The organism is Pseudooceanicola nitratireducens, assembly GCF_900109195.1.
Taxonomy (GTDB): domain Bacteria; phylum Pseudomonadota; class Alphaproteobacteria; order Rhodobacterales; family Rhodobacteraceae; genus Pseudooceanicola; species Pseudooceanicola nitratireducens.
On the sequence record NZ_FNZG01000001.1, the window covers coordinates 56,627 to 279,998 of the forward strand.

Genomic DNA, 223,372 nt, shown 5'->3' on the forward strand with positions numbered 1-223,372 from the left:
GGCCGGCACCCTGCGCAACGTGATCGCCGAGGTCACCAACACCTTTGGCGACCGGCATTCTTATCTTTGCGGCGACGGTCGGACCGAAATCACGGCCGAGACCGAATTGATGACCCGCAAGATCATGCATGTCTCGCCCTTTCAGCCGCAGACCGGGGGCTATCGCTTCCGGTTTGACCTGCGGCCCGACCGGATCGGCATCAAGATCGACTATGACCGCCAGGGCGGCGGCGTGATCGCGACGCTGGTCGGGGAACCCAGGCCGCTGACCAACGCAGGTCTGCTGCGCGCCTTCCTGCGGCGGCCCTTCGGGTCGCGGCGGGTGCTGGCGCTGATCCACTGGCAGGCGGCAAAACTGTGGTGGAAGGGCGCGCCCTATCGCAACCGTCCCGTGCCGCCGGATCGCGCGGTGACCCAGGGCGTGCGCCAGCAAAGCTAGGCCCCCCGGGGCAAAAGCCCGAAAAAACCGGTGCTACAGGGAACGTGCGGCGTATGGCCCGCGTTGATCCAGTATTACCGATTGAAGTCGATTTAAGCAGAGAGGAGCCGTCATGACCGAGTGGAGAGGCAAGACCTATTGGCTGATCGGGGCCAGCGACGGCCTGGGCGCGGCCCTGGCGCGCCGCATGTCCCAGGCCGGAGTCCGCCTGATCCTCTCGGCCCGCAGCAAGGACGCGCTGGAGGATCTGGCGCGCGCTTTGCCCGGCCCGGCGCGGGTCCTGCCGCTGGACGTCACCAAACCCGATGCCGTGCGTCGCGCCGCCAAGGACGCCGGAGAGATCGACGGCATGGTCTATCTGGCCGGGGCCTACTGGCCCTTCGGTGCCGATGACTGGAACGACGACCAGGCCCAGACCATGGCAGATGTGAACTTTGGCGGCGCGATGCGCCTTGTGGGGGCCGTCCTGCCCGTCTTCAAGGCACGCGGGCAGGGGCATATCGTGCTGACCGGATCGCTGACGGCCTATGGCGGGCTGCCCGGGGCCGCGCCCTATGTCGCCACCAAGGCCGGCATCATGGCGCTGGCGGAATCCCTGCGCTGCGACCTGCGGGGCAGCGACATCAAGGTCCAGCTTCTGAACCCCGGCTATATCCGCACCCGCCTGACCGAGAAGAATGATTTCGCGATGCCAGGCATCATGGAACCCGATGATGCCGCCGACATCTGTTTCGACCACATGGCGACATCGCGCTTTTCCCGCGCTTTCCCGACGTGGTTTTCGCTGGTCTTCCGGGGCGCGCGGCTGTTGCCGAACTGGGCCTATTTCCGGCTGTTCGGTTAGGCCATTTGCGCAGGATCAAGGCGCGGCGGACCGGGCGGGCGCATCCTTTCGGGGCATGACACCCATGCCGGAAAGGAAGAACAGCCATGCTGGAGATCACCACCCGCAAGGTCGCCCAGATCATCCTGATGGCGCGCGAATTGACCCGCGCCGAGGGCGAGCTGCGCGCCTTCATCGAAAACCTGAACGAGGACGAGGCGATCAGCCTGGTCGCCCTGATGTGGATCGGCCGCGGCACCTTTGGCGCGGATGAACTGGAAGAGGCCAAGACCACCGCCCGGGACGAGGCCGATCACCCGACCGCCGATTACCTGCTGGGCACGCCGCATCTGTCGGACCACCTGGAAAACGGGCTGGACGCCCTTGGCCTGTCCGCCGGTGAGGACGAAGACGACCTGATCCGCGGCGGCTAGGCGATCCGCTCAGCTCCAGCGGACGTCGCCCAGGAAGATATAGCCCGCGCCATAGATCGTCTTGATCAGGCGGGGGTTCTTGGGATCTTCGCGCAGCTTGGTCCGCAGCCGCGAGATCCGCACATCCATCGCCCGGTCGAAACTGTCGCCCGCCGCGCCGCCAAGCGCCTCTTGCATGACCGCCCGGGAAATCAGCCGCTTGGGGCGTTCCAGGAACAGGCGCAGCACCTCGCCCTCGGCATGGGAAAAGGGAACATCCGCACCCTCGGCGTCCTCAAGCACGAAGCGGTCGAAATGCGCGGTCCAGCCGGCGAACTGCGCCGTCTGGGTCGAGGCCGAGGATGGCCGGTCCCGCCGCAGCCGCGCCCGCACCCGCGCCACGACCTCGGCCGGGTCGAAGGGTTTGATGATGTAGTCATCCGCCCCCAGTTCCAGGCCCGTGACGCGGTCCTGCACCTGCGCCCGACCCGAGATGATGATGACCACCGCGCCCTTTTCCAGCGCCAGCCGGTGGATCAGCGTCAGACCGTCGCGGTCGGGCAGGGACAGGTCCAAAAGGCACAGATCCGGCGTGATCGACTGCATCGCCGCCTCGAATTCCGTGGCGCGGGAAAAGCCCATGGTGCGATAGCCCGCATCTTCCAGCGCCGAGGCCAGCATCGACCGGATCTCGGGTTCGTCGTCCAGGATCGTGACAAGGGGCGCGTCGCTCATTCCGGTAGGGCTCCGTGGGTCAGAAGATGGGACAGGGCTGTGGCATCGAAGGGTTTGCGCAGCACCGGCGTGCGCTGCGCCGCCGAAACATGCAGCGGATGGTCCGGCCTGAGCGAGGTCATCATGTAGCAGGGCGGTGCCTCGGGCGGCAAGCTGTCGAAGAAGTCGATGCCGGTCAGCGATCCTTCCAGCGTGATGTCCGACAGGATCAGGGTCAGGCCCGGCACCTGGGCGACCAGGCTGCGGGCTTCTTCGACGCTGGCGGCCTCGATCACCGAATAGCCTTCGGCGCGCAGCAGGGCGCGGACGTTCTGGCGCAGGTCGGGGCTGTCCTCGACCAGCAGGGCCAGGCCCGGTTCCGGCGCAGGCTGGGCGGCGCGCCAGGGCAGCATCAGGCTGACCTGACCGCCCCCCGACACCCCGTTGGCCACCTTCATGCGGCCGCCGACCGTCTGCGTCATGTCATAGACCGTCGACAGGCCTAGCCCGGTCCCCTCGTCCCCCTTGGTGGTAAAGAAGGGATCCAGCGCATGATCCAGCGCGGCGGGGGAAAAGCCCGGCCCGTCGTCTTCGACGGTCAGGTCCAGCCAGGTGTCCTTGACGTTGGTCGCGGTCAGCACGATGCGCCCGCGCCCGGCCACCGCGTCCTTGGCGTTCAGGATCAGGTTCAGCAGGCTGTCCTGCAGCATCGAGGCATCCAGCATCAGCCGCGCCCCGCCAGTGCGGTCGTCCAGCACCAGGGCCACGTCTTCGCCCAGGGTCGGCCCGGCCAGCACGGCCAGTTCCTGCAGGAAGGCCCCCAGATCTACCGGCGCGGGCGCAGGCCGGCGGTCGGCGGTCATCTTGGCCAGCCCGTTCAACAGATCGCCGCCCCGGTGTGCCGCCGACAATGTCGCGCGGATCAGCTGTTGCGCCTCTGGTCCCAGGTCCATCGCCGACAGCCGCGACTGCGCCCCCAGGATGATCGTCAGCAGGTTCGAGAAATCATGCGCCATGCCGCTGGTCACCTGCGCCGCCAGCTGCCGCCGCCGCGACTGCGACAGCGCCGCGCGGGTCTGGCTTTCCTCGGTCACGTCGGTGGACAGGATATAGGCCCCGCCGTCGGTATCGGGGGTCAGCGCGGTGCGGATCCGGCGCGATGATGCCTCGTCCGTGAATTCGAAGACCGAGGCGCGCCCGGCAAAGGCGCTGTCCACATAGGGTTTCACCGCCGCATAGGCCTGCGCCCCCAGCACGTCGGCCATATGCAGCCCAAGGATGTTCGATGGCCGCCCCGGCATCACCGACGACAGCCGCCGGTTCGAATAGGAATAGGTCCGGTCGACCGCGATATGGGCGATATGGGCCGGCATCATTTCCGTGGTCAGACGGATGCGCGCCTCCATCTGGGTCAGCTCGCGCCGGGCCTCTTCCAGGGCGGCGTTGGTGGCCTGCAGCTTGCGGTTGGCGGCGGCCAGGTCCTCGGCATGGTTCAGCACCTGTCCCGACAGCTCGGCCGAGCGGGCGCGCAGAAGCGTTTCCTGCCGCTTGATGTCGGTGATGTCGGTGTAGACCGTGACCCAGCCCCCCTGCGGCAGCGGTGCCCCCTCGACCGAGATGACGCGGCCATTGGCCCGGCGGCGTTCGAAGTAATGCGGCTGAAAGGTCTGGGCCTGGGCCACCCTTTCGCGCACCGCCGCGTCGATATCCGTCACCTCGCCGTATTCGCCGCTTTCCACCAGGAAGCGGATCGTGGTTTCGAACCGCGATCCGGCCAGGGTCAGCTCGCTCGGCAGGGAAAACATGTCCTTGAACTGGCGGTTGGACAGCACAAGACGTAGGTCTTCGTCATAGATCGACAGCGCTTGCTGGATCAGGTTCAGACCGGCCTGGGTCAGGCTGTTGCGCGTCTTGTAGTCCATCGGTCCCCCCGTTCTTCCCCGTGCTCTCCCCCTCCGCCGGTCCCTTAGGGGTAGCACCGCGATCCGGCCCGGAAAAGCCATCCCGACGGCTGTTACAATTCGTTAGAATTCGGAAATGTTGCGGCAAAATTTTAGGCATTAAACTGGATCAAGCCCCGGGTAACGGGGATTCGCCGGCAACGGCGATCCGGTGTGAGGAGACGCCGGAAAACAGGGGAGGAAGAAGAATGGCACCTGCGTCCGGTGACGCGGGCGGGCTGGTATCCGTACCGGCCCTGCTCGACCGTAATGCCAAGAAGTTCGGCACCAAGGCGGCCTATCGCGAAAAGGAATTCGGGATCTGGCAGACCTGGTCCTGGGGCGAAACCCGCGAAGAGATCCGCAATCTGGCCCTTGGCCTGCTGAACCTTGGGGTCAACAAGGGCGATTTCGTCGCGATCATCGGGTCGAACCGGCCGCATCTGTACTGGTCCATGGTGGCCGCGCAGACCATCGGCGCGATCCCCGTGCCGGTCTACCAGGACAGCGCCGCCGAAGAGATGGCCTATGTGCTGGACCATTGCGGCGCGCGCTTCATCATCGCGGAAGACCAGGAACAGGTCGACAAGGTGATCGAGGTTCAGGACCGCCTGACCCAGTTCGAGCACATGATCTACCTGGATCCGCGCGGCCTTCGGAAATACGACCACAGCCAGCTGCATGAATACAGCCACGTTCAGGAAACCGGCCATGGGCTGCGCGATGAACTGACCCCGGAGCTGGAGCGCCGCCAGGCCGCCATCGGCTATGACGACACCTGCGTGATGCTGTACACCAGCGGCACGACCGGCAAGCCCAAGGGCGTGGTCCTGTCCAACCGCAACATCATCGAAACCTCGATCGCCTCGTCCAAGTTCGACAGCCTTGGCGTGGGCGAAGAGGTTCTGGCCTATCTGCCGATGGCCTGGGTGGGCGATTTCATCTTCTCGATCGGGCAGGCCTACTGGGCCGGCTTCTGCGTCAACTGCCCCGAAAGCGAAGAGACCCTGATCACCGACCTGCGCGAGATCGGGCCGACCTATTATTTCGCCCCGCCGCGCGTGTTCGAAACCCAGCTGACCAACGTCATGATCCGCATGGAAGACGCGGGCAAGCTGAAGAAATGGCTGTTCGACCGCTACATGGCCCATGCCCGCAAGGTCGGCCCCGACCTTCTGGACGGCAAGCCGGTCAGCTTTGGCGACAAGCTGAAGTACAAGATGGGCGAGCTGTTCATCTACGGCCCGCTGAAGAACACCCTTGGCCTGTCGCGCGTGCGTGTCGGCTATACGGCAGGTGAGGCGATCGGGCCCGAGATCTTCAGCTTCTACCGTTCGCTCGGGATCAACCTGAAACAGCTTTATGGCCAGACCGAAGCGGGGGTGTTCATCACCCAGCAACCCGATGGTGAGGTCCGCGCCGACACCGTGGGCGTGCCGTCCCCGGGGGTCGAGGTGAAGATCGGCGAGACGGGCGAGGTGTTCTATCGCTCGCCCGGCGTCTTCGTCGAATACTACAAGAACCCCGAAAGCACGGCCTCGACCAAGGATGCCGAAGGCTGGGTGGCCACCGGCGACGCGGGTTTCTTTGAACCCGACACCGGCCACCTGCGGATCATCGACCGTGCCAAGGACGTCGGCAAGATGGCCGACGGCAGCATGTTCGCGCCCAAGTATGTCGAGAACAAGCTGAAGTTCTATCCCAACATCCTCGAGGCCGTGGTCTTCGGCAACGGCCGCGACCGCTGCACCGCCTTCATCAACATCGACCTTTCCGCTGTTGGCAACTGGGCCGAGCGGAACAACATCGCCTATTCCTCGTACCAGGAACTGGCGGGCCATCCGCAGGTGCTGGAGACGATCCAGAAGCACGTGGAAGAGGTCAACGCATCCGTGGCCGAGGACGAGATGCTCTCGGGGTGTCAGATCCACCGCTTCCTTGTGCTGCACAAGGAACTGGACGCCGACGACGGCGAAATGACCCGCACCCGCAAGGTCCGCCGCCGCATCATCGAAGAGAAATACGCCGATCTGATCAACGCGCTTTACGATGGGTCCGACACGGTCTCGACCAGGACCGAGGTGACCTACGAGGACGGGCGCAAGGGCTATATCTCGGCCACGCTGGATCTGCGCGACGCCAAGATCGTGCCGGTTCGGACCAAGCCGATCGCGGCGGAATAAGGGGGCAGGGACATGTTGGACCAGTCGGAAGGCTACATCACCGAAGACGGCCGCAAGATCGGCGGCGTGGTGATGGAAATGAAGAACATCACCCTGCGCTTCGGCGGCGTGGTGGCGATCAAGGACATCAGCTTTGACATCCGTCAGGGCGAGATCCGCGCCATCATCGGGCCGAACGGGGCGGGCAAGTCCTCGATGCTGAACGTCATCTCGGGCTTCTACGTGCCGCAGGAGGGCGAGGTTCTGTACCACGGCAAGAAGCGCCCGCAGATGCGCCCCTATGAGGTCGCGCGCCAGGGCATCGCCCGGACCTTCCAGAACATCGCGCTGTTCGAAGGCATGACGGTTCTGGACAACGTCATGACCGGCCGCCTGAACCACATGAAGACGGGCATGGCCGCCCAGGCGCTGTGGAAGGGCAAGGCCGAGCGCGAAGAGGTCGAGAACCGCGAAGTGGTCGAGAGGGTCATCGACTTTCTCGAAATCCAGAACATCCGCAAGACCCCGGTCGCGCGTCTGCCCTATGGCCTGAAGAAGCGGGTCGAACTGGCACGGGCGCTGGCGGCGGAACCGTCGCTTCTGCTGCTGGACGAACCCATGGCCGGCATGAACGTCGAGGAAAAAGAGGACATGTCCCGCTTTATCCTGGATGTGAACGACGAATTCGGCACCACCATCGCCCTGATCGAACACGACATGGGCGTGGTGATGGATCTGTCCGACCGGGTGGTCGTGATGGACTACGGCAAGAAGATCGGGGACGGCACACCGGACGAGGTGCGCAACAACCAGGACGTGATCGACGCCTACCTCGGTGTGGCCCACGACTAGGGCCCGGCGCATTTCGGGGGGCACGTCGGCAGGCGCTCGCCTGCGGCATCGCCCCTCCCGCCGTCCCGTGACGGCACCAAACAAAGGGCGCGACAGGCGTCGAGGGGCACCGGTGGAGGAGACCGGCACCCCGGGGATCAAAGGGAGGAGATAGAAGTGCCAGACCAGCTTCTATTCGGGATGGAAGTCTTTCTGAACGGCCTGATGGCCGGGGTGCTTTATGCCCTCGTCGCCCTGGGCTTCGTTCTGATCTACAAGGCCTCCGGCATCTTCAACTATGCCCAGGGCGTCATGGCGCTGTTTGCGGCGATGACCCTTGTGGGGATCATGGAGGGGCGGGTGCCCTTCTCGCATCTGATCAACGCGGTCTTCGGGTCGAACGTGCACCACTTTGGCTGGCACCTGCCCGCCGTGGTCGGCATCGTACTGACCGTGGGCGTCATGGTCCTGCTGGCCTGGCTGGTCAACGCGCTGATCATGAAGCACCTGGTCAACCAGGAGCCGATCATCCTGTTCATGGCGACCATCGGGCTGGCCTATTTCATGGAAGGCCTGGGCGACCTGATGTGGGGCGCGGACATCAAGAAACTGGACGTGGGCCTGCCGCAGGGCATCAACGGCACCATCGACCAGATCACCTTTGACGCCTTTGGCTATGGCTTCTTCATCGACAACCTCGACATCTGGGCCACGATCATTGCCATCGTTCTGGTCGCCTCTCTCATGGTGTTTTCGCAATACACCAAGCAGGGCCGCGCCCTGCGGGCCGTGGCCGATGACCACCAGGCGGCGCTGTCGGTCGGCATTTCGCTGAACTTCATCTGGGTGCTGGTCTGGTCGATCGCGGGCTTCGTCGCCCTGGTCGCGGGCATCATGTGGGGTGCCAAGTCGGGCGTGCAGTTCTCTCTGTCGCTGATCGCGCTGAAGGCGCTGCCGGTTCTTATGCTCGGCGGCTTCACCTCGATCCCCGGCGCGATCGTCGGCGGGCTGATCATCGGTGTGGGCGAGAAGATGTTCGAATTCGCCATCGGCCCGATGGTCGGCGGCGCGACCGAGAACTGGTTCGCCTATGTCCTCGCTCTTCTCTTCCTCGTCTTCCGGCCGCAGGGCCTGTTCGGCGAGAAGATCATCGAGAGGGTGTGACCATGTGGGGATTTCCCGACGCTCATGCCGCCGCTGCCGACTATCCGCTGGATCCGCGGTCGCGGGACGGGCTGATCGCCGCGCTGACCGCCGATGCACCGGCTGACCGTGCTGCGCCGTCCAAGGCCCCGGTGCACCGGTCGCATCACCAGGCACACCATGACGCCCTGGCCGAGGTGCGCGGATGAAGCAGCTGGCCACGCTCAACGTGATCGCCTGGTCGGTCTTCTGGGTCTTCGGCGCGCTTGCCGTGACCGAGGATCCGGGCAACGCGATGCGCATGTCGCTTTACGCGCTGACCGCCTTTGCCGGGCTTGCCCTTGGCATCCGGTCCTACCTGAAAATCTGCCGCTCCGGGGACAGCCGGGCCGGATCCATCACACTGACACCGAACGAGGTCTGACATGTTTTACCGCGAAGCAGGTGAGTTCAAGACATCCTACGTCGACGACAACCAGACCTTTCCGATCCGGTTCGACCGCTGGCGCTATTACGCCGTGCTGGCGGTGGCCTTCTTGGTCGTGCCGTTCTTCATCAACGACTACTGGGCCAATGCGGTTCTGCTGCCCTTCCTGATCTATTCGATCGCGGCCATCGGGCTGAACATCCTTGTGGGCTACTGCGGTCAGGTGTCCCTGGGCACCGGCGGTTTCATGGCCGTGGGGGCCTATGCCACCTACAAGCTGATGACCGCCTTCCCCGAGGTGAACCTGTTCTTCCACGTGCTTCTGGCGGGCGGGATCACCGCGATCGTCGGCGTGCTGTTCGGTCTGCCGTCGCTGCGGATCAAGGGGTTCTACCTGGCGGTGGCGACCCTGGCGGCGCAGTTCTTTCTGGTCTGGCTCTTCAACCGGGTGCCGTGGTTCTACAACTACTCGGCCTCGGGGCAGATCAACGCGCCCGAACGCACCCTGTTCGGACATGCGATTTCAGGTCCGGCGTCGGAGCCCTGGGCCGTGTACCTCTTCTGCCTGGTCTTCACCGTCGGCTCGGCGATCATCGCGCGCAACCTGACGCGCGGCACCCAGGGGCGGAAGTGGATGGCGATCCGCGACATGGACATCGCGGCTGAGATCATCGGCGTGAACCCCCTGACCTCGAAGCTGACCGCCTTTGCCGTGTCGTCCTTCTTCGTGGGCATCGCCGGGGCTCTGTTCTTCGCGGTCTACCTGGGCGCGGTCGAAGTGGGCGAGGTCTATGGCATCAACAAGTCGTTCCTGGTGCTTTTCATGATCATCATCGGCGGGCTGGGGTCGATCTTCGGCAGCTTTGCCGGCGCGGCCTTCCTGGTCCTGCTGCCGGTCTTCCTGAAGAACCTTCTGGTCGGCACCCTGGGCTGGCCCACGGACCTGGCGGCGCATCTGGAACTGATGATCGTCGGCCTGCTGATCATCGTCTTCCTGATCGCGGAACCGCATGGCATCGCCCAGCTGTGGCGCGTCACGAAAGAGAAACTACGGCTCTGGCCCTTCCCGCACTGACGCGGCGGGCCAGTCCCAAAACGACCGGGGGAGAGGAGCCCCCGGCGCACCCGAAACCATCGGAGATATCAAGGGAGGAACCTTACCGATGAAAACCAAGACCCTGATCACCGCAGCAGCTGCCGTGATGATGGCCGCAGCACCGGCGATGGCGGACCTGTTTGTCCCGTCGCTGACCTACCGCTCCGGTCCCTATGCGGCAAACGGCATCCCGACCGCGGATGGCTACAAGGACTACTTCACCCTCCTGAACGAACGCGATGGCGGCATCGGCGGCGTGAAGGTCGAATTCGAGGAATGCGAAACCGGCTACAACACCGAAAAGGGTGTGGAATGCTACGAGGCGCTGAAATCGAAGAGCCCGCTGGCGATCCATCCCTGGTCCACCGGCATCACCTATCAGCTGATCCCCAAGGCGACCGCCGACGGCATCCCCGTACATTCGGTCGGCTATGGCCGGACCTCGGCCAAGAACGGCGAAGTCTTCCGTTGGGTCTTTAACTACCCGGCGAACTACTGGGATGGCGCATCGGTCGCGATCAGCCACATCCTGGACCAGGAAGGCGGCGACCTGAGCGGCAAGAAGGTCGCGCTGGTCTACCACAACTCGGCCTTCGGCAAGGAACCGATCCGCACCCTGGAAGAGCTGGGCAAGATCCACGGCTATGAACTGAGCCTGCTGCCCGTCGACCACCCCGGTCAGGAGCAGAAGTCCCAGTGGCTGCAGATCCGCCGCGAGCGTCCCGACTATGTCATCATGTGGGGCTGGGGCGTGATGAACCAGGTCGCCATCCAGGAAGCCGTGAACATCCGCTTCCCGATGGACCATTTCATCGGCATCTGGTGGTCCGGGTCTGAAAACGACGTGAAGCCCGCCGGTGACGGGGCCAACGGCTACAAGGCGCTGACCTTCAACGGCCTGGAAAAGGACTATCCGATCTTCGACGACATCCAGAAACATGTCGTGGACAAGGGTCTGGCCGCAGGTGCGGGTGACCAGATCGGCACCGTGCTTTACATGCGGGGTCTCTATTCCGCGCTGATGACCGCCGAGGCGATCAAGAAGGCGCAGGAAATCCACGGAACCCCGGATGTGACCCCCGCCATGGTGCGTGACGGCTACGAGGCCCTGGACATCACCCAGGAAACCTATGCCGCGCTTGGCCTGCCGGGCTTTGGTCCCGACATCCAGGGGTCGTGCCAGAACCACGGTGGTCAGGGCCTGGGTGCCGTGTCCCAGTGGGATGCCGCCGCCGGTCAGTTCAAGCTGATCACCGACTACATCCAGTCCAACCAGGACGTGATTGCGCCGCTGATCGCCGCGGATTCCGAGGCCTTCGCCGCGGAAAACAACATCACGCCGAACTGCGACTGATCTGAACCCCTGATCTGAAATCCGCCCCGGCCGGGCCCAACCGGCCGGGGCACCCCAAACGCCCTTTTGCAAGAGGATCGCCCCAGATGCTGGATGCTGGACAAACCCAGGAAAAGCTCCTTGAGGTCAATAATATCGAGGTCATCTACAACCACGTGATCCTCGTGCTGAAAGGCGTGTCCCTTTCCGTTCCCAAGGGGGGCATCACGGCCCTTCTGGGCGGCAATGGCGCCGGCAAGACAACCACCCTGAAGGCGGTGTCGAACCTGCTGCATTCCGAACGCGGAGAGGTCACCAAGGGCACGATCACCTATCGCGGTGAACGCGTCGCCCATCTGGATCCCGCCGCCCTGGTCAAGAAGGGTGTCATCCAGGTGATGGAGGGCCGTCATTGCTTCGAACACCTCACGGTCGAGGAAAACCTGCTGACCGGGTCCTATACCCGCGGGGCGTCAAAGGCGGATATCGATGCCGACCTGGACATGGTCTACACCTATTTCCCGCGCCTCAAGGAACGGCGGAAATCCCAGGCCGGCTATACCTCGGGCGGGGAACAGCAGATGGTCGCCATCGGTCGCGCCATCATGTCCCGTCCCGAAACCGTGCTGCTGGACGAACCCTCGATGGGTCTGGCCCCGCAGCTGGTGGAACAGATCTTCGGCATCGTGAAGGACCTGAACGAAAAGGAAGGGCTGACCTTCCTGCTGGCCGAGCAGAACACCAACGTCGCCCTGCGCTTTGCCCATTACGGGTATATCCTGGAATCCGGGCGCATCGTGATGGATGGCCCCGCGGCGGAACTGCGCGAAAACCCCGACGTGAAGGAATTCTACCTGGGCATGTCGGATGAGGGGCGCAAATCCTTCCGCGATGTCCGGTCCTACCGTCGCCGCAAGCGCTGGCTGTCCTGAACGTCGGCCTGACAGCACCCACAGCTCAAGACCCCGCAACGACCCCAAAGAGGGCAGCAAAGAAGGGATCGCCTCTGATGACACATTTCGACACGCTGGAAACCCGCTCGGCGGATGAACGCGAACAGGCGCTGGCGGGCGATCTGTCGCGCCAGGTGGCCGCCGCCCAGGCCCTGCCGGGCTATGCCGGATCGCTGTCGGGGGTGGACGCCGGGGCGATCACATCCATCGCGGACCTGGCCCGGCTGCCGGTGCTGCGCAAATCCGACCTGGGCGCGGCGCAGAAGGCGCAGCCGCCCTTTGGCGGGCTGACCACGCTGCCCGTGGGCGGTTTTGCCCATGTCTTCCAGTCCCCCGGTCCGATCTATGAACCGGGCGGGGCCGGGCATGACTGGTGGCGCATGGGGCGCTTCCTGCATGCTGCGGGCATCGGCAAGGGCGACATCGTGCAGAACTGCTTTGGCTATCACCTGACGCCCGCCGGCATGATCTTTGAAAACGGCGCGCGGGCCGTGGGGGCTGCCGTACTGCCCGCCGGCACCGGCCAGACCGAACTTCAGGCCCAGGCGGCGCATGACATCGGCTGCACCGCCTATGCCGGCACGCCCGATTACCTCAAGGTGATCCTCGACAAGGCCGAGGAGATGGGCCTGCCGCTGAAGATCACCCGCGCGGTGGTCGGGGGCGGGGCGCTGTTCCCGTCGCTGCGCCAGGAATACGCCGACCGGGGCATTGCCTGCCTGCAAAGCTATGCCACCGCCGATCTGGGCAATATCGCCTATGAATCCCCCGCGATGGAGGGGATGATCGTCGACGAAGGCGTCATTGTCGAAATCGTCACCCCCGGCACCGGCGATCCCGTCGCCCCCGGCCAGGTGGGCGAGGTCGTGGTCACGACCCTGAACCCCGATTATCCGCTGATCCGCTTTGCCACTGGCGATCTGTCGGCCGTGCTGCCGGGCATCAGCCCCTGTGGCCGCACCAACATGCGGATCAAGGGCTGGATGGGCCGCGCCGACCAGACCACCAAGATCAAGGGCATGTTCGTGCGCCCCGAACAGGTGGCCCAGCTGGTCGCCAAGCATTCCGACATCCACCGCGCCCGCGTCCTGGCGCAGCGCGAAGGCGAACGCGACGTGATGGTCGTCCAGGTCGAGGCCGAGGGCGGCGATGGCACCGCCTATGAGACATCCGTGGCCGATCTTCTGAAACTAAAAGGCCGCGTCGAAGTTGTGCCTGTAGGATCGCTGCCGAACGACGGCAAGGTGATCGAGGATCAGCGGACCTACGACTGATCCCGCCTTTGTCCGGGTCTTCCGGGCAGGTCATGGACGGGTTTAAAGGAAAAGAATCTGCGCCCTTGCGGCGCAGACACTTGGAACCTGTGCCGCGATGGTGTGTTGTCCCTTGAAGACAAAAGGGACAGACCACGTATGAAATCCATGATTTTTGCCCTGCTGACCGCGCTCATCCTGCCCCTGCAGGCCATGGCGCAGGAGGCAGCGCAGGAACCCGCCCCGAATGAAACGGCTTCTGAACAGGCCGCCGATCAACCCGCTGACAAAAGCAGCCTCGACCTGTTGCTGGACGTGATCGAGGATGACAGCGCCCGCGCCAAGCTGATCGAACAGCTGCGCGACGCCGGGGCCGATGCCGCCGCCACCCCCGATCAGATCGTGGAAACGCTTTCCGACGGCACGCCGCCGCCGGAAAGCCTGTCCTTTGGGCGGCGCATCGCCATCATCACCCAGGACGCGGCCGAGGATCTTGCCGGAAGCGTCACCGCCGTCTGGACCCAGATGACCACCGCACCCGCCGTCTTCGACGGGCTGCGCGGCAATGAGCTGACCGTGTTGTGGGAGGCGTTTCAGGAGCTGATCTTCGTCATCGCCGCCACGATCGTCGTCTACCTGGTGCTGCGCCGCATCGGAAAGTCGATCTATGTGCGGATGGGGGCCTCGGCCCGCGACGGCGGCTTCGCCCGCACCGCGACGCTATACGTGGCCTCGGGCTTCATCGACGTGCTGAACGTGGTGATCGCCTGGGCTGCCGGCTATGCCATCGCCACGCTGGCGCTTGGTGAATTCGGCCAAATCGGCATCCGTCAGACGCTTTATCTGAACGCCTTCCTGCTGGTCGAAATGGCCAAGGTTGCAGTGCGGCTGGTGCTGTCGCCCTCGGCCACGCATCTGCGGCCCATCCCGATCGGCGACCGCGCTGCGCGCTACCTGTCGTCGCGCCTGAACCTGCTGATCTCGATCGGGGGCTATGGTCAGCTGCTGATCGTGCCGATCATCAATGCCAATGCCTCTTACGCGGCGGGCCGGGCGGTTTCGACGCTGATCGCCTTCCTGATCCTGGCCATTGCGGTGGTTCTGGTTGTGCGCAACCGCAAACCTGTGGCGGACTGGATGCTGGGCACCAATGACCCGCTTCCCGCCGGGGCCGAGCCGCCGGAACACGTGGCCCAGGCGCTGGCCGATCCCGACACCGCCGTCGCGGCCGAGGCCGTTACGCCCGAAGACACCGCTGCCGGCCTTCAGCCCGCGCTGGCCGCCGAACCGGCCCCGCGCCGTCGCACCGGCACGCTGCATTTCCTGGCCAGCCACTGGCACTGGCCCGCGCTGGCCTATCTGCTGGTGATGTTCCTGATCGTCCTGGTGCGTCCCGGCGATGCGGCCTTCCGGTCCTTCGTGGCCTCGGGGCAGGTTGCCGTGATCGGTCTGATCGGCCTGGCCATCTCCGGCGCGATCAGCCGGACCATGGCGCGCGGCGTGTCCCTTCCCGAAGGGATCAACGCCCGGATGCCTTTGCTGGAAACCCGGCTGAACCGCTTTGTGCCGCGGGTGTTGTTCGTGCTGCGCCTGGTGATCTTTGCCGCCGTCGTCGCGGTGGCGCTGAACGCCATCGACCTGATTGACCTGCGCGCCTGGATGACCAGCCAGTTCGGGGCCCAGCTGACCAGCGCCTTCTTCTCGGTCTTTGCCATCCTTGTGGTCGGCTTCCTGATCTGGCTTGGCCTGACGTCGTGGGTGGATTACCGGCTGAACCCGGAATACGGCAACGTGCCCACGGCGCGGGAACGCACCCTGCTGACCCTGCTGCGCAATGCCGCGACCATCGCCCTGGTGATCATTACCTCGATGTTCGCCCTATCCGAGATCGGCCTGGACATCGCGCCGCTTCTGGCCTCGGCCGGGGTGCTGGGTCTGGCCATCGGTTTCGGTGCCCAGAAGATGGTGCAGGACATCATCACCGGCATCTTCATCCAGTTCGAGAACGCGATGAACGTGGGCGACGTCGTCACCGTTGGCGGCACAACCGGCACGGTGGAACGCCTGACGATCCGTTCGGTGTCGCTGCGCGACGTGGCGGGGGCCTTTCACATCATCCCCTTCTCGTCGGTGGACATGGTCACAAACTACATGCGCGATTTCGGCTACTTCGTCTGTGACATGGGCGTGGCCTACCGCGAGAACGTCGAAGAGGTGAAGCAAGCCATGCTCGACGCCTTCGAGGAGCTGCGCGGCGATCCCGACCAGGCCGCCAAGATCATCGCCGATCTGGAATGGTTCGGTCTGCAATCCTTTGGCGACAGCGCCGTGGTCTGCCGGGCGCGCATCAAATGTGTGCCGGGGCAGCAATGGGGCGTTGGCCGGGCCTATAACGGGGTGCTCAAGCAGGTCTTCGACGACCGCAACATCGAAATCCCCTTCCCGCATCAGACCATCTTCCTGGGCGAATCCAAGGACGGCAAGACGCAGACCTTCAAGGTCTCGCCGGACAAGCTGGCCGCCGGGACTCAGGACTGAGGTCGGATTTTCGAAGAAAAGGGTGGGTCGCCGGTTATTCGCCGGCGATCCCCGATTGCGCCATGCACTGGCGTAGGACGGCCCGCGGGGCCTGGCCATCCTCGGCCGTCAGAACACAGTCAAAGGCCGTGTTCAGTGCGGCCTGATCGCAGTCCAGCCGCGCATAGGTCGCGCTAAGGGCGTCCAGCCGCGCAATGGCGGAATCCACCTGTGCCGTCTTCCCGTCACCCAGCCCCTGGATCATCTCAAGCCAGACGGATCCGGCCATCTGACCAACCAGGGAACAGCGTTCAGCCGTCTGGGCAATCGCCCCGCCAGAGGTCAGGGCGAGCGAGGCCAGGACGGCCGGAAACAGGATTTTCATACGATGGACTTCCTTCTAGCAATCACTGTGCCGCCAATCGCGGCCAGCAAAAGCCAGAGCGGCGCAGGCAACGGTACTGCGGGCGGCATCTGCTGGGCAAGCGAATTGCCCGTGCCCGCAGACGCGCCGGCGACAGTTGTGCCCGTGGTGCCGGTGGCAAAGGGATTGCCCGCCTGGCCGGCCCCGATGGCCCCCAGGTAGGATCCATTCGCCTGATCGAACAGATAGGCCGTCGGGTTCGGGGCCTCGCCCGCGCCGGCGGAATTGCCCAGCACGGCGACAACGCCATCGCCAAAGGCCACGTCCGACCCGAAGTCGATCACGCCGTCGGGGGCCGCAAAGCGTTGCAGCACGTCGCCGGTTTCGCTGTCGAACAGATAGGCCAGACCGCTGCCGGGGGTGGCGTCGGACGCGCCCACGGCCAGGGTCTTGCCGCGCAGCGCCACGGAATAGCCAAAGCCTGCAGCGCCCGCAGGGTCGGTGAACTTGCCAAGCGACGCGCCGGTGGTGCCGTCGAACAGATAGACCGCACCGGTGCCGCCCACGGCGACCAAATTGTCACCGACGGCCACAGCGCCGCCGATGCCGGCATCCGCCTCGGCCTCGGCCGAGCGCAGGCGCAGAAGGTTGGTCTGGGTCAGCGTGTCAAAAAGATAGACGCCGCCGTCCCCCGAGGTGAAGCCGTCGATCACGCCAAAAGGCCCGGCCTGCGCGGTGGTCACGCCATCCGGATCCTCTCCGCAGCGGGTCAAGGACAGGCGGCAGATCGCCTGATTGATCGGCGTGTCGAAGTTGAACCCGACGCCCGAGCCCTGACCCGCGATCCAGGCCAGCGCCGATGCAGGAAGCAGAGAGGCCGCGACCCGGCCCACACCTTCATTCGGGATCGTCAGGGCGTTTGCCCCCGAAACCAGAGACAATAGCGCGGCCGACGCGAGGATTGTTTTGAAATAACGCTTCATATCTATCACAGGCCCTGTTTTTGGCAGGGCATCGACACTATGTGGCCGCAATTCACCGGTCAATCCGCCAGCCCCGCGACAGAGCGTTTCCGTCACGGCAACGCTGTACACAGGTTGCAGGATCAGGGGCCTGCAAAGGCAGGGCAGGGATGTGGAGAAGACGGGAGGATCAGGCCAGGACCCGGACATGAAAAAAGCCGCCTCGAAGAGACGGCTTTTGTCGTGGTCTTGCCCGAAGTTCTTAGCCCTGGCGAGCTTTGAACTTGCGCTGCGTCTTGTTGATCACATAGACGCGGCCTTTGCGGCGCACGACGCGGCAATCGCGGTGGCGCTGCTTCAGCGAGCGGAGCGAGTTACGGACCTTCATGGCCATCTCCTTCTTCGCGGCGCGGCGAGCGCCTGATTCGCAATCTGACCCGGGGCCTTGCAGCCGGGGGCCGGTGAAAATGGTGGGCGGTACAAGGATCGAACTTGTGACCCCTTCGATGTCAACGAAGTGCTCTACCGCTGAGCTAACCGCCCATTTTCCCGATGCAGGTTGCGCCCCCTAATCAAAAGGGGCGCGGGGTGTCCCGCGCCGGTTCGCGTGTCTATAATCAGAGTCGCGGGAGGGATCAAGCCTTTTGGAGCCGAAAGTTTTCGGTCTAAATGGGGATATAGGGGATTGCCCATGACCAACGCCGCTTTCGACCTGTTTCTTCCCGAGATTCTGACCACTTCGGTGGTCTTTGCCTCGCCCCATTCGGGTCGGGATTACAGTGATTCTTTCCTGAACGAATCGATTCTGGACCGGCGGACGATCCGATCCTCGGAAGATGCCTTCGTCGGAGAGCTTTTTGCATCTGCCCCCGGCCACGGCGCGCCGCTGCTCGTCGCCCGGGCCCCGCGCGCCTATGTCGATCTGAACCGCAGCCCGGACGAGCTGGATCCGGCCGTGGTCGATGGCCTGTCGCGGGTCAGCCACAATCCCCGCGTCGCCTCGGGGCTGGGGGTGATTCCCCGCGTGGTGGCCAATGGGCGGGCGATCTATCGCGGCAAGCTGCCCCTGGCCGAGGCGCGGCAGCGGCTGGAGGACAGCTGGCATCCCTATCATGACTGCCTGGCCGAGCTTCTGGCCGGCGCGCGCCGCAGTTTTGGCGAAGCGATCCTGATCGATTGCCATTCCATGCCGCGCGAGGCCGTGACCTGCATTTCCCGCAGCGGTGCCCGCCGGCCCGACGTGGTGCTGGGCGATCGCTTCGGGGCCTCGGCCGGCGTGGCGGTGACCGACCGGATCGAGGAGATCCTGAAAGCGGCTGGCCTGACGGTGGCGCGCAACACGCCCTTCGCCGGGGCCTTCGTGACCCAGCACTACGGCCGCCCCCTGCGCGGCCAGCACGCGGTGCAGCTTGAGATCGACCGGTCGCTTTACATGGACGAGGCGCGGATCGAGCCGCGTTCGGATTTCGCCGAGTTCCAGGCGCTGATCGCGGGTGTCGCGGCAGAGCTGGCCGAGATAGGCCGTGCCGCCCGCCCCCTGGCCGCCGAATGATCCGCCGAATGATCCGCGACCAATCCGTGCGACTCTGATCCAATTGCGCGCCTGCGGCGCACGTGATTTTATTTGCCCTCCCTGCAGGGAGGGCGGGGCCTCCGGCGGGGATATTTTCGAAAACCAAAGAGCATGAAAAAGCCCCCCGGGGGGAACCCGGGAGGCTTTGGTATCGGCACCGGCCGTTCAGGAAACGCGCGAACAGGACGAACGGGCCGGTGCCCCCTGCCCGAGGGCGGGGATTCGGTCTGGGCGGGTTATTCGCCGCCGCCCAGCTGATGGACGTAGGTGGCCACGGCGCGGATCTGCGCTTCGGTCAGGCGGTCGCTCCAGCCCGGCATCTGGCCGTAGCGGGCGTTCCAGACCGTTTCGCGGATCGAGTCGAAGTCGCCGCCATAGAGCCAGATAGCATCGGCGAGGTTCGGTGCACCCTGGGCGCGGTCGCCGGTGCCGTCTTCGGCGTGGCAGGAGGCGCAATTGTCCGCGAAGACCGTTTCGCCATGAGCCACCAGCGAGGCGTCCATCGGATCGCCCGACAGTGACATCACGTAGTTGACCACCGCGTCGATATCGCCGTTTTCCAGCAGGTCATCGCGGCCGAAGGCGGGCATTTCCGACTGGCGGAGGTAATCGCCATCCGCATCGGCCTGCTGGCGGATGCCGACGGTGATCGTTTCGTGGATCGTCTCGATGTCGCCGCCCCAGAGCCAGTCGTCGTCCAGCAGGTTGGGATAGCCCTTGGCACCGGCGGCACCCGACCCGTGGCACTGGGCGCACCAGGTCTTGAACACGGCCGCACCGGCATTCAGCGCGTAGGAGTTCAGATCGGCATCAGCAGGGATCGCCGTCAGATCCGTCATCGCCAGCTTTTCGGTGATCGCGGCGTTCGACTGGTTGACCGCCTCGATCTCGGCCGCGACTTCGGCGCGGGTCGAATGGCCCAGGATCCCGGCGGTGGCCTGGTTCACCAGCGGCCAGGCGGGGTAGAGGATCGTGTAGATCACGCCCCAGACGATGCAGGCGTAGAAGGTCCACAGCCACCAGCGGGGCAGGGGGGTGTTGAGTTCCTCGATCCCGTCCCAGCTGTGGCCCGTCGTGCCATGTTTGTCTTTAAGATCGCTCATCTCAGGCCTCCTTTGCGACCTGGTCCGCTTGCGCGGGTTTCGTTTCGTTCCGGAACGGGATGTCTGCAGTGTCGGCGTAGGTCCGGCGGCTTCCCGGCCGGAAGACCCAGAGGATCACTCCGACGAAGAAGCTGAAGAGCGCCAGCAGCATCCAGCTGTCTGCGAATTCCCGAAGGATGGAATAGGTGTCCATGGTCGCCCCCTTACCGGCTTGCATCAGGCGTGAAGGTCGAGAAATCGACCAGCGTGCCCAGCATCTGGAGATAGGCGATCAGGGCGTCCATCTCGGACACGCCGGGGCGGCCGTCGAAGTTGCGCACCTGAACCTTGTCACCGTAGCGTTCGACCAGCCCGTCCCAGTCGCTGTCGGGATCGGCCTGGGCGGCGAAATCCGCCTGCGCCTCGGAGAGCATCTCGTCCGAGTAGGGGACGCCGACGAAGGCATGGGTGGACATGATGTCCTGGATGTATTCGCCGTCGATCAGCGTGTTTTCCAGGTAGCCGTATTTCGGCATCACCGATTCCGGCACCACCGACTGCGGGTCGCGCAGGTGGTCCACATGCCATTCATCCGAGTAGCGGCCGCCGACACGGGCGAGGTCAGGCCCCGTCCGTTTCGATCCCCACTGGAACGGGTGGTCGTACTTCGATTCCGCCGCCAGCGAGTAGTGGCCGTAACGCTCGACCTCGTCGCGCATCGGGCGGATCATCTGGGAGTGGCAGACATAGCAGCCCTCGCGGATGTAGATGTCGCGCCCGGTCAGCTCCAGCGGGGTGTAGGGGCGCATGCCCTCTACATCCTCGATGGTGTTTTCCAGGTAGAACAGCGGCGCGATCTCGACGATGCCACCCACGGTCACGACCGCGAAGGACAGGGCCAGCAGAAGCGTCGCGTTCTTTTCCAGAACCTTGTGTTTATCAAGAATTCCCATTGCTCTTGGTCCTTATTCCGCGGGCACGAGGCCGTTGTTGCTTTGCACCGCCGGCTGGCGTGTCACGGTGAGCCAGAGGTTGACGCACATGATCACGGCACCCGCCAGGAACAGCACGCCGCCCAGACCCCGCACGATGTACATCGGCAGTTTCGCGGCCACGGTGTCGGCGAAGGAGTTCACGAGGAAGCCGTTCGCATCCACTTCACGCCACATCAGGCCTTCCATGATGCCGGTCACCCACATGGACGCCGCGTAGAGAACGATCCCGATCGTGGCGAGCCAGAAGTGCCAAGAGACCATCGACAGGCTGTACAGCCGTTCGCGGTTCCACAGTTTCGGCACCAGGAAGTAGAGCGCGCCGAAGGTGATCATGCCGTTCCAGCCAAGCGCGCCGGAGTGCACGTGACCAATGGTCCAGTCGGTGTAATGCGACAGCGAGTTCACCGCCTTGATCGACATCATCGGGCCTTCGAAGGTCGACATGCCGTAGAAGCCGACAGCGATCACCATCATCCGGATCACCGGGTCGGTGCGCAGCTTGTCCCAGGCCCCGGACAGCGTCATCAGGCCGTTGATCATGCCGCCCCAGCTGGGCATCCACAGCACGACTGAGAACACCATGCCGAGCGTCGAGGCCCAGTCAGGCAGCGCGGTGTAATGCAGGTGGTGCGGACCGGCCCAGATATAAAGGAAGATCAGCGCCCAGAAGTGGATGATCGACAGCTTGTAGCTATAGACCGGGCGTTCGGCCTGTTTGGGGATGAAGTAGTACATCATGCCCAGGAAGCCCGCAGTCAGGAAGAAGCCCACGGCGTTGTGGCCGTACCACCACTGGGTCATGGCGTCCTGCACGCCGGACATCACCTGCACCGACTTGGACCCCCAGATCGACACCGGGATCGACAGGTTGTTGACCACATGCAGCATGGCGACGGTCACGATGAAGCTCAGGTAGAACCAGTTGGCCACATAGATGTGGCGTTCCTTGCGCATGATCACCGTGCCCAGGAAGACGGCCAGGTAGACCACCCAGACGATCGTCAGCCAGAGGTCGATGTACCATTCGGGTTCGGCGTATTCCTTGGACTGCGATCCGCCCAGAACATAGGACAGCGCCGCCATCACGATGAACAGCTGGTAGCCCCAGAAGACGAACCATGCGGCGTTGCCGCCCCACAGGCGCGTCGCGCTGGTGCGCTGAACCACGTAGAAGGACGTCGCCAGAAGCGCGTTGCCGCCAAAGGCGAAGATCACCGCGCTGGTGTGCAGCGGGCGCAGGCGGCCGAAGTTCAGGATGCCCTGAGACCATTCGAAGTTGAGAACCGGAAAGGCCAGCTGGAAGGCGATCACGATGCCGACCAGGAAGCCGACCACGCCCCAGAAGGCAGTGGCGATCACGCCATAGCGGACCACCCCGTCCATGTATTCGCCGGAAACATCCGGCTTGGTCGCTGAATCATCTGCATTCCGCAGCGTCCACAGAAACAAACCGCCCGCGGTCAGCATGACCACAAGCGCGTTCACCATATATGCCAGGTCGCGCGCATAATTGGCCGCAATCGCCCCGAAAAGGGTGATGAGGCCAAGCGCGACAAGCTTGATCGAATTCGTCATATCGCGTCCCTTCGTCTGTCCTTTGCAGGCACGAATCCCCTGCCTGTCGGATGAATCGACTGCAGGCTTTCTGCCGACAGGGGCGGGGCGCGGCTTTGATCTGCGTCAAGATTTCCGAAAACTCGAAGGAATGGGGGCGGGGCGTGTCGCGTCCGGGTTTCGCCGGTCGCGGCCAATTTGATGCGTATCAAGGCGGCGGGGCGCGGGCTCTGCTTGGATCGGGGCAGACAAGCCTGAATCCAAAGGAGGACATCATGGCGATCAAGACAATATCGACGATCCTGACGGACAAGGCGCTGGTCAAACCCGTCCTCGACGCCGCATCCACCCTGGCCCTGAACGTCGACGCGCATATCGACGCGCTATGCCTGGGCGTGGACCGGTCCCAGATGGGGTATTACTACGCCGGGGCCAATGCCGCGATCCTGCAAGAGGCGATTTCCCGCGCCGGAGCCGAGGCCGAGGAGATCGAGGAGGCCGCCAAGGCCGCCCTCGCCCTGACCGACACCCGTTGGGGCACCGACACCGGCGTGGCGCAGATGGCCGACCTGGGCCGCCACGTCGCCCAGCACGCGCGGTTCTCGGACCTGGTGGTTCTGCCGAAGCCCTACGGCAAGGACGCCGGGATCGAGCTTGAGCCCGTGGTCGAGGCCGCGATGTTCGAAGGCCGTGCCCCCTTGCTGATCGTGCCCCAGGCCGACCAGGTGGCGAAACTGCCGGAAACCGCGCTGCTGTGCTGGAACGAAAGCCCGGAATCCCTGGCGGCGATCAAGGCGTCGCTGCCGCTGCTGGCGCAGGTCGACCGGGTGCATATTGCCATCATCGACCCGCCGGTGCATGGGCCCAACCGGTCCGATCCGGGCGGAATGCTGGCGGCCTGGCTGGCGCGCCACGGGGTGAAGGCGGAAATTGACGTGCTGGCCAAGACCATGCCGCGTATCTCTGACATGATCCGCCGCCACGCCGAGGATACCAGCGCCGACCTGATCGTCATGGGCGGCTACGGCCATTCCCGCTTCCGCGAGGCGATCCTGGGCGGGGCCACCCGCAACATGCTGGAAGAGGCCGAGGTGCCGGTGCTTCTGGCGCACTGACCGGCACACCCCAGAAACCGGAAGGACCGGCGCAAACCCGCGCCGGTCCTTTCCATTCCGTAGGGCCTTGGCCTGGACCGATCAGTCCAGCATGCCGCCGTCGCTGTCGTCGCCAGCCTCTTCCAGCAGACGCTCCATATCCGGGATCGTCACGTGGCGCTTGCCTTCCAGCACGATCACCCCGTCCCGTTTCAGGGCCGAGATTTGGCGGCTGACCGTTTCCAGCGTCAGGCCCAGGTAATCCGCCATCGCCTCGCGCGTCAGGGGCAGATCGAAGACCAGCGGCCCGTTCTTGGCGTTCAGGTGAAGCGAGGCATCGCGCCGCGCGATGATCGCCAGAAGCGACGCGATCTTTTCCCGTGCGGTCTTACGCCCCAGCACCAGCATCCATTCCCGCGCAGCGTCCAATTCGTCCAGCGTCATCTGCAACAGGCGCTGCGCGATATGCGGCGTGGTCTCCATCATCTTCTCAAAGGGCTTCTTGCGGAAACAGCACATCACCAGATCGGTGGTGGCGACCACGTCATAGGCGGCCCCGCTGCGCCCCGGACGGCCGACGAAATCCGACGGCAGAAGCAGCCCGACCATCTGGGTGCGCCCGTCCTCCATCGTCTGGCTCAGCGTGGCGATGCCCGACACGACCGAGCCGACGAAATCCATCTTGTCGCCCGACCAGATGATGTGCTGGCCGGCCTCGAAGCTGCGGTAATACTTGATCTCTTCCAGCAGCTCCAATTCGTCCGCCTCACAGCGGGCACAGACCGCACGGTGCCGGATCGGGCAGCTTTCGCAATGGATGTGGTCGGTCTGAACGGGGTCGAGAAGCATGAACTTTTTACTTTTGATCTGGGTCAAAGATTTTGCCTGGACTTATATATTACAGCCAGAGGGATGAGGAGCAAAACCCAATTGGAGCGGCTGGGACTGTTTGACGCGAAAGTGCCGCGTTATACCAGTTATCCCACGGCCCCGCATTTTTCGGATGCCGTCGACGCCGCCCGGGTGACCCGGTGGATCGGGGCGATTCCCGAAGGCTCCCGCATCTCATTGTACGTGCATGTGCCCTTCTGCCGGCGGCTGTGCTGGTTCTGCGCCTGCCGCACGCAAGGCACCCAAAGCGATGCGCCGGTTGCGGCCTATCTGACTGTTCTGCAACAGGAATTGGCGCTTTTGGCGCGTCACCTGCCCAAGGGCGTGACCCTGTCGCGGCTGCATTGGGGCGGGGGGACGCCGACGCTTCTGTCGCCCGCGATGATCACCGATCTGGCCGGGGCCATCGCGGCCCTTGCCCCCTTTGCACCGGGCTATGAATTCTCGGTCGAGGTCGATCCCAACGAAATTGACACACCCCGTCTTGCAGCCCTGACGCTTGCGGGGATGAACCGCGCCTCGATCGGGGTTCAGGACTTCGATCCGCTGATCCAGACCTCGATCGGGCGCGAACAAAGCTTCGAGGTCACGCGCGACGTCACCATGGCCCTGCGCGAGGCCGGGGTGAACAGCCTGAACGCCGACATCCTGTTTGGCCTGCCGCATCAGACCGGCCCGCGCATCACCGATTCCGTGCAGAAACTGCTTTCTCTCGCACCCGACCGGGTCGCGCTTTATGGCTATGCCCATGTGCCCTGGATGGCGCGGCGGCAGTCGATGCTGCCCTCGGATGCGCTGCCGACCCCGCCCGAGCGTCTTGACCTGTTCGAGACCGCGCGCCAGCTGTTCGTCTGGGACGGCTATGACGAGATCGGCATCGACCATTTCGCGCTGCCATCCGACGGCCTGTCCATCGCGCAGCGCAACGGGGGGCTGCGCCGCAACTTCCAGGGCTATACCGACGACCCGGCCGAGGTGCTGATCGGCATCGGGGCCTCTTCGATTTCGCGCTTCCCGCAGGGCTATGCCCAGAACGCGGCCGGGACCTCGGCCCATATTGCGGCCATCCGCGACGGGCGGTTTTCGACCGCGCGGGGCCATGCCTTTGCCGGGGACGACCGCCTGCGCGCCCGGATCATCGAGGCGCTGATGTGCGATTTCAGCGTCTCGACCCCGGCACTAACCGAGGCCTTCGGCACCTCGCCGGCGACCTTGCGCGCGATGTTCGACGCGGTGAACGCCCGGTTCGAAAGCTGTCTTGAGGTCACCGATCGGGGCCTGACGATCCCGCCCGCGGCGCGGCCCCTGACCCGCATGGTGGCCCGTGCCTTCGACGCCTTCGACGATCAGAAAACCCGCCATTCAAGCGCCATCTGACCCCGCAAGCAAAAAGCCGGCCCCCTTCAGGACCGGCCTTTTTCGTTCTTGAACGCCATGCCCCTGACAGGCGCGCAATCCGCATCGCGCGCCCCGGGCATCACCCCCGATCAGGGCTTCAGCGCGACCAGACCTTTCAGGATATCAATGGCATAGGCCAGCTGGTAATCCTCGTCGCGCAGCTTGGCGGCTTCTTCGGCCTCGGCGCGCTCTTCCTCGATCTGGCGGATCTCATCCTCGCTCAGGCTGTCGTTGTTCAGCGCACCGCGCAGGTCCGCTTCAGACCGGTTGCGGCGTGCGGTGGTCTCTTCCTCTTCCTCCTCGCCGGGCAGGGCGCGGGGCGGCTGCTGGACGATGATGTCGGGCGAGACGCCAAGCGCCTGGATCGACCGGCCCGAGGGCGTGTAATAGCGCGCCGTGGTCAGACGCATCGCGCCGTCGCCACGCAGCGGCATGACCGTCTGGACCGAGCCTTTGCCGAAGGATTTCGTGCCCACGACGATGGCGCGGCGGTGATCCTGCAGTGCGCCTGCAACGATTTCCGACGCAGACGCCGAGCCGCCGTTGATCAGCACAACGATCGGCTTGCCTTCGATCAGGTCGCCGGGCGTCGCGTTGAACCGTTCCCCGTCCTCGGGGTTGCGGCCGCGGGTCGACACGATTTCGCCCTTCTCAAGGAAGGTATCGGCGACCTTGATCGCCTGGGTCAGCAGGCCGCCGGGGTTGTTGCGCAGGTCCAGCACGATGCCGTTGACCTCGTCCATGCCGCCGGCCGCTTCGATCTGGGCCTCAAGGCCTTCGACCAGGTTCGGGGTTGTCTGGTCGTTGAAGGTCGTCACCCGGGCAACGATGGCATGGCCTTCGGTGCGCACGCGGGCGGCGGTCAGCTTGATCGTGTCGCGGATGATCGAGACGTCGAAGGGCTCGGCCTCGCCTTCCCTGACCACGGTCACGACGATCTCAGACCCCACGGGGCCGCGCATCAGGTCGACCGCCTCGTCCAGGTTCAGGCCCAGAAGGCTTTCGCCGTCCACGTGGGTGATGAAATCTCCGGCCTCGATCCCGGCTTCGAAGGCGGGCGTGCCATCCATGGGCGAGACGACTTTGACAAAGCCCTCTTCCTGGGTGACCTCGATCCCGAGACCGCCGAATTCGCCCCGGGTCTGCACCCGCATCGCGGTGGCGTCATCGGGCGACAGGTAGGACGAATGCGGATCAAGAGAGGTGAGCATGCCGTCGATAGCCGCTTCGATCAGCTTGGATTCGTCCACTTCTTCCACGTATTGCGCGCGGATACGCTCGAAGATGTCGCCGAACAGGTCCAGCTGCTCGTAGACGTTGCTTGATCTTGCATTGTCCTGGGCCAGCAGCGGTGCCGCAACCTGTGTCGAACCCAGCAGGCCGGCGGTGATGCCGACCAGACCGGCGACGATATGTTTCTTCATGCTCTTATTCCTTCATCTCCCGGAACCACTCTGCGGGGTCCTGCGGGATATTGTCTTGTCGCACTTCCATATAGAGCGTTTCGCTCAATTCCGTATCGGCCCCGTTGCCATTGGTCTCGATCAGCATCGCCCCGAGGTCGGGGGTCGTCCCCCCCATCAACCCGATCGGCGCGCCGGCCGCAAGAATGTCACCCGAGGCACCATAGACCACGTCCAGCCCCGCGAATACGAACAATATGCCCGGTTCCGGTTCAAGGATCATCACATTTCCGAGGTCAAGCAAAGGCCCCCGGTAGCGGATTGTCGAGGCGACGGGCGATGTGACCAACGCCCGGGGGCGGGTCACCAGCACCACGCCGGGGCGGGTGATCCCGGCCGCATCCGCCTGGCCTGCGCGGCGCAGTACCCGGCCCTGGACCGGGCTGGGGATCTGCCCCTTGCGGTCGCGGACGCTTGGCAGATCCAGCGCGCGTTCGTTGCTGGCGATCTGCGTCAGCCCCGAGGCAAAGGCATCCAGCGTCTCGGTCGAGGCGATCAGAAGCGCGGTCTTGATGGGATCTTCGGTGAATTTGCGCGGCAGATCGCGGCGATCGGCCACGGCCTGGCTAAGATCGGTGCGGGCCTGCTGCACGCCGCGCAGCCCATCCGCCAGGATGGTCGCGGCGTTTTCCTGCAGCTGCCGCAGCACCCGGACCTCTTCCAGATCGGCGCGCAACCCGGCGGCCTGCTGGTCCAGCCCGCGCGAAACATCGGCGACGATCATCGCCGAACGTGCGGTGCCCACGGCCCCCGAAGGATGCAGGAAAACCGCCGGTGTGCCGGTGCCGCCCATCACCTGAAGCGTGCCCAGCAATTGGGCAATCTCGTCTTCGCGGGCATCAAGCCGGGCGCTCAGCTCGGCCTCTCGCGCGGCGACGCGGCGCAATCCGTCGCGCATCGCGGCCAGCCCGGCCTCGAAGGCGCGGGTGGTTTCGGTCAGCGCAGCGACGCGGTCGGGGGCTTCCTCGGCCTGGGCCAGCATGGTGACTGCGGCTTCGATATCCTGGGCGGCCTGGCGCGCGGCCTGCGCCGTGTCCAGCTGCCCGCCAGCCCCCTGCGCCAGGGCAAGGCCCGGCAGGCACAGCAGCGCGGCAAGCGCGGCAAGGCGGGCGGCACGGATCATGAAAGCAGGCTTTCCCCGGTCATTTCCTCGGGCTTCGGAAGGCCCATCAGCTCCAGCAGGGTCGGGGCCAGATCGGCCAGACGCCCCGCGCGCAGCTTGGCCCCCTCGGGCCCGCCGATCAAGGCCACGGGCACAAGGTTGGTGGTATGCGCAGTATGCGGCCCGCCGGTTTCGGGATCCACCATGACCTCGCAATTGCCGTGATCGGCGGTCAGGATCATCGCGCCGCCGGCCTTGTCCAGCGCCTCGACCACGCGGGCCAGGCCCCGGTCCACCGCCGCACAGGCGGCCATCGCAGCCTTCAGATCGCCGGTGTGACCCACCATGTCGGGATTGGCGTAATTGGTGACGATCAGGTCGTAGCCCTTTTCGATCGCGGCAACGAACTGGTCCGTGACCTCTTCGGACGACATCTCGGGTTGCAGGTCGTAGGTCGCGACCTTGGGCGAGAGCGGCATGAAGCGGTCTTCACCGTCCTTCTGGTTCTCGACCCCGCCGTCGAGGAAGAAGGTCACATGGGGGTATTTCTCGGTCTCGGCCAGGCGGAACTGGCTACGGCCCTGTTTCGCGACCCATTCGCCAAGCGTGTTGCGGATGTCCTGCTTGGGATAGCAGGTGGTCATGTAGGCGTTGTGGTCGGTGGAATAGTCGACCATGCCCAGAAGCGCGGCCCAATTCGGGCGGGCACCGGTGTCGAAGGCGTCGAACCCCGGCTCGCCTACGGCGCGCAGGATCTCGCGGGCGCGGTCGGCGCGGAAGTTCAGGCAGAAGAACCCGTCCCCGTCCTGCGCCCCGGCGTAGGAGCCGAGGACCGTGGGCGTGATGAATTCATCCGTCTCGCCGTTTTCATAGCCACGGGTGATGGCGGCATGGGCATTGGCGGATTTCTGACCGTCCCCGCGGACCATGGCGGAATAGGCCTCGGACACGCGGTCCCAACGGTTATCACGGTCCATGGCATAATACCGCCCCGAGAGCGTGGCGATCGAGGCCTCTTCGGGCAGCGCGTCTTCAAGGTCCGAGAGATAGCCATAGGCGGATTTCGGGGCCACGTCGCGCCCGTCGGTCACGGCATGGAAGGCGACCGGCACGCCCAGATCGGTCAGCGCATGGATCGCCGCCTTGATATGTTCGATATGGCCATGCACCCCGCCGTCCGAGACGAGACCCATCACATGCGCCGTGCCGCCGGTGGATTTCAGCGTTCGGGCAAATTCCAGAAGCGCGTCGTTCTTGGCAAAGGAGCCGTCTTCGATCGCCAGGTCGATCTGGCCCAGGTCCATCGCCACGACCCGGCCCGCGCCGATATTGGTGTGACCGACCTCGGAATTGCCCATCTGGCCGCGCGGCAGGCCCACGTCCGGCCCGTGCGTGATCAGCGTCGCATGGGGGCAGGTCGCCATGATGCGGTCATAGGTCGGGGTCTCGGCCAGGTGCGGGGCGTTGTCCTCGGTCCGGTCGGACAGACCCCAGCCGTCGAGAATGCACAGGACGACGGGTTTCGGATGGGACATGGGGCTGCTCCGGGCGTTTGTTCGGTGGTTGCGGGCTGTTTAGCGGCAAGCGGGTAGGGATTGAAGGTGGTATCCGGCCGCAATGGGCTGGTTTTCGGCGGGGCGTCCTGGGGAAGACCCTTTGGCTCTGCGCCTGCGGCGGGCGGGGGGAGGGGGCTGTCTGCCCCCTCTGCCGCCGCAAGCGGCGTCATTCACCCCCGAGGATATTTGTGAAAACCAAAGAGGCAGATCAGGTTCGATGGTAGGGGGAGCCGGCGAGGATCGTGGTGGCGCGGTAGATCTGTTCCGACAGCATCACCCGGACCAGCATATGCGGCCAGACCATTTTCCCGAAGGACAGGGACAGATCGGCGCGGGCGCGCAGGGCCGGGTCGATCCCGTCGGCCCCGCCGATGATGAAGGCGGTGTCGCGGATGCCGTCATCGCGCCAGCGGGCGAGCTGATCGGCAAAACCGGGAGAGGTCAGCAGCTTGCCCCGTTCGTCAAGGGCGACGATGCGGGCGTTCTCGGGCAGGGCGTTCGACAGCAGCGCGGCCTCGGCCGCCATGCCGCCGCCCTTCTTGTCCTCGACCTCTGTCACCGAGGCGGTGCCGAAGCCGAGGGCGCGTCCCGTACGCGTGGCGCGCATCAGGTAGTCGTTGATCAGATCGGCCTCGGGCCCCTTGCGCAGGCGCCCGACGGCGCAGATCGTCAGTTTCATGTGGTCCGTTCCGTGCCCTGCGGCGCAGGTTGCGCCCGATCAGGCCGGTTTGGCGTCGCCCTGGCCGGGCATCCACATCTTTTCCAGCTGATAGAAGTCGCGGACTTCGGGGCGGAAAACGTGAACAACCACGTCGCCGGTATCGATCAGGACCCAGTCACCGGTGTCCTTGCCTTCGACCTTTGCGGTGAACCCATAGGTCTGCTTGATCTTGTCGACCAGCTTTTCCGCCAGTGCCGCGACCTGGCGCGACGACCGGCCAGAGCAGATCACCATGAAGTCGCCCATGGACGACCGTCCGCGCAGATCGATCTGCACGATGTCTTCGGCCTTGTCGGATTCGAGGGAGGTCAGGATCAGGGAGAGTAGGGATTCGCTGATCGACGTGTCTTTCTGAGACGGGGTCCGTGCCGTCATTGGCGACCCTTTCGACGCGGTTTCAACCGCTGCAATGTCAAGTGACAGGACATTGTCCTCCTTGCTGCGCGCCGCCTGAGTCCCGGCGCTGGACATAGGCCAAATGTAACAGCCGCCAGATGTCATTTCAATAAAGCGGGGGAAGAAAGCCCCGGCGCGGGGCATTCATGCCGCAGGGCAGAATGCGGGCGGCGGGCGCGACGTTGGGGAAAGCCCTGGGAAAGTCTGGGGGCAAGGCTTTGGATAAGACGCGGCAAAGGCCCCCTAGTCGGGCCGTTTGGCGGGGTCGTTCAGCACCCGGACCTCGCGCTGCGGGAAGGGGATCGAGATGCCGTTCGCCTTGAAGGCATCCCAGAGCGCCAGGTAGACATTGCCCCGGATGTTGGTCAGCCCGCCAGTCGGATCGGTGATCCAGAAGCGCAGGATATAGTCCACGGAACTGTCGCCGAAGCCGACGATATGGCAGACCGGCGGCTTGTGCGTCAGCACCCGGTCGACGGTCTGGGCGGCCTCGATCGCGATGCGGCGGACATCGTGGGGGTCGTCTTCGTAGGCGGTGCCGAAATAGATGTCGAGCCGCACGAAATCGTCGGAATGGGACCAGTTGACCACCTGCGTGGTGATCAGGTCTTCGTTCGGGATCAGGTATTCCCGCCCGTCCCGCGTGGTGATCGAGACATAGCGCGCCCCAAGCGAATTGATCCAGCCGAAGGTTTCGCCCACGGAAATCACGTCGCCCGGCTTAACCGATTTGTCGAGAAGGATGATGATCCCCGACACCAGGTTCGACACCACCTTCTGCAGGCCGAAGCCCAGACCGACGCCGATGGCCCCCGACAGAACCGCAAGCCCGGTCAGATCGACGCCCACGGCCTTCAGCCCGATATAGACCGCCATGCCGTAGAGCAGCAGCTGCAGGAATTTGACCACCAGCACCTGCATTGAGGGGCTGATATCCTCGACCCGGCTGATATTGGCGGCAGACGCATGGCTGAGGAACCGCGCCACGGTGAACAGCGCCGTCAGGATGACCAGCGCCTGGATCACCATCCAAAGCGTCAGCCGGGTCGATCCGAAGCTGACCCCGATGCTTTCCAGCAGCCCCTGCGCGTCGCCGGTCAGGTTCAGGATGAACAGCGTCACCCAGATCCAGCCGCCCAGGCGCACCAGGCTGCGCAGGGCGTTGTTGGCGATCAGCCGGGTCAGCAGCGCGATCACCAGCCAGGCAAAGGCGAGGCTGCCGAGGATGGCCAGAAGATAGGACCGTGAGGGCCAGGTGACCTCGCGCATCACCCAGATCAGCGGCCAGATCAGCGCGACAAACAGGATCAGGCGCAGGCGGCGGTGGATCAGCAGGGCAAAGCGCAGCCGCCACTTGGGCCAGTCTTCCCGCGACCGCAGCCAGTTGTGATAGCGCGCGCCCACGGGGCGGGCCAGCAGCGTCGCCAGAAGCAGAAGTCCCGCCGCGATGGCCAGCTGATACAGGTTCCAAGGGCGCATCAGCCCGGTCACGAAGCCCTCGGCCTGGGTGATCAGGCTGGTCGCGATCTCTTGGGTCACTGTCACGGCGTCCTGCGTCGGGTCTGCCATATCCGCCTTTCCGTCGTGTCGGGCGGATCTGACGCCAATTGGCATCGACACCGCGCTTATATCCATTACAATGGGATTATGTCTTTATTGCCAGTCAATTTTCCATGTCGCTTCTTCGGGCCATTCCGGCCGGACAGGCGTGCCCCTTGTCGTCCTTCTATCGCGTTGGCCGGGCAGGGACGGCCTGCCACGCCATGGATCTAAGCTTCCCTAGCGCAGGCATCGCCCTGTTGCAGATCCGCAAGGCCCCGGATCGGGCCGCAGGTGAGGCCATGGTGACCCGGATCCGGGAGCGGGTGATCGCGGGCGAGGTGCGGGGGCTGGTGCTGGATCTGTCGGAACAGCTGTCCTCGGCCCTGACGGGGGCGCTGGCGCGCAATCTGCTGACGATGGTGGATGGTCGGCTGGCCCGCGATCTGGGGGCCGACCAGGTGCTGCCCTTGGTGATCGCCGCGCCGCCGGGCAGTTTCGGGCATGGCATCGGCCGGATGATCGTGGGTCATTCCTATGGGCTGACGCGCCTCAAGGTCTGCCAGTTCGACACGCTGCCGGATGCGATGGCTTGGCTGCGCGACCACGCGTCAGGGTGATGGCCCGTAGCGGATCGCTGGTCCGAACCACAAACCGGCAGGCCGCCGGATCACGGCCTCCTGCGCGGCGCGAACCCGCCCCTGCACAAGCAGAGCAAGCTTGATGAAACCCCTGGCAGGCGTTATCTGAGGCGCATGACTCAGTTTTTCGACATGGACGATCGCGCGCGCCTGCCCTGGCGGTTCTTCGGCGCGACCATGACTGTCCTGGCCCGCCTATAAGGCGGCCGGGTCTGCGCAGCCTGCTGTGCCCGCGCCATGGTCCCTGTCATTGCCCGATCACGACCAGGATCCGGGTCCGATGACACAGCCAGAGCCATAACAGTGACAGCCCCGGTCATTTCCTGCCGAGCCATCTTTCGCCCCGAGACGGGCGTGCTTTCTTAGCTACAAGGATTAACACCATGTCTGGCAAGACACTCTACGACAAGATCTGGGATGCCCATGTTGCAGACCAGTCCGACGACGGCACCTGCCTTCTGTATATCGACCGCCACCTGGTGCACGAAGTCACCAGCCCCCAGGCCTTCGAAGGCCTGCGCATGGCCGGCCGCAAGGTGCGCGCGCCGGAAAAGACCATCGCCGTACCCGATCACAACGTGCCCACCACCGGTGACCGCAACGCCAAGATCGAGAACGAGGAATCCCGCATCCAGGTTGAAGCGCTGGACAAGAACGCCAAGGATTTCGGCCTGAACTACTATCCGGTGAACGACATCCGTCAGGGCATCGTGCACATCGTCGGCCCGGAACAGGGCTGGACCCTGCCGGGCATGACCGTGGTCTGCGGCGACAGCCACACCGCGACCCACGGGGCCTTCGGCGCGCTGGCGCATGGCATCGGCACGTCCGAGGTCGAGCACGTGCTGGCCACCCAGACGCTGATCCAGAAGAAGTCCAAGAACATGAAGGTCGAGATCACCGGCAAGCTGCGCCCGGGTGTGACCGCCAAGGACATCACCCTGTCGGTCATCGGTGCCACCGGCACTGGCGGCGGCACCGGCTATGTCATCGAATATTGCGGCGAAGCGATCCGCGATCTGTCGATGGAAGGCCGCATGACCGTCTGCAACATGGCCATCGAAGGCGGCGCCCGCGCCGGCCTGATCGCGCCGGACCAAACCACCTTTGACTACGTCAAGGGCCGCCCCCATGCGCCGAAGGGCGCGCAGTGGGAAGCCGCGTTGGACTGGTGGAAGACGCTTTATTCCGATGACGATGCGCATTGGGACAAGGTCATCACCCTGAAGGGCGAAGAGATCGCGCCGGTCGTCACCTGGGGCACCTCTCCCGAGGACGTGCTGCCGATCGACGCCGTCGTGCCGACGCCGGAAAGCTTCAAGGGCGGCAAGATCGAAGCGGCCCGCCGGTCGATCGAATACATGGGCCTGACCCCCGGTCAGAAACTGTCGGACATCGAGATCGACACCGTCTTCATCGGGTCGTGCACCAATGGCCGGATCGAGGATCTGCGCGCCGCAGCCGAAGTGCTGAAGGGCAAGAAGATCAAGGACGGCATGCGCGCCATGGTCGTGCCCGGATCGGGCCTTGTGCGTGCACAGGCGGAAGAGGAAGGCCTGGCCGACATTTTCAAGGAGGCCGGTTTCGAATGGCGCCTTGCGGGCTGTTCCATGTGCTTGGCCATGAACCCCGACCAGCTGAGCGAGAACGAGCGCTGCGCCTCGACCTCGAACCGGAACTTCGAAGGCCGCCAGGGCTACAAGGGGCGCACGCACCTTGTGTCGCCCGCCATGGCGGCGGCAGCAGCCGTTACCGGCAAGCTGACCGACATTCGGACCATGATGTAAGGCACGGGCTTGTCGCCCCTCACGGGTGCGCCGCGCGGCGCAAGGTGAGGGCGACAACCGCCACCCAAAGGATAAAGCTATGGAAAAGTTCGAGAAATTCTCCGGCATCGCGGCCCCCATGCCGCTGGTGAACATCGACACCGACATGATCATCCCCAAGATCTTCCTGAAGACGATCAAGCGGTCCGGCCTGGGCGTGAACCTCTTTGACGAAATGCGCTATGAACGTGACGGCAGCGAAAAGCCCGACTTCGTGCTGAACAAGCCGGCCTATCGCGACGCCTCGATCCTGATCGCCGGCGACAACTTCGGCTGCGGATCCTCGCGCGAACACGCCCCCTGGGCGCTGGCGGATTTCGGCATCAAGGTCGTGGTCTCCACCTCTTTCGCCGACATCTTCTTCAACAACTGTTTCAAGAACGGCATGCTGCCGATCGTCCTGCCGCAAGATCAGGTGGACCTGCTGATGAAGGACGCCGAGAAGGGCGCGAATGCCCGTCAGGAAGTGGACCTGGAAGCCCAGACCATCACCACCTCGGACGGCACCGTGATCACCTTTGACGTCGACCCGTTCCGCAAGCATTGCCTGCTGGAAGGCCTGGACGACATCGGTCTGACGCTTGAGAAATCGGCCGCGATCGACACCTTCGAATCCCAGGCCGCGCAGTCCCGTCCCTGGGTCTGATCGGGCCTGTTCCCCCCTGTCTCCGGGCCTTAGGTCCGGGTCGCGCATCGGCAAGGTCCTGCCGGACGCGGGCTATGGGCGCTGAAAGGATGAACCACAAGTTCTAGTAAAAAGGGGCCTCGGGGCCCCTTTTTCGTGCCTAAATTGATGCAAGAACGCACCAGTTAGATCAAGGATTCGCCCCATTTCCCGGGTCTTATGATTTGGCGGCTTGAGCTATGGGCGAAAAGTCGGCACGATTGGGGCAACAATGAGGCACCGCAAATGCGGCATCAAGTTGGGACACAGGGGCGGCAACGTATCACCCCGGGCCAGTTTGAGGGGAAAGAGCAGTGATCGTCCGTTTGACAGGTGCGTTTCTACGCGCCCTTCTGATCGCATTGGCGATCGCCACACCAGCATTGCTGTTGCCGAACATCGGGGTGGACGCCGCCCAGGTGACCGTGCTCGTGGCTTTGGTCGCGGGGGCCTTCACCTTTGTCGAATACTATTCCCAGTACCCGTCGATCCTTGAATTCCGATTTGCCCCGCCGGTGAACCGCCTACGCTATTTCACCATGTTCTCCATGGTGTTGCTGCTGACGGTCTATTTCTCGGGGGCGGCTTTGGAAACGCCGATCGCCTCGCTTCTGATGAAACTGGCCGAGCTGATGGCCCGCGCCGTGGATTTCCCCTTCTCTCCGGTTCGGCTGGTGCTGCTGGCCTTGCCGCCCGAGACCACGGAACAAACCGTCGCCATGGTGCGCGCCGCTGCCGGCATCGCCTATGTGGTTGGTATCCTTGGCGTCATCGCCTTTGGTGTGCTGGTGCGCATCTATGGCTGGCCCGTTCGCTACGGCGCCTTCAACGTCTGGATCAACCTGCCGCTGTTCGACCCGACCGGCGGAGGAGACGTTCTGACCCGGCTGAAACGCGATGCGGTTCTTAACCTGGTCTTAGGGTTCCTTCTGCCATTCTTGCTCCCGGCATTTGTGAAACTGGCCGGGGCGCTGATCGATATCAACATCGGTGAGGCGCACACCCTGGTCTGGGTGATGACGATATGGGCCTTTGTACCGGCAAACCTGATGATCCGCGGCATCGCGCTCTATCGCGTCGCCGACATCATCGAGGAAAAGCGCCGCCGCACCTATGCAGAGGCGCGCAGCGACGACGGCATGCAGATCGCCTGATCGGGGCGCTTTGCCCGATCTTCTGTCTGATATTCTGTTTGTTGGCTGTCGGTCCGGTTCGGGCCGCCGATCCGTCCCCTGACACCCTGCGGCTGGCCTATTGGCAGAGCGAATTGATGGCCAAGGGCCCCGGCCTTCTGCTGCGCGACATCCGGCGCGGGACGGACCGGATCACAGGGGCCTTGGGGATCCTGTCGGATCTGAAGGCCGATGTTCTGGTGCTGGGCGGGTTCGATCATGATCTGAACGGCGTTTCCCTGTCTGCCTTCGCGGACGCGATCCGCGCGGCCGAGGGGCCCGATTATCGCCATCTTTTCAGCGCCCCGCCCAATTCCGGCGTCGACACCGGGCTGGATCTGGATGGCGATGGCCGGCTGCGCGGCGCGCGCGATGCGCAGGGCTTTGGGTACTTTGCCGGGCAGGGGGGCATGGCCGTCCTGTCGCGCTATCCCCTGACCCTGTCGGCGGATCATAGCGCGCTGCTTTGGCGGGACCTGCCGGACAGCCAGGTGATCGACCATCAGGGCCGCACCGGCGCGCAGGCCACGGGGGCCGGGGTGCAGCGCCTGTCCACCACCGTGCATTGGGAGTTGCAGGTCGACCCGCCCGGTCGTACGCCCCTGCGGTTGATGATCTTCCACGCCACCCCGCCGGTTTTCGACGGGCCCGAGGATCGCAATGGCCGGCGCAATGCGGATGAAATCCGGCTGTGGCTGCTGCGCCTGTCCGGCGGGCTTGGTCCCGCGCCGCCCGATCCGCTGGTGGTCGTCGGCACCGCCAATGCCGATCCTGAGGCCGGACAGGGCGACCGCCCCACCATCCGCGCGCTTCTGTCCCATCCGCTGCTGCACGATCCGCCTGCTCTGCGCGGCCTGCCAACGGCCGAATGGCCCGCCCCCGGGCCGGGCCGGATGCGGGTGGACTACATTCTGCCCTCGGCTGATCTGCCGGTCGCGGGCGGTGGTCGCGGGCCATTGCGCCCCGAGGTCAGCCGCCATTGGCCGATCTTCCTTGACCTTTCGCTGCCCGAACGCCCGCTCAGGCCGGGGCGGGGCGACCCCTGAGGGCCTCGGGCGCAAAAGGCTGCATTGCCCGGGCAAGGGCCTGATCCATCGGGGTCGGCACGAAGTCGGGACAAAGGCGGGCGAGCTTGCTACCATCAAGGTGATGCGGCAGGCCCCAGAGGTAGCGCATTTCGAACACGCCCTTAAGCATCGGCATGAAGGGCCGCGCCAGCTGCAGGGGAAGCCAGCTCATCCGGCGGGCCCGCACGGGCCGGTCCAGCACCTGCCCCATGGCGTCGGCCAAGGCGCGTCCGGTCAGGGTGTAGCCGGGGAAGGGCACATCCTCGAACCGGGCCAGCGTCGCGCGCCGCTCGGCCAGAAGCACTGCGGCACGGGCAAGATCGGGCAGAAAGGCCCAGGCATGGGGCGTGTCCAGGTCGCCGGGATAGCTCATCACCCCGCGATGCGCCTTCTTGGCGATGAACAGGTCGAACCAGTTCTGGCTGCGCTCGGTGTCCCAGAAGTCGCCGGCGCGCAGCACGATGGTCTGGACCTGCGCGTCGCGATAGCCCTGCTCGACCGCGATCCGCAACCGGCCAAGCGGGTTGGTCGCCAGATGCGGGGTCGTCTCGCTCCAGCCTCTCGGCGCATCGGGGCCAAAGTTATAGACGTTGCCCGGAATGATCACCGTGGCCCCGCTGGCCCTGGCGGCGCGGGCAACGCTTTGATGCGCGGGCAGCAACTCTTTCGCCCATAGGTTGTATCTGGGCGGGTTCCAGCCGTTGACGATCACATCCACGCCCTGAGCGGCCAGCATCAGGTCATCGCGCTTGCGGTCGAAGCGGCGGATCTGCCAGCCGCGGTCAGCAAAGGCCTGCGCGGCGTTGCGGCCGAACTTGCCGCTGGCACCCAGGATCAGGGCGGTTTTGCCGGGGGTCGTGTCGGGACGGTGCATCGGGATCTCCTGTGTCAAACTGCAACTCCTGTCCCGAAAATACGCCATGCCTGAGCGTGGCGAAATTGACCCAGGATGAAGGTATGATATTCACCAATGAATGGATGACCTGCTGAAATCCCTCGACTGGGCCCTGATCCAGTCCTTCCTGGCGGTGGCGGAAACCGGATCGCTGTCGGCAGCGGCGCGTCAGCTGGACTTGTCGCAGCCCACCCTGGGCCGGCAGGTGCGCAAGCTGGAACAGGCGCTGCAGCTGGATCTGTTCCACCGCCAGCCGCGCGGGCTGGAACTGACCGAGCAGGGCCAGCTGATCCTGCCCGCCGCCCGTCGCATGGCCGAGGCCCTGGGCGAAATCGCCATTTCCGCCGCCGGAGAGGACAGGGGACTGAGCGGCACCCTGCGGATCACGGCCTCTCGCCTGGTGGCGCATCACCACTTGCCGCCGATCCTGGCCAGCCTGCGCCGTGCCGCGCCCGAAATGGCGATCGAGGTTCTGCCCTCGGACACCGCCGAGAACCTGCTGTTCCGAGAGGCCGACATCGCCGTGCGCATGTATCGCAGTGAACAGCTGGACGTGGTGACCCGGCAGATCGGCTGGCTGCCGATCGGGGCCTTTGCGTCGCGCGAATACGTGGCCCGCCACGGGCTGCCCGACACGCCCGAGGCGCTGCTGACCCACGACATGATCGGCTTTGACCGGTCCGACCTGATCCTGCGGTCCTTCCGCGACATGGGGCTTCCGGTCACCCGCGATCATTTCGTGATCCGTTGCGACGATCAGGTGGCCTATTGGGAATTCGTCCGCGCCGGTTGCGGCATCGGCTTTGGTCAGCTGCCGGTGGCCGCGCGCGATCCCGAGATTGTCCCCGTCTTCCCGGGGCTGGACATCCCGCCGCTGCCCGTCTGGCTGGCCGCGCATGACACCATGCGCCGGACCCCTCGCGTCGCACTGGCCTGGGCGCATCTGGAACGCGAACTGGCCCCGATCCTGTCCCGCGCCTGACCGCGCCGCAAACCGGTCACGACACGGGCCGCAACCCGCAAGAAAAACCCGGCCATGCCCCCTGGCGAAGCCTGCAACAGCTGGCTTTCCTTGACCCTGCGGCCGCTGCGGTTTACGCCGTTTTTCGACATTTTCCGATGCCGCAGCGGCGGCCATATAAAAGGGACAGACCCATGACCAACCCCTCGCTTCTTATCCTTCCCGGTGACGGTATCGGCCCGGAGGTCATGGCAGAGGTTCGCAAAATCATCGACTGGTTCGGCGCCAAGCGCGGCATCACCTTCGACGTCAGCGAAGACCTGGTCGGCGGCTGCGCCTATGACAAACACGGTACGCCGCTGCACGACGACACGATGGCCAAGGCGCAAGAGGTCGACGCCGTCCTGCTGGGTGCCGTGGGTGGCCCGAAGTACGACGCGCTTGATTTCTCGATCAAGCCCGAGCGTGGCCTGCTGCGCCTGCGCAAGGAAATGGACCTGTATTCCAACCTGCGCCCGGCCCAGTGCTTTGACGCGCTTGCGGATTTCTCGTCGCTGAAAAAGGACGTGGTTGCCGGCCTCGACATCATGATCGTGCGCGAACTGACCTCGGGCGTCTATTTTGGCGAACCGCGCGGCATCTTCGAGGAAGGCAACGAACGCGTCGGCATCAACACGCAGCGCTATACCGAATCCGAAATCGACCGCGTTGCACGGTCGGCATTCGAACTGGCCATGAAGCGCGGCAAGAAGCTGTGTTCCATGGAAAAGGCCAACGTGATGGAATCCGGCATCCTGTGGCGCGAAGTCGTGACCGAGGTCGGCAAGGACTACCCCGAGGTTGAGCTGTCGCACATGTACGCCGACGCCGGCGCCATGCAGCTGACCCGCTGGCCCAAGCAGTTCGACGTCATCGTGACCGACAACCTCTTTGGTGACCTGCTGTCCGATCTGGCCGCGATGCTGACCGGCTCTCTCGGCATGCTGCCTTCGGCCTCGCTTGGTGCGCCGATGGACAACGGCCGTCCCAAGGCGCTGTACGAACCGGTGCACGGCTCGGCCCCGGATATCGCGGGTCAGGGCAAGGCCAACCCCTGTGCCTGCATCCTGTCCTTCGCCATGGCGCTGCGCTATTCCTTCGACATGGGCGACGAAGCCACCCGTCTGGAGCAGGCGGTCAACGCGGTCCTGGCCCAGGGCATCCGCACTGCCGACCTGCTGAACGAAGAGGGCATCACCCCCGCCACCACGGCGGAAATGGGCGACGCGGTTGTCGCGGCGCTGGACGCCTCTCTCTGACAGTGAAGGACACGGCCGGGGTTGCACCTTCCGGCCGTGTCCCTACCATGCCGGGGCAGAGGAGGATGGTTTTCGACGGAGTACGCCATGCGCGGACCGCTGCCCGGTATCCTTCTGGCCCTTCTGGCCTTTGCGCTGTTTTCGACCCATGACGTGATCGTCAAGCTGCTGGGTCGCAGCTATGCCCCCTTTCAGATCATCTTTTTCTCTGTGCTGTTTTCCTTTCCGATCAGCACCTTCGCCCTGATGCGCGACCGGACCGAGGCGAACCTGAAACCGGTCCACCCAAAGTGGGTCGTCGCCCGCACCCTGTCGGCTGTGACCTCCAGCATCTGCGCCTTCTATGCCTTTTCGGTGCTGCCGCTGGCGGATGCCTATGCGATCCTCTTTGCCTCGCCCCTGCTGATCACCCTGCTGGCGATCCCCGTTCTGGGCGAAAAGGTCCGCCTGCGCCGGGGGCTGGCCATCCTGGTCGGCCTGGCCGGGATCATCGTCGTGCTGCAACCCGGCCAGGCCGAGCTGACCCTGGGCCATCTTTCGGCGCTTGTCGCCGCCATCTGCGGGGCGTTTTCATCCGTCGTGGTGCGCCGGATCGGGGCGAAGGAACGGGCGCTGGTCCTGCTGCTGTATCCCCTGATGGCGAATTTCGTCTTCATGGGGGCGATACTGCCCTTCGTCTATCAGCCGATGCCGGTCGAGCATCTGGGCGGGGTCGCCCTGGTCGCCTTCCTGGCCTTCATGGGCATGACCTGCACCATCGCCGCCTATCGCCGGGCCGAGGCCGCGCTGATCGCGCCGATGCAATATTCCCAGATCCTCTGGGCGATCCTCTACGGCGCGCTGATCTTCAACGAGGTCCCGTCGCGCACGACGCTGATCGGGGCGGGAATCGTCATTGCCAGCGGTCTGTACATCGTCTTCCGCGAAAGCCGCGCAGGCGCATCCGACAACCGTCCGGTGCTGCGGTCGCGGTCCCGGGTGGCGACGCCCGGTGCCATGCGGATCGGTCCTCTGATGCGCCTGCGTCGCGGCGGCAGTTAGCGCTATCTTTTCTTTGTCCACGGGGCTTGTGCGGGGCAGGGTGCTTCTGCACAAAGGGGGCATTGTGAAAGGTCATTGCCATGCCTGCCGTCAGTCCCGGCCCTACCTCTGGCCCCGTTTCCGCCAACGTTCAGGGTATCCTGATCGCGCTGATCGGCTGCGCGCTGTATTCGGCGCATGATGCGATCATCAAGGCTTTGGGGTCGGGTCTGCCGGTGGTGCAAATCGCCTTCTTTGCCTATCTCCTCGGCCTGCCCTTCGTGGTGGCGCTGCTGATCGCGGACCGCACGCCCGGCACGTTGCGCCCGGTCAATCGTGGCTGGATGGCGCTGCGCGTTCTGGCGGTTCTGGTTGCAACCCTCGGGGCTTTCTATGCCTTTTCGACCCTCCCCCTGGCCGAGGTCTATACGATCCTTTTTGCCGCGCCCCTGATCATCACCGTCCTCGCGGTGCCCATCCTGGGAGAGGTCCTGCGCTGGCGGCGCGCCACGGCGGTGGTCGTCGGGTTGATCGGCGTGATCGTCGTGTTGCAGCCGGGCACCGCGAGCATTGGGCTGGGCCATATGGCTGCCCTGGCCTCGGCCATCGGCAATGCGCTGGTGCATCTGACGGCGCGCAAGATCGGCGGGCAGGAAAGACTGCCGCTGATGATCCTTTATCCCATGCTCGGCATTATCCTGGTGCTGGGTATTGCTTTGCCCGCCCCGGGAAATTTCGCGCCCTTGTCGGGCGGGGATTTCGCCGCGCTGGCCGTTTTGGCCCTGCTCAGCTTTCTCGCCATGCTTTGCCTGATCGAGGGCTTCAAGCGGGCCGAGGCCGCGCTGGTCGCCCCCATGCAATATTCCCAGCTGATCTGGGGCACGCTGTTTGGCGCGTTGTTCTTCGACGAATGGCCGCAGGGCCCGACGCTGATCGGGGCGATTCTGATCATCGGCTCGGGGCTTTACATCGTCTCGCGTGAGGCGCGGACGCGGCCCGACACCCCGGTTTCGGCCCCTCTGCCCGCACGTCGACCCTAAGCTTCGCGGTGCCTGTGTCGCGCCATCGCGATCATGGGCGTTTTTTCCGCCGCTTCCCGGCCGACTGCGGCGAAATCCCCCTTGCCAAGCCCCGGCAAAGGCGCTACCCCGCAGCCTCACGGTCGGAGTGTAGCTCAGCCTGGTAGAGCACTGTCTTCGGGAGGCAGGGGCCGGAGGTTCGAATCCTCTCACTCCGACCAATTGAACAAGGCACCTTCGGGTGCCTTTGTCATTTGGTGCCTTGGTCACCCGGATGCACGCGGGTCTTGGGGCAGGCGCAACCTACATGCCGCAATGGATCACACGATGAACTTTGCGCTGTCCTGGTTCGCCAGTTTGGCCATCAGGCGTCGAAGCTCGGCGACCTCTTCTTCGGAATAGACCGACAAAAGCTTCCGCTCGACTTCAAGCATGAGTGGTGCGAGGTCGTCGTAGACTGCCTTGCCCGCGCTCGACAGGCGCAGTAGCCGGCTGCGACCGTCGGCCTTGTTGGCTTTCGACAGGATCCACTTGCGTGCCTTCAGCGCGGTAATGGCCCGGCTGACCGACACCTTGTCCATGCTCGACTTGGTGACAATCTCGTTGGCCGTGAACTCTCCGTCCGGGCCGAGGATCACCATCGTCCGCCATTCGTAAGGCTTCAGCCCATAGCGGGTTTCATAGACACGTGTCACCGCCGAGCTGACCTGGCGATAGAAGATCCGTGTGTGGAACGGAAAGAAATCCTCAAGGACTAACAAAGACATAGCATGTCTCTCATGCGGGGGTTGCGGTGCCGGGTTGATGCGGCCGATTTGGGTGGTGCGACGCGCCCGAACCAAACCACAAGTTCACTCCTTGTGCCAGCGCATTTGGTTTCATATGAAATTACTGTTGACTTAGTTTCAAATGAAATCAAATGTAACGGGGCGTCCGCCAGATTCGGACGCTGCAAATGAAAGGGGAGGGACATGACACAACAAACCACGCAGAGGGCAGCGCTGACGCCCGCAGAGCAAGGCGGCATCTTTGCCGTGATCAACCGGCGTCTCGACAGCGTGGCGCAACCGTTCGACGGAGTTGCATGGCTGGCGCTTCGGGCGACGACGGGGCTTCTTCTGGTGCCGCATGGGGCGCAGAAACTTTTCGGGATCTTCGGGGGCGGCGGTATCTCGGGCACCGCGGGGTTCCTGGAATCGGTTGGTTATCCGGCCCCGACTTTGCTGGCGATCTTGATCGGCTGCGTCGAATTCTTCGGCGGTCTGATGCTGACTTTCGGGCTTCTGACGCGCTTCGTTGCGGTGGCCATCGCGGTCTTCATGGCCTTCGCGGTTCTGTTTCACCTGGGCAACGGCTTTTTCTGGACGGCGCGCGGCTATGAATACCCGCTCTTTTGGGCTGTCGCGGCGCTTTTCTTTGTCGTTCGGGGCGGCGGAGCCTTCTCGCTCGACCGCAAGCTCTCGGCCTGAGCAGGCCGTTTCCCAAGCATGATTTTCGACGCCGGCCTGGCCGGTTGTCGCCTGAAAGGACTTCTCATCATGACTACGCAGACCACCCGCAAGGGCACCGCACGCATTTCCCGTCTGGTGACCGCTTCGCTTCTGGCGCTAGGTGCCAACACACTGACCGCACAGGCCGAGGAATACGTCCTGTCGTCCTGGCTGCCGCCGGCGCATCCGCTGGTAACCGGCACCATCCAGCCCTGGGCCGATCAGGTTACGGAATTGACGGAAGGCCGCGTCACCGTGCGGATCCTTCCCCGGCCCCTTGGTCCTCCGCCGGCGCATTTCGACATGGCCGCCGACGGCATTGCCGACATCACCTACGGGCTGCACTCATTCACCACCGACGACCGGTTTCAGCGGTCGCGGATCGGCCAGTTCTCGTTCCTTGGCGATGATGCGGCAAAGACGTCGGTCGCCTACTGGGACGTCTATGGCGACAGGCTGGATGCCGCCGCCGAACACGCGGGCACACATCTTCTTGGGCTCTGGGTGCATGGCCCGGGAATGTTTCACAACAGCCTGCGCCAAATCGAAACACCCGAGGATTTTCAGGGGCTGAAAGTTCGGGTTCCCGGTGGCTATGTTGCCGAACTGGCGGAAGAACTGGGCGTGACCACGCAGTTCATGGGGCCCGGCGATGTCTATGAAAAGATGTCGACCGGCGTGATCGACGGGGTGACCTTTCCGGCCGAGGCGCTGAAGGCCTTCAACCTGTCGCAACACGTGAAATACGCCATGGAAGTGCCCGGTGGCCTTTATAACACAAGCTGGTTCATGGTGATGAACGAAGACCGGTGGAACGATCTGTCTGAAGAGGATCGCGCGGCCATCAGCTCTGTCTCGGGGGCCATGCTTGCGAAGGTGGCCGGTCAGGTCTGGAATACCGCCGACACCGCCGGTCTAGAAGACGCGACCGCCAAAGGCGTGACCTTCTACGCCGCCCCGGCCCCGGTGCTGAACCGGGTCCAAGAGATCGCCGCAGCCAAGGAAGCGGCCTGGGCCGAAGCGGTCGCTGCGCAGGGCTTCGACGGGGCCGCAGCCCTGGCCGCCCTGCGGGAGCAGGCGAAATGACATCCGTCAAGACATCCTCCGGGATCGAGCAGCATCGTCAGGCCCCACGGGCCTGGCGATACTTTGAGCGGGCGCTTGGCCTCGGCACTGCCGGGGTGCTCAGCGTGATGATGGCCTTGACCGGGGCCGATGTCATCGCTCGCTATGTTCTGAACGCTCCTATCAAGGGGGCCTTCGAACTGACCGAGATCCTGCTCGTCTGCCTGGTCTTCTTGGCCATGCCCCTGGCCATGCTGTCGCAGTCCCACGTCGAGGTCGAACTGTGGGAGCCCAAGTCGCGCCTGGGCAAGGCGCTGCGGATCCTTTTGGGGGGCGCGGCGGCCCTTTTGGTCTTCGGCGGGCTGGCCTGGCAGCTGATCGACCATGCCGCGCGCCTGGCGCGATACGGATCGGTGTCGAATTCGCTGGCGATCCCGCTGAACCTTGTCGCCTGGGTCGCTGCAATCGGCTGCGCCATAGGTGCGCTGGTCGCCCTGCGCCACATCCTCAAAAGCCTGAAAGACCTTTCATGATCGCTTCCCTCATCGCCTTTTTTGCGCTGTTTCTTCAGGTGTTCCTGCGGGTGCCGATCGCCTTTGCCATGATCATCACCGGAACAGCCGGCTTTGCCCTTCTGCGCAACTGGGACGCCAGCCTCCGTCTGACCGGCAACGCCGCTTTCGATACCGTCTTTTCCTTCACCCTGTCGGTCATTCCGCTGTTTATTCTGATGGGCAATCTGCTGACCCGGTCGGGCGTATCGGATGCGCTTTTCCTGACAGCGCATCGGTCTCTCTATCGGCTCAAGGGCGGGCTGGCCATGGCGACCATCGTGGCCTGTGGTGGCTTTTCGGCGGTCTGCGGATCGTCACTGGCCACTGCCGCGACCATGTCCAAAGTCGCCATGCCGTCGATGCGCAAGACGGGCTATGCCGACAGCCTGGCGACCGGAGCCATCGCGGCAGGCGGTACACTGGGCATTCTGATCCCGCCGTCGGTCATTCTGATCATCTACGGGCTCATCACCGAAGCAGACATTGGCAAACTGTTCCTGGCCGGGATCCTGCCCGGCCTCTTCGGGGTCGTGTGCTATATCGCTGCCGTTGCGGTGACTGTGCGCCTGAAACCCGGACTGGCCCCGGACGAAGCCGGTGTCGCCCCGATCACCCGCGCCGACATCACCGGGGTGATCGCGGTCGTCGGCCTTTTCGCCGTCATCATGATCGGCATCTACGGCGGGCTTTTCACCCCCTCAGAGGCGGCGGCCATCGGCGCGCTGGTCTCGCTTGTGATCGCCATTGTCCGGGGCAGCCTTGGCCTGCGCGACTATCTGGCGATCTGTTTCGATACTGCCCGCACCTCGGCGATGATCTTTGCGCTGATTATCGGGGCCGAGGTCTTTTCGAACTTCGTCTCCTATGCCGGACTGCCGGACGCGATCCTGGCCTGGGTCAGCGGGCTCGCGGTGGGCCCCTATGTGGTCATCCTTGCGCTGGTTCTGGTCTATATCGTCCTCGGAGCGGTGCTTGAAAGCCTGTCGATGATCCTGCTGACCGTGCCGATCTTCTATCCTTTGATCCTCTCTCTGGATTTCGGCACCGGCTGGTTGGCAGATGCGGACAACGTGACGATCTGGTTCGGCATCCTGGTGGTTGTCGTGACTGAAATCAGCCTGATTTCTCCTCCGATCGGTTTGAACGTCTTTGTCCTGCGCAGTGTGCTGCGGGACGTCCCGATCACCACGATGTTTCGCGGCATCCTGCCCTTCTGGGCGGCGGACATCGTGCGATTGGTCGCCATTATCTCGGTCCCCGCCATCGCGCTGGTCCTGATTTAGGGGTGGCATGAGACATTCACTCCCCTTCATCCGACCCGCAGGCGACAGGAGGATTCCGTGAAGCTGTACTCCTACTGGCGCTCGACCACGTCGTTCCGGGTCCGCGCTGTTCTCAACCTCAAGGGGCTGGATTTCGACTATGCTCCGGTGGACCTATTGGCAGGCGATCAGCGGTCGCGGACCTACGCGACGCTGAACCCGGGCAAGAGTGTTCCGACCCTTGTGCTGGACGACGGTACAGCGCTGACCCAGTCGCTGGCGATCATCGACTATCTTGATGCGGTTCATCCCGTGCCGCCCATGCTGCCAGCCGATCCGCTGGCACGCAGTCGGGTGCTCTCGGTTGCGCTGGCCGTCGCCACGGACATTCATCCGGTCAACAATTTGCGTGTGCTCGCGCGGCTGGGCAAGGCCTTCGTTGCGAATGACGCAGACCGGCGCAACTGGATGCACCACTGGATGGCGGAAGGCTTTGATCAACTCGTGGCGCTGCTGCCCGCCGGTGCGGGCTTTGCCTTCGGTGGAAAGACCCCGGACCTGGCCGATGTCTGCATCACCGCGCAGCTTTACAATGCCCGAAGGTGGGGCGTGCAGCTGGGCCGTTGGCCCCGCCTGGCCGAGATCGAGGCCGCATGCCTTGCGCTGCCCGCCATTGCCGCCGCCCACCCCGAACAGCAATGCGACGCAACGCGCGAGGCCTGTACTTGACGGGAAAGCCCTTTGAGCGCGGGCAGAAGCAGTTTCTTAAGGTTTCTGGGTTTATCTGCGCGGGTAGGGCAGACCCGGGGCGCGGATGAAGCGGATCAGATCGTTAAGCTTGTCGAAATCCATCCTGCTTGCGGTGGCGCTGCCGATCGTGCTGGCGCTGGCGCTTGGGGCGGCGATGATCCTGCGGTCCTGGGCCGGGATGCGCGATGCGGGGCTGATCCAGCACCAGATGAAGCTTGCCGTGGCCTTTGGCGGGCTGGTGCACGAACAACAGAAGGAACGCGGGGCGACCTCGATCTTCCTGAATTCCGGCGGTGCGGAATTTGGCGCGGAACTGGACGCGCAACGTCGCGCAACCGATGCCGCGGCCGACGCCCTGCGTCAGGTCGTGGCCCGGACTGCCGCGCGAACGCCCGCTGTGACCGCCGATGCCGTCGCGGGCATTCTTGCCGATATGGGGCGCATGGGTACGGTGCGCTCGGGCGTGGATGCACTGATCCTGCCGGTCGGCCAGGCGCTTGGTTATTACACTGGCTTGAACGGGCGCGCCATTGACCTGGTGGGCCAGATCGGCGCGATGACCCGCAACCCCGAGATCGGAACCGCCCTGACCGCTCTTTCGGCCTTCATGGTCGCGAAGGAACGCGCGGGCATCGAACGCGCCATCGGCTCTGGCATGTTCGCAGCTGGCGATTTCTCACCACCACGTCAGCTGCACCTGCAACGGCTGGTCGCCCAGCAGGATCTGGCCTTTGGCCTGTTCCGGCAACTTGCGGACAAGCCCGGTCTCGCCGCGCTGGATGCAATCGAAAGGAGTGAGGCCGCGCAAAAGCTTGCGCTGATGCGGGACCTCGCTTTCCAGGCCGAGGGCGGATCGGATCGCGGTGTGACGGCCGCCGACTACTTCGCCGCCGCTACCGGTCGGATCGGGCAAATGAAAGCCACCGAAGATGCCCTGGCCGCGGCGATCACCGCACAATCCGCCGCCCTGCGCGCGGCCAAGTCCCGCAATGTGCTGGGGCTGGCCATCCTGCTGGTGCTCGGCTCGGCCCTGGCCGGGGGGCTGTCGTTTGTTGCACACCTAACCGCCGTCGGATCTGTCCGCCGCGTTGTGACTGCCGCTGACGCCATGGCCGCAGGTGACCTGACCGCCCAGGTTCCGCCCGTCGACACGCCGGAAATCCGTCGCGTGGCTCAGGCGCTGACCGCTTTTCGCGACACGATTGTCGACGCCCGCACCCGGGCCGAGGCGGAAAGCGCCGCAACCCTTAAGGCGCAGCAACAGATCGCGCAGGAGCGCGAGGAAAACCATCGCCTCGAACAGGCCCGCGCAGCAGACCAGCAAGCCCGGGAAGAGGCGATCCGTACGGCAGAGACCCGCATCGCCAGCGAAATATCCCGCGTCGTGGACGCCTGCGCCGGCGGCGATTTCTCTCAACGGGTGACGCTGGATCAGGGCGATCTGGCCCAATCCGAAACCCTGGCCGGCATCTGCGACGGCATGAACCGGATCGGAGAGATCACGCGCGACGGCCTGGGGGCCGTGCGCACGGCCTTGCAGCACCTGGCCGACGGCAATCTGTCCTACCGTATGACGGGCAGCTATTCCGGCGTCTTCTCGGACATCGCCGAGCAGGTCAATTGCATGGCCGACAGCATGGGCCAGTCGATCGCCACGATCCTGACCTCGGCAGGCGAAATCGAAACCTCGGCAAGCGAACTGTCAGACGCCGCAGGGGATCTTGCCAAGCGGTCGGAAAGCAACGCCGCCTCTCTGGAAGAAAGCGCTGCGGCGCTGCACCAGATGTCTGTCGCCGTCACGCACTCGACCGAAGCCTCAGGCGGAGTGCGCAAACTGGTGCTGACCATTTCTGAACGGGCGAAGGCGGGTGATGCGGTGGTTCAGGAAACCGTCGATGCCATGCGCCGGATCGACGAATCCTCGGCCCGGATCGAAAACACCCTGAAAGTGATCGAAGACATCGCCCATCAGACCAACCTTCTTGCCCTGAACGCGGGGGTCGAGGCTGCGCGCGCTGGTGAGGCCGGGCGCGGTTTCGCCGTTGTCGCGACCGAGGTGCGGGGCCTGGCGCGCCGATCGGCCGAAGCGGCCGCCGAAATCTCGGAAATCGTGGGCACGGCGACTTCGAACGTCCGGATCGGCGTGGAAAAGGCGCAACGTTCGGGCGCCGCCCTGAAAGAGATCGTCTCCGGGATGGATGACGTGGTCACCCGCATCGAAGAGGTCACCACCGCCTCGTCCGAGACCGACGCCGGCATTCGTGAGGTCAGCCGCGCCACCGAAGAGCTTGAGAGCAACACACAGAAAAACGTCGCCATGTTCGAGGAAACAACGGCCGCGCTGCGGGTCCTGCGGAACGAACTTGGCAGCCTTGTCGCCGCCGGGTCGATCTTCCGCCTGGACGGTGTAGTCACGCGTCCCGACGCGCTTCCGGTTCGGAAGGCCGGATGAGGCCTCGCGCGCTTCACAGGTCTCTGGCAGTGCCTGCATCCACAGGGTTGCACGGCGATTTTCCACCTTGTCTGCTCGCGGGTGCCCCCCTAGCGTCGCCGGATGACAGATCACGACGTGCTCGACAGTGGATATTCATGGCGGCGGCTTGGCCTGTCGCTGGCTTTGTCGATTGTCGGCAACGTCGGCATGTGGGCCGTGATCCTGGTCCTGCCATCGATGCAGGCCGAATTCGGGCTGGACCGCGCAGACTCCACCATTCCCTACACGCTGACCATGGCGGGCTTTGCGATTGGCAACGGTTTGATCGGCCGGGCCGTGGACCGTTTCGGCATCACCCGCGCGCTGATCGGCGCGGCCATTCTGCAGGCCCTCGGGTTCCTTCTTTCGGCCATGCTGCCGGGGTTCGCGACGGTGACCCTCTTGCACGTGCTCGTGGGCTTCGGCGCGGCGGCCTGCTTTGCGCCGCTGATCGCCGATGTCTCGCTTTGGTTCCTGAACAGGCGCGGGATCGCGGTCGGGCTGATCGCCTCGGGCAATTACCTGTCGGGCGCGCTTTGGCCGCTGCTTTTGGCGGGCACCATCTCCGACGGGGGGTGGCGCCCGGCCTATACGATCCTGGGGATTGCCATCCTGGCGGTCGTGATCCCCGGCGCGCTGTTCCTGCGCCGCCCGCTGCCGATCGAGGCGATTAGCCAATCCGACAGGATCTCATTTGCCCGGGCGCGCTCCTCTGGCTTTTCGCCCAACACGCTGACGCTCATGCTGGGACTGGCGGGGATCGCCTGCTGTGTGGCCATGTCGATGCCGCAGGTCCATATCGTCGCCTTCTGCGTCGACCTTGGATATGGACCGGCGGTCGGTGGTCAGATGCTGTCGCTGATGCTGCTTGGCGGAGTCGGGTCGCGCATCGTTTCGGGCCTTTTGGCCGACAAGATCGGCGGGGTGCGCACGCTGCTGATCGGATCGGTGCTGCAGGCACTGGCGCTGGTCGCCTATCTGCCGTCAAATGGGTTGATCTCGCTTTACGTGGTATCGACGATCTTCGGTCTCAGCCAGGGCGGCATCGTGCCCAGCTATGCGGTCATCGTGCGGGAATACCTGCCTGCCCGCCAGGCCGGATCGCGCGTCGGCCTGGTCATCATGACCACAATCATCGGCATGGCCCTGGGCGGGTGGATGTCGGGATGGATCTACGACATCTCGGGCAGCTATTTCCTGGCCTTCCTGAACGGCATCGCCTGGAACCTGCTGAACGTCGGCATCGTCCTGATGATCCTGTTGCGCACTGGCCGCGCGGCCCGCATGCCCGTGACGGTCTAGGCGTCAGACGTCAGCCCGACCCAGATGCTGTTCGCCCCGCGCCTTGGCCAGGGCGATCTGCTTTTGCCGTTCGCGAAACCGGTTCTTGTCGGCCTCTGACGTCTGACCAATGCACAGGTGGCAGGACACGCCTTCTTCATACTCCGGGCGGGCGCGATCCTCGGGCAGGATCGGACGGCGGCAGGCATGGCACAGTTTATGCGGCCCCTCGGCCAGCCCATGCCCGACGGACACGCGGCCGTCGAAGACAAAGCATTCGCCCTGCCAGGTGCTGTCTTCCTGCGGGACCTCTTCCAGGTACTTCAGGATGCCACCCTTCAGGTGATAGACATCCTCGACCCCCTGACCGATCAGGAAATTGGTGGATTTCTCGCATCGGATACCGCCGGTGCAGAACATTGCGATCCGCTTATTGTGAAAACGGTCCTTGTTCGCCTCCCACCAGGCCGGGAAGTCACGGAAGCTTTCGGTTTTGGGATCGACAGCCCCTTCGAAGGTGCCAATGGCGACCTCGTAATCGTTCCGCGTGTCGATCACCGCCACATCGGGCGATTGGATCAGGGCGTTCCAATCCGCCGGGTCAACGTAATGCCCGACCTGCGCGCGCGGGTCGACGTCCGGCTGCCCCATGGTCACAATCTCTTTCTTCAGACGCACCTTCAACCGACCGAAGGGCTGTTCATGCGCGCTGCTTTCCTTCCACTCCAGATCGGCACAGCCGGGCAGGGTGCGGATATGCGCCAGCACGGCGTCGATGCCAGCGCGGGATCCGGCGATCGTGCCATTGATCCCCTCACCGGCCAGCAGAAGGGAACCGGTCACGCCCTGGGACAGGCACAGGTCTTTCAGCGGACCCTGCAGGGACGCGGGATCCTGGAAACGGGTAAAGTGGTAAAGCGCAGCGATCGTGTACATGGGCTGCGATCTACGCCTGCCCCCGCGCCAAGGCAAGGGACAGGCCGTCGCGGCCTAGCCCTGGCGCTGGATCAGATCGGCCAGCTTGTCCAGGTGGCTGCGCAGGTAGTCGCGGGTCTCAGGGTCGCTTACCCGGCCATCGGCGACCTTTTCACCGATCCGCGTGATGGCGACCTCTCCCCCGGTGATGAAAACCGCGCCCGAGACGGACAACACCTGCCGCAGGTGGTAGTTCGACAGGATACCGCCCAGCTGGCCCGGCGATTGCGTGGCAATCAGCGTCGGCTTGCCCATCAGCGCCTTCTCGGGCTCTTTCGAGACCCAGTCGATCGCGTTCTTGATCACCGCCGGGAAGGACCGGTTGTATTCCGGGGATCCGACGATCAGCCCGTCGGCCGCGGCGATCTTCCGGCTTAGCGCGCGGACGTCGGCGGGGGCCTCGCCCTCGACGCGCAGGTCCTCGTCGTAGAAGGGCAGGTGGCCGATCTGGGCCATCTCGATCTGCATGCCCTCGGGCGCGATCTCGGGCAGGGTTTCCATCATCTGGCGGGTAAAGGCCGCTTTGCGCAGTGATCCGATCAGTCCGACAATCTTCATCTTGGCCCCGTTTGGTTCCGTGTTTTCAACTGGTTCACCCAGCACTTAGCGCCAAGTCCCGCCCCGTCCACAAAGCGTTGCGGCAATTGACCCGCGCCGCCATGCTGCTACCTTCGCCCCGACCCATTCCACCCGGAGGCCCCCATGACCCGCGCCCTCATCGTCATCGATGTCCAGAACGATTTCTGCCCCGGCGGCGCGCTTGCCGTGGCCGAGGGCGACCAGATCGTGCCCGATATCAACACCTTGATGACCGAATTCGACGCGGTGATCCTGACCCAGGACTGGCACCCGGCGGGCCATTCTTCCTTTGCCTCGTCCCACGCCGGGCGCAACCCGATGGAGCTGATCGAGATGCCCTACGGCCCCCAGGTGCTGTGGCCCGACCATTGCATCCAGGGCTCGACCGGGGCGCTGTTCCACCCGGATCTGACCACCGACCGCGCCGATCTGATCATTCGCAAGGGCTTCAACCCGGCGATCGACAGCTATTCCGCCTTCTTCGAAAACGACCACACGACGCCCACGGGGCTTGAGGGCTATCTGAAGACGCGCGGCATCCGGGATCTGACGCTTGTGGGCCTCGCCACCGATTTCTGCGTCAACTTCTCTGCCGTGGACGCGGCCAGGCTGGGCTTTGACGTGACTGTCCGCCAGGAACTGTGCCGTGGCATCGACCTGGACGGATCGCTTTTGGCCGCGATCACCGGCATGAAAGAGGCCGGCGTCACGATCGTCTGACCGCCAGTCCCGCGCGCCCGGCGGATGCGCGGCGCTGGACACCCCCTGACCCCGCTGCTTTAACCATCCCAAAGCAGGAGCCGCGCAATGACCGATCTCGCCACCCGAGTCTGGAACCACCGCTGGAAGATCGACCCGATCGTCCGGTCCCTGATCGATACCGATTTCTACAAGCTCTTGATGTGTCAGTCGGTTTTCCGCAACAAGCCGGACACCCAGGTGACCTTTTCGCTGATCAACCGGTCGAAACATGTCCCCCTGGCCAAGCTGATCGACGAGGGCGAGCTGCGCGAACAGCTGGATCATGTGCGGTCGCTGTCGCTGACCCGGGGGGAATCGACTTGGATGCGCGGCAACACCTTCTACGGCAAACGCCAGATGTTCCGCCCCGACTTTATGGAGTGGTTCGAGAACCTGCGCCTGCCCGCCTACCACCTGGAACGCGTCGGCGACCAATATGAACTGACGTTTGAGGGCAGCTGGCCCGAGGTCATGCTGTGGGAAATCCCCGCCCTCGCCATCCTTATGGAACTGCGCGGCCGCGCCATCCTGGACGAGATGGGCAAATTCGAACTTCAGGTGCTGTATGCCCGCGCGATGACCAAGATCTGGGAAAAGATCACCGCCCTGAAGGAAATCGACGGGTTGCGCATCGCCGATTTCGGCACCCGCCGCCGCCATTCGCATCTGTGGCAGGACTGGTGCGTGCAGGCGATGATCGAAGGGCTGGGCGACAAGTTCACCGGCACCTCGAATTGCCTGATCGCCAAGCGCCGCGATCTTGAGGCCGTGGGCACCAACGCGCATGAACTGCCCATGGTCTATTCCGCCCTGGCCGAGGGCGATGCGGCCCTGGCCCGCGCGCCCTATGACGTGCTGGCCGACTGGCACGAGGAGCATTCCGGCAACCTGCGCATCATCCTGCCCGACACCTATGGCACCGCCGGTTTCTTGGAGCGCGCCCCCGACTGGCTGGCCGGCTGGACCGGCATCCGCATCGATTCAGGCGATCCCGCGACGGGGGCGGAAACGGCGATCAATTGGTGGAAATCCCGCGGTGAAGACCCGCGCGAAAAGCTGGTGATCTTCTCGGACGGGCTGGACGTGGACAAGATCCGCGAGCTGCACAGCCAGTTCTCGGGGCGCGTGCGGGTATCCTTTGGCTGGGGGACCTTGCTGACGAACGACTTCCGCGGGCTGGTCGACGGCGACGCTTTGGCCCCGTTTTCTTTGGTCTGCAAGGCGGTTGCGGCGGATGGGCAGCCGACGGTGAAACTGTCGGACAACCCGGAGAAGGCCATGGGACCGGAGGGGGAGATTACCCGGTACAAGCGGGTGTTCGGGGTTGGAGAGCAGGACCGGCAAGCTGTCGTGGTGTGATAGCAGGGCAGAAATACGATAGGGCATTGTTGCCGGTTTCGCGTTTCTGTGTTCCGACCGTTGCTTTTGCTTGAATTCAATTCCTGATCGCGGTGTCTTGCCGGGAAAGATCAGGAGAATACTATTGAGCGTTTCAGGTTTCGCCCGCAAATCAATTGCGGCCCTATTTCTTGTTTCCCTTTCCGCGTGCGGTACGACCTATGTCATTCCCGAAACCGGCGACGGCGTGTCGCAACAGGCGGCGCAGATGTTTTCCGCGGCTCAGGCCGAGCCACCGAGAAAAGCTTCCTCTTTGACGACCGCCGAGGCCCGATTCCATCGCGTTGTCAGACGGGTGCAGCCGGTGGCCGAGGCCTTCTGCCGCAAGGAATTCGCGGAAGGTCGTGAGATTGATTGCAATGTCGCGCTGGAACTGGATCGAAAAAGGCAGGACCGCAACGCGTATTTCACCTATCGCCAGCCCGGAAACAAAAGCCCGGTTATTCGGTTTACGTTACCGCTTTTGCAGGATGTGCGTAGCGACGACGAGGTCGCCTTTGTTCTGGGCCATGAATATGGCCATTTGATTGGCCAGCATATACAGAAGCAACAACAGCAGGCCGTTGCCGGGGCTCTTATCCTCGGGGCGATCAGCGCCTATGCAAATGCATCGGCGGCGTCCTACGGCGGATATTACGATTCCAATGCAGTCAGCAGAAATGTCGAGCTTGGCGCGCAACTGGGCAATGCGGCGTTTTCCCAGACCTACGAGCTGGAAAGCGACATGCTGGGCACCCGGATCGCCCATGCGGCGGGCTATGATCCGGTCAAGGGGGCGCAGTTTTTTGCCCGCTCCGAGGATGTGAAGGGAGAAGGCGGCAAGCTGTCCTTCTGGGGGACGCATCCCGCGGACAGCAAGCGCGTGTCCGTCGTAATCGCCACCATGGACGAGATCAAAAGGAAGCAGGGGTTGGTCAAAAAGCAGAAGTGATCAAGGTTTGCGATCAGTGAATTTGGCGCGTGGGGGCTTGCCTCTCACCTCTCCCACCCTCTCCCTTCCTTCACCTCGCTCCGCGCCTTCTTCGCCTCAACCCGCTTGCGCTTCTGGTTCGCCGACACCTTCGTCGGAATGCGCCGCTTGGGCGCGACCAGGGCCTTGGCGATCAGCTCTGCCAGACGTTCCCGTGCGATTTCGCGGTTGCGGGCCTGGGACCGTTCGGAAGACACCTGCAACACCAGCGCGCCGTCCTTGGTCCAGCGCCGCCCCGCCAGGCGGCGCAGGCGGCGTTTGACGGGATCGGGCAGGGAGGGCGACCGCTCGGCCTCGAACCGCAGTTCCACGGCCGATGACACCTTGTTCACGTTCTGCCCGCCAGGCCCCGAGGAGCGCACGAATTGTTCCGTGATCTCCCAGTCTTCGATGGCGATGTCGTCGGTGATGCGCAGCATGTTGCCCCCTGAACAGAGCCATAAAATAAGACCAAGGCGGCAAAAAGCAAAAGAGCCATCCGATCGGTTCGGATGGCTCCCTCGAGTTTAGGAGGTGGGGCCGGTTAGGCTGCCACCAATCTGGTCAGTTGAACCCCAAGGGCTGCCTCAGGATTTTCCCTTCCAGACTGTTCCGACACCTCTCTCCGTAATCCCAATAGACACTAGAGCACCTCCTTTCATCTGTTTCCGATAATTTCAGGGTGCCACAGATTTCGTGTGTGTCAAAAGAAATCACGCAAGGTCTGGTGAAAGTTTTCTGACAATTGCACGGAAAGGCAGCAGGGCGATCAGCGCCAGCGACAGTTTCACCATCCAGTCGGCCACGGCCAGCGACACCCAGAGGGGCGCAACGGGGCCACTTCCCAGCAGCGGCAGCGCCTCTCCTGCCCAGGAGACATCGTTCGCGGGCTCAAGGAAAGTCAGGCTGCCGGCAAAGGCGATGGTGAAGAAGATCGCGGTGTCGACCGAGGATCCGACCAGGGTCGAGGCCAGCGGCGCGCGCCACCAGGATCCTTCGCGCAGGCGGTCAAAGATCGCCACGTCCAGAAGCTGGGCCGACAGGAAGGCCAGGCCCGACCCGATGGCGATCCGCCAGGTCACAAGCGGGCCGTATTCGCCCATGATCTGCGTGCCGATCAGCGAACAGATGACGCCGACGACGAAACCGATGAAGACAACGCGGCGCGCGGCAGCGACGCCGTAGACGCGGTTCATCACGTCGGTGACGAGGAAGGCGACGGGATAAGTGAAGGCACCCCAGGTCAGCCATTGTCCGAAAAGGAACTGCACCAGGATATTGGAGGCCACGACAACGGCGGCCATGGCGATTACGCCAGGAAGGATACGGGTCATGTTTTGGGTCCGTTTTTTAGACAAGGTCGCGGAGACTTGTGGCCCACCATGGGCCGGGGACGCCGCCTACATTGTTCCGGCGGACTTGGCAAGCACCAAGGACACCATACCGCCGTATAGCACGGCGGAGAAATTGTTGTCGGCCACCATGGTCGCATGGACCACGCCCTGCGGGTCGGTCCAGATCGCCAGCCCTTCGAGGTTGCCCAGGGACAGGCCGGATTGCCAGATGACCTCGGCCGGGAAGATGCCGTCGACCTCCGGGGCGGGTTGGCTCAGATCAAAGCGCCGGATGCGCGACCGGAAGCCAAGCGTCGCCACCTTGCGCTCCAGCAGGTAATACATGCCGTCGGGGCCGAAATCCGCGCCCACGGGCACGAAACCGTCGCTTGGGTGGATCTTGCCCAGCACGCTCCACCGGCCGCCCTCCAGCCGCATCAGGGGCACGTCGCCACCGTGGGCCGACTGTTCCTGAACGATGTACAGCCGGTCCTGGCCATCAACCGCCAGCGCCTCGATCCCGCCGTTCTCGGGCAGGTCCAGGCCGCGCATCAGCGCAGGATAGGGCAGGGCGATGCCCGGTTCGCGGTACTTGGCGACGCGGTGGACATGTTCAAATGACACGCTCAGCGCCCCGTCCGAGGATATCGCCAAGCCTTCGCTGTCATGTTCCTTGCCGCGCGCATCCAGGGCCCGCCCTCCGGGTCCGCCCAGGGGGATGCTGCGCGTGGCCTTGGCCCCGGTCAGCCCATTGGCATCGCGGGTAAAGCTGCCTTCGATCAGAAACCCTTCGTCGGACAGCGCCAGAAAACGCGCGCCATAGTCCAGCACGGCCAGACCCGACAGGCCGCCGATCCGCAGCCCGTTTTCCTCGATCTCGAACCGCCGTTCGGATCCGGTCAGCCCGGCGGCCCAGGCGGCCGAAAGCGCGATGGCGGCCGCGCCAAGGCTTAGCGTGATTGCAGAACGGAGACGCATTGTCCGGGCAGGTCCGCCATGGTCAGTTGCCGCTTGGGCTTGGGTTTCGGGGCATTCGGATCCCGCGGCTTGGGCGGCGGCGGGTTCAGGATGTCGCGTACCCATTTCTCGGCGTCGGCGCAACCGTCACCGGGCGGGGGTGCCGCCTGATCGACGCAGCCGCGCGCGCCCTTGGGGCAATTCAGCCGCACGTGGAAATGATAGTGGTGTCCGTACCAGGGGCGGATCTTGCGCAGCCAGGACCGGTCGCCCTTTTCGTCGTTGCACATCTGCACCTTGGCCCCGGGAAAGACAAAGATCCGCGCCACGCGGGGATCGCTGGCGGCGGCCTTCAGCACCTGGTGGTGCTGCGGGGTCCAGTCGGAATTCACGTAAGCCCCGCCCGCGCGCCGCATCGAGATCGAGGAGATCTGTTCACGCTCGGACGCGCTCAGGTTCAGGCGTTTCGGTGGCAGCATCCAGATGTCCGCATCCAGCCCGATCTGGTGCGAGGCATGGCCAGAGGTCATCGGCCCGCCGCGCGGCTGGGAAATATCACCGATATAAAGCCCCTCCCATCCCGGCAGGGCGGCGACCTTCTGGCTGAGGTCCTTGAGATAGGCGATGGTCTCCGGGTGGCCCCAGTTGCGGTTGCGCGACAGGCGCATCGCCTGCCAGGTCGGCCCGGTTTCAGCAAGCTGTTCGGACCCCGCGGCGCAGCCCTTGGCATAGCTGCCGAAGGCCGCCGGACCCTGGGCCGAGGCGAAGGACATCGACCCGAACAGCTGCCTTGCCTCCTTCCCGCGCATGGACGACGGGACTTCCTGCTGGGACGACACCTGGGGCTCATCGCTGCCGCAGGCAGCAAGAAGCGCGGTCAGTGCAAGGGCTGTGAGGGTGCGGACCATTCTCTGGGGTCTCCTTCTGCTTTGACCCATCGTAGCAAAACGAGGCCAGCAAGGAAGAGGAAGATCAGGGGAGAGACGCCAATCTGCTGGGATCCGCTGATTGCGGTCACGATGCCGATCAGGGTCGGGGCCAGGAAGGACGTGGCCTTGCCCGACAGCGCATAAAGCCCGAAGGCCTCGGTCATGCGGTTGGGGTTGGACTGGCGCACCATCATCGTGCGGCTGGCCGACTGGATCACGCCCCCCGCCGCGCCGATCAGTGCGCCGAAGATGAAGAAGGTCACATCCGGCAGCATCGATCCTTCCGCCACCGGGATCCCGTAGACGGATGTGCGCGACACCAGAACGATCGAAATCGCCACGAAGGTCAGGATCAGGATGCAGACCTTGATGACCGGCTTCGGCCCGAACTTTTCGTCCATGCGCCCGCCGATCATGGCAAAGATCGCCCCCGAGATGATGGCGACGATGCCGAAGACCCCGATGAAGACCACCGACCAGCCCAGCACGCCCGAGGCATAGATGCCGCCGAAGAAATACATGCCATTCAGGGCATCGCGGTAGAACATCGACGAGGCGAGGTAGGAAAACAGCGACGGCCGCGCCGGCAGGGATCGCACGGTCTGCCCCACGCCCTTCAGCGCCTGCATCACCGCGCCCTTCGGAGCCTGCGCTGGTTTCGGGTCGCGGATGTACAGGAAGAAGGGGATCATGAAGACCGCGTACCAGATCGCGGTCAGCGGCCCGACAAAGCGCGTGCCTTCACGCTGGCCTGCATCTAGGCCCAGGATCGGGTCCATGCCGATCAGGGTTTTTCCGGTTGTCGAATTCTCGGCAAAGAGGACCAGCATCAGCACCAGGGTCAGCAGCCCGCCCAGGTAGCCAAAGGCCCAGCCATTGCCCGAGATGCGCCCGATCTCTTCCTTGGTGCCGAGGTCGGGCAGCATGGAATCGGTGAAGATCGTCGCGAACTCCATCCCGATCATGCCGATGCCGAAAAAGACGATCATGGTGAACAGATCGAAACTGCCCGGGGCCGCGAACCACAGCATGGCCGAGCCCACGACATACATCGCCGAGAACAGCCAGATCCAGCGCAGCCGGTTCCCCGAGATGTCCGAGATCGCGCCCAGCACAGGCGCCGAGAGGGCGATCACCAGCCCGATCAGCCCGGTGGCAAAGCCCCAGTAGGCCTGGGCATCCGCGCTGTCGCCGATGCCTTCGGCGACGTAGAGTTCGCGGAAGTAGGGGGCGAAGATGAAGGTGATGATCAGCGTGTTGTAAGGCTGGCTGGCCCAATCGAAGAAAAACCAGCCCCAGATGCGTTTGCGCAGTGACATGTCCCGCCCCCTGTTTCCCGCGTTATGAGCCGGAAAGCGACGCAGGGGCAAGATATTCCTTGCCCCCTTGCAGGGCGCATGGGGGCAGGTGCGGGGGTGCGGGGCCGTTGGTCGGCCCCCCGGGGTCAGACCCGGGCCGGCGGCCAGGGCCGTGTGTCGTCGGCTGCGAAAAGCGCGGCGACCCAGTCCGGCAGCTCGGGCGAGGTATCGGTGACCCCCAGTTCCATCAGGATATCCGTCGTGGGCACCATCTTGCCCTGGCCGACCAGCGCGGTGCGGAAGATGCCGTGGTTGGCGCAGGTGCCGTCCGCCGTCCACATGGATTGCTCGATATAGACGAAACGCGCGTCCCAGCCCAGAAGCCGCGACTGCATCTCGATCCGCTGCAGGTTGGTCAGCCGCTTGCGATAGCGCACCACTGACCCGGCCACCGTCAGTCCCCACTTGCGCTTGCGCAGCACCCGGAACAGCCCGGACCGCATGGCAAAGGGGATGCGGCCCAGGTCGAAGATCGACAGGGTGCGACCGTTGTTCAGCTCGCTCATGAAATCAAGGTCCCAGGGCCAGATCCGGTGATGCGAGACATGGACATCCCGCAGCCCGAGTGGCGGGGCCTTGCGGAACTTCAGGACCTCTTTGGCGAGGCGGATGAAGGGGTACATGGGCTGCTCCTGCTGTGCGATATGCGCCTTTCGGGGGATCTGTGGTCCGGGCGAGGCCGCGTCAATCGGATCATAACGTCACTTCGCCATGATCGCGCCACTTGCCAGCCCGCCCGCGCGTCCCTAGGTAGGAACGGCCCAAAAAGGAGAGAATGATGCAGTCGCTTTTCCAGATCCTGATGCTGATCCTAGACATCGTCTGGTTCTTCGTGGTCGCCCATGTGATCATGAGCTGGCTGATTTCCTTCCAGGTGCTCAATGTCCGCCAGCAGCTGGTCGGCCAGATCTGGTATGGCCTGAACCGCATTCTCGAACCGCTTTACGGCCCCATCCGCCGCATCCTTCCGCCCATGTCCGGCCTGGACCTGGCCCCGCTGGTTGTGCTGGTCGGGATCTTCGCGCTGCGGATCATCCTGCAGAACAACGTCGCCTTCTTCTTGTAAGGCGCACGGGCGGCACCGCGGTGCCGGTGAGTATTTCTGGCAAGATGATGCCTGCGGGGCAATGCTGACCCCCAGGTTTGTTTCCACCACATGCGGTTGGCGGGTTGAATTTGCCCCCCATATTTTGGTTTACTGCGCTTTAACGACCCTATGGTCGACTTGAGCAGTTTTCCGGATCCAAGAGGGGCAGATGTCCGAACCCGCCACGCTGTTGCGCGCTGTCTTTGGCTTTGACGCATTCCGTCCGGGGCAGGAGGAGATCGTGCGCGCCGTGGCCACCGGTCAGGACGTGCTGGCCATCATGCCGACGGGCGGCGGGAAATCCCTGTGCTATCAACTGCCTGCCCTGATGCGCGACGGGGTGACGGTGGTGATTTCGCCGCTGATCGCCCTGATGCGCGACCAGGTCCGCGCGCTTCGGGCAGCGGGAGTCGAGGCGGGCGCGCTGAATTCCGGCAACACCGAGGAAGAGACCGAAGAGGTCTGGAACGCCATCGGCGCGGGGCGGCTGAAGCTTTTGTATCTTGCGCCGGAACGCCTGGCCTCGGTCGGGGCGCGCGACATGCTGCAACGGGTCGGCGTGTCGCTGATCGCCGTGGACGAGGCCCATTGCGTCAGCCAGTGGGGCCATGATTTCCGCCCGGATTACCTGCGGATCGGGGAACTGCGCGCGGCGCTGGACGTGCCGGTCGCGGCCTTTACCGCCACGGCGGATGCGGAAACCCGGGCCGAGATCGTCGAGCGTCTGTTCAGCACCCGCCCGCCGCAGCAGTTCCTGCGCGGCTTTGATCGGCCCAATATCCATCTGGCCTTTGCCGCCAAGGACAGTCCGCGCCGCCAGATCCTGGACTTTGCCGCCGCCCGAAAGGGCCAGTCGGGCATCGTCTATTGCGGCACCCGCGCCAAGACCGAGACCCTGTCGAAGGCCCTGCGCGAGGCCGGGCATCCCGCGATCTACTATCATGGCGGGATGGAGGCCGACGATCGCCGCCTGGCCGAACAGCGCTTCCAGCAAGAGGACGGGCTGATCGTCGTGGCCACCGTTGCCTTTGGCATGGGCGTCGACAAACCCGATATCCGTTGGGTCGCCCACGCCGATCTGCCCAAGTCGATCGAGGCCTACTACCAGGAAATCGGCCGCGCCGGCCGCGACGGAGCCCCGGCCGAGACGCTGACCTTGTTCGGCGCGGATGACATTCGCCTGCGCCGGTCGCAGATCGACGAAGGCCTGGCCCCGCCCGAACGCCGCATGGCCGACCATGGCCGGCTGAACGCGCTTCTGGGCCTGGCCGAGGCGTTGGACTGCCGCCGCGCCACCCTGTTGGAATACTTCGGGGAAGAGGCCCAGGGCTGCGGCAAATGCGACCTCTGCGATCGCCCCGCGGATGTCTTTGACGGGACCGAGGCGGTGCGCAAGGCGCTCTCGGCGATTCTGCGGACGAGCGAATGGTTCGGCTCGGGCCACCTGATCGACATCCTGATCGGCAATCCGACGGAAAAGGTCCGCGCCAAGGGGCACGAGGACCTGCCCACCTTCGGCGTCGGGCGCGATCTGAAGCGGGGCGAATGGCAGGCCGTCTTCCGCCAGATGATGGGCCACGACCTGATCCGCCCCAATCCCGACCGCCACGGCGCGCTGACCATGACCGACGCCGCCCTGCCGATCCTGCGCGGAGAGGACACGATCCGCCTGCGCCGCGACACCATCGCCGCCGCCAAGGCGCGCCGCCCCGCCGTCAAGACGCTGGTCAACGAAGAGGACGAACCGCTGCTCTCGGCGCTCAAGGCCAAGCGGCGCGAGCTGGCGGAACAGCAGGGCGTGCCGGCCTATATCATATTCAATGACCGCACCCTGATCGAAATGGCGGAACAGCGCCCCGAAAGCCTGGACGCCATGGCGAAGGTCTCGGGCGTGGGGACCAAGAAACTGGACACCTACGGCGCGACGTTCCTGTCGGTGATCACCGGCGCGGTTGAGGAAATGCACCCGACCCGCCTGAAGGCCGCGGCGCGCGGTGGCGGGGACCTCTATGACCGGCTGATGGCGCTGCAGCGTGACCTGCACCACGGGCCGGACGGCACCGAAAAGCCGCTGTCCTGCTCGGCCTCGGCCATTGCCAAGGTCGTGGCCGCGAAACCCGACACCTCGGCCGCGTTGGAACGTATCCTTGGCGATCGCCGGACGGAACGCTTCGGTGCCGCCTTTCTCGACGCCATTTCAGAAGCAAGCTAGGGCCCATTCATGCTGATCGTCATTTCTCCTGCCAAGCGGTTGGACTGGTCGCCCCAGTCCGCCACCATGACCCGCCCCGATTTCCTGGCCGAGGCCAACAGCCTGGCCCGCACCATGCGCAACCGCACCCTGACCGAGATCAAGGACCTGATGGACCTCTCGGACGACCTGGCCCGGCTGAACCGAGACCGCTACCGCGATTTCGAAGAGGACCCGGCCACGGATGTGCTGCGCCCCGCTGCTCTGGCCTTTGCCGGCGACACCTACACCGGGCTCGAGGCCGGCAGCCTGGAGCCCGAGGAAATGGACTGGGCGCAGGACCACCTGCGCATCCTGTCCGGCCTTTATGGCGTGCTGCGCCCGCTGGACGGGATCCAGCCCTACCGCCTGGAAATGGGCACGCGCCTGAACACCCGCCGCGGCAAGAACCTTTATGACTACTGGGGCGCTGATCCCGCCAAGGCCTTGAAGAAACAGGCAAAGGCCGCGGGCACTGACGTGCTGGTGAATTGTGCCAGCCAGGAATATTTCGGTGCCGTCGATCAGGGCAAGCTGGGCCTGCGGATCATCACGCCGACCTTCCTGGAAGAAAAGAACGGCAAACGCGCCATTGTCTCCTTCTTCGCCAAACAGGCGCGCGGGTCGATGGCCCGCTTCATCGTCACCCGCCGCATAACCGACCCCGAGGGCCTGAAGGATTTCGACCTCGGCGGCTATGCCTATGACGCCGAAACCTCGACCCCCGATCAGCCGGTCTTCGTCCGCGCCCCCGAGTAAACCACAAGGGCTAGACCAATCGGTCCAGCCCCTCTTTGGTTTTCCAAAAATATCCTCGGGGGTAGGCGCAAATGCCTTGGCATTTGCGGCGCAGGGGGCAGACGGCCCCCTGTTTCTGGCCCCTGTTCCGGCCCCTCACCGGCGCTGACGCTTGATCTTCTTCTTGATCTTGTCGCCCTTCTTCTTGGCATGGACCAGCTTGCGCTTCGGCCCCCCGCCAGACGGCCGTCCCCGCCCGCGCCGGAACCCGCCCGGCCCGTGGCTGACGGCCTCACCATCCAGCGAAATCAGCTCCAGCATCAGCCCGCCAGTCACCGGCGCGGCCTCGGAGAGCTTGACCGTAACGCGCTGACCCGGCTGGATGATCCGCCCGGTCTTGGATCCCATCAGGGTCGAGGCCTCGCGGTCGTGATGGAAGAATTCATCGCCAAGCGACCGGATCGGCACCAGCCCGTCGGCCCCGGTTTCGTCCAGCCGAACAAAGGCCCCGAAACGCGCAACGCCGGAAATCCGGCCCGAGAACTCGTGACCGACCCGTTCCGACAGATAGGCGGCCAGGTAGCGGTCGGTGGTGTCGCGCTCGGCGGTCATCGACCGCCGCTCGGTTTCCGAGATATGCGCGCCGACGCTGTCCAGTTCCGCGATCTGATCGCCGGTCAGCCCGTCCTCGCCCCAGTGATGCGCGGCCACCAGCGACCGGTGTACGATCAGGTCCGAATAGCGCCGGATGGGCGAGGTGAAATGCGCGTAATTCGCCAGCGCCAGGCCGAAATGGCCAAAGTTATGCGGCGCGTAATAGGCCTGGGTCATCGACCGCAGGGTCGACATGTTGATCAGTTCCGCATGATCCGTCCCGGCGGCGGAATTCAGCAGCGCGTTCAGATGCGCGGTCTTGATGACCTGCCCCTTGGCCAGATTGAACCCGGCCGCCTGGGCGGTGTCGCGCAGGCTTTCCAGTTTTTCGACCGGCGGCTCTTCGTGCACGCGGAACAGCAGGGGGGATTTCTTGGCGATCAGCGTCTCGGCGGCGGCAACATTGGCCAGCACCATGAATTCCTCGATCAGCTTGTGCGCGTCCAGCCGGTCGCGGAAGTTGACCGACAGCACCTCTCCCTCATCCGACAGGATGATGCGGCGTTCGGGCAGGTCCAGATCCAGCGGCTGGCGTTTCTCGCGTGCCTCTTTCAGCGCGGCATAGGCGGCGTAAAGCGGACGGACCACGTCCTCCATCAGGGGGCCGACCTTGTCATTCGGCGCGCCATCCATGCCCTGCTGCACCTCTTCATAGGACAGCGACGCGGCCGAGCGCATCAGCCCGCGGTGGAAGGTATGCCCCAGCTTGACGCCGTGGGGATCCAGCCGCATCCGAACCGCGATACAGGGGCGCGGCACGCCTTCGTGCAGCGAACACAGATCGCCCGATAGCCGGTCGGGCAGCATTGGCACGACGCGGTCGGGGAAATAGGTCGAATTGCCCCGCTTGCGGGCCTCGCGGTCCAGCGCGGTGCCGGGGCGCACGTAATGCGCCACATCCGCGATCGCGACCCAAAGCACATGGCCGCCGGGGTTCTTCGGATCGTCATCCGCATGGGCATAGCAGGCGTCGTCGTGGTCGCGCGCGTCGCTTGGGTCGATGGTGACGAAGGGCATGTCGCGCATGTCCTCGCGGCCCTTCAATCCGACGGGTTTGGCGCGGTCAGCCTCGTCCATGACGTCATCGGGGAAGGCATCGGGGATGCCGTGCTGGTGGATGGCGATCAAAGACACGGCCTTGGGCGCGGTCGGATCGCCCAGACGTTCGACGATACGCGCGCGGGGCAGGCCCATGCGCGACTTGGGGCCGGATTGCTCGGCCTCGACCAGCTCTCCGTCCTTGGCCCCGTGGGTCGCGCCAGCTGGCACCATCCATTCCAGGTCCGAGCCCTTGTCGATCGGCACCACCCGCCCGCCTTCGGACCCGGCGCGGAAGACGCCCAGGATGCGGCGCGGGTTGTGCCCGATGCGGCGGATCAGCCGGCCTTCGTAGTCCGGCCCCTGACCCAGCAGGGTCACGCGGGCCAGGATACGGTCCCCGGCGCCAAGCGCGGGGTCGGAATTGCGCAGCACAAGGTGCACCACCGGCTCATCACCCTCGCCCTGCCATTCCAGCGGCTTGGCGGTCAGATCGCCATTGGCGTCGGGCCCATTGACCAGCAGCACCGACACGGGCGGCAGCCGGTCGGGGTCGCGATAGGTCTTCTGGCGCTTCTCCAGATGCCCCTCGGCCTCGAGTTCGCGCAGGACGCGCTTCAGGTCGATCCGCGCAGCCCCCTTGATCCCGAAGGCCTTGGCGATGTCGCGCTTGGCCGTCAGGCCGGGGTTGTCGGCGATCCATTGCAGGATCTGATCTTTGGAGGGGATGTTGCTCATGATTTTGCCGTAGCACGACGGGGGCGGGACGTCACATCAAAAGCAAGCGCGCGTCAGGGCAGATCGGCGGCGGTATCCACGTCACGCAGGGTGTCGACCAGGGTTATGCGGTGATCGGGTAGGGTGGAGAGCGTGTCGGACAGCGCATGTTCCGTTGACCAGCGCACGCCCTGAAACTGCCCGGGAGGAGGCGGCCGCACCCCGCGCATCCCGATCAGCCAATAGCCGCCATCGGGGGCGGGGCCAAAGACGGCATCGCTGCCGCGCAGGGCCTTGAAGGCGCGGGCGATATGGGTGCGGGTGATGCCAGGGATGTCGGCGCCGATGATGCAGCATGGCACGGCCCATGAGGTCTGTTCCACCCGGCGGCTCCGCCGGGCCGCGCCCGACCCGCCCCCCCTCGGGCCGGGCGCAGCCCTATGAACATTGCTCGGGCGGTTCCGCAGCACCCGCCCCATCCGGTCGCCCAGATCCCCCGGCCCCTGCGCCACACGCGCCAGATCATGCGGAAAGACGGGCGAGGCGACGGCCCCGTCGGGCGCGACCGCCAGCACCAGATCCCATCTGGGATCCCGCAGCCGCCGCAAAAGATCGCGCAGCTGATGCCGCATCCACCAGGTCGCCGGGATCGCCCCGATATCCGTCGCCAGCCGCGTCTTGACCCGGCCGGGGCGCGGGTCCTTGACCATCACGACAAGCCGGGGCCGGGCGGGCATCAGGCGAAGTAGTCGCGCAGGATGCGGGAATAGATCGCCTTGAGCTGGTGGATTTGGGCAATCTCGACCCGCTCATCCACCTGATGCATCGTCTTGCCAACAAGGCCGAATTCCACCACCGGGCAGTGATCTTTGACAAACCGCGCATCCGAGGTCCCGCCCGAGGTCGACAGCTCGGGCGTCACGCCGGTCTCGTCCTTGACCGCGCGGGCGATCAGATCCGACAGCGCACCCGGAGGGGTCACGAAGCTTTCGCCCGAAACCTTGATCCGCGTGACGATCTTCACGCCAAAGTCTTCCGCGACCACCTCGGCCTCGGCGCGCAGCCAGTCCGACAGGCTGTCGCCGGAATGGGCGTCGGAAAACCGGATGTTGACCGCGCCCCGGCAAGCGGCGGGGATCACGTTGGTCGCCGGGTTGCCGGTGTCCATCGTCACGATCGCCAGGGTCGAGGCGTCGAAATGATCGGTGCCCTGGTCCAGCTCATGGCTGGCCAGCCGGTCCATCAGCCGCGCCAGCGCAGGTAGCGGGTTCCGGGCGCGGTGCGGATAGGCGGAATGGCCCTGCACGCCGGTGACCTCGAACCAGGCGGTCATGGACCCGCGCCGCCCGATCTTCATCATCTCGCCCATGACATTGGGGCTGGTCGGTTCGCCCACAAGGCAATCGGTCATCGCCTCGTTGTTGTCGCGCATCCAGTCCAGCAGGGCGGTGGTGCCATCGGTGGCGTCGCCCTCTTCATCGCCGGTGATTGCCAGGATCACCGCGCCGTCGGGCGGCGTGTCAGTGACAAAATCAATGGCCGCAGCGGCAAAGGCGGCAACGCCCGATTTCATGTCGGTCGCGCCCCGACCCCACAGCATCCCGTCCTTTTCGACCGCGCCAAAGGGCGGCACCGTCCAGGCGGCCTCGTCGCCGACGGGGACCACATCGGTGTGACCGTTGAACCCGAAAGACCGGTTGGCCCCGCGATTGCCCCATCTGGCAAAGAGGTTCGAGGTGCCGTTGCGATCGACCCGGGTGCAGGTGAACCCGGCCTTCGACAGCAGGTCCTCAAGCAGCACCAGCGCGCCGCCTTCCTCGGGCGTGACCGAGGGGCAGCGGATCAGATCGGCGGTCAGGGCAACGGGATCAACACTCATTTGGGGTCCTTTCGAATGGGGCTTCCGGGGCAGGGGGCGTTCCGGAAGGGGGGCGTCAGTGGCGCGTCTCGCCCTCGTCATAGAAGGGGGTCACCTGGGCCACGACCACGGCGTTGTCTTCCAGCGCCCGCGCCATCAGCCCGCGTTCCTCGTCCGAGATGTCGTGCCCCTCGGCCAGGCGTTCGTCCAGCGTGCCATAGCCCGAGACATCCAGCGGGGCCATTTCGGCCTGTTTCAGGATGGCGACGGTTTCGCGCACGGCCTCGGCCTCGTCCACGCCCGAGGCATAGCACATCAGCGCCGCCCCGGTGGACCCTTCGGGAAGCCCGTCGCCCGCGGCCCGGCCCACTTCGACCAGCAGCGTATAGACCTGCTGTTTGCGCGGCGTCTTCTTTTCCTTGGCCATGGGGTCGTCCTTGTCTGTGCTCCTGCGGGCCGCCGTGCGGGGCCCGGGTCTGGCCTGACGGGTGTCAGATTTGGCCGTCTTAGTAAAGAGACAGCGCTTGCCATTCACCGGGGCGGCGGGTCTGATGGCTGGTATGGTGAGTAAAGGAGAACGCGCGTGAAACGGATCAAGGACATGGTGGCCGAGGCCAACGAGAAGGTAAGCCACGCCCCGGCGGACGTCATGCAGGTGCTGCATGGCCAGGAAGGCGTGACCTTCGTCGATCTGCGCGACCCCCGAGAGCTGGAGCGCGAGGGCATGATCCCCGGGGCCTTCCACTGTCCGCGCGGCATGCTGGAATTCTGGATCGACCCCGAAAGCCCCTATGCCAAGCCGCAGTTCCAGCAGGATCACAAGTTCGTCTTCTACTGCGCCTCGGGCTGGCGGTCGGCCCTGTCGGCGCTTGCGGCGCAGGACATGGGGCTTGAGAACGTCACCCATATCTCGGACGGGTTCACCGGCTGGAAAAAGGCTGGCGCTCCGGTGGCCGAGAAGTCCGCGAAGCAGGGCTGAGGCTTGGCCGGTCACCCGCTGATCTGCGACGCGGGCACGGTGCTGTTTTCGCCCGGAATGCCCTGCACCGGCTTTGTCGTTCTAGAAGAAGGCACGATCCGGGTGACCATGACCGGCACCAACGGGCGCGAGGTCGTGCTGTACCGCGTGACGCCCGGCGACGTCTGCCTGCAGACCTTCGGCTGCCTGATGGACGGGCGCGACTATGCGGCCGAAGGCGTGGCCGAGACGGCGATCCGCGGCCATATCCTGCCGCCCGGCGATTTCCGCCGCCAGCTGGCCGAGGACGAAGGATTTCGCGACCGTCTGCTGGGCGCGGTGGCGCGGCGGTTCCACGATTTCGAACAGCTGGTCGAAGATGTCGCCCTGACCGGGTTCGACGCCCGGCTGTCGCGCGCCCTTTTGCGGCTGGGCCGCGATCACGACGACATCCAGGTGACCCACGAAGGCCTGGCGGCTGAAACCGCCTCGGGGCGGGCCTTCGTGTCGCGCCGCCTGGCCGAATTCCAGCGTCGCGGGCTGATCCGCATCGGGCGCGGCCATGTGACCCTGCTGGACCGCACCGCCCTGGGCCACCTGGCCGAGGATTGACCGCCCCGTCGCCCCTGCGTTTCGCGGAAATCCCGGCCCTTCGGTGACATAGTCACATCACCCGGCCCGCGCGGGGCGTAGACTAACCCCATTCACACGTGAAGGAGTCGTCACATGTCCCGCAACGAAGGAACCCTTGATCGCGCGCTGCGCGTCATCCTTGGCCTAGTGCTTCTGTCGCTGGTCTTCCTGGGCCCCCAGACCCCCTGGGGCTGGATCGGCCTGGTGCCGCTGGCCACCGGCCTGATCGGCTGGTGCCCGCTCTATACCCTGCTGGGGATCCGTACCTGTCCGATGCAGAAATGATCGCAATCAGTCGCGCGGGCCGGGGGCCTTGGGGGCCTGCCACCCGCGTAACACGCTAAGGATCCGCACGAAGGCCGCCAGCGCTGCCCCAAGGATCAGAACGGGCAAAGGATCCGCCCCGATCCGATCGCCCGCCACCACGATCACCGCGCCCAGAAGCGCGGCCAGCGCGTAGACCTCTTCGCGCAGCACTCGGGGTGTTTCGGCCACCAGCAGGTCGCGCACGGCCCCGCCGCCCACGGCCGTCAGCACGCCCAGCACCACGGCCGGAAGCGGATCCAGCCCGAAATCCAGCGCCTTGCGCGCGCCGCTGACCGCAAACAGGCCCAGCCCGATGGCGTCCAGAACCATGACGGGTTTCGACAGCTTCTCGATCAGCCTGTGGAAAAAGAAGACGCAAAGCGCGGCGGCAAAGGCGGCCAGCAGCGTGTGCGAGGTCCCAAGCGCGGCCACCGGCGTCGCGCCAAGCGCCATGTCGCGGATCATCCCGCCCGACAGCGCGGCCGCCACCGCCAGCACGGCAATCCCGAAGACATCCAGATCCCGCCGCACCGCCAGCATCGCCCCGGACAGACCAAAGACGAAGGTCCCCAGAAGGTCGAGCCAGTAAAGCGCCTGATCGGGTGTCATGGGACAGGTCTCGGGTCCGGCGGCGCAGAGGCCCGCCGGACCCAGGCGCGATCAGTCGCGCAGCAGGTCGTTGATGCCGGTCTTGGACCGGGTCTTTGCGTCCACGGTCTTCACGATCACGGCGCAATACAGGCTGACACCGTTCTTCGACGGCATGGAGCCGGAGACGACCACCGAGTAGGGCGGCACTTCGCCATAGAAGACCTCACCGGTTTCGCGGTTCACGATCTTGGTGGACTGGCCGATGTAGACACCCATCCCCAGGACCGACCCTTCGCGGACGATCACACCCTCGACCACCTCGGAGCGTGCGCCGATAAAGCAGTTGTCCTCGATGATGGTCGGGCCGGCCTGCATGGGTTCCAGCACGCCACCGATGCCGACGCCGCCGGACAGGTGCACGTCCTTGCCGATCTGGGCACAGGACCCGACGGTGGCCCAGGTGTCGACCATGGTGCCGCTGTCCACATAGGCCCCGAGGTTCACAAACGACGGCATCAGCACCACGCCGGGCGCGATATAGGCCGACTTGCGGACCACGGTGTTCGGCACGGCGCGGAACCCGGCGGCTTTGAACTCTTCGGCACCCCAGCCCTTGAACTTGCTGTCGACCTTGTCCCACCAGGTTCCGCCCTGCGGGCCACCGGTTTGGATTTCCATGTCCTTCAGGCGGAAGCCCAGCAGCACGGCCTTCTTGGCCCACTGGTTCACGTGCCAGTCGCCGCTTTCCTGTTTCTCGGCCACGCGCAGGCTGCCGCTGTCCAGCGCGGCCAGGGTGGTTTCGATGGCATCGCGGGTCTCGCCGGTGGTGGCGGGGCTGATGGTGTCGCGCGCCTCCCAGGCGGCTTCGATGGCGGTTTCCAGCTGGGCGTTGGACATGGGGCGGCTCCTGTCGGTTTGAACTCGCGGGCGGTTAGACACCAATCCGCGCGGGGGCGCAATCTCTGGCTGCCCGTGCGCGGCACTGACGGGCGGGGCGGGTCCCGGCGGGTCACGACTGGTCGCGCGGCGGGCCCCGCGCTAGGTTGAGGGCAAATCACTTAAGGACACTTCATGACCGAAGACCGCCACCGTTCCGCGCACCGCACGTTTCGCGACGCGCATACCGATATTCAGACCGCCGACGACGTGCCCGACACGCCCCAGACCCGCGCCCCGGCGTACCGCCTGGCCTTTGCCGATGACGAATTCCTCTGCCGGGACGAACTGCGCCCCGTCCGCCTGCAGCTGGAACTGCTGAAGCCGCAGATGGTCATGGACGAACGCGGCATCGAATCGACCGTCGTGCTGTTCGGCGGTGCCCGCATCCCCGAGCCCGCGAAAAAGGCCGATGCCAAGACCGAGACCCTGGCCGAGCTGTCGAAGTTCTACGATCAGGCCCGCCGTTTTGCCGCGATGATCACCGCCCGGTCGCTGGACAGCTATGGCCGCGAATGGGTCGTGGCCACCGGCGGCGGCCCCGGCGTGATGGAGGCCGGCAACCGCGGCGCCGATGACGCCGGCGGCCAGTCCATCGGGCTGAACATCGTGCTGCCGCATGAACAGGCCCCGAACGAATGGGTCACGCCGGACCTGTGCTTCAACTTCCACTACTTCGCGATCCGCAAGATGCATTTCCTGATGCGCGCCCGCGCGGTCTGCGTCTTCCCGGGCGGCTTCGGCACCCTGGACGAGATGTTCGAGGCCCTGACCCTGATCCAGACCGGCCGGATGGAGCGCGTGCCTTTCCTGCTGTTCGGCCGCGCCTTCTGGGAAAAGATCATCAACTGGGAGGCCCTGGCCGACGCCGGCACCATCGCGGCCGAGGATCTTTCGCTGTTCAAGTTCGTCGAAACGGCCGAAGAGGCGCTTGCCGCCATCGACAGCTGGCCCGCCGCGGGGACCAAGCGGGGGGACATTCCGGGGCGGTGAGGGGATATTGGCGGGGTGAGTTGGGTGTCTGAGAGGAGGTCAATCACTCCGCCGCGACCTGTGACGTAGTTTTGTTATTGGTCAGAAGGTCGCTACCGGCCCATTGCCGACATTCAAATACAGCCTGGATGCCGCATCGCAGCACCTTCAAGCGGACACTGATCCGAGCCGATACAATATCGGAAAATATAACGCGCTGGCCGGACCAACCCCGGAGACAGCGCGTCAGGTGTTTAGCGGAACCTGGCTGCGTTCTCCGCGGCCGCTGCATCCGTGTCGCCCTGACCGAAAGCAGACGGTCGCGGCTCTGGCAGTTGCAGGGCCTCCTGAACCCGCGGCATGGCGTCGATGCGGTCGAACCACGCTTGAAGGTTCAGCAATCCGTCGACGCTCACAGTCGCCCAGAAGTAGGTGCGCGCCCAAGGGTAAGTCGCGATATCCGCGATGGACATCGCATCACCTACCAGCCACTCGCGCCCTGCGAGCCGCGTATCCAGCACTTCCAGCAGGCGGCGGCTTTCGGTCACATAGCGGTTAATGGCGTAGGGCACCTCATCGCCATTCGGCTTGGCGATCCGCTGGAAGAACATCGCCTGGCCCATCATCGGGCCGATCCCGCCCATCTGGAACATCAGCCATTGCAGCGTCTCCGAGCGCTCCTTGGGGTCGTGGCTGAGGAACCGATCGTATTTCTCGGCGAGATACCACAGGATCGCGCCGCTCTCGAACACGGCGCAGTCATCAGCGCCGCGATCCACGATGGTCGGAATGCGGCCGTTTGGATTCAGGCGCAGGTAATCGGGCGCTTTCTGCTCCTTCTTCCCGAAGTCGATCGGCACCAGCTCGTAGTCAATCTGTGCCTCGTGCAGAAATATCAGGGGCTTCCAGCCGTTCATGGTGTTGGCGGTGTAGAGAACGATATCAGGCCGCGTCATTGCTGAGCTCCCCGAAGGTCATAGCGAGATGGGCGTCGAACCGGGCGAGGTCGGAGGCCACGTCGGGGTTCTTCATCACGTCGAAGGCCCCGAAGGTCGGCAGCGGCGTCATGCCGAAGAACCTGGCGTTCAGGTGGACCGGACGCAGGAGGTCATCCAGCGACATGCCCTCGAAGAACGGCTCTGCCGGGTCGTCGAAGGCTTCAGCCGGGGCGTTCAGCGTGGCCGAGATCATGTAACGCGTGCCTGCCAGCTTGCCGCCCATGCCGTAGTTGGCCTTCGGTGCGGCAGCGCTGCGACCGTCGCCGTTGCTGAGCTGTCCGCCCATCCCGACCGTGTAGACCTCATCCATGTATTTCTTGAACGACCACGGCACGCCCATCCAGTTTACCGGGAATTGCAGGAGGACCACGTCCGCCCAGAGGTGACTGTCCACCTCGGCCTGCACGTCGTATCCGGCCGCGACCGTGGTCAGGCGAACCTCGTGACCCTGCGCCTCAAATGTCGCCTTGGCGCGCTCCGCGAGCGTTCTGTTGAGTTTACCGGGGGCAAATTCGTAAGGCTGCGCGCCGTTCAGGATGTGGATCTTTCTCATATCGTCTCTTCCGTTGCTGTGCCCGCTTGACTTCGGCGGGGTCCGGGATGAGATGACCTTGGCAGGAAGCAAAAGCAACCAGTATACTTTTAGTAACCTAAACCTAAATGGATCAGCGGAGTGCAAAATGATGGATGCAAAGATCGAAATAGACGGTGCAGGTCGACGGAGCGCGGCCAATGCCTGCACCGAGCCCTGCGCCATCGAGCGCGGGATGCGGATCATCGGAGGGAAATGGACCGGCTCCATCCTCTGGCACGTCAAGGATGGGCCGGTGCGGTTCAACGACCTCGCCCGGATGATCGGCGGCGCATCGAAGAAAATGATCACGGAACGCTTACGGCAACTCGAAGACCAAGGGCTGGTCAGGCGTGAGGTATGTGAAACCGCCCCGATCACCGTGGTTTACGAAATCACTGATTTCGGGCGCACAGCCTTGGGTTTCCTGGATGAACTGCGCAAGTGGAGTGAGGGCCTGCCGAAGGCTTTGACTGCTGAAAAGAGATAGCCTGTCGAGAACGCGACCGGCCCTTTGCGGTCATTGGCCAGGATCACCATTACCGCAGCGCGGCTACCTAGTACCCGACGTTCATGACCCCGCGCAGCATATTCCAGGGCACGAAGGTCAGCAGTGCGGACCAAGCGGGCGTGCGCTGCAGTTGGACCAACATTGATGATTTATATACGCAAGTCTAAGCAATAGCCATGTATGCAAAAAACCTGTCCCTTCTTCTTCATCGTCAACTTTCTGAACCACGATCGTATGACGAGACACTAAAGCGATTTGAAAGCCTACGGGGGTATGGGCAACTTCCCCGTGGGAGAGAAAGGGCCGCGCAACGCCTTAGCAACAGTGAGATCGCACGGGCCGTTTTAGGCTTTGTGCCGACATTAAGCGGATGGGCTGGCCATGTGGCACTCATAATGGGCGATCTTCGGCCTGTCGGTGGCGTCGCGGCGTCGTTTAAGGGGGTGGCGTCTCTCGCTGAGGCGATGGCTGCTCTGCTAACCAAAGATGAAGACTGCAATGCCCTTGTGTCGCTTACGCTTTCTATAGCCCGAATTCCTGGAAACGATGAATATCAAGCAAAGCTGATTTTCGAGGAAGACGGCCAACGGAAGACAAACTCCTACGTTTCGGAATATGCTCTGACTCTGGCGGCGGCAGGAGCGGAAAAAGACTTCGACCATGACCGACCGTTATCGACCAACACCCGGCAACTAGTCCTAAACCGAGAGTTCTTCCGAGAGCTAAAGCGTGACATCGACCTTTCGCGCCATTGGAACCGGCCACTAGAAACGGATTGGCGAGAATATGAAACAGAAGATGAGCGTAACGCTTTCGACGAGCGCCTTGGTGCCCGCAGAGGATCAAGATTCTTGAGCCTTGGCGTAGATACCGCCGTCACTTGGCCAAAGGAACCGACGCGAGTCGAGTTCGGCGGTCATGATTTCGTGCTTTTCCCAAAAACCAAGGAACACTCGCATTCCATCAGCATTGATTTACACCATGAGCGTATCTCAGTCGAAGCCGCCGAGACTCTACTCAACCGCTTTTTGAGTCTTCTCGCTTGGTGTGATGATCAACACGCTATCCTGCGGGAAGGATGGACCGGCAATCCTGTACCCGTGCCCGTTCCAAGACGTGAAATCGCATCCTACGTTATGCCCGATTGGATGTTTTTTCGCTCGCTGCCAGAGGATAAGGAGCTATTGAACTGCCTTTCATACTACCGAGAAGGGTTGAATGCTGCCGAAGCAGAGATAGCGTCACAGGCAGTGTTGAGCTTCTTTAAGGTTTTTGAGATGTGGCGTGACGCTCGGAAGGCAAAAAGGTGGATCAAGCGCGTTTTCACGGATGCTTGCACCAATGTGCCCGAGCATGCCTTGGCTCAGTTTCATTCGGACAGGCAAGAGACTGAGATTGAAGATTATTGCTACAAGTGCCGTGTCGCAGCAGCGCATGCTTCAAAATCCTATAAATCAGACGCAGACATTTCGAGTGAAACGCGCAGGCTATCCGCTGCTGCCGATATTATGAGGGCGTTAGCGCGACACTACATACGAACGAAATTCGGTTTTTCAGATTCCTACATGAGCGATAAAATAAACCGATAGCAGGCACTGGGTCAGTGCGCAGCATCAGTCAAACTGGGCTTAGACCGGTCATGCGGCGGCGCTGCGACCCCATCACGAGGGCCGCGCCACCCTATCGACGCGATCGGCCCTTTGCGGTCGTTCTCGCCAGGCGCGGCGGATGACCGATGTCAGCCCCATACCCACTTTGGTATTTGCATCATCAATGTGCAAAGCAACTTTCCGGCAGCCCGATCGCAGAAATCCAGATCCGTTTCGCCATCATGGACAGCTTCTCGGCCCTTTGTTGGCCCAATATTTAAGCCGTCGCCTGAAGCTGGCAGGGATAGGGGCTCCTCATCCTTTCGGTGAAATAGCGCGACAAGTTCTCCTACTATGGGAACATTCCTTGAAAGTTTCAGAGGCAATCGCCAACACTGCTTGGATCAACTTGGAGTAGACAATGTCAGATTTCGAAGCATCCGTGCAGTACAACGATTTCAAAGGGTCCGTCGCGGCAGATAGGTCCGACACCGAAAGAATGTCTGATTACCTCGTTGCCCAGGGGCTTGCTACCGATGACGAGAGAGTTGTCGGGTATCGAATATCCTTCATGGGTAATCACGGAGATGAGTATGAACCGGGTGTGTTGGTCTACCTCCAAAAGGGCAGCTACGATGATCCAGACAAAGTTGTTCGGGCCATCGACATCCAGATGTCCGGTCCAAAATTCTTCTCTTTTTTCAAACGTTTCTCGCTTGTCTTGATGCAGGATGGGCTGGACCTTACCGGCGTCACGGTGGACGGCCCACACTACGAAGAATAAGATAAAGCGCGCCCGCCGCGAGGAGACTACGCGGCGGGCACTGCGGCGTGCTGTGTTAGCCAGGCGGCAGGAGCAGATGCCGAGCGGTGCGCTCTGGATGAGTGCAGCCCTGCATTTCCGGCCCGAAGCTTCTGTCTGCCGCCCCGCTGGTTGCTGCAATGCAGCTTCCTCAATCCAGCCGTTGGCGAAAGTCGCAGTTTAACGATAGGCTGATCGTCTTTCTGCTGGCGCCATTTGGCATGAGTTAATGCCTATGGTAGGTCTTTGACTTCACTTCGAAAGGGCTCTGGGATGTCGAAAAAGCTGATAGAAGAGATCAGTAGTGGTGAATACGGTAATCCACTAAAGCCATTCCATAGGGATGCCATGCTTGACTTAATTCTGGCATGGGGATCATTGGATGGAGCGCTAACTATGCTCGTGTCTGCGTTTACAGGCGAAGATCTACATGCAACTGCTAGCCGTTTAATGAAGGTGAAAGGTACAGCAAAAATATTGGAAATCGCCCGATTGCTTGAAGAGCATGACCGCGAATCTCAGATCGCAAAAAACTTTAGAAAATTGAAAAAACGCTACGAGAAACACTCAAGACCACGAAACCGCATCGCACACGGCCACTGTGCCGGTTACCTACTAGCCGATGAACAGTACTTGGTGTTCGCAGTCGCCGAGCCGGAAGGCGAGGACCAAATGGTTGCTGAGGCGATCCCCGTTGAGGAGATAATTGCCGCTAAAAGGTTTGGAGAAACACTCACCGCATTCGCCGCGCAAACCGCAGAAAGGCTCTGTGCTACTCGTGCGACATGAAGACTTGGGAGGGCCTTGCGTCTGTAAGATGGCAAAGCTGGTAAGAACGTAGATCAAAATCCACGCAGCAGAATCCCTGCAGGGGCCCTGCTTCCGGACCGATTTGCTCGGCCCACAACCGACATTTGCGACCAACTGGATAACGTCCGGTCCAAGCCTGCTGCTAACCTTTGCAAATTCAGAAACCGCATGCGTAGCGGATCCTCGAGTGTTAATTAGCTCTGAACCCATAAATCATCTACTTCGCAAAGATATATCCCTTCGCGCCGCGTAGTCTCTGATGAGACGTATCGTCTCCTCAGGCCTTGCAACTTTTTCCAATCTTGTCGCTTTCCTTGGATTCGAGCGAGGCGAGCTGTGTCTATATAAAGGGCAAGTTCTAGCCCTGCGCCTTTCTCGCCAATATGCGCAAACTTGCATTGGCCTCCTTTCGCGTCTGAGAGGCGATCTTCCATTTCCGAGAGGGAGTTCAGAGCTTGTGCGAGGGACGCTTCTGTCAAATCACGCACGACTTGGTGCAAGGTAAATAGGCTTTCAACAAAGCCCCTAGTGAACATCTTGAGGTCGATACCTTCAGCACTCAGTTCTTCAATCTCGTCTCTTGTCGCTCTTCTTATCTTTTCTGACGCAACTAAGGGTTGGGTGCGAATATGAGGACTGCATGTAAGTCTCCGTCGCCAAGGTTCCCCATCTTTCAGCCGGCCTGACGACGTTTCATTCTTGAAAGAAATCGGGAACCCCGCGATCGGAAGCTTGTCGTGTATCGAAAAATTTCTTAGAGCACACATCACCCTGTAAGATAGATCAGAGTCGAAGACTGCTTTTCTGCGCGGGTCGTATGCTTCCCAATCAAATCCCGGTATGCTCGCGCTCTTCGCAAGCCTCTCCATTCGTTCAGAATAAGCGCCAGCAGCGGTCAGAAGGGAAAGCAAGTTGAGATTGATTACCTCTCTCCAGTGATCAAAAAAATCATTGTGAGATGCGTAGTCGTCGTTCTCTAGGCTCCATTCAAGGCTGGCTGACATTAAGGTCTTTTCGAGATCTATGTATGAGCGGGCGATAAGGCTGAATGCCTCTTCAATGCTAAATGCCGCGGCTAGTACCTCGCGAGATTGTTTCGCCCTTTCATAATCATCTTTTGAAACGTCACAGCTGACACCACCAATAAAACCCTCAAAGACCTTGTATTCATTCGTCATCGGAATACCCATTATTTGTGCTCTAGTTCAATGCCCAGGCACGATAGCCTGTCTTCCTCGGCTTTGCAGTCATTGGTGCAGAGCGCAGCGAACGACCGCTAACCGCCCATCTAGGCACGAGCTGCCATGACAGAGTTACCGGTCGTCCCCCCGCGGCAAACCCTCACCAATACTGCACGACTGAAACTATTGCCCCCCCAAAAAGAAAATCGGCCCCAAAGGGCCGACCTTCCCATTCCCAACACTACAAATTCAAACCGACCCGATCGCCGTATCAAACGCGTCGATCATGATCTGCACCTCGGCCTCGGTGATGATCAGCGGAGGCGACATCATGATGTTGGGCGGTGCGGGGCGGACCATGGCACCAGCCTCGTAGACGCGTTTCTGGATCGTCTTGACCGTATCCGCGTCCAGGGGCGTCTTGGTGGCGCGGTCCGACACGAATTCAATCGCGGTCATCAGCCCATGGCCGCCGCGCACGTCGCCGATGATGTCGTACTTCTCCTTCAGGCCCATCAGCCCGTCGTACAGCTGCGTGCCGCGCGCGGCGGCGTTGGTCTTGGTGTCCAGGCGCAGGGTTTCCGACAGGCAGGCGGTGACCGCAGCCGCCCCGACCGGGTGCGCCGAATAGGTATAGCCGTGCCAGATCGCGGCATTGCCGCTCTGGTCCTGCTCGAACACCTCGGCTACCTCTTCCGACACCAGTGCCGCGCCGACCGGGAAATAGGCCGAGGTGATGCCCTTGGCCACCGACATCAGGTCGGGCTTCACGCCCCAGTGGCGCGATCCGCTCCAGTCTCCGGTGCGTCCGAAACCGCAGATCACCTCGTCCGCGATCATCAGGATGCCGTAGCGGGTGCAGATCTCGCGCATCAGTTTCATGAAGCTGGGATCGGGCACCAGCACGCCGCCGGCGCCCAGGATCGGCTCCATGATGAAGGCGGCGATGGTGTCGGGGCCCTGGAATTCGATCTCGTCCACCAGTTCGGCTGCGATCTTCTGCGCCAGCCTGGCCGGGTCGGCTTCGTCATAGGGGTTGCGATAGGGGTAGGGCGCGGTGATGTGGAAACAGCCCGGCAGAAGCGGTTCATACCCGATGCGGAAGCGGTTGTTGCCGTTCACGCTGGCCCCGCCGAAATGCGTGCCGTGATAGCCCTTTTTCAGCGACAGGAACTTGGTCCGCTGCGGCTGGCCCTTGATGCGGTGATAATTCCGCGTCAGCCGCAGGCAGGTGTCGACGGAATCCGACCCGCCCGAGGTGAAGAAGACCCGGCCGATGCCGTCTTCGGCAAAGAACTCCTGCACCGCGACCGAGGCTTCGATTGCCGCGGGGTTGGTCGATCCGGCGAAGGCCGAGTAATAGGGCAGCTGCGCCAGCTGGTCCGAGATCGCCTGTTTCACCACATCGTTCGAATAGCCCAGGTTGGCGCACCACAGCCCGCCCACGCCGTCGACCACCGAATGGCCGTCGATGTCGAAGATGCGCGATCCTTCGGCTTTCGTGATGATGGTCGGCGGGTTCGCCATGCTGTCGCCGGGGGCGCCCATGGGATGCCACAGGGCCTTTGCATTATGTTCCTTGAGGAAATTGTCGTCCTTCATGGATCACCTCCTTGTTGTGGCGGAAGGCTACGCCCTTCGCGCGAAGTGTCCAGTGGGCAAATGACCCAAGGAAGGTCTGCCGGTGCAGCGCCGTGTGTGCGGGGCTGTCCCCGCTGTCGATCCCCCGCCGATCCACTGTCGACCCCGGCACCGCAAACGAAAACACCCTGCCGGTTGGGGCAGGGCGTTCCGTGACTTGTGAAATCAGGCGGGGAAAGGGCGCGATCAGGCGTTCGGCAGGATCACGATCTCGACCCGGCGGTTCTGGGCGCGGCCCTCGGGGGTCAGGTTGGAGGCACGCGGCTGATCTTCGCCCCGGCCGAACGACTGGATCCGGCCCGAGGACACGCCGTTTTGCACCAGCACATTGGCGACCGAATTGGCACGGCGGGCCGAAAGCTGCTGGTTGTAACCCGCGTCACCGGTGTTGTCGGTATGGCCGATCACCTGGACGGTGGTGTTGGGGTATTCGTTCAGGCTGCGCGCCACGGTGGCCAGATCGCCGGTCAGGTCGGCGCGCAGGGTGGCGCTGTCGGTGGCGAACAGGATGTCCTGCGGCATGGTCACGATCAGGCGGTCGCCGGTGTTGACGATTTGGACGTTGTTGCCCAGCTGACCGCGCAGCGCGGCTTCCTGACGGTCAAGGTAGTCGCCATAGGCGGCCCCGGCCAGCGCACCGGCGGCGGCCCCGATGATGGCGCCCTTCTTGCTGTCCTTGGACAGCGCGGCCCCGGCGATCGCGCCGAAGGTCGCCCCGCCAAGCGCACCCGTGCGGGTGTTCTGGCGACCGTCGTTCTGGTTCATGTCCGTGCAGGCGGTGGTGACCAGAAGGGTCGCCGCGGACAGGGCAAGGACGGGACGGGTGAAAAAGTTGCGCTGTGCGGCGATGGTGCGGGTCATGGTGGCCTCTTGCAGGTCGGTCAATTCTTGCCGCAGGAATGACTATTCCCGCGTTACAGTCAAAACACTTTACCGCGCAAAAGGTTCCAAGCGCCTTTTCGCCGAAGCGTTTTAACCCCCGCTTAACCGCCTGAACCCCGGCCTGAACCCCGGCCTGATCGCCGGTCAGCCTGCCAGCGCGGTCCTGGCCGCGGGGTCCGCCTGCGCGCTTTCCCAGGCCAGCATGGCGCGTTTCACCGGCGTGCCCCAATGATAGCCGCCCAGGCCCCCGGTGGACCGCAGCACCCGGTGGCAGGGGATCAGCCAGCTGACCGGGTTGCGCCCCACGGCGGTGCCCACGGCGCGCACGGCGCGGGGCGATCCGATGCTGCGCGCGATCTCGCCATAGGTGGAGACCTGGCCCGTGGGGATCCGCAGCAGCGCCTCCCAGACCTTGATCTGGAAGGGTGCGCCGATCATCTGCACCCGCGTCTCTCCGGCTTGGCCAAAGGCGGCCTCGGCCCAGGGGCGCAGCAGCGCGGTGTCTTCGTGGAACTGCGCGCCGGGCCAGCGAGTGGTCAGATCGTGCCAGACCGCGTCGCGGCCCATCTCGGCGGTGAAGCCGATGCCGCTGATGCCGCGATCGGTGCCAAAGACCAGCGCCTCACCAAAGGGGGTGTCCAGCGTGGCATGGGCCATGCGCAGCCCTGCGCCGCCACTGGCGAAATCGCCGGGGCTCATCGCCTCCCATCTGATGAACAGATCGTGCAGCCGCCCGGTGCCCGACAGACCCGCGCCGGCGGCGGCATCCAGCGTGGTGAACTTCTCTCGCAGCAGGGCCTTGGCATGGCCAAGCGCCAGGTATTGCTGGAACCGCTTCGGGCTGACCCCGGCCCAGGCCGAAAAGAGACGCTGAAAATGCGCCGGGCTCATCCCCGTGGCGGCGGCCAGCGCCTCTAGCGATTGCGGTGCCTCGGACTGGTCGATCGCCTCGATCGCGCGGCGGATAACCTGATAGTGGTAGCCCTTATCTGGGTCCGTGTCTGGTTGGATGTTCGGCATGGCGGCGGTCCTTTCGGGATCCAATCTAAGCCGCCGCAGGGCAGGGCGCGACCCGGAACCTGCGGGTTCTTTGGGCCGGGCGGTCGACGGGCCCGTCGATGACGCACCGGCCGAAAGGCGTTCCGCGCTTGCCCCACCCTTGTTTCCAAGCAATAACCGCCCCCATGGCCAAGCAACTGCCCTATCAGACCCTGACCGAGATCTTCCAGCGGTTCGCCGCGGCCGAGCCCGAGCCGAAAGGCGAGCTGGATCACGTCAACGTCTATACCCTTGTCGTCGCCGTGGCGCTGTCGGCGCAGGCGACCGATGCGGGCGTGAACAAGGCCACGGCCAAGCTGTTCAAGATCGCCGACACGCCGCAGAAGATGCTCGACCTTGGCGAAGAAGGCCTGATCGAGCACATCAAGACCATCGGCCTGTTCCGGCAAAAGGCCAAGAACGTGATGAAAACCGCCCGTATCCTGGTCGAGGACTACGGAGGAGAGGTCCCATCCTCTCGCGCGGCCCTGCAATCCCTGCCGGGGGTGGGCCGCAAGACCGCGAACGTGGTGCTGAACATGTGGTGGGGCCATCCGGCACAGGCCGTCGACACCCATATCTTCCGCGTCGGCAACCGATCCGGCATCGCGCCGGGCAAGGACGTGGACGCGGTCGAACGCGCCATCGAAGACAATATCCCCGCCGAATATCAACGCCACGCGCATCACTGGCTGATCCTGCACGGACGCTATACCTGCGTGGCCCGGAAACCCAAATGCGCGGCCTGCCTGATCCGCGACCTCTGCGAATTCGAGGAGAAAACCCTGTGAAATATGACGTGATCGCCATCGGCAACGCCGTGATGGACGTGATTGCCCCGGTCGACGAATACTTCCTGTCGGAAATGGCGATCCAGAAGGGCATCATGCAGCTGGTCGAACTGGAACGGGCCGAGATGCTGTACCACGCCATGGGCGAACACCGGCAGATCCCCGGCGGGTCGGTCGCCAATACCATGGCCGGCTGCAGCAACCTTGGCCTGAAGACCGCCTTTATCGGCAAGGTCGCCGACGACGCCGTGGGCCGCGCCTATGTCGAAGGCACCGAGGCCGCCGGCACCCATTGCCCGAACGCGCCCGAGCGCGAGGCGCGGCTGCCCTCGTCCCGGTCGATGATCTTCGTGTCGCGCGATGGCGAACGGTCGATGAACACCTACCTTGGGATTTCGTCCGAAGTCGGCCCCAAGGACGTGCCCGAGGATGTCTGCAACGAGGCGCGGATCCTGTTCCTCGAAGGCTATCTCTACGACAAGGACAAGGGCAAGCAGGCGTTTGAAACCGCGGCCCGCCTGACCCGCAACGCCGGCGGCATGGCCGGGATCGCCCTGTCCGATCCCTTCTGCGTCGACCGTCACCGCGGCGATTTTCGTAAGCTGGTCAAGGAGCTCGACTACGTGATCGGCAACGAACACGAATGGAAATCGCTGTACCAGACCGATGACCTGTCGACCGCGCTGGAAAAGGCCGCCGGGGACAGCGGGCTGATCGTCTGCACCCGGTCCGGCCACGACGTGGCCATCGTGCGCGGCAACGATCACGCGCAGGTCCCGGTGAAAGAGGTCAAGCCCGTCGATGCCACCGGCGCGGGCGACCAGTTCGCCGCCGGTTTCCTGTATGGGCTGGCCACGGGCAAGGATCTTGCGACCTCGGGCCGGATGGGCTGTGTCGCCGCCGGAGAGGTGATTTCCCACTACGGTGCCCGTCCCGAGACCGACCTGAAAGAGCTTTTCCGCAAGGAAGGCCTGCTCTGACCCGAGGTGCCTCTTGCCTTTCTGCCTGTCCCGCGACCAGATGTGGGGCATGGATATGGATAAAGACATCGAGACCGGTTTGAACTTCGTCACGCCCGACGCGCCCGCCCCCGAGGCCTTCGACACCCCGAAAGAGGCCGTCGACCGGCTGAACGCGCTTTATGATCAGGCCACGGCCTTCCTGCAGGGCGAATTCATGGCCGCGATGCGCAAGGGCCAGCCTGCCACGCGCATCCGCGCCTTCTATCCCGAAGTGCGGATCACCACGACGACGTTTTCCAAGATCGACAGCCGCCTGTCCTTCGGCCATGTGCCCGCGCCCGGCACCTATGCCGCGACGATCACGCGCCCCGACCTGTTCCGCAACTACCTGGAACAGCAGATCGCCCTGCTGATCAAGAACCACAACGTGCCCGTGGTGGTCGGCCCGTCCTCGACCCCGATGCCGGTGCATTTCGCCGTCGCCCGCGACAGCGGGCTGACCGTACCGCAGGAAGGGGCCGCCAGCTTCCCGCTGCGCGATGTCTTCGACGTGCCGGACCTGGACACCACCAACGACGACATCGTCAACGGCACCTTTGTGCCCCAGGCGGGCGATCCGCTGCCGCTGGCCCCCTTTACCGCGCAGCGCGTGGATTATTCCCTGGCCCGTCTGGCGCATTACACCGCCACCGACCCCGATCATTTCCAGAACCACGTGCTGTTCACGAACTACCAGTTCTACGTCAGCGAATTCGAGGCCTTCGCCCGCCGGATGCTGGCCGACAAGTCCAGCGGCTACACGTCCTTCGTGTCGACCGGTAACGCCGAGATCACCGATCCCCTGGGGGAGCTTCCGGCCTCGCCCCGGATGCCGCAGATGCCGACCTATCACCTGAAACGGCCCAATTCCGCAGGGATCACCCTGGTCAACATCGGCGTGGGCCCGTCCAACGCGAAAACCGCGACGGACCACATCGCCGTGCTGCGCCCCCATGCCTGGCTGATGGTCGGCCACTGCGCGGGCCTGCGCAATTCCCAGTCGCTTGGCGATTTCGTCCTGGCCCATGCCTATCTGCGCGAAGACAAGGTGCTGGACGACGATCTGCCCGTCTGGGTGCCGATCCCGGCGCTGGCCGAAATCCAGATCGCCCTGGAAGAGGCGGTCGAGAAAGAGACCGAGCTTCAGGGCTATGACCTCAAGCGGATCATGCGGACGGGCACGGTTGCCACGCTAGACAACCGCAACTGGGAGCTGCGCGAGACATCCGGCCCGGTGCAGCGCCTGTCGCAGTCCCGCGCCGTGGCGCTGGACATGGAAAGCGCGACGATCGCCGCCAACGGCTTCCGCTTCCGCGTGCCCTATGGGACGCTACTGTGCGTGTCCGACAAGCCCCTGCATGGGGAATTGAAGCTTCCGGGCATGGCCAGCGACTTCTACAAGACCCAGGTTTCGCGCCATCTGATGATAGGGATTCGCGCCATGGAAACCCTTAGGGACATGCCGTTGGAGCGGATTCACAGCCGGAAACTGCGATCTTTCGACGAAACGGCCTTCCTTTAACGAAAAAAGTGCTGTTTTTAAGGGAAATCGGAGTGAATTGGCGTCACTATTTCTTGTGTCACAACACTACATCCGGTTAAATGCCTTGGACCAAGCCCAACCAATCGGGCAATAAGCAAGGAGACCAGAAATGGCAAAACCTCTGACAAAGACCCAACTGGTGGCGGCTCTGGCCGAGGAACTGGGTTCTGACAAGAAATCCGCAACCGCTGCTCTGGACGCGATTGCAAACATCATCACCAAGGAAGTCGCCGGCGGCGGTGCCGTTGCGATCCCCGGTGTTGGCAAATTCTACTGCCGTGAGCGCCCCGAGCGCATGGTGCGCAACCCCGCCACCAACGAGCAGATCAAGAAAGAAGCCGACAAAGTGGTCAAGGTGACCATCGCGAAGGCCCTGAAAGACAGCGTGAACAGCTGATCTTGCAGAGATCGGGGGCATTCAACACTTGTCCCCGGTAAGAGTTTTCGAAAGGGTCGCCTGAAAAGGCGGCCCTTTCCTTTTGGCATGCGGTCCACGCCGAAATCCAGGCCCGCCGCGGGCCGCAGAACGGGACGATATCAATGGATCTGCGCGCAATCGGATTGGGGCTGGCCTTTGCCTTCATGTGGTCCTCGGCCTTCACCTCGGCCCGGATCATCGTGGCGGATGCGCCGCCGCTGATGTCGCTGTCGCTGCGCTTCCTGATCTCGGGGCTTCTGGGCATCGCCATCGCCCGCGCCATGGGCCAGACCTGGCGTCTGACCCGGCCGCAGTGGAAATCGACCTTCATCTTCGGGATCTGCCAGAACGCGCTGTACCTTGGGTTGTTCTTCGTCGCCATGCAGCGGATCGAGGCCTCCTTGGCCGCGATCATCGCCGCCGCCATGCCGCTGTTTGTCGGGCTGGCGGGCCGGCTGTTCCTGGGCGACCGCCTGCGGCCCGTGGCGGTGCTGGGGCTGGTCCTGGGCATGGGGGGCGTGGCGCTGATCATGGGCAGCCGCCTGACCGGCGGCGCGGATCCCCTCGCCATCGGGCTGTGCATCATCGGCACGCTGGCGCTGACCGTGGCGACTCTGTCGGTGCGCGGGGCCAGCGCGGGCGGCAACGTGCTGATGATTGTCGGGCTTCAGATGCTGGTCGGGGCCGCCGCCCTGGCCGTTGTCGCCGCCTTTACCGAGGACTGGCAGGTCACCTGGTCCACGCCGCTGATCGTGGCCTTCTTCTACACCACCCTGGTGCCGGGCCTTGCCGCGACCTTCACCTGGTTCGTGCTTGTCAATCGCATCGGCGCGATCCGGGCGGCGACCTTCCATTTCCTCAACCCCTTCTTCGGGGTGTTGATCGCCGCCATCGTCCTGGGCGAGGCGGTCGGCCTGCTGGATATCTTCGGCGCGCTGATCATCGCGCTTGGCATCCTGGCGGTGCAATTGTCGAAACAGGCTCAGGCCCGGCCTGTCCCCGCCCATGCGGCCGAGCCGCCCGCCAAGACCGTCAGCTGAAACATTCCTGACGGCCGCGTCAGCGGGCGTCAGAGAATGTTATAAAATCCGCGGCGGATAACGCATTCGTCAGGTGACGCGGGGCAGGCGGCTGCGCCACCATGGGGTCATGGAACTTGTCTTCGGATACCTCGCGGGGCTGCTGACCCTGATCAACCCCTGCGTCCTGCCGGTGCTGCCGATCGTGCTGGGCTCGGCCCTGCAGGCCAGCCCGCGCGGGCCGCTGGCGCTGGCGGCGGGCATGTCGGTCAGCTTCGTCGTGCTGGGCGTGGCGGTGGCCGCCTTCGGCTATGCCCTGGGTCTTGATGCCGATACGATTGCGCAAGGCGGGGCGGTCCTGATGATCGGCTTTGGCCTGATCCTGCTGGTCCCGCGCTTTTCCATGGCCTTTTCGTCCGCCACCGCTGGCATGGCCGCCGGGGCCGATACCCGTATTTCCCGCATTCAAAGCACCGGGGCCCGGGGGCAGTTCCTGGGCGGCCTGCTGCTTGGCGCAGTCTGGAGCCCCTGCGTCGGCCCGACCCTGGGCGGGGCCATTTCGCTGGCCTCTCAGGGCGGGTCTCTGGTTTGGGCCTCCGCGATCATGATGGCCTTTGCCGCCGGGGTCGCCACGCTGATCATAGGGCTGGGATACGGCGCGCGCGCCCTGCTGACGCGACACCAGGCCACCATGCGCCGCATCGCCGAGGTCTCGCGCCCCGCGCTTGGCGTCATCTTCGTGGTGACTGGCCTGGCCATCCTGTTTCGCCTGCACCACCTGGCCGAGATCTGGGCGCTGAAGACCCTGCCGCCCTGGTTGCTTGACCTTTCGGTTTCCTTCTGACGTTCCACTGACCCGCCCTATCTTTCATCCATCCGCCAAGTTTCGCCCGACCGTCACCGCACCTATTTCCACCCCGAGGAGGACTTTACATGACACATCGCTTCCCGCCCCGCCGCGCCAACCCAACCCTTGGCCAGCCCGCCAGTAAGACCCAACCGCACCGGAACACCGTAATAGCGCAACCCTCGCCCGGGCTGACCCGCCGGGGCTTCGTGGCGCTCGGGGCCGCCGGTCTTCTGGTGCCTGCGCTGGCTTCTGGCGCAAAATCCGCGCCGCTGGATTACACGCCCGGGCTGGTCCAGGATCACCTTGCCGCCGGAGAAACCGTGTTCCTGGACTTCAAGGCCAGCTGGTGCACCACCTGCGCCGCGCAGGAACGTGTGCTAGACAAGCTGAAGGCCGAGAACCCGTCCTACGAACAGGTCATCACCTTCGTGAACGTCGACTGGGACACCTATGGCAAGGCCAAGTTCACCCAGGACCTGAAGATCCCGCGCCGCTCGACCCTTGTCGTGCTGAAGGGCGATGCCGAAATCGGTCGCCTGGTGGCCGAAACCCGCGAAGCCCAGATCAAGCAGCTGCTGGACGCCGCGCTGAACGCCGCCAGCGCCTGACTTCGGCCGCAGAAAGATCGACACCGTCCGACGCGCGCAGGCCAGTGCCCTGGCCGGCGCGTGCCGCGAAGCATCAGGGGCTGTCGTCGCGCGGGCCGTCCAGAACGGAAACCTCAACCTCGGGCGGCGGATCAAGGGGCGTGGCCTGGGGATCCTGCCATCGCCCGGGATCCTGCAGCATCGGCGCGGGCGGCAGATCCAGCGCGAACCAGCCCAGCAGCCAGGCCAAGGATCCGGCCAGAACGGCCACCGACAGCAGGCTCGCGCCCAGGGTTTCGTGATCCGCATCCTGTCGCATCTCATCCTCCTTGCCAGATACAGGGCGATCCTGCGGCAAGGGGGTGAAGATTTCGTCAACGTGGTCGGATCAAACGACCGTCCACCGGAAAATCCTAGACCAGCAGGACCAGCGCCAGGTTGATGGTCAGGAAGGACAGCCCCGTCGCCAGCATCAGCGCCAGCGAGGCCAGGCCTTCGTGCCCCACCTCCTGCGCGAAAAGCGTGAAGATCGCGAACATCGGCAGACAGCCGGTCAGCAGCACACCGATCCGCAGTTCCGGCCCAAGCGCGGGCCAGCCAAGCGCGGCAAACAGCGCGATGGCGCAGAAGATCATCAGCGGATGGATCAGCAGCTTGGTCCCCGCGATCAGGCTGGCCAGCCGCAGGTCACCGCGCAGGTTCAGCCCGACCAGGGACCCGCCGATCACGGTCAGCGCCAAAGGCGACGCCGCGGTGCCCAGGATGCCGGTGAACCTTTCGATCACCGAAGGCAGCTCGACCCCCGCAAGCACCGTCGCCATCCCAAGGATCAGCCCGATGATCAGCGGCCGGCGCAGCACCGACAGGATGATCTGCCCGGCCAGCTTCAGCGGCGGCAGCTTGGCCTCTCCGTCCTCGCGGGCGCTGCCCAGCAGGGTCAGCCCGATCGGGGTCAGCAGGAAATTCTCGATCAGCAGGTTCATCGCCAGCACCGGCGCGGCATGGTCGGGAATGACCATCAGGAAGATCGGATAACCCAGGAAGGCCGAATTCGGCGTGGCCGAGGCCAGGACGGCCAGCGCCCGCCGCTTCGGCCCCGCCTGCTGCATCCGGGCCAAGCCCCACATCAGGGCATGGGTGGCCAGTCCGGCGATCGCCAGGGTGCCCAGGTAGGATGCGTCGATCACCTCGGCAAAGTCGCGCCCGGCGACGGCATGGAACAACGCGCAGGGCAGGGCGATCATCATCGTGTAATCGCCAAGCGCGCGCATGGTGTCGCGGCTGAAGGGGCCATAGCGGACGGCAAGGAACCCGACGGCAATGATGGCAAAGATCGGAAGGGTGATCGAAAGGACCGAAAGCACCTTAGCCGATCTTTCCGCCGGCGTCCCCGATCTGGCCGCGATGCAGCAGCAGGTGATCCAGGATCACGCAGGCCATCATCGCCTCGCCCACGGGGACGGCGCGGATGCCGACACAGGGGTCATGGCGGCCCTTGGTGATGATCTCGGTCGCCTCGCCCGACTTGGTGATCGTCTGGCGCGGCTTCAGGATCGACGAGGTCGGTTTGACGGCGAACCGCACGACAACGTCCTGCCCGGTGGAGATCCCGCCCAGGATCCCGCCCGCATGGTTACTGGAATAGACCGGCTGGCCGTCATTCCCCATGAAGATCTCGTCGGCATTGGCCTCTCCGGTCAGTTCGGCCGCCGCCATGCCTTCGCCGATCTCGACACCCTTCACGGCGTTGATCGACATCATCGCCGCCGCCAGGTCGGTGTCCAGCTTGCCGTAGATCGGTGCCCCAAGGCCCGCCGGAACGCCCCGCGCCACGACCTCGACCACTGCGCCTACGGAATTGCCCGACTTGCGCAGGGCGTCCAGGTAATCGGCCCAGTCCCCGGCGGCCTGGGCGTCGGGCACCCAAAACGGGTTCTGCTCGATCTGGTCCCAGTCGAACCGGTCACGGTTCATCTTGTGCGGGCCCATCTGCACCATGTAGCCCTTGATCTCGATGCCCGGGGCCAGGTGATCCAGCGCGGCGCGCGCCAGCCCGCCTGCGGCCACCCTTGCCGCCGTTTCCCGGGCCGAAGATCGCCCGCCCCCGCGATAGTCGCGGATGCCGTATTTCTGCCAATAGGTGATGTCGGCATGGCCGGGGCGGAACTTCTCGGCGATCTCGGAATAATCCTTCGACCGCTGGTCCGTGTTGCGGATCATCAGCTGGACCGAGGTGCCGGTGGTCTTGCCCTCGAACACACCCGACAGGATCTCGACCTGGTCAGGCTCCTGCCGCTGCGTGGTATAGCGGTTCTGCCCGGGCTTCCGGCGATCCAGCCAATGCTGCAGCATCCCGGCATCCACCGCCACGCCCGGCGGCACGCCATCCACCGTCGCGCCAAGCGCGGGCCCGTGACTTTCGCCCCAGGTGGCGACGCGGAACAGGTGACCGAAGGAATTGAGAGACATGGCAGAAGCCCCTGAAAAGACGTTGCCACGGCCCTAACCCATAAGCCCCTCCGGTGCAATTCCGCCTTTTCGCCTGGCCCGCACCGGGTCCCGCGCCGCCCCCTCCGCCTCGCGCCCCCCGATCCCCATCATCTTGCCAGAAATACTCAACCACCCGGCCCGCCACCGCGTGCTCCGCTCTCTTGTCATCCCGGCGGTCAGCCACTAGTCTCCGCCGCACCTCGGGGTGCCCATTCGGGCTGAGATGCAATTCCGCGAACCCGTTGAACCTGAACCGGTTAACACCGGCGGAGGGAAGGCCAGGCCGCGTATCGCGACCCACTACTTTCTTTCGCCCGTTGCACTGAAGGAGGATGCCATGAAGCATCTGATCACCGCTGCGGGTCTTCTGCTGGCCACTGGGGCCATGGCAGAGGAAACCCCCGTCCTCACCATCTACACCTACGACAGCTTCGCCTCTGAATGGGGGCCGGGCCCGGCGCTGGAACAGGCGTTCGAGGCTGATTGCGCCTGCGATCTGCAATTCGTCACCGCCGGTGACGGCGCGGCGCTGCTGTCGCGCCTGCGGCTGGAAGGCGATGCCACCAAGGCCGACATCGTCCTCGGCCTGGACACCAACCTGACCGCCGCCGCCCGCGACACCGGGCTGTTCGCGCCGCATGGGGTCAGCGCTGACTATGCGCTGCCCGTGGCCTGGAACGATCCCGATTTCGTGCCCTTCGACTGGGGCTATTTCGCCTTCATCGGCAACCAGGGCGATCCCGCGCCCACGACCTTCCGCGATCTGGCCGACAGCGACCGCCGCATCCTGATCCAGGATCCGCGCTCCTCGACGCCCGGGCTGGGCCTGCTGCTCTGGGTGAAACAGGCCTACGGCGATGAGGCCCCCGCCATCTGGGAGGCCCTGTCGGACAATATCGTCACCGTGACCCCCGGCTGGTCCGAGGCCTACGGCATGTTCCTGGAAGGCGAAGGCGACCTGGTCCTGTCCTACACGACCTCGCCCGCCTACCACATCATCGCGGAAGAAGACGCCTCCAAGGTGGCTCTGCCCTTCGAGGAAGGCCACTACATGCAGATCGAGGTCGCGGGCCTCGTCGCGGGATCCGACAAGGCGGATCTGGCGAAATCCTTCCTGGCCTTCCTGGTCTCGGACGCGGCGCAATCGGTGATCCCGACGACCAACTGGATGTACCCGGCGGTTGAACCCTCGGCCGGCCTGCCCGAGGGCTTCGACATGCTGATCACGCCCGCGAAACCGCTGCTTATCGCGCCCGAGGACGTGCCCGCCACCCGTGACGCGGCGCTGGAAGAATGGCGCAACGCGCTGTCGCAATAAGCCCCGCATCGCCTGCGATGCTGCGTCTTGGCGGCGCGGCGGCCCTTCTGGTCGCCGCGCTGATCCTTGCCCCCCTGGCGGCCGTCCTGTGGCGGGCCGGCGGGGCCGGTTGGCCCGGTCCGGCGGACTGGGCCGCGCTGCGCTTCACCCTGTTGCAGGCCAGCCTGTCTGCGATCCTTTCGGCTGCTTTTGCGATCCCGGTCGCCCGTGCCCTGGCGCGGCGGCGGTTTGCGGGCCGTGCGGCGCTGATCACCCTGATGGGCGCGCCCTTCATCCTGCCGGTGATCGTGGCCATCGCCGGACTTCTGACGATCTTCGGTCGCAACGGGCTGGTGAACTCCGCCCTCGAGGCGCTAGGCCTGCCGCCGATCGACATCTTCGGTCTGCACGGCGTGCTTCTGGCCCATGTCTTCTTCAACCTGCCGCTGGCGGTACGCCTGCTGCTCGAGGGCTGGCGGGCGATTCCGGCGGAACACTTCCGCCTGGCCGCGCAGCTGGACCTGCCCCCCGCCACGATCTTCCGCACGCTGGAATGGCCGATGCTGCGCGCCCGGCTGCCCGGCATCTGCGCGGTGATCTTCGCCATCTGCCTCTCCAGCTTTGCCACCGTGCTGATCCTGGGCGGGGGGCCTGCCGCCACCAATGTCGAACTGGCGATCTACCAGGCCTTCACCTTTGATTTCGACCTGGGCCGCGCGGCGGTTCTGTCGGCGCTGCAACTGGTGATCGTCGCGGCGGCGGCGGTGCTGGCGCTGATCCTGGCGGGCAATGGCACGGCGGCACCGGGGCTGGACCGATTGGTCCAGCGATGGGACGGCGCGGGCGGGCTGCGCCTGTGGGACGCGGCCGTTCTGACCCTAGCCGCCGCATTCGTGGCCCTGCCGATCGCTTTGGTGCTGGGCCGGGGCGCGGCCTCGGTCCTTAGCCTGCCGGTGTCGATCTGGATGGCCGCCGGGGTGTCGCTGCTGGTCGCCCTGGCCTCGGCCGCAATCTCGGTCCTGCTGGCGCTGGCCCTTGCCCTGCCGCGCAGACGCCGGTTCGAGGCCGTGGGCCTGATGACACTCGCCGCCTCCCCCCTGGTGCTGGGCACGGGGCTGTTCCTGCTGATCCGGCCCTTCACCTTTCCCGGCAACCACGTGCTGGCCATCACCGCGCTGGTCAACGCGGCCATGGCGCTGCCCTTCGTGTTGCGCAGCCTCTCGCCCGAGATCCGCCAGATCGAGGCCACCTACGGCCGGCTGTCCGACAGCCTGGGCCTAGGCGGCTGGCACCGGTTCCGCTGGCTGCTGCTGCCGCGCCTGCGCCGTCCCCTCGGCTTTGCCACCGGGCTGGCGGCGGCCCTGTCCATGGGCGATCTGGGCGTGATCGCGCTGTTCCCCCCGCCCGAGGCCGCGACCCTGCCGCTTGAGATCTACCGCCTGCTCGGGGCCTACCGGACCGAGGCCGCGGCGGGTGCAAGCCTGATCCTCACCGCCCTCAGCTTCGGGCTGTTTCTTTTGTTCGACCGGATGGGACGCCATGCTGACACTTGACGGGCTGCGCCTGACCCAGGGCGGGTTTTCCCTGACCGCCGACTGGACTTTGCCAAAAGGCGCGCGGCTGGCGTTGATCGGGCCCTCGGGCGCGGGGAAATCCACGTTGCTTGCGGGGATCGCGGGGTTCCTCGCCCCCTTGCATGGGCGCGTCACCTGGGACGGCACCGACCTGACCGGTGTGCCCCCGGGCAAACGCCCCGTGGCGATGCTGTTCCAGGACGGCAACCTGCTGCCGCATCTGACGCTGGCGCAGAACGTCGGCCTTGGCCTGCGCCCCGATCTGCGGCTGACCTCTGACGACCGCGAAACGGTCTCATCGGCGCTGGCCCGCGTTGGACTGGCCGGGCTGGACGCCCGTCGCCCCGCCGCTCTGTCGGGCGGTCAGCAATCGCGCGCCGCGCTGGCCCGGGTGCTGGTGATGCGCCGGCCGATCCTGCTGCTGGACGAACCCTTTGCCGCGCTTGGTCCCGCCCTCAGGGCCGAGATGCTGGATTTGGTCAGCGCAGTATTGGGCGAGACCGGGGCGACGCTTCTGATGGTGACGCATGAGCCCGAGGATGCCGCCCGCATCACCGATCTGATCAGCGTGGTGGCGTCGGGCCGGGCCGAGCGACCCGTTCCGACGCAAGAGGCGCTGGACAACCCAGGCCCTGAATTGGGCGCCTATCTGGGGCGCTGAGGGGCCCCGCCAAAGGGCCCCCGCAGGGATCAGGCGCGACCGGTGAATTCCTTCACCATGCGGCGCGCGATGATCATCTGCTGGATCTGGCTGGTGCCTTCATAGATCCGCAGCAACCGGCTGTCGCGGAACAGACGCTCGATCGGGTATTCGGCCATATAGCCCGCCCCGCCGTGGATCTGCAGCGCCCGATCCGCCACCCGGAACGCCATTTCCGAGGCAAAGAGCTTGGACGAAGACGCCATCAGCACCGCCTGACCTTCGCGGTCATAGGCCTCGGCGGTGGCGCGGACCAGGTGGCGGGCGGCCAACAGCTCGGCCTGGCTTTCCGCCAGCATGCCCTGCACGAACTGGTGTTCGGCAATCGGCACGCCGAACTGCTTGCGGTCGATGGCATAGGCGGTGGCCACGTCCAGCATCCGCTGCGCCGTGCCCACGGCGATGGACGACACATGCACGCGCCCCCGGTCCAGCACCTTCATCGCGGTGCGGAAGCCCCGGTTCAGGTTCTGCGGCCCGCCGATGATCGCGCTTTCCGGCAGGCGCACGTCATCAAAGATCACGTCCGACGTCTTGGTGCCGCGCTGCCCCAGCTTGCGGTCGGGTTTCGCCACGGTGATGCCGGGCGTATCCGCAGGCAGCAGGAAGGCCGAGACACCATCGCCCCCCGGACGATCCGGGTCGGTCCGGGCAAAGACGGTGAAGACCCCGGCGCGCACCGCATTGGTGATGTACCGCTTGGTGCCGTTCAGAACGAAATCCGTGCCGTCGCGCCGCGCGGTGGTCTTCAGATGGGCCGCGTCCGATCCGATGTCCGGCTCGGTCAGGGCAAAGCTGGCGATCATGTCGCCGCTGGCCAGATCGGGCAGATACTGCGCCTTCTGCGCGTCGGTGCCATCCATGACGATGCCCTGCGACCCGATGCCCACATTGGTGCCGATCAGCGACCGGAAGGACACCGAGGCATAGCACAGCGCCTCGACCAGGCGGCTTTCCTGCAGCGTGGTCAGGCCCAGCCCGCCGTGCTCTTCCGGGATCGACAGGCCGAACAAGCCCATTTCGCGCATCTCCTGCACGATCTCTTCGGGGATCTCGTCTTCTTCCTCGACGCGGGTTTCGGCCGGGATCAGGCGTTCGCGGACAAAGCGCTCGACCGTGTCGAGAAGCTGGCGGAAGGTATCGTCGTCAACCATGGGGGTCCTTTCAGGCTGTTGCGGTCCGGCGCATGCGGTGCAGCGCGAAAAGCGCCAGGGCCACCGCCACGCCGATCAGATCGGTCACGGGTTCGGGGTAAAGGGACAGAAGCGCGGCCAGGATCACCACGACGCGTTCCGCCGCGTTGATCCGCCCCGAGAAATACAGCCACCCGGACAGGCCCGCTGACAGCAGAACCACCGAGAAGCCCGCGGTCGCCACCGCCTGCAGCACGTGCATCGGATCGCCCTGGCCGATCAGCGCAGGTTCCAGCACGAAGAAGACCGGCAGGATGAACAGGATCAGCCCAAGCCGCATGGCGGTGAAGCCGGTCTTCATCGCATCGGCCTTTCCGACCGAGGCGGCGGTGATCGCGGCCAGCGCGACGGGCGGGGTGATATAAGACAGCATGCCCCAGTAGAGGATGTACAGGTGGCTTGCCATCGGGTTCAGCCCGGCCTGAACCAGCGCCGGGGCCAGGATGATGGCCAGGAAGACATAGCAGGCCGAAACGGTCATCCCCATGCCCAGCACGAAGGATGTCATCGCACCGTACAGCAGCAGCAGGTAGACGTTGCCGTTTGCATATTGCACCAGCTCGCGGGCAAAGGCCGACCCGACCCCGGTGATCGACAGCGCGCCCACCACAAGCCCGACACCGGCCAGGATGCCGATCAGCTGGGCCAGGGCGACGCCGCTTTCCTCGATGATCTTGGTGACGGCCAGGACGCGCGGGCGGAAATAGGGGTCCAGCAGCGCGCCGACGATCATCACGCCGGTCGCGTACCAGGGCGCATAGCTTTCCAGACGCAGCACCAGCAGCACGTAGATCAGCACCGCCAGCGACAGCACGAAGATCCAGCTTTGCCGCAGCACCGACCGCCCCGAGGGGATGTCGGCCTCGTCCGCGCCCTGCAGGTCCTTGCTGGCCGCATAGCAATCGGCCTGCAGCAGAAGCGCCGCGTAGAACAAAAGAGAGGGGATGACGGCGGCGGCGATGACCTCTCCGTAGGGGACGGCCAGGAAGGTCGCCATCAGGAAGGCCGCGGCCCCCATGATCGGCGGCATCAGCGTCCCGCCCGTCGAGGCGCAGGCCTCGACCGCCGAGGAGTAATGCGGCGAGTAACCGGCCTTTTTCATCGAGGGGATCGTGAAGGTCCCGGTGGTGATGATGTTCGACACCACCGACCCCGACAGCGATCCGAACAGGGACGAGGCGACGATAGCCACCTTGGCGGGCCCGCCCCGTGTCCGGCCCAGCAGCTTCAGCGCCAGGGCCATGAAGAATTCGCCCCCGCCCAGCAGCGCAAGCACCACGCCGAAGATGATGTAGCCGATCAGCAGGTCGGCCACGACGCGGAAGGGGATGCCGATGATGGATTCCGTGCCAAGCGCATGGGCCGCCACCAGCCCCGACCAGCTGAACTGGTTCCCCCAGAGCACGCCGGGCATGGAATCCGCGATCATCGGGTAAAGCCCGAAGACCGCGCAGACCACCGCCAGCAACAGCCCGGCACAGCGGCGCACGCCCTCGATCGACAGGACGAACAGGATCGACGCCCCGACGGTCGGCCAGAAGGGGGCAGCAAAGGACCAGCCCGCCGTCATGATCCGCCGCGCCTGGAAGGCCAGGTAGGTACAGATCACCAGCGCCGCCACGGCCATCGCCCAGTCCATAAGCCACAGCCACATCGGCCGGTCGCGCCGGTCGGCCGGGAACCGCAGGAAAACCACGGCCAGAAAGACGCCCAGAAGCGCATAGTAGAAGGCCGAGGTGATCGGCCGCATCCCCGGCGCGATGATCGGCAGGGTCTGCACCATGGTCATGGCGATGCCGACCACCGACAGGGCGATCACGACGACGCGCGACAGGCGCATCATGGCGGTGTCGGCGGGGGCCGGTGCTTGTGGTGCGGTCTCGGGGATCTGCTCGGAAAGGCTCATGACGGGGTCATCCTATGGGCAGGGCCGGCCCGCCGTCTGGCAGGTCCATCGGGCGGGTCGGCGCAGGCTGCATCAGGACCGCCCCGCGCGGAACGCGGGACGGCCATGGATCAGGTCGGATCAGGCGGCGATCACAGGGCCGCCGTGGCCTTGGCGCGGGCCTCGTCCCAGGCGGCGGCAAACTCGGCCTCTCCCAACCCCTTGTTCGCGGCCAGGAAGTCGGGCCAGGCGGCGGTCAGGGCCTCGATCTCGGCGACTGAACGGTCGTTCCAGGCCTGCTGTTGGTCCGACCACTGGCCGATTTCCTGCAGGTAGCGGATCGCGCCTTCGTGCAGGGGGGCGTCCATCGGCGTGGTGCCGGACATCTTGATGCCCCATCTTTCCATGATCGGCGCGGCGTCCTTGTAGCCCGGATAGCTTTCGTCCAGCGCCTTGAGGAAACCGTAGGTCATGTCGGGATCCGCATCGTGCATCACCGTGACCATCGGGTATTTATAGGCCACCACGTCCACCGGATCCTTGCCGGTGACGCCGACGCCGATGGTTTCCCGGAACGGAGAGAAGATCGGTGCGATCTTGTTCATGTTGTCCCAGGCTTCGGCGTCGTTCGGATCGAAGGACAGCCAGCGGATGCCGCGCGGGCTTGCCTCCAACTCGGTCAGGGCAGACGACGTCAGGGCAGAGCCCGCCGCATCCGCCTGGCCCTGGGTCAGGGACCGCAGCGTGTCGCCGTAGGACGGGAATTCGATCACCTCGACGTCGTCGCGGGTCAGCCCCTTGGAGGCCAGCATCGTGTCGACCTTCACCGAGACCGAGGGGTTGGCCGCCGCATAGGCGAACCGCTTGCCGCGCAGGTCCTCGATTTTCTCGATACCGCTTTCCTGGGTGACCACGATGCCGAAGCTGGCGGGGCGGCCACAGATCGTGCGCAAGTTCTGCGGACCCCAGTCGGGCGTCGCGAAATCAAAGATGCCGCGGGTGGCAAAGAACAATTCATTGGCCAGCCAGGCGGTGCTGGCCTGGCCCATCTTCAGCGGGATGATCCGCCCCACGCCCGACCCCGAGGGCAGCAGCCGCACGCGGGTGCCATAGTTCTTGATCATCGCATCGGCGATCGCCGTCGCCTCGACATAGCCGGTGGATCCGACGTCGTAGGTGCTCCAGATCATGGTGTCGGGCAGGCCCGCGGGCTTGTCCTGCGCCCGCAGGACCGCGGGGGCCATGGGTGCGGCGGCCGCCGCCCCGAGAAGCGCCATGGTCTGGCGTCTGTTCAACTTGGTCATCTTTATTCTCCTCCCTGAGAACGGGCCAGTTGCCTGGCCGTGATGGCCGCCGTGGCGGGGTCCTCTTCCCCTAGCGGCCGATGAATCCTGGTGGACGCTTTTCAAGAAAGGCGCGCCGGGCCTCGTCGTGGTCTTCGGTCGCGAACAGCGCACCCTGCGCTTCGCGTTCGTCGGCAAGCACGGCCTCCAGGTCACCGTGATGCCGGGTGATGATGCGGCGCATGTGGCCGCCGGGAAGGGGGGCTGCGGGCACCAGGGTCCGTGCCTCTTGGGTGGCCGTGGCGATCAGGTCTTCGTCCGTCCCAGTTGCGGCCAGCACATCGGCCAGGCCCATGTCGACGGCGGCTTCTCCCCGAACCTCGGTGCCCTGTTGCAGGAACCGCAGCGCCCGCGCTGCGCCGATGCGCCGGGGCAGGGACCACATGGCCCCCATGTCCGGCACCAGGCCGACACGACCGAAGCTGGCGCAGAACCGCGCGCCGGGGGTGGCGACCACGCTGTCGCAGCACAGCGCCAGCGACATGCCGCCGCCATAGGCCACGCCATCGACGGCCGCGACGACCGGTTTCGGGCCAAGCGCGATCAGCCGCACAACGTCATGCACCACGTCCAGCCGGGTCAGCGCGATGTCGACCGGCTGGCCCATGCCCTTGATGTCGCCGCCGGCGCAAAAACAGCCGCCGGACCCGGCCAGCACGATGCTGCAGACGGCCGGATCCTCGTGCGCGGCGCGCAGGGCATCGCGCAGCTCGGCCCGCATCTCGTCGCTAAGCGCATTCCGGCGTTCGGGCTGCATCAGGCGAAGGATCCGGACCTCTCCGTCTTGGGTAAGGTTCAGGCAGTCGGTGGTCATCGGGTCAACGCTGCCCCGTGCGGCAGATGTGTTGATTCTGTGCGTCCGGGCGGGGTCCGCATGTGAAATTCCTTTCAATAGCAATGCGTTGCCTCTGACCTATGATTGGAATCGTTTCCAGAGGGGCTTGCGTCATGTCGGCCATTCTGTATAACGAATGGCATTCGGACAAGAGAAAAATCTAATGAAGACCTCGGACCCCCAGAAATTCGTCGGCGCCGTCGAGAACGCGGTGAAGATCCTGCGCCGCCTGGCCCAGGTGCCCGCGCCCGAGGGCGTGGCGATCGTGGCGCGGGAAACCGGGCTGAACGTCTCGACCACCTACAACATCTTAAAAACGCTCGCAAAAGAGGGGCTGGTCACCTTCGATGAACGGACCAAGGGCTATGCCATCGGCATGGGCGTGCTGGAGCTGGCCGCACCCATGCTGGGCCGCAACCCGGGCGATATGATTCGCCCGGTGATGGAGCGGATCTCGAGCGAGCATTCGGTTCTTGTCGCGCTTTGGACCATCACGCCGAACGGGCGGATCGTCCTGTCGGACCGGATCTCTCCGTCTGACGTGGTGCGCGCCGACATGCAGCCGGGATCGCGTCTTCCGGATCTTGTGGGGGCCGTCGGCCGCTGCGTTGCCGCCGCCCGCGACATGGACAAGGACAGCCTGCGCGACGCCTATGGCCGGCTGCGCTGGCAGCGCGCGCCCGGCTTCGACGCCTACTGGGACGAGGTGCAGCAGGCCAAGATCGACGGCTACGCCTTCGACTTCGGTCAGCTGTTCCGGGGCCTCAGCATCGCCGCCGTGGTGATCCGCGACATCGAGGGCACGCCCCGCCTGGGCCTTTCCACCATCAGCATATCCGACCAGATCGAAGAAGCCGCCCTGCGCGACGCCGCCATGGCCCTGCGGTCGGCAAAGACTTTCATCGAATTGAACGTATTCGGGCGGCGCGACAGCTAGCACCGCCAGGGGGGAGAACAGATGACACAGCACAGCGCGGCCTCGCTCGGGGCCTTTTTCGCGCCGCGCGCCATTGCGGTGATCGGGGCATCGGACAACCCGACGCGGATCGGCGGGCGTCCGGTGGATTTCTGCAAGGCCGCAGGGTTCGACGGGCCGATCTATCCGGTCAACCCGACCCGCGACACCGTGCAGGGCCTGAAGGCCTGGCCCGACATCGAGGCGATCGAGGGCGAGGTCGACCTGGCCGTCCTGGCCATTCCCGCCGCCCGCGCCGAAGAAACGCTGGAGGCCTGCGGGCGCAAGGGCGTGAAGGCCGCCGTCATCTTCTCGGCCGGGTTTTCCGAAGTGGGCGAAGAAGGGCGCGCCGCGCAGGACCGTCTGCTGGCCATCGCCGCGCGCTATGGCATGCGCATCCTGGGGCCCAATTGCCTGGGCTGCTATTCCTCGGCCTCCGGGGCCTGCGCGACCTTTACCACCGGGCTTGAAGGCGGGATGCCGCGCCGGGGCGGTATCGGGCTGATCACCCAGTCCGGGGCCTATGGCACCCATCTTCTGTCGATGGCCAAGGCGCGGCGCCTGGGCGTTGCGGGCTGGGTGTCCACCGGGAACGAGGCCGACATCTCGGTCGCGGAATGCCTGGAATATATGGTCGAACAGCCCGAGATCACGGCGATCGGCATGTACATGGAAGGCGTCAACGACGCCCCCCGCCTGATCCGCGCCCTGTCCCGCGCCCGCGATCTGCGCAAGCCAGTCACCATCATCAAGGTCGGTGCATCCGAGGTCGGCGCCGCCGCCGTGCAATCGCACACCGCGTCCCTTGCCGGGTCGGATGCCAGCTTTCAGGCGGTGATCGAGCAATACGGGGCCGTGCGCGCCATGACCACGGAAGAGATGTTCGACACGCTCTACGCCGCATCCGTCGCGCCGATGCCCAAGGGCAAGCGCCTGGGGATCCTGACCGTGTCGGGCGGGGCCGGGGTGCTGATGGCCGACGCGGCCGAGCTGCGCGGCATGCAGGTGCCGGCCATGCCCGAGGCGTCCGTCACTAAGTTGCTGGAACGCAATCCCTTTGCCTCTCCGCGCAACCCGGTCGACATCACCGCCCATGCGCTGAACGATTTCGACCTGATCCCGGAAAACCTGGCCGAAATGATGCGCACCGGCGGCTACGACGCCTACACCGGGTTCTTCACGTCCTGGACCAGTTCGCCGGTGATCGGGCCGAAACTGCGCGATGTGCTGTTGCAGACGCTCAAGGGGGCGGAGCTGCCCTTTGCGGTGATCGGCCTGTTCAATGACGAACAGGCGACCGCCTACGAGGATCAGGGCCTGCTGACCTTTGCCGACCCGTCGCGCGCGGTCACGGCCCTTGCCACCATGGCGCAGCTGGCCGAAGGGTTCGACCGTGGGGCCGAGGGCACGCCGCCGGTGATCGACGACACCGATCTGACGGGCACCCCCACGGATGAGGCCGGTGCCAAGACCCGCCTGGCCGAGGCCGGCATCCCCATCCTGCCCGAACGCGTTGTCGGCACCGCCGACGAAGCCGCCGCCGCCGCGCAAGAAATGGGCCTGCCGGTGGTTCTGAAGATCGTGTCGCCCGACATCGCTCACAAGACCGAGGTCGGCGGCGTCGCCCTGAACCTGGGCGATGCCAAGGCGGTGCGGGATGAAGCCCGGCGCATGCTGACCGATATCCCGACGCTGTGCCCGGGCGCGCGGATCATGGGAATCCTGGTGTCGCCCATGGCAGGGGCCGGGGTCGAACTGATCGTCGGCACGCAGCGTGACCCGGTCATGGGCCCCATGGTCATGGTCGGGCTGGGCGGTGTCCTGACCGAGGTGCTCGAGGACGTGGCGCTGGCCCATGCCCCCGTCAGCGAAGCCCAGGCGTTGCAGATGCTGGCGCGTTTGCGCGGGGCCAAGCTGCTGGACGGCTACCGCGGCGAACAGCCCGTTGATCGGGCGGCCATCGCGTCGGTGATCGCGCGGCTGTCGGTTCTGGCGGCGGCGAATGCCGACACCATCGACAGCATCGAAATCAACCCCCTGCTGGCGCGCCCCGAAGGCGCGGTCGCGCTGGACGCGCTGATCCTGCCGGTCGCGGCACAGGACGTCCCCCAGGACGGAAAGGACAAGACATGAGCGACCCGATCTGGACCTACGACCGTTTTGAGCCGGGCCAGTCCTTCGGAGAGGTGACGATCCCGCTGGACACCGAACGCACCGACGGCTGGGCCGCGATCTATGGCCCCCCGACCGGCCCCGATGCGCCTGACGGCATGATCGTCGCCGGCATGATGGAGGCCTATATCCGCGCCATCCAGCCCCGGCCAAAGGGCAATGTGCATGCCTCTCAGACACTGGCCTTCACCGGGGCCACCGTGCCGCTTGGCGCCAAGGTCACCTATCACGTCTCGGTCCGCGACAAGGCGCTGAAGAAGGGCCGCAACTGGGTGACCTTTTCCTTGCGCGCCGAAGCCGCCGGGCAAGAACTGATGACAGGCGAGATCCTGTCGATCTGGGCTGCCTGAGGAGCACCGCGATGACCTATCCCGACACGATCCCCGCCCTCACCATCCAGTCCACGCCCGAGGCCGCGCAGGCCTATGCCGCGCTGACCCAGGACTGGAACCCGATCCACCTGGATGCGGATTTCGCCGCCGACACGCCCTTTGGCCGACCGATCGCCCATGGCACCATGGCGCTGAACCTGCTGGTCGAGGCGATCGCCCGCGCCGGCCTGCGGATCGCCGATCTGGACATCCGCTTCAGCGCGCCGACCTACGTGGGCCAAAGCCTGACCGCCACGGCCCGCCACCAGGGTGCCGGCAGCTACGAGGTCACCGTGCTGGCCGAGGGCGAGACGCCGGTGCTGACGGGACGCGCCACCCTGAAGGCCCGCGGCTGATGGCCTATCTGCGCGCCGCCCATGCGACCGCCTTTGGACGCCACGAAGGCGCGGACCCGCTGTCGCTGATGGCCGATGCCGCCGACCGGGCGCTGGATCAGGCGGGGATGGAGAGGGGGCAGATCGACGGGCTGATCTGCGGCTATGCCACCACGCTGCCGCACCTGATGCTGGCGACGCTCTTTGCCGAAGGCTACGGCCTGTCGCCCACCTATGCCCATGGCATGCAGATGGGCGGCGCGACCGGGGCGGGCATGGTGCACCTGGCGCAGATCCTCGTGTCCTCGGGCACCTGCCGCAATGTGCTTGTGGTTGCCGGGGAAAACCGGCTGACCGGACAAAGCCGCGATACATCTGTGCAGACGCTGGCGCAGGTCGGCCATCCCCAGGCCGAGGTGCCCGCCGGGGCGACCGTGCCCGCCTATTACGCCCTGACCGCCGCGCGCTATCTGCACGATACCGGGGCAAGCCAGGCGGATCTGGCCGAACTGGCGGTGCTGATGCGCCGCCACGCCGCGACGACGCCGGGGGCCCATCTGACCGCGCCCCTGACGGTCGCCGATGTCACCGCCTCCCGCCCCATTGCCGATCCGCTGAAGCTGCTGGATTGCTGCCCGATCTCGGACGGCGGCGCGGCGGTCATCGTTTCGTCCACGCCCGGGGATGGCCCGGCGGTGAAGATCACCGGCGCAGCCCAAGCCCATACGCATCAGCACATCAGCGAAGCCCCCGACGACCTTGCCCTTGGCGCGCGCCAAAGCGCGGCCCGCGCGCTGGAGATGGCCGGGGTGGGGATCGGCGATATCGGCTATCTCGCCGTCTACGACAGTTTCACCGTGACCCTTGCCTTGCTGCTCGAGGCGCTTGGGATCAGCGCCCCGGGGCAGGCCGGACGCGATGCCGCCGCCGGGCGCTTTGACGCGGCGGGGGCGCTGCCACTGAACACCCATGGCGGGCTTCTGTCCTATGGCCATTGCGGCGTCGCCGGGGCCATGGCGCATCTGGCGGAATGCTTTGCCCAGATGACCGGCCAGGGCGGGGCGCGGCAGATCCCGACACGACCCGCACATGCCCTGATGCATGGCGACGGCGGTGTTCTGTCCTCGCATGTGTCGCTGGTGATGGAGGCCCTGGCATGAGCGCGATCCAGATCCAAAGCTGCCCGGCCTGCGACACCCACTGGTTTTTGCCGCGCGACCGCTGCCCCCGGTGCAGCGGGCCGGTCCAGACCCTTGAAAGCACCGGCCTGGGCCGGGTCTTTGCGGTCACCACCCAGCACCGGGCCCCCGCGCGCGACTTCCCCGTCGCGCCGCCCTGGCGGATCGGTCTGATCGACCTGGACGACGGGGTGCGCGTCATGGGCCACCTGGATGCGGAGGCCGTGATCGGCGCGCGCGTCCGGGGACAGATGCGCGATTTTGCGGGGGCCCTGGTCCCCGGCTTCGACACACTTGGAACATCGTAGAAAAGGACGGATGCCATGGACGGACTTCTGAAAGACAAGGTGATGCTGGTCACCGGCGCAGGCGGCGGCATCGGGCGGGACATCGCCCTTGCTGCGGCGCGGGCCGGGGCGGCGGTCGTGGTCAACGACCTCGGGGCCAGCCTCAAGGGGGACCGCGAAAACTCCGGGGCCGCCGACAAGGTCGTGGCCGAGATCGAGGCCGAAGGCGGCCGCGCCATCGCCAACGGGGGATCGGTCAGCGATCCCGACGCCGCGCGCCAGATGGTCAAGGACGCGGTCGAGGCCTTCGGGCGGCTGGACGCTGTGGTCAACAACGCCGGAATCCTGCGCGACGGCTTCTTCCACAAGATGACCTACGAGGATTTCGATGCCGTGGTGAAGGTGCACCTGTATGGCGCGTTCAACACGTCCCGCGCGGCGGCCGACCAGTTCCGTGAACAGAACGGCGGGGCGCTGATCCACATGACCTCGACCTCGGGTCTGATCGGCAACCTGGCGCAGGCGAATTACTCCGCCGCCAAGCTGGGCATCGCGGCGCTGTCGAAATCCATCGCCCTGGACCTGGCGCGCTGGAACGTGACCTCGAACTGCATCGCCCCCTTTGCCTGGAGCCGCATGACCTCGTCCATCAAGGTCGACAGCCCCGAGCAAGAGGCGCGGGTGAAGAAGCTTCAGGAAATGAAGCCCGCCAAGATCGCGCCGCTGGCCGTCTACCTGGCCTCGGACCGGGCGCGCGACGTGACCGGACAGGTCTTTGCCTCGCGCAACAACGAGCTGTTCGTGATGAGCCAGCCGCGCCCCGTCAAATCGGTCCACCGGGCCGAGGGCTGGACGCCCGAGACGGTGGCCGATCACGCCATGCCCGCCCTGCGCGCCGGGTTCATGCCGCTGGACGTGTCGGGCGACGTCTTCAGCTGGGACCCGATCTAAGGAGCCATCCATGCCCAAACGCAAGGACAAGCTGACCTCGAACATCGGGTGGAGCATCTCGGACCAGATCAATGTCCACGGGCTCGACCTGCCGTCCGAGATCCTGGGCCATGTCAACCTGGGCGACATGGCCTTCATGCAGGTGACCGGGCGGCGGCCCGATCCGGCGGAATCGGTGGTCTTCAACGCCATCGCCGTGACGCTGGTCGAACACGGGATCACGCCATCCGCCCTGGTGGCGCGCCTGACCTACATGGGCGCGCCGGAATCGCTTCAGGCCGCCGTGGCGGCGGGGCTGTGCGGGTTGGGCACGGTCTTTGTCGGCTCGATGGAGGGCGCGTCGCGCATGCTCTACGCCGCGCTGCCCCGGGACCAGGCGGGGCAGGGCGCTGACCTCGGGGCCATCGCGGATGACGTTGTGTCCGACCATGTCGCGGCGGGCCGGATCGTTCCGGGTCTGGGCCATCCGGTGCACAAACCGGTCGATCCCCGCACCCCGCGCCTGTTCCAGATCGCGGCCGAGAACGGCAAATCCGGCGACTACGTCCGCTTGATGCAGCTGATCCAGGAGAAGGCCGAGGCCCAGTCGGGCCGGCAACTGCCCATCAACGCGACCGGGGCCATCGGCGCGATCTGCTGCGAATTCGGTTTCCCGCAAGAGATCATTCGCGGCTTTGGCGTCATGGCGCGGGCGATCGGCCTGGTCGGTCACATCCTCGAGGAAACGCGCGACCCAATGGCCTACGAGATCTGGCAGCGCACCGAAGAAGAGATCCTGGCCTCCTCCGGCCCGGATCGCGGGTAATCCCGACTGGCCCGGGGGGCGGTTCTCTGAACCCACCCCGGGCCTTTTTTCCCGACAGTCCAAGTCAATCGCCGGGCGAGCCCGGGGCGACGCCCTGCGTCGGGCCGAGTGAGCATTTCGAACCATGGCCGCAAAAGCAAAAGCCCCGCCGGACTGGGCGGGGCTTTCGAATGTCTTGGTCCTGCTCTGAAGATCAGGCGATCTTCTTGCCCTTGTGCGGGGCCCACAGACGCTTGTTCGTCAGGTAAAGCAGCGCGCCCAGGATGACCAGGAAGACCACGCCGACAAAGCCCGCGTGCTTGCGCGCCATCATCTTCGGCTCGGCCGCCCACATCAGGAAGGCCGCGACGTCTTCTGCTTCGTGGTGCAGATCGTTGGCGTGACCGTCGGCGAATTCCACGTCCTCGCCCGCCAGGGGCGGGGCCATTGCGATCCAGCCGCCGGGGAAGGCGGTGTTCTCGTAATAGGTGGTGCCGGCTTCTTCCTTGGTCTCGCCGGTGTAGCCGGCCAGGATGCTGACGATGTACTCAGCGCCGCCCATGCCTTTGAACAGCTGGTTCAGACCCAGGCCATAGGGCCCGTGGAAGCCCGCGCGACCCTTCGCCATCAGCGACAGGTCGGGCGCGTTTTCCAGGTTGGACACCGGGAAGTGGTCGGCCGGTTTCGCCGGACGGAAATCGTCCAGCTCTGCGTCGAAGACCTCGAAGTTCTGGGCCGCATAGGCGCGGACCTGATCTTCGGGCAGATGCGGGCCACCTTCGTCGGCAAGCGTCCGGATCGGCACATAGCGCAGACCGTGACAGGCCGAGCAGACCTCGGTGTAGATTTGCAGGCCGCGCTGAAGCTGGTTCTGGTCAAAGGTGCCGAACGGCCCCTCGAACGAGAAATCCACGTCTTCGATGTGGCCTTCGCTACCTGCCGCCTGGGCGGCACCGGCCGAAAGGGCCAGTGCTGCAAGGGCAGAGATGGTGAACTTGCGGAACATGATCTCTGTCCTTTCCTTATTCGGCGGGGGTCTTGTTGCCGTAGTGCGCTTCGAAGTCTTCTTCGATGGACGCGGGCTGCGGCAGCGGTTTCTCGATCACGCCGAGGATCGGCAGGATCACCAGGAAGTAGGCGAACCAATAGGTCGAGCCGATCAGCGAGATGGTCGAATACGGCGGTTCAGCCGGCATCGCGCCACACCACATCAAGACCACGAAGTCGATCAGCAGCAGGTAGAACCACCACTTGAACATCGGGCGATAGCGACCGGACCGCACCGAGGAGGTGTCGAGCCAGGGCGTCAGCGCCATCACGGCGATGGCCGCGAACATGGCCAGCACGCCGAAGAACTTCGCGTCGACGATGCCGCCGGTGATCCAGCTTGCCGCCATCACGATCCAGACGTCGCCGGTGAAGGCACGCAGGATGGCGTAGAAGGGCAGGAAGTACCACTCGGGCACGATATGCGCCGGCGTCGAAAGCGGGTTCGCTTCCAGGTAGTTGTCGGGGTGGCCCAGGTAGTTGGGCATGAAACCGACGATGGCGAAGAAGATCACCAGCACGACGACCAGACCAACGAGATCCTTGATCACGAAGTAGGGCCAGAAGGGCAGGGTGTCTTTCTTGGCTTCTTCCTTGGACCCGCGACGGACCTCAACACCCGTGGGGTTGTTGTTGCCGGTCGAGTGGAAGGCCCAGATGTGCACGATCACCAGGCCCGCGATGACGAAGGGCAGCAGGTAGTGCAGCGAGAAGAAGCGGTTCAGCGTGGCGTTGTCCACGGCGGGTCCGCCCAGCAGCCAGGTCTGGATCGCTTCGCCCACGAAGGGGATCGCGCCGAACAGGCCGGTGATCACGGTCGCCCCCCAGAAGGACATCTGACCCCAGGGCAGAACATAGCCCATGAAGCCGGTCGCCATCATCAGCAGGTAGATGATCATGCCGATGATCCAGGTGATTTCGCGGGGTGCCTTGTAGGACCCGTAGAACAGACCGCGGAAGATGTGGATGTAGACCGCAAAGAAGAACAGCGATGCGCCGTTCATGTGCAGGTAGCGCAGGAAATGGCCGCCGTTCACGTCACGCATGATGTGTTCGACCGACGCGAAGGCCAGGTCCACATGCGGGGTGTAATGCATCACCAGGACGATGCCGGTGACGATTTGCAGCGCCAGGCAGAAGGCCAGGACGATGCCCCAGATCCACCACCAGTTCAGGTTCTTCGGGGTGGGAATCATCAGGGTGTCATAGAGAAGGCCGATGATCGGCAGGCGGGAATGGACCCACTTTTCGCCTTTGGTCTTCGGTTCGTAATGATCGTGGGGAATACCGGACATTGCTATCTCCCTCAGCCCAGAACGATCTCGGTGCCCTCAAAGCGGGCAACGGGGACGGGCAGGTTTTGCGGCGCGGGGCCTTTGCGGATACGACCGGCAGTGTCGTAGTGAGAACCGTGACAGGGGCAGAACCACCCGCCGAAGTCGCCGGCACCGTCGCCCAGGGGCACACAGCCCAGGTGCGTGCAGACGCCCATCATGACCAGCCACTCTTCGCTGCCTTCGTCATTGGCGAGGGCGCGGTTGGGGTCGGTCGCGGGGGAACCGGCGTCGATATTGGCGTTGCGCGCTTCCGGGTCGGGCAGGCTGGTGACGTCGACGGCATTGGCTTCGTCGATCTCTTCCTGCGTGCGGCGGCGGATAAACACCGGCTTGCCAAGGAACTTGACCGTCAGCTGCGTGCCGGGCTCGACGCCTGACACGTCGACGCGGATCGAGGCAAGCGCCTGAACATCGGCCGAGGGGTTCATCTGGTTCACGAGCGGCCAGACAGCCGCGCCCGTTGCGACGGCACCTGCACCTGCGGTGGCATAGTAGAGGAAGTCCCTCCTGGTGCCTTCGTGGTCTTCTGCGTGGGACACGAGGTTTGCTCCATCATTCGGCCTGTCGGCCCGGATACGAAAACTGGGGCCGGACCTTGCAGTCCTGCCTCTCCGAGCCGGTGTTTAACCGCCGATTTCCGTGCCGTCCAGCATACAATGGGCTGTCTCAAGGGGGGGCGCGCATCTGTCGCGCTTGAGAAGGCCCGCCCCAAGGTGTAGGCAGGTCCCCAGATAATGGCCGGAAGATCAGGCCTTAAGACATTGGCCGCAAGGATCGGACGGGATCATGCTGAAGACACGCCCCACACAATCGACACCTCAACCGACCAGGGCATCGGCCTCTCGCCGCTTGAACGGCCGCACGGGCCAGGGCCTTGCCGCCATCGCCGGTGCCGCAACCCTTGCCGCCGGCCTGACCCTGGCCGCCCCCGCCCGCGCGGAAATGGAGCTGAACTTCTACACCGGCTACCAGACCGCGCCGCACAGCCGCGTCACCGGCACGCGCGGCGCATCCTCGGGCAGCACCAGCTTTGACAGCCTGATCGGCTGGCAGGGCAAAAGCTTTTCCGCACCGCCCTACTACGGCCTGCGCGCCACCTGGTGGCGTCCGTCGAACGTGGGCTTCGGGCTGGAATTCTCGCACAACAAGGTCTACGCCCCCGCGGCCGAGATGCCGGCCGGCTTCTCCCGCCTGGAATTCACCGATGGTCTGAACATCATCACCGCCAATATCTCAAAGCGCTGGCCCGGTGCCTGGGGCGGGTCGATCACGCCCTATGTCAGCGGTGGCCTTGGGATCTCGATGCCGCATGTGGACGTGACCGAAGGCACCAACGTGACCTATGGCTACCAGGTGACCGGTGCCGCCGCGCGCGTGACCGCCGGGGCCAAGTACCAGCTGAACGACCGCTGGTCGATCTTTGGCGAATACCAGTTCACCTGGTCGCAGAACTCGGCCGACCTGGCCGGCGGCGGCAATCTGAACACCCGGATCTTCACCAACGCGCTGAACATCGGCGTCGGCTTCAGCTTCTGACGCAGGGGTCCGGATAGCCCGGATAACATCTTTATTTAAAATGCAAAAAGCGCCCGATCATTCGGGCGCTTTTTCGTTGTTCCAAAGGCTGTTCCAATGGCCGCGGCTCAAGCCGGGGGCTGGCTGCCCTGCATCGACGGACGTGCCGCGAATCCCTCGAACCACTTGGCCAGCTCTGGGGCCTCGGCGCGCCAGTTGCGGTCGTTGTGGCGGTAATCCACGTAGGCCAGCGCACAGCCGACCCCGATCTGTGCCGCATCCAGCGGGCCATTCAGATGCCCCATCCAGCGCTCTTCGATCGCCTTGATCGCGCCAAGCGCCTTGCCCCATTGCGCCTCGATCCAGCCGTCGAAAACCTTGTCCTCGGGGCGGACGCGGTGTTCGTAGACCATCAGCACGGCGGCCTCCATCAGCCCGTCTGCGGTGGCTTCCAGCGTCAGCACCTCCCAGATGCGGGCCTCCGGGTACAGGGACCCGCCCGCCACCGCGTCAAGATAACGGGTGATCACCCGGCTGTCATAGATCGCCGGGCCGTCGTCGCGCACCAGGCAGGGCAGCTTGCCCAGGGGGTTCGCCGCCTTCAGCGCGCCGTCGGTCGCCACCGGCGTGGTCGCGGTCGCGATGACCTCGATGCTCTCGGCGATCCCCAGCTCTTGCGCGGCGACCATGACCTTGCGCACGAACGGCGAAGACGGTGAATGGAATAGCTTCATCTTTCTCTCCCTGTTCCGGGCCTTGCTGTCCCAAAGACGGGCAATGGCCCTTTGCGCGCAGCCTATGCCGCGCCGCGCGCCCCTGTCCATCGCCCGCGGACGCCGCGCCCCGCCAACCCGGGCTTGCCCGCCCGCAATGGCACGGCACCTGCCTCAGATCGGCTTTGCCTGGCGCATCAGCTGCGCCAGCACCTCGACCTCGGATCCCAGTCCGGCCTGCGCCAGCCCCTCGGCTGCGGCCAGCCGCGCCGCCTCGGGCTTGTGCTGGGCCAGCTTCCAGGTGCCGTCCACGTCTTCGATATACAGGCGGAAGGGCAGGATGATCCGCATCAAGCGCGCCAGCGCCTCGGGATCGACCTTGTCGATCTTCCAGACCGGCTTTGGGGCCAGCCGTTCCTCGAAATGGTCCGACAGCCGCTCCAGCACCTCGCGCAGCGCCTCCGGGGGCAGCGGCTCCAGCCTCCCGGTCAGATGCACCGAGACATAGTTCCAGGTCGGCACCTGGTCCTCGATCCCGTACCAGTCGGGCGAGATGTACCCATGAGGCCCCTGCACGGCCAGGCGTGCGGGAATCGCTTCGCGTGCCGCCCGCGCCACCGGGTTCGACCGCATCAGATGAAGATCCACGTGGTCGCCCTCGATCACGAAAGGCACATGTGCCAGATGCGGCGCGCCCCCGGGATCAGACGCGGCCAGCACACCGAATCCCGTCTCGGCGGCAAAGCCCAGCCAGTCGTCGCGGCTGCCCACATGGTACATAGGATTGGGATGCATGGCGCGGCCCCCCTGATCATCTTGCCAGAAATACTCTCGCCGAAGGCATCGACGGTCCGGGCAAGACTAGCGCCGGGGCAGGGCGCTGTCGCGATCAGATGTCACGCAAACAATGACTTTCCGTCATGCGAGGATATCCGCGCCGTGATGATCTGCCCCTCGGGCATGTCCCGGTCGAACCGCACCTCGGCGAATTGCTCGGTCCGGCCCATGCGCGGGCCTTCCATCAGGATCACCTGGTCGCGTCCGACTTGGGCGTCCAGATGCGCCTGCACCCGCAGATCCCCCGCCGCCCGCAACCGGGCCGCGCGGTCCTTGATGGCCGGGCCGCGCACCTGCGGCATCTTGGCCGCCGGGGTGCCGGGGCGCGGCGAATAGGGGAAGACATGCAGCCAGGTCAGCTGACATTCCTCGACCAGCTTCAGAGAGTTCTCGAACATCTCTTCGGTCTCGGTCGGGAAACCGGCGATGATATCGGCCCCATAGGTCATGTCGGGGCGCAGCTTCAGCGCCTCTTCGCAGAAGCGGATGGCGTCATCGCGCAGGTGACGGCGCTTCATCCGCTTGAGAATCATGTCATCCCCCGCCTGCAGCGACAGGTGAAGATGCGGCATCAGGCGCGGCTCGGTTGCGATGGCCTCCATCAGCGCGGGATCGGCCTCGATCGAATCGATCGAGGAGATCCGCAACCGCGGCAAATCCGGCACCAGCTTCAGGATGCGCCGCACCAGGTCACCAAGCGGCGGCGTCCCTGGCAGGTCATCCCCCCAGGAGGTCAGATCAACCCCGGTCAGCACGACCTCGTTGAATCCGCGGTCAACCAGACGCTTGATCTGGTCCACCACGACCCCGGCGGGAACCGATCGCGAATTGCCCCGGCCATAGGGGATGATGCAGAAGGTACAGCGGTGGTCACAGCCGTTCTGCACCTGCACATAGGCCCGGTGCCGCCCGAAGCCGTCGATCAGGTGCCCCGCGGTCTCCGTCACCGACATGATGTCGTCGACGATCACGCGCTCGGTCTGGCCGATCAGGTCGGGGGCGAATCCCTTCCAGGTCTCGGCCTGCATCTTCTCGGAATTGCCGACCACGTGGTCGACCTCGGCCATGGCGGCAAAGGTTTCCGGTTCGGTCTGGGCGGCGCAGCCGGTCACGATGATCTTGGCGTTCGGATTGTCGCGCCGCATCCGGCGGATGTCCTGGCGCGCCTTGCGCACGGCCTCGGCCGTGACGGCGCAGGTGTTCACGACGATGGCGTCCTCGACCCCGGCGGCCTCGGCCAGTTCCTTCATCGCTTCCGTCTCATAGGCGTTGAGCCGGCAGCCGAAGGTTTCAAAGATCGGCGGCTTGGTCATTCCAGCCCACCCAGAAGCTTCGGCGACAGCACCGCCTCGAACACATGGGCCACGGGGCCTGTCATCCAGACGCCTTCGTCGGTCCAGTCCAGTTCAAGCCAGCCGCCGTCGACCTCCATACGGATGTGCCGGTCGGTCAGGCCGCGCTGCGCGCCCGCCACGGCGACGGCGCAAGCGCCCGAGCCGCAGGCCAGGGTGATTCCCGTGCCGCGTTCCCAGACCCGCATCCGGACCTCTCCGCGCGACCGCACCTGGACGAATTCCACGTTGGTCGCCTGCGGGAACAGGGGATCATGTTCGACCGCCGCGCCACGCGCCGCCACGTCGACCGCGGCGATGTCATCGACAAAGAAGACCGCATGGGGGTTGCCCATGCCCACGGCCACCGGGTCGCCCTCCAGCGGCAGATGCTGCTGATCGACCGCGTGCGACAGCGGGATCTGCGCCCAGTCCAGCACCGGCGCGCCAAGGTTCACCCAGACAGCCTGACCGCGCATCTCGGCCCGCAGCACGCCGCGGGCGGTGCGGATGGTCACCCGGTCGCGCCCGGTCTCGCCCATCCACAGCGCCGCGACACAGCGGGTGGCATTGCCACAAGCCCCGGCGCGGCTGCCGTCGGAATTCCAGAAGTCCAGCTCGATGTCCGTATCCACGCCGTCGCGGATCTCGGCCAGCTGGTCAAAGCCCACGCCGCGATGCCGGTCCCCCACGGCCTTCGCCAGGGCAGCCGTGCACACCGGGGCCATGCCCCGGCTGTCGAGGATGACGAAATCGTTGCCGGCCCCATGCATCTTGCGAAAGGGCAGACCGTCGGAAGGGATCGGGCGTGTCTGCATCCCCCGCATATAAGGCGCATCGCGCCTGTAGAAAAGGCCGCAGAAACCGCTGTGCCCCCAGGGTGTCACCCTGCGCTGACAGGGCCCGGGTCGGGGGTGAAAAGCCGACGTTGGGGAAGGGGTCAGGGAATTTGCAGATTTTTCGCAAAAAATCCGGGAAACCGGGTTGACCCCCCGCGAAGGCATATCTAATAGGGCGGCTCTAGAGTGGGCCGTTAGCTCAGTTGGTAGAGCAACTGACTTTTAATCAGTGGGTCGCAGGTTCGAATCCTGCACGGCTCACCACTGAACCTCCCTTAGTGGAAATTATTCAATGACCTCGCCGGTTTGGCGGGATGTCTGCGATATGCCTCTGCCCGCGAATTGGGCCCTTTCCCGACATCCGACCGATGCAAGCGCGGCTTTCCCGTGGCGCGGCACCTGTCCGGATGACAGCCCCGCGTCGCCGGGCTAGGCTGGATGCCGCACGACACCAAGGGGCCATCCGCCATGTTCGACCTAATCATCCGCAACGCCACCCTTCCCGACGGTCGCACCGGACAGGACATCGCCGTCCGCGAGGGCACCATCGCCGCGATCGAGCCGGGAATCACCGCCGACGCCGGCGAGGTGATCGATGCGGGCGGGCTTCTGGTCACGCCGCCCTTTGTCGATCCGCATTTCCACATGGACGCCACCCTGTCGCTTGGGCTGCCGCGGATGAACCGCTCGGGCACGCTTCTGGAAGGAATCGCACTGTGGGGAGAGCTGCGTCCGACCCTGACCAAGGAGGCGCTGATCGACCGGGCGCTGCGCTACTGCGATCTTGCGATCTCGAAGGGGTTGCTGGCGGTGCGCAGCCATGTCGATGTCTCGGATCCCCGCCTTGTCACCGCCGAGGCGCTGCTTGAGGTCCGCGATCTGGTCGCCCCCTATCTTCAGCTGCAGCTGGTCGCCTTCCCGCAGGACGGATACTACCGCGAGCCCGGCATCACCGAGGCGCTGACCCGCGCGCTCGACATGGGGGTCGAGGTCGTCGGCGGCATCCCGCATTTCGAACGCACGATGGAAGACGGGGCCCGCAGCGTCGAGGCGCTGTGCCGGATCGCCGCCGACCGGGGGCTGCGCGTCGACATGCATTGCGACGAAACCGACGATCCGCTGTCGCGCCACGTGGAAACGCTGGCCGCCCAGACCGTGCGCTTCGGCCTTCAGGGCCGGGTCGCCGGATCGCATCTGACCTCGATGCATTCGATGGACAATTACTATGTCTCGAAACTGCTGCCCCTGATGGCCGAGGCGCAGATGGCCGCGATTCCCAACCCGCTGATCAACATGATGTTGCAGGGTCGCCACGACACCTATCCCAAGCGGCGCGGCCTGACGCGCATTCCCCAGATGCTTGAAATGGGGATAAACGTCGGGCTGGGGCAGGACTGCGTGATGGACCCCTGGTATTCCATGGGCACCGGCGATCTGCTGGACGTGGCCCATATGGCTGTGCATGCGACCCAGATGGGGTCCATCGACGACAAGCGGGCGCTGTTCGACGCGGTCACGGTGAATTCGGCCCGCATCATGGGGCTTGAGGGTTATGGGCTGGAGCCGGGCTGCCACGCCGACATGGTGATCCTGCAGGCCACCGACCCGGGCGAGGCGATCCGCCTGCGCCCCAACCGGATCAAGGTGATCCGCCGTGGCAAGACCATCGCCGAAACCGCGCCCGAGGTCTCGACCCTGATGCTTGATGGGCGGCCCGGCCAGGTCGATCCGGCGGCTTATGCACCCAAAGCGGCCCAATAGCGCAGGCGGGAAGGGGGGCGTCGCGACGGCCCCGATCTGCCCCAAGGGAAGTTCAATTTGACCAACTGGTCAGAAAATGCCCAATATCGCGGCACTCGCTGCCTAACGATCGGGCAATCCTTCATGGCTGCGCTTGACAGACGGGCGGATGCGCCCGCCAAATCCGGGTAGCCATTCACTTGGACAACACGACCGCCCGGGCTGCTCCGGGCAAACAGGGACAAGGACCATTCCGATGACTTCGATCAAGATTAACCGTCGCCGCCTGCTGGGCACCGGGACCGCGCTTGGCGCAACCACGCTTTTCGCCCCGTCGCTGCTGCGCGCCGCGACCCCGCTGAAGGTTGCGGGCATCCATGCCTCTCCGGTTGAAAACACCTGGAACTCGGTCCTGCACGCCGCGATGCTGGCCGCGCACGAAGATGGCTCGATCGAATACACCTTCTCGGAAGGTGTGTCGGGCACCGATTACCCCCGCGTGATGCGCGAATACGCCGAGGCCGGCAATGCGCTGATCGTCGGCGAATCCTACGCGGTCGAGCGTGAGGCGCGCAGCGTCGCGGGCGATTATGCCGATACCGCCTTCCTCATGGGGTCGTCGGGCGAAGCGGCGGGCGACAACTTTGGCGTCTTCGGCACCTGGAACTGGGAAGCCGCCTACCTGTGCGGGATGCTGGCCGGTGCGATGACCGAAACCGGCACCGTCGGGTCCGTCGGCGCGATCCCGATCCCCGAGGTCAACATGCTGATCAACGGCTTTGCCGACGGCGTGAAGGCCACCAACCCCGATGCCAAGCACCTGGTCAGCTTCATCGGCACCTTCTTCGATCCGCCCAAGGCGCGCGAGGCCGGGCTGGCCCAGATCGACAGCGGCGCGGACATCCTGTTCGGCGAACGCATCGGCACGGCGGATGCCGCCAAGGAACGCGGGATCAAGGCCGTCGGGTCCATGATCGACTACACGCCGCGCTACCCCGAAACCGTCTTTGCCAACGCGCTGTGGTCCTTCCGGCCGCTGCTGGATGCTGCCGTGGCCGATGCCGCCGCGGGCACCCCGACCGGCAAGAACTACACCCCGCTCAGCCTGATGAAGGACGGCGGCAACGACATCTCTTACGTCGAAGGTGCGGCCCCGGCCGAAGCCGTCGCCAAGATGGAAGAAGTCCGCGCCGCGATCATGGCCGGCGAATTCGAGGTGCCGCGCAACTTCGACGAACCGAAGTAAGCCAAAGCGATTGACGACCTGCTCGGGCCGGGGCATTCCCGGCCCGAGCTGTTACGCCGCCCCGGTTGCGGGGCGTTGACGGGCGAAGACCTTGACCGAATTCACAAATATCGCCGACGCCACGGATCTGGCCGGGGCCATCGCAACGGGCCGGATCAGTGCGGATGCCGCGCTTGACGCCGCGCGCGGCCGGGCCGGGGCCATCGCGGACCTGGGTGCGGTCACCTGGATGGCCGACACCGTGCCTGCGGCCGAAGACGGGCCCTTTGCCGGGGTTCCGACCCTCGCCAAGGACTTGGGCGGCCCCTTTGCCGGCATACCGATGCGCGCCGGGTCGGCGGCGCTGGCCCGGATGAAGGGCCTGTCCGACAGCGATCTGGCCGCGCGCTTCCGCGCCGCCGGGTTCCGGGTCTTCGGCGCGACCACGGTGCCGGAATTCGGCCTGTCGCTGTCGTCCGAACCTGCCGTGGGCCCCGTCTGCCGCAACCCGCTGGATCCGTCGCGGATCGCGGGCGGGTCATCTGGCGGGGCGGCGGCTGCGGTGGCGGCGGGGATCGTGCCGCTGGCCCATGCCACCGATGCGGGCGGGTCAATCCGGGTGCCTGCAGCCTGTTGTGGACTGATCGGTCTAAAGCCCACGCGCGGGGCGGTGCCCGGCGGGCCGGGCTTTGGCAACCACCTGGGCGGCATCGCCACCGAATTCGCCATCACCCGCACGATCCGCGACGCCCGCGCGCTCTGGCCCTGTCTGACGGGGCAGGCACGGGGGCCCTTCCCGGACCCGGTGCAGCGCGCCGAACGGCCCGGGCTGAAGATCGGCCTGCTGACCGACGCGAAAGGCATCGACCCCGACAGGGCCGAGGCCGTGACCCGTGCAGCCGCCATGCTGGAAGAGGCAGGCCATCAGATCATCGAGATCCCCGCCCAGGCGCTGACCCAGATCCGCCGTGCCTCGGCCCGGGCGTTCGAACGTATCGTGTCGGTCAACTTGGCGGGGCTTGTGGCCACCGGGCTTGATCCGGACCAGACCGAACCTCTGACCCAGGCCTTTATCGAACGCGGGCTGACGATGTCCGCCGTCGACCTCTGGTCCGCGCTGGACCAATCGGTCCAGGCGGCGCACAAGCTGTGGCAGGTCTTCGACCGGATCGACGTGCTGCTGACCCCGATGCTGGCGACCGCGCCGCCCGCCCTGGGCAGCTTTCCCATGGACCACCGGGACTGCGCGACGCAGATTGAACGGATGGATGCCTTCGCCCCCTTTGCCGCGCTGGCCAATGTCACCGGCGCGCCGGCCCTGACCCTGCCCGTTGGTGCGGATGCCCAGGGCCTGCCGCTGCCAGTGCAGCTGATCGGCCCCATGGGCAGCGACCTGCAGCTGTTGGGCCTTGGCGCAACGATCGAGGCCGCCGGCCAGTGGCACCACCCCATAGCGATGTTCGGAGCCCCCTCATGACCCGCGTGCTTGACCTGTCCAACATCACCAAGCGGTTCGGCCATGTCACCGCCAACGAAGACGTGTCGCTGCACCTGGAAAAGGGCGAGATCGTCGCGCTTCTGGGGGAAAACGGCGCGGGCAAGACGACGCTGATGTCGATCCTTTTCGGCCACTACACGGCGGATGAGGGCGAGGTGCGGGTGAACGGCACGCCGCTGCCCCCCGGAAAGTCCCGCGCCGCCATCCGCGCCGGCGTCGGCATGGTGCATCAGCATTTCGCCCTGGCCCCCAACCTGACCGTGCTGGAAAACGTCATGACCGGCACCGAAAGCCTGTGGAGCCTGCGGTCCAACCGCAGCGCGGGTCGGGCCAAGCTGGTGGCGCTGTCGGAAAAATTCGGCCTGAAGGTTGACCCGGATGCCCGTGTCTCGGACCTGTCGGTCGGCGAATGTCAGCGGGTCGAGATCCTCAAGGCGCTGTACAACGACGCCCGCATCCTGATCCTGGACGAACCGACTGCCGTGCTGACTGCGCAAGAGGCCGAAAGCCTCTTTGCCACCCTGCGCCAGATGACCGCCGACGGGCTGTCCCTGATCTTCATCAGCCACAAACTGCACGAGGTCATGTCGGCCTCGGACCGTGTCGTGGTGCTGCGCCGGGGCAGTGTGGTCGCCGAACGCGCCACCGGCGAGACCAGCAAGGAAGAGCTGGCCGAGCTGATGGTGGGCCGCAAGGTCGAACGCCCGAAACGTCCGCCTGCCACGCCCGGGAAGGTGCTGCTGGAAGGCCTCGACCTGACGCTGTCCGGAAAGGGCGGGGCATCGCTGCATGGTGTCAGCTTCCGCCTGCGCGCGGGCGAGACGCTTGGCATCATCGGGGTTTCCGGCAACGGGCAAACGACGCTGGCGGGGCTGGTTTCCGGGCTCTATCCGCCCGATGCGGGCACCCTGCTGATCGACGGGCGCGCGGTGACGACCCATGACGTGCCCCATGCCATCGCCGCCGGCATCGGCCGCATCCCCGAGGACCGCAATGCCGAGGGCACGATCGGCGACATGACGACCTGGGAAAACACCGTGCTGGAACGCATCTGGTCGCCCGAATTCTCGTCGCGCGGGATGGTGCGCCGGGCCGCCGCCCGCGCGGCCACCGACCAGATCATCGACCGCTATGACGTGCGCGGAGCCAGCGCCGACGGCCGGATCCGGCTGCTATCGGGCGGGAACATGCAAAAGCTGATCCTGGGCCGCGTGTTGGAGGCCGGTCCCGACATTCTGGTCGCCGCGCAGCCGTCGCGCGGGCTGGACGAAGGGGCCATCGCCGGTGTGCACGAGCGCCTGCTTGAGGCGCGGGGACGCGGGGCCGGGGTGCTGCTGATCTCCGAGGACCTGGACGAGGTCATCGGCCTGTCGGATCGCATCCGCGCCATCGTCAACGGCCGCCTGTCGCCCGCCATCCCAGCCGACCGCGCCAATGCGCAGCTGCTGGGTCTGATGATGGCCGGTGACTGGAGCGCCGCCGCAGAAATCGAGGCCGAAACCCAAATGCCCGAACACAAGAAGGCGGAGACCGAAGATGCGCTTTGAACGCCGTGACCATCCCTCGCGCGTGTTGACGGTGCTGGCCCCCGTCGGGGCCATCGTCGCGGCGCTTCTGGTGTCGGGCCTGCTGATCGCGCTGGCCGGGGCCAATCCGATCCGTGCCTATGGGCTGATCCTCAAGGGGGCTTTTGGCTCTCGCCTCGGCCTGTCGGAAATGCTGACCCGCGCCACCCCGCTGATCCTGACCGGCCTCGCCGCCGCCGTCGCCTTCCGCGCAAGGCTGTGGAACATCGGCGGGGAAGGGCAATTCTACCTCGGCGCGCTTGGGGTCACCGCCTTTGGCATGATCCCCGCCGTGGCCGCGATGCCGGCGGGCGTGGTGATCCCGCTGTCGATGGCCGCAGGGGCCGTGGCGGGCATGATCCTGCTGCTGGTGCCGCTTGGCCTGCGCCTGAAGTTCGGCGTGGACGAGGTCGTGACCACGCTTTTGCTGAACTTCGTCGCCGTGCTTTTCGTGTCGCTGATGATCGACGGCGTTATGAAGGACCCGCTGGCCTTTGGCTGGCCGCAGTCGGTTCCGGTGCCCGACAGCGCCGTGCTGCCCAAGCTGATGGACCGCACCCGCCTGCATGTCGGCCTGCTGATCGCCGCCGCCATGGCCGTGGTGGTCTGGTGGTTGCAGTCGCGCACCGTCTTCGGCATCCGCGCCCGCGCCGCCGGTCTGAACCCCCGCGCCGCCGCCTTTGCCGGCGTGCCGCTTGGCACCACGCTGATCGCGGTCGCCTGTCTGTCCGGCGGGCTTGCGGGCCTGGCCGGCGCGATCGAGGTGATGGGCGTGAAGGGCTATGTCACCACGGACCTGTCGCCCAACTACGGCTATTCCGGGATCGTCATCGCCATGCTGGCCAATCTCAACCCGATCGGGGTGATCGGCGCGGCGCTGTTTTCCGCCATCATGTTCGTCGGGGCCGACAGCATGTCGCGCGCCCTGTCGATCCCGTCCTACATCGCCGACGTCACCGTGGCCCTGTCGCTGCTGACTATGCTGGTGGCCTTGTTCCTTGCCCAATACAGGATACGCCGATGAATATTCTTGCCGATATCCTGACCTCGGTCGGCATGTGGGAGGCCGTGCTGCGCATCGCCACCCCGCTGATCCTGGGCACCCTGGGCGTGTTGCTGTGCGAACGCGTCGGGGTTCTGAACCTCGGGATCGAGGGGATCATGACCTTCGGGGCCATGCTGGGTTGGCTTGCGGTCTACAATGGCGCGGACCTTTGGACCGGCATGATCGTCGCGGCCCTGGGCGGGGCGGCCTTCGGCCTGCTGCATGCGCTTCTGACCGTGCCCCTGGGGCTAAGCCAACATGTCACCGGCCTGGGCATCACGCTCTTTGCCTCCAGCTTTTCCTACTACGTGTTCCGCCTGGCCGTGCCGACGGCCTCGTCCCCGCCAACGATCGAGCCGTTCCGCCCGCTCGAGATCCCTGTGCTGTCCGACATCCCCTTCCTGGGGCCGGTGATCTTCAACCAGACCGCGCCGACCTACCTGGCGCTGGTACTGGTGGTGGCGATTGCCTGGGGGCTGAACCGCACGCCTCTGGGCCTGGCGATCCGCATGGCCGGGGAAAACCCTCATGCGGTGGACGCCCAGGGCATCGATCCGATCTGGCTGCGCATTGGCACGATCATGGCGGGATCGGCGCTGATGGGACTGGCGGGGGCCTTCCTGACGCTGGCGGCCTTCAATTCCTTTTTCCCGACCATGGTGCAGGGGCGGGGCTGGATCTGCGTCGCGCTGGTGGTCTTTGCCTCGTGGAAGCCCGCGCGCGCCTTGCTGGGCGCGCTGCTGTTCGCCTTCTTCGATGCCTTCCAGCTGCGGCTTCAGACGGTGGTCGAGGGCGTGCCCTATCAGCTGTTCCTGATGCTGCCCTATCTGCTGTCCATCGTGGCGCTGATCGTCATGGCGCGCCGGGCGCGGGTGCCGCAGGCGCTGATGCGGCCCTATCGCCGGGGCGAACGCTAGGGCGGCCAACCCCGCAAAATAATTGGCCCGTCCCCCACTCACTGAGGACGGGCCAGATCCGTCATGGAAATGAGTCGACCCGATCCTGGTAATCAGGCGGGTTCTGATGGTGTCGGTCGTGCCTTGGGACGGGCCCCGAGGGTGCCCGGCCGGAACATACCAAATTTACACCAAAGAAAGTCGGATGACCGACACCGCCAACGAACCTGACGTGAAAGCGCGCCAGTGTATATCCCCCTTGATAGGGGGGGCGCCCCGGTACCCCGATGCGCCGGATCAATCGGCCGGATCAGTCGGGCGGGGCGATCGGATCGCTGCCCGCGGCATTGAAGATCTGCGTCAGGCGAATGCGGTCGTTGATGCCCAGCTTGGCATAGACCGATTTCAGGTAATCCGAGACGGTGTGCTGCGAAATCGCGCATAGCCGGGCGCATTCCTTGCGGCTGAACCCCTGGGCCACCAGGTAGGCGATTTCGCGTTCCCTGGGCGTCAGCTGCGCGATCTCGTCATGCTCGGGCGCGATCATCGGGCGGGGGAATTCACCGCTGCCAAGGGCCAGCTGCTGCGTCAGCTCCTCGATCCGGCGGTGCGCCAGAAGACAATACAGGCGGAATTCCTCGCGCCGGGGGAGGATCCTTGCCTCGAAGGCCTCGCGGTCCATGGCGGTGCCCAGGTTGAACCCGCCGAAGCGGGCCGCGCCCTGCAGCCGCATGGGCAGGCCAAGCCCGGTCTTGAAACCGCTGTCGCGGGCGCGCTGGATGAAGGTCTTGGCCTCGTCGGGCAGATAATCGTGTTCCGGAAGATAGGCGACGCCGGTCTTGGTCACCGCGTAGCTGTTGCAGCAATGGTGCAGGAACGGATCGGCCTGGGGCGGGAACCCGGCATAGAGCGCGGGAATGTTCGTCAGCAGATGCGGGTGGCTGAAATCCGGGTCGACCGAGAGGTAGATGAAGAAATCGATCCCCTCGGGCGTCAACGCCCGTTTGACGGCCTGCCAGACCTCTTCGATCTCGGTCATCTGCTCGAAAGTGCCTGCCTGGTCGGCCAGCATCGCGGAACCTTTCACCCTGTATCCAAGCGGTAACGACCCGATCCGCGTGGGGCAAGGCCCACGGGCACGGCATGTGTACTGGTATACTGACGGGGTGCTTATCGATGCTGATCCGCGTCAGTTCAACCCCGGAATCACAGCACCCGGATCACATCTTTGCCGACCGATAGCATATAGCCCCGCCGCGCGATATTCCGGACCAGCAGTTCCGACACCAGTTGATTGCCCAGGGTGTCGCGCAGCCGCTTGATCCGGGTGGCCCCGGCGGCCTCGTCGCAATCCTCGACCTTCCGCCCCGAGATCATCGCCTCGATCTGCGCGCCGGACAGCATTTCGTCGTCCATGCGCGCCTCGGCCAGGATCGACAGGGTCTCCATCGCGGCATCGGTCAGCTTGAAACCGTGGTTGTTCAGGTAGACGGTCTTTTCCTCGCGCGAGATCAGAAGAGAGTTCACCTCGATCCCGGCGCGTTCGATTTCGGCCATGCGGCGGTTCAGCGTGACCAGGATCACCAGGAAGACCAGCGCGGCGATCAGCAGCGCGGTGGCAAAGACCAGCAGCACGAAGATCACGATGCGATAGCCCGCCAGGGTTTCCGCAAAGGCAGTGCCGGACTGGGCGAGGATTTCCAGCAGCTTCAGCTCGGCCTCTCCCGTCAGGGTGTCGTTTTCCACGAACAGACGTTCCACCCGGTCGTTGAAGACCCCGGCGTCGGGCAGGGTCAGGAACAGCACCACCCCGCCCAAAAGCAGCAGCGCGGCGATGGCCCCCAGGCCAAGCGCCACGACACGGGTGCCGACCCGGCGCGCATCGGCGGCAAAGGTCTGGTTCTCTCCGGGGTGGGTCATGCGCCTAGCCCTTGATCGACAGGATCTTGAGAAGGGTCCAGCCCTGCTGCGCCAGGGCGGCGCGCGCCTCGGCCTCGGCCTGGGCCGGCTCGCACGAGGCGACTTCGATGGTGCCGACGCTCAGCCGCAGGGGGTCGTCCTGCTTGGCCTTGTATTCCACCAGGCAGGCCGCCTGGGCGGCAAGGGGCGCGGCCATCAGGCCAAGCGCGGCGATCAGGATGTAGACTGTGTGTTTCATGGTCCCGACTGTGCCCAAGCGCCTGCCGTCATTCAATAACCAAGCGGGTCGGCGCGCGATGTTATCCGATAGCAGGGGGCCGTTATTGCCCGATTTCGACACTCGGGGCGAGGGTGGTCCTACCTCGCCGCGGGTCCATCGGGTCCGCATCCCCCGGGCCCTGCTGCCCCCAAGACATAGATATAGGAACCTCAACATGGCTGGTACATCCCTTCACCGTCTGCCCCGCAAGATCATGGCCACCGTCCTGGCCGCCGCGCTGGCGGTCACCTCGGTCAATGTCGGCACCGCCCAGGCGGGCGACCGCGACGCCGTGCGCATCATCGTCGGGGCCACCGCCCTGGCCATCATCGGCAGCGCCCTGGTCGCCGAACAGCGAAAGAAAGACGCCGTGAGCCAGAGCCGCCACCGCCCCTACGATCCGCCGCGCCACACCAACCAAGGCTACAACAACCGCGGTGAGCCGCGCTATTACACGCCCGGCCATGACAACCGGTACCAGAACCGCCACGACAAGCCGCGCGCGCGCCGCATCTCGATCCCGCGCAACTGCCTGATGAGCGTGCGCGGAAGCAACGGCTGGACCGAGGGCTACGCCGTCCGCTGCACCCAGAACCAGACCCGGGCCACGCTGCCTTCGGACTGTGTGCGCCGGAACTTTGCCCAGGGCCCGCGCCTGTTCTATGCGCCGGTCTGCCTGCGCCGGAACGGGTTCGACGCCTGATCCCTTTGGGTCCCCCTGGGGACCGCGATCTTTCCTTCCTGCCCGCCGGGCGGTACATCCGGGCCATGACTGGCCCGGATTTTTCCTTTGAACACGACCTGCTCACCCAGGGTTTCCCCCGCATCGCCGGCGTGGACGAGGTCGGGCGCGGCCCGCTGTGCGGCCCCGTGACCGCCGCCGCCGTGGTGCTGGACCCCGCCCGCATCCCCGCCGGGCTGAACGATTCAAAGAAGCTGACCGAGAAGAAGCGCCAGGCCTTGCTGGACGAACTGCGCGACTGTGCCGAAATCTCGGTCGCCCATGCCAGCCCGGCCGAGATCGACGAACACAACATCCTGCGCGCCTCTCATCTTGCGATGGAACGCGCGGTGGCCGGGTTGCGCCATCCGCCCGACCACTGCCTGATCGACGGCAACATGATCCCCCGCGGGCTGACGATCCCGGCCACCACCGTGGTCAAGGGGGACGCCCGCAGCGTGTCGATCGCCGCCGCCTCGATCGCGGCCAAGATCGCCCGTGACGCGATCATGAGGGATTTGGCGCAACACTTTCCCGGCTATGGATGGGAAACAAACCAGGGTTATCCATCAAAAAGCCACATTTCGGCGCTTCAAGCCCTTGGTGTGACCCCACACCATAGGAAGTCCTTCAAGCCGGTCTACAATATCTTGTGTAAACCCTGATTAGTAACCTCTTGAATCAAAAAAGAAATTGACCGCGATTCGGTTTCGAATCATCCTTTGTGCATCCAACGAGCCCATCAAAAACCGGGCCGGGCCAGAGGCGAAGACACATGAAACGAACCAATCCCGCGGCTTTTCTGCCGCTGAATACGATCCTTGCTGGTGACTGCATCGAGCAGATGAATGCCCTGCCTGAGGCATCCGTCGACCTCATCTTTGCGGATCCGCCCTACAACCTTCAGTTGAAGGGCCAGCTGCACCGCCCCGACAATTCCGAAGTGGACGCCGTCGACGATCATTGGGATCAGTTCGACAGCTTTGCCGCCTACGACAAGTTCACCCGCGAGTGGCTGGCCGCCGCCCGCCGCCTGCTGAAGCCGAACGGCGCGATCTGGGTGATCGGGTCGTACCACAACATCTTCCGCGTCGGCAGCGCGCTTCAGGATGCCGGTTACTGGATCCTGAACGACGTGGTCTGGCGCAAGTCGAACCCGATGCCGAACTTCCGCGGCAAGCGCTTTACCAATGCGCATGAGACGATGATCTGGGCCTCCAAGTCCGAAGGGGCCAAGTACACCTTCAACTACGAGGCGCTGAAATCGCTGAACGAAGGCGTGCAGATGCGGTCCGACTGGGTTCTGCCGATCTGCAACGGCGGCGAACGCCTGAAGGACGCCAACGGCGACAAGGCCCATCCGACGCAGAAGCCGCAGTCGCTGCTGCATCGCGTTCTGGTCGGGTCGACCAACCCCGGCGACGTGGTTCTGGACCCCTTCTTCGGCACCGGCACCACCGGCGCCGTCGCCAAGATGCTGGGCCGCGAATTCATCGGGATCGAACGCGAAGAGGCCTACCGCAAGGTCGCCGAGGCCCGCATCGCCAAGGTCCGCAAGTTCGACAAGGAGGCCCTGCAGGTCAGCGCCTCGAAACGCTCCGAACCCCGCGTGCCCTTCGGCCAGCTGGTCGAGCGCGGCATGCTGCGCCCCGGCGAGATGCTGGTGAACACCCGTGGCAAGGCCGCCCGCGTCCGCGCCGACGGCACCCTGGCCACCGACGGGTTCAACGGCTCGATCCACCAGGTCGGCGCGCATCTGGAAAACGCGCCCTCGTGCAACGGCTGGACCTATTGGCACTTCAAGAAGGACGGTCAGACCATCCCGATCGACCTGCTGCGCCAGCAGATCCGCGCCGAGATGAACTGAGCGCCGCGGCCTAGACCCACATACATCGCATAAAGTTTGCCGACCACGCCGACTGCCGTCAGGCGTGTTCCACCTGACGCCCCGGCCTTCGTGCCGGGGCTATTTTTGTCCGGCCACACCATCCTGTCGGTCCGAAAATTGATCCAAATAAAGAATCATGAGACCATCCCGATATTCTTTTGTGTTTGGGTGGTATCATGACAAGACTTTCAATCCTGCTGGCAACGGCCGCGACCTTGGGTTTCTCGGCTCCGCTGTCCGCGGCAACGACCTATCTTAACATCGACAACATCAGCGTGGCCGTCGGATCAGGGACGGGCACGGGCACTTTCAACAACACCTTCGACAACGGGCAGACGATCGACAAGGTGATCGACGCCCCCACGGCCACAGCCCAGGAATTCCACGACCAGACAACGCATATCTGGTTCACCGGCAGTGCGCCGAACCAGGGGCTTGAGCTGATTTTCACCTTCGGCGTGTCCTACGACATCACGACGCTGCATTTCTGGAACTACACTGGTGAGGGCTACGACGTCGACAACGTCGAATTCACCTTCTTCAACTCGCTCGGGGCCTCGATCGGGTCGACCTCGATCCAGCCGGCACTTGGATCTTCTGGCGGGATCACGGCACAGAATATTGCGCTGCAATCCCCGTTGAACACGCGCAGCGTGCGGGCCTATCTGACCGGGTCGAACGGGCAAATCGACTTCCAGAACATCGGTTTCACCGCCAATGTCTCGGACCCCACGCTTGATCCAGCGCCACAGGTTCCGCTGCCGGCGGGGGGGCTTCTTCTGCTGTCGGGCCTTTGGGCCGTGGCCTTGCGCCGCCGCCGCTAGGGCCCGCGCTACATCAAAAAACAAACGCCCGGTCCCAGGATCGGGCGTTTGTCGTTGCCGGCCTCAGCCCGAATGCGTGCCGCGCTTGTAGGGGGTCCAATCGGTGATTTCGGGGTAATGCGCGCGCCGCCAGGTGCGGACGCGGGGGTTCATCATCCGCCGCCAGACCGGGGGCACCATCGCCAGCGCCGTCATCAGCGGATAGCCATAGGGCAGCTGCGGGGCCTGATCCTCGGCATGGTGCTGCAGCAGGGGAAAGCGGCGGTCGGGCTTGTAGTGATGGTCTGAATGGCGCTGAAGGTTGATCAGGAACCAGTTCGACACCCGATGCGCCGCGTTCCAGGAGTGATGCGGTTTGACATGTTCGAACTTGCCGTTGCCCAGGTACTTCCGCGTCAGCCCATAGTGTTCGATGTAATTCGTCAGCTCGAGCATCCAGATCGCAAAGAAGGCCTGCGCCAGGAACAGCCCGATCCCGTACCACCCGCCGACGATCCCCGCCATGGCCAGCATCCCGGCCTGAAGCGCGGCATAGCGCCAGAAGGGGTTGCGCCGGTCCAAGGCCCCCGCGCCGCGCCGGGCCAGCAGCGCCACCTCGGCCCGCCAGGCGGATCCGGGGCATTGCACCAGAACCCGGGGGAAATAGCGCAAGAAGCTTTCGTTGTAGCGCGCGGTCACCGCATCCTTGGGCGTGCCCACATGGATGTGATGCACCAGAAGATGCTCGGACCGGAAATGCGAATACAGCACCATCGACAGCAGGATGTCGGCCAACCAGCGTTCGGTCCGGTTGCGCTGGTGCATCAGCTCGTGCGCATAGACGATGCCCGCCGCGCCGGTCATGATCCCGACCCCATAAAGAAGCACCACCAGCTCGGCCCAGCCCAGGTGACGCTGTGCGGCGACCGTGCCGATGATCCAGAACAGCAGCACGAATTGCACCGGCACCCAGACCGTCGTAATGGCGCGATACCAGAACAGGTCGGCCTCGGCCGTGGTGGGGTCGGCGTTGTCTTCGTTCAGCCCGGCGATCCGGTCGAGGACCGAGACCAGCACTAGCCCATAGGCTGGCAGCGCCAGCAGCCACAGCCCGCCCCAAAGCGTGCCCAGCACCGCCAGCGGCACGTTCACCAGCGTCATCCAGAAGGGCAGGGCGCTGCGCCAGTCCGTCAGGGGTCTTGGGGGTCGGGGCATCGGGGGGTCCGCTTTCCTGGGGTCTCGCGTCAACTGTCGAACGCCGTGCGCCCCAGGTCAAACGCCTTTCGCATCACCGTCGGCAGATCCGAGGGGCGGAAATCCTGCGCGGGAACCAGACGCAGGGCGCTGTCCCCGGGGATCTGTCCCGGGTCGATCACCGCCACCTGCACCGCCAGCCGCAGGTGGAAATGCGTGAAGGTGTGGCGCGCCTCGGCCCCGGTGTCGCGCCAGTTGGCGGGCAGGGGGGGCGCATGGTCCTGGGAGGCCTCGGCCCAAGCCGTGCCGGGCCAGCCCAGCATGCCGCCCAGCAATCCGCTGTCGGGGCGTTTTTCCAGCAGCCAGTCGCCTGAGGGCGTCCGGCCGACATAGGCGATGCCCTGGCGGATCGGCTTGGCCTTCTTGGGGGTCTTCTTCGGCAGCTCGGCCTGGGTGCCCCGGTCCCGCGCAACACAGGGATCGCGCCAGGGGCAGATCCCGCAGGCCGGAGAGCGCGGGGTGCAGATCGTCGCCCCCAGATCCATCACCGCCTGGGCGTAATCGCCGGGGCGATGCTGCGGGGTCAGTGCTTCGGCCCGGGCCTTCAGGGTCATCTTTGATCCAGGCAGGGGGTCGTGGATGTCATGCAGCCGCGCCATGACCCGTTCCACATTGCCATCCAGCACCACGGCGGGCCGGTCAAAGGCGATGGCTGAAATCGCGGCGGCCGTATAGGGGCCGATGCCGGGCAGGGCCAGCAGCCCCTCTTCGCTGTCGGGGAAGGTGCCGCCCAGGTCCCTGGCGACGGTGCGGGCGCATTTCAGCAGGTTGCGGGCGCGGGCGTAGTACCCGAGGCCGGCCCATTCGGCCATCACGCGGTCATCCTCGGCCTCGGCCAGGTCGGTGACACGGGGCCAGAGGGTGGTGAACCGTTCGAAATAGGTCTTAACGGCCGCGACAGTGGTCTGTTGCAACATCACCTCGGACAGCCAGATCCGGTAGGGATCGGGCGCGTGGTTGGACCCGGGGGGCACGCGCCAGGGCAGGTCGCGCGCATGGCGGTCGTACCAGGCCAGCAGGGTGCCCGCCAATTCGCCCGCCAGGGTATCGCGGGCGTCAGATGTTCCAAACTCGTCACGCATTGTTTATGTCCGGTGTCTCCGTGGCTCTGGTCCCTGCCGAATATCTCACTAGGATAGAGCCCAATCGCACGAGGCAAAAGATGAAGCGCCGCAATACCACCACCTATGGCTTCAAAAGCGCGTCAAAGCTGCTGGAGGACCGCATTCGCCAGGCCGGCGAAAGCCGGGGCTTCGCGGCGACGCGGCTGTTGACCCATTGGGATGAGATTGCGGGCGACCTGGCGCGGATGGCGCGGCCCGTTGATGTGAAATTCGGCCGCCAGGGGTTCGGCGCCACGCTGACCGTTCTGACCACCGGGCCGCTGGCCCCCATGGTCGAGATGCAGAAGGACGTGTTGCGCCAGAAGGTCAACGCCGTCTATGGCTACAATGCCATCAGCCGCGTGCGGGTGACCCAGACCGCGGCCACAGGTTTTGCCGAAGGACAGGTGTCCTTCGAGACGCGGGACGCGCCCCGGGCCGAACCGGCCCCCCCGCGCCCCGAGATCGTCGCCCAGGCCCGGGATGTGGCCCATGGGGTCGGCGATCAGGGATTGCGCAGTGCCCTTGAGGCCCTGGCGCAGAATGTTTTAAGCAAGCAGGACAAATAGGAAGGACCATTCATGGACCGCAGAGCTTTCATGGCAGGCGGCGCAGCCGTGGCCGTCGCCGCCCTGGGCGGCATCTGGTACAGCACCCGGCCGCAGACCACTGCCATTCCCGCCATGCCGACGGTGTCGTCGCAGGGCAGCGCGGACACCAGCGGCATCGTCGAGATGACCCTGGGGGCCGAGGATGCACCCGTCACGCTGACGGAATACGCATCCTTCACCTGCCCGCATTGTGCGAATTTCCACAAGGCGGTCTTCAAGGACCTCAAGCGGGATTACATCGACACCGGCAAGGTGAAATTCGTCTATCGCGACGTCTATTTCGATCAGTTCGGCCTTTGGGCGGCGCTGATCGCGCGCTGTGAACCGACCCGGTTCTTCGGCATTTCCGACATGCTTTACGCCCAGCAGAAGGATTGGATCGGCAATGGCGATCCGGCCGGCATCGCGGAACGTCTGCGCAAGATCGGTCTGGTGGCCGGGCTGGAAAGCGACGCGATGGAAGCCTGCCTGACCGATGAGGACCAGGCCCGCGCGCTGGTTGCCTGGTTCCAGGAAAACGCCCAGTCCGATGACGTGACCGGCACGCCCACGCTGCTGATCGACGGCGAGAAGCACCCGAACATGAACTACAATGATCTCAAGGCGCTTCTGGACGCCAAGCTGGAGGGCTGATGGCCACACCTTTGGAAGGCCTTCGGGTCGTTGAATTGGCCCGAATCCTGGCCGGCCCCTGGGCCGGTCAGACGCTTTCGGACCTGGGCGCAGACGTCATCAAGGTGGAAAGCCCCGAGGGCGACGATACCCGCAAATGGGGCCCGCCCTTCATCGACCGCGAAGACGATCGCAGCGCCGCCTATTACCATTCCTGCAATCGCGGCAAGACCAGCGTCACCTGCGATTTCCGCACCCCCGAGGGGCAGGAGATGGTGCGCGAGCTGGTCAAGGATGCGGACATCCTGATCGAGAACTTCAAGGTCGGCGGGCTAAAGAAATACGGCCTGGACTATGAGAGCCTGGCGCAGGTGAACCCGCGGCTGATCTATTGTTCGATCACCGGCTTCGGCCAGACCGGACCCTATGCGCATCGTGCGGGCTATGATTACATCATCCAGGGCATGTCCGGGCTGATGTCGCTGACCGGCGAACCGGATGGCCAGCCGCTGCGCGCAGGCGTGGCGATCACCGATCTGTTCACCGGCGTCTATTCCGCCACCGCGATCCTGGCGGCGCTGCACCAGCGCAGCGTGACGGGCCGTGGCCAGCAGATCGACATGGCGCTGCTGGATTCGGCGGTGGCGGTCACCGCGAACCAGGCGATGAATTACCTGGCCACCGGCACCCCGCCGGCGCGGACCGGGAACTATCACCCGAACCTGACGCCTTACCAGGTCTTCGAGGTCTCGGACGGGCATATCATCATCGCCACCGGCAATGATGCGCAATACCAGCGGCTGTGCGATGTGCTGGGCCTGCCCGGGATGAAGACGAACCCCGATTACATCGACAACCCGTCGCGCGTCGCCAACCGGCCCGAGATGATCCGCCGCCTGCAGGAGGCCTGCATGGGCTTTACCAAGGCTGATCTTCTGTCCGCCTGCGAGGGTCAGGGCATCCCGGCCGGGCCGATTAACACGATGGACGAGGTCTTTGACGATCCCCAGGTCGTGGCGCGCGGCATGCGGATCGACCCCGAAGGCGTGCCGGGCGTGCGCGGACCCTTCCGGTTTTCCGACGCCGAGCTGAAGCTGGAGCGTGCGTCCCCCAAGCTGGGATCCGGTGACAGCTGATCCAGTTGTGCGGCCCCCTAGGGGCCGCGCGACTTCTACTCATCCCCGCCCATGGGGGCGGGGCTTCGGGTTGCCGCTGGCGGGAGTATTTTCGGCAAGATGATCTGGGGGGCGGTGGCGCGGGCCCCGGGGTCAGTCACCCAGCTTGGCGTGGACTTCTTCAAGGTCGATGTCGCCGATCGGCAGCTTGTTCGCCGGGTTTTCGAAATCGTATTTGAAGAGCTCGAAGTCGCGTTTGTAGATCTCGTAGACTAGGTGCATCGAGAGGTCGTCGAAGTAATCCTCGACCGGGTGGGCGCGTTTGGGGCCGTGGCCTTCGCTTTCGTTGAAGCGCGGGATGGTCGAGAGGTCGACCGCATGCGGCGTGTCGATATGGTCGAGCACCTGCTGCATGCCCTCGTTGAATTTCTCGGTCCAGAAGATCTGATCGTAGCGGCCGCCGTTGACGATGAAGGTCGAAATATGGCCGGACATGGCGGACCAGTGGATGTCGGGCTCCATCGGGCGGCGCCAGCGGATGGTGTCGCGGGCAAACAGCAGGAAACGGCGGAAGGATTTGATCTGATCGAAGTCGTCCTTGCCGTCGTCGCCGCCGACCTCGATCCCGTATTTCTGCACCAGAAGCGGCACGAGGTTGCCACGGTAGCGGTTGCCGTTGCGCTGGATGCCGCAGATCTTGTCGAAGAAGGACGACAGGATCCGCGCATAGGGGTTGCGCACGCAGGTGAAGGCATAGCTTTTGTGGGCGTTCACATTGGCCTCGATCGGGGCCTGCGACCAGTCCTGTGCCCATTTGTGCAGCCCGCGGTCGGCGTCGTGGATGTCTCCGTCGTAGAAGGCCCCGTGGTCGGAGTAGTAGAGGATCTGGCCGATGGTCGAGCAGGCGCATTTCGGCACCACGCGATAGACCACGCTTTCGCTTTCGGTCATCCAGACCCCGGGATACCCCATGACGTTCTGCCCCCCGTGCGTGGGGCGCGTTTTGCCACCCCCGCTGTTGTTCGCCGTGATTGTCAGGCAAATAAGCAAAGATTCAACGGTTTATCAATCGCCCTAACCGTGTAGTAGTGGGGATAAAACCGGCCTAATACGGGTGATTGTTTCTGAAATGGCGACGATTGCGTATATCCTGCTGTGCCACAAGGATCCGCAGGCGATCATCGACCAGGCGCGCCGTCTGACGGCGGCCGGCGATTGCGTGTCGGTGCATTTCGACGCCAATGGCGGGGCCGAGGCCTATGGGCAGATCCGCGCGGCGCTGGATGCGGACCCCCGCGTGACCTTTGCCGCCAGGCGCCATCGCTGCGGCTGGGGGGAATGGTCGCTGGTCGCCGCCACGATCAGCGCGGCGCAGGCGGCGCTTGAAGCCTTTCCGAGGGCGACCCATTTCTACATGATGTCGGGCGATTGCATCCCCATCAAATCCGCCGAATACGCCCATGAGTTCCTGGACCGGAACGACCGGGACTTTATCGAGAGCTTTGATTTCTTTGACAGCGACTGGATCAAGACCGGCATCAAGGAAGAGCGGCTGATCTATCGTCATGTCCTAAACGAACGCAAGCACAAGCGTCTGTTCTATCTGAGCATCGAATGGCAGCGCCGCCTGGGGCTGAAGCGCCGCCTGCCCAAGGGGTTGCAGATCCAGATCGGCAGCCAGTGGTGGTGCCTGCGGCGTCAGACGCTGGAGGCGGTGATGGCCTTCATCGCCAAACGGCGCGACGTGGTGCGGTTCTTTGCCCGCAGCTGGATCCCGGACGAGACCTTCTTTCAGACCCTGGTGCGCCACTTGGTGCCCGGGGACGAGATCGAAAGCCGCACACTGACCTTCCTGATGTTCACCGACTACGGCATGCCGGTGACCTTCTACAACGACCACTACGACCTGCTGCTGGCGCAGGATTTCCTGTTCGCCCGCAAGGTCAGCCCCGAGGCGCAGGACCTGAAGGCGCGGCTGGGGGACCTTTATGCCGCCAAGGGCGAAAGCTTTGCCATCTCGAACGAGGGGCGGTCTTTGTATGCCTTCCTGGCCGGGCGGGGGCGCATCGGCCACCGCTTTGCCCCGCGCTTCTGGGAGAACGAGGCCAGCCTAGGACGGGACCGCGAATTGCTGATCGTCATCTGCAAGAAGTGGCACGTGGCCAAGCGGCTGACCCGGCGGATCGCCCGGCTGACCGACCTGCAGGTGGTCGACTACGTGTTCCATGAAGAGGGCGCGAAGCTGCCCGATCTGGGCGGGATCCAGTCGTCCCTGGCGAAACGCGCACGGCACCGGCGGTCGCTGATGCGGATGCTGTACGAATATTACGACACCTCGCGCATGGTGATCTGCCTGGATCCCGGCAGCCTGGACCTGGTGCAGGACTTCTGTTCCGACCGGGCGGTGACGACGCTGCTGGAGATCGACTGCGATTTTGACGATGCCTACCTGGCGGGGCATGCGCGGCGGACCGGCCTGGCCTCGGACCAGACGCCGCCGGATGCGCTGGCCCGGCTGCTGCCGACGATCCGCGACGCCCTGCAGATGGAGGCCGACCGCATCCGCGATGCGGGCTTTGCCAATTACCACCGGCTGCGGCAGTCGGCGACCACCGATCAGAACGCCCGCGCGCTGCTGCGCTTCCTTGCGGTTCCCGAAGATGTGGCGCAAAGCTTGGCGCAAACCGAAAAACTCTTTGATGACTGAGGTTCCCCATGGCCTACGCCTATGACGACCAGAACATTTTCGCCAAGATCCTGCGCGGCGAGATCCCCAACAAGACCGTGACCGAGACCGAGCATACGCTGGCCTTCGAAGACATCCGCCCCCAGGCCCCGGTGCATGTGCTGGTCATCCCCAAGGGGCCTTACGTGACCTATGACCATTTTGCCAGCGAAGCCTCGGACGCCGAGATCGTCGATTTCAACCGCGTTGTCGCCAGGATCTGCCAAGATCTGGGCGTGACGGCGGATGCGGGGCAGGGCTGCCGCTTTATCTCGAACGCGGGGGAACACGGCGTGCAAGAGGTGCCGCATTACCACCTGCATATCCTGGGTGGTCGTCGCATGGGGCGGATGGTTCAGCCCGCAGATTAAGGGCGGACCCTTAAGAAAACGCAAAAGCCGCCCGGTCAGGGGCGGCTTTGTTAATTCTAACGGCTGGTTACCCGAAGACCGCGCCCAGGCTTTCATCGACGGCATTCGAGATTTCGTCGATATGGTCGGGGGTGGCGATCAGCGCGGGGCTGAAGGTCAGCGTGTTGTTGTGCCCGGGGATCGACCGGTTGGTGACCCCGATGATCACCCCGCGCGCGGCGCATTCCGCAACGATCTGGGCGCATTTCTTTTCGTCTGCCGGGGCGCGGGTCTGGCGGTCGGCAACCAGCTCGATCCCGGCGAAAAGCCCCTTGCCGCGGACCTGGCCCACCACCTTGTGCTTCTCGGCCAGGGCTTCGAAATTCGCCATCAGGCGCGCGCCCATGGCTTGGGTGTTTTCCAGCAGGTTTTCGTCTTCGATGATGCGCATGTTCTCGATCGCGGCAGCGGGGCCGGCGGTGCAGCCCCCGAAGGTCGAGATGTCGCGGAAATAATCCAGCGGATCGTCCGGGTTGGCCTTGAACAGCTCGAACACCCTCTCGGAGGTCACGCAGCAGGCAATCGCCGCATATCCCGAGGCCACGCCCTTGGCCATCGTGACGAAATCGGGTTCGATCCCATAGTGCTGATAGCCGAACCATTCGCCGGTCCGGCCGACGCCGCAGACGACTTCGTCGATGTGCAGAAGCACGTCGTACTTGCGGCAGATTTCCTGCACGCGGGGCCAGTAGCCTTCGGGCGGGGTGATGACGCCGCCGCCTGCGGTGATCGGTTCAAGGCACAGCGCGCCGACGGTGTCGGGCCCTTCGGCCAGGATCACCTGTTCGATCTGATCCGCGGCCCATTCGCCGTAATTTTCAGCAGGCGCGCCCTGATCGGCGGCGCGATATTCCAGGCAATGCGGCACGCGGACGAAATCCGGCGCGAAGGGGCCGTATTGCGCGTTCCGCTGATCCTGCCCGCCGGCCGACAGCGTGCCGATGGTGGTGCCGTGATAGTCGCGGTCGCGATACAGGATCTTGGTCTTCTTCCCGCCATAGCGCTTGTGCGCGATCTGGCGCACCATCTTGAAGGCCTTCTCGTTCGCTTCCGAGCCCGAGTTGCAATAGTAGACGCGCGTCAGCCCCGGCATCTTCTCGATCAGCTTTTCGGCAAAGATCGCGCCGGGGATCGTGCCGGCGGCCCCGGCGAAATAGTTCAGCTTGATCAACTGGTCACGCACCGCATTGGCGATGCTTTCGCGGCCATAGCCGACGTTCACGGTCCAGACCCCGCCGGACACACCGTCCAGCAGTTTCACGCCGCGCTGGTCCCAGACATGGATGCCCTTGCCCTCGGTGATGATGCGCGGTTCGCCGGTCTCGAACGGTTTGTGCTGGATCAGGTGATGCCAGACATGGGCCTTGTCGGCCTCGACGATCTTGGAAATGTCGTTGTCGCGGAATCCGTCGTCCATTGGGGCCTCCTGTGGCGGGTTTGGCTTAGCCTAAGCGCGGAAAATCGGCTTTGGCAATCGGGCGTGACGCGATTTTGGACCAGATGGTCAGAATTCGCGGCCGACTTGGGCATTTGCAGGCCTTGCGGCCCGGCCAAGGGCGGCTAAGCTTTGGCCATGAACACCACCGACATCGCCTTTCTCACCCAGCTTTTCGAAACCGCCGTCGCCGCCGCCGATCCGGCCCGCGCGCTGCAGGGGCATCTGCCCGACAAACCGGCCGGGCGCACCATCGTGATCGGGGCCGGGAAAGGCGCGGCGCAGCTGGCGCAAGCCTTTGAAGAGGCGTGGGAAGATCCGGTCGAGGGCGTGGTTGTCACCCGCTATGGCTATGCGGCCCCCTGCCGGTATCTGAAGGTGCTCGAGGCATCGCACCCCGTGCCCGACGCCGCAGGCGAAGCCGCCACGCAAGAGGTGCTATCGCTGCTTGAAGGGCTCACGCCGGACGACCTGGTCGTGGCGCTGATCACCGGCGGCGGCTCGGCCCTGCTGGCCGCCCCGCCCAAGGGGCTGGAACTGGCGGACGAACAGGCGTTGAACCAGGCTTTGCTGGCCTCGGGGGCGCCGATCGGCGCGATGAACGCCATCCGCAAACAGCTGAGTCGCGTGAAAGGCGGGCGGCTGGCGCTGGCGGCGGCCCCTGCGCGGGTCGTGTCGCTGGTGGTCTCGGACGTGCCCGGCGATGACCCGGCCGAGGTCGCCTCGGGCCCCACGGTGCCGGGGCCTGCGAACCGCGCGACGGCCCTGGCCGCGATCCGCGCCTGGAACATCGACCTGCCACCCGCGGTGCGGCGGTTCCTGGAGACGGCCGAGGAAGACGCGCCGCCCCCCGACGATCCGGCCTTTGCCCGCAATTCCGTTCAGGTCATCGCCTCGGCCGCCCGATCGCTCGAAGCGGCGGCGGATCTGGCGGTGTCACAGGGCATCCCCGCGCATATCCTCTCTGACGCGATGGAGGGCGAGGCCCGCGACGTGGCCCGTGCCCATGCCGCCATCGCGCGCGAGGTTTCCCTGCGAAATCGGCCCTTTGCCCGGCCCTGTCTGCTGCTGTCCGGGGGGGAGACGACCGTCACCCTGCGCCACAAGGGGCGGGGCGGTCGTAATTCGGAATTCCTGCTGGCCTTCGCCTTGGCGATCGAGGGGCAGGACGGGATCTGCGCCATGGCCGCCGACACCGATGGCATTGATGGCAGCGAGGATAACGCCGGGGCCTTTGCCGATGGCACCACCTGCGCCGCCATGCGCGCCGCCGGGATCGACCCGGCCGAGGCGCTGGCCCGCAATGACGCCTACACCGCCTTCAAGGCCGCCGGTCTGCTGTTCACGCCCGGCCCCACGGGGACGAACGTGAACGATTTCAGGGCGATCCTGGTCCGTTAACGGCTCAGGCAGTCGTGCAGCGACTGGCCGATGTTGCGGACCAGCGCGGTGTAGAGATCCGGCCCGGGCGTCAGATCCGCGCCAAGCGGGTCCAGCACGCCGACCTGCAGGCCAAGGGTTTCAGCGGTGCGTTCCGCGACCTTGCCGTCAAACTGCGGTTCGATGAACAGGCAGCGCACGTCGCTGGCCTGTGCCGAGGCCTGAAGATCTGCCAGCCCCCGCGCGCCCGGAGGCGTTGCTTCGCTATCCGCAACGGATCCAGCCGAAGGCAGGTCAAACCGGTCCGAGAAATAGCCGAAGGCGTCGTGGTAGACGATGTAACCGCCTGTGATGTCTTGCAAAAGCGCCTCAAGTTCTTTTGTCGCTGCGGCGATACGCTTGGCCTCGGCCTTGGCGTTTGCCTGGTAGGTCGCGGCGTTTTCCGGATCGGCCGTGGCCAGCGCCTGGGCAATCGTCGCAAGCCAGTTTTGCGCATTGTCCGGGTTCAGCCAGACATGCGGGTCCAGCCCGTCGTGGTCGTGCCCGTCGCCCGCGAAGTGACCGTCCTGTGCGGCGGCTTTCTGCCCGCGACTGTCGTGCCCATGGTCGTCGTGATCATGTCCAGCGTGGCTGTCACGCGTCTCTTGATGGCCGTGGTCCCCCTTGTGCTCATGCCCGTGATCATCATGCGCGTCCGCCGTCTTGGCATGGCCCTCGCCGCCATCCGCGTGGTCGTGGCCGTCATGATCATGCTCATGAGCGTCGTGGTGCTCGTCCGAATGCCCGCCGTCCTCCGCTCCGGTCTCATGCCCTGCTTCATGGTCATGCCCATGGTGCCCGGCCTCACGCAGAACGGTGCCCTGCACGTCGATCAGCGACAAGGACGCCGCATCCGGAGCCAGCTTGGCGCTGGCATCGGCGATCCAGGGGGAAAGCTCCTCTCCGACCCAGACGACCAGATCCGCCGCCGACATGGCCGCAGCTTCGGACGGGCGCATCTGATGGCCATGGGCCGAGCCGCCGGGCGGCAGCAGCAGCGTTGGTGTCCCCACCCCCTGCATCACCGAAGCGACAAGAGAGTGGACGGGCGGAATGTCGGTGACCACCTGCGGAACCTCGGCCAGCACGGGCGAGGCAAGCAGGGGCAGGGCGAAGAAGGCAGAGCGCATGTTTGTCCGTTTCTGTTATAAAGTAACGTTGCGCCTCCTAAACGTTACATGATAACAATGCAAGATGAGCACCAAAGAAAACCTTTCTTTCCGGCAGGACGCCGCCAGCACGCCGCCCCGGGCCTTCCGGCCGCACGACCACGACAGCTGTGTCGCCGGGGCAATGCAGGCGGCCGAATCGCTGTGTGCGGAAAGCGGCGCGCGGCTGACCCCGGTCCGTCGTCGCGTGCTTGAAATCCTGCTCGAGGGCCATCGCCCCATGGGCGCATATGACGTGCTGGCCCGCCTGGATGCCGAGGGGCTGGGCTCCAAGCCGCCGGTCGCATATCGCGCGCTTGGCTTCCTGGTCGACAATGGTCTGGCGCACCGGATCGAACGCCTAAACGCCTTTATCGCCTGCCCGCGTCCGACCGATGACAACCATGCGCCCGCCTTCCTGATCTGCCGCGGCTGCGGCAGCGTGGCCGAGGTCAGCGCGACGCTTCCCGGAATCCCCAAAGGCTTCCGCGTCGAACGTACCACGGTCGAGGCCGAAGGTCTCTGCGCCGCCTGCACGGACAGCCCTGAATGACACGGCTGATCGAGGGCAGGGGCCTGGCCGCCGGGTTCGGCGGGACGGATGTGCTGTCGGGCGTCGATTTCCATATCGACGCCGGAGAGATCGTGACCATCGTCGGGCCGAACGGCTCTGGCAAGTCGACGCTGATGCGGCTTTTGGTCGGCGCGGTGCGTCCCCGCAGCGGCACGATCACACGGGCACCCGGGTTGCGCCTTGGCTATGTGCCGCAGAAACTTAGTATCGACCCGACCCTGCCGCTGACCGTCACCCGATTCCTCGACCTGCCGCGCCCGTCGCCCCGCGCCAAGAAGGCCGCGATGATGGAGCGGTGCGGCATCACCGATCTGACGCATCACCCGATGACCGGCCTGTCGGGTGGGCAGTACCAGCGCGTGCTTCTGGCCCGCGCGTTGCTGGTGCAGCCGCAGCTTCTGATGCTGGACGAGGCGACGCAAGGCATGGATCAACGCGGCTCTGCCGGGTTTTACGCCCTTATCGAGGAGCTCCGTCGCGATCTTGGTCTGGCCGTTCTGATGGTCAGCCACGAATTGCACGTGGTGATGAGCGCGAGCGACCGTGTCATCTGTCTGAACGGGCACGTCTGCTGTGAAGGCACGCCGGAAATCGTCCGCTCCGCCCCGGAGTATCGGGCGCTGTTCGGCACGGGCACCCAGGGCACGCTGGCGCTCTATCGTCACGAACATGACCATTCGCATGATCACGCGGGCGGCGACGGCCATGATCATGGGCACGACCATGCACACCATCATGGACAGGGGCACCACGCTCATGCCCATGCCCACGCCGATAAACATGCAGACCCTGCGGAGCCCGCCGAATGAGTGGATTGCTGTCCGAATTCATGATCCGCGCCGCCCTGGCCGGGGTGGGCGTGGCCCTGGCCGCCCCCTGGCTGGGCGTCTTTGTCGTCTGGCGGCGCATGGCCTATTTCGGCGACGCGGTCGGTCATGCGGCGGTGCTGGGCGTGGCGCTGTCGCTGATGATCCAGCTGCCCGTGACCCTTGGCGTGGCCGCGGTGGCGGTCACCGTCGCGTTGGTGATTGCCGCGCTGGAACACCCCCGCGTGGGCCTTGGGGCCGACGCCCTGCTGGGGGTCATGTCCCATGGCGCGCTGGCCTTCGGTCTGATCGCGGTCAGCTTCCTGCCCGGCGCGCGCCTCAACCTCGAGGCCTATCTTTTCGGTGACATCCTGGCCGTTGGCTGGGCGGACGTCGGCGTAATCTGGGCGGGCGCTGCGGTGATCGCGGCCGTGATCGGTTGGCGCTGGCGCGGGTTGTTGACCGCCACCGTGAACCCGGATCTGGCCTGGTCCGCAGGGCTGAACCCCGATCGTGACCGGCGGATCCTGACCCTGGCCCTGGCGCTTCTGGTGGCGCTGGCGATCAAGGTCGTGGGCGCATTGCTGATCACCGCGCTTTTGGTCATCCCGGCGGCGGCGGCGCGGCCGCTCTCCCGCTCGCCCGAGATGATGTTGGGCGTGGCCATGGGAATCGGTGTGCTGTCCGCGCTGGTCGGACTGGGGCTGTCCTATGCCGCGGATACGCCGGCGGGGCCGTCGGTCGTGGTCGTCTCGGTCGTTTGTTTCGTGCTGGGTCGGGCCATCGGATCCCTGCGAACCGGTTGATTTCACACCACTCCATCGCATCACATCCGTCTCCTCTCCTTCTCGAACCTCTCCCCCTCAGCTTAAACTTCAAAAAAGAACAAAACGTGAATATACTGGAGGCCGTCTCAAGCTGCCTCTGCCCATGTTCGTCGAGCTCTCTGCCACCTCGAATTTCACCTTTCTCACCGGGGCGTCCCACCCCGAGGAGTACATGACCCGTGCCGAGGAACTGGGTCTGGGCGCGGTGGCGATTGCCGATGAAAATTCCGTCGCGGGCATCGTGCGGGCGCATCAGAAGGCGCGCGATCTGGCCCGGGCGATTCGCGAACGGGCCGACTGGGATCGGACACACGGCCCCATGGGGCCGCTGAAGCCGGGCCATGTCGCGCCGCAGCCAAAAGCCCCGCGGCTGATCCCCGCAGCGCGGCTGGTGCTGTCAGAGGGACTTGAAATGACGGCGCTGCCCGAGACGCGGATCGGCTGGGCGCGGCTCTGTCGGCTGATTTCGCGCGGTCGGTTGCGCGCACCAAAGGGGCAGTGCCTGCTGACGATGGACGACCTTTTCGACAATGGGTTGGAGGCGCTGCGGCTGGTGCTGCACCCGCCACAGGCGCTGACGGATCCGGGCGGCGCGGGCGATTGGCTGCCACGGGCGCAGCGGCTGACGCGCCGCTTTGCCCCGAAGATGGTGCTGGCGCTGGCCCCCGCCTATGACGGCCAGGACGAGGCGCGGCTGACCACCCAGGCGCTGCTGGCGGAACGGCTGTCTCTGGCAACGGTGGTCAGCGCGCGGCCCGTGATGCACCACGGGCGGCGGCGCAAGCTGGCCGATGTGGTCACGGCGATCCGCACCGGCCGCCGCGTCGATGCCTTGGGCCGCGATGCGCTGGCCAACGGGGAACGCCGCCTGCGGTCCGAGTCTGACCTGCGGCGCATCCTCGGACCCCATGCCGATGCGCTGGACCGAACGGTCCAGCTTGCCCAGGGGCTGACGTTTTCCCTGGACGAGCTGCGCTATGAATACCCGTCCGAGATCTCGGCCGGCGAAACCCCCTCGGCGCGGCTTGCCCGGCTTGCACATGCCGGTCTCGCCTGGCGGTATCCCCATGGCGCACCCGACCGCGTGCGGCAGATGCTGGAGCACGAGCTGCGGCTGATCGCCAAGCTGAAGTATGAACCCTATTTCCTGACCGTGCATGATGTGGTCGCCTTTGCCCGGTCCCACAGCATCCTGTGTCAGGGACGCGGTTCGGCCGCCAATTCCGTGGTCTGCTATGCGCTTGGCGTCACTTCCGTCAGCCCCGAGGTCGGCACCATGGTCTTTGAACGGTTCGTCAGCGAGGCGCGGGACGAACCCCCTGATATCGATGTGGATTTCGAACACGAACGGCGCGAAGAGGTGATCCAGCACATCTATCAGCGCTACGGGCGTCACCGCGCCGGCCTTTGTGCCACCGTCATCCATTACCGTGGCAAACGCGCCATCCGCGAGGTCGGGCGCGCCATGGGCCTGACCGAGGATACGATCGGCGCGCTGTCGTCGCAGCTTTGGGGGTTCTTCGCGGCCGATGGTATGGCCGATCAGCGCATGCGCGAGATCGGGCTGGACCCGGGCGATCCGCGCCTGATGCAGACCATGGCGCTTGTTCACGAAATCGAAGGCTTTCCGCGCCATCTTTCCCAGCATGTCGGCGGCTTCATCATGACCGAGGGGCGGTTGGATGAACTCGTGCCGATCGAAAACGCAACGATGGAGGACCGGACTGTCATCTGCTGGGACAAGGATGACATCGACACGCTTGGCATTCTGAAGGTCGACGTTCTGGCGCTTGGCATGCTGACCTGTATCCGCAAGGCCTTTGACCTGCTGGTGCGGCATGAGAACACCGACCTGACCCTGGCCACGATCCCGCCCGAGGATCCGCGGGTCTACGACATGCTGTGCAAGGCCGACACGATCGGGGTCTTTCAGGTGGAATCCCGTGCGCAGATGAACTTTCTGCCCCGGATGCGGCCGCGCTGTTTCTACGATCTGGTGATCGAGGTGGCGATCATCCGCCCCGGTCCGATCCAGGGCGACATGGTGCATCCCTATATCCGCCGCCGCAACGGAGAGGAGAGCGTTGAATTCCCCTCGGACGAACTGGGGAAGGTGCTGGGCAAGACGCTTGGCGTGCCGCTGTTTCAGGAACAGGCGATGCAGATCGCCATCATCGGCGCGGGTTTCACCCCGGAAGAGGCCGACCGCCTGCGCCGATCGCTTGCCACCTTCAAGAAGCACGGCAATGTCAGTGAATTCCGCACCCGGTTCATGCGCGGCATGAAGCGCAACGGCTATGACGAAGACTTTGCCGACCGCTGTTTCAGCCAGATCGAGGGCTTTGGCTCTTACGGCTTTCCCGAAAGCCACGCCGCCAGTTTTGCCCTGCTGGTCTATGCCTCAAGCTGGATCAAGCGACACCATCCGGCGGTTTTCGCCTGCGCATTGCTGAACTCCCAACCCATGGGGTTCTATGCCCCGGCGCAGATCGTGCGCGATGCCCGCGAACATGGGGTCGAGGTGCGGCCCGTGGACATCAACGCCTCGCACTGGGACAATACGCTGGAACGTGACGGCCGGCACCTGGCGCTGCGGCTGGGCTTTCGTCAGGTCAAGGGCGTGGGAGAGGCTGAGGCAGAGTGGATCACCGCCGCGCGCGGCAACGGCTATCATTCGGTTTCGGACGTCTGGCGGCGGGCGGGCGTTGCCCCCGGGCTGGTCGAACGCCTGGCCGAGGCGGATGCCTTCGCGCCCCTTGGCCTGAACCGTCGCGCCGCCATATGGGAGGCCAAGGCCCTGCGCCCCGGTGCGCCGTTACCGCTGTTCGAAGGCGACATGGACGGCGAAGGCATTGTCGAGCCGGCGGCTTTGTTGCCGCAGATGACCCCGGGGGAGGCGGTGGTCGAGGATTTCGTCTCCATGCGTCTGTCGCTGCGGGCGCATCCGGTGGCCTTCCTGCGCGACCGCCTGACCCCGGGCCATGCGCGGTGGTCTAGGGACAAGTCGCTAGACGCAAACAAAAATTCGGGCGGGCGGGCCGAGGGTGCGACCCCGCCTGAGCGCGCGCCCTATCCCCGCAGCCGCGCCAGCAGCGCAACCGAAGGATAGCCATCAGGCGTCAGGCCGACCCGCTGCTGATAACGGCGGATGGCGTCGACCGTGTTCGGCCCGATCCGCCCGTCGACGCCCTGGGTTGAGAACCCGGCGCGGGTCAGAAGCACCTGCAATTCCTGACGTTCCGCCCGTTTCAGCCCGCGTTCCCCATCCGGCCAGGATCCGCGCAGCGGCCCTCCACCAGAGATCCGGTCACCTAGATGACCAACACCAAGCGCGTAGCTGTCCGAATTGTTGTAGCGCTTGATCACGTCAAAGTTCTTGAAAACCAGAAAGGCCGGTCCCCGCGCGCCCGAGGGCAGCAGCACCCGCGCAGCCCCATGGTCGCGCAGCGCCTGGCCATCCGCCGCGCGCAGGCCAAGCCGCGCCCAGTCCGACGGCATCTTCTTTGATCCACCCGCCAGGGCATAGTTGAAAGACGCGGGCAGCGTGACCTCGATCCCCCAGGGCTGCCCGACGACCCAGCCCATGCGGTTCAGGTAAGCAGCGGTCGAGGCCAGCGCATCCGTCGGATCCTCGCCCCAGATATCGCGGCGGCCATCGCCTTTGAAATCAACGGCATAAGATTCATACGAGGTGGGCATGAACTGCGTGTGCCCCATGGCCCCGGCCCAGCTTCCGTCCATCCGGTCGGGCGTCGTGTCGCCCTGCTGCAGGATGCCAAGCGTGGCGATCAGCTGTGCTTCGAAGAATGATCCGCGGCGGCCGTCATAGGCCAACGTGGCAAGCGCCGAGGGCACATGCGTCTTGCCGCGATACCCGCCGTAATTCGTCTCCATCCCCCAGATCGCCGCGACGATATGACGGTCGACACCATAGCGCCCTTCGATCGCGCGCAGCACCTGCCCGTACTGCCCGGCCTTTTCGCGCCCGGTGCTGACACGGGTGTCAGATACGGCGCTGGCCAGGTAATCGCCGGTGGACTTGGTGAATTCCGATTGCTTGCGATCCAGCTTGATCACCTCGGGGAGATAGCTGACCTGCGCGAAGGTGCGGTCAAAAGTGCTGCCCGAAATGCCCTTGGCCAGGGCGCGGTTGCGGAAGCCATTGATCCAGGTGCGGAAACCGGCGGGGTCGCTGGCCTCGACATAGGCGACGGTGCGGACGTTTTCCAACACCGGCCGCAGCTTGGGGCGCAGGGAGGCGGCGCTGCGCGCGGCGCGGACAGGCTGTGCCGTCGTCTCGGAACTCAGGGCTTTCAGGGCCATGGCGGCGATCACCTGGGCATCGGACCGCGCGGGGGAGACCAATGTGCCCGGCCGCAGCTGAGGCCGCAGGGACCGATCCCGAAGCTCGGCCGCCGTTGCGGGCACCGACAGAAGCACACCCAAAAGCATGCTCATCGCCAGACGCGCATAGCCAGCGCCGGCCGGTTTCACGGGCACATGTTTCATGGGGACTCCTCGCCTGTAAGTGTTATCCCGACTGCTTCTTATTGTTTCCAGACTAGCGCGATCGGGGCGATTTCGAAAGCATTGTCGCAAGCGCTCGCAAAGGCTTGCCGAAGGATGTGCCCTTGCCGCCACCTGGCCGCGCGCGCCCAAACCCGTCGCCATCTAGCCCGCCGCCGCTTCGGCCGGGGGGCCGTCACGGGCCTGCACCGTTCGGGCCGCACAGCCGCCACGCCCTGCCGGAGTATGGTCGGCAACCGCCGCCAGCACCGCTGCGCGGCGCATCGGCTTGGCTATGAACCCGTCCATGCCGTCGCGCCGCATGTCGGTTTCGCCGTCTTCGGTCACATGGGCAGTGACCGCGATGATCGGCGTCCGTGGCAGGCCCAGATCCTGTTCCTGCTGGCGGATCAGGCGGGTCGCTTCGGTGCCGTCCATGCCGGGCATGGAGATGTCCATGAAAACCAGATCCGGTTGCAATTGCTGCCATTTTTGCACCGCCTCGGCCCCGTCTTCGGCAAAATGCAGGGTGATCGGAGCCCCGCGCAGCATCTTGGATAGAACCAGCCGGTTGGTCGCGTTATCCTCGGCCGCAAGCACGACGGCAGGGGATTTCCCGTGCTCTTCGACAAGGGTCGGAGGTGGCGGAGTAACGGCGGGCGGCGCAAGATCGGCCAGCATCCGGAACAATTCATGTCGGGGCGTGGGGCGTTGAAGCACACCGGCCAGATGCCTGCGCGCCGGATCCGTCTCGGTCGAGGCGGTCGAGGAGGTGAGCATCAGGATCGGCACGTTCCGCCCGCCGCCCGCCTGCCCGCCGCCCGCCTGCCCGTCGCGGATCGCCTCGGCCAGCTCCATGCCGTCCATCGCGGGCATGTTGTGATCGGTGATGACCAGATCGATGCCGTCGTCCAGAAGGCGCAGGGCCTCGCCCCCCGAGGAGGCGACGACAGGGGTCGCGCCAAGCGCCTCGACCTGGCGGGCCAGGATGATGCGGTTGATCTCTAGGTCGTCGACGACCAGGACGCGCCGGAATTCCCGTTTCAGAACAGGGGCATCCTGCGGGACGGCGCCCGACACCGGAAGCGTCACCTTGAACCCGAAGGAAGACCCGACCCCGACCTCACTGTCGAGCCAGATTTCACCGCCCATCAGCCCGATCAGGCTTTGCGAAATGGCCAGCCCCAGCCCGGTGCCTTCGAACTTGCGGTTGCGGTCGTCGTCGATCTGACGGAATTCGCCAAAGATCAGGTCCTTCTTGTCGCTGGCGATGCCGATCCCGGTGTCTTCGACCGTGACGTGAACGCGATACTCCTCGCCCTCGGGAAGACCGACGCAACGCACCAGCACATGCCCTTCAAGCGTGAATTTCACCGCGTTTCCAATCAGGTTGGTCAGAACCTGCCGTAACCGCCCGGGATCGCCGACAAAGGTCGTCGGCATAAACAGATCGTAGTCGACCACCAGCTCAAGCCCCTTGTCGCGGGCGGCGGGCTGCAACAGCATCACGACCTCGTGGATGCAGCGTTCCAGATCGAAGGGCTCGGGGTGGAGCTGCAGTTTCTCGGCCTCGATCTTGGAATAGTCGAGCACGTCATTGATGATGACCAACAGCGCCTCGCCCGAGTTGCGGATGGTGTCGACGTAAAGCCTTTGTTCCTCGTTCAGGTCGGTGTCGCACAGCAGTTCCGTCATGCCGACGACACCGTTCATCGGCGTGCGGATCTCGTGGCTCATATTGGCGAGGAAGGCGCTTTTGGCGCGGTTCGCGGCCTCGGCCTTCTGGCGGGCGCGGCGCAGCACCCGTTCGTGGCGCACCGTGTCGGTGATGTTCAGCGCCAGGCAGACGATATCGCCGTCGCGCCCGCGCTGATCCACCAGCTTGATGAAGACGCCGTTCCACAGCCGCAGGGTGATCGGATCGGACCCCGCGCTTTCCCATCTGTCCATCATCTGCCGCCGCCAGATCGCCGGAGGCGTGTCGCCAATGTCGACGATCCCTTCTTCGGTCGCCAGTTGCAGCATCCGCACGTAAGAAACGCCCGGGGCGATTTCCTCAAGCCCGTCAAAGACATCCAGCCAGGCGTCATTGGCGGCGATCATCTCTCCGTCGGCGTTGAAAAAGGCGAAACCGTCGCGGATCGCGCGGATCGAATGCCACAGCCGGCGTTCGGCAATCTCGATCTTCTGGTTCGCCTCGGACAGGTCCAGGCGCACGCGCTGGTTTTCATCCCGGACATTGGCCACCTCGGCCCGGGTTTCCACGATTTCTTCGGACAGGGCGCGGGCATGGCGGCCAAGTTTGCGATTGGCCGCATGCAGTTCCGCCTGTTTCTGTTCCAGCAACCGTTCCGCCGCCAGGCGCGCGCGACGTTCCTCGGTCAGCTTGGTGGCGAGGCTCATCCACGCATCTCCCTTCGCCCATTCGGGCCGCTGTCGGGTCAAACATCGCCGATCAGGGTGAAGAAACCGTTTACGCCGCAAGGGCGTTGCTGCGCCTTTTCGCCGGCGAATCCTTGTATCCGGGAAACCGCCCGTGGCACCCTGCCTGAAAGAGTAAGGGAGCCCCCCATGTTTCGCCGTCACGCCGCACCGACCCTGTCCATTCTGGGTCTTGTCCTTGGTCTGTCCCTTGGGGTGACGGGCGCGCAGGCGCAGCAGGATCCGCTGCCCGAACGCCGCATGGTGGTGACGCTGGACCAGGACTTTGTCGGCACCGATCTAAGCCAGATGTTCGACACCACCTTCACCGCCTGTCGCGCCGCCTGTGAAAGCGACAGCGCCTGCCTTGGCTTCACCTTCAATGCCCGGTCGAATTCCTGTTTCCCCAAGTCCGCGATCACCGGCCAGACCCCCTATCAGGGGGCGCAATCGGCGCTTCTGATGCCCTTTCCTGACGCGCTGCGCAGTCAGGCTGCGCAAAGGGCACATGACATTGACTTCATTGAAGAAAACACGCTGAAGGATGCGCGGATCCTGGCGCGGGATCTGGGCTGGATCCACCCCTCGGGGCAATACCGGGCAGGCGATATGCTGACCGCCGCCCGCCAGCGCGAGGCGGACGGCAAGCTGCTGGAGGCGATGCGCTGGATGGGCGGCGCGGTCTCGGCCACGGATGCGGCGGATCAATGGGTGGATTACGCCCGGCTTCTGCTGGCCTCGGCCGAGGCGACGGATCGCAATGCCGCCCGCTACCGCGCCCGCGCGGTTTCGGCCGCGGTGAACGGATACCTGCGGGCCGACAACGCGCCGATCCGCGCCAATGCGCTGGATCAGCTGGCCCGCGCCTTGGAGGCCGTGAACCGGGGTCGCGACATGATCCCCGCGCTGCGCCTGGCCGACCAGCTGGCCCCGCGCGAAGACCGCGCCGCCGCGCTGGACCGGGCCGTCGGGCTGTATGGCTTCCGCATCCGCGATCACGAGGTCCTTTCCGATCTGGCCGACCCGCAGGTCTGCGCCGAGTTCACCGAACCGCTGGTCAAGGCCGGCGTCGACTATGGCGACTATGTCCAGCTGCCCGATCCCACACTCGCGGTCGAATCCGACGTCAATCGTCTGTGCGTCCGTGGGCTGACCCATGGCGGCCGCGCCACGCTGACCTTCCGCGAAGGCCTGCCCGCCGCCAGCGGAGAGCGCCTGATCAAGGACGTGCCCCTGCGCGTCTATGTCCGCGACCGCAGCCCGCAGGTGAATTTCGCCGGCCGCGCCTATGTGCTGCCCGCGGCGCAAGAGGCCGCGCTGCCGGTCGAGACGGTGAATGCCGATCTGCTGGACCTGACGCTTTATCGCGTGACCGACCGCAACCTGCTGCGCGCGGTGCAGGAACAATACTTTGGCCAGCGCCTGAACCGTTGGGAAATGGCCGATTTTACCGCCGAGATCGCGGAAGAGATCTGGCGCGGAGAGGCCGAGACCGCCATGACCCTGAACCGCACCATGACCACGCGCCTGCCCCTGGGCGAGGTTCTGGCCGGGCAGGAACCGGGGGCCTATGCGCTGGCGGCGAAACTGCCGGGCGAGGATCAGGAAGCGGCCTTTCAGTGGTTCATCCTGACCGATCTGGGGCTGACCACGATGCAGGGCAACGACGGTCTGCACGTGGTGCTGCGCGGGCTGGGGGATGCCCAGCCGAAACCGGGCGTGACGGTCGAACTGATCGGCCGCGCCAACCGGGTTCTGGGGCAGGGCATGACCGACGATCAGGGCTATGTCCGTTTTGATCCGGGCCTGACGCGGGGCACCGACGGGGCTGCGCCTGCCATGGTGACCGCGCGTCTGGGCGATGATCTGGCGTTTCTGTCGCTGACCGATCCGGCCTTTGACCTGTCGGACCGGGGCGTTGCGGGGCAGGAACCCGCGCCCCCCGTCGACGTCTTCCTGACCACCGACCGCGGGGCCTATCGCGCGGGTGAAGTCATCCATGTCACCGCCCTGGCGCGCGACGCCCGGACCCGCGCCATCCCCGGCCTGCCGATCACGGCGATCCTGACCCGGCCGGACGGAGTGGAATATGCCCGGCTGACCTCGTCCCGCGATCAGGCGGGCGGGCATGTCTTTGCCCTGCCCCTGGGGCAGACCGTGCCGCGCGGCACCTGGCGGGTGGACATCAAGGCCGACGTCAACGCCCCTGCGCTGGCCAGCGCCCGCGTGCTGGTCGAAGATTTCCTGCCTGAACGCATCGACGTGACGCTGGACCTGCCCGAAGGCCCGCTGCGCGCGCAGGCCCTGCCGGATCTTGCGCTTCAGGCCGATTACCTCTTTGGCGCGCCGGGCGCGGGCCTTGCGGTCGAGGGCACGCTGCGCCTGTCGCAGGCGCGCCAGCTGGACAGCCACCCCGGCTATCGCTTTGGCCTTTATGATGGCGAAGGCTTTGCCCGCACCACCCGGCTGGACGGCGTGACGGGCGACACCGGCGCGCTGGCGCTGCCCCTGACCCCCGACTTCCCCGAGGTGCCGACCGGCACCCCCTATCAACTGCGCGCGACCATCGGCGTCTCGGAAGGCTCGGGCCGTCCGGTGGAACGGCAGATCACCCGCCTTGTCGGCCCCGATGCGCCGGTGATCGGGATCAAGCCGCTGTTCACCGACAGCGTGGCCGAAGGCGCGACCGCCGCCTTTGACCTGATCGCGCTAAGCCCCGATCTGACCGTGCAGGACATGCCCGTCACCTGGCGCGTCAACCGGGTCACGACGCGCTATCAATGGTATCGCCAATACGGCAGCTGGAACTGGGAACCCTATACCACCCGCACCCCCGTGGCCGAAGGCACTGCCCGCCTGGGCGACACCCCGGTCGAGGTCTCGGTCCCGACCGACTGGGGCCGTTATGAGATCGTGGTCGAGGGCGGCGATGGCGCGGCCGGTTATGTGGCGTCCTCGGTCGACTTCACATCCGGCTGGTATGCGCCGGCCGATGCCTCCTCGACCCCCGATATGTTGGAGGTCTCGCTCGACAAGCCGGGCTATGCGCTGAACGACTGGGCGCAGCTGCGCCTTGTGCCGCGCCACGCCGGTACCGCCATCGTCACCGTCCTGTCCGACCGCCTGATCGAGATGAAGACCGTCGAGGTGGCCGAGGGCGAGAATATCGTCAACCTTAAGGTGACCGAGGACTGGGGCGCGGGGGCCTATGTCACCGCCTCGGTCATCCGGCCGATGAAGGCCGAGGCCGGGCAGATGCCGACCCGTGCGCTTGGGCTGGATTATGCCCCCGTTGATCCCGGTGCCAAGGCGCTGGAGGTCATGCTGGATCTGCCCGACCAGGCCAATCCGCGCGGGCCGGTCACGGCGCGCGTCAAGGTCGCGGGCCAGGGCAGAGGCCAGGCCTACGTCACCCTGGCCGCCGTCGATGTCGGTATCCTGAACCTGACCGGGTTCGACAGCCCCGACCCCAAGGCCCATTACTTTGGCCAGCGGCGGCTGGGCATGGATATCCGCGACCTTTACGGGCGTCTGATTGACAGCGGGCAGGGGGCCATGGGGCGCGTCCGGTCCGGCGGCGATGCGGGCGGATCCATCGGGTTGCAATCGCCCCCCCCGACCGAGGAGCTGGTGGCCTATTTCACCGGCCCCGTCGCCATCGGCCCCGATGGCACGGGTGAGGTCAGCTTTGACCTGCCCGAATTCAACGGCACCGTGCGCTTCATGGCCGTCGCCTGGACCGACCAGGCCGTGGGATCGGCCGAACGGGACGTGCTGGTGCGCGATCCCGTGGTGCTGACCGCGACCCTGCCGCGCTTCCTGCAACCGGGCGACACCACGACGCTGCTGTTGGAGCTGACCCATGCCTTCGGCCCTACGGGCGACACCGCCCTTTCCGTCAGCGCGAAGGGCGTCACGCTGCCCGATCCGGTGCCCGCGTCGGTCACCTTGGACGAGGGCGCGCGCCAGGTGCTGCGCATCCCCGTCACGGCGGACCTGCCCGGTGACCATGCGATTACCGTCACCCTGACCACGCCGGGCGGCCAGGCCTTGACCAAGACCCTGACCCTGCCGGTGCGCCGCAACGATCCCGAGGTCTCGGTCACGCAGCGGTTCAATCTTGCGGCGGGGGATACCTTTACGCTTGATGCCAATCTCTTTGCGGGCATGCGGCCGGGCAGCGGGCAGGCGATGGTTTCCGCCGGGCCGCTGGCACAATTCGACGCGCCGGCGCTTCTGGCGATGCTGGACCGCTATCCCTATGGCTGCACGGAACAGGTGACATCCACAGCGCTGCCGCTGCTTTACCTGTCCTCGGTGGCCGAGGCGATGGACCTGGCCGCCCCGGCGGAACTGGACCTGCGCATCGCCCAGTCCATCGACCGGGTGCTGACGCGTCAGGACAGCTCGGGCGCTTTCGGGCTGTGGCAGGCCGGGTCCGAGGAGCTTTGGCTGGATGCCTATGTCACCGACTTCCTGTCGCGTGCAAAGGCGCAGGGGCATGACGTGCCGGATCTGGCCTTTGGTCAGGCTTTGGACAACCTGCGCAACCGGGTGAACTATGCCCCCGATTTCGATGCGCAATCGAACACCGGGGGCGAGGCGCTGGCCTATGCGCTGATGGTCCTCGCGCGCGAGGGCAAGGCGAACATGGGCGACCTGCGCTATTACGCCGATGTGAAGGGCGATGCTTTCGGCACCCCCCTTGCCGCCGCGCAACTGGGCGCGGCGCTGGCCATGTACGGCGATCCGACCCGTGCCGATGCGATGTTTGCCATCGCTGCGCGTCAGCTGGATGCGCGCGCTGCGCAGGACGAGCCGCAGCGCTATCGCGACGATTTTGGCACCAACCTGCGGGACGCGGCCGCTGTGCTGACACTTGCGGTTGAATCCGGATCCCAGGCGGTCAATCGTGCCAGCCTGATCGCCAGTATCGCCGGCGCCGACTTCCCGCTGTCGACGCAGGAAAGCGCCTGGTCCCTGATGGCCGCCCGCGCCCTGATCGACACGCCCGCCACGGGTGGCACAGCCACCCCGGCGCTGTCGGTCAATGGCGCGCCCGTCACCGGCCCCTTCGTCCGCATGGTCGAGGCACAGGCGCTGACATCGCTGGCCATCCGCAACACCAGAGGGGCCGACACGACGCTGACCCTGACCACCCTTGGCGTGCCTGAAATCCCGGTGGCACAGGGCGGATACGGCTATGCGATCCAGCGCGACTATTACACCCTGGAGGGCACGCCCGCCGATCCCGCCCAGGTGCCGCAGGGCACGCGGCTGGTCACCGTGCTGACAGTGCAGCCGTTCGAGGACACCGGTGCCAGGCTGATGATCAGCGATCCGCTGCCGGCGGGGTTCGAGATCGACAACCCCAATCTTCTGCGCCAGGGCGACATCCGCGCGCTGGACTGGCTGAAGACGGTTGATGTGAGCCATAGCGAAGCCCGGTCCGACCGCTTCCTGACCGCGCTCGACTGGCGCTCGGATCAGGCGTTCCGGCTGGCCTATATCGTGCGCGCGATCTCTCCGGGCAGCTATCACCACCCGGCGGCCACGGTCGAAGACATGTACCGCCCGCGCTACCGCGCCCGCACCGCCGCCGGGCGTGTGACGGTCGTGGAATGACCCGCGCACCCGGTCTGCTTCTGGCGCTGGCGCTGACCCTCTGGGGCGGGGCGCTGGCGCGGGACGGGCTGGACCGCTGGATCGACGCGACGGTGATTCCGCCGCTTGGGGTCGAGACCGCGGCCGAGATCCGCGACCGAAACGGCACCCTGCTGCGCGCCTATACCGTGGGCGACGGGCTCTGGCGGCTGCGCGCGGGGCTGGATCAGATCGACCCTCTCTATCCCGCGCTGCTGATGGCCTATGAGGACCGGCGCTTTCTATCACACAACGGCGTCGATGCCCGCGCGCTGCTGCGCGCTGCGTGGTCGTCGCTTATGGCGGGGCGGGTGGTCTCGGGCGGGTCGACCCTGACCATGCAGCTGGCCCGCCTGCTGGAACACAGCGGCACCGGTGCCTGGGCCGGCAAGCTGCGTCAGATGCGGCTGGCGCTGGCGCTGGAACGACGGCTGAGCAAAGACCAGATCCTGACGCTTTACACCCAGTTGGTGCCCATGGGCGGCAATCTGGAAGGGGTGCGCGCGGCGTCTTTGTCCTACTTCGGGAAAGAGCCGCGCCGCCTGACCCCGGCCGAGGCCGCGCTGCTGGTCGCCCTGCCGCAATCGCCCGAGGCCCGCCGCCCCGATCGTCACCCCGGGGTGGCCCGCGCCGCCCGCGATCGGGTGCTGGACCGATCAGTCCAGTTCGGGGCGCTGCCCAAGGGTGACGCACTGGCCGCCCGCCGCGATCCCGCCCCCCGGCTGCGGCGTGATTTCCCTGCACTTGCCCCGCATCTGACCGACCGCGCCCATGCCACGCGCCCCGATGCGCCGGTGCAGCAGCTGACCTTGTCCGCATCGCTGCAACATCAGGTCGAGGCGCTGGCCCAGGCCGCCCTGCGCCACCGGTCAGATAGGCTCTCCATCGCGATCCTCGTCGCCGATCACCGCAGCGGAGAGATCCTGGCCTCGGTCGGATCAGAGGGGCTGACGACGCGGGGGCAGGGGCATGTGGATATGACGCGGGCCGTGCGCTCGCCCGGATCGACGCTGAAACCTCTGGTCTACGGGCTGGCCTTCGACCGCGGCCTGGCCCATCCGCTGACGATGATCGAGGACCGGCCGATGCGGTTCGACGGCTATGCACCGCAGAATTTCGACGGGAAGTTCCGGGGCGACGTCACCGTGGCCGAGGCGCTGCGCCTGTCGCTAAACCTGCCCGCCGTGCAGCTGACCCAGGCCATCGGCCCGCAGAACCTGATGGCCGCGCTGCGCCGCGCCGGGACCTTGCCAGAGCTGCCGGGGGGCCGGCCCGGTCTGGCGGTTTCCCTAGGCGGTGTCGGACTGCGCCTGACCGATCTGGTGCAGCTGTATGCCGGTCTGGCCAATGGCGGCATGGCGCAGCCCCTGCATTGGCAAGCCGCTGAAAACAAATCGCCTTCGGCCCGCATCCTGTCGCGGGCCTCGGCCTGGCAGGTGGCGCATATCCTGTCCGATCTTGCCCCGCCACCCGGGGCCCCGGCCAATCGGCTCGCCTATAAAACCGGGACAAGCTATGGCTACCGCGACGCCTGGGCCATCGGCTTTGACGGCGCGCATGTGATCGGCGTCTGGATGGGGCGCCCTGATGGCACCGCCGTGCCCGGGGCCTTTGGCGGAGACCTTGCCGCGCCGGTGCTGTTCGACGCCTTCACCCGGCTGAAACCTACGCTCGACCCGCTGCCGCCGCCCCCGCCCGAGACGCTGCTGACCAGCGCCGCCAACCTGCCTGCCCCCCTGCGCCGTTTTACCGGTGGCACGGCTCAGCAGGAGGCCGATCATCCCCGCCTGACCTTTCCGCCCGACGGGGCCGTCCTTGGGCAGACGCAAGCCCTGCCGGCCAAGGTGCGCGACGGGGTGCCGCCCTTCACCTGGCTGGTCGACGGGGCCCCGCGCGTCATCGCCACGCGCCGCCGCGAAACGCTGCTGGAGGGGCTGGGGCAGGGCTTTGCCGATGTGACGGTGATCGACGCCTCGGGGCGGTCGTCATCCTCCCGGATCCGGCTGGACTGATCGGTCTATTCACCCCAGGTTTTGCGCAGCACCCGCAGCCAGTTGCCATGGGTCAGCTTGGCCATCAGCGCGTCGCCGATGCCATGCGCCACCAGCGCTTCTCGCAGCATCGCGAGGCCGCTGACGTCCTTCATCCAATTGGGCAGCACCGCCCCGTCGAAATCCGAGCCAAAGCCCACGCCATCCTCGCCCAAAATGCCCATCAGGTGATCAAGGTGGCGCAGCAGATGGTCCACCGGACAGTCCGAGACGAATTTCCCATCCGGCCGCAGGAAACAGGTGCCGAAGTTCACGCCAACCATGCCGCCGGTTTCTGCGATCAGGTGCAATTCGGCGTCCGTCAGACAGCGGGCCGAGGGCGTCACCGCATGGGCATTCGAATGGGTCGCCACCAGCGGCGCGTCCGAAATCGCCGCCACATCGCGCAGCCCGGCCATGTTCAAATGGCTGAGGTCGATCATGATGCGCCGCGCGTTGCAGGCGCGCACCAGGTCCTTGCCGGCACCCGTCAGCCCCGGCCCGATATCGGAATCCGAGGGGAACCGGAACGGCACCCCATGTCCGAAGATCGTCGAGCGCGACCAGACCGGCCCGATGGATCGCAACCCGCGGGCGTAGAATTCGTCCAGCTCGGCCAGGTCCGGGCCGATGGCCTCGGCCCCCTCCATGTGCAGCACGGCGGCCATGCCGGGGCCTTGCAGAGCATCTGCGATCTGATCGGCGGTCGTGCAGGGCGTGATCACCCCCAGCAGGGCCAGGCGGTCGAAATGATCCATGCCGATCCGCACCTGATCCAGCGCCGTGGCATGGTCCAGTTCGGGGGGTAGGGGCAGGTCATAGCTCTCCCTCCGCATCGCGGCCATGTCCATTCCCGGGGCCCCGGGGGTCGGCACGAAAAGCGCAAAGAACCCGCCCCCCATACCGCCGGCGCGGGCGCGGGGCTGGTCGATCTGCCCCTTGCCGTGACCATCGCGTACCTCTTCCGCCGTGACCCGACCCAGGGTCATCTTCAGCAGCAGATCGTTATGGCCGTCGAAGAAAAGATGCATCATGCGCCCCGGATTTCCGACAGGGTCTTGGCAATCGTCAGCGCCTCGGGGTCGAGGAAGCAGTGCAGCAGCGCGGGCTTGCCGCTGGCGCGTGCCCGATCAAAGGCGGCGGCGAAATCGCGGCTGTCGCGAACCGTTTCCGAATGGCAGCCGAAACTGGTGGCCATGGCGGCGAAGTCGGGGTTCTTCAGCTCGGTCGCGGACACACGGCCGGGATAGTCGCGTTCCTGGTGCATGCGGATCGTGCCGAACATCGAATTGTCGATGATCAGCACAATCACCGGGATGTCGTATTGCGCGGCGGTCGCCAGTTCCTGCACCGTCATCATGATGTCGCCGTCGCCTGCAATGCAGACCACGTCACGCTCGGGCCGGTGACGTTTCGCCATCACGGCGGCGGGCAGGCCATAGCCCATGGAGCCGCTGGTCGGGGCCAGCTGCGATCCGTGATCGCGGAACCGGTAGTGGCGGTTGATCCAGGTGGCGAAATTGCCCGCGCCATTGGTGATCGCGGCATCGGGGCCAAGCGTGTCGCGCAGCCAGCACATCACATCGCCCATCTGGAAATCGCCGGGCAGAGGCAGGGGATCAGTGGACCAATCAAGATAGGCCTGCCGCAAGTCGCCGACCCAGTCGGACTGCAGGTTGCTGCCAGGCCAGTCCGCCACGGCCCGCGCGAAACCAGAGACCGAGCCGATCAACCCAATGCCCGGCTGATAGACGCGGCCGATCTCCTCGGGGTCGGGGTGCAGGTGCACAAGGCGGTCGTCGCCTTGGCCGATGTCGAACAGCGTATAGTTCTGCGACGGGCTTTCCGACATGCGCCCGCCCAGCATCAGCACCAGATCGGCGTCCTTCACGGCCTGTACCAGCCTGGGGTTCGCCCCGATGGACAGGTCGCCCACATAGTTCGGATGATCCGCCGGGAAGGACCCGCCGCGCCGGAACTGCACCGCAACCGGCAGACCGTGGCGTTCGGCAAAGGCGATCATCGTATCGCGCGTTTCACCACGCCAGTCGCCGCCGCCAAGGATCGCGATCGGTTTCTTCGCCTTGGCCAGGCGCGCGGCCAGGCTGTCCATCCCGGGGGCCGAGGGCGACATCTCGATCGGTTCGGCCTTGGGGGCGTCGGGCACATCGGCGGTTTCGACCAGCATGTCCTCGGGCAGTGCGATGACCACCGGGCCGGGGCGACCCTGTGTGGCGACGCGGAAGGCGCGGGCGATCAGTTCAGGAATGCGGGCGGGGTTGTCGATCTGGAAGGCCCATTTCGCCATGGTGCCGAAGACCTGACCGTAATCAAGCTCCTGAAAGGCCTCGCGATAGGTCATGTCGCGGCCGATCTGGCCGACGAACAGGATCATCGGCGTGCTGTCCTGCATCGCCACATGCACGCCTGCCGCCGCATTGGTCGCACCGGGGCCGCGGGTGACAAAGCAGATGCCGGGCCGGCCGGTCATCTTGCCATAGGTCTCGGCCATCATGGCGGCACCGCCCTCTTGCCGGCAGGTCAGAAGATCCACGCCGGACCCGATTAGCGCGTCCAGCACCGAGAGATAGCTTTCGCCAGGCACGCAGGTGGCCGTATCAACCCCCTGAATTTTCAGCTGATCCACGAGAATTTGCGCGCCGGTCCGTTGCATTCTGGCCTCCGATTTGACTTGCTGGCACCTTGGCCGCTTTGCCGCGGATTGACCAGTGGTTGCGTTTGATCAGGTGAAATGGGGCGGTCGAGGGGCGTTTTTGGTGCCGGCGCGGGTGTTTTGACTGGCCATCGCGCTCACTCAGCGAAGTGGCAGCGCAACCGTATATGGTGACCCCGACAGGATTCGAACCTGTAACCTGCCCCTTAGGAGGGGGCTGCTCTATCCAGTTGAGCCACGGGGCCACGCGGTCGTCATAGCGAAGCGGGCCAGGGCTGTCAGCCCATCAGACAGCTGATCGGAAAATTTTAACCACGATCGGAAATAATTCCGGTGTGAAGGCCGATGTTAACGGGTGGCGGTCATTCTGCTGGCCAATCCGCCCGGGATCTGCCGGGGGGCATGTCATGCGTCTGCGCCGCAGACCCAGCCAAAGGACCCGTCCATGTCGGCAGCCTCGACCCATTCCTCTGCTCCTCCGGCCCCGGCCGGTGCCCGGTTCAATCCCCTGGCCCTGATCGGTCAGATGCGCCTGGCCGCGAAACTGCCGCTGATCATCGTGCTGATGGGCGCGGCGGTGGCACTGGTGATCGGGGTGACCTCGTTCATCGATGCGCGCACCATTCTGATGTCTGAAATCGAACGGAAATTCGCGACCACGCTGAATGCGCGCCGCGATGCCCTGAAATCCCTGTTCGAAGAAACCGAAGCCGGGTTGCTGTCGCAATCCGCCAACCCGACGACCCTTGCGGCGATCAATTCGTTTTCACTGGCCTGGCGCACCATGGGGGACGGGCAGCAGGCGACGCTTCAGCGCGCCTTCGTCACCGAAAACCCCTATCCGGCGGGGCAGCGTCAGATGATGACGGCGGTTGGCAATGGCACCCAATACGACATGGTGCATTCAAAGTATCACCCCTATTTTCAGTCGGTCATGGAAAGCGAAGGCTATTACGATCTTCTGCTGATCGATCCCGCGGGCAACGTGCTGTATTCCACGGCGAAGGGGCAGGACTATGCCACCAATCTGCTGGAAGGGCAGTGGCGCAACACCCATTTGGCCGAGGCATTTCGCAGCGCGCTGACCCTGCCCGAGGGCAAGACATCCTTCATGGATGTGGCGGCCTATGCCGCGGCGGACGGGGCCCCGGCCAGTTTCGTCGGCACAGCCATCCGCGCCGGGGGAGAGGTGAAAGGCGTGCTGATCTACCAGATGCCGCTGTCCCGGCTGACCGCCATTTTGAACGAGGCCTCGGGCCTTGGTGCGACCGGCGAAACCTATGCGGTCGGGGCCGATATGATGGCGCGCTCGGCCTCTCGGTTCGAAGACGGGCGCAGCATGTTCGACAAGGTGAAGCGCACCCCTTACCTTGATGCCGCGCTGTCGGGTGAGGCGACCGAGGTGACGGAACAGCCGAACGCCCAGGGCGGAACCGACTATGTCATGGCCGTGCCAATGGAATTCCACGGCACCACCTGGGCCATTGCCGCGCGACAGCAGGGGGCCGAATTGATGCAACCGGTCGAGGATCTGCGCAATTCCCTTGCCGTTCAGGTCCTGGGGTTGCTGGGTGTTCTTGCCCTGCTTGGCTGGCTTGTCGGCCGAGCGATTTCCCGACCCTTCGCCGTTGTCGGCCAGCGTCTGAAAGACATGGCCGAAGGCGATCTGGCCTCGGACGTGCCGATGACCAACCGGCGCGAAGACGTGGGCGATCTGGCGCGCAACCTGGAAAACCTGCGCAGCAAGCTTGACCAGGCCGAGGTCGAACGCGCCCGCAGCGATCAATCCGCCCGCGAACAGCAGCAGGTCGTGGAACAGCTGACCCGCAATATCTCGGCCCTGGCCGAGGGTAACCTGACCGCCAGCATCGACGTGGCCTTCGCCCCGGAATACGAGGACCTGCGCGCCGCTTTCAATGCAGCCCTGGCGAAACTGAACGAAACCGTCACCGCGCTGCTGTCGGCGGGGCATGAAATCGACGCCAATGCGCGCGAGGTCGAGAATGCCTCGAACGACCTAAGCCAGAAGGCCATCGAACAGGCCGCGAGCCTGGAGGAAACCGCCGCTGCCATCACGCAGCTTTCGGCTTCGGTCAAATCCACGGCGGATTCCGCGTCCGATGCGGATAGCGTCATGGGCCGGGCCAAGGCCGATGCGGTGCAAAGCGGGTCGGTGGTGACCCAGGCCATGGGGGCGATGGACAAGATTTCGGGCTCGTCCCAGAAGATCACGCAGGTGACCTCGGTGATCGAGGATCTGGCGTTTCAGACCAACCTGCTGGCCCTGAACGCGGGGGTGGAAGCCGCCCGCGCCGGCGAAGCTGGTCGCGGCTTTGCCGTCGTCGCGTCCGAAGTACGGGCCCTGGCGCAGCGGTCTTCGGACGCGGCCAAGGAAATCAACGCGCTGATCCAGGAAAGCGCCGAAAATGTCGCTAGCGGGGTGGAGCTGGTGGAAAAAGCCGGATCCACTTTCGAAACCCTGATCGGCGATTTCGACAAGGTCTCGACCTCGGTCTCGGCCATCGCATCGGCGGCGCGGGAACAATCGGTTGGCTTGCAGGAAATCAACACGGCGGTCGATCAGCTTGACGGCGTGACGCAAAAGAACGCGGCTGTCGCGACCCAGGTTCACGGCACCGGCAAGACCATGGTGCGCGAGGCCGAAAAACTGATGCAGATCTCGGCCGCCTTCACCGTCGACAGCAGAAATTCCGGCAAACCCTTGGCCGTGGTCCCGGCATCCCGGCCCGCAGCTGTTGAACGAAAGGCTGTCGTGAACCATCCCATTGCCTCGGCCAGCGACGTGTCCGACGACGAATGGGCGGAATTCTGAATTAGGCCTGAAGGAAGACGGGGCAGAGCATGGGCGGGCATGACAGGCTTGCCGCTTGAACGGCCCAGAGGGGCGGGTTAGGGTTTGGGAACACTTTTCAGGATCCACACCCGTGACATCAAAAGACCACCGCCCGCTGACCCTTCGTGATGTTTCAGAGGCTTCGGGCGTGTCCGAGATGACAGTCAGCCGGGTCTTGCGGAACCGCGGCGACGTGTCGGATGCAACGCGGGAAAAGGTTCTGGCCGCTGCAAAACGTCTGGGCTACGTGCCGAACAAGATCGCCGGGGCGCTGGCCAGCCAGCGCGTAAACCTGGTCGCCGTGGTGATCCCGTCGCTGTCGAATATGGTCTTCCCCGAGGTTCTGACCGGCATCAGCCGTGTGCTCGAAGAAACCGACCTGCAACCCGTCGTGGGCGTCACCGATTATCTTCCCGAAAAGGAAGAAAAGGTCCTGTACGAGATGCTGTCCTGGCGTCCCTCGGGCGTGATCGTCGCGGGGTTGGAGCATTCGGATGCGGCCCGCGCGATGCTCTCTGCCGCAGGTGTTCCCGTGGTCGAGGTGATGGACACCGATGGCCAGGCTGTGGATGCCGCCGTGGGGATTTCGCATCGCCGCGCCGGGCGCGAAATGGCCAATGCAATCCTGGCCGCGGGCTATCGCCGGATCGGCTTCATGGGCACGAAACTGGGGCTCGACCACCGGGCCCGGAAACGCTTCGAAGGCTTCACCGAGGCGCTGGCCAAGGGCGGCGTCGAGATCGAGGATCAGGAATTCTACACCGACGGCTCTGCCCTGGCGAAGGGGCGGGAAATGACCGCGGCCATGATGAAGCGCTCGCCCGAGTTGGATTTTCTCTATTATTCCAACGATATGATCGGGGCGGGCGGCCTGCTATGGCTGCAGGAACAGGGCTTTGACGTGCCCAATCGCATCGGCCTGGCCGGGTTCAACGACGTCCAGCTGCTGCAGGGGCTTCCGACCAAGCTGGCCACGATGGACAGCTGCCGCCAGGAAATCGGTCGCCGCGCGGCCGAGATCATCCTGAACCGCCTGAATGGCGAAGCGGCCCCGGAAGGCAAGGTCGAGCTGACCCCCAAGATCAACCCCGGCGATACGCTGCGCGCGCGCTGATGGCGCGCGCGGTTCTGGACACAGCGACCGCACGTCGCCTTTTCCTGCACCGGCATCTTCTGGGCACGACCCCCAAGGGGGCGGGCAAGGGCGCGGATCTGTACCAACTGATCCATGATCTGGGCTTCGTTCAGGTCGACAGCGTCAGCACGGTCGAGCGGGCGCATCACATGATCCTTTTTGCCCGGCGTCCCGCCTATCGCCCGAAGAACCTGGATCCGCTGTTGGAACGGGACCGTTTGCTGTTCGAACATTGGACCCACGACGCGGCCGTGATCCCGGCCGAGTTTTATCGCTATTGGTCGCTGCCCTTCCGCCGGTCCCGCGACCGGCTGGCCGAAAAGTGGAAGACCTGGCAGGGCGGGGCCTATCGCGGTGAAATTCAAAGGGTTCTGGATCACGTCGCCGAACATGGGGCCTGCCGATCCGCGGACCTGATGGCCGAAAAACATCGCGGACAATCGGGCGGCTGGTGGAACTGGCACCCGTCCAAGGCCGCGCTGGAGTTCCTTTGGCGGACCGGAGAACTGGCGATTTCGAAGCGCCAGGGATTTCAGAAATTCTATGACCTGCCGACGGCCTGCTATCCGGAGGTCTGCAATCTGGCACCCCCGGAGGTCGAGGAAGCCGTCGACTGGTTCTGCCACGAGGCGCTGAAACGCCTTGGCTTTGCCACGTCAGGCGAAATCGCGGCCTTCTGGGATCATGTCTTTCCGGCCGAGGCGAAGGCCTGGGTCGACAGGGGGCTGAAGACCGGGCAGTTGCAGGAGATCGAGATCACCTGTGCCGATGGCAAGCGCCGCAAGAGCGTGTGTTTCCCCGATACGCTGGACGAGGCCAAGACGCTGGAGCCCGCGCCGAACCGCGTCCGGATCCTTAGCCCCTTTGACCCGGCCCTGCGCGACCGCAACCGGGCGCTGCGGCTGTTCGATTTCCACTATCGCATTGAAATCTTCGTCCCCGCGGCCAAGCGGCAATATGGCTATTACGTCTTCCCCATCCTCGAGGGCGAGGCGATGATCGGCCGGATCGACATGAAGGCAAACCGCAACGCCGGGGTGCTGGAGGTCACAAAGCTGTGGCTGGAGCCGGGCGTGCGGGCCTCGAAGGGGCGGCTGGCAAAGCTGGAGGCCGAGCTGAGCCGCATGGCGCGGTTCGCGGGCTGCGATCGGGTCGAGATCGCGCAGGACTGGGTGCAGGGCTAGGGCAGGGACCCGTTGCGTTAATACGTAGGGCGGAGCGAGGGGCCAGCCCCTCGTGCTCCCCGGGATATTTTCGGCAAGAGGATGAGGAAAAGGGCCCTCCGGCTGGGGAGGGCCCTTTCAGATCTTTCTGGCCTTTCTGGAGCGTCAGGCGCAGGCGGCAACGGCGCGGCCGGTCAGGACCTTGACCAGATTGGCGCGATAGGCGGCGGAGCCGTGCAGATCGGAGATCATGTCATCTGATGCAACCGTCAGGCCCGAAATCGCATTGGGCGAGAAATTGGCGGAAAGCGCCTCTTCCGCCTCGGTCCAGCGGAAGACACCGTCATTCGAGGCCCCGGTGACCGCGACGCGGACGCCGTCGGCATATTTGGCCACGAAGACGCCCGTCAGCGCAAAGCGGGACGCGGGCTGTTCGAACTTTTGATAGTTCGCCGCCTGCGGGATCGGGAATTTCACGCCGGTGATGATTTCGCCTTCGTCCAGGGCGGTGGTGAACATCCCCTGGAAGTAGTCGTCCGCCGCGATTTCACGCGCATTGGTCACTATGGTCGCGCCCGAGGCCAGAGCCGCCGACGGATAGCAGGCGGCCGGGTCGTTGTTGGCCAGCGACCCGCCGATGGTGCCGCGGTTGCGGACCGCCGGGTCCCCGATCTGACCGGCCAGGGCCGCCAGCGCCGGGTAGTCCCCGGCCTCGGCCGCCACGGTGGCATGTGGGGTGGCCCCGCCCACGCTGAGCACCCCGCCCGAGGACGACACACCGACCAGGTCGGCGATGCCCGTCAGGCTGACCAGCTTGGAGGGCTGGTTCAGGCGCTGCTTCATCGTGGGGATCAGGGTCTGCCCGCCCGACAGCGGCTGGGCGTCTTCGTCGCGCAGGGCCGCGACGGCCTCATCCACCGAGGAAGGTTTCACGAATTCAAAGTTGTACATCTCGGATACTCTCCCTCTGGATCAGGAATTCATCGCGGACCAGACCCGCGACGGCGACAGGGGCATGTCGATATGGTCTACAGCATGACCGTTCCGGTTCAGCGCGTCCAGCACTGCATTCACCAGCGCCGGAGGCGAGCCGATCGCCCCGGCCTCGCCACAGCCTTTCACGCCAAGCGGGTTGTGCGTGCAAGGGGTCTGGCAGGAATGGTCGACGGTGATCATCGGAATGTCCGAGGCCCGCGGCATGGCGTAATCCATGTAGGACGCCGAGAGCAGTTGACCGTCTTCGTCATAGGCGCAGTTTTCCAGCATCGCCTGGCCGATCCCCTGACCGACGCCACCATGCACCTGGCCTTCGACGATCATCGGGTTCACCACGTTGCCGAAGTCATCGGCGGCGGTGAAGTTCAGCACGTCGACCTTGCCGGTGCCCTCGTCGACCTCGACCTCGCAGATATAGGTGCCCGAGGGGTAGGTGAAGTTCGCCGGATCGTAGAAGGCGGTTTCCTCGAGCCCCGGTTCAATACTGTCGAGAGGGTAGTTGTGCGGCACATAGGCCGCCAGTGTCACATCGCCCCAGGCCACGGATTTGTCGGTGCCCGAGACCGAGAACTGGCCGTCCTTCAGCTCGATATCCGTTTCCGAGGCTTCAAGCAGATGCGCGGCGATCTTCTTGGCCTTGTTGATGATCTTCTCGGTCGCGCGGAACATGGCGGACCCGCCCACGGCCAGCGACCGGGACCCGTAGGTGCCCATGCCCATGGGCGTATTGGCCGTGTCGCCGTGCACGATTTCCACCTGGGAGGCGTCGATGCCGATCATGTCGGCGATCACCTGCGGGAAGGTGGTTTCATGGCCCTGGCCGTGGCTGTGCGATCCGGTCATGACCACGATGCCGCCGGTGGCGTTCACGCGGACGGTGGCGGATTCGTAAAGACCCGCACGGGCACCCAGCTGACCAACCAGGTTCGAGGGCGCGATGCCGCAGGCCTCGATATAGTTTGAAATCCCCAGGCCACGCAGCTTGCCCCGCGCCTTCGATTCAGCCGCGCGGGCATCGAACCCGGCGACATCGGCCAGTTCCAGCGCCTTGTCGAGCGTCGCGTGGTAGTTGCCGGTGTCGTATTCCACCGCCACGGGCGTGGCATAGGGGAACTGGTCGGGCTTGATGAAGTTCTGGCGGCGCAGCTCGGCCGGGTCGACGCCCAGCTCGCGTGCGCATTTGTCGACGCAGCGTTCCAGCTGATAGGTCGCCTCGGGGCGGCCGGCACCGCGATAGGCATCCACCGGAACCGTGTTGGTAAAGACCGCCTTCACGTTCACGTAGATCAGCGGCGTGCGGTAGTTGCCCGCCATCAGCGTGCCATGCAGCCAGGTCGGAACCGAGGGCGCGAAGGTCGAGAGGTACGCGCCCATGTTGGCGTAGGTTTCGGTGCGCAGTGCGGTAAAGTTGTTGTCCGCATCCAGCGCGATCTGGATCTTCGACACGTGGTCGCGGCCATGGGCGTCGGACATGAAGGCCTCGGACCGGGAAGAGGTCCACTTCACCGGACGCCGCAGCTGTTTCGCGGCGAAGGTGCAGAAGGCTTCTTCGGCATAGTGGAAGATCTTGGTGCCGAAACCGCCGCCGACGTCGGGGGCCACCACGCGCAGTTTATGCTCGGGGATGCCCAGCACGAAGGCACCCATCAGCAGGCGGATCACATGCGGGTTCTGCGAGGTGGTATAAAGGGTCGAGCTGTCATCATGCTGGGCGTAATCACCCACGGCCACGCGCGGCTCCATCGGGTTGGCGACAAGGCGGTTGTTCACCAGTTCCAGCGTAGTGACATGCGAGGCCTTCTCGAAGGCCTCGTCCACGGCGGCCTTGTTTTCCTCGACGAAACCCCAGTCGTAGCAGAGGTTCGAGGTCAGGTCGTCATGCACCTTGGTTGCACCGTCCTGCACCGCCTTCTTCATGTCGATGACCGCGGGAAGTTCGGTCAGGTCCAGCTCGATCGCCTCGGCGGCGTCACGGGCGTTTCCCAGCGTGTCGGCCACCACGGCGGCAACGATTTCGCCCACATGGCGGATCTTGCCTTCGGCGATGATCGGGTGCTTGGGCTCCTGCATGGGCTGTCCATGCTTGTCCGTCACCTGCCAGCCGCAGGGCAAACCGCCGACCGCCTCGAAATCCTTCGAGGTGAAGACATGCGCAACGCCCGGCATGCCTTCGGCGGCCGAGGTGTCGATGCTGTTGATCGTGGCATGGGCCACATCCGCGCGCAGGAAATGCACGTAAAGCTGGCCGTTGAGGTTGATGTCGTCCGTGTACCGGCCCTTGCCGGTCAGGAAACGTACGTCTTCGCGCCGCTTGGGGCTGGCACCAATTCCGTCTTTGGGCATGAGGATCTCCTCCCTCTGGATAAGGGTGTCACCGGATGACACCCCGGTCTCGTGACCCGGCGCGGGGATGCGCCGGCCAGTCTTGTCGTGTTGGTCGTGTCCCGGGGCGCTCTCCTCTGCGCCACGATAATTGGCCCGGGTTACTCGGCGGCGACCGCCGGAACCTCCTGGCCGCTGGCTGCCATGATCGCCTTGACGATGTTGTGGTAGCCCGTGCAGCGGCAGATGTTGCCTTCCAGGTGATGGCGGATCTCGGCCTCACTCGGCTTGGGGTTCTTTTCAAGCAGCGAGGCCGCGGCCATCACCATACCCGGCGTGCAGAAACCGCACTGAAGCCCGTGGTGATCCTGAAACGCCTGCTGGATGACACCAAGAGAGCCATCGGTGTTCGCCATGCCTTCGATGGTCGAAACATCGGCCCCGTCGGCTTCGGCGACGAACATGGTGCAGGATTTGACCTGCTTGCCGTTCACATGGACCGTGCAGGCCCCGCACTGGCTGGTGTCACAGCCGATGTGGGTGCCGGTCAGCCCCAGTTCCTCGCGCAGAAAGGTCGACAGAAGCGTGCGCCCCTCGGCCTCTCCGGACATGGTCTTGCCATTGACCGTAAGTGAAATCTTCATGTGTTCCTCCCGTTGCTTGCTATATTCGCTGGCGACATGATGACCCCGATCTTACGAGGTCAGGCGCTTGAACCAACCTTTTTTCGGCTGGTCTTCTGCGGCCTCTCCGCCGGCGGGCTCTTCTTGGGGGCCCTCCACGGCGGCTGCGAAATCTTCAAAGAATTGATCGGCCATCTTCTTGGCAAAGCCGTCGATGATGCGGCTGCCCAGCTGGGCCAGCTTGCCGCCGACCTTGGCTTCGACATCGTAATGCAGGCGGGTGCCGCCCTCGATTTCCTCAAGGCGGACATCTGCGCCGCCCTTGGCGAAACCGGCCGCGCCACCCTTGCCTTCGCCCGAGAGGGTGAGGCTTTCGGGCGCATTCATGTTCGACAGGGTCACCTGGCCCTTGAAGGTGGCCTTTACCGGGCCGACCTTTTGAACCACCGTGGCTTCGAACCCCTCTTCCGGGGTGCCGGTCAGCTCCTGGCAGCCGGGAACGCATTCCTTCAGGACCTCCGGCGACAGCAGGGCGGCGTATACCGTGTCGCGATCAGCCGAGATGTCGCGGGAATCAGTAAGTTGCATGAATGCTCTCCGTTTTCCGTCAGCGTAGCGTGACTCTGATGGGCTGCAATTGAAAACAGGCCTTTAGTCGTAGTCGAACCCGTACCCCCGGGGCTGCAGCTGGCGGGCTTGCCGCGATTGGCCCCGCGATCCCCTTGAGAAACAGGGGATTGGCGGGGTTTCGCCGGTGCAGCATGGCACAACGAACGCACGGGGACGGTTTGCGACGCTTGGGCGCATGAAACCGCCATTTCCTTCATTGCGTGTTCAGGGATTCGGGACTATAGCCGTCGGCGGGACACCCCTCCCCAACGAGGGGCGCTTGACTGGAAGGTTACCATCCATGGCGAACAACGCTCCGGCATCGCGGCCGGCTAATCCGCGATTCTCCTCTGGCCCCTGTGCCAAGATCCCCACATTCGAATTGTCCAAACTGTCCGACGCCGCGCTTGGCCGGTCGCACCGTGCCGCCATCGGCAAGGAAAAGCTGAAGGCCGCGATCGAAGAGACGCGCGACATCCTGGGCATCCCCGCCGACTACAAGATCGGCATCGTTCCCGCATCCGACACCGGTGCCGTGGAAATGGCCATGTGGTCCCTGCTGGGCGCCCGCAAGGCGACCATGGTCGCCTGGGAAAGCTTCGGCTCGGGCTGGGTTTCGGACGTCGTGAAACAGCTGAAGATCGACGCCGAGGTCCGCGAGGCCGGCTATGGCGAGATCGTCGATTTCACCACGGTGGACTTCAACACCGACGTCGTCTTCACCTGGAACGGCACCACCAGCGGCGTGCGCCTGCCCAATGGCGATGCGATCCCTGCCGACCGCGAAGGCCTGACCATCTGCGACGCGACCTCTGCCGCCTTTGCCCAGGACCTGCCCTGGGACAAGCTGGATGTCACCACCTTCTCCTGGCAGAAGGTGATGGGTGGCGAAGCGGCCCATGGCATGCTGATCCTGTCGCCCCGCGCGGTCGAGCGGCTGGAAACCTACACCCCTGCCTGGCCGATGCCGAAGATCTTCCGCATGACCAAGGGCGGCAAGCTGATCGATGGCATCTTCAAGGGTGAAACGATCAACACGCCCTCGATGCTGGCAGTCGAAGACTACCTGGTCGCGCTGGACTGGGCGCGTGAGGTCGGCGGCCTGAAGGGTCTGATGGCCCGCGCCGACGCCAACGCCAAGGTCATCTGGGACTTCTGCGAGCAGAAGGACTGGATCGCGAACCTGGCGGTGGATCCCGCGACGCGCTCCAACACCTCTGTCTGCCTGAAGTTCACCGACGACCGCATCCAGGACGGTGCAGCATTCGCCAAGGCCGTGGCCAAGCGCCTGGAAGCCGAAGGCGTGGCACTGGACATCGGGGCCTATCGTGACGCCCCCGCCGGTCTGCGGATCTGGTGCGGTGCCACGGTTCAGACCGCGGACGTCGAGGCGCTGATGCCTTGGCTGGAATATGCCTTCGAGGCCGAAATCGCCGCGCAGGGCTGACCCCTGCGCCCGGGCTGCTTGTCAGCCCTGACGGGTCTGCCTCGCAAGGCGAGGTCCGTCAGGGTCGATAACAGGGCAGATACCCGGCCCGCGATCCCAGAACATGACCGGAAGGCAGCACGCCTGCCTTCCCCCGCATCCCAATCATATGGCCCCCAAGGGGCCGCAACTTAAGGAGAGCCCGCATGGCCCCGAAAGTACTCGTATCCGACAAGCTGAGCGAAACCGCCGTCCAGATCTTCCGCGACCGCGGCATCGACGTCGACTTCATGCCCGACCTGGGCAAGGACAAGGACAAGCTGGCCGAGATCATCGGCAATTATGACGGCCTGGCCATCCGCTCGGCCACCAAGGTGACGCCGTCGCTGCTGGAAAAAGCCGACCGTCTGAAGGTTGTCGGCCGCGCCGGCATCGGCACCGACAACGTCGACAAGGACGCCGCCTCGAAAAAAGGCGTGATCGTCATGAACACGCCCTTCGGCAACATGATCACCACCGCCGAACATGCCATCGCGATGATGTTCGCCGTGGCCCGCCAGCTGCCCGAGGCCAGCGCCTCGACCCATGCCGGCAAATGGGAAAAGTCCAAGTTCATGGGCGTCGAGCTGACCGGCAAGACCCTGGGCGTCATCGGTGCCGGCAACATCGGCGGCATCGTCTGCGACCGTGCTCGTGGCCTGAAGATGAAGGTCATCGCCTATGATCCCTTCCTGTCCGAAGAAAAGGCCGAGAAGATGGGCGTCGAGAAGGTCGAGCTGGAAGAGCTTCTGCCCCGCGCCGACTTCATCACCCTGCACGTGCCGCTGACCGACCAGACCCGCAACATCCTGTCGCGCGAGAACCTGGAGAAGACCAAGAAGGGCGTGCGCGTCATCAACTGTGCCCGTGGCGGCCTGGTCGACGAAGAGGCCCTGGCCGATCTGCTGAAATCCGGCCATGTCGCCGGCGCAGGCTTTGACGTCTTCTCGGAAGAGCCGGCCAAGGAAAACCCGCTGTTCAACCTGCCCAACGTCGTCTGCACCCCGCACCTGGGCGCATCGACCACCGAAGCGCAGGAAAACGTCGCCCTCCAGGTGGCCGAGCAGATGTCGAACTACCTGATCGACGGTGCCGTTGAAAACGCGCTGAACATGCCCTCGATGACCGCCGAGGAAGCCAAGGTCATGGGCCCCTGGGTTGCGCTGTCCAGCCACCTGGGTGCCTTCATCGGCCAGATGACGGACGAACCGGTCAAGGCGATCAACATCCTCTATGACGGTGTCGTGGCCGAGATGAACCTGGCGGCGCTGAACTGTTCGGTGATCGCCGGGATCATGAAGAAGTCGAACCCCGACGTGAACCTGGTTTCGGCCCCGGTCGTGGCGAAGGAACGCGGCATCCAGATCTCGACCACCAACCAGGACAAGTCGGGTGCCTTCGAGGGCTACATCAAGGTCACCGTGGTCACCGAAAAGCGCGAGCGTTCGGTTGCGGGCACCGTCTTCAGCGACGGCAAGCCGCGCTTCATCCAGATCAAGGGCATCAACGTCGATGCCGAGGTCGGGCCGCACATGCTCTACACCACGAACGAGGACGTGCCGGGCATCATCGGCACCCTGGGCGGGATCCTGGGCCAGGCCGGCGCGAACATCGCGAACTTCACCCTGGGCCGTGCCTCGGCCGGAGGCGAAGCCATCGCGCTGCTTTACCTGGACGAAGCCCCGAATGACGCGGCCCTGAAGGCGCTGGCCGACACCGGCAAGTTCCGCCAGATCAAGCCGCTGGTCTTCGACGTCGTCTAAGAGGGTGGGTCAAGCGCCCGCCGCACCAGAATGACAAAGCCGCCCGGGACACCGGGCGGCTTTTCGCTTTGTCGGGATCAGGCCCGGGTCACCATCACGGCCCCCAGGACCCGGCCCTCGTCAGGCCTGCGCCGCGCGGCCCTTGGTCAGGATGACCACCACGAACAGAAGCATCGACAGGATGGTCAGGACCGATCCGATCTTGGCCAGCGTTTCGCCCGATTGGGTCAGCGCCATGACGATGCCGGGCACGATCAGCATCAGACCGGCGATCGCGACCCCGCCCTGGATCTTGGCCAGAAGGCTGTCGGCCGCAGCGGGCACAAGGTGATAGAAGACCGCAAAGATCGCCAGGCTGACCCAGCCCAGAAGGTTCAGGTGCGCATGCGCGGGCGACAGGCTGTGATCGCCCGTGGCCGACATCTGGATGCCCCAGGCCATGCCGATCAGGGCGGAAACGGCGGCCGCCACCATCAATAGAAGTGCAAGTCCCTTCATTCCTAATTCTCCTTCTTGTATAACTGGTTAAACGCCAAGGGGCGGTCCAGTGAACCGCATGTTGAACCGCGTCGCGGCCTCTTCGATGGTAGGCATATCTTCGGGGATCCGGCATTGTTTTACTGCCATCTCCGCAAAGAAGCCTTCGAACCCGCCCGGTGTCAGGATCACCAGGTGCCGACAGGGCTGATCCCCGATCACGCGGAAGGTGTGTTCCCTGCCGCGCGGGATGAACACGCTTTCCCCGGCGCTGCGGGTGAATTGTTCGCCTTCCAGCCAGAATTCGCAGGTGCCGGTCATCAGGACGAAAGTTTCGTCCTCGGCCTCGTGCACATGGCGCGGCGGGCCGGAGTTCACCGGCGACAGGCTGTCGACGATGCTCATCGCGCCACCGGTCGCCTCGGGCGACAGCAGGGTGTGGTATTTGACGCCGCCCCAGTCGATGGCGGCCGGATCGAGTTTATAGAGAGACATGCAAAATCCTCCTGCACCCGGGCAAAGCCCCGGTTGGCCTCCGCGCGGGGAGGCATTGAAAACAAGGTGTTAAGAACGTCTCTACAAATTGCACGTTTTGCGGTATGCGTTAAATCGATTGATCGTATCTGAAGAATTTGCCTGATGAATTTATCTGCCTTCGATCTGAACCTTCTGAAAGTCCTGGATGCGCTGCTGCGCGAAGGCTCGACCGTGCGGGCCGGCCAGCGGGCCGGGCTGTCGCAGCCCGCGGTCTCGGCGGCGCTGTCGCGCCTGCGCCATGCGCTGAACGATCCGCTGTTTGTCCGCGAAGGGCGGGGCCTTGTGCCGACGGACTTTGCCCGCACGCTTGAGGCCCCGCTGCGCGACGCGCTGGACCAGATCGAACAGATACTGGCGGGGCCGGGTGCCTTCGACCCGGCCGAGGCCGAGCTGAGCTTCAAGATCTCGGGTGCGGATTTCTTTTCGGAACTGCTGATGCCGCCGCTTGCCGCCCATCTGGCGCAGGTCGCCCCGCGCATTCAGGTGCACCTGGTCGATCTTTTGCACGACAGCTACATCGACACGATCGAATGCTATACCGTCGACATGGCCCTGATCCCCGGACAGCCGGGCATGGAATGGGTGGATCACCGCAGGATCTTCCGGTCGGCCTATACGGTGATCGCGCGCAAGGGCCATCCGGCGGTTGAGGCCGCGGGGATCGCGGATCGGGATCCCTTCCCGCTCGACCTGTATTGCGCGCTGTCGCATGTGCTGTTCTCGCCCGAGGGCAAGGTGACCGCAGGCGGGGACGTGGCGCTGGACCGTCTGGGGCGCAAGCGGCATGTCGCGATGACACTGCCGTTTTTCTCGGGCGTTTACCGGGCGGTGTCGGGCAGCGATCTGATCGCCCTTCTGCCGCATCAGCTTGCCCTGCATGTCGCGGATCGGGTCGGGCTGACCTGCCATGCCCCGCCGATGGAGGTGACCGAAGCCCAGCTGTACATGGTCTGGCACCGCCGCTCGACCAATGCGCCGGCGCATCGCTGGCTGCGCGAACAGATTGCCATGCTGATGGCCCCTCTGGACGAGGTTCCCGTGCCCTGACCGGGCCGTCCATACCCCAAAGGCCTGCGCGCACCCCCGAAACCCGCTGTTCCGCTGCGTTTCTCGCCTACCGGGCGGCAGGAAATGTTGCAACGCAGCATCCCACAGGGCATCAACGTGCCAACCGGCGGCAGTTCCGCCGCATGAAGGGAGAGGTTCATCATGGAAGATATCGTCATTCTCAGCGGCGCACGCACCGCCATCGGCACCTTCGGGGGCAGCCTGGCCGCCGTGCCGCCGACCCAGACCGGCGCCACCGTCGCCAAGGCCGCGCTGGAGCGTGCCGGGGTCGAGGGCGCGCAGATCGGCCATGTCGCCTATGGCCATGTGATCAACACCGAACCGCGCGACATGTACCTGTCCCGCGTTGCGGCCATGGATGCCGGCATCCCCGACACCACCCCCGCGATGAACGTGAACCGCCTGTGCGGTTCGGGCGCTCAGGCCATCGTCTCGGTCGTGCAATCGCTGATGCTGGGCGATGCGGATTTCGGTCTGGCCGGCGGGGCCGAGGCGATGTCGCGCTCGCCCTATATCATCCCCGACCAACGCTGGGGCGCGAAGATGGGCGATGTCCGCACGATGGACATGATGCTGGGCGCGCTGAACTGCCCCTTCGGCACCGGCCACATGGGTGTGACGGCGGAAAACGTCTCGGCCGAGCACGACGTTTCGCGCGAGGCGCAGGATGAATTTGCACTGGAAAGCCAGAAGCGCGCCGCCGCCGCCATCGAGGCCGGGTACTTCAAGGACCAGATCGTGCCCGTGATGGTCAAGGTCAAGCGCGACGAGGTCGCCTTTGACACCGACGAACACGTCAAGCCCAACACCACGCTGGAAGGTCTGGCCGGCCTGCGCCCCGCGTTCAAGAAGGACGGCTCGGTCACGGCGGGCAACGCCTCGGGCATCAACGACGGGGCTGCGGCTCTGGTCCTCGCACGCGCCTCGGCTGCGGAAAAGGCCGGGCTGAAGCCTCTGGCCCGCGTGCTGGGTTACGCCCACGCCGGTGTCCGCCCCGAGGTCATGGGCATCGGCCCGATCCCCGCGGTCGAGATGCTGATGAAGCGCACCGGGCTGAGCGTCTCGGATTTCGACGTGATCGAATCGAACGAAGCCTTCGCCGCCCAGGCCATCGCCGTGAACAACGGCCTCGGCCTGGATACCGCAGTGGTGAACCCGAACGGCGGTGCCATCGCCCTGGGCCACCCCGTCGGGGCCACCGGGGCCATCGTCACGGTGAAGGCGCTGTACGAGCTTGAACGGATCGGCGGCAAACGCGCCCTGATCACCATGTGCATCGGCGGCGGTCAGGGCATCGCCATCGCGATCGAACGCAGCTGATCCATCCGCGATCAGCGACTTGCAAGGGCGGCCCGCGCGGGTCGCCCTTTCTGCTTCAGGGGCTCGGTCAGCCGTGGCCGGGTCCGGGTTCATGCGGGCGGATGTATTGGCCCCTTTTTCCTGAACCCGCTGCGCGCAGGGCAGTCTCTGGCACCTCTGCCCGCAATCTGACCTGTCCAGGCCACCCCCGTCGACCCGATGGTCACAACACCTTGATCAAGCATCGAAACCACTAATCCGCCCTTGCACCCCGCACGTTCCCGGCAATCATCGCGCCAGCACATCCCGCCGGAGCCGCGCATGCCCGATCCCCTGAACACTTCCCTGAACACCCCCCTGTCAGCAGTCCAGATCGCAGCCCTTCTGGTGCTGGTCCTCTACCTCCTCGCCTTTTTCGGCGGCACCGCGCTGGCCGCCCGCGCTGCCGGGCGGCCGGTCTGGCTGTTCGGGCAGGCGCGGGGGCTGGACCGGCTGGCCGTCATGAGCTTCCGCGCCAGCTTTGCCCTTGGTCTTCTGGCTCCGCTGATCTGGGCGCTGGTCCCCGGTCTTGCCGGGCTGGATCCCCTCTGGTCGCCCGGTCTGTCCGGCCTGGCCCTTCCCGGGGTCATGCTCTCGGTGGCCGGGGCGATGCTGGGGTTCGCCGCGCAGATGGCCATGGGGGCCTCCTGGCGGGTCGGGGTCAGCGAAGGGGCCGTGGGCGCGCTGGTCTCGGGCGGGCTTTATACGATCTCGCGCAATCCCACCTTCGTCGGTCAGGGCGCGCTGCTGACTGGGGTGGCCTGCGCCGTGCCCTCGCTGCCCGGGATCCTTGCGGTGCTGCTGTTCTTCATCGCCGCCAGCGTGCAGATCCGGACCGAGGAAGCCTTTCTGGCCCGGACCCACGGGGCAGAGTTCGAGGCCTTCGCCCGCCGCACACCCCGCTGGCTTGGCTGGCCGCGCGGCTAGGGACACCGAAGCAAGACGCTGGCCTCACACAGATCCCAAGACTTGGGCCCCAAAACTCAGGCCCCAAAACCTCAGGCCCATGGCGCGGGGGCGCAAACATGCTATCACCGATCCAAACACCCCGGAGGCCCCAACGTTGACCCAGACGACCCCCAAGCCCATTGCCGTGCTGAACGGCCCCAACCTGAACCTGCTGGGCCAGCGCCAGCCCGAGATCTACGGGGCCGAGACCCTGGCCGATGTCGAAACGCTCTGCGCTGCTGCCGCCGCCGATGCGGGCCTGTCCACGACCTTCTTCCAGTCGAACCACGAAGGCGAGATCATCGAGGCGATCCACCGCGCCCGGACCGAGGCCTCGGCCGTGGTCATCAACCCCGCCGCCTATACCCATACCTCCGTGGCGATCCTGGATGCGCTCAATGCCTTCGACGGTCCGGTGATCGAGGTGCATATCTCCAACGTGCACAAGCGTGAAAGCTTCCGGCACCATTCCTATGTCTCGGCGCGCGCCGATGCGGTGATCGCCGGTTGTGGCACCCAGGGCTATGCCTTGGCCATCGCCCGCGTCGCCACGCTGCTGAAGGGATAAGCCATGGATCTGCCCAAGAACCGCTTCAAGGCCGCGCTGAAGGCCGGGCATCACCAGACCGGGTTCTGGAACACCATCGCCGGCCCCATCGTCCCCGAGGCGCTGGCCGCGCAGGGCTTTGACTGGATCGTCGTCGACACGGAACACACCACGACCGAAGCTTTCCAGGTTCATGCCTCGCTCCAGGCGATCGCCGCCTATCCTGATGTCTCGGCCGTGGTGCGGCCGGTGTCCAATGACCCGGCCTATATAAAGCGCTACCTGGATATGGGCGCGCAGACCCTGATGATCCCCTATGTGCAGACGGCGGATGAGGCCCGCGCCGCCGTCACCGCCATGCGCTATCCGCCGCACGGTATCCGCGGGATGGCCGGTGGCACCCGCGCCTCGCGCTACGGGCTGGTCAAGGATTACATGACCCGCGCCGAGGAAGAGCTCTGCCTGATCGTCCAGGTCGAAACCGCCAGCGCCCTGGAGCAGCTGGAAGAAATCGCCTTGGTCGAGGGTGTCGACGCGGTCTTCATCGGCCCCGCCGACCTTTCGGGCTCCATGGGACATCCCGGCAACCAGGCCCACGCGGACGTGGTCGCCGCGATCGAGGAGGCCTTTGCCTGCCTCAAGGCGATCAACGTCCCCTCGGGCATCCTGACCCTGAACGAGGATTTCGCCCGCCGCCTGATCTCTCTCGGGTCCGGGTTCACCGCGATCGGCACCGATATATCTTCGCTCATGCGGGACGTTTCGGCGCTGAAGGCGCGCATGGACTAGGCCCGCCCTGGCGGAGGGCGCTGGAGGGCGCTGCCCTCCAGACCTCCCGGGATATTTGTAAAAACCAAAGAGGGGCAGGGCGCGCTCTACCTCTTTGGTTTTCGGAAATATCCCGGGGGTGCGGGGGCTGGCCCCCGCTAACTGCTACGTGCGGGGGCTAGCCCCCGCTTCCTGCAGCGCGCGTGGTGCTACCTTCGCTTAACGGTCCGAGCAGTGCGCGCCGTGAGTTGATCCCCTGGGCCCAACGGCTGCCTGCCGGGCGGGCGACTTTGTCGGGCGGGGGCTGAATGGGAAGGAAAGGAGAGCGGCGCGCAGTAGCAGGGGGGGGGGCGCTAACCACGTTTGTGGATGATACGGCGGGCCGGACAGATTGGCGCTTGGAGTAAAGACCTTCGGTCCGCGGTGACCGCGAAGGGCGGAGGCCGGAAAGCAGCCGCCCGGCGTCTTACTCCACCGCGAAAAGAGAGACCGTGACGCCAAGCGGTTGGCGCGATCCGGTGCCGACAAAGACCGTCCGGTTGACCCATTCGTACCGCGCATCCCCGGTCTCTAGCCGCGCCTGCGTGCGCATGTAATATTGATCGGCCGGCACGGCCTCACCGGCCATCACGCGGGCCAGGACCTCGGCCGGGCCATGGCGATAGCCGTAGTTGATGATCTCGATCACAGCGCCGTCGTGGGTCTCCATCGCATAGCGGGTGTCCAGCTCGGCAACGCCGCTGTCCCAGATCGTCTGCCAGTCGGCCCCGAGGTTCAGAAGCCTGCCCGACAGGCGCGGGCCTTCGACCCGGCCGCCGATGATCGGAATGATTCTGCGGTGACCGGCGCGGCCCTGGCCCATTTCGCGGATCGGGTCCAGTTCGACATGAAGGTCGCAGACATGGGAAAGGCCGGGGGCAGGATGTGCGGGCTGGGTCATGCGGGACACTCCGGGGGCAGCACGGGGGACAGCAAGGGGGGCGGCAGGGTCAGGACGGCCAGATTATTCCGAGGGCGCGCAGAACTGCCGATACAGCAGGCCGATCACCTCGGACACCTGTTCGTTTGCAAGGCTGTAGTAAACCGCCTTGCCGTCGCGACGGGTCGAGACCAGGCCCTCTTCGCGCAGACGGGCCAGCATCTGGCTGACCGCGGCCTGGCGCATGCCCAGAAGCTCTTCAAGTTCGCCAACCGACCGCTCTCCTCCTCCGAGGTGGCACAGGATCATCAGCCGACCCTCATGGGCAAGCGTCTTGAGGAAACCCGCAGCCGCCTGGGCGTTGCGTTCCATCTCTTCCGGCGGGACCAGGGGTTTCAATTCGGCCAAGGGTGGGTTCCTGCGTTGCATCTGAACCGCCTTATCATGCGGGGGCGACTTTGTGTAGCGCAAGCGGGCAGGCGCAGGGGTATCCCCCGCCCCGCATGGGGGCAGGGGAGGACGCAAAGGTTACTTCAGCATGATCACGTTGCGGCGGGCGGCCCCGGATTTCGTATCCTCGATCGCCTCGTTGATCTGGTCCAGCGTCCATCGGCCCGAGATCAGCTCGTCCAGCTTCAGGCGGCCCTGTTTGTACATGTCGACGATCCAGGGGATATCGCGCTTGATCACCATGTCGCCCATCTTGGATCCGACGATCGCCTGGCCCTGGTTGGCCATCAGCAGCGGCGAATAGGCCGAGACCTTGTCGCCATGGGGCATGCCGACCATGACGACCTTGCCGCCCCAGCCAAGGTACTTCGGAGCCTGGTCATAGACCTTCGCGACGCCCACGGTGACCAGCACCGCATCGGCCCCGCGGCCCAGGATCTTCTTGACCTCGGCCCAGGGTTTGCCTTCGGCCAGGACCACGTCGGTTGCGCCGAATTCCTTTGCGACTTCAAGCTTCTCGGGCAGCATGTCGACGGCCACGATGCGCCGCGCCCCGGCGATCAGCGCGCCCTGGATGGCGTTGAGGCCGACGCCCCCCGCACCGATGACGACCACGTCCTGGCCGACCTCGATATCGGCGGCAAAGACCGCGGCCCCCACACCCGTGATCACCCCGCAAGAGATCAGCGAGGCCACGTCCTTGGGCATGTCCGAGGGGATCACGCAAAGCTGGCTTTGATCCACGACGACCTTCTCCGCGAAGGCACCCGAGGACATGGCCTGGTAGACCGGCGCACCGTCGGGCGTGGAAATCGGTGAATCCTCCATGTTGTCGACCGGGGTGCCGCAGATCGTCGGCTTGCCGGACTGGCAGGTGGTGCAATGGCCGCAGGCGTGGATCAGCGTGACGCAGACGCTGTCGCCCGGCTTCATGCCCTGCACACCCTCGCCCACGGCGGTGACGACGCCCGCCGCCTCGTGGCCGTAGACCGCCGGAAGAGCCCCGCCAAAGCCGCCCTGCCAGAAGGAAATATCGGAATGGCAGATCGCCACGGCGTCGATGTCGACCGCCACCTCGCCCATCTGCGGATCACGCAGCTGGATGTCTTCGATCTTCATCGGCGTGTTGTAGTCCCGGCAGACCGCCGCGCGCACCTTTTGCATGAGAACCTCCCCTTACCATGCCTGGCCCGCATCCACGGGCCTTATGTCCCGCCCAGCTTACGCAAGGGTGGGCCGGAATTCCACAATTCGGAACGATTTTCCGTAACGTCAGATTGCTGCACGCGGCCGGGTGCAGGGGATCAGAGCGCCTGCACCGCCGCCGCAAAGGCTCGCGCCTGGTCGGCCGCATCGCCCAGCTGGCCTTCGGGGCCGAAAACCGGGCTCAGGTCGATATCGGGAAAGGCGGCCTGCGCCGCGTCGCGCAGGTGACCGCCATCCGCGATGACCTCTTTGCACAGGCGTTTGACCTGGGCCTGGGCCTCGGGGCGGGGCAGGGTGGCGGTTAGGTGAAAGCTAAGCGCCTCGGCTTGCATAAGGCCTTGGGATTGATTGAAAACCTGGCCCATTGCCTCGGCCTGCGGGGCCAGGCCCGGGGTCAGGGCGCGGGCGGTTTCCACGCAGGTCGCGGCAGACAGGCACAGCTGCGGCAGGGTCATCCATTCGGTGAACCACGCCGCCCCGTCGCGTTGTTGCCGGGCCATTCCGGCCCCCTGCATCACCGCGTTCAGACCTACGGCATGGCGCGCGGCGGCGACCAGGACGGCGGGCTGCACCGGGTTCTGTTTCTGCGGCATGGTCGAGGATCCGCCAGCCTTGCCCAGACGGATTTCGCCCACGCCGGATTGCGCCATGATAGTCAGATCTTCGCCCATCTTGGCCAGCGCCACGGACACCCGGCTCAGCCAGTCGGTGATCCGCAGGACGGGGCCGCGATCGGCGTGCCAGCTGCGCCCCGGATCGCCCAGGCCCAGCCCCTTGGCCAGCGCCGCGCGCAGCGGTGCCGCCTGATCGCCCCAGACCGAACCCGTTCCGGCCGCGCCAGACAGCGACACCAGTAGGTTGGATTTCACGGATTGCAGGTCTTTCAGGCAATCCAGAAGCGGCTGCCCCCAGCCCGCGACAACCGATCCGAAGCTGACCGGCGTGGCGTATTGGCCATAGGTCCGGCCCGCCATGGGCAGATCGGCATGCTCCTTTGCCAGTTGGGCCAGCGCGGTCAGGGTGTCCTTCAACCCGGCCTCCATCAGGCCAAGCAGCTGGCGCAGGCGCAGCATCAGCGCGGTGTCCACGATGTCCTGAGAGGTCGCGCCCCAATGCACGTATTGCGCATGTTCCGGGGCCTGCATTTCGTCGCGGAAGGCGGCGACAAGGCCGGGGATCGGCACGCCGTTCACCGCCGCCTGCGCCCCCAAGCCCCCGGCATCCAAAACGATTTCCAGCGTGGCGCGGTGGATGGCGGCAGCGGACAGTTCGGGGATGATGCCCAGTTCGCCCTGGGCCTTGGCCAGCGCGCCTTCGACGATCAGCATGGCGCGGACCTCGGCGCTGTCGGTGAACAGCTTCGAGGCCTCGCCCGCGTCGAAAAGCTTGTGATAGATTGCGCTGTCGTGAACCGCTCCGGCCATTACGTCCCCATTTCGATCAGATGTTCGGCCAGGATCCCGGGCGTGGAGAGGAAGGGGGAATGCCCCGTCTCGATCCGCGCCACATCGGTCAGACCCTGTGCCATGCGTTCCTGGTCCTGCGCGGGGATCACCAGATCCTCTGTGCACAGAACATAGGATTTCAGAACTTTCGAGAAATTCTGTCCAAGCTGAATTTTGTCGCGATGCGGGCCGGAAGGTTCGAAGCAGACCTGCGGCAAAGCCCAGTCCATATCCGCCTGGCTGGCCCCGTTGTACAGTTTCGGCCCCGCCCCTTCGGTGTCGAAGCAATAGGACAGCCTATCCTCGGCCACCTTCAGCGGGATATCGGCGCGCGGGCCTTCCAGCGCCCCCATCAGCCCGCCCAGGCTGTCGCCATCCTGCGGCAGCAGGGCCGCCACATAGATCAGCCGCTCGACCCTGTCGGGCGCGGCCTCGGCTGCAGCGGAAATCGACAAGCCGCCAGCGGAATGGCCGACCAGAACGGCGCGCCCCTCATAGGCGTCCAGCACCGCGCGGGCCTGATCGGCAAGGGTCAGATCCGGCACGCCGCCGCCCCGGCCGGGCATGTCGATGGCCCGAACGGAATGCCCCCGCGCTTCCAGCGCGGGGACCACTTTCTGCCAGCACCAGGCCCCATGACAGGCCCCGTGAACCAGGATGAACTGCGTCATCAGATATCCAGAAAAACCGTTTCATTGTCGCCCTGCAGGACGATGTTGAAGGTATATTTACCCTCTGCGGTCTTCTTTGCAATCAGCGTCTGGACGCGGTTCTGCTGTTCGATCCGGTTCAGAAGGGGGTCGGTGCTATTGTCCTCGTCCTCGAAATAGATCCGTGTCTGCAGCCCGATGTTGATGCCACGCGCCACCACCCAGACCGAGATATGCGGGGCCTGCATCGCGCCGCTGCGCGCCTGGACGGCTCCGGGTTTGACGGTGCGCAAGGTGAATTTGCCCGTCTCGGAATCCGCCGCGAACCGGCAATAGCCCGAGACCTTGGGGTCCGCCCCCGCCTGGCCGGGGAACTTGCCCGCGGCGTCCGGCTGCCAGCTTTCCATCATCGCGTCGCGCAGGGCCCAGCCCGTGCCGTCGATGACTTCGCCGGTGATCTCGATCACCTCGCCCTGGGCCCCGTCGGCAATCGGGCTTTCCCCAATCTCAAGGTCATAGGCCCCGGCGTTGCCGGCATAGGTCGGCATGCAGCCGATGTGGACGTAAGGCCCGGCGGTTTGCGAGGGCGTTTCGATCAGCGTGTCGAGTTTCTGAACCATCTCACATCCCCTCAAGCTTGTTTTCGAACATGGTCTGGCGGCGTCCGCGCAGCACGATGTCGAACTTGTAGGCCAGGAAATCCATCGGACGCGCCTTGGCCATGTCCAGCGGGGCCACCAGCGTGTCCAGCTGGCCGCGATCCTTGATCGTCGCCGCGATCGGGCAGCGATAGATCAGCGGGTCGCCTTCGAAATACATCTGGGAAATCAGGCGCTGACCGAAGGCATGTCCGAAGATCGAGAAGTGGATATGCATCGGGCGCCAGTCGTTGCCCCGGTTCGGCCAGGGGTAGGCCCCCGGACGGATCGTCAGGAATTCGTAATACCCGTTCTCATCGGTGATGGTCCGGCCACAGCCCCCGAAGTTCGGGTCGAGCGGCGCGAAATAGGTGTCCTTCTTGTGGCGATAGCGGCCGCCGGCATTGGCCTGCCAGATCTCGACCAGCGTATGCGGCACGGGGCGGGCGTTTTCGTCCAGCACCCGGCCATGAACCAGGATGCGTTCGCCCACGGCGGGGGCCTTGCCGCGCGTCCAGTTCATGATCAGGTTGTTGTCCCATTCGCCCAGGATCTCGTGGCCGAAGGTGGGGCCGGTTTCCTCGGAGGGGCCGGATTCCAGCGACAGAAGCGACCAGCGCGGGCTGCGCGGCACGGACGTCTTGTAGTCGATGTCATAGGCGGGGGGATGCGCTGCGCGGTTGCGCGGGATCAGCGGCCCCCGATCTTGGATGCGATCAGACATTGTTGCCCTCCAATTCGGCATAGATCTGACGGGCGAGCTTGAAGGCGTGGTTCGCGCGTGGCACGCCCGCATAGATCGCCACGTGGTGAAGCACCTCGCGGATGTCCTCCTTGCTTGCGCCGGTGTTCACCGTCGCCCGCAGGTGCAGTTCGAATTCCTCGAAGTTCCCAAGCCCGGCCAGCAGAGCCAGGGTGATCATCGAGCGTTCCCGTTTTGGGATCGCGTCCGAGGCCCAGACCGTGCCCCAGGCGCTTTCGGTGATCAGGTCGACAAAGCCCTGGTCAAAGTCGGTGGCGTTGCCTTGCGATTTGTTCACATGGGCTTCGCCCAGGACGGCGCGGCGGGTGGCTTCCCCGGCGGGGCGGCGATCAGGCATGTCCTGTCTCCTTGATGAAAGTGGTCAGGATGCGGGCGTAGTCTTCGGGCTTCTCGACGCAGGGAAGATGGCCCGCACCGCGGATCAGTTCGAACTTGGACCCCGGCACCAGGCCGATGGTTTCGCGCACCAGGTCGGGCGGGGTCGATCCGTCCTCGGATCCGGCGATGCCCAGGACGGGCAGGCGCAGACCAGACGTTGGCGTATAGAAATCCGTCCCCGAGATCGCGGCGGAACAGCCGGCATAGCCATCGACCGCCTGGCGGATCAGCATGGTGCGCCAGGCGGCCAGTTCGGGCGTGTCGCGGAAGGCGCGGCCGAACCAGCGCTCCATCACGGCGTCGGCCAGGCTTTCGATCCCGTCGCGGTTCACAGCGTCGATCCGGTCCTGCCACATCGAGGCCACGCCGATCTTCGCCGCGGAATTGGAAATCACCAGCGCGCGGACCTGGTCCATGCGCTTCACCGCCAGCCCCTGGCCGATCATGCCGCCGATCGACAGGCCCACGAACAGCGCATCGCGCACCTCAAGGTGATCCAGAAGCTGTTCGGCATCGCGCACCAGCGTGCCCATGGAATAGGGCTGCGCCGTGGCCTGGGTCAGCCCGTGCCCGCGCTTGTCATAGCGGATGAACTTCAGCCCCTTGGGCAGCAGCGGCAGAACCGCGTCCCACAGCCGAAGGTCGGTGCCCAGGGAATTGGCAAAGACCACCGGCGCGCCATCCGGGTCGCCATCGACCCGGTAGTGCACGGACAGCCCGTCTAGATCAACAATACGCATCAGTATGGAAGTCCCACGTAATTCTCGGCCATGACCGTCTGCGCGGCGTCACTGTCCCGCAGGAACGCGATCTCGGCCTGTTGCATCTTCAGATCGAAGTCCGACTGGTCGGGGAAACGGTGCAGCAGGTTGGTCATCCACCAGCTGAAGCGTTCGGCCTTCCAGATCCGCTGCAAAGCCTTTTGGCTGTAGCCGTCGATCCCTTCGTCAGAGCCCTCCAGGTAATGCTCCTTGAGGGCATGATAGAGGTAATGGATGTCCGATGCAGCCGTGTTCAGCCCCTTGGCCCCGGTCGGCGGCACGATATGGGCGGCATCGCCGCACAGGAACAGCCGGCCCCATTGCATCGGCTCGGTCACGAAGGACCGCAGCGGCGCGATGCTTTTCTCGATGGTCGGGCCGGTGATCAGCTTGTCGGCGGCTTCCTCGGGGATGCGGCGCTTTAGCTCGTCCCAGAAGGCGGCGTCGGTCCAGTCGTCGACGTGATCGGTCAGCGGACACTGCACGTAGTACCGCGACAAGTTGGCGTTCCGCATCGAGCACAGGGCAAAGCCGCGCGGCGAATTGGCGTAGATCAGTTCGTCATCCACGGGGGGCGTTTCGGACAGGACGCCCAGCCAGCCAAAGGGATAGATCTTTTCGTACTCGCTGCGGACGCTATCCGGGATCGTCTTGCGCGACACGCCGTGGAACCCGTCACAGCCGGCGACGAAATCACAGTCGATGCGATGCTCGGTCCCGTCGACCATATAGGTCACATAGGGCGCATCCGTCTTGGCGTCATGGATCACCACGCCATCGGTGTTGAAGACGATCTTGCCGCCCGCCTTTTCCCGCGCCTCGTACAGATCGCGGGTCACCTCGGTCTGGCCATAGACCATGACGGGCGTGCCGGTGCGCTGCACAAAGTCGATGCGGAAGGTTTCATTGTTGGCCGCGATCAGCGTGCCGTCATGGACAAAGCCTTCGGCATCCATCCGCGCGCCAACCCCGGCTTCGCGCATCAGGTCCAGCATCCCCTGTTCCAGGATGCCGGCGCGGATCCGTGACAGGACGTAGTCCTTGGTTTTGCGTTCCAGCACGATCGACTCGATGCCGGATTTCAACAACAGCTGAGACAGCAGCAGACCCGAAGGCCCGCCGCCGACGATGACGACTTGTGTGCGCATTTCCATCTCCCTTTGGACAAGGGTGCCGTATTGTAGTTGTCTGTGTCAATTAAATTCGCACAGGCCAGAGTGGCGGGGCAGGGCGCAAAACATGCGCTCCGGATCATCCTTTTGTTTTTGCTTCCGAACCTCTTTGCATACGGTGTCGTATGTCGAACGCGAAAAACCCCCGGTCAGGCTGTCCCTGACCGAGGGTGCGCAGAATCACTGGTGTTTCGCCTCAGGTGTCCGAGGACCCGGCGTGACGGGTCAGCGCCTGATTGAACATCGCCGGATCGACGTTTCCGCCCGATACGGTGACGATCACCGCATCGCCCGCGATCTGATCGCGCCGCAGCAAGGCTGCCGCCAGAGCCACCGCCCCGCCGGGTTCAGCGACGATCTTCAGCCGCAGGAAAGCCTGGGCCACGGCATACAGCGCCTCGTCATCGGTGACGCTCAGCCCCGGACCGCAGAGGCGGCTGAGGATCGGATAGGTGATGTCGCCCGGCTGCGGCGTTAGGATCGCATCGCAGATCGACCCGTCCATCTGCGGGTTGCGCAGGATTTCCCCGGCGGCCAGCGACCGGCCGGTGTCGTCAAAGCCCTCGGGTTCCACGGGGCGGACCTTCAGGCCGGGGGCCTCGGCCTCAAGCGCCAGCGCCACGCCCGCGGTCAGCCCGCCGCCGCCGCAGCAGACCAGCACCTCGGCCTGGGTGACCCCGGCCTCTTGCGCCTGTTCGGCGATCTCAAGGCCGGTGGTGCCCTGACCCGCGATCACCAGCGGCTCGTCATAGGGTTTCACCAGGGTCAGCCCGCGTTCCTGCGCGATCCGGGCCCCGATTTCTTCGCGGCTTTCGCGGGCGCGGTCGTACAGCACCACCTCGGCCCCGAGCGCGGCGGTATTCGCCCGCTTCAGCGCCGGCGCGTCCGAGGGCATCAGGATCACGCAAGGCGCCCCATGTGCGGCCGAGGCCCAGGCCATCCCCTGCGCGTGGTTCCCCGAGGAATAGGCCATCACCCCGGCCTTGCGTTGATCCGGGTCCATCGCGGACAGGGCCGACCAGGCCCCGCGCGCCTTGAAACTGCCGGTCTGCTGCAGGCACTCGGGTTTTACCAGCACGCGCCGCCCGGCGATTTCGTCCAGAAACGGCGACGACAGCAGCGGGGTGTGGCGGATGTGGCCCCGGGCGCGATCTGCTGCGGCCCGGATCATGTCGATGTTCATGCAATCTGCTCCAACCAGAGGCGCAGGGCGTCCAGCGCCTGCGGTTCGTCAAGAAAGGGAATATGCCCGCGATCGGGCACGGTTGCGGTGATCAGGCCGGGGTGACGGCGGGCCATCTCTTGCAAGGTCGCTTCTGACAGAAGGTTCGAATTTGCCCCCCGGATCACCGCACAGGGCAGGTCGGCCAGAAGATCATAGACTGGCCAAAGATCCGGCGCGGGCTGGTCAAAGACCGCCGCCACCGCATCGCGCAGCTTCAGGTCATAATTCAGGCGCAGCCCCTCGGGCCCCTCGACCACGTTGTGCGACAGGAAACTGCGCCAGCGCGTCTTGTCGACGCCGGGAAAATCGGGATCCGCCAGCTTGTCCTGCGCCAGGGCCTCCAGCGATGCGGCCTGCGGCACGACGCCGAGATAGGTCATGATGTCGGCCAGCCCCGCAGGGTCCACCACCGGGCCGACATCGTTGAAGGCCACGCCCAGCAGACGGTCGCGCGCAATCGCCCCCAGGATCAGAGCGATCAGCCCCCCGCGCGAGGTGCCCAGCACAGCGGCCTTGTCTACGCCCAGATGATCCAGCAGCGCCACGGTATCCTTGGCCTCGACCGGCACGGCATAGGTCGCGGGATCGGCGTGCTCCGACAGGCCCCGCCCGCGATAATCCATGCGGATCAGCCGCACGCCATCCAGGTGCGGGGCGACATAGTCGAAGTCCCGCGCATTCCGCGTCAGACCGGACAGGCACAGCACCGGAACCCCGTCACCTGCGTCCTCGTAATACAGTCGCGTGCCGTCGGGGGCGTCGAAATGGGGCATCTGGGGGTCCTTTCGCGCAGGGGGCCGCGGGGCTTTGCTAAAGCGCCCGGATCAGGCCCCGACCGTATCACCGGGACGGGCAGGCGAAAGCCCTTTCGTATCCGCAAGTCGCGGCAGGGCGCCCGCCGGCCATGGCGATTGCCGAATGGCCGCCTTTGCCTGCATACTGACACGGCAAACCGGACCGGCATTCAGCGGGCACCCTTCAAGACGAAGGGGGCCACAAGGGGGGCGCATCATGGCAGAAACGCTTCGAGACTTCTGGGCGCGGATCAGGGACCGCACGGCGGCCCATGTGCAGAACGTGGATTGGCCCGACGTCGACGTGGCCAGCTATATCGCCGGGCTGCGCGCCGGTCAGACCCCCGCAAGGGCGCGCCCGCAGATCCGGTTCAGCCATGTGATCACGGCCCCGGTGATCTATTCGCTGATCATCCCCTTCGTGATCCTGGATCTCTTCGTCAGCCTGTATCAGGCGATCTGCTTTCGCGCCTATGGCATCCCCCGGGTCGCCCGGGGCGACTATATCGTGATGGACCGCCACCGGCTGGCGCATCTGAACCTGCCGCAGAAAATCAACTGCGCCTATTGCGCCTATGCCAACGGGCTGATCGCATATGTCGGGGAAATCGCCGCCCGGACCGAGGCCTACTGGTGCCCCGTCAAACACGCCGCCCGCATGGCCGGGGTGCATGATCACTACCAGTTCTTCATGGAATACGGCGACACCCGTGGTTTTGTCGAAAAGCGCGAGGCATCGCGCGATCGTCTGTCCGGGGCTGGGGGCAGTGCGGGGGCAGGGGGCAGATCGAAGGCCGACCCGCGACCCGCAAAAGGGTCAGCGGCGGCGCAGGCGGATGACGACGTCGACCTTGGCTAGCTCGGCCCCTTCGGGGATCTCGGGCAGGGCCACGATCTTCAGCTGATCTGCCGGGGCGTCGGTCAGATGGCCGTCGTCTTCCCAGTAGAAATGCGGGTGGTCGCCCATGTTGGTGTCGAAATAGCTTTTCGACCCGTCCACGGTGATTTCCTGCAGCAGCCCCACGTCGCAGAAGGCCTTGAGCGTGTTGTACACGGTCGCCAGCGAAACCGACTGCCCGGACTCCTGCGCGGCGGCAAAAAGGCTTTCGGCGGTGACGTGACGGTGCTGGCCATCGCCGACCAGAAGCTCGGCCAGCAGGGTCCGCTGACGCGTCGGTCGCAGGCCGCCCTGGGCCAGCCACTGGGTGACGTCTGTCGTTGCTGTGCTGCTCATCCGGCTAAGAACCATGTCCATTGGCTGTGTCGCCGGACAATATAAGCCGTTGCGGCAAGGGATTTCAATGCCGTTGCAAAAGTCGCCCTTGGCCGGTGCCTTTCGCGGTCCCCGACGGTACGCAGACGGCGCATGGCAGGGCCCCGCGCGGGCCCGCCCTTGCATGGCACGCTGGCAGGGTGCTAGAGGGGGCAGGATTTCTTAGGGGCAAGGGGGCAGTGATGGCCGAGTATCCGACAAGCTTTGACCGGGATGATCTGCTGAAATGTGCGCGGGGCGAATTGTTCGGTCCGGGCAATGCGCAGCTTCCCGAACCGCCGATGCTGATGATGGACCGGATCACCGACATCAGCGCCGATGGTGGCGAACACGGCAAGGGCCACGTGCTGGCCGAATTCGACATCAAACCCGACCTGTGGTTCTTTGACTGCCACTTCCCCGGCAACCCGATCATGCCCGGCTGCCTTGGCCTGGACGGTCTGTGGCAGCTGACCGGCTTCAACCTGGGCTGGCGCGGCTGGCAGGGGCGCGGCTATGCCCTGGGCGTGGGCGAGGTCAAGCTGACCGGCATGGTCCGTCCGGACCGCAAGATGCTGACCTATCGCATCAATTTCACCAAGGCGATCCAGACCCGCCGCCTGACCATGGGCGTCGCTGACGGCATCGTCGAGGCCGACGGCGAAGTGATCTACCAGGTCAAGGACATGAAGGTCGCGCTCAGCGAAAGCTGACTTCCTTCTTTTTCCGGACAGTGGAAGGCGCAGCAGATCCTGTTGCGCCTTTTTCCTGGGGCATGGGTGTTGCTCTGGCTCTCACTTTCCTTGGAGAAAAAACGGCCGTGCCAATCTTTTTGGCTTATCTCATTGTAAAGGTTCGTGTTTTGCTTTCTACGGTGTGCGATGCCTCTAATTGGCGTCACATATACACGAGGAGAGTAGAATTGAAATTTATCCACGTTCCAGCGGCTATTGCTTTGTTTGGACTTGTCGCCTGTGCCGAGACAGCGGTTCAGCCGATGTCGAAAGACACGTTCAAGATCGATACTCGGACTGACTCTGACTGCGGGGCTGTTGCTGCGCGCAATATCGCCTTCAAGGCTGCCGCAATCGAAGTCATTCGCAAGGGCGGCGACAAGTTCATCATCACCGGGGACAACACGGATAGTGATTTCTGGGGTGGAACCTACACGCAGGGCATGGTCGTGAAGATGATCCCCGACAAGTCGCCCGAGGCCCGAAATGCGCTTTCCGCACGTGAGACGCTTGGCAGCGATTGGCAGAACGTCGTTGCCAAGGGCGTTCCGCAGATGTGCGTCTGACGATCCTGCGGCCATTTGCATCTGGCCGTAGGGCAGGGGCAGGGGTAAGAGGCAGGCATGACCGATGCTCTTCCCCCCTGTCCCGACTGCGGATCCGCCTTCACCTATGAAATGGATGCACTTCTTGTCTGTCCCGAGTGTGGACATGAATGGTCTGCTACGGCGCAGGAAAGCGATGTGATCCGCGACGCCGTCGGCAATGTGCTGGCGGATGGCGACACGGTGACGGTGATCAAGGACCTGAAGCTGCGGGGCACCTCGCAGGTGGTGAAGGTCGGCACCAAGGTCACCAACATCCGGCTGGTCCCGGGGGATCACGACATCGACTGCAAGGTCCCCGGCCACGGCCAGATCGGGCTGAAGTCGCAGTTCGTGAAGAAGGTGACCAAGTAGGCGCGGATCAATCCGCCGTCCGGTCCTTCAGGGCATGGGAATAGAGGTCGTGCAGATCCTCTCCCTCGGGGGCGTTGAGGCGCGTCACCTCTCCGGTCGCGGCGCGGTAGTCCAGTTGCACCTCGCCCACGACCTCGCCGTCGCGATAAACTTCGCCCTCGTCCAGCAGGACAAGCAGGCCGAAGATGGCGCTTTGGATGGCGTCATCCATCAGGTGCAGGACATTGGCGCGATCCGCCTGCGGCAGGGCGGAAATCCAGGCGGCCAGGGCGCGCCGCTCCGCCGTTACCCCGCGACCGGGCGGATTTTCGTGGAACCTCAGCAGGCTTTCGGCCTTTGACGGGGGATGCACCCGGTCCGCGACAAGCTGGGCGAAATCTGATTTCTTCATGGTGGGGCGGCTGCCTGTGACCAAAGGACTGTTGCACCAGCTGTGCCCGGAAATCCCGCGCTGGCAAGCATCTTGGGCGGGGGTCGCCCGGGCATCGGCCAACACCCGCCCATAGGTCAAATCCGCGCCGTTAACCAACCGCGCCTTGCACGGGGGCGCGTCGATACTCTAGTAAGTCCCAAGTCAGAAAGGGAGGCCACATGCGCCGCGTCGTCGTCACAGGTTTGGGGATCGTCTCCTCGATCGGGAACAATGCAGAAGAGGTCACCGCCTCGCTCAAGGCCGGGAAGTCCGGGATCGTCGCCTCCCCGGAGATGGCCGAACACGGGTTCCGCAGCCAGATTGCCGGCACGCTCAAGATCGACGTGGCCGAGCATATCGACAAGCGCGCGCTGCGGTTCATGGGGGGCGGGGCCGCCTATGCCTATATCGCGATGACCCAGGCGATCGAGGATGCGGGCCTGTCGGAAGACGTGATTTCCAACCCGCGCACCGGCCTTGTCGCGGGCTCTGGCGGCCCGTCCACCAGCGCGATGTTCGCAGCGCATCAGACGGTTCTGAAGTCCGGCGCGACCAAGCGGATCGGGCCCTTTGCAGTGCCGAAATGCATGTCCTCGACCGTGTCCGCGAACCTTGCGACGGCCTTCAAGATCAAGGGCATCAACTATTCCATCACCTCGGCCTGCTCGACCTCGCTGCATTGCATCGGCAACGCGGCAGAGCAGATCATGCTGGGCAAGCAGGACGTGATGTTTGCCGGCGGCGGCGAGGAGCTGGACTGGACGCTGTCCTGCCTGTTCGACGCCATGGGCGCGATGTCGTCCAAGTACAACGACACCCCGGACAAGGCGTCCCGTGCCTTCGACGAAACCCGCGATGGTTTCGTGATCTCGGGCGGCGGCGGCATGGTCGTTCTGGAAGACTACGAACACGCCAAGGCGCGCGGGGCCAAGATCTATGCCGAAGTCACCGGCTATGCGGCGACCAGCGACGGCCACGACATGGTGGCCCCGTCCGGCGAGGGCGGCGAACGCGCCATGCGTCTGGCCGTGGCGACCCTGCCCGAAGGTCGCAAGGTCAGCTATATCAACGCGCATGGCACCTCGACCCCCGTGGGCGACGTGGGCGAAATCCAGGCCGTGCGCCGGGTCTTTGGCGAAGGCACCACCCCGCCCGTCAGCTCGACCAAGTCGATGACCGGCCATGCCCAGGGTGCGGCGGGCGCGCTTGAAGCGATCTTCTGCCTGCTGATGCTGAAGGACGACTTCATCACGCCCTCGATCAACGTCGAAACGCTGGATCCGGAACTGAAACCCGAAGAGATCGCGACCAAGCTGGTCGAGAACGCGGGCCTGGACACGGTGATGACGAATTCCTTCGGGTTCGGCGGCACCAACGGGTCCATGCTTCTGTCGCGCCTGCGCGACTGATCCCGCCAGTTGGAACAGTCCAAAGGGGGCAGGGCCGGGATCACCGGCTCTGCCCCTTTTCACGTCGTGGGGGCGATTGGGGCATTCTGCGGGGCCGGGCGCAGGTGTCGGGCAGCGTTGCCATCGCGCACGTCTGGCGCATTGGATGCCATGCGTCGGCTTGACGCGCGGGACTGAAACGGCGACATCAAAAGAAAGCCGGAAAGGGAAGCCATATGCAGTCTTTGCAGAACAAACGCGGTCTGATCATGGGGGTCGCCAACGACCGGTCGATCGCCTGGGGGATCGCCAAGGAAATGGCCGCAGCCGGGGCCGAGCTGGCCTTCAGCTACCAGGGCGAAGCCTTCGGGAAACGCGTCCTGCCGCTGGCGCAGAGCCTGGGCAGCGATTTCGTTGTCGACATGGATGTCACCGACGAGGAAAGCATGGACCGTGGCTTTGCCGAGCTGAGGGCGAAATGGCCCAAGATCGACTTTGTCGTGCATGCCATCGCCTTTTCCAACAAGGACGAACTGGGCGGGCGGTTCATCAACACCAGCCGCGAGAATTTCAAGAACTCGCTCGATATCTCGTGCTTCTCGCTGATCGACGTGGCGCGGCGCTCGGCCCCCCTGATGAAGGAGGGCGGCACGATCCTGACCCTGACCTACCAGGGTTCGACCCGGGTGACGCCCTATTACAACGTCATGGGCGTGGCCAAGGCGGCGCTGGAATCCGCCGTGCGCTACCTGGCGAATGACCTCGGTCCCGACGGGATCCGGGTGAACGCGATTTCGCCCGGCCCGATGAAGACCCTCGCGGGGGCGGCGATTTCCGGGGCCCGCAAGACCTTCCGCCAGACCGAGGCGAATTCGCCCCTGCGCGCGAATGCGACGCTGGAGGCCGTGGGCGGCACGGCGGTCTACCTGGCGTCCGACGCGGGGGCCTTTACCAGCGGTGAGATCATCCGCGTCGACGGCGGCTATCACGTGCTGGGCATGCCGCAGCCGGAGAACCTGTAAGGGGTTTGGCGCTGGCCTTGGAGCTGGCGTTTCGGGTGCTGGCTTCTGGAACACCGCCCTGTGGGACGGAGCGACCGTGAAGAAAATGCGCCGTCCCGTGGGGCGGAGCGACTGTGAAGAAAATGAGCGCCGCCCTTTGGGGCGGCGCATTTCTTTTGTCTCGTGCCCCGTCCAGCCAAGCTGGCCGGAGCCCTCGGGTTTGCCTCCGGCGGGGATATTTCGGGCAAGAGGATGGAAGGGGGCGCGCGTTTTTCGGAACAGGGGCGTGGGGGCGGGGGTTGGTCGGGCAAAGGAGAGTTCCGATGAGCCACAGACTGACCCTGAACCGGATCGAGCCGGTCACCCATGACACCCACCACCTTGTCTTTGACCGCCCCGAGGGGTTCGAGTTCACCCCCGGCCAGGCCGTAGACCTGGCGCTGGACCGCGAGGGCTGGCGTGAAGAGGCGCGGCCCTTCACCTTTGTTTCGCTGCCCGGGGAGGCGGGGCTGGAGTTTGTCATCAAGTCCTATCCCGAGCATGACGGCGTGACCGAGCAGATCGGCCGCATGACGCCCGGTGACGCGGTGCTGATCGACGAGCCCTGGGGCGCGATCCGCGATGAGGGTGCGGGCACCTTCATTGCCGGAGGGGCCGGTGTGACGCCCTTTGTTGCCGTGCTGCGCCAGCGGCTGCAGAAGGAGGGCGCGCTTGAGGGCTGTCGGTTGATCTTTTCCAATGCGACCGAGCAGGACATCATTCTGCGCGACACCTTCGAGGGAATGACCGGGCTGCAGACCGAGTTCATCGTCACCGATCAGCCGGACCCGGGCCCGGGCGTTATGGCCGGTCGTATCGATCGGGCTTTCCTGAAGGACCGCGTCGACCAGGAGGCGGGCAAGTTCTATGTCTGCGGGCCGGAGCCGATGATCGAGGATGTCACCGAGGCGCTGAAGGATCTGGGCGTCGAAGACGATCGGATCGTTGTCGAAGATCTTGACTGATCCCGGCTGATCGGGGCTCGCGGCAATCGTCAGGCCCCGGTCGGATCCCCGTTCAGAACCACTGCCCCGGCTCCATCAGCCCGAGGTCCATCAGCTGGCGCGAGCTCCAGTCGAAGGGGGCGGAATTGTGCCAGCGGAAGCTGGTGATGTCATGGGAGGAGCCGGGGTTGCGCCGAAGCGCCTTGGCCACGCGGAAGGAGCAGACCGCCGCCGTCAGGTTGTTGTGCCAGGGGCAGGCGTAGGTGTTGTATTCGGCCTGGGTGAAGGTGAAATCGCGCAGCAGCTCGACCCCCGGCTGGGCGCGGAACAGCGAAATCCGGTCGATGCGGCGACGGTCCAGGGGCACGTGTTCCTCGTATCGCCAGCGCAGCCCGCCGAAGAAATCCAGCTGCCGTTCGCGCGGGTGGTTGTGGTTTGCAGGGTCGGGCCGGGCAAGCGCGTAGTAGCCCGATTTGTCCAGCTGGCAGTCGTCGAGAGAGACCGCATTCGGGGCCTGCGACAGGTCCCCGGCGTAAAGGTCCACCACATAGGTCAGCATGGCGTCGCGCCGTTCCTCTGTGTGGAAGGCCAGCATTTCCCCGACCGAGCGTGTCTCGCAGAAGGGGAAGAACAGGTATTCGGCGTTGTAGCAGTAATAAAGCCAGGCCCCCGGCGCGATGCGGGCGGCGGCATTCACGGCATCGCGAAGCGTGGCCCCGGCGGCCATGTCGTAATCCACGCGGATCACCTGTTTCGCCAGCGTGCGGTCCAGCGCGAACGAGGGATGCGCAAACAGCACCACGCAGGCAAAGCCGGTCGCCAGGTGGTGGCGCAGGGTCGAGGCGATCTCGACCTCGTCCTCGGCGAAGATCATCGCCGAAGGGCCGGCCAGGAAGGCGGCGGGCCGGGCGGCCAGGAAAGCGTCGAGGCTGGTGTACTGCGTCATGGTCCGGGGGAGGGGTTGCGAGGATAGGGGGCAGAGTCACGCCTTTTGGCCCGCATTGCAAGAGCGGCCGGTTTCCGTTAGTCAGCGGGCTGATTTCTTCCAGCCCGAAGCCGCCGCGAGACACGCCATGACCCAGCCCAAGAAGCTATTCATCAAGACCTACGGCTGCCAAATGAACGTCTATGACAGCGAACGCATGGCCGAGGCCCTGGGCGGCAACGGATACGAAGAGGTCGGCAGCCCGGATGAGGCGGACATGATCCTGCTGAACACCTGCCACATCCGCGAAAAGGCCGCCGAGAAGATCTATTCCGAACTGGGCCGCTACAAGGAGTTGAAGACCGCCAAGCCCGACCTGAAGATCGGCGTCGCGGGCTGTGTCGCCCAGGCCGAGGGAGAGGAGATCATCCGCCGTCAGCCCCTGGTCGACCTTGTGGTCGGCCCGCAAAGCTATCACCGCCTGCCCGAGATGGAGGCGAAGGCCGGCAAGGAAAAGGTGATCGACACCGACTTCCCCGAGGAAGACAAGTTCGAGAAGCTTAGGGCCCGGCCCAAGGCGAAACGCGGCCCGACCGCCTTTCTGACCGTGCAGGAAGGCTGCGACAAGTTCTGCGCCTTCTGCGTGGTGCCCTATACCCGCGGGGCCGAGGTATCGCGCCCCGTTTCCCGCGTGCTGGCCGAGGCCCGCGATCTGGTCGAACGCGGGGTGCGCGAAATCACCCTGTTGGGCCAGAACGTCAACGCCTATCACGGTGAAGGCCCGGACGGGCGCGACTGGTCCCTGGCGCGGCTGATCTGGGAGCTGGCCGAGATCGACGGGCTGGAGCGCATCCGCTTTACCACCAGCCACCCCAATGACATGGACGATGACCTGATCGACGCCCATGGCCGCTGTTCCAAGCTGATGCCCTATCTGCATCTGCCGGTGCAGTCCGGGTCCGACCGGATCCTCAAGCGGATGAACCGCAGCCACGGGCGCGACAGCTATCTGCGCCTGATCGAGAGGATCCGCAATGCGCGCCCCGATATCCTGATCTCGGGCGATTTCATCGTCGGCTTCCCCGAAGAGACCGACGAGGATTTCCGCGACACGATGCGGCTGATCGAAGAGGTCCGCTATGGCCAGGCGTTTTCTTTCAAATATTCCACCCGCCCCGGCACCCCGGCAGCCGAGCGTGCACAGGTCGAGGCCGCGGTGGCCGACGCCCGCCTGCAAGAGCTTCAGGCCCTGATCACCCGCCAGCAGCGCGCGGTGCAGGATGCCATGGTCGGCCGCGAGGTCGGCGTGCTGATCGAACGCAAGGGCCGGCTGGAAGGCCAGATGGTCGGCAAGTCCGATCACCTGCACGCGGTGCATCTGACCGCCGATCTGACCCCCGGCGACCTGGTGCGGGTGAAGATCACCGAAAGCGGGCCGAATTCCCTGGGCGGCACCCTTGTTGGCGCAGCCGCTGGCGTAGCGGCCAGCACAGCGGCCAGTACATCGGTCAACACCGCCTGATTCCCGGCGCATGCCCCCCCCGGGCGGGGGGGGGGCTGCATGCCGCCCGGGCACGCCTGCCGGTGGTGGCGCAAATCCATACAGTGCCCCCAGAATTCGTGGTCATAGCGATCACGCATCCCATATTTTGCAGCCGCCCTGTCGGATTGAAGCTTCACAAAGGGCCGTGATCCGGTAAAGTGAGGGCAGATAACAACGCCTGGATCCGCACCTATTCCGGCCGGATCCAACGGGGGAAGCAGAGGACATTATCGTGGTGAATTTTGGCTTTGATGCCGCCGCACGGATGATCAAAGGGATGGCTGCCGCGGCCCTTTGCATCGCCACTGTCGCGGGCCCGGCCCTGGCGCAGGAGCCCTCTCCGGGGAAGAACCTCGGTTACAACGAAAAATACATCCCGACGATCTGGGTCGACCCGGACGGTTGTGAGCACTGGGTGATGGATGACGGCCTCGAAGGCTACATGTCCCCCCATGTCACCCGCCAGGGTATTCCGGTCTGCAATCGCGGCAACGTCTGCGGCGTGATGCAGTCGGATCAGTTCTTCGCCACCGACAAGTACTATATCAGCCCCGCGAACAAGCAGCGGCTTGCGCAGTTCTTCAAGGACTCGACCGCGACGTCCTTCATCATTGCCGGCCATACCGACAGCCGCGCCTCGGATGAATACAACATGCGGCTCAGCTACAACCGTGCCAATGCGGTGGCCCAGGTGGCCTCTTCGGTCGGGGCCCGCATCGCGGATGTCCGCGGCTATGGCGAACGGATGCCGGCGGCCACCAACAACACCCGCGCGGGCATGGCCAAGAACCGCCGCGTCGAAATCATCTGCATCCAGTAAGGGGGACGACATGAACCTGATGAAGATCGCCCTCGGGATCGGACTGGTCGCTTCGGTCGCGGCCTGTGGCCACCCCAGCCCGACGCCTGATTTCAAGGGTGTCGACCGGGGCTTCGGTCAGAAACATCTAAGCCAGCTGCAGGCCGGGATCTGGATCGATCCGAACGGCTGTGACCACTGGATCATCGACGACGGTGTCGAAGGATACCTGTCGCAACGCCTGGACCCCTATGGCAAGCCCGTCTGCTCGGGCACGGCCGAGCCGAACACGGCGACCGGGGGCTTCAAACGCGGCGGACATATCTTCGATCCGCGCACCGGAACACAGCCCCAGGGCTAAGATGGGCGCGCTGATCACATATCACGCAAAGAGATGCCGCAGGATCAAACCTGCGGCATTTTTTGTTTTCCCCGCGCCCGGCGCGACCTACACTTGAACAAAAGAACAGGAGCATTGATTGGCTGCCACAACGCTGCCCCCCCGCGACACCGCCGACACCTCTCTGGCCGAGGTCGCCGTCGAATTTCCTGAAAACTTCCTGCTGATCGAGCTTTGCGGTGAATTCGACCGCAACCTGGCCGACCTGGAACAGAAACTTTCGGTCCAGATCCTCAGGCGCGGCAATCACCTTGTGGCCATGGGCGAAAAGCCCGCCGCGGACGAGGCCGTGAAGGTCCTGCGCGCGCTCTATGCCCGGCTTGAGGCAGGCCGCCCCGTCGGCCCCGCAGACATCGACCGCGAATTGCGGATGCCTGGTGCCGCCGAACGCCCCGATCGGGCCAGCCGCGACGGCAGCCAGATGGAGATGTTCAAGGGCGGCCCGGTCGAGATCAAGACCCGCAAGAAGCTGGTCGAACCCCGGACCGAAGCGCAGAAGGCCTATGTCCGAAACCTCTTCCAGCACGAAATGGCCTTCGGCATCGGCCCCGCCGGCACCGGCAAGACCTACCTGGCCGTGGCCGTGGGCGTGTCGATGTTCATCGACGGTCTGGTCGACAAGATCATCCTGTCCCGTCCCGCCGTCGAGGCGGGCGAGAAGCTGGGCTATCTGCCCGGTGACATGAAGGACAAGGTCGACCCCTACATGCAGCCGTTGTACGACGCGCTGAACGATTTCCTGCCCGGCAAGCAGCTGGCCAAGATGCTGGAAGAAAAGGTGATCGAGATCGCGCCACTGGCCTTCATGCGCGGCCGCACGCTGTCGAATGCCTTTGTGGTGCTGGACGAGGCACAGAACGCCACCACCATGCAGATGAAGATGTTCCTGACCCGCCTGGGCGAGGGATCGCGCATGGTGATCACCGGCGACCGCAGCCAGATCGACCTGCCGCGCGGCATGCCCTCGGGGTTGCATGACGCCGAACGCCTGCTGGGCGGCATCGACAAGATCAGCTTCAACTACTTCACCGCAAAGGACGTGGTGCGCCACCCCCTGGTCGCCGCGATCATCGAAGCCTACGAGGCGGACGAGGCGAAGTAGGGTCTTCGGCACATCGGACAGCAAAAAGGGGCACCAAAAGGTGCCCCTTCCCACGTTCAATGGAGGTCCGTGTTACTTGCGGGCCTTGCGGCGCAGTGCGGCAAGCCCGCCAAAGCCTGCCAGCATCAGCGGAAGCGACGCGGGCAGCGGAACCGCCGGCGCAATTTCTTCCTGCAGACCGGCATAGCGCACGTTGGCTTGCGAATAGTTGTAGAAGCCGAAGCTGCCGTTGGCGAAGCTGCCGTTGATGTCGAGCTCTTTCTGGCCGTTGACGCTGACCTGCACGTTCGTGCCGGTGAAGATCAGTTCAAAGGTGTATTCGGTGTTGTCGAGCCAGCCGGTATTGCCGAAGGTGGTCGCCCGCTGCAGTTCGGTCACGTTGTTGGCGGGATCGTGGCACCACGCACCGGAGTTGTCGCCGAGCTGGCCAGAGACACGCGAAATCGAAAGTCCGGCCGATCCGGTGCAGCCGTGATATGTTTGGTTGCCCTGCTTCCAGTCGATCAGCAGATAATCAGCCGCCCCATTGGTCAGGTCGCCGTTGTTGTAGCCCAGGACAAACCCGATGAAATCGTCGTCGCTTGTCGTCTCGACCTTGATCGTGCCGCTTAGCGCCAAGCCTTGGCTGTTCTTCTGGTTGATGAAAACCGTCGGGTTGTTGTTCAGGGTCTGCTTGACGGAGTTATTGTCCCCGGCGAGGTTCCAGCTGCCATTTCCGTTCGCAGTCCAGGTGGACAGGTCGACCGGGGCAGCGGCGGCTGCGACGGGTAGGAGTGCTGCACAAACGGCAGCAATAAACGTGTTACGCATGGTCTTGCTCCAATAGAACATGTGGTCAAAATGCCGTGAGAGAATACAGAAGTTAACCGATTCTTGAAGCTGGCAATTCGTGCCACGATGGAAACGCAGCATTTCCGGGGCGCAATTGCGGTGAAATCGTGGCGATCGGAGCGGCCCGTTGCCTCGGCCCCGCGACAGGGCTATGTGCGGTGCCTGCGTTGTCAGTATCGTCTGATTATCCAGTGTCTGACCAGTCCGGGGCCCAAGCCAAGATGACCATCGACTGCCTGATCGAGGACCCCCGCTGGTCCGACCTTTCTGCCATCGCCGAACCTGCGGCGCAGGCGACCTTGCGCCATCTGGGGCTGGATCCCGAGGATTGGGAAATCTCGCTTCTGGGCTGCGACGATGCGCGGATCGCGGTGCTGAACGCGGATTTCCGCGACAAGCCCTCTCCGACCAACGTGTTGTCCTGGCCATCCGAGGAACGCGGGGCCGATCAGGCCGGGGCCCGTCCGGATCTGCCCGAACCGGACTTCGACCCCGAGCTGGGCGACATCGCCATCGCCTACGACACCTGCGCCCGCGAGGCCGAGGAACAGGGCAAGCCCATGCAGGACCACGTGACGCATCTGATCGTTCACGCGGTGTTGCATCTTTTGGGCTATGATCACGTGCGTGACGCCGACGCCACGCTGATGGAAGGTTTGGAAGTCGAAATACTTGGCAAAATGGGTCTGCCGGACCCATATAGGAACCAGTAGGGGCAGGACCCCGTTGGCCAGGTGATTCTCTCTGGCGCGAAATGGTAAGGATTGATGGGCGAACAAAGCGACGGGTCTTCTAACGCAGCGCATGGCGCGCTTCCGCAGACTCTGACGAATACCGACACGCAGGACAGCGAACCCCGACGCGGGTTCTGGTCCCGGTTGTTGGGCAAGGACACTCCGGCGCCGGTGGTGCATACCGCGCGGGTGGAAACCACGGACAATTCGTCACGTCCCACCCATGGGATGATCAACCTGCGCCGCATGCGGGTCGAAGACGTGGCCATCCCCAAGGCCGAAATCGTCGCCGTTCCGGCCAATGTCACCCGCGATCAGCTGGTCAAGACCTTCCGCGACACCGGCATGACCCGTCTGCCGGTCTTCCAGGACACGCTGGACACGCCCATTGGCCTGATCCACCTGAAGGACTTTGCCCTGCGCCACGGCTTCACCACGAAACCGGGCCGCTTCACCCTGAAATCGATGCTGCGTCCGCTTCTGTTCGTGCCGCCCTCGATGCCGATCGGCGTGCTGCTGCAAAAGATGCAGTCCGAACGCCGCCACATGGCGCTGGTGATCGACGAATACGGCGGTGTCGACGGGCTGGTCACGATCGAGGACCTGATCGAACAAGTCATTGGCCAGATCGAAGACGAACACGACGTCGAAGAGGACAAGCATTGGTCCAAGGAGGACGAGACCACCTATCTCGCCGTGGCCAAGGCCCCGCTGGACGAATTCGCCAAGGAAACCGGCATCGACCTGACCGAGGATGACAGCGTCGACGAAGAAGAGATCGACACGCTTGGCGGTCTGGTCTTCATGCTTTCGGGCCGTGTCCCCGCAAGGGGTGAGGTCGTGCCGCATCCCGCCGGCCATGAATTCGAGGTCGTCGATGCCGATCCCCGCCGGATCAAGCGTCTGCGCGTGCGCCTGCGCCCCGACGGGATCGACATGTCCGCGCCGCAGCCCGAGGATGGCGAAACGGTGGATCTTGCCGCGCAATGACCCGGGACGGGACGGCCGCGACCGGGCAGGCGTCGAAACCTGCCGTGCCGCGGGCCGTGGCGTCGCAGCCTTCGGCGCTGGCCCCTGTGACCGGGGCTTCTGACGGATCCGCGCCCTCTGGTGCGGATCTTGTCTATCCCCCCCGCTATCCCCGCCTGCTGACCGGGCTGTCGCCGCGCCGCCGGCTGGGGTTTGCCGCCATCGCCGGGGCGCTGGCCGGGCTGGGGCAGGCCCCCTTTGACCTCTGGCCGCTGACGATCCTGGCGCTGGCCTTTGTCCAGCTGATGGCCCTGCCCACGACCCGCGCGCGCCAGGCGGCGGTGGTGTGGTGGGCAGCTGGCAGCGGGTATTTCGCGCTCTCGCTCAGCTGGATTGTCGAGCCCTTCCTGGTCGACGTCGCCCGCCACGGCTGGATGGCCCCCTTTGCGCTGATCTTCATGGCGACTGGGCTGGCCCTGTTCTGGGGCGCGGCCGGCGGGCTGGCCCGGGCGCTGATCCGAAGCCAGGGCGCGGCTTTCGCCATGGCAACCGTGCTGGCCTTCCTCCTGATGGGCTGGCTGCGCGGGGTGATCTTCACCGGCTTTCCCTGGGCGCTGCCTGGCCATGTGCTGATCCCGACGCCCGCGCTGGCCTGGGCGCAATGGGGCGGGGCTATGGGGCTGGGCGCGCTGGTGCTGACCCTGGCCACGACCCTGCCGCTGACACGGCTGCGGCCCGCTCTGGGCCTGCCGCTCTGGGCGCTGGCGCTGGCGGCGATCATGGGCATCGGCCATCTGGCCACGCCTGCCCCCGGCGACATGGCGGGCCGTCCGGTGGTGCGCATCGTGCAGCCCAATGTGCCCCAGGACGAGAAATGGGATCCGCTGCTGGCGCGGGGCCATTTCGACCGCACGCTGGCCATGACCGAGGCCCCGGGCAGTCCCGACCTGGTGGTCTGGCCGGAAACCTCGGTGCCCGCCTGGCTGGACCAGGTGCCCGACCTGATGCCGGTACTCTCGGCCTCGGCGCGGGACGTGCCCATGGTCTTCGGCATCAACCGGGGCGACGACGATCTGCGGATCTACAATTCGCTGGTTCAGCTGTCGGCGGGCGGAGAGATCGCGCAGATCTATGACAAGCACCACCTGGTGCCCTTTGGCGAATACATTCCCCTGGGCGATCTGCTGGGCGGGCTGGGCCTGCGCGGGCTGGCGCAGCGGGATGGCAACGGGTTCTCCCCCGGTCCCGGCGCGCAGCTGATCAATGTGCCGGGCATCGGCCCGCTGCTGCCGCTGATCTGTTACGAAGGCGTCTTTGCCCGTGACATCCACGCCGCCCCGGCGCGGGCCGAGGCGCTGTTGCTGATCACCAATGACGCCTGGTTCGGCACCGTTTCGGGCCCGTATCAGCACCTGGCCCAGGCGCGCCTGCGGGCGGTGGAACAGGGGTTGCCGATGATCCGGGCGGCGAATACCGGCATTTCCGCCATGATCGATCCGGCCGGTCGGCTGATCGACCCGATGGCCCTGGGCACCGCGGGGATCCGCGACGTGCCGCTGCCGCCGGCGCGTCCCGCGCCTGTGTATGCGCGGATCGGGGATCTGCCCCTGGTCGGGCTGGTGATCGTTGCCCTGCTGACACTGGTTGCGGGGGCTCGTTCAAATGCGCGGCGTTTCCGCGTTGACGGCCCCTCTGGGCGGGGGTAGGCGAAGGAAACCGCTGCTCCAACGGCTTCCTGACGGAGTGGCTTGACCTGATCGGAGCACTTCTCATGACCCGCAAGAACTATATCTTCACCTCGGAATCCGTCTCCGAGGGGCACCCGGACAAGGTCTGTGACCGGATTTCCGACGCTGTCCTTGATGCCCTCTTGGCCGAGGAACCCCATGCGCGGGTCGCCTGCGAAACCTTCGCCACCACCAACCGCGTCGTGATCGGCGGCGAGGTCGGGCTGGCCGATCAGGCCAAGCTGTCCGACTACATGGGCCGGGTCGAGGATATCGCCCGCGCCTGCATCAAGGACATCGGCTACGAACAGGACAAGTTCCACCACGAAACCGTCGAGGTCACCAACCTTCTGCACGAGCAATCGGCCCATATCGCCCAGGGCGTGGACGCCGCCGTGGACAAGGAAGAAGGCGCCGGCGACCAGGGTATCATGTTCGGCTACGCCACGACCGAGACCGAAGACCTGATGCCCGCGCCGATCCAGTTCGCCCACAAGATCCTGCGCCGCCTGGCCGAGGTCCGCAAGGACGGGACCGAGCCGACGCTTGGCCCGGATGCGAAATCCCAGGTCTCTTTGCGTTATGAAAATGGTGTCCCGGTCGAGGTGACGCAGCTGGTGCTGTCCACCCAGCACACGGACGAAAACCAAAGCTCGGCCGACATCCGCGCCATTGTCGAACCCTATATCCGCCAGGTGATCCCCGGCGACTGGCTGACCGACAAGACCGAATGGTGGATCAACCCGACGGGCAAATTCGTCATCGGCGGCCCCGATGGCGACGCGGGCCTGACGGGGCGCAAGATCATCGTCGACACCTACGGCGGCGCGGCCCCGCATGGCGGCGGTGCGTTTTCGGGCAAGGATCCGACCAAGGTCGACCGCTCGGCCGCCTATGCCGCGCGCTATCTGGCGAAGAACGTCGTGGCCGCCGGCATGGCCGAGAAATGCACCATCCAGCTGTCCTATGCGATCGGCATCTCGCGCCCGCTGTCGATCTACGCCGACACCTATGGCACCGGCCAGGTCCACGAGGCCGAGATCGAGCGCGCCGTGGCTCAGGTCATGGACCTGACCCCGCGCGGCATCCGCGAACACCTGGAGCTGAACAAGCCCATCTACCAGCGCACCGCCGCCTACGGCCATTTCGGCCGCAAGCCCGAGGCGGACGGCGGGTTCAGTTGGGAAAAGACCGACCTGGTCGAAGCGCTGAAAAAGGCCGTCTGAGCAGGTTTTGGGGTACGCCACCTGATTGGCCCCCTGTTTGGAATGAGACGCAGCCTCCCGGTTTCCGGGGGGCTGTTTTGTTTGGTGCGGTCGGGTTTTGGCGCGGGGAGCGCGCAGAGGACGTGCGACTTAGAGGGGGCGGCGGGGCCCTGTCCCGTCACGCCAGAGGCGTGCCGACGTAGAGGAGGGCGGGGGGGGCGCTGGCCCGTCACGCCGGAGGCGTGCAGACGTAGAGGGAAGCGAGGGGGCGCTGCCCCCTCGCGCTCCCCCGGGATATTTCTGGCAAGAGGATGGGGGAGGGGGTGGTTTTGGGAAGTGGGAGGTATGGCGCGGTCAGCTGGGGTTGATCGTGGCGAAGGCGGCGGGGTAGCGGGCTTCGGCCTCGGCGTGGCGCTGGAAGGCGACGCGGGTGACCAGGATTTCGGGCGGGGGCGCGGGCTGGGTCAGCAGGGCCATGACTTCATCCGTGAACTCCTGCAGGGGCAGGGCGGCGGCGACGCGGGACTGGCCGGGGGTGAGCTCGGTCGCGACCAGGGGCGGGGCGATTTCATGCACGGCGACCGAGGTGTCGCGCAGCTGGTGGCGCAGGGACTGGCTGAGTGAATGGATGGCGGCCTTGGTGGCGGAATAGACCGGGTTCGCGGCCTTGGGCACGAAGGCCAGGCCCGAGGAGACGGTGATGATTGCGGCCCGGGGCCGGGCCCGCAGATGCGGCAGGAAGGCCGCCGCCAGGTGGATCGGCGCGGTCAGGTTGGTGGCGATCGTGCGATCCGCCACCTCGGTCACGACCGGATCGGCGGTGTAATCCTCGGCCTCCATGATGCCGGCGTTCAGGATCACCGTGTCGAGGTCCGGGTGATCGGCCAGCACCTGCGCCGGAAAGGCCGCAAGGGCGGCCGGGTCGGTCACGTCCAGCGGGTAGCCGACCAGCGCAGGGGTTTCGTTCAGGGTGCGGGCCAGGCTGTCGCGGTTGCGGCCGGTGATGATCACCCGGTTGCCATGGGACAGCAGGGCGCGGGCCAGCGCCTGGCCGATGCCGGAATTGCCGCCGGTGATCAGGATTGTGCGGTTGGTAAAGCTCATCTTCGGGTCCTTTCGGGGTCATCCGTGGGTCTGGCCCCTAGATGTCGCCCCTGCTACCCATGGGAAAGAAGGCACCAAAAAGATTTATACTTACCGAAAAGAGAGTATGGGACATGACGACCCCCGACTTGCGGCAGGAATTGCAGCAAATCCAGACCGATCCCCGGATCGACCGCTTGGTCGAGGAGCTGATCGGAAGGGTTGCCGACAAGTGGACCATGCTGCTGATCGAGATCTTGACCGAGAACGAATGCTGTCGCTTTGGGGAATTGTCGCGCGCCTGCACTGGCATCAGCCAGAAGATGCTGACCCAGACCCTGCGCGCGATGGAAAGGGACGGGTTGGTCACCCGCAAGGTCTATCCGGTGGTGCCGCCCAAGGTGGAATATCGGCTGACCGACCTGGGGCTGGGGCTGAGCAAGGCCTTCTGCGGTGTCTGGCTCTGGGCCGAGGCGCACCACGAGGAGATCGCGGCGGCGCGGGCGGCCTATGAGGCCCGGCAGGAGGGCTGAGCAACGAAAAAGGCCACCGGCGGGGTGCCGATGGCCTTTCGTCAGTTGACAGGCTGTGGTGGCGGGCGAAGTTTATTCCGCCGGAACCGCCGCCGGTTTCTTGCCGACCGACAGGGTGCCGGGGCCGAAGGCGACGACCATCAGCATGCCGCCGGCGATGGTCAGGTTCTTCATGAAGCCGATCATCTCGCCCTGGGCGGCCATGCCCTCCATGCCGAGCGAGGGCAGGAAGTGGAACAGGAACCCCGAAACGAACGAGAAGCCCGCCAGCAGGAAGGCGGCGATCTGGGCCTGCCAGCCGATCAGCAGGGCGATGCCGCCGACGACCTCGACCAGGATGACGATCGGCAGCAGCGCGCCGGGGACGCCCATCATCTCCATGTAGCCCTGCGTGCCGGCATAGCCGGTGATCTTCTGCAGGCCGGAGAGGATGAACATGAACGAAAGAAGCACGCGGCCAAGCGGTGCGGCATAGGCGGTAAGATTGGTCATTTCCGTTTTCCTTTTGATGCCCCGAACCTGTGGTCGGGGTGAAAGATGTGCCCGTTGCGGGCCCGATGCGATTTCTGCCCCCTAAGTGCCAGCAAAGCCGTTCGTGCGATATTCGAAGATTTTCGACATCTCATGTGCGCAGATGCGCAGAAGCCCCGACGCTTGATCCCGATCCCCACCAAGGCTAAGCACCGCGCATGAGCGACGATCATTCAGATACCCCGACCGGCAAGCCCAATGCCGAAGGCAAGCACCCGACCGGCGCGCCCTGGCGCAACTTCTACGGCCGGTTCAAGGGCAAGTCCCTGCGACCCTCGCAAGAGGTCTACCTGGACGAGGATCTGGCCGCCCTGTCGCCCGGTGCCGTGGGATGGGAAGAAAACCCCGACCGCGCGCCCCTGGATCTTCCCGGGCTGTTCGGCGATCGCGACGTCTGGCTGGAAATCGGCTTTGGCGGGGGCGAGCATCTGGTGCATCAGGCCAGCCGCAACCCGCAGGTCGGCATCATCGGGGCCGAGCCCTATATCAACGGTGTCGCCATGCTGCTGGGCAAGATCCGAGAGGCCGGCGTCGACAATCTGCGCGTCCATCCCGGCGATGCGCGGGATCTGTTCGACGTGCTGCCCGAAGCTTCGATTTCCCGCGCCTTCCTGCTGTATCCCGACCCCTGGCCGAAGAAACGCCACCACCGCCGCCGCTTTGTCACGCCCGACCACCTCGCGCCGCTGGCCAAGGTGCTGAAGCCTGGCGCGATCTTCCGGGTGGCGACGGATATCCCCGACTACGTGCGTCAGACGCTGGAACAAGTGCCGCGCCACGGGTTCGAATGGCTGGCGGAAAAGCCCGCCGACTGGCGCGAACCCTGGGATGACTGGATCTCGACCCGGTATGAACAGAAGGCGCTGCGCGAAGACCGCACGCCGCATTACTTGACCTTCCGCCGGTCCTGAGTTTCTGGCAGGCTGGGGGCAGGCTGACGAAAGCTGTGCCATGGCCGATCAGAAGACCACTCCGACCGATGTCGCCCCGCAGGACTTCCTGGCCGGGGTCGAACCGCCCCGCCGCCGCGCCCAGGGCGAGGTGCTGTTGCAACTGTTCGATCGCGTCACCGGATGGAAGGCCCGAATGTGGGGGCCGTCGATCATCGGTTACGGGCGCTATGACTACACCTATGCTTCGGGCCGCACGGGATCCTGGCTGGCGACCGGGTTCTCCCCCCGCAAGGCCGCGCTGTCGATCTATATCATGCCGGGCTATCAGGATTATTCTGAAATCCTGTCACGGCTCGGGCCGCATCGGCTGGGCAAGTCCTGTCTTTACATCACCCGGCTCGACGCCGTGGACATGACCGTGTTGGAGGAGCTGATCCGCACGGGGCTGAAGGATCTGACTGGGATCTGGCCGGTTCATCCGCAGTGACTGTTGCGCCTCTTGCAACGATAACGGGTCGTCGCGGCCATTGATGCCCATTGATCGGGGAATGCAGTTTCGCAACCCCAAGGCTGCATCGGCCGGATCCCCCTTTTTCCCGCGCGGGCACCTTCCGGAAAAATCCAGCACGGTCAGACTGATAGGTCGATCGGGAAAAGAGTTTCACCCATGGGGCGAAAATCATTGTTGCCGGATCACCCGTATATCAAAGACACATCCCCGCCACATCATTGAGGCACGGCAGCGATCGTATGTGACGAAAGGCTGCAACAGGCGGCAGCGATAGGGGCCGCAGGTAAACGGTATGATGGTAACAGGAGGCTCCGATGTTCGGCCTTAAACTTTCTTTTTCGAAATTTCTATTTGGCAAACCCCTGGTGGCGGATGCGGACAGTTCCGTCCTGCTGCGGGACGACGGCGTGGTCGAGGATCTTCTGACCTCGGGCCAGGTCCAGGATGGCGTGGTCACGCTGACCGATGACGACGGGCTGCTGGACGATCTTCTGGGCGATGGCGGCGCGGTGGATCAGATCCTGACCGGGGACGACGAAACCGACGGCACCGAAACCGACGGCGTTCTGGATGACCTGCTGGCCGAAGGCGGGCTGGTCGATGAGATCGCCGGGGACGGCGGCACGCTGGACGATCTGCTGACCGGCGACAACGATCCGGACGCGGATGAAAACCAGACCGACGGGTTGGTGGAAAACCTGCTGGGCGAAGACGGCACCGTCGATGAGCTTCTGGGTGATCACGATGGTCAGGGCAACGGCTGGGACGAAGACGGCGACAACGACGATCCGGACAGCCTGCTGCACCTGCACGTCGAGGCACTGGTCGACACCTGGGGCGACGCGGATGACGAAGACGATCACGCGGGCCTAACGGATGAGGACGGGCTGATCGACGACATCGCCGGCGACGGCGGCACGCTGGATTATCTTCTGACCGGAGACGACCAGGAAGACGACAGCGAAACCGACGGTCTGGTCGATGACCTGCTGGCCGAAGGCGGCATCGTCGACGAACTGGCGGGCGACGGTGGCACGTTGGATCACCTGCTGACCGGCGACAACGAAAGTGACGGCAGCCAGAACGAAGGCCTGATCGACAACCTGCTGGGCGAAGGCGGCACGGTCGATGAGATCCTGGGTGATGGCGGCACGGTGGATGACATCCTGACGGGCGACAACGACCCGGACGGAACGGACACAGAGGGTGCTATTGAGCATCTTCTGGGTGGCGGAGGAGTGGTCGACGAATTGTTCGGCAACAACGATGACGACGACATGGACGGAAGCGGCTGTGGCAACGATGGCCAAGACGACGGCTTGAACTGGCTGTTCTGATCCCCTTTCTTCGCACTGCAACGGTCCGCCCTCCCTGTCCCTTCTCGGCGGGCCGTTCGCTGTTTGACCCCGACTGCCCCCTGTCTGACCTCGGCTGATCGTTCTCTGGCCCGACGTCAGGCCCCGGACCCGCACAGGGCACAAGGCGATGCGCCCCGGGATCCCCCGCGCGCTCCTCCGCAAACCGCCAGGCGCATGGACATTTGCGCCGCGCTGTGACAAGTCCCGCCGGGTATTCAAGAGGCCCGCCATGACCGTCACCCGCTTTGCCCCTTCTCCGACCGGTTACATCCACGTCGGCAACCTGCGCACCGCGCTGTTCAACTTCCTGATCGCCCGAAAGCAGGGCGGCACCTTCATTCTGCGGATCGACGACACCGATCCGGAACGGTCCAAGCAGGAATACGTCGACGCCATCAAGGAAGACCTGGATTGGCTGGGCCTGCACTGGGACCGGGTCGAACGTCAGTCCGACCGCCTGGACCGCTATGCCGAGGCCGCCGACAAATACCGCGAGATGGGCCGCTTCTACGAGGCCTTCGAGACCCCGACCGAACTGGACCTCAAGCGCAAGAAGCAGCTGAACATGGGCAAGCCGCCGGTTTACGACCGCGCCGCGCTGAACCTGTCGGATGCGGAAAAGGACAAGCTGCGGGCCGAGCGGGGCCAGGGCGTCTGGCGCTTCAAGCTGGACCAGCAGCGCATCGAATGGACCGACGGCATCCTGGGCGATCTGTCGCTCGATGCGGCCTCGGTCTCGGACCCGGTGCTGATCCGTCAGGACGGGCAGGTGCTGTATACGCTGGCCTCGGTCGTGGATGACACCGACATGGGCGTGACCCATGTGGTGCGCGGCTCGGACCACGTGACCAACACCGCGACCCAGATCCAGATGATCGAGGCGCTTGGTGCCACCCCGCCGGCCTTTGCCCACCATTCGCTGCTGACCGGCCCCCAGGGCGAGGCGCTGTCGAAACGCCTGGGCACCCTGTCGATCCGCGACCTGCGCGCGCGGGGCATCGCGCCCATGGCGCTGCTGTCGCTGATGGCGCGTCTGGGGTCGTCTCAGCCGGTGGAACTGCGGTCCTCGATCGAGGAGCTGATCGAGGGCTTCGATCTGTCCACCTTCGGCTCGGCCCCGACCAAGTTCGACGAAAACGACCTGTTCCCGCTGACGGCCAACGTGCTGCAGGCGACCGATTACGACGCGGTCAAGGATCGCATCGCCGCCGCCGGCGTGCCCGCCGAAAAGAGCGCGGCCTTCTGGTCCGTGGTGCGCGACAACATCACCGTGCTGGACGACATCGACGCCTGGTGGGCGCTGATGCGCGACGGGGCCGACCCGCTGGTCGCGGACGAGGACGCGGATTTCATCCGTCAGGCCATGCCCCTGCTGCCCGAACAGATCGACGGCGAAACCTGGGGCAAATGGACCGCCGCCGTGAAAGAGGCCACCGGCCGCAAGGGCAAGGGCCTGTTCATGCCGCTGCGCAAGGCGGTCACCGGACAGGAACGCGGCCCCGACATGGGCGATCTGCTGCCGCTGTTGCAGGTCATCAAGGCGCGCGGCTACTGACGCGCGACCCCTGGCCAACAGGCACCCAAAACAAAAGGCAGGATCCCCCGGGACCCTGCCTTTTTTCTTACCCGACCCGGACGGCGCTTAGGCCCGGATGATCTCGACCCCAAGATCCTTCAGGTGGTGATCGACAAACCCGGTCTCGCGGGCGTCCAGCCGCTGTGCGCGCGGATACAGCGGCGCGGCGCGGTCGTTCAGGACGGGGCCGTCCCAGCCCACGGTCGTGTCGAAGAAGTGCCGCCCGCCCTCGTCTCCGAAGACCTGCAGATAGCCCTGCACCACCACGTCCAGGTAGGACAGAAGGATCGGCCTTTGCCCGTCCGCCGGACCGTGCTTGTCCTGCGGGATCGTGTAGACGGCGATGTCGCCCGCATCCGGCGCCCGATGCGTGATCCCCGCCATCACCGGCACCCGGTCATAGCCGGTTTCGCGTTCGTCCAGCGCCACCCAGTCGGCCCCCGGCACCGCGGCGATCAGCCCGTCGATCCAGACGCCCTCGCAGGGTTCCGCCGTCAGGAAGGCCATGTCGCGGATCGGCGTGTGCCGCCAGACCCGCCGCCAGCCGTCCAGCCGGGCGGGGTGGTGACGGTCGTAGATATGCGTCGCCGTGTTCACGAGGCTGCCGTAGCCGAAAAAGAAGGGGTCCAGTGCCGATGCCACCTGCGGGCTCCTATTTGATCCAAATCATATTCATGTTTCGCACCCCCATGTTACGCAAGGGCATCCAGGGTTAGGCGTGCGTCCCCGTGACCTGCGCCGCGGTTTCGGAAAAGGGTGTATCATGCGTTTGACGAAAAGATCCAACATCTCCATGCGGGTGCTGATGTATTGCGGCGTCAACGCAGGCAGGCTGGTGACGAAATCCGACATCGCCGAGGCTTGCAACACCTCGGAAAACCACCTGGCGCAGGTGATCAACCGTCTGGCGCAGCTGGGGTTTCTGTATACGCAGCGCGGTCGTAACGGCGGCATGCGCCTGTCCCGCCCGATGGAAAAGATCAGCGTCGGAGAGGTCTTTCGCGCGACCGAGGCCAGCGTGCCGATCACCGAATGTTTCGCCGATGGTGAAAACACCTGTCCCCTGGTCGAGGCCTGCCGCCTGAAGGATGTCATCGCCCGCGCGACCGAGGCTTTCTATGCCTCGATGGACGGGGTCTATCTGTCTGATCTGGTGTGTGAAAACGCCGGTCTGGATGCGATCCTGGCCTCTCCGATCTCATGCCCGCAGGGCATGGCGCACGCCTGATCCGCATCCCGAACGGCCCCGGGCGACCGCCCGCGGGGAACGGGCCGCCCGCAAATGCGGCACCTCGAAATGCCCAGCCGGTCCGGCGCGCCATAAGGCTTGCGCGGGTCGTGGACCCGCGCTAAAGCGTCGCTTACGGACAGGGAGAACTGGTTCAACCAGTGCCGAAGGAGCAACCGCCCCGGAATCTCTCAGGCCAATGGACCTGTTCGTGTGAACACTCTGGAGAGTGGCGCATCCGCGCCCGCCGAAGGGATAGCGATCTCAGGCACAAGGACAGAGGGGGCATCGACGCACGGGCCTTGCGCATCGTGCAACGCGATGCCCGGCGCTTTCCGGGATGGGAAAGGGCCGCAATGAGTGATCTGATCAGCCTGCCGCTGAATGACCTCCACGTTGAACTGGGGGCCAAGATGGTGCCCTTCGCCGGATATTCGATGCCGGTGCAATATGCCGCCGGGGTGATGAAGGAACATCTTCACACCCGCGCCGCCGCCGGGCTGTTCGACGTGTCGCACATGGGGCAGGTGCTGCTGAAGGGCGATCCCCGCGCCGTGGCGCTGGCCTTTGAAGCCCTGATGCCCGTCGACGTGCTGGGCCTGCCCGAAGGCCGCCAGCGCTATGGGCTGCTGACCAACGATCAGGGCGGCATCCGCGATGACCTGATGTTCGCCAACCGGGGCGATCACTTGTATGTCGTGGTCAATGCGGCCTGCAAGGCGGATGACATCGCCCATATGGGCGCCGGAATGCCGGGGGTCGAGGTGATCGAGGTCACCGACCGCGCGCTTCTGGCGCTGCAGGGGCCGGGGGCCGAAGCCGCGCTGGCCGCGTTGAACCCCGCCGTGACCGAGATGCGTTTCATGGATGTGCGCGATGTGGAGCTCTGCGGCGCGACCTGCTGGGTCTCGCGCTCGGGCTACACCGGCGAAGACGGGTTCGAGATTTCGGTGCCCGAAGAGGCGGCCGAGGATCTGGCCCGCGCCCTGCTGGCACAGGACGGCGTTCTTCCGATCGGTCTGGGCGCGCGCGACAGCCTGCGGCTGGAGGCGGGCCTGTGCCTCTATGGCCATGACATCGATATGGACACCAGCCCTGTCGAGGCCGCGCTGACCTGGGCGATCCAGAAGGTACGCCGCACCGGGGGCGACCGCGCCGGTGGTTTCCCGGGGGCCGACCGCATCCTGCGCGAACTGGCCGAGGGCCCGGCGCGCAAACGTGTGGGCCTGGCCCCGCAGGGCCGCGCCCCGATGCGCGAAGGCGTGGCGCTGTTCGCCGATGACGCCGCGGCCGATCAGATCGGCACCATCACCTCGGGCGCTTTTGGGCCGACGGTCCAGGCCCCGGTGTCCATGGGCTATGTCCCCATTGACATGGCCGCGCCCGGCACGATCATTTCCGCGGAACTTCGCGGCAAACGCGCGCCCGTGACGGTCGCCACACTGCCCTTCACCCCCGCGAACTTCAAACGATAACCCCAGGGAGTCCCAAGGATGAAATTCACCGAAGAACACGAATGGCTGCGGCCCGAAGGCGACGAGATCGTCGTGGGCATCACCGAACACGCGGCCGAGCAGCTGGGCGACATCGTCTTTGTCGAACTGCCCGAAGCCGGCACCGAGGTCAGCAAGGACGACGAATGCGTCGTGATCGAATCGGTCAAGGCCGCATCCGACATCCTGGCCCCGCTGGACGGCGAGATCACGGAAGTGAACGAAGCCCTGGTCAATGATCCCGGCAAGGTCGGCGAAGACCCCCTGGGCGACGGCTGGTTCTTCAAGATCAAGCCCGCCGATCCGTCCCAGATGGACGACTACATGACCGAGGCCGAGTATCAGGACATGATCTCCTGATCAGGGCCCTTGGCCCCCGCATCGTCGGGGGCCGTCCGACGCCTTTGCCCCCCGCATCGTCGGGGGGTGCCCCCGCCTTTCCCGCTGCCTCTAACCGACCGGATGCCATGACCTTTACCCCGACCGATTACGACGCCTACGACTTTGCCAACCGCCGCCACATCGGACCGTCCCCGGCCGAGATGAAGGACATGCTGGACGTGATCGGCGTCGGGTCCCTGGACGATCTGATCGACCGCACGGTGCCCAAGACGATCCGCCAGCAAAAGCCCCTGGATTTCGGCGCGCCGCTGTCGGAAAGCCAGCTTTTGGACCGGATGCGCGCGGTGGCGGGCAAGAACAAGGTTCTGACCTCGCTCATCGGGCAGGGCTATCACAACACGGTCACGCCCCCGGCGATCCAGCGCAACATCTTTGAAAATCCCGCCTGGTACACCGCCTATACGCCCTATCAGCCCGAGATTTCCCAAGGTCGGCTTGAGGCACTGTTGAACTACCAGACGATGATCTGCGACCTGACGGGCCTGGACATCGCCAATGCCTCGCTTCTGGATGAATCCACCGCCGCGGCCGAGGCGATGACCATGGCGCAGCGCTCGGCCAAGTCGAAATCCAACGTCTTCTTTGTCGATGAGGCCTGCCACCCGCAGAACATCGACGTCATCCGCACCCGCGCCGAACCCCTGGGCATCGAGATCCGCATCGGCCGCCCGTCTGACCTGAAGGCGGACGAGGTCTTTGGCGCGATCTTCCAGTACCCCGGCACCAACGGCCTGCTGCGCGACTTCACCCCGCAGATGGAGGCACTGCATGCCGCAAAGGCCATCGGCATCGTCATCGCCGACCCCATGGCACTGTGCCTGCTGAAGGAGCCGGGCCAGATGGGGGCCGACATTGCCGTCGGCTCGACGCAGCGCTTTGGCGTGCCGCTTGGCTATGGTGGCCCGCATGCCGCCTACATGGCCTGCCGCGACGCGCTGAAACGCGCCATGCCAGGCCGGATCGTCGGCGTGTCCATCGACGCGCGTGGCAACCGGGCCTACCGCCTGTCGCTACAGACCCGCGAACAGCACATCCGCCGGGAAAAGGCGACCTCGAACGTCTGTACGGCGCAGGCGCTGCTGGCTGTCATGGCCTCGATGTACGCGGTCTTCCACGGTCCGTCGGGGCTGAAGGCGATTGCCCAGGGCATCCACGCCCGCACCGTCAAGATGGCCGAAGGGCTGCGCAAGGCGGGCTTTGACGTCTTCCCCAAGAAGGTCTTCGATACGATCACGGTCGAGGTCGGCGCTTTCCAGGGTGCGATCCTGAAATCCGCCGTAGAAGAGGGGCTGAACCTGCGCAAGGTGGGCGACAACCGCATCGGCATCACCCTGGACGAGGTCACCACGGCCGAGACCATCGCCGCCGTCTGGCGCGCCTTCGGCATCACCACGCCCGTGCCCGAGGGCACCAGCTATGATCTGCCCGACGCGCTGGTGCGCGAAAGCGATTACCTGACGCACGAGATCTTCCACATGAACCGGGCCGAGACCGAGATGATGCGCTACATGCGCCGTCTGTCGGACCGCGACCTGGCGCTGGACCGGGCGATGATCCCGCTTGGCTCCTGCACCATGAAGCTGAACGCCGCGGTCGAGATGATGCCCGTCAGCTGGAAGGAGTTGAACGCCCTGCACCCCTTCGTGCCCGCCGACCAGGCCGAGGGCTATACGGAAATCCTGGGCGATCTGTCCGCCAAGCTGTGTGCGATCACCGGCTATGCGGGCTTCTCGATGCAGCCGAATTCCGGCGCGCAGGGCGAATACGCAGGGCTTCTGACCATCCGCAACTACCACATCGCCAATGGCGAAGGAGAGCGTGACGTCTGCCTGATCCCGATGTCGGCCCATGGCACCAACCCGGCCTCGGCCCAGATGGTCGGCTGGAAGGTGGTGCCGATCAAATCGGCCGCCAATGGCGATATCGACCTGCAGGATTTCGCCGCCAAGGCGCATGAACATTCCGCCCGTCTGGCGGCGGCGATGATCACCTATCCCTCGACCCATGGTGTGTTCGAGGAAACCGTGACCGAGGTCTGCAAGATCGTGCATGACCACGGCGGCCAGGTCTATATCGACGGGGCCAACATGAACGCCATGGTGGGCCTGTCGCGCCCTGGCGACCTGGGCGGCGACGTCAGCCACCTGAACCTGCACAAGACCTTCTGCATCCCGCATGGCGGCGGCGGCCCCGGCATGGGTCCGATCGGCGTTCAGGCGCATCTGATCCCGCATCTGCCCGGCCACGTCGAACAGGGCGGGGATCGGGCTGTGTCGGCCGCGCCCTATGGCTCGCCCTCGATCCTGCCGATTTCCTGGGCCTATTGCCTGATGATGGGCGGAGAGGGGCTGACCCAGGCGACCCGCGTGGCGATCCTGAACGCCAATTACATCGCGGCCCGCCTGAAGGACGCCTATCCAATCCTTTACAAGGGGCCCCTGGGCCATGTGGCGCATGAATGCATCCTGGACACCCGGCCCTTCGCCGATCACGGCGTCACGGTGGAAGATATCGCCAAGCGCCTGATGGACTGCGGTTTCCACGCGCCCACCATGTCCTGGCCGATTTCCGGCACGCTGATGGTGGAGCCGACGGAATCGGAGACCAAGGCCGAGCTGGACCGCTTCTGCGACGCCATGCTGGCGATCCGCGAAGAGATCGCGGATGTGGAAAGCGGCAAGCTGACCCGCGACGCCAGCCCCCTGGCCCATGCGCCCCACACGGTCGAGGACCTGGTCGGCGACTGGGGCCGCGCCTATTCCCGCGAACAGGGCTGTTTCCCGCCCGGCGCCTTCCGCGTCGACAAATACTGGCCCCCGGTCAACCGCGTCGACAACGTCTGGGGTGACCGCAACCTGACCTGCACCTGCCCGCCGATGAGCGATTATGCGGAGGCTGCGGAGTAATCGGGACTTGGGTGCCCCTGCCTGAGCGTTGCTTTGGGACGTAGAGGGAGGCAGGGGGCCTTCTGCCCCCTGCGCCACGACTGCCGAAGGCAGTCATGGCTACCCCCGAGGATATTTGAGAAAACCAAAGAGGGGCTGGGGTTTCCGGCCCCTTTTGTTTGGCCCCTCTTTTCGTTTTGACAGGGTCTAGTCGGCGGCGCGCAGCACGCGGGCGGGGCGTGCGGCGAGGGGGCGCCAGGCAAAGGCCAGCCCGGCGAGGAGGTTGGCCAGAAGGCCGCCCAGCACGATGGCGAAGGCATTGCCCCAGATGATGGAATAGTCTGTCTCCATCACGAAGGTGCAGACGGCCCAGCCCCCGGCGATGCCGGCGGTCAGGGCGACAGCGCCGGCACCTGCGCCCAGAAGCGCCGAGCGCAGCGCCAGGCTGTGCAGGATGCGCGCGCGGCTGGCGCCCATGGTCTTCAGGATCGCGGCCTCGTAAACCCGGTCGCGTTCGCCCGAAAGCGCCGCGCCGATCAGCACCAGGAAGCCCGTCAGCAAGGTCGCCGCCGCCCCCCAGGAGGTGGCCGAGGCGATGCCCGCCAGCAGCGTCGCCACCTGGTCGATGGCGTCGCGCACCCGGATCGCGGTGACGTTGGAATAGGCTTGGCCCACGTCGCGCAGGATGGCGGCCTCGGCCTGTTCTTCGGCATAGACGGTGGCGATGAAACTATGCGGCGCGCCCGACAGGGCCGAGGGGTTCATCGCGGTGATGAAGCCCATGCCGGCGGTGGAAAAATCGACCTCGCGGAAGGACGTGATCGTGCCGGTGATGTCGCGGCCGAGGATGTTGATCGTCATCTCATCGCCGATCCGCAGGCCCATTTCCAGCGCCTCTTCGGCAGCGAAGGAGATCTGCGGCGGGCCGTCGTAATCTTCGCCCCACCATGTGCCTTCGGTCACGGTGGTCGTCTCGGGCAGGGGGCCGGAATAGGTCACGCCGCGGTCACCGCGCAGAACCCAGTGATCGCCCGCGACCTCGCGCGCGGGGCGGTCGTTGATCCGCGTGATCACCCCGCGCAGCATCGGCGCGTGATCCACGCGGGACACGGCGGGGTCGGTCTCGACCCGGTCGAGGAAGCCGTCGATCTGGTCCTTCTGGATGTCGACGAAGAAATAGCTGGGCGCTCGGTCCGGCAGTTCGGCGGTGATCGCGCCGCGCAGGTTGCCGTCGATCTGGCCCACGGCGGCCAGCACCGCCAGCCCAAGCCCAAGCGACAGGACCACGGGCAGCGCCTCGCTTCGCGGACCGCCGATGGCCGCCAGCGCCCATCTGAGCGGCGCGCGCCCCCGCGCCAGGGGCTGCGCCCGGCGTGCCAGCGCCCGCAGCCCGGTGCCCGCCAAGGCCAGGAGGATCAGTGCGCCCAGGATCCCGCCCGAGGTCCAGAGCGTCAGTGCCCAGGTGTCCGAAAACACCGCCGCCAGGGCCACCAAAAGCACCAGAAGCGCCACGATCACCGCCAAGTAGGGCAGGCGCGGCAGCGCCCGGCCCGCCGACAGCGCATCGCGGAACAGCGTCGCGGCGCGGATGTCTTCGGTGCGTGCCAGCGGCCAGAGGGTGAAGATCAGCGCGGTCAGCAGGCCGTATAGCGCGGCCTCGGCCAGCGCCCCGGGGTAGAGGCCAAAGCGTGCCGGCACCGGCAGCTGATCGGCGATCACCGGGGCCAGCGCCAGCGGCACCAGCCCGCCCAGAAGAAGGCCAAGGGCGATGCCCGCCAGCGCCAGCGCGCCGATCTGCAGGAAATACGTCAGGAAAATCAGCCGCCGCGTCCCGCCCAGGGTGCGCAGGGTCGCAATGACCGATGTCTTGCGCGCCAGATAGGCCCGCACCGCCGCCGAGACACCAACCCCGCCCACGGCCAGACCCGAAAGCCCGACCAGCACCAGGAAGGCCCCCAGACGATCGACAAAACGCGCCACGCCCGGCGCGCCGTTGCGGGCATCGCGCCAGCGCAGGCCGCTGTCGGAAAACCGCTGTAACGCCTGGGCCTTGACGGTGTCCAGCACGGCACCTTCGGGCAGGATCAGGCGGTATTTGCTGTCGAAGAGGGTCCCGGGCTCTAGCAGGCCGGATCCGGACAGATCCGCGCGCCGCACGATCAGACGCGGCCCAAGGCCGAAGCCGCCGGTGGCGCTGTCGGGTTCACGCTCCAGCACGGCGGCGAGGATGAATTCCTTCGAGCCAAGGCGCAGCATGTCGCCGGGGGACAGCCCAAGCCGGTCGGTCAGCAGCCGTTCCGCCACCACGCAGGGCCGCGCCGGGTCGCAGTCAAAGGCCTGGTCCAGCGGCATGGCGGGGGACAATTCAACCTTGCCCACAAGGGGATAGGCATCGTCCACCGCCTTCACCTGGGTCAGGGCGCGGTCCACCGTGCCATCGGGCAGGGGCACCGTCGCCATCGACCGGAAGTCCGCGATTTCCGAGACCGAGGCGGCGTTCAGCTCCATCCAGCCGCGCTCTTCCTCGCTGGCGAACCGATAGGTGAAACTGACCTCGGCATCGCCGCCCAGAAGGGCTGCGCCCTCCTCGGACAGGCCGGTTTCGATGGCGGCGCGGATGGATCCGACGCCGGCGATGGCCGCAACCCCCAGGGCGAGACAGGCCAGAAGGATGCGAAAGCCCGACAGCCCGCCGCGCAATTCGCGGGCGGCAAAGCGGGCGGCCAGGCGCAGATCGCGCGCCAGGCTCATGCCGCGGCCTCGGCGCGGTCCAGCAGCCCGTCGCGAAGCCGGATCACCCGGTCACAGCGGTTGGCCAGCTCGGGCGCATGGGTCACCAGCACCAGCGTCGCGCCGTGGCGGTCGCGCAAGCCGAATAGAAGGTCCATGATCGCCTGGCCATTCGGCCCGTCCAGATTGCCCGTCGGTTCATCGGCCAGAAGGATGTCGGGCCGCGGGGCCGAGGCCCGGGCCAGCGCCACCCGCTGCTGTTCGCCGCCCGACATCTGCGCCGGGTAATGATCGGTGCGCGCGCCAAGGCCCACGGCCTCCAGCTCCGCCCGCGCGCGGTCGAAGGCATCGGAAACGCCCGCCAGTTCCAGCGGGGTTGCGACATTTTCCAGCGCGGTCATTGTGGGAATAAGGTGGAAGGATTGGAAGACCACCCCCATATGATCCCTGCGGAAGCGGGCCAGCGCGTCTTCGTCCATTGCGGTCAGATCCTGCCCCAGGGCACGGATCGTGCCGCCGGTGGCGCGTTCCAGCCCGCCCATGAGCATAAGGAGAGACGACTTGCCCGACCCCGAAGGCCCGATCAGCCCGAGTGTTTCGCCCCGGTTCACCGACAGCGTGATCCCGCGCAGGATGTCGACCGGCCCGGCATTGCCGTCCAGTGTCAGCCGCGTGTCGGTCAGAGAGAGGATCGGGTCGCTGGCTGGTGTCGTCATGAAAACTCTCTGTGGTCTGCGGCGTTCAGGCTCATATGGGCGTTTGATCCCGGGGGGCAAGGCGCAGGCGGGTATTAAGCGGCGCGAACCCGGGTTTGGGGGCGTTTCGGGCGGTCTGGCGGCGCTTTTCCTGGGCTTTGCCGCATCTTTCGGCAGTGCCGTCCAGGCCGAGGAGGTCCGGATCCTGGCCCTTGGCGACAGTCTGACCCAGGGCTACGGCCTGCCGGTCGAAGAAGGGTTCGTGCCGCAGCTTCAGGTCTGGCTGCAGGCG

At 65.1% G+C, this 223,372-nt stretch carries 213 protein-coding genes, 4 tRNA genes and 4 riboswitches (2 of these 221 cut by a window edge); of the genes, 124 read left to right on the top strand and 93 right to left on the bottom strand.

All coding sequences use genetic code 11. From position 1 onward, the window contains the following. From BMX99_RS00270 to BMX99_RS00280, 3 genes are all read left to right on the top strand, one after another. Positions 1 to 439 carry the 3' portion of a DUF1365 domain-containing protein gene (locus BMX99_RS00270; RefSeq protein ID WP_093445813.1) on the top strand. It extends 338 nt beyond the left edge of the window, so only the last 439 of its 777 coding nucleotides appear in the window; its start codon lies beyond the left edge, outside the window; the stop codon is at positions 437 to 439. A 112-nt stretch (positions 440 to 551) separates the two neighbouring features. Beyond that, positions 552 to 1,283, top strand: a complete 732-nt coding sequence (locus tag BMX99_RS00275) for an SDR family NAD(P)-dependent oxidoreductase (protein ID WP_093445814.1) — start codon at positions 552 to 554, stop codon at positions 1,281 to 1,283. An 86-nt stretch (positions 1,284 to 1,369) separates the two neighbouring features. Continuing rightward, positions 1,370 to 1,696 carry a DUF3775 domain-containing protein gene (locus BMX99_RS00280; protein ID WP_093445815.1) on the top strand — a complete coding sequence of 109 codons (327 nt, stop codon included), beginning with the start codon at positions 1,370 to 1,372 and terminating at the stop codon, positions 1,694 to 1,696. Between the two features lie 9 nt (positions 1,697 to 1,705). On the opposite strand, the gene BMX99_RS00285 is transcribed toward BMX99_RS00280, so the two are convergent. Together BMX99_RS00285 and BMX99_RS00290 are read right to left on the bottom strand one after the other, a co-directional pair. Further along, on the bottom strand, positions 1,706 to 2,410 hold the full coding sequence (locus BMX99_RS00285) for a response regulator transcription factor (protein WP_093445816.1): 705 nt from the start codon (positions 2,408 to 2,410) through the stop codon (positions 1,706 to 1,708). After that, positions 2,407 to 4,311: a PAS-domain containing protein gene (locus BMX99_RS00290; protein ID WP_093445817.1), complete on the bottom strand. Its 1,905-nt coding sequence runs from the start codon at positions 4,309 to 4,311 to the stop codon at positions 2,407 to 2,409. Before BMX99_RS00290 ends, BMX99_RS00285 begins: the two co-directional genes overlap by 4 nt. Positions 4,312 to 4,538: 227 nt before the next feature. Here BMX99_RS00290 and BMX99_RS00295 point away from each other — a divergent pair, with 227 nt between their 5' ends. The 10 genes from BMX99_RS00295 (at position 4,539) to BMX99_RS00340 (ending at position 16,065) form a co-directional block, all read left to right on the top strand. Then, the gene (locus BMX99_RS00295; RefSeq protein ID WP_093445818.1) at positions 4,539 to 6,512 is read left to right on the top strand and encodes an AMP-binding protein; all 1,974 of its coding nucleotides are present in this window, start codon (positions 4,539 to 4,541) and stop codon (positions 6,510 to 6,512) included. Between the two features lie 12 nt (positions 6,513 to 6,524). Continuing rightward, complete coding sequence (locus BMX99_RS00300; RefSeq protein ID WP_093445819.1) at positions 6,525 to 7,343, top strand: ABC transporter ATP-binding protein; 819 nt, start codon at positions 6,525 to 6,527, stop codon at positions 7,341 to 7,343. A gap of 156 nt (positions 7,344 to 7,499) precedes the next feature. Then, complete coding sequence (locus BMX99_RS00305) at positions 7,500 to 8,486, top strand: branched-chain amino acid ABC transporter permease (RefSeq protein ID WP_093445820.1); 987 nt, start codon at positions 7,500 to 7,502, stop codon at positions 8,484 to 8,486. A 2-nt stretch (positions 8,487 to 8,488) separates the two neighbouring features. After that, on the top strand, positions 8,489 to 8,674 hold the full coding sequence (locus BMX99_RS00310; RefSeq protein WP_093445821.1) for a hypothetical protein: 186 nt from the start codon (positions 8,489 to 8,491) through the stop codon (positions 8,672 to 8,674). Beyond that, a complete protein-coding gene (locus tag BMX99_RS00315) occupies positions 8,671 to 8,889 on the top strand; it encodes a hypothetical protein (protein ID WP_093445822.1) in 219 nt (72 codons plus the stop codon). The genes BMX99_RS00310 and BMX99_RS00315 overlap by 4 nt, the downstream gene beginning before the upstream one ends. Position 8,890: 1 nt before the next feature. Further along, entirely contained in the window at positions 8,891 to 9,967 is a 1,077-nt protein-coding gene (locus tag BMX99_RS00320) for a branched-chain amino acid ABC transporter permease (protein ID WP_093445823.1), read from the top strand. A gap of 88 nt (positions 9,968 to 10,055) precedes the next feature. After that, positions 10,056 to 11,342 carry an ABC transporter substrate-binding protein gene (locus BMX99_RS00325; protein WP_093445824.1) on the top strand — a complete coding sequence of 429 codons (1,287 nt, stop codon included), beginning with the start codon at positions 10,056 to 10,058 and terminating at the stop codon, positions 11,340 to 11,342. Between the two features lie 86 nt (positions 11,343 to 11,428). Beyond that, positions 11,429 to 12,253: an ABC transporter ATP-binding protein gene (locus BMX99_RS00330; RefSeq protein ID WP_093445825.1), complete on the top strand. Its 825-nt coding sequence runs from the start codon at positions 11,429 to 11,431 to the stop codon at positions 12,251 to 12,253. A gap of 77 nt (positions 12,254 to 12,330) precedes the next feature. Next, entirely contained in the window at positions 12,331 to 13,548 is a 1,218-nt protein-coding gene (locus BMX99_RS00335; protein ID WP_093445826.1) for a phenylacetate--CoA ligase family protein, read from the top strand. Between the two features lie 138 nt (positions 13,549 to 13,686). Then, complete coding sequence (locus BMX99_RS00340) at positions 13,687 to 16,065, top strand: mechanosensitive ion channel domain-containing protein (RefSeq protein ID WP_093445827.1); 2,379 nt, start codon at positions 13,687 to 13,689, stop codon at positions 16,063 to 16,065. Between the two features lie 34 nt (positions 16,066 to 16,099). On the opposite strand, the gene BMX99_RS00345 is transcribed toward BMX99_RS00340, so the two are convergent. From BMX99_RS00345 to BMX99_RS00360, 4 genes are all read right to left on the bottom strand, one after another. Further along, on the bottom strand, positions 16,100 to 16,429 hold the full coding sequence (locus BMX99_RS00345) for a hypothetical protein (RefSeq protein WP_093445828.1): 330 nt from the start codon (positions 16,427 to 16,429) through the stop codon (positions 16,100 to 16,102). Continuing rightward, the gene (locus tag BMX99_RS00350) at positions 16,426 to 17,391 is read right to left on the bottom strand and encodes a WD40 repeat domain-containing protein (protein ID WP_093445829.1); all 966 of its coding nucleotides are present in this window, start codon (positions 17,389 to 17,391) and stop codon (positions 16,426 to 16,428) included. The genes BMX99_RS00345 and BMX99_RS00350 overlap by 4 nt, the downstream gene beginning before the upstream one ends. Before the next feature lie 241 nt (positions 17,392 to 17,632). Continuing rightward, positions 17,633 to 17,758, bottom strand: a complete 126-nt coding sequence (gene ykgO, locus BMX99_RS00355; RefSeq protein ID WP_007255499.1) for a type B 50S ribosomal protein L36 — start codon at positions 17,756 to 17,758, stop codon at positions 17,633 to 17,635. A gap of 80 nt (positions 17,759 to 17,838) precedes the next feature. After that, a tRNA-Val gene (locus BMX99_RS00360) sits at positions 17,839 to 17,913 on the bottom strand. Positions 17,914 to 18,061: 148 nt separating this feature from the next. On the opposite strand from BMX99_RS00360, the gene BMX99_RS00365 reads away from it, so the two are divergent. Then, positions 18,062 to 18,922 (top strand): N-formylglutamate amidohydrolase, encoded by an 861-nt coding sequence (locus BMX99_RS00365; RefSeq protein ID WP_093445830.1) that lies wholly within the window; start codon positions 18,062 to 18,064, stop codon positions 18,920 to 18,922. A 257-nt stretch (positions 18,923 to 19,179) separates the two neighbouring features. Here BMX99_RS00365 and ccoP read toward each other — a convergent pair whose 3' ends face one another. Genes ccoP through ccoN form a run of 4 tightly spaced genes read right to left on the bottom strand, consistent with a single transcriptional unit; the run spans position 19,180 to position 22,595 of the window. Then, positions 19,180 to 20,046 (bottom strand): cytochrome-c oxidase, cbb3-type subunit III, encoded by an 867-nt coding sequence (gene ccoP / locus BMX99_RS00370; protein ID WP_093445831.1) that lies wholly within the window; start codon positions 20,044 to 20,046, stop codon positions 19,180 to 19,182. Position 20,047: 1 nt separating this feature from the next. Next, positions 20,048 to 20,239 (bottom strand): cbb3-type cytochrome c oxidase subunit 3, encoded by a 192-nt coding sequence (locus BMX99_RS00375; protein WP_093445832.1) that lies wholly within the window; start codon positions 20,237 to 20,239, stop codon positions 20,048 to 20,050. 10 nt (positions 20,240 to 20,249) lie between these two features. Beyond that, a complete protein-coding gene (ccoO, locus tag BMX99_RS00380) occupies positions 20,250 to 20,978 on the bottom strand; it encodes a cytochrome-c oxidase, cbb3-type subunit II (protein WP_093445833.1) in 729 nt (242 codons plus the stop codon). Between the two features lie 12 nt (positions 20,979 to 20,990). After that, positions 20,991 to 22,595: a cytochrome-c oxidase, cbb3-type subunit I gene (gene ccoN, locus BMX99_RS00385; protein WP_093445834.1), complete on the bottom strand. Its 1,605-nt coding sequence runs from the start codon at positions 22,593 to 22,595 to the stop codon at positions 20,991 to 20,993. Positions 22,596 to 22,849: 254 nt separating this feature from the next. On the opposite strand from ccoN, the gene BMX99_RS00390 reads away from it, so the two are divergent. Beyond that, positions 22,850 to 23,689 carry a universal stress protein gene (locus tag BMX99_RS00390; RefSeq protein ID WP_093448341.1) on the top strand — a complete coding sequence of 280 codons (840 nt, stop codon included), beginning with the start codon at positions 22,850 to 22,852 and terminating at the stop codon, positions 23,687 to 23,689. Between the two features lie 81 nt (positions 23,690 to 23,770). Here BMX99_RS00390 and fnrL read toward each other — a convergent pair whose 3' ends face one another. Then, positions 23,771 to 24,517 (bottom strand): transcriptional regulator FnrL, encoded by a 747-nt coding sequence (fnrL, locus tag BMX99_RS00395; RefSeq protein ID WP_093445835.1) that lies wholly within the window; start codon positions 24,515 to 24,517, stop codon positions 23,771 to 23,773. 63 nt (positions 24,518 to 24,580) lie between these two features. On the opposite strand from fnrL, the gene hemN reads away from it, so the two are divergent. Continuing rightward, complete coding sequence (hemN, locus tag BMX99_RS00400) at positions 24,581 to 25,936, top strand: oxygen-independent coproporphyrinogen III oxidase (RefSeq protein WP_093445836.1); 1,356 nt, start codon at positions 24,581 to 24,583, stop codon at positions 25,934 to 25,936. Between the two features lie 110 nt (positions 25,937 to 26,046). Here hemN and BMX99_RS00405 read toward each other — a convergent pair whose 3' ends face one another. From BMX99_RS00405 to BMX99_RS00430, 6 genes are all read right to left on the bottom strand, one after another. Then, entirely contained in the window at positions 26,047 to 27,381 is a 1,335-nt protein-coding gene (locus BMX99_RS00405; protein WP_093445837.1) for a S41 family peptidase, read from the bottom strand. Between the two features lie 4 nt (positions 27,382 to 27,385). Then, positions 27,386 to 28,543 carry a murein hydrolase activator EnvC family protein gene (locus BMX99_RS00410; protein ID WP_093445838.1) on the bottom strand — a complete coding sequence of 386 codons (1,158 nt, stop codon included), beginning with the start codon at positions 28,541 to 28,543 and terminating at the stop codon, positions 27,386 to 27,388. Further along, positions 28,540 to 30,057 carry a 2,3-bisphosphoglycerate-independent phosphoglycerate mutase gene (gene gpmI, locus BMX99_RS00415; RefSeq protein WP_093445839.1) on the bottom strand — a complete coding sequence of 506 codons (1,518 nt, stop codon included), beginning with the start codon at positions 30,055 to 30,057 and terminating at the stop codon, positions 28,540 to 28,542. The genes BMX99_RS00410 and gpmI overlap by 4 nt, the downstream gene beginning before the upstream one ends. Before the next feature lie 229 nt (positions 30,058 to 30,286). After that, on the bottom strand, positions 30,287 to 30,757 hold the full coding sequence (gene rlmH / locus BMX99_RS00420) for a 23S rRNA (pseudouridine(1915)-N(3))-methyltransferase RlmH (RefSeq protein WP_093445840.1): 471 nt from the start codon (positions 30,755 to 30,757) through the stop codon (positions 30,287 to 30,289). A gap of 39 nt (positions 30,758 to 30,796) precedes the next feature. Then, positions 30,797 to 31,270: a ribosome silencing factor gene (gene rsfS, locus BMX99_RS00425; protein WP_093445841.1), complete on the bottom strand. Its 474-nt coding sequence runs from the start codon at positions 31,268 to 31,270 to the stop codon at positions 30,797 to 30,799. 168 nt (positions 31,271 to 31,438) lie between these two features. Next, positions 31,439 to 32,764, bottom strand: coding sequence for a mechanosensitive ion channel family protein (locus tag BMX99_RS00430; RefSeq protein WP_093445842.1), 1,326 nt, complete (start codon positions 32,762 to 32,764; stop codon positions 31,439 to 31,441). A 104-nt stretch (positions 32,765 to 32,868) separates the two neighbouring features. Here BMX99_RS00430 and BMX99_RS00435 point away from each other — a divergent pair, with 104 nt between their 5' ends. From BMX99_RS00435 to BMX99_RS00460, 5 genes are all read left to right on the top strand, one after another. Continuing rightward, positions 32,869 to 33,354, top strand: coding sequence for a hypothetical protein (locus BMX99_RS00435; RefSeq protein WP_139199380.1), 486 nt, complete (start codon positions 32,869 to 32,871; stop codon positions 33,352 to 33,354). 404 nt (positions 33,355 to 33,758) lie between these two features. Next, positions 33,759 to 35,162, top strand: coding sequence for a 3-isopropylmalate dehydratase large subunit (leuC, locus tag BMX99_RS00445; RefSeq protein ID WP_093445845.1), 1,404 nt, complete (start codon positions 33,759 to 33,761; stop codon positions 35,160 to 35,162). 79 nt (positions 35,163 to 35,241) lie between these two features. Next, positions 35,242 to 35,847, top strand: a complete 606-nt coding sequence (gene leuD / locus BMX99_RS00450; protein WP_093445846.1) for a 3-isopropylmalate dehydratase small subunit — start codon at positions 35,242 to 35,244, stop codon at positions 35,845 to 35,847. Positions 35,848 to 36,179: 332 nt separating this feature from the next. After that, positions 36,180 to 37,019 (top strand): hypothetical protein, encoded by an 840-nt coding sequence (locus BMX99_RS00455; protein ID WP_093445847.1) that lies wholly within the window; start codon positions 36,180 to 36,182, stop codon positions 37,017 to 37,019. Positions 37,020 to 37,060: 41 nt separating this feature from the next. After that, the gene (locus tag BMX99_RS00460) at positions 37,061 to 38,083 is read left to right on the top strand and encodes an endonuclease/exonuclease/phosphatase family protein (protein WP_139199382.1); all 1,023 of its coding nucleotides are present in this window, start codon (positions 37,061 to 37,063) and stop codon (positions 38,081 to 38,083) included. On the opposite strand, the gene BMX99_RS00465 is transcribed toward BMX99_RS00460, so the two are convergent. After that, the gene (locus tag BMX99_RS00465; RefSeq protein WP_244525627.1) at positions 38,058 to 38,996 is read right to left on the bottom strand and encodes a Rossmann-fold NAD(P)-binding domain-containing protein; all 939 of its coding nucleotides are present in this window, start codon (positions 38,994 to 38,996) and stop codon (positions 38,058 to 38,060) included. The two genes, BMX99_RS00460 and BMX99_RS00465, sit on opposite strands and share 26 nt — an antisense overlap. 82 nt (positions 38,997 to 39,078) lie before the next feature. On the opposite strand from BMX99_RS00465, the gene BMX99_RS00470 reads away from it, so the two are divergent. The 5 genes from BMX99_RS00470 (at position 39,079) to BMX99_RS00490 (ending at position 43,518) form a co-directional block, all read left to right on the top strand. Then, positions 39,079 to 39,981: a LysR family transcriptional regulator gene (locus BMX99_RS00470; protein WP_093445850.1), complete on the top strand. Its 903-nt coding sequence runs from the start codon at positions 39,079 to 39,081 to the stop codon at positions 39,979 to 39,981. Positions 39,982 to 40,154: 173 nt separating this feature from the next. After that, positions 40,155 to 41,258, top strand: coding sequence for a 3-isopropylmalate dehydrogenase (leuB, locus tag BMX99_RS00475; protein ID WP_093445851.1), 1,104 nt, complete (start codon positions 40,155 to 40,157; stop codon positions 41,256 to 41,258). Between the two features lie 87 nt (positions 41,259 to 41,345). Continuing rightward, positions 41,346 to 42,299: a DMT family transporter gene (locus tag BMX99_RS00480; RefSeq protein ID WP_093445852.1), complete on the top strand. Its 954-nt coding sequence runs from the start codon at positions 41,346 to 41,348 to the stop codon at positions 42,297 to 42,299. An 80-nt stretch (positions 42,300 to 42,379) separates the two neighbouring features. Further along, complete coding sequence (locus BMX99_RS00485) at positions 42,380 to 43,318, top strand: DMT family transporter (protein ID WP_093445853.1); 939 nt, start codon at positions 42,380 to 42,382, stop codon at positions 43,316 to 43,318. Positions 43,319 to 43,441: 123 nt separating this feature from the next. Next, a tRNA-Pro gene (locus tag BMX99_RS00490) sits at positions 43,442 to 43,518 on the top strand. A gap of 99 nt (positions 43,519 to 43,617) precedes the next feature. Here the strand turns inward: BMX99_RS00490 and BMX99_RS00495 are convergent. Then, positions 43,618 to 44,064, bottom strand: coding sequence for a MarR family winged helix-turn-helix transcriptional regulator (locus BMX99_RS00495; RefSeq protein WP_093445854.1), 447 nt, complete (start codon positions 44,062 to 44,064; stop codon positions 43,618 to 43,620). Positions 44,065 to 44,268: 204 nt separating this feature from the next. On the opposite strand from BMX99_RS00495, the gene BMX99_RS00500 reads away from it, so the two are divergent. From BMX99_RS00500 to BMX99_RS00530, 7 genes are all read left to right on the top strand, one after another. Beyond that, positions 44,269 to 44,766, top strand: a complete 498-nt coding sequence (locus tag BMX99_RS00500; RefSeq protein WP_093445855.1) for a DoxX family protein — start codon at positions 44,269 to 44,271, stop codon at positions 44,764 to 44,766. Between the two features lie 69 nt (positions 44,767 to 44,835). Next, positions 44,836 to 45,873: a TRAP transporter substrate-binding protein gene (locus BMX99_RS00505; protein ID WP_093445856.1), complete on the top strand. Its 1,038-nt coding sequence runs from the start codon at positions 44,836 to 44,838 to the stop codon at positions 45,871 to 45,873. Next, positions 45,870 to 46,385 (top strand): TRAP transporter small permease, encoded by a 516-nt coding sequence (locus BMX99_RS00510; RefSeq protein ID WP_093445857.1) that lies wholly within the window; start codon positions 45,870 to 45,872, stop codon positions 46,383 to 46,385. Before BMX99_RS00505 ends, BMX99_RS00510 begins: the two co-directional genes overlap by 4 nt. Next, entirely contained in the window at positions 46,382 to 47,689 is a 1,308-nt protein-coding gene (locus BMX99_RS00515; protein ID WP_093445858.1) for a TRAP transporter large permease, read from the top strand. The genes BMX99_RS00510 and BMX99_RS00515 overlap by 4 nt, the downstream gene beginning before the upstream one ends. Before the next feature lie 57 nt (positions 47,690 to 47,746). Beyond that, a complete protein-coding gene (gene maiA / locus BMX99_RS00520; RefSeq protein ID WP_093445859.1) occupies positions 47,747 to 48,397 on the top strand; it encodes a maleylacetoacetate isomerase in 651 nt (216 codons plus the stop codon). 85 nt (positions 48,398 to 48,482) lie between these two features. After that, positions 48,483 to 50,870, top strand: a complete 2,388-nt coding sequence (locus tag BMX99_RS00525) for a methyl-accepting chemotaxis protein (RefSeq protein ID WP_093445860.1) — start codon at positions 48,483 to 48,485, stop codon at positions 50,868 to 50,870. A gap of 102 nt (positions 50,871 to 50,972) precedes the next feature. Further along, complete coding sequence (locus tag BMX99_RS00530) at positions 50,973 to 52,193, top strand: MFS transporter (protein WP_093445861.1); 1,221 nt, start codon at positions 50,973 to 50,975, stop codon at positions 52,191 to 52,193. A gap of 3 nt (positions 52,194 to 52,196) precedes the next feature. Here BMX99_RS00530 and trhO read toward each other — a convergent pair whose 3' ends face one another. Together trhO and BMX99_RS00540 are read right to left on the bottom strand one after the other, a co-directional pair. After that, positions 52,197 to 53,108: an oxygen-dependent tRNA uridine(34) hydroxylase TrhO gene (trhO, locus tag BMX99_RS00535; protein ID WP_093445862.1), complete on the bottom strand. Its 912-nt coding sequence runs from the start codon at positions 53,106 to 53,108 to the stop codon at positions 52,197 to 52,199. A gap of 54 nt (positions 53,109 to 53,162) precedes the next feature. After that, complete coding sequence (locus BMX99_RS00540) at positions 53,163 to 53,705, bottom strand: NADPH-dependent FMN reductase (protein WP_093445863.1); 543 nt, start codon at positions 53,703 to 53,705, stop codon at positions 53,163 to 53,165. 144 nt (positions 53,706 to 53,849) lie between these two features. On the opposite strand from BMX99_RS00540, the gene pncA reads away from it, so the two are divergent. From pncA to BMX99_RS00555, 3 genes are all read left to right on the top strand, one after another. Next, positions 53,850 to 54,446 (top strand): bifunctional nicotinamidase/pyrazinamidase, encoded by a 597-nt coding sequence (pncA, locus tag BMX99_RS00545; protein ID WP_093445864.1) that lies wholly within the window; start codon positions 53,850 to 53,852, stop codon positions 54,444 to 54,446. An 87-nt stretch (positions 54,447 to 54,533) separates the two neighbouring features. After that, positions 54,534 to 55,826 (top strand): nicotinate phosphoribosyltransferase, encoded by a 1,293-nt coding sequence (gene pncB / locus BMX99_RS00550; protein ID WP_093445865.1) that lies wholly within the window; start codon positions 54,534 to 54,536, stop codon positions 55,824 to 55,826. A gap of 124 nt (positions 55,827 to 55,950) precedes the next feature. Continuing rightward, positions 55,951 to 56,796, top strand: coding sequence for a M48 family metalloprotease (locus BMX99_RS00555; protein WP_244525626.1), 846 nt, complete (start codon positions 55,951 to 55,953; stop codon positions 56,794 to 56,796). A 44-nt stretch (positions 56,797 to 56,840) separates the two neighbouring features. Here BMX99_RS00555 and arfB read toward each other — a convergent pair whose 3' ends face one another. The 6 genes from arfB to BMX99_RS00585 form a co-directional block, all read right to left on the bottom strand. Continuing rightward, positions 56,841 to 57,254, bottom strand: coding sequence for an alternative ribosome rescue aminoacyl-tRNA hydrolase ArfB (gene arfB / locus BMX99_RS00560; RefSeq protein ID WP_093445866.1), 414 nt, complete (start codon positions 57,252 to 57,254; stop codon positions 56,841 to 56,843). A gap of 273 nt (positions 57,255 to 57,527) precedes the next feature. Then, entirely contained in the window at positions 57,528 to 58,148 is a 621-nt protein-coding gene (locus BMX99_RS00565; protein ID WP_093445867.1) for a queuosine precursor transporter, read from the bottom strand. 66 nt (positions 58,149 to 58,214) lie between these two features. Continuing rightward, complete coding sequence (locus tag BMX99_RS00570) at positions 58,215 to 59,126, bottom strand: esterase-like activity of phytase family protein (protein ID WP_093445868.1); 912 nt, start codon at positions 59,124 to 59,126, stop codon at positions 58,215 to 58,217. After that, positions 59,099 to 59,914: a penicillin-insensitive murein endopeptidase gene (gene mepA / locus BMX99_RS00575; protein ID WP_409371761.1), complete on the bottom strand. Its 816-nt coding sequence runs from the start codon at positions 59,912 to 59,914 to the stop codon at positions 59,099 to 59,101. Before mepA ends, BMX99_RS00570 begins: the two co-directional genes overlap by 28 nt. A gap of 68 nt (positions 59,915 to 59,982) precedes the next feature. Continuing rightward, complete coding sequence (locus tag BMX99_RS00580; RefSeq protein WP_093445870.1) at positions 59,983 to 61,353, bottom strand: MFS transporter; 1,371 nt, start codon at positions 61,351 to 61,353, stop codon at positions 59,983 to 59,985. 125 nt (positions 61,354 to 61,478) lie between these two features. Then, entirely contained in the window at positions 61,479 to 62,015 is a 537-nt protein-coding gene (locus BMX99_RS00585) for an acyl-CoA thioesterase (protein WP_093445871.1), read from the bottom strand. A 155-nt stretch (positions 62,016 to 62,170) separates the two neighbouring features. Here BMX99_RS00585 and BMX99_RS00590 point away from each other — a divergent pair, with 155 nt between their 5' ends. From BMX99_RS00590 to yaaA, 3 genes are all read left to right on the top strand, one after another. Further along, complete coding sequence (locus BMX99_RS00590) at positions 62,171 to 62,458, top strand: YggT family protein (protein WP_093445872.1); 288 nt, start codon at positions 62,171 to 62,173, stop codon at positions 62,456 to 62,458. Positions 62,459 to 62,648: 190 nt separating this feature from the next. After that, positions 62,649 to 64,691 (top strand): DNA helicase RecQ, encoded by a 2,043-nt coding sequence (gene recQ / locus BMX99_RS00595; RefSeq protein ID WP_093445873.1) that lies wholly within the window; start codon positions 62,649 to 62,651, stop codon positions 64,689 to 64,691. 9 nt (positions 64,692 to 64,700) lie between these two features. Continuing rightward, the gene (gene yaaA, locus BMX99_RS00600; RefSeq protein ID WP_093445874.1) at positions 64,701 to 65,468 is read left to right on the top strand and encodes a peroxide stress protein YaaA; all 768 of its coding nucleotides are present in this window, start codon (positions 64,701 to 64,703) and stop codon (positions 65,466 to 65,468) included. Between the two features lie 135 nt (positions 65,469 to 65,603). Here yaaA and rnr read toward each other — a convergent pair whose 3' ends face one another. Genes rnr through BMX99_RS00620 form a run of 4 tightly spaced genes read right to left on the bottom strand, consistent with a single transcriptional unit; the run spans position 65,604 to position 70,141 of the window. Then, on the bottom strand, positions 65,604 to 67,877 hold the full coding sequence (gene rnr / locus BMX99_RS00605; protein ID WP_093445875.1) for a ribonuclease R: 2,274 nt from the start codon (positions 67,875 to 67,877) through the stop codon (positions 65,604 to 65,606). Between the two features lie 53 nt (positions 67,878 to 67,930). Beyond that, positions 67,931 to 68,593 (bottom strand): TIGR04282 family arsenosugar biosynthesis glycosyltransferase, encoded by a 663-nt coding sequence (locus tag BMX99_RS00610; RefSeq protein WP_093445876.1) that lies wholly within the window; start codon positions 68,591 to 68,593, stop codon positions 67,931 to 67,933. Continuing rightward, positions 68,593 to 69,735 carry a succinyl-diaminopimelate desuccinylase gene (dapE, locus tag BMX99_RS00615; RefSeq protein WP_093445877.1) on the bottom strand — a complete coding sequence of 381 codons (1,143 nt, stop codon included), beginning with the start codon at positions 69,733 to 69,735 and terminating at the stop codon, positions 68,593 to 68,595. Before dapE ends, BMX99_RS00610 begins: the two co-directional genes overlap by 1 nt. Positions 69,736 to 69,790: 55 nt before the next feature. Further along, positions 69,791 to 70,141 carry a hypothetical protein gene (locus BMX99_RS00620; RefSeq protein ID WP_093445878.1) on the bottom strand — a complete coding sequence of 117 codons (351 nt, stop codon included), beginning with the start codon at positions 70,139 to 70,141 and terminating at the stop codon, positions 69,791 to 69,793. A 156-nt stretch (positions 70,142 to 70,297) separates the two neighbouring features. Here BMX99_RS00620 and BMX99_RS00625 point away from each other — a divergent pair, with 156 nt between their 5' ends. The 3 genes from BMX99_RS00625 to BMX99_RS00635 all read left to right on the top strand — a co-directional run bounded on the left by BMX99_RS00625 (position 70,298) and on the right by BMX99_RS00635 (position 71,590). Continuing rightward, a complete protein-coding gene (locus tag BMX99_RS00625; protein WP_244525625.1) occupies positions 70,298 to 70,693 on the top strand; it encodes a rhodanese-like domain-containing protein in 396 nt (131 codons plus the stop codon). 3 nt (positions 70,694 to 70,696) lie between these two features. Further along, positions 70,697 to 71,284 carry a Crp/Fnr family transcriptional regulator gene (locus tag BMX99_RS00630; protein WP_244525624.1) on the top strand — a complete coding sequence of 196 codons (588 nt, stop codon included), beginning with the start codon at positions 70,697 to 70,699 and terminating at the stop codon, positions 71,282 to 71,284. A 114-nt stretch (positions 71,285 to 71,398) separates the two neighbouring features. Continuing rightward, positions 71,399 to 71,590, top strand: a complete 192-nt coding sequence (locus BMX99_RS00635; RefSeq protein ID WP_093445879.1) for a YgaP family membrane protein — start codon at positions 71,399 to 71,401, stop codon at positions 71,588 to 71,590. A gap of 6 nt (positions 71,591 to 71,596) precedes the next feature. On the opposite strand, the gene BMX99_RS00640 is transcribed toward BMX99_RS00635, so the two are convergent. Then, a complete protein-coding gene (locus BMX99_RS00640) occupies positions 71,597 to 72,220 on the bottom strand; it encodes a trimeric intracellular cation channel family protein (protein ID WP_093445880.1) in 624 nt (207 codons plus the stop codon). Between the two features lie 51 nt (positions 72,221 to 72,271). Next, on the bottom strand, positions 72,272 to 73,099 hold the full coding sequence (gene dapD, locus BMX99_RS00645; RefSeq protein WP_093445881.1) for a 2,3,4,5-tetrahydropyridine-2,6-dicarboxylate N-succinyltransferase: 828 nt from the start codon (positions 73,097 to 73,099) through the stop codon (positions 72,272 to 72,274). Between the two features lie 174 nt (positions 73,100 to 73,273). Here dapD and BMX99_RS00650 point away from each other — a divergent pair, with 174 nt between their 5' ends. Further along, complete coding sequence (locus tag BMX99_RS00650; RefSeq protein ID WP_093445882.1) at positions 73,274 to 74,131, top strand: LOG family protein; 858 nt, start codon at positions 73,274 to 73,276, stop codon at positions 74,129 to 74,131. A 233-nt stretch (positions 74,132 to 74,364) separates the two neighbouring features. On the opposite strand, the gene BMX99_RS00655 is transcribed toward BMX99_RS00650, so the two are convergent. Both BMX99_RS00655 and BMX99_RS00660 read right to left on the bottom strand, forming a co-directional pair. Beyond that, a complete protein-coding gene (locus BMX99_RS00655) occupies positions 74,365 to 75,066 on the bottom strand; it encodes a glutathione S-transferase family protein (RefSeq protein ID WP_093445883.1) in 702 nt (233 codons plus the stop codon). After that, positions 75,053 to 75,661, bottom strand: coding sequence for an NAD(P)H-dependent oxidoreductase (locus BMX99_RS00660; protein WP_093445884.1), 609 nt, complete (start codon positions 75,659 to 75,661; stop codon positions 75,053 to 75,055). Before BMX99_RS00660 ends, BMX99_RS00655 begins: the two co-directional genes overlap by 14 nt. 127 nt (positions 75,662 to 75,788) lie before the next feature. Here BMX99_RS00660 and BMX99_RS00665 point away from each other — a divergent pair, with 127 nt between their 5' ends. From BMX99_RS00665 to BMX99_RS00680, 4 genes are all read left to right on the top strand, one after another. After that, the gene (locus BMX99_RS00665; protein WP_254771989.1) at positions 75,789 to 76,169 is read left to right on the top strand and encodes a winged helix-turn-helix transcriptional regulator; all 381 of its coding nucleotides are present in this window, start codon (positions 75,789 to 75,791) and stop codon (positions 76,167 to 76,169) included. A gap of 416 nt (positions 76,170 to 76,585) precedes the next feature. Then, positions 76,586 to 77,779, top strand: a complete 1,194-nt coding sequence (mauJ, locus tag BMX99_RS00670; protein WP_093445885.1) for a methylamine utilization protein MauJ — start codon at positions 76,586 to 76,588, stop codon at positions 77,777 to 77,779. A gap of 421 nt (positions 77,780 to 78,200) precedes the next feature. Next, positions 78,201 to 78,563: a hypothetical protein gene (locus BMX99_RS00675; protein WP_139199384.1), complete on the top strand. Its 363-nt coding sequence runs from the start codon at positions 78,201 to 78,203 to the stop codon at positions 78,561 to 78,563. A 291-nt stretch (positions 78,564 to 78,854) separates the two neighbouring features. Next, entirely contained in the window at positions 78,855 to 79,370 is a 516-nt protein-coding gene (locus BMX99_RS00680; protein WP_093445887.1) for a hypothetical protein, read from the top strand. Positions 79,371 to 79,585: 215 nt separating this feature from the next. Here BMX99_RS00680 and BMX99_RS19435 read toward each other — a convergent pair whose 3' ends face one another. The 4 genes from BMX99_RS19435 to BMX99_RS00695 all read right to left on the bottom strand — a co-directional run bounded on the left by BMX99_RS19435 (position 79,586) and on the right by BMX99_RS00695 (position 84,115). Continuing rightward, positions 79,586 to 80,581: a hypothetical protein gene (locus tag BMX99_RS19435; protein ID WP_139199386.1), complete on the bottom strand. Its 996-nt coding sequence runs from the start codon at positions 80,579 to 80,581 to the stop codon at positions 79,586 to 79,588. A gap of 240 nt (positions 80,582 to 80,821) precedes the next feature. Continuing rightward, positions 80,822 to 82,174, bottom strand: coding sequence for an aminotransferase class III-fold pyridoxal phosphate-dependent enzyme (locus tag BMX99_RS00685; RefSeq protein ID WP_093445888.1), 1,353 nt, complete (start codon positions 82,172 to 82,174; stop codon positions 80,822 to 80,824). A 225-nt stretch (positions 82,175 to 82,399) separates the two neighbouring features. After that, positions 82,400 to 83,074, bottom strand: coding sequence for an OmpA family protein (locus BMX99_RS00690; RefSeq protein ID WP_093448351.1), 675 nt, complete (start codon positions 83,072 to 83,074; stop codon positions 82,400 to 82,402). Between the two features lie 165 nt (positions 83,075 to 83,239). After that, positions 83,240 to 84,115, bottom strand: a complete 876-nt coding sequence (locus BMX99_RS00695) for a methylated-DNA--[protein]-cysteine S-methyltransferase (protein WP_093445889.1) — start codon at positions 84,113 to 84,115, stop codon at positions 83,240 to 83,242. Positions 84,116 to 84,279: 164 nt separating this feature from the next. On the opposite strand from BMX99_RS00695, the gene nth reads away from it, so the two are divergent. The 7 genes from nth to BMX99_RS00730 all read left to right on the top strand — a co-directional run bounded on the left by nth (position 84,280) and on the right by BMX99_RS00730 (position 90,363). Further along, a complete protein-coding gene (nth, locus tag BMX99_RS00700; protein ID WP_093445890.1) occupies positions 84,280 to 84,924 on the top strand; it encodes an endonuclease III in 645 nt (214 codons plus the stop codon). After that, positions 84,870 to 85,904: an adenosine kinase gene (locus tag BMX99_RS00705; protein WP_093445891.1), complete on the top strand. Its 1,035-nt coding sequence runs from the start codon at positions 84,870 to 84,872 to the stop codon at positions 85,902 to 85,904. The genes nth and BMX99_RS00705 overlap by 55 nt, the downstream gene beginning before the upstream one ends. Positions 85,905 to 85,953: 49 nt before the next feature. Next, a complete protein-coding gene (locus BMX99_RS00710) occupies positions 85,954 to 87,447 on the top strand; it encodes an AMP nucleosidase (RefSeq protein WP_244525623.1) in 1,494 nt (497 codons plus the stop codon). A gap of 130 nt (positions 87,448 to 87,577) precedes the next feature. Next, entirely contained in the window at positions 87,578 to 87,865 is a 288-nt protein-coding gene (locus BMX99_RS00715; protein WP_093445892.1) for an HU family DNA-binding protein, read from the top strand. Positions 87,866 to 88,008: 143 nt separating this feature from the next. Further along, the gene (locus tag BMX99_RS00720) at positions 88,009 to 88,926 is read left to right on the top strand and encodes a DMT family transporter (protein WP_093445893.1); all 918 of its coding nucleotides are present in this window, start codon (positions 88,009 to 88,011) and stop codon (positions 88,924 to 88,926) included. Positions 88,927 to 88,999: 73 nt separating this feature from the next. After that, positions 89,000 to 89,749 carry a cytochrome c biogenesis CcdA family protein gene (locus tag BMX99_RS00725; protein WP_322788126.1) on the top strand — a complete coding sequence of 250 codons (750 nt, stop codon included), beginning with the start codon at positions 89,000 to 89,002 and terminating at the stop codon, positions 89,747 to 89,749. An 89-nt stretch (positions 89,750 to 89,838) separates the two neighbouring features. Further along, on the top strand, positions 89,839 to 90,363 hold the full coding sequence (locus tag BMX99_RS00730) for a thioredoxin family protein (protein ID WP_322788127.1): 525 nt from the start codon (positions 89,839 to 89,841) through the stop codon (positions 90,361 to 90,363). A 73-nt stretch (positions 90,364 to 90,436) separates the two neighbouring features. Here the strand turns inward: BMX99_RS00730 and BMX99_RS00735 are convergent, their stop codons facing one another. From BMX99_RS00735 to aroC, 3 genes are all read right to left on the bottom strand, one after another. Then, positions 90,437 to 90,661: a hypothetical protein gene (locus BMX99_RS00735; protein WP_093445895.1), complete on the bottom strand. Its 225-nt coding sequence runs from the start codon at positions 90,659 to 90,661 to the stop codon at positions 90,437 to 90,439. A gap of 94 nt (positions 90,662 to 90,755) precedes the next feature. Then, positions 90,756 to 91,706, bottom strand: coding sequence for an AEC family transporter (locus tag BMX99_RS00740; RefSeq protein WP_170848809.1), 951 nt, complete (start codon positions 91,704 to 91,706; stop codon positions 90,756 to 90,758). 1 nt (position 91,707) lies between these two features. After that, the gene (aroC, locus tag BMX99_RS00745; RefSeq protein WP_093445897.1) at positions 91,708 to 92,811 is read right to left on the bottom strand and encodes a chorismate synthase; all 1,104 of its coding nucleotides are present in this window, start codon (positions 92,809 to 92,811) and stop codon (positions 91,708 to 91,710) included. Positions 92,812 to 93,023: 212 nt separating this feature from the next. Next, a riboswitch (TPP riboswitch) is annotated at positions 93,024 to 93,124 on the top strand. A gap of 45 nt (positions 93,125 to 93,169) precedes the next feature. Here aroC and thiB point away from each other — a divergent pair. The 3 genes from thiB to BMX99_RS00760 are packed head-to-tail and all read left to right on the top strand — an operon-like array spanning position 93,170 to position 96,364. Beyond that, positions 93,170 to 94,150 (top strand): thiamine ABC transporter substrate binding subunit, encoded by a 981-nt coding sequence (gene thiB, locus BMX99_RS00750; RefSeq protein WP_093445898.1) that lies wholly within the window; start codon positions 93,170 to 93,172, stop codon positions 94,148 to 94,150. Continuing rightward, positions 94,126 to 95,682 (top strand): ABC transporter permease family protein, encoded by a 1,557-nt coding sequence (locus tag BMX99_RS00755; RefSeq protein ID WP_170848808.1) that lies wholly within the window; start codon positions 94,126 to 94,128, stop codon positions 95,680 to 95,682. Before thiB ends, BMX99_RS00755 begins: the two co-directional genes overlap by 25 nt. Then, a complete protein-coding gene (locus BMX99_RS00760) occupies positions 95,669 to 96,364 on the top strand; it encodes a thiamine ABC transporter ATP-binding protein (protein WP_093445900.1) in 696 nt (231 codons plus the stop codon). The genes BMX99_RS00755 and BMX99_RS00760 overlap by 14 nt, the downstream gene beginning before the upstream one ends. Positions 96,365 to 96,393: 29 nt before the next feature. Here the strand turns inward: BMX99_RS00760 and BMX99_RS00765 are convergent, their stop codons facing one another. The 4 genes from BMX99_RS00765 to BMX99_RS00780 all read right to left on the bottom strand — a co-directional run bounded on the left by BMX99_RS00765 (position 96,394) and on the right by BMX99_RS00780 (position 101,638). Continuing rightward, positions 96,394 to 97,557 carry an acyl-CoA dehydrogenase family protein gene (locus BMX99_RS00765; RefSeq protein WP_093445901.1) on the bottom strand — a complete coding sequence of 388 codons (1,164 nt, stop codon included), beginning with the start codon at positions 97,555 to 97,557 and terminating at the stop codon, positions 96,394 to 96,396. Positions 97,558 to 97,567: 10 nt separating this feature from the next. Next, positions 97,568 to 99,502, bottom strand: coding sequence for a TRAP transporter permease (locus BMX99_RS00770; RefSeq protein ID WP_212632883.1), 1,935 nt, complete (start codon positions 99,500 to 99,502; stop codon positions 97,568 to 97,570). A 131-nt stretch (positions 99,503 to 99,633) separates the two neighbouring features. Further along, positions 99,634 to 100,785, bottom strand: a complete 1,152-nt coding sequence (locus BMX99_RS00775; RefSeq protein ID WP_093445903.1) for a TAXI family TRAP transporter solute-binding subunit — start codon at positions 100,783 to 100,785, stop codon at positions 99,634 to 99,636. Positions 100,786 to 100,855: 70 nt separating this feature from the next. Then, complete coding sequence (locus BMX99_RS00780) at positions 100,856 to 101,638, bottom strand: enoyl-CoA hydratase/isomerase family protein (RefSeq protein WP_093445906.1); 783 nt, start codon at positions 101,636 to 101,638, stop codon at positions 100,856 to 100,858. A 184-nt stretch (positions 101,639 to 101,822) separates the two neighbouring features. Between BMX99_RS00780 and BMX99_RS00785 the strand changes: the two genes are divergently transcribed. Genes BMX99_RS00785 through BMX99_RS00820 form a run of 8 tightly spaced genes read left to right on the top strand, consistent with a single transcriptional unit; the run spans position 101,823 to position 108,713 of the window. Then, a complete protein-coding gene (locus tag BMX99_RS00785; RefSeq protein ID WP_170848807.1) occupies positions 101,823 to 102,596 on the top strand; it encodes an IclR family transcriptional regulator in 774 nt (257 codons plus the stop codon). A 21-nt stretch (positions 102,597 to 102,617) separates the two neighbouring features. Continuing rightward, positions 102,618 to 104,747 (top strand): acetate--CoA ligase family protein, encoded by a 2,130-nt coding sequence (locus tag BMX99_RS00790; protein ID WP_093445912.1) that lies wholly within the window; start codon positions 102,618 to 102,620, stop codon positions 104,745 to 104,747. Then, complete coding sequence (locus BMX99_RS00795; protein ID WP_093445914.1) at positions 104,744 to 105,136, top strand: hypothetical protein; 393 nt, start codon at positions 104,744 to 104,746, stop codon at positions 105,134 to 105,136. The genes BMX99_RS00790 and BMX99_RS00795 overlap by 4 nt, the downstream gene beginning before the upstream one ends. A gap of 11 nt (positions 105,137 to 105,147) precedes the next feature. Next, positions 105,148 to 105,513 carry a MaoC family dehydratase gene (locus BMX99_RS00800; protein ID WP_093445916.1) on the top strand — a complete coding sequence of 122 codons (366 nt, stop codon included), beginning with the start codon at positions 105,148 to 105,150 and terminating at the stop codon, positions 105,511 to 105,513. Continuing rightward, positions 105,513 to 106,652, top strand: coding sequence for a thiolase family protein (locus BMX99_RS00805; protein ID WP_093445919.1), 1,140 nt, complete (start codon positions 105,513 to 105,515; stop codon positions 106,650 to 106,652). The genes BMX99_RS00800 and BMX99_RS00805 overlap by 1 nt, the downstream gene beginning before the upstream one ends. Continuing rightward, positions 106,649 to 106,978, top strand: a complete 330-nt coding sequence (locus BMX99_RS00810) for a Zn-ribbon domain-containing OB-fold protein (RefSeq protein WP_093445922.1) — start codon at positions 106,649 to 106,651, stop codon at positions 106,976 to 106,978. Before BMX99_RS00805 ends, BMX99_RS00810 begins: the two co-directional genes overlap by 4 nt. A gap of 15 nt (positions 106,979 to 106,993) precedes the next feature. Then, positions 106,994 to 107,908 carry an SDR family NAD(P)-dependent oxidoreductase gene (locus BMX99_RS00815; protein WP_093445925.1) on the top strand — a complete coding sequence of 305 codons (915 nt, stop codon included), beginning with the start codon at positions 106,994 to 106,996 and terminating at the stop codon, positions 107,906 to 107,908. A gap of 10 nt (positions 107,909 to 107,918) precedes the next feature. Beyond that, complete coding sequence (locus BMX99_RS00820; protein ID WP_093445927.1) at positions 107,919 to 108,713, top strand: citryl-CoA lyase; 795 nt, start codon at positions 107,919 to 107,921, stop codon at positions 108,711 to 108,713. A gap of 193 nt (positions 108,714 to 108,906) precedes the next feature. Here the strand turns inward: BMX99_RS00820 and BMX99_RS00825 are convergent, their stop codons facing one another. From BMX99_RS00825 to petA, 3 genes are read right to left on the bottom strand one after another with little or no spacing between them, the layout of a single operon-like run. Next, on the bottom strand, positions 108,907 to 109,698 hold the full coding sequence (locus BMX99_RS00825; RefSeq protein WP_093445930.1) for a cytochrome c1: 792 nt from the start codon (positions 109,696 to 109,698) through the stop codon (positions 108,907 to 108,909). Between the two features lie 16 nt (positions 109,699 to 109,714). Further along, a complete protein-coding gene (gene petB / locus BMX99_RS00830) occupies positions 109,715 to 111,034 on the bottom strand; it encodes a cytochrome b (RefSeq protein WP_093445932.1) in 1,320 nt (439 codons plus the stop codon). A gap of 11 nt (positions 111,035 to 111,045) precedes the next feature. Then, positions 111,046 to 111,615 (bottom strand): ubiquinol-cytochrome c reductase iron-sulfur subunit, encoded by a 570-nt coding sequence (gene petA, locus BMX99_RS00835; RefSeq protein ID WP_093445935.1) that lies wholly within the window; start codon positions 111,613 to 111,615, stop codon positions 111,046 to 111,048. A gap of 247 nt (positions 111,616 to 111,862) precedes the next feature. Here petA and BMX99_RS00840 point away from each other — a divergent pair, with 247 nt between their 5' ends. Then, on the top strand, positions 111,863 to 112,612 hold the full coding sequence (locus BMX99_RS00840; RefSeq protein ID WP_093445938.1) for an outer membrane protein: 750 nt from the start codon (positions 111,863 to 111,865) through the stop codon (positions 112,610 to 112,612). 107 nt (positions 112,613 to 112,719) lie between these two features. Here the strand turns inward: BMX99_RS00840 and BMX99_RS00845 are convergent, their stop codons facing one another. From BMX99_RS00845 to dapF, 4 genes are all read right to left on the bottom strand, one after another. Continuing rightward, positions 112,720 to 113,325: a glutathione S-transferase gene (locus BMX99_RS00845; RefSeq protein ID WP_093445941.1), complete on the bottom strand. Its 606-nt coding sequence runs from the start codon at positions 113,323 to 113,325 to the stop codon at positions 112,720 to 112,722. Between the two features lie 153 nt (positions 113,326 to 113,478). Next, a complete protein-coding gene (locus BMX99_RS00850; RefSeq protein WP_093445944.1) occupies positions 113,479 to 114,099 on the bottom strand; it encodes an FMN-binding negative transcriptional regulator in 621 nt (206 codons plus the stop codon). 101 nt (positions 114,100 to 114,200) lie between these two features. Beyond that, a complete protein-coding gene (mtaB, locus tag BMX99_RS00855; RefSeq protein WP_093445947.1) occupies positions 114,201 to 115,454 on the bottom strand; it encodes a tRNA (N(6)-L-threonylcarbamoyladenosine(37)-C(2))-methylthiotransferase MtaB in 1,254 nt (417 codons plus the stop codon). After that, positions 115,451 to 116,290 carry a diaminopimelate epimerase gene (dapF, locus tag BMX99_RS00860; protein ID WP_093448360.1) on the bottom strand — a complete coding sequence of 280 codons (840 nt, stop codon included), beginning with the start codon at positions 116,288 to 116,290 and terminating at the stop codon, positions 115,451 to 115,453. The genes mtaB and dapF overlap by 4 nt, the downstream gene beginning before the upstream one ends. 209 nt (positions 116,291 to 116,499) lie before the next feature. Between dapF and BMX99_RS00865 the strand changes: the two genes are divergently transcribed. From BMX99_RS00865 to BMX99_RS00895, 7 genes are all read left to right on the top strand, one after another. Continuing rightward, a tRNA-Lys gene (locus BMX99_RS00865) sits at positions 116,500 to 116,575 on the top strand. A 204-nt stretch (positions 116,576 to 116,779) separates the two neighbouring features. After that, positions 116,780 to 118,072 carry an amidohydrolase family protein gene (locus BMX99_RS00870; RefSeq protein WP_093445950.1) on the top strand — a complete coding sequence of 431 codons (1,293 nt, stop codon included), beginning with the start codon at positions 116,780 to 116,782 and terminating at the stop codon, positions 118,070 to 118,072. 235 nt (positions 118,073 to 118,307) lie between these two features. Continuing rightward, positions 118,308 to 119,297: a BMP family protein gene (locus tag BMX99_RS00875; protein ID WP_093445953.1), complete on the top strand. Its 990-nt coding sequence runs from the start codon at positions 118,308 to 118,310 to the stop codon at positions 119,295 to 119,297. Positions 119,298 to 119,388: 91 nt separating this feature from the next. Further along, a complete protein-coding gene (locus BMX99_RS00880) occupies positions 119,389 to 120,753 on the top strand; it encodes an amidase (RefSeq protein WP_212632882.1) in 1,365 nt (454 codons plus the stop codon). Further along, positions 120,750 to 122,321, top strand: a complete 1,572-nt coding sequence (locus BMX99_RS00885) for an ABC transporter ATP-binding protein (RefSeq protein WP_093445956.1) — start codon at positions 120,750 to 120,752, stop codon at positions 122,319 to 122,321. The genes BMX99_RS00880 and BMX99_RS00885 overlap by 4 nt, the downstream gene beginning before the upstream one ends. Further along, positions 122,311 to 123,363, top strand: coding sequence for an ABC transporter permease (locus BMX99_RS00890; protein WP_093445959.1), 1,053 nt, complete (start codon positions 122,311 to 122,313; stop codon positions 123,361 to 123,363). Before BMX99_RS00885 ends, BMX99_RS00890 begins: the two co-directional genes overlap by 11 nt. Then, on the top strand, positions 123,360 to 124,301 hold the full coding sequence (locus BMX99_RS00895; RefSeq protein WP_093445962.1) for an ABC transporter permease: 942 nt from the start codon (positions 123,360 to 123,362) through the stop codon (positions 124,299 to 124,301). The genes BMX99_RS00890 and BMX99_RS00895 overlap by 4 nt, the downstream gene beginning before the upstream one ends. A 289-nt stretch (positions 124,302 to 124,590) precedes the next feature. On the opposite strand, the gene BMX99_RS00900 is transcribed toward BMX99_RS00895, so the two are convergent. The 3 genes from BMX99_RS00900 to BMX99_RS00910 form a co-directional block, all read right to left on the bottom strand. After that, a complete protein-coding gene (locus BMX99_RS00900; RefSeq protein ID WP_093445965.1) occupies positions 124,591 to 125,352 on the bottom strand; it encodes a helix-turn-helix transcriptional regulator in 762 nt (253 codons plus the stop codon). Positions 125,353 to 125,486: 134 nt separating this feature from the next. Further along, complete coding sequence (locus tag BMX99_RS00905) at positions 125,487 to 126,200, bottom strand: winged helix-turn-helix domain-containing protein (RefSeq protein WP_093445967.1); 714 nt, start codon at positions 126,198 to 126,200, stop codon at positions 125,487 to 125,489. Positions 126,201 to 126,204: 4 nt separating this feature from the next. Further along, the gene (locus BMX99_RS00910) at positions 126,205 to 126,438 is read right to left on the bottom strand and encodes a hypothetical protein (protein WP_093445970.1); all 234 of its coding nucleotides are present in this window, start codon (positions 126,436 to 126,438) and stop codon (positions 126,205 to 126,207) included. Positions 126,439 to 126,634: 196 nt separating this feature from the next. Here BMX99_RS00910 and BMX99_RS00915 point away from each other — a divergent pair, with 196 nt between their 5' ends. From BMX99_RS00915 to BMX99_RS00930, 4 genes are all read left to right on the top strand, one after another. Then, positions 126,635 to 127,162 carry a hypothetical protein gene (locus BMX99_RS00915; RefSeq protein ID WP_139199390.1) on the top strand — a complete coding sequence of 176 codons (528 nt, stop codon included), beginning with the start codon at positions 126,635 to 126,637 and terminating at the stop codon, positions 127,160 to 127,162. Positions 127,163 to 127,227: 65 nt separating this feature from the next. Continuing rightward, positions 127,228 to 127,845, top strand: coding sequence for a ribonuclease HII (locus BMX99_RS00920; RefSeq protein WP_093448364.1), 618 nt, complete (start codon positions 127,228 to 127,230; stop codon positions 127,843 to 127,845). A 110-nt stretch (positions 127,846 to 127,955) separates the two neighbouring features. After that, a complete protein-coding gene (locus BMX99_RS00925) occupies positions 127,956 to 129,047 on the top strand; it encodes a site-specific DNA-methyltransferase (protein WP_093445976.1) in 1,092 nt (363 codons plus the stop codon). Positions 129,048 to 129,244: 197 nt separating this feature from the next. Further along, complete coding sequence (locus BMX99_RS00930; RefSeq protein WP_139199392.1) at positions 129,245 to 129,892, top strand: PEP-CTERM sorting domain-containing protein; 648 nt, start codon at positions 129,245 to 129,247, stop codon at positions 129,890 to 129,892. 63 nt (positions 129,893 to 129,955) lie between these two features. Here BMX99_RS00930 and BMX99_RS00935 read toward each other — a convergent pair whose 3' ends face one another. Further along, positions 129,956 to 131,086 carry an alkane 1-monooxygenase gene (locus tag BMX99_RS00935; protein ID WP_093445982.1) on the bottom strand — a complete coding sequence of 377 codons (1,131 nt, stop codon included), beginning with the start codon at positions 131,084 to 131,086 and terminating at the stop codon, positions 129,956 to 129,958. A gap of 29 nt (positions 131,087 to 131,115) precedes the next feature. Then, complete coding sequence (gene mutY, locus BMX99_RS00940) at positions 131,116 to 132,207, bottom strand: A/G-specific adenine glycosylase (RefSeq protein ID WP_093445984.1); 1,092 nt, start codon at positions 132,205 to 132,207, stop codon at positions 131,116 to 131,118. Between the two features lie 80 nt (positions 132,208 to 132,287). Between mutY and BMX99_RS00945 the strand changes: the two genes are divergently transcribed. Genes BMX99_RS00945 through BMX99_RS00955 form a run of 3 tightly spaced genes read left to right on the top strand, consistent with a single transcriptional unit; the run spans position 132,288 to position 134,587 of the window. Then, positions 132,288 to 132,797, top strand: a complete 510-nt coding sequence (locus BMX99_RS00945; RefSeq protein ID WP_093445987.1) for a DUF721 domain-containing protein — start codon at positions 132,288 to 132,290, stop codon at positions 132,795 to 132,797. Positions 132,798 to 132,809: 12 nt separating this feature from the next. After that, positions 132,810 to 133,472: a DsbA family protein gene (locus tag BMX99_RS00950; protein WP_093445990.1), complete on the top strand. Its 663-nt coding sequence runs from the start codon at positions 132,810 to 132,812 to the stop codon at positions 133,470 to 133,472. After that, positions 133,472 to 134,587 (top strand): CaiB/BaiF CoA transferase family protein, encoded by a 1,116-nt coding sequence (locus BMX99_RS00955; protein ID WP_093445992.1) that lies wholly within the window; start codon positions 133,472 to 133,474, stop codon positions 134,585 to 134,587. The genes BMX99_RS00950 and BMX99_RS00955 overlap by 1 nt, the downstream gene beginning before the upstream one ends. A gap of 132 nt (positions 134,588 to 134,719) precedes the next feature. On the opposite strand, the gene BMX99_RS00960 is transcribed toward BMX99_RS00955, so the two are convergent. Next, positions 134,720 to 135,538, bottom strand: a complete 819-nt coding sequence (locus BMX99_RS00960; protein WP_093445995.1) for a sulfotransferase family protein — start codon at positions 135,536 to 135,538, stop codon at positions 134,720 to 134,722. A gap of 157 nt (positions 135,539 to 135,695) precedes the next feature. On the opposite strand from BMX99_RS00960, the gene BMX99_RS00965 reads away from it, so the two are divergent. After that, positions 135,696 to 137,273, top strand: coding sequence for a DUF5928 domain-containing protein (locus BMX99_RS00965; RefSeq protein ID WP_093445998.1), 1,578 nt, complete (start codon positions 135,696 to 135,698; stop codon positions 137,271 to 137,273). An 8-nt stretch (positions 137,274 to 137,281) separates the two neighbouring features. Continuing rightward, entirely contained in the window at positions 137,282 to 137,662 is a 381-nt protein-coding gene (locus tag BMX99_RS00970; protein ID WP_093446001.1) for an HIT domain-containing protein, read from the top strand. A gap of 67 nt (positions 137,663 to 137,729) precedes the next feature. On the opposite strand, the gene BMX99_RS00975 is transcribed toward BMX99_RS00970, so the two are convergent. Next, positions 137,730 to 139,118 carry an aminotransferase family protein gene (locus BMX99_RS00975; RefSeq protein WP_093446003.1) on the bottom strand — a complete coding sequence of 463 codons (1,389 nt, stop codon included), beginning with the start codon at positions 139,116 to 139,118 and terminating at the stop codon, positions 137,730 to 137,732. A 156-nt stretch (positions 139,119 to 139,274) separates the two neighbouring features. On the opposite strand from BMX99_RS00975, the gene BMX99_RS00980 reads away from it, so the two are divergent. After that, positions 139,275 to 140,537 carry a glycerate kinase type-2 family protein gene (locus tag BMX99_RS00980; RefSeq protein WP_093446005.1) on the top strand — a complete coding sequence of 421 codons (1,263 nt, stop codon included), beginning with the start codon at positions 139,275 to 139,277 and terminating at the stop codon, positions 140,535 to 140,537. Here BMX99_RS00980 and BMX99_RS00985 read toward each other — a convergent pair. Continuing rightward, positions 140,534 to 141,685, bottom strand: coding sequence for a zinc ABC transporter substrate-binding protein (locus BMX99_RS00985; protein ID WP_093446008.1), 1,152 nt, complete (start codon positions 141,683 to 141,685; stop codon positions 140,534 to 140,536). The two genes, BMX99_RS00980 and BMX99_RS00985, sit on opposite strands and share 4 nt — an antisense overlap. A gap of 64 nt (positions 141,686 to 141,749) precedes the next feature. Between BMX99_RS00985 and BMX99_RS00990 the strand changes: the two genes are divergently transcribed. The 4 genes from BMX99_RS00990 (at position 141,750) to BMX99_RS01005 (ending at position 147,019) form a co-directional block, all read left to right on the top strand. After that, a complete protein-coding gene (locus BMX99_RS00990; protein ID WP_093446011.1) occupies positions 141,750 to 142,256 on the top strand; it encodes a Fur family transcriptional regulator in 507 nt (168 codons plus the stop codon). Continuing rightward, complete coding sequence (locus tag BMX99_RS00995) at positions 142,253 to 143,086, top strand: ATP-binding cassette domain-containing protein (protein ID WP_093446014.1); 834 nt, start codon at positions 142,253 to 142,255, stop codon at positions 143,084 to 143,086. Before BMX99_RS00990 ends, BMX99_RS00995 begins: the two co-directional genes overlap by 4 nt. Then, positions 143,083 to 143,889: a metal ABC transporter permease gene (locus BMX99_RS01000; protein WP_093446017.1), complete on the top strand. Its 807-nt coding sequence runs from the start codon at positions 143,083 to 143,085 to the stop codon at positions 143,887 to 143,889. Before BMX99_RS00995 ends, BMX99_RS01000 begins: the two co-directional genes overlap by 4 nt. A 124-nt stretch (positions 143,890 to 144,013) precedes the next feature. Next, a complete protein-coding gene (locus tag BMX99_RS01005; RefSeq protein ID WP_093446020.1) occupies positions 144,014 to 147,019 on the top strand; it encodes an error-prone DNA polymerase in 3,006 nt (1,001 codons plus the stop codon). Here BMX99_RS01005 and BMX99_RS01010 read toward each other — a convergent pair. Both BMX99_RS01010 and BMX99_RS01015 read right to left on the bottom strand, forming a co-directional pair. Continuing rightward, on the bottom strand, positions 146,980 to 148,419 hold the full coding sequence (locus BMX99_RS01010) for a lytic murein transglycosylase (protein WP_244525622.1): 1,440 nt from the start codon (positions 148,417 to 148,419) through the stop codon (positions 146,980 to 146,982). The two genes, BMX99_RS01005 and BMX99_RS01010, sit on opposite strands and share 40 nt — an antisense overlap. Before the next feature lie 162 nt (positions 148,420 to 148,581). Beyond that, positions 148,582 to 150,819, bottom strand: coding sequence for a response regulator (locus tag BMX99_RS01015; protein ID WP_093446023.1), 2,238 nt, complete (start codon positions 150,817 to 150,819; stop codon positions 148,582 to 148,584). A gap of 168 nt (positions 150,820 to 150,987) precedes the next feature. Between BMX99_RS01015 and BMX99_RS01020 the strand changes: the two genes are divergently transcribed. Then, entirely contained in the window at positions 150,988 to 156,462 is a 5,475-nt protein-coding gene (locus BMX99_RS01020; protein ID WP_093446026.1) for an alpha-2-macroglobulin family protein, read from the top strand. Beyond that, positions 156,459 to 158,492: a penicillin-binding protein 1C gene (gene pbpC / locus BMX99_RS01025; protein WP_093446029.1), complete on the top strand. Its 2,034-nt coding sequence runs from the start codon at positions 156,459 to 156,461 to the stop codon at positions 158,490 to 158,492. Before BMX99_RS01020 ends, pbpC begins: the two co-directional genes overlap by 4 nt. Positions 158,493 to 158,497: 5 nt before the next feature. On the opposite strand, the gene BMX99_RS01030 is transcribed toward pbpC, so the two are convergent. The 3 genes from BMX99_RS01030 to BMX99_RS01040 all read right to left on the bottom strand — a co-directional run bounded on the left by BMX99_RS01030 (position 158,498) and on the right by BMX99_RS01040 (position 161,429). Continuing rightward, positions 158,498 to 159,544 (bottom strand): dipeptidase, encoded by a 1,047-nt coding sequence (locus tag BMX99_RS01030; protein ID WP_322788128.1) that lies wholly within the window; start codon positions 159,542 to 159,544, stop codon positions 158,498 to 158,500. Beyond that, positions 159,541 to 161,184, bottom strand: coding sequence for a thiamine pyrophosphate-binding protein (locus BMX99_RS01035; protein ID WP_093446033.1), 1,644 nt, complete (start codon positions 161,182 to 161,184; stop codon positions 159,541 to 159,543). The genes BMX99_RS01030 and BMX99_RS01035 overlap by 4 nt, the downstream gene beginning before the upstream one ends. A gap of 168 nt (positions 161,185 to 161,352) precedes the next feature. Continuing rightward, positions 161,353 to 161,429: transfer RNA gene (locus BMX99_RS01040), tRNA-Arg, on the bottom strand. Positions 161,430 to 161,629: 200 nt separating this feature from the next. Here BMX99_RS01040 and BMX99_RS01045 point away from each other — a divergent pair. The 3 genes from BMX99_RS01045 to BMX99_RS01055 all read left to right on the top strand — a co-directional run bounded on the left by BMX99_RS01045 (position 161,630) and on the right by BMX99_RS01055 (position 166,357). After that, positions 161,630 to 164,017 carry a methyl-accepting chemotaxis protein gene (locus tag BMX99_RS01045; protein ID WP_093446036.1) on the top strand — a complete coding sequence of 796 codons (2,388 nt, stop codon included), beginning with the start codon at positions 161,630 to 161,632 and terminating at the stop codon, positions 164,015 to 164,017. A gap of 112 nt (positions 164,018 to 164,129) precedes the next feature. Continuing rightward, positions 164,130 to 165,152 carry a LacI family DNA-binding transcriptional regulator gene (locus BMX99_RS01050; protein WP_093446038.1) on the top strand — a complete coding sequence of 341 codons (1,023 nt, stop codon included), beginning with the start codon at positions 164,130 to 164,132 and terminating at the stop codon, positions 165,150 to 165,152. Beyond that, complete coding sequence (locus BMX99_RS01055) at positions 165,152 to 166,357, top strand: winged helix-turn-helix domain-containing protein (RefSeq protein ID WP_093446041.1); 1,206 nt, start codon at positions 165,152 to 165,154, stop codon at positions 166,355 to 166,357. The genes BMX99_RS01050 and BMX99_RS01055 overlap by 1 nt, the downstream gene beginning before the upstream one ends. A gap of 144 nt (positions 166,358 to 166,501) precedes the next feature. Here BMX99_RS01055 and BMX99_RS01060 read toward each other — a convergent pair whose 3' ends face one another. The 4 genes from BMX99_RS01060 to BMX99_RS01075 form a co-directional block, all read right to left on the bottom strand. After that, positions 166,502 to 167,287: an FAD binding domain-containing protein gene (locus BMX99_RS01060; RefSeq protein ID WP_093446043.1), complete on the bottom strand. Its 786-nt coding sequence runs from the start codon at positions 167,285 to 167,287 to the stop codon at positions 166,502 to 166,504. A gap of 21 nt (positions 167,288 to 167,308) precedes the next feature. Further along, positions 167,309 to 169,675 carry a xanthine dehydrogenase family protein molybdopterin-binding subunit gene (locus BMX99_RS01065; RefSeq protein ID WP_093446046.1) on the bottom strand — a complete coding sequence of 789 codons (2,367 nt, stop codon included), beginning with the start codon at positions 169,673 to 169,675 and terminating at the stop codon, positions 167,309 to 167,311. Positions 169,676 to 169,815: 140 nt separating this feature from the next. Beyond that, positions 169,816 to 170,298: a (2Fe-2S)-binding protein gene (locus BMX99_RS01070; protein WP_093446048.1), complete on the bottom strand. Its 483-nt coding sequence runs from the start codon at positions 170,296 to 170,298 to the stop codon at positions 169,816 to 169,818. 51 nt (positions 170,299 to 170,349) lie between these two features. Next, positions 170,350 to 170,865, bottom strand: a complete 516-nt coding sequence (locus tag BMX99_RS01075; RefSeq protein WP_093446051.1) for a CoxG family protein — start codon at positions 170,863 to 170,865, stop codon at positions 170,350 to 170,352. Between the two features lie 322 nt (positions 170,866 to 171,187). Between BMX99_RS01075 and BMX99_RS01080 the strand changes: the two genes are divergently transcribed. Together BMX99_RS01080 and serA are read left to right on the top strand one after the other, a co-directional pair. Beyond that, positions 171,188 to 172,333: a phosphoserine transaminase gene (locus tag BMX99_RS01080; protein WP_093446054.1), complete on the top strand. Its 1,146-nt coding sequence runs from the start codon at positions 171,188 to 171,190 to the stop codon at positions 172,331 to 172,333. A gap of 185 nt (positions 172,334 to 172,518) precedes the next feature. Further along, a complete protein-coding gene (serA, locus tag BMX99_RS01085) occupies positions 172,519 to 174,114 on the top strand; it encodes a phosphoglycerate dehydrogenase (RefSeq protein WP_093446055.1) in 1,596 nt (531 codons plus the stop codon). Positions 174,115 to 174,234: 120 nt separating this feature from the next. On the opposite strand, the gene BMX99_RS01090 is transcribed toward serA, so the two are convergent. Together BMX99_RS01090 and BMX99_RS01095 are read right to left on the bottom strand one after the other, a co-directional pair. Continuing rightward, a complete protein-coding gene (locus tag BMX99_RS01090) occupies positions 174,235 to 174,612 on the bottom strand; it encodes a hypothetical protein (RefSeq protein ID WP_093446058.1) in 378 nt (125 codons plus the stop codon). Between the two features lie 27 nt (positions 174,613 to 174,639). After that, complete coding sequence (locus tag BMX99_RS01095) at positions 174,640 to 175,086, bottom strand: cupin domain-containing protein (RefSeq protein ID WP_093446061.1); 447 nt, start codon at positions 175,084 to 175,086, stop codon at positions 174,640 to 174,642. A 144-nt stretch (positions 175,087 to 175,230) separates the two neighbouring features. On the opposite strand from BMX99_RS01095, the gene BMX99_RS01100 reads away from it, so the two are divergent. From BMX99_RS01100 to BMX99_RS01120, 5 genes are all read left to right on the top strand, one after another. Continuing rightward, positions 175,231 to 176,175 carry a LysR family transcriptional regulator gene (locus BMX99_RS01100; protein WP_093446063.1) on the top strand — a complete coding sequence of 315 codons (945 nt, stop codon included), beginning with the start codon at positions 175,231 to 175,233 and terminating at the stop codon, positions 176,173 to 176,175. Positions 176,176 to 176,337: 162 nt separating this feature from the next. Further along, positions 176,338 to 177,516 (top strand): acetyl-CoA C-acyltransferase family protein, encoded by a 1,179-nt coding sequence (locus BMX99_RS01105; RefSeq protein WP_093446066.1) that lies wholly within the window; start codon positions 176,338 to 176,340, stop codon positions 177,514 to 177,516. A gap of 300 nt (positions 177,517 to 177,816) precedes the next feature. Then, entirely contained in the window at positions 177,817 to 178,461 is a 645-nt protein-coding gene (locus BMX99_RS01110) for a methyltransferase family protein (protein WP_093446069.1), read from the top strand. 136 nt (positions 178,462 to 178,597) lie between these two features. Continuing rightward, complete coding sequence (gene aroQ, locus BMX99_RS01115; RefSeq protein WP_244525621.1) at positions 178,598 to 179,050, top strand: type II 3-dehydroquinate dehydratase; 453 nt, start codon at positions 178,598 to 178,600, stop codon at positions 179,048 to 179,050. 3 nt (positions 179,051 to 179,053) lie between these two features. Next, positions 179,054 to 179,818: an HpcH/HpaI aldolase family protein gene (locus tag BMX99_RS01120; protein ID WP_093446075.1), complete on the top strand. Its 765-nt coding sequence runs from the start codon at positions 179,054 to 179,056 to the stop codon at positions 179,816 to 179,818. 445 nt (positions 179,819 to 180,263) lie between these two features. Here BMX99_RS01120 and BMX99_RS01125 read toward each other — a convergent pair whose 3' ends face one another. From BMX99_RS01125 to BMX99_RS01180, 12 genes are all read right to left on the bottom strand, one after another. Further along, the gene (locus tag BMX99_RS01125; RefSeq protein ID WP_093446078.1) at positions 180,264 to 180,737 is read right to left on the bottom strand and encodes a DUF3237 domain-containing protein; all 474 of its coding nucleotides are present in this window, start codon (positions 180,735 to 180,737) and stop codon (positions 180,264 to 180,266) included. Positions 180,738 to 180,800: 63 nt separating this feature from the next. Further along, a complete protein-coding gene (locus BMX99_RS01130) occupies positions 180,801 to 181,088 on the bottom strand; it encodes an ArsR/SmtB family transcription factor (protein WP_093448368.1) in 288 nt (95 codons plus the stop codon). Positions 181,089 to 181,244: 156 nt separating this feature from the next. Further along, a complete protein-coding gene (locus BMX99_RS01135) occupies positions 181,245 to 182,330 on the bottom strand; it encodes a zinc-binding dehydrogenase (protein WP_093446081.1) in 1,086 nt (361 codons plus the stop codon). A gap of 140 nt (positions 182,331 to 182,470) precedes the next feature. Next, the gene (locus BMX99_RS01140) at positions 182,471 to 183,796 is read right to left on the bottom strand and encodes a lyase family protein (protein WP_093446084.1); all 1,326 of its coding nucleotides are present in this window, start codon (positions 183,794 to 183,796) and stop codon (positions 182,471 to 182,473) included. Continuing rightward, on the bottom strand, positions 183,796 to 184,488 hold the full coding sequence (locus BMX99_RS01145; protein WP_093446087.1) for an alpha/beta fold hydrolase: 693 nt from the start codon (positions 184,486 to 184,488) through the stop codon (positions 183,796 to 183,798). The genes BMX99_RS01140 and BMX99_RS01145 overlap by 1 nt, the downstream gene beginning before the upstream one ends. Further along, complete coding sequence (gene pcaG / locus BMX99_RS01150) at positions 184,488 to 185,087, bottom strand: protocatechuate 3,4-dioxygenase subunit alpha (RefSeq protein ID WP_093446090.1); 600 nt, start codon at positions 185,085 to 185,087, stop codon at positions 184,488 to 184,490. The genes BMX99_RS01145 and pcaG overlap by 1 nt, the downstream gene beginning before the upstream one ends. Position 185,088: 1 nt before the next feature. Then, on the bottom strand, positions 185,089 to 185,829 hold the full coding sequence (gene pcaH, locus BMX99_RS01155) for a protocatechuate 3,4-dioxygenase subunit beta (protein ID WP_170848806.1): 741 nt from the start codon (positions 185,827 to 185,829) through the stop codon (positions 185,089 to 185,091). Further along, positions 185,822 to 186,205, bottom strand: a complete 384-nt coding sequence (pcaC, locus tag BMX99_RS01160; RefSeq protein WP_093446093.1) for a 4-carboxymuconolactone decarboxylase — start codon at positions 186,203 to 186,205, stop codon at positions 185,822 to 185,824. The genes pcaH and pcaC overlap by 8 nt, the downstream gene beginning before the upstream one ends. Next, positions 186,198 to 186,986 (bottom strand): 3-oxoadipate enol-lactonase, encoded by a 789-nt coding sequence (gene pcaD, locus BMX99_RS01165; protein ID WP_093446096.1) that lies wholly within the window; start codon positions 186,984 to 186,986, stop codon positions 186,198 to 186,200. The genes pcaC and pcaD overlap by 8 nt, the downstream gene beginning before the upstream one ends. Then, the gene (pobA, locus tag BMX99_RS01170; RefSeq protein WP_093448370.1) at positions 186,986 to 188,155 is read right to left on the bottom strand and encodes a 4-hydroxybenzoate 3-monooxygenase; all 1,170 of its coding nucleotides are present in this window, start codon (positions 188,153 to 188,155) and stop codon (positions 186,986 to 186,988) included. The genes pcaD and pobA overlap by 1 nt, the downstream gene beginning before the upstream one ends. 220 nt (positions 188,156 to 188,375) lie before the next feature. After that, the gene (locus BMX99_RS01175; RefSeq protein ID WP_093446099.1) at positions 188,376 to 189,362 is read right to left on the bottom strand and encodes a threonine ammonia-lyase; all 987 of its coding nucleotides are present in this window, start codon (positions 189,360 to 189,362) and stop codon (positions 188,376 to 188,378) included. Further along, a complete protein-coding gene (locus BMX99_RS01180; RefSeq protein WP_093446102.1) occupies positions 189,359 to 190,177 on the bottom strand; it encodes an alpha/beta fold hydrolase in 819 nt (272 codons plus the stop codon). The genes BMX99_RS01175 and BMX99_RS01180 overlap by 4 nt, the downstream gene beginning before the upstream one ends. A gap of 238 nt (positions 190,178 to 190,415) precedes the next feature. Between BMX99_RS01180 and BMX99_RS01185 the strand changes: the two genes are divergently transcribed. Beyond that, on the top strand, positions 190,416 to 191,057 hold the full coding sequence (locus tag BMX99_RS01185; RefSeq protein WP_093446105.1) for a hypothetical protein: 642 nt from the start codon (positions 190,416 to 190,418) through the stop codon (positions 191,055 to 191,057). On the opposite strand, the gene irr is transcribed toward BMX99_RS01185, so the two are convergent. Then, entirely contained in the window at positions 191,016 to 191,432 is a 417-nt protein-coding gene (gene irr / locus BMX99_RS01190) for a Fur family transcriptional regulator Irr (protein ID WP_093446108.1), read from the bottom strand. The two genes, BMX99_RS01185 and irr, sit on opposite strands and share 42 nt — an antisense overlap. Positions 191,433 to 191,653: 221 nt before the next feature. Here irr and fabA point away from each other — a divergent pair, with 221 nt between their 5' ends. The 3 genes from fabA to BMX99_RS01205 are packed head-to-tail and all read left to right on the top strand — an operon-like array spanning position 191,654 to position 193,143. Then, entirely contained in the window at positions 191,654 to 192,163 is a 510-nt protein-coding gene (fabA, locus tag BMX99_RS01195; RefSeq protein ID WP_093446111.1) for a bifunctional 3-hydroxydecanoyl-ACP dehydratase/trans-2-decenoyl-ACP isomerase, read from the top strand. A gap of 20 nt (positions 192,164 to 192,183) precedes the next feature. Beyond that, positions 192,184 to 192,750, top strand: coding sequence for a hypothetical protein (locus BMX99_RS19830; RefSeq protein WP_244525620.1), 567 nt, complete (start codon positions 192,184 to 192,186; stop codon positions 192,748 to 192,750). 57 nt (positions 192,751 to 192,807) lie between these two features. Further along, complete coding sequence (locus BMX99_RS01205) at positions 192,808 to 193,143, top strand: zinc ribbon domain-containing protein YjdM (protein WP_093446117.1); 336 nt, start codon at positions 192,808 to 192,810, stop codon at positions 193,141 to 193,143. A 7-nt stretch (positions 193,144 to 193,150) separates the two neighbouring features. Here the strand turns inward: BMX99_RS01205 and BMX99_RS01210 are convergent, their stop codons facing one another. Continuing rightward, positions 193,151 to 193,534 carry a hypothetical protein gene (locus BMX99_RS01210; protein WP_093446120.1) on the bottom strand — a complete coding sequence of 128 codons (384 nt, stop codon included), beginning with the start codon at positions 193,532 to 193,534 and terminating at the stop codon, positions 193,151 to 193,153. 200 nt (positions 193,535 to 193,734) lie between these two features. Here BMX99_RS01210 and fabB point away from each other — a divergent pair, with 200 nt between their 5' ends. The 3 genes from fabB to BMX99_RS01225 all read left to right on the top strand — a co-directional run bounded on the left by fabB (position 193,735) and on the right by BMX99_RS01225 (position 196,948). Continuing rightward, positions 193,735 to 194,964, top strand: a complete 1,230-nt coding sequence (gene fabB / locus BMX99_RS01215) for a beta-ketoacyl-ACP synthase I (protein ID WP_093446123.1) — start codon at positions 193,735 to 193,737, stop codon at positions 194,962 to 194,964. A 215-nt stretch (positions 194,965 to 195,179) separates the two neighbouring features. Beyond that, positions 195,180 to 195,965, top strand: coding sequence for an enoyl-ACP reductase FabI (locus tag BMX99_RS01220; protein ID WP_093446126.1), 786 nt, complete (start codon positions 195,180 to 195,182; stop codon positions 195,963 to 195,965). Positions 195,966 to 196,267: 302 nt separating this feature from the next. Continuing rightward, a complete protein-coding gene (locus tag BMX99_RS01225; protein ID WP_093446129.1) occupies positions 196,268 to 196,948 on the top strand; it encodes an FAD-binding oxidoreductase in 681 nt (226 codons plus the stop codon). 52 nt (positions 196,949 to 197,000) lie between these two features. Here the strand turns inward: BMX99_RS01225 and BMX99_RS01230 are convergent, their stop codons facing one another. After that, a complete protein-coding gene (locus BMX99_RS01230; RefSeq protein ID WP_093446132.1) occupies positions 197,001 to 197,873 on the bottom strand; it encodes a glycosyltransferase family 2 protein in 873 nt (290 codons plus the stop codon). A gap of 127 nt (positions 197,874 to 198,000) precedes the next feature. On the opposite strand from BMX99_RS01230, the gene miaB reads away from it, so the two are divergent. The 4 genes from miaB (at position 198,001) to BMX99_RS01250 (ending at position 201,696) form a co-directional block, all read left to right on the top strand. Next, positions 198,001 to 199,374 (top strand): tRNA (N6-isopentenyl adenosine(37)-C2)-methylthiotransferase MiaB, encoded by a 1,374-nt coding sequence (gene miaB, locus BMX99_RS01235; protein ID WP_093446135.1) that lies wholly within the window; start codon positions 198,001 to 198,003, stop codon positions 199,372 to 199,374. 298 nt (positions 199,375 to 199,672) lie between these two features. After that, entirely contained in the window at positions 199,673 to 200,215 is a 543-nt protein-coding gene (locus BMX99_RS01240; protein WP_244525619.1) for an OmpA family protein, read from the top strand. A 10-nt stretch (positions 200,216 to 200,225) separates the two neighbouring features. Next, positions 200,226 to 200,555 (top strand): hypothetical protein, encoded by a 330-nt coding sequence (locus tag BMX99_RS01245; protein WP_093446138.1) that lies wholly within the window; start codon positions 200,226 to 200,228, stop codon positions 200,553 to 200,555. A 118-nt stretch (positions 200,556 to 200,673) separates the two neighbouring features. Continuing rightward, positions 200,674 to 201,696, top strand: coding sequence for a PhoH family protein (locus BMX99_RS01250; RefSeq protein WP_170848805.1), 1,023 nt, complete (start codon positions 200,674 to 200,676; stop codon positions 201,694 to 201,696). A gap of 72 nt (positions 201,697 to 201,768) precedes the next feature. Here BMX99_RS01250 and BMX99_RS01255 read toward each other — a convergent pair whose 3' ends face one another. After that, positions 201,769 to 202,608 carry a VPLPA-CTERM sorting domain-containing protein gene (locus BMX99_RS01255; RefSeq protein WP_212632896.1) on the bottom strand — a complete coding sequence of 280 codons (840 nt, stop codon included), beginning with the start codon at positions 202,606 to 202,608 and terminating at the stop codon, positions 201,769 to 201,771. 140 nt (positions 202,609 to 202,748) lie between these two features. Between BMX99_RS01255 and ybeY the strand changes: the two genes are divergently transcribed. The 4 genes from ybeY (at position 202,749) to metK (ending at position 207,183) form a co-directional block, all read left to right on the top strand. Further along, entirely contained in the window at positions 202,749 to 203,240 is a 492-nt protein-coding gene (ybeY, locus tag BMX99_RS01260; protein ID WP_093446144.1) for an rRNA maturation RNase YbeY, read from the top strand. 54 nt (positions 203,241 to 203,294) lie between these two features. Continuing rightward, positions 203,295 to 204,251: a hemolysin family protein gene (locus BMX99_RS01265; protein WP_093446147.1), complete on the top strand. Its 957-nt coding sequence runs from the start codon at positions 203,295 to 203,297 to the stop codon at positions 204,249 to 204,251. After that, positions 204,248 to 205,936, top strand: a complete 1,689-nt coding sequence (lnt, locus tag BMX99_RS01270; RefSeq protein ID WP_093446150.1) for an apolipoprotein N-acyltransferase — start codon at positions 204,248 to 204,250, stop codon at positions 205,934 to 205,936. Before BMX99_RS01265 ends, lnt begins: the two co-directional genes overlap by 4 nt. A 10-nt stretch (positions 205,937 to 205,946) precedes the next feature. Beyond that, positions 205,947 to 205,995, top strand: a riboswitch (SAM-SAH riboswitch). A gap of 6 nt (positions 205,996 to 206,001) precedes the next feature. After that, a complete protein-coding gene (gene metK / locus BMX99_RS01275; protein ID WP_093446152.1) occupies positions 206,002 to 207,183 on the top strand; it encodes a methionine adenosyltransferase in 1,182 nt (393 codons plus the stop codon). 333 nt (positions 207,184 to 207,516) lie between these two features. Here the strand turns inward: metK and BMX99_RS01280 are convergent, their stop codons facing one another. Further along, positions 207,517 to 208,266, bottom strand: a complete 750-nt coding sequence (locus tag BMX99_RS01280) for an SDR family oxidoreductase (protein WP_093446155.1) — start codon at positions 208,264 to 208,266, stop codon at positions 207,517 to 207,519. A gap of 113 nt (positions 208,267 to 208,379) precedes the next feature. Between BMX99_RS01280 and BMX99_RS01285 the strand changes: the two genes are divergently transcribed. Next, a complete protein-coding gene (locus tag BMX99_RS01285) occupies positions 208,380 to 208,778 on the top strand; it encodes a winged helix-turn-helix transcriptional regulator (protein ID WP_093446158.1) in 399 nt (132 codons plus the stop codon). A 72-nt stretch (positions 208,779 to 208,850) separates the two neighbouring features. Here the strand turns inward: BMX99_RS01285 and BMX99_RS01290 are convergent, their stop codons facing one another. Further along, a complete protein-coding gene (locus tag BMX99_RS01290) occupies positions 208,851 to 209,270 on the bottom strand; it encodes a DoxX family protein (RefSeq protein ID WP_093446161.1) in 420 nt (139 codons plus the stop codon). Between the two features lie 197 nt (positions 209,271 to 209,467). Here BMX99_RS01290 and trmB point away from each other — a divergent pair, with 197 nt between their 5' ends. From trmB to gltX, 4 genes are all read left to right on the top strand, one after another. After that, a complete protein-coding gene (trmB, locus tag BMX99_RS01295; RefSeq protein ID WP_093446164.1) occupies positions 209,468 to 210,220 on the top strand; it encodes a tRNA (guanosine(46)-N7)-methyltransferase TrmB in 753 nt (250 codons plus the stop codon). Positions 210,221 to 210,260: 40 nt separating this feature from the next. Further along, positions 210,261 to 210,689 carry a DUF1801 domain-containing protein gene (locus tag BMX99_RS01300; RefSeq protein WP_093446167.1) on the top strand — a complete coding sequence of 143 codons (429 nt, stop codon included), beginning with the start codon at positions 210,261 to 210,263 and terminating at the stop codon, positions 210,687 to 210,689. A gap of 338 nt (positions 210,690 to 211,027) precedes the next feature. Then, on the top strand, positions 211,028 to 212,050 hold the full coding sequence (locus BMX99_RS01305; RefSeq protein WP_093446170.1) for a hypothetical protein: 1,023 nt from the start codon (positions 211,028 to 211,030) through the stop codon (positions 212,048 to 212,050). A gap of 250 nt (positions 212,051 to 212,300) precedes the next feature. Further along, positions 212,301 to 213,626: a glutamate--tRNA ligase gene (gene gltX, locus BMX99_RS01310; protein ID WP_093446173.1), complete on the top strand. Its 1,326-nt coding sequence runs from the start codon at positions 212,301 to 212,303 to the stop codon at positions 213,624 to 213,626. An 87-nt stretch (positions 213,627 to 213,713) separates the two neighbouring features. Here gltX and BMX99_RS01315 read toward each other — a convergent pair whose 3' ends face one another. Next, positions 213,714 to 214,289, bottom strand: a complete 576-nt coding sequence (locus BMX99_RS01315; RefSeq protein WP_093446176.1) for a gamma-glutamylcyclotransferase family protein — start codon at positions 214,287 to 214,289, stop codon at positions 213,714 to 213,716. Between the two features lie 121 nt (positions 214,290 to 214,410). Between BMX99_RS01315 and BMX99_RS01320 the strand changes: the two genes are divergently transcribed. The 4 genes from BMX99_RS01320 (at position 214,411) to gcvP (ending at position 219,676) form a co-directional block, all read left to right on the top strand. Beyond that, positions 214,411 to 214,875, top strand: coding sequence for an RrF2 family transcriptional regulator (locus BMX99_RS01320; protein ID WP_093446179.1), 465 nt, complete (start codon positions 214,411 to 214,413; stop codon positions 214,873 to 214,875). A 131-nt stretch (positions 214,876 to 215,006) separates the two neighbouring features. Then, positions 215,007 to 215,092: riboswitch (glycine riboswitch) on the top strand. Between the two features lies 1 nt (position 215,093). Continuing rightward, positions 215,094 to 215,159: riboswitch (glycine riboswitch) on the top strand. 72 nt (positions 215,160 to 215,231) lie between these two features. Then, positions 215,232 to 216,350, top strand: a complete 1,119-nt coding sequence (gene gcvT / locus BMX99_RS01325; protein WP_093446182.1) for a glycine cleavage system aminomethyltransferase GcvT — start codon at positions 215,232 to 215,234, stop codon at positions 216,348 to 216,350. Between the two features lie 18 nt (positions 216,351 to 216,368). Further along, positions 216,369 to 216,728 (top strand): glycine cleavage system protein GcvH, encoded by a 360-nt coding sequence (gene gcvH / locus BMX99_RS01330; protein ID WP_093446184.1) that lies wholly within the window; start codon positions 216,369 to 216,371, stop codon positions 216,726 to 216,728. A 107-nt stretch (positions 216,729 to 216,835) separates the two neighbouring features. Further along, the gene (gcvP, locus tag BMX99_RS01335) at positions 216,836 to 219,676 is read left to right on the top strand and encodes an aminomethyl-transferring glycine dehydrogenase (protein ID WP_093446186.1); all 2,841 of its coding nucleotides are present in this window, start codon (positions 216,836 to 216,838) and stop codon (positions 219,674 to 219,676) included. A gap of 186 nt (positions 219,677 to 219,862) precedes the next feature. On the opposite strand, the gene BMX99_RS01340 is transcribed toward gcvP, so the two are convergent. Further along, on the bottom strand, positions 219,863 to 222,406 hold the full coding sequence (locus BMX99_RS01340) for an ABC transporter permease (RefSeq protein ID WP_093446188.1): 2,544 nt from the start codon (positions 222,404 to 222,406) through the stop codon (positions 219,863 to 219,865). Next, positions 222,403 to 223,101, bottom strand: coding sequence for an ABC transporter ATP-binding protein (locus BMX99_RS01345; protein ID WP_093446191.1), 699 nt, complete (start codon positions 223,099 to 223,101; stop codon positions 222,403 to 222,405). Before BMX99_RS01345 ends, BMX99_RS01340 begins: the two co-directional genes overlap by 4 nt. Between BMX99_RS01345 and BMX99_RS01350 the strand changes: the two genes are divergently transcribed. Then, positions 223,100 to 223,372, top strand: partial view of an arylesterase gene (locus tag BMX99_RS01350; RefSeq protein ID WP_093446193.1) — the beginning only. 492 nt of this gene lie beyond the right edge of the window; 273 of the gene's 765 nt are visible here — the first part of the coding sequence; its start codon is at positions 223,100 to 223,102; its stop codon lies beyond the right edge, outside the window. The two genes, BMX99_RS01345 and BMX99_RS01350, sit on opposite strands and share 2 nt — an antisense overlap.

Excerpts from the sequence above, each read along its gene's own strand:
- BMX99_RS00685 (WP_093445888.1), bottom strand. The coding sequence starts at position 82,174 with ATGAAGGACGACAATTTCCTCAAGGAACATAATGCAAAGGCCCTGTGG.
- BMX99_RS00565 (WP_093445867.1), bottom strand. The coding sequence starts at position 58,148 with ATGACCCGTATCCTTCCTGGCGTAATCGCCATGGCCGCCGTTGTCGTG.
- BMX99_RS01045 (WP_093446036.1), top strand. The coding sequence starts at position 161,630 with ATGTCGGCAGCCTCGACCCATTCCTCTGCTCCTCCGGCCCCGGCCGGT.
- BMX99_RS00945 (WP_093445987.1), top strand. The coding sequence starts at position 132,288 with ATGAAGCGCCGCAATACCACCACCTATGGCTTCAAAAGCGCGTCAAAG.
- BMX99_RS00290 (WP_093445817.1), bottom strand. The coding sequence starts at position 4,311 with ATGGACTACAAGACGCGCAACAGCCTGACCCAGGCCGGTCTGAACCTG.
- nth (WP_093445890.1), top strand. The coding sequence starts at position 84,280 with ATGGCCAAGCAACTGCCCTATCAGACCCTGACCGAGATCTTCCAGCGG.
- BMX99_RS00570 (WP_093445868.1), bottom strand. The coding sequence starts at position 59,126 with ATGCGTCTCCGTTCTGCAATCACGCTAAGCCTTGGCGCGGCCGCCATC.
- rnr (WP_093445875.1), bottom strand. The coding sequence starts at position 67,877 with ATGAGCAACATCCCCTCCAAAGATCAGATCCTGCAATGGATCGCCGAC.
- BMX99_RS00410 (WP_093445838.1), bottom strand. The coding sequence starts at position 28,543 with ATGATCCGTGCCGCCCGCCTTGCCGCGCTTGCCGCGCTGCTGTGCCTG.
- recQ (WP_093445873.1), top strand. The coding sequence starts at position 62,649 with ATGTCCGAACCCGCCACGCTGTTGCGCGCTGTCTTTGGCTTTGACGCA.
- BMX99_RS00335 (WP_093445826.1), top strand. The coding sequence starts at position 12,331 with ATGACACATTTCGACACGCTGGAAACCCGCTCGGCGGATGAACGCGAA.
- yaaA (WP_093445874.1), top strand. The coding sequence starts at position 64,701 with ATGCTGATCGTCATTTCTCCTGCCAAGCGGTTGGACTGGTCGCCCCAG.
- BMX99_RS00760 (WP_093445900.1), top strand. The coding sequence starts at position 95,669 with ATGCTGACACTTGACGGGCTGCGCCTGACCCAGGGCGGGTTTTCCCTG.
- pobA (WP_093448370.1), bottom strand. The coding sequence starts at position 188,155 with ATGCGCACACAAGTCGTCATCGTCGGCGGCGGGCCTTCGGGTCTGCTG.
- BMX99_RS00955 (WP_093445992.1), top strand. The coding sequence starts at position 133,472 with ATGGCCACACCTTTGGAAGGCCTTCGGGTCGTTGAATTGGCCCGAATC.
- BMX99_RS01075 (WP_093446051.1), bottom strand. The coding sequence starts at position 170,865 with ATGCAACTTACTGATTCCCGCGACATCTCGGCTGATCGCGACACGGTA.
- BMX99_RS01210 (WP_093446120.1), bottom strand. The coding sequence starts at position 193,534 with ATGAAGAAATCAGATTTCGCCCAGCTTGTCGCGGACCGGGTGCATCCC.
- BMX99_RS00515 (WP_093445858.1), top strand. The coding sequence starts at position 46,382 with ATGATCGCTTCCCTCATCGCCTTTTTTGCGCTGTTTCTTCAGGTGTTC.
- BMX99_RS00775 (WP_093445903.1), bottom strand. The coding sequence starts at position 100,785 with ATGACCAAGTTGAACAGACGCCAGACCATGGCGCTTCTCGGGGCGGCG.
- trmB (WP_093446164.1), top strand. The coding sequence starts at position 209,468 with ATGAGCGACGATCATTCAGATACCCCGACCGGCAAGCCCAATGCCGAA.
- pcaD (WP_093446096.1), bottom strand. The coding sequence starts at position 186,986 with ATGCGTATTGTTGATCTAGACGGGCTGTCCGTGCACTACCGGGTCGAT.
- BMX99_RS01245 (WP_093446138.1), top strand. The coding sequence starts at position 200,226 with ATGAACCTGATGAAGATCGCCCTCGGGATCGGACTGGTCGCTTCGGTC.
- miaB (WP_093446135.1), top strand. The coding sequence starts at position 198,001 with ATGACCCAGCCCAAGAAGCTATTCATCAAGACCTACGGCTGCCAAATG.
- ccoN (WP_093445834.1), bottom strand. The coding sequence starts at position 22,595 with ATGACGAATTCGATCAAGCTTGTCGCGCTTGGCCTCATCACCCTTTTC.
- BMX99_RS00875 (WP_093445953.1), top strand. The coding sequence starts at position 118,308 with ATGACTTCGATCAAGATTAACCGTCGCCGCCTGCTGGGCACCGGGACC.
- BMX99_RS00755 (WP_170848808.1), top strand. The coding sequence starts at position 94,126 with ATGGCGCAACGCGCTGTCGCAATAAGCCCCGCATCGCCTGCGATGCTG.
- BMX99_RS00800 (WP_093445916.1), top strand. The coding sequence starts at position 105,148 with ATGACCTATCCCGACACGATCCCCGCCCTCACCATCCAGTCCACGCCC.
- mtaB (WP_093445947.1), bottom strand. The coding sequence starts at position 115,454 with ATGACCAAGCCGCCGATCTTTGAAACCTTCGGCTGCCGGCTCAACGCC.
- BMX99_RS01030 (WP_322788128.1), bottom strand. The coding sequence starts at position 159,544 with ATGATGCATCTTTTCTTCGACGGCCATAACGATCTGCTGCTGAAGATG.
- BMX99_RS00635 (WP_093445879.1), top strand. The coding sequence starts at position 71,399 with ATGTCCCGCAACGAAGGAACCCTTGATCGCGCGCTGCGCGTCATCCTT.
- BMX99_RS01055 (WP_093446041.1), top strand. The coding sequence starts at position 165,152 with ATGGCGCGCGCGGTTCTGGACACAGCGACCGCACGTCGCCTTTTCCTG.
- BMX99_RS00330 (WP_093445825.1), top strand. The coding sequence starts at position 11,429 with ATGCTGGATGCTGGACAAACCCAGGAAAAGCTCCTTGAGGTCAATAAT.
- BMX99_RS01110 (WP_093446069.1), top strand. The coding sequence starts at position 177,817 with ATGCCCGATCCCCTGAACACTTCCCTGAACACCCCCCTGTCAGCAGTC.
- BMX99_RS00350 (WP_093445829.1), bottom strand. The coding sequence starts at position 17,391 with ATGAAGCGTTATTTCAAAACAATCCTCGCGTCGGCCGCGCTATTGTCT.
- rsfS (WP_093445841.1), bottom strand. The coding sequence starts at position 31,270 with ATGTCCAGCGCCGGGACTCAGGCGGCGCGCAGCAAGGAGGACAATGTC.
- BMX99_RS00780 (WP_093445906.1), bottom strand. The coding sequence starts at position 101,638 with ATGACCACCGACTGCCTGAACCTTACCCAAGACGGAGAGGTCCGGATC.
- trhO (WP_093445862.1), bottom strand. The coding sequence starts at position 53,108 with ATGTACACGATCGCTGCGCTTTACCACTTTACCCGTTTCCAGGATCCC.
- lnt (WP_093446150.1), top strand. The coding sequence starts at position 204,248 with ATGACCCGGGACGGGACGGCCGCGACCGGGCAGGCGTCGAAACCTGCC.
- BMX99_RS00640 (WP_093445880.1), bottom strand. The coding sequence starts at position 72,220 with ATGACACCCGATCAGGCGCTTTACTGGCTCGACCTTCTGGGGACCTTC.
- fabA (WP_093446111.1), top strand. The coding sequence starts at position 191,654 with ATGGCCGAGTATCCGACAAGCTTTGACCGGGATGATCTGCTGAAATGT.
- mutY (WP_093445984.1), bottom strand. The coding sequence starts at position 132,207 with ATGCGTGACGAGTTTGGAACATCTGACGCCCGCGATACCCTGGCGGGC.
- BMX99_RS00920 (WP_093448364.1), top strand. The coding sequence starts at position 127,228 with ATGACTGGCCCGGATTTTTCCTTTGAACACGACCTGCTCACCCAGGGT.
- BMX99_RS00850 (WP_093445944.1), bottom strand. The coding sequence starts at position 114,099 with ATGCATCCCAATCCTATGTACCATGTGGGCAGCCGCGACGACTGGCTG.
- aroC (WP_093445897.1), bottom strand. The coding sequence starts at position 92,811 with ATGTCTCTCAATTCCTTCGGTCACCTGTTCCGCGTCGCCACCTGGGGC.
- ybeY (WP_093446144.1), top strand. The coding sequence starts at position 202,749 with ATGACCATCGACTGCCTGATCGAGGACCCCCGCTGGTCCGACCTTTCT.
- BMX99_RS00970 (WP_093446001.1), top strand. The coding sequence starts at position 137,282 with ATGGCCTACGCCTATGACGACCAGAACATTTTCGCCAAGATCCTGCGC.
- BMX99_RS01285 (WP_093446158.1), top strand. The coding sequence starts at position 208,380 with ATGACGACCCCCGACTTGCGGCAGGAATTGCAGCAAATCCAGACCGAT.
- BMX99_RS00965 (WP_093445998.1), top strand. The coding sequence starts at position 135,696 with ATGGCGACGATTGCGTATATCCTGCTGTGCCACAAGGATCCGCAGGCG.
- BMX99_RS01060 (WP_093446043.1), bottom strand. The coding sequence starts at position 167,287 with ATGTACAACTTTGAATTCGTGAAACCTTCCTCGGTGGATGAGGCCGTC.
- BMX99_RS01205 (WP_093446117.1), top strand. The coding sequence starts at position 192,808 with ATGACCGATGCTCTTCCCCCCTGTCCCGACTGCGGATCCGCCTTCACC.
- rlmH (WP_093445840.1), bottom strand. The coding sequence starts at position 30,757 with ATGAAACTGACGATCTGCGCCGTCGGGCGCCTGCGCAAGGGGCCCGAG.
- pcaH (WP_170848806.1), bottom strand. The coding sequence starts at position 185,829 with ATGTCTGATCGCATCCAAGATCGGGGGCCGCTGATCCCGCGCAACCGC.
- BMX99_RS00485 (WP_093445853.1), top strand. The coding sequence starts at position 42,380 with ATGCCTGCCGTCAGTCCCGGCCCTACCTCTGGCCCCGTTTCCGCCAAC.
- BMX99_RS00935 (WP_093445982.1), bottom strand. The coding sequence starts at position 131,086 with ATGCCCCGACCCCCAAGACCCCTGACGGACTGGCGCAGCGCCCTGCCC.
- arfB (WP_093445866.1), bottom strand. The coding sequence starts at position 57,254 with ATGCTGCGCATCACCGACGACATCGCCATCGAAGACTGGGAGATCACG.
- mepA (WP_409371761.1), bottom strand. The coding sequence starts at position 59,914 with ATGCGCGGGAAGGAGGCAAGGCAGCTGTTCGGGTCGATGTCCTTCGCC.
- BMX99_RS00295 (WP_093445818.1), top strand. The coding sequence starts at position 4,539 with ATGGCACCTGCGTCCGGTGACGCGGGCGGGCTGGTATCCGTACCGGCC.
- BMX99_RS00845 (WP_093445941.1), bottom strand. The coding sequence starts at position 113,325 with ATGAAGCTATTCCATTCACCGTCTTCGCCGTTCGTGCGCAAGGTCATG.
- gcvT (WP_093446182.1), top strand. The coding sequence starts at position 215,232 with ATGAGTGATCTGATCAGCCTGCCGCTGAATGACCTCCACGTTGAACTG.
- petB (WP_093445932.1), bottom strand. The coding sequence starts at position 111,034 with ATGTCCGGTATTCCCCACGATCATTACGAACCGAAGACCAAAGGCGAA.
- BMX99_RS01185 (WP_093446105.1), top strand. The coding sequence starts at position 190,416 with ATGGCAGAAACGCTTCGAGACTTCTGGGCGCGGATCAGGGACCGCACG.
- pbpC (WP_093446029.1), top strand. The coding sequence starts at position 156,459 with ATGACCCGCGCACCCGGTCTGCTTCTGGCGCTGGCGCTGACCCTCTGG.
- BMX99_RS00715 (WP_093445892.1), top strand. The coding sequence starts at position 87,578 with ATGGCAAAACCTCTGACAAAGACCCAACTGGTGGCGGCTCTGGCCGAG.
- BMX99_RS00315 (WP_093445822.1), top strand. The coding sequence starts at position 8,671 with ATGAAGCAGCTGGCCACGCTCAACGTGATCGCCTGGTCGGTCTTCTGG.
- BMX99_RS00510 (WP_093445857.1), top strand. The coding sequence starts at position 45,870 with ATGACATCCGTCAAGACATCCTCCGGGATCGAGCAGCATCGTCAGGCC.
- BMX99_RS00950 (WP_093445990.1), top strand. The coding sequence starts at position 132,810 with ATGGACCGCAGAGCTTTCATGGCAGGCGGCGCAGCCGTGGCCGTCGCC.
- BMX99_RS01320 (WP_093446179.1), top strand. The coding sequence starts at position 214,411 with ATGCGTTTGACGAAAAGATCCAACATCTCCATGCGGGTGCTGATGTAT.
- BMX99_RS01010 (WP_244525622.1), bottom strand. The coding sequence starts at position 148,419 with ATGAAACATGTGCCCGTGAAACCGGCCGGCGCTGGCTATGCGCGTCTG.
- BMX99_RS00665 (WP_254771989.1), top strand. The coding sequence starts at position 75,789 with ATGATGGATGCAAAGATCGAAATAGACGGTGCAGGTCGACGGAGCGCG.
- BMX99_RS00345 (WP_093445828.1), bottom strand. The coding sequence starts at position 16,429 with ATGAAAATCCTGTTTCCGGCCGTCCTGGCCTCGCTCGCCCTGACCTCT.
- BMX99_RS01230 (WP_093446132.1), bottom strand. The coding sequence starts at position 197,873 with ATGACGCAGTACACCAGCCTCGACGCTTTCCTGGCCGCCCGGCCCGCC.
- BMX99_RS00525 (WP_093445860.1), top strand. The coding sequence starts at position 48,483 with ATGAAGCGGATCAGATCGTTAAGCTTGTCGAAATCCATCCTGCTTGCG.
- BMX99_RS00530 (WP_093445861.1), top strand. The coding sequence starts at position 50,973 with ATGACAGATCACGACGTGCTCGACAGTGGATATTCATGGCGGCGGCTT.
- BMX99_RS00620 (WP_093445878.1), bottom strand. The coding sequence starts at position 70,141 with ATGGCCAAGGAAAAGAAGACGCCGCGCAAACAGCAGGTCTATACGCTG.
- BMX99_RS00840 (WP_093445938.1), top strand. The coding sequence starts at position 111,863 with ATGCTGAAGACACGCCCCACACAATCGACACCTCAACCGACCAGGGCA.
- dapD (WP_093445881.1), bottom strand. The coding sequence starts at position 73,099 with ATGTCCAACGCCCAGCTGGAAACCGCCATCGAAGCCGCCTGGGAGGCG.
- BMX99_RS01080 (WP_093446054.1), top strand. The coding sequence starts at position 171,188 with ATGGCGAACAACGCTCCGGCATCGCGGCCGGCTAATCCGCGATTCTCC.
- BMX99_RS01135 (WP_093446081.1), bottom strand. The coding sequence starts at position 182,330 with ATGCAAAAGGTGCGCGCGGCGGTCTGCCGGGACTACAACACGCCGATG.
- BMX99_RS00325 (WP_093445824.1), top strand. The coding sequence starts at position 10,056 with ATGAAAACCAAGACCCTGATCACCGCAGCAGCTGCCGTGATGATGGCC.
- BMX99_RS00320 (WP_093445823.1), top strand. The coding sequence starts at position 8,891 with ATGTTTTACCGCGAAGCAGGTGAGTTCAAGACATCCTACGTCGACGAC.
- ykgO (WP_007255499.1), bottom strand. The coding sequence starts at position 17,758 with ATGAAGGTCCGTAACTCGCTCCGCTCGCTGAAGCAGCGCCACCGCGAT.
- pcaC (WP_093446093.1), bottom strand. The coding sequence starts at position 186,205 with ATGCCTGATCGCCGCCCCGCCGGGGAAGCCACCCGCCGCGCCGTCCTG.
- dapE (WP_093445877.1), bottom strand. The coding sequence starts at position 69,735 with ATGAGTGTTGATCCCGTTGCCCTGACCGCCGATCTGATCCGCTGCCCC.
- BMX99_RS01145 (WP_093446087.1), bottom strand. The coding sequence starts at position 184,488 with ATGACGCAGTTCATCCTGGTTCACGGGGCCTGTCATGGGGCCTGGTGC.
- hemN (WP_093445836.1), top strand. The coding sequence starts at position 24,581 with ATGAGGAGCAAAACCCAATTGGAGCGGCTGGGACTGTTTGACGCGAAA.
- BMX99_RS00820 (WP_093445927.1), top strand. The coding sequence starts at position 107,919 with ATGCCCAAACGCAAGGACAAGCTGACCTCGAACATCGGGTGGAGCATC.
- BMX99_RS00930 (WP_139199392.1), top strand. The coding sequence starts at position 129,245 with ATGACAAGACTTTCAATCCTGCTGGCAACGGCCGCGACCTTGGGTTTC.
- BMX99_RS00730 (WP_322788127.1), top strand. The coding sequence starts at position 89,839 with ATGACACATCGCTTCCCGCCCCGCCGCGCCAACCCAACCCTTGGCCAG.
- BMX99_RS00985 (WP_093446008.1), bottom strand. The coding sequence starts at position 141,685 with ATGCGCTCTGCCTTCTTCGCCCTGCCCCTGCTTGCCTCGCCCGTGCTG.
- gpmI (WP_093445839.1), bottom strand. The coding sequence starts at position 30,057 with ATGTCCCATCCGAAACCCGTCGTCCTGTGCATTCTCGACGGCTGGGGT.
- BMX99_RS01125 (WP_093446078.1), bottom strand. The coding sequence starts at position 180,737 with ATGACCCAGCCCGCACATCCTGCCCCCGGCCTTTCCCATGTCTGCGAC.
- BMX99_RS00795 (WP_093445914.1), top strand. The coding sequence starts at position 104,744 with ATGAGCGACCCGATCTGGACCTACGACCGTTTTGAGCCGGGCCAGTCC.
- ccoO (WP_093445833.1), bottom strand. The coding sequence starts at position 20,978 with ATGGGAATTCTTGATAAACACAAGGTTCTGGAAAAGAACGCGACGCTT.
- BMX99_RS00695 (WP_093445889.1), bottom strand. The coding sequence starts at position 84,115 with ATGCCGAACATCCAACCAGACACGGACCCAGATAAGGGCTACCACTAT.
- gcvP (WP_093446186.1), top strand. The coding sequence starts at position 216,836 with ATGACCTTTACCCCGACCGATTACGACGCCTACGACTTTGCCAACCGC.
- BMX99_RS00785 (WP_170848807.1), top strand. The coding sequence starts at position 101,823 with ATGAAGACCTCGGACCCCCAGAAATTCGTCGGCGCCGTCGAGAACGCG.
- BMX99_RS00375 (WP_093445832.1), bottom strand. The coding sequence starts at position 20,239 with ATGGACACCTATTCCATCCTTCGGGAATTCGCAGACAGCTGGATGCTG.
- BMX99_RS00470 (WP_093445850.1), top strand. The coding sequence starts at position 39,079 with ATGGATGACCTGCTGAAATCCCTCGACTGGGCCCTGATCCAGTCCTTC.
- leuC (WP_093445845.1), top strand. The coding sequence starts at position 33,759 with ATGTCTGGCAAGACACTCTACGACAAGATCTGGGATGCCCATGTTGCA.
- BMX99_RS01005 (WP_093446020.1), top strand. The coding sequence starts at position 144,014 with ATGTTCGTCGAGCTCTCTGCCACCTCGAATTTCACCTTTCTCACCGGG.
- pncB (WP_093445865.1), top strand. The coding sequence starts at position 54,534 with ATGACCGATCTCGCCACCCGAGTCTGGAACCACCGCTGGAAGATCGAC.
- BMX99_RS00365 (WP_093445830.1), top strand. The coding sequence starts at position 18,062 with ATGACCAACGCCGCTTTCGACCTGTTTCTTCCCGAGATTCTGACCACT.
- BMX99_RS00980 (WP_093446005.1), top strand. The coding sequence starts at position 139,275 with ATGAACACCACCGACATCGCCTTTCTCACCCAGCTTTTCGAAACCGCC.
- BMX99_RS01130 (WP_093448368.1), bottom strand. The coding sequence starts at position 181,088 with ATGGAACGCAACGCCCAGGCGGCTGCGGGTTTCCTCAAGACGCTTGCC.
- fnrL (WP_093445835.1), bottom strand. The coding sequence starts at position 24,517 with ATGCTTCTCGACCCCGTTCAGACCGACCACATCCATTGCGAAAGCTGC.
- pncA (WP_093445864.1), top strand. The coding sequence starts at position 53,850 with ATGACCCGCGCCCTCATCGTCATCGATGTCCAGAACGATTTCTGCCCC.
- BMX99_RS01100 (WP_093446063.1), top strand. The coding sequence starts at position 175,231 with ATGAATTTATCTGCCTTCGATCTGAACCTTCTGAAAGTCCTGGATGCG.
- BMX99_RS00590 (WP_093445872.1), top strand. The coding sequence starts at position 62,171 with ATGCAGTCGCTTTTCCAGATCCTGATGCTGATCCTAGACATCGTCTGG.
- pcaG (WP_093446090.1), bottom strand. The coding sequence starts at position 185,087 with ATGGTTCAGAAACTCGACACGCTGATCGAAACGCCCTCGCAAACCGCC.
- BMX99_RS01000 (WP_093446017.1), top strand. The coding sequence starts at position 143,083 with ATGAGTGGATTGCTGTCCGAATTCATGATCCGCGCCGCCCTGGCCGGG.
- BMX99_RS01015 (WP_093446023.1), bottom strand. The coding sequence starts at position 150,819 with ATGAGCCTCGCCACCAAGCTGACCGAGGAACGTCGCGCGCGCCTGGCG.
- BMX99_RS00680 (WP_093445887.1), top strand. The coding sequence starts at position 78,855 with ATGTCGAAAAAGCTGATAGAAGAGATCAGTAGTGGTGAATACGGTAAT.
- BMX99_RS00925 (WP_093445976.1), top strand. The coding sequence starts at position 127,956 with ATGAAACGAACCAATCCCGCGGCTTTTCTGCCGCTGAATACGATCCTT.
- BMX99_RS00870 (WP_093445950.1), top strand. The coding sequence starts at position 116,780 with ATGTTCGACCTAATCATCCGCAACGCCACCCTTCCCGACGGTCGCACC.
- BMX99_RS00500 (WP_093445855.1), top strand. The coding sequence starts at position 44,269 with ATGACACAACAAACCACGCAGAGGGCAGCGCTGACGCCCGCAGAGCAA.
- BMX99_RS01255 (WP_212632896.1), bottom strand. The coding sequence starts at position 202,608 with ATGCTGCGTTTCCATCGTGGCACGAATTGCCAGCTTCAAGAATCGGTT.
- ccoP (WP_093445831.1), bottom strand. The coding sequence starts at position 20,046 with ATGAGCGATCTTAAAGACAAACATGGCACGACGGGCCACAGCTGGGAC.
- BMX99_RS00650 (WP_093445882.1), top strand. The coding sequence starts at position 73,274 with ATGACCGAAGACCGCCACCGTTCCGCGCACCGCACGTTTCGCGACGCG.
- BMX99_RS00405 (WP_093445837.1), bottom strand. The coding sequence starts at position 27,381 with ATGAAGAAACATATCGTCGCCGGTCTGGTCGGCATCACCGCCGGCCTG.
- BMX99_RS00710 (WP_244525623.1), top strand. The coding sequence starts at position 85,954 with ATGGATATGGATAAAGACATCGAGACCGGTTTGAACTTCGTCACGCCC.
- gltX (WP_093446173.1), top strand. The coding sequence starts at position 212,301 with ATGACCGTCACCCGCTTTGCCCCTTCTCCGACCGGTTACATCCACGTC.
- leuD (WP_093445846.1), top strand. The coding sequence starts at position 35,242 with ATGGAAAAGTTCGAGAAATTCTCCGGCATCGCGGCCCCCATGCCGCTG.
- BMX99_RS01095 (WP_093446061.1), bottom strand. The coding sequence starts at position 175,086 with ATGTCTCTCTATAAACTCGATCCGGCCGCCATCGACTGGGGCGGCGTC.
- BMX99_RS01225 (WP_093446129.1), top strand. The coding sequence starts at position 196,268 with ATGAGCCACAGACTGACCCTGAACCGGATCGAGCCGGTCACCCATGAC.
- BMX99_RS00770 (WP_212632883.1), bottom strand. The coding sequence starts at position 99,502 with ATGAGCCTTTCCGAGCAGATCCCCGAGACCGCACCACAAGCACCGGCC.
- BMX99_RS01340 (WP_093446188.1), bottom strand. The coding sequence starts at position 222,406 with ATGAGCCTGGCGCGCGATCTGCGCCTGGCCGCCCGCTTTGCCGCCCGC.
- BMX99_RS00480 (WP_093445852.1), top strand. The coding sequence starts at position 41,346 with ATGCGCGGACCGCTGCCCGGTATCCTTCTGGCCCTTCTGGCCTTTGCG.
- BMX99_RS00390 (WP_093448341.1), top strand. The coding sequence starts at position 22,850 with ATGGCGATCAAGACAATATCGACGATCCTGACGGACAAGGCGCTGGTC.
- BMX99_RS00720 (WP_093445893.1), top strand. The coding sequence starts at position 88,009 with ATGGATCTGCGCGCAATCGGATTGGGGCTGGCCTTTGCCTTCATGTGG.
- BMX99_RS00765 (WP_093445901.1), bottom strand. The coding sequence starts at position 97,557 with ATGGTTGACGACGATACCTTCCGCCAGCTTCTCGACACGGTCGAGCGC.
- BMX99_RS00995 (WP_093446014.1), top strand. The coding sequence starts at position 142,253 with ATGACACGGCTGATCGAGGGCAGGGGCCTGGCCGCCGGGTTCGGCGGG.
- BMX99_RS01035 (WP_093446033.1), bottom strand. The coding sequence starts at position 161,184 with ATGCAACGGACCGGCGCGCAAATTCTCGTGGATCAGCTGAAAATTCAG.
- BMX99_RS00505 (WP_093445856.1), top strand. The coding sequence starts at position 44,836 with ATGACTACGCAGACCACCCGCAAGGGCACCGCACGCATTTCCCGTCTG.
- BMX99_RS00340 (WP_093445827.1), top strand. The coding sequence starts at position 13,687 with ATGAAATCCATGATTTTTGCCCTGCTGACCGCGCTCATCCTGCCCCTG.
- BMX99_RS00435 (WP_139199380.1), top strand. The coding sequence starts at position 32,869 with ATGTCGCTTCTTCGGGCCATTCCGGCCGGACAGGCGTGCCCCTTGTCG.
- BMX99_RS00915 (WP_139199390.1), top strand. The coding sequence starts at position 126,635 with ATGGCTGGTACATCCCTTCACCGTCTGCCCCGCAAGATCATGGCCACC.
- BMX99_RS00805 (WP_093445919.1), top strand. The coding sequence starts at position 105,513 with ATGGCCTATCTGCGCGCCGCCCATGCGACCGCCTTTGGACGCCACGAA.
- BMX99_RS01090 (WP_093446058.1), bottom strand. The coding sequence starts at position 174,612 with ATGAAGGGACTTGCACTTCTATTGATGGTGGCGGCCGCCGTTTCCGCC.
- BMX99_RS00690 (WP_093448351.1), bottom strand. The coding sequence starts at position 83,074 with ATGACCCGCACCATCGCCGCACAGCGCAACTTTTTCACCCGTCCCGTC.
- BMX99_RS00705 (WP_093445891.1), top strand. The coding sequence starts at position 84,870 with ATGCGCGGCCTGCCTGATCCGCGACCTCTGCGAATTCGAGGAGAAAAC.
- BMX99_RS00675 (WP_139199384.1), top strand. The coding sequence starts at position 78,201 with ATGTCAGATTTCGAAGCATCCGTGCAGTACAACGATTTCAAAGGGTCC.
- BMX99_RS00655 (WP_093445883.1), bottom strand. The coding sequence starts at position 75,066 with ATGACGCGGCCTGATATCGTTCTCTACACCGCCAACACCATGAACGGC.
- BMX99_RS01265 (WP_093446147.1), top strand. The coding sequence starts at position 203,295 with ATGGGCGAACAAAGCGACGGGTCTTCTAACGCAGCGCATGGCGCGCTT.
- BMX99_RS01020 (WP_093446026.1), top strand. The coding sequence starts at position 150,988 with ATGTTTCGCCGTCACGCCGCACCGACCCTGTCCATTCTGGGTCTTGTC.
- BMX99_RS01180 (WP_093446102.1), bottom strand. The coding sequence starts at position 190,177 with ATGCCCCATTTCGACGCCCCCGACGGCACGCGACTGTATTACGAGGAC.
- BMX99_RS00580 (WP_093445870.1), bottom strand. The coding sequence starts at position 61,353 with ATGTCACTGCGCAAACGCATCTGGGGCTGGTTTTTCTTCGATTGGGCC.
- gcvH (WP_093446184.1), top strand. The coding sequence starts at position 216,369 with ATGAAATTCACCGAAGAACACGAATGGCTGCGGCCCGAAGGCGACGAG.
- BMX99_RS01140 (WP_093446084.1), bottom strand. The coding sequence starts at position 183,796 with ATGGCCGGAGCGGTTCACGACAGCGCAATCTATCACAAGCTTTTCGAC.
- BMX99_RS00790 (WP_093445912.1), top strand. The coding sequence starts at position 102,618 with ATGACACAGCACAGCGCGGCCTCGCTCGGGGCCTTTTTCGCGCCGCGC.
- leuB (WP_093445851.1), top strand. The coding sequence starts at position 40,155 with ATGACCAACCCCTCGCTTCTTATCCTTCCCGGTGACGGTATCGGCCCG.
- BMX99_RS00960 (WP_093445995.1), bottom strand. The coding sequence starts at position 135,538 with ATGGGGTATCCCGGGGTCTGGATGACCGAAAGCGAAAGCGTGGTCTAT.
- BMX99_RS01175 (WP_093446099.1), bottom strand. The coding sequence starts at position 189,362 with ATGAACATCGACATGATCCGGGCCGCAGCAGATCGCGCCCGGGGCCAC.
- BMX99_RS01345 (WP_093446191.1), bottom strand. The coding sequence starts at position 223,101 with ATGACGACACCAGCCAGCGACCCGATCCTCTCTCTGACCGACACGCGG.
- BMX99_RS00975 (WP_093446003.1), bottom strand. The coding sequence starts at position 139,118 with ATGGACGACGGATTCCGCGACAACGACATTTCCAAGATCGTCGAGGCC.
- BMX99_RS01290 (WP_093446161.1), bottom strand. The coding sequence starts at position 209,270 with ATGACCAATCTTACCGCCTATGCCGCACCGCTTGGCCGCGTGCTTCTT.
- BMX99_RS01105 (WP_093446066.1), top strand. The coding sequence starts at position 176,338 with ATGGAAGATATCGTCATTCTCAGCGGCGCACGCACCGCCATCGGCACC.
- BMX99_RS00495 (WP_093445854.1), bottom strand. The coding sequence starts at position 44,064 with ATGTCTTTGTTAGTCCTTGAGGATTTCTTTCCGTTCCACACACGGATC.
- BMX99_RS01300 (WP_093446167.1), top strand. The coding sequence starts at position 210,261 with ATGGCCGATCAGAAGACCACTCCGACCGATGTCGCCCCGCAGGACTTC.
- BMX99_RS00825 (WP_093445930.1), bottom strand. The coding sequence starts at position 109,698 with ATGTTCCGCAAGTTCACCATCTCTGCCCTTGCAGCACTGGCCCTTTCG.
- BMX99_RS00890 (WP_093445959.1), top strand. The coding sequence starts at position 122,311 with ATGCGCTTTGAACGCCGTGACCATCCCTCGCGCGTGTTGACGGTGCTG.
- BMX99_RS00585 (WP_093445871.1), bottom strand. The coding sequence starts at position 62,015 with ATGTACCCCTTCATCCGCCTCGCCAAAGAGGTCCTGAAGTTCCGCAAG.
- BMX99_RS00990 (WP_093446011.1), top strand. The coding sequence starts at position 141,750 with ATGAGCACCAAAGAAAACCTTTCTTTCCGGCAGGACGCCGCCAGCACG.
- BMX99_RS01220 (WP_093446126.1), top strand. The coding sequence starts at position 195,180 with ATGCAGTCTTTGCAGAACAAACGCGGTCTGATCATGGGGGTCGCCAAC.
- BMX99_RS01240 (WP_244525619.1), top strand. The coding sequence starts at position 199,673 with ATGGCTGCCGCGGCCCTTTGCATCGCCACTGTCGCGGGCCCGGCCCTG.
- BMX99_RS00275 (WP_093445814.1), top strand. The coding sequence starts at position 552 with ATGACCGAGTGGAGAGGCAAGACCTATTGGCTGATCGGGGCCAGCGAC.
- BMX99_RS01070 (WP_093446048.1), bottom strand. The coding sequence starts at position 170,298 with ATGAAGATTTCACTTACGGTCAATGGCAAGACCATGTCCGGAGAGGCC.
- BMX99_RS01120 (WP_093446075.1), top strand. The coding sequence starts at position 179,054 with ATGGATCTGCCCAAGAACCGCTTCAAGGCCGCGCTGAAGGCCGGGCAT.
- thiB (WP_093445898.1), top strand. The coding sequence starts at position 93,170 with ATGAAGCATCTGATCACCGCTGCGGGTCTTCTGCTGGCCACTGGGGCC.
- BMX99_RS00660 (WP_093445884.1), bottom strand. The coding sequence starts at position 75,661 with ATGAGAAAGATCCACATCCTGAACGGCGCGCAGCCTTACGAATTTGCC.
- BMX99_RS00900 (WP_093445965.1), bottom strand. The coding sequence starts at position 125,352 with ATGCTGGCCGACCAGGCAGGCACTTTCGAGCAGATGACCGAGATCGAA.
- BMX99_RS01065 (WP_093446046.1), bottom strand. The coding sequence starts at position 169,675 with ATGCCCAAAGACGGAATTGGTGCCAGCCCCAAGCGGCGCGAAGACGTA.
- BMX99_RS00540 (WP_093445863.1), bottom strand. The coding sequence starts at position 53,705 with ATGAAGATTGTCGGACTGATCGGATCACTGCGCAAAGCGGCCTTTACC.
- BMX99_RS00430 (WP_093445842.1), bottom strand. The coding sequence starts at position 32,764 with ATGGCAGACCCGACGCAGGACGCCGTGACAGTGACCCAAGAGATCGCG.
- serA (WP_093446055.1), top strand. The coding sequence starts at position 172,519 with ATGGCCCCGAAAGTACTCGTATCCGACAAGCTGAGCGAAACCGCCGTC.
- BMX99_RS00815 (WP_093445925.1), top strand. The coding sequence starts at position 106,994 with ATGGACGGACTTCTGAAAGACAAGGTGATGCTGGTCACCGGCGCAGGC.
- BMX99_RS01280 (WP_093446155.1), bottom strand. The coding sequence starts at position 208,266 with ATGAGCTTTACCAACCGCACAATCCTGATCACCGGCGGCAATTCCGGC.
- fabB (WP_093446123.1), top strand. The coding sequence starts at position 193,735 with ATGCGCCGCGTCGTCGTCACAGGTTTGGGGATCGTCTCCTCGATCGGG.
- dapF (WP_093448360.1), bottom strand. The coding sequence starts at position 116,290 with ATGCAGACACGCCCGATCCCTTCCGACGGTCTGCCCTTTCGCAAGATG.
- mauJ (WP_093445885.1), top strand. The coding sequence starts at position 76,586 with ATGGGCGATCTTCGGCCTGTCGGTGGCGTCGCGGCGTCGTTTAAGGGG.
- BMX99_RS19435 (WP_139199386.1), bottom strand. The coding sequence starts at position 80,581 with ATGGGTATTCCGATGACGAATGAATACAAGGTCTTTGAGGGTTTTATT.
- BMX99_RS00885 (WP_093445956.1), top strand. The coding sequence starts at position 120,750 with ATGACCCGCGTGCTTGACCTGTCCAACATCACCAAGCGGTTCGGCCAT.
- BMX99_RS00285 (WP_093445816.1), bottom strand. The coding sequence starts at position 2,410 with ATGAGCGACGCGCCCCTTGTCACGATCCTGGACGACGAACCCGAGATC.
- BMX99_RS00735 (WP_093445895.1), bottom strand. The coding sequence starts at position 90,661 with ATGCGACAGGATGCGGATCACGAAACCCTGGGCGCGAGCCTGCTGTCG.
- BMX99_RS00610 (WP_093445876.1), bottom strand. The coding sequence starts at position 68,593 with ATGCCCGCCCGGCCCCGGCTTGTCGTGATGGTCAAGGACCCGCGCCCC.
- BMX99_RS00910 (WP_093445970.1), bottom strand. The coding sequence starts at position 126,438 with ATGAAACACACAGTCTACATCCTGATCGCCGCGCTTGGCCTGATGGCC.
- BMX99_RS00310 (WP_093445821.1), top strand. The coding sequence starts at position 8,489 with ATGTGGGGATTTCCCGACGCTCATGCCGCCGCTGCCGACTATCCGCTG.
- BMX99_RS00810 (WP_093445922.1), top strand. The coding sequence starts at position 106,649 with ATGAGCGCGATCCAGATCCAAAGCTGCCCGGCCTGCGACACCCACTGG.
- metK (WP_093446152.1), top strand. The coding sequence starts at position 206,002 with ATGACCCGCAAGAACTATATCTTCACCTCGGAATCCGTCTCCGAGGGG.
- BMX99_RS00895 (WP_093445962.1), top strand. The coding sequence starts at position 123,360 with ATGAATATTCTTGCCGATATCCTGACCTCGGTCGGCATGTGGGAGGCC.
- irr (WP_093446108.1), bottom strand. The coding sequence starts at position 191,432 with ATGAGCAGCACAGCAACGACAGACGTCACCCAGTGGCTGGCCCAGGGC.
- BMX99_RS00300 (WP_093445819.1), top strand. The coding sequence starts at position 6,525 with ATGTTGGACCAGTCGGAAGGCTACATCACCGAAGACGGCCGCAAGATC.
- BMX99_RS00905 (WP_093445967.1), bottom strand. The coding sequence starts at position 126,200 with ATGACCCACCCCGGAGAGAACCAGACCTTTGCCGCCGATGCGCGCCGG.
- BMX99_RS00280 (WP_093445815.1), top strand. The coding sequence starts at position 1,370 with ATGCTGGAGATCACCACCCGCAAGGTCGCCCAGATCATCCTGATGGCG.
- BMX99_RS01305 (WP_093446170.1), top strand. The coding sequence starts at position 211,028 with ATGTTCGGCCTTAAACTTTCTTTTTCGAAATTTCTATTTGGCAAACCC.